The following is a 186,225-nucleotide window of genomic DNA, read 5'->3' on the forward strand; positions in this document are numbered from 1 at the left end:
ATGAAACGTGCGAGGTTGCCCGCCTTGCCCTCGATGTTGGCGAACTGACCGGCCATCTGCCCGCCTTGGATCGCCACCACCTGCAGGACGTTCGCGCCCATGCTTAGCTGGGTGAAGGTATCCTGCACCTGGTACGACGCGCCCTGCATCGCCGCCCGCAGCGCGCCGGTGCTGTTCGTCGCCCCGCGCTGCCGGAGCGCCAGCAACTGCGCCCCCGCGCCGGCCTGGTTGAGCTCGATCTCGACCCGCTCCAGCGCGCCGGCTTCCCGCGCCAGCTCGACCGCATGGTGCTCGGCCTCCAGCGCTGCCGCCCGCGCCGCCTGCACATACAGGCGCGTGCGCTCGGTCAGGACACCCTCGCCGGCCGCCGCCCGCTCCGCCGCCTCGGCGACCAGGCGGGTTGCGGTGGCCTGTCGCTGGGCATTCTCGGCCGCCGCGCGCGCATCGGCCGCGCCGATGTTGACCCCGCCCCGGATGGTGGGGGCCTCGATCGCCTTTGCCGCGATCTTCTGGATGTCGCTGAAGCTGTCCTCGAACGCCCGCTGCGCGCGCTTCGCCGAGTCCTCCGCCAGTTGGGCCAGCGGACCGAACCGCTTGCCCATGTCGGCGATCGACTTGTCGACGTTCTCCGACATCTTCGCGGCGCGCTGCTCGAAACGCGACAGCGGCTGCTCGCCCTCGGCGAGATGACGCCGCAGAAGCTCGGTCGCGGCGTCCACCTGAAGGAGCAGCCGTTCGGTATTGTCCGCCACAGGCCGCCCCCTATTCGTCCGGTACGCGGTTCATCCGCTCGTACCCGTTCATCGCATCCCAGAACTCTGGCGGCGTGGCCGCCCAGAACTCACGCGGCCGCCACCCGAGCGCGGCAGCCGCCGCGCCCATCAGCCGCCGACGGGGGCTTCGTCCGTCGTCATCGTCGTCGTCGGCGGCTTCAGGTTTCCCTGGGTGTCGTATCCACCGTTCACCGCGATCGCGAGAACGCCGCCGATCGTCTGCATGGCGGCGAGCAGGCCACCCTCGCTCGCCATGATGAGTTCGGTCACGCGCGGCGCGGTCGACTTGCTCGCGCCGGCATCGTCTGCATCGCGGCCGAAAGCACGGATCAGCTCGCACGCGATCTGGCCCGTCTCCGACATCCGCAACTGCTTATGGATGGCTGCGGTGGCAAGGTCGACCAGGCCGCGCCCGAGCGTCTTCTCGATGGCGTCGAGCGCTTCGAAGCTGGGGCGGAGGCCCATCACGGTGCCGGCGAGGGTGAGAGACGCCTCACCCCGATCGGCCACCGGCTGCCGGGCGTCGCTCACTTGGCCTCGCCCCCCGCCGCCGGCTGCTGCGCGCTCGGCTTGGCATAGAGCGCGCGGATGTCGTCGATCAGCGCCGGATCGGCCGCGATCGCGCGCGCGAGTTCCGGACCCGGCAGGAAGTCGGGCTCCAGAAACGGGCGGAGAGCGCGCGCCGCCCGGTCGGGACCGGCCGCCAGCACCGTCTCGATTTCGTGTGCGCCGCAGCCGGTCGCGGCGACGAGCTGGTCATTCAGGTCCTTGGGCGGCGTGATCTTCACGTCCTTGCCTGCGATCTTCATGGGTGTTCTCCGGGTGAGAGGGGGCGCGCCGGATCAGGCGAGCGCGTCGACCGTGGGCGCTTCCGCCAGGGTCAGGGTCACGCCGACGGTGACGCTCGCGCCCTGGTTGAAGCCGGTGTCATCGAGGCCGGTGTACATGGCCGCCTCGAACACCACGTCGGTCGCCGCAAACGGCTTCTTGCGGATTTGATAGACCTCGACCGCGTTCGACTTGTCGAGCGTCTCCATGCGCGTGTAGCCGGTCGGATCGGGCAGCGACGGGATGAGGTCCTGCTTGAGCGTCAGCGTCTTCAGGCCGGGCTGCTGGGTGTCGTAGCCCTCGGTGTCCTTGGTCGCGTTCGAGGTGAAGTTCTTGCCACCGCTCTTGGTCAGGTTGCCCTGCCCCGCCGGCTGCGAAAACGTCGTTCCGTCCGATCCGCGCAGGAACAGCCGATAATCATTCGCGAGCTTCTTCGCCATGCGTCTTCTCCCATGCGAAAAGCCGCGCTGGCGAGGCGCGGCAGGGTTGTGGAAAGGTGGTGGCGCTCAGTCCGCGAGCGCGAGGAAGGTGTAGGAAGAGACGCCCGTGTAGGAGGCCCCGTCATCGGAAAGAACGGCGTCGTCGTCATCGAACTGGCCTCGGATCACCCATCCGGGCACGTCGAGTTCGGTTCCATCGAGCGCCTCGTCGCACTGCTCTTGCAGCGCCAGGAGCGGTGCGCGCTCTTCGGCGTTGACGATCGCGACCACTGAGAGCGTAACGCTACGATCGGCGCTCGCTTCCTTGCCGGGCAGGCGCGCGCTCTTCATGTCACCGATGATGACGAGGTCGCCCTCGGCGTTCTCCGGGGCGTCCTGATAGACCGTCGCGCCGGTGACCTTTGCGACCAGGGCGGCGAACACCGCCGCCTCCACGACCGATTTCGCGCTACTCATCACCGGCTCCCGATATGGATTGCAGCGAGCGGGCGAAGATGCCCCGCAGGTTTTCCCGCAAGGCGCGGCGGAGGTCTGGATAACGCCCGGTCACGAACCGCTTGGGGGCCATAGCGCGGACCTTCATGAGGTATCGCCTGGTCAGGCCGCCGCCCGACTTGCGCCCAGCGCGATCATACTCGCGTTTGACGCCCGCCTTGAACCGTTGGACCGACACGACCTGCGCCTTGCGTCCCAGGTCCTGAATGCGCCCATAGAAGAGCTTGGACTGCCCTTTTCGCGTGCCGAGCAGGCCGACTTGCAGCCGGAGGGACTTGGGCAGCACCTTGTAGGAGATGCCGGCCCTCAATGCCCCCGACTTGCGCGGCGCTTTGGCGAGCACGGCCTGGTTCATCTGCCGGCCGGTGACGTTCAGCTCGACCACGATCTCGCCGGCGACGGCGTCCGGCAGCCGGCGAAGCAGCTTGCGGACCCTTCCGATGCCCTTGACTGGCCGCCGGGCCATCAGGAGGTCACCCCGCTTTCGCAGGTCATGACGATGCCGTCCCGGGCCTCATTCGGGGCCATGGTCCGGATGTTCATCGCCGTCGCGCCCATCACCGGGTCATCCCAGACGATCTGCATGGCGGGTGACAGGCCACGGCGGGCGCGGATGGTGACGCGCCACAGGCGGGTGGAGCGCTCCACCCCCTCGCGGAGCGCCTCATCGCCGCGCAGAGCGATGACCTCGGCCGCGACACCGCGCGCCAGGTCCTTCCACGGCGCGGCGGGATCGCGCGGCCTGCGGCCACCCTTGCCGTTGTCGATCAGGTCTTTCTCTTGGATCGTCACGCGATCCTTGAGGCGGCTGGAAAGGGTGCGGAGCGGCATTAGATCGCCATCACCCTGCAGCTATCGCATAGCCGCCCAGCGCTCGCCTCAGCCTTCGCCAGCACGTCGCCGCCTTCCCGATCGTCATGGTAGGCGGTCAGCAGCACAAGGGCCGCGCGGCGCATGTTGCGGGGGCTGTCGACGGTCAGAAGCAATCCCGTGCGACGCTCAACCCAGCCAATGGCATCAGCGAGCAGTTCGCTTAGGTGTTCGTCCTGGCTGGTATCATCCTCGTCAAATTGAAGCTGCCGGCGCGCCGACTCCATGCTGATCGCGGGCTCGGCAGCGCTCGCCTCGGCCTGCGACCAACTGGCCACAAGGCTCGCGTAGCGGGCCTGCACCTCAGCATCGGAGACATCCGCGCCAAGACCAAGGGCGGCGCGCATCTGATCGATGGTCATCACCGCACCTCATCATTGTGGTTTCGGGACCGGCCCAGGGGGAAGAAACCGGCCCCGAACTCGTCAGGCTTCCGCCTTAGCTCGCCGCACCGGCTTGGCGGCCGGGGTGTCGCGGTTCAGGCTGACACCGTCGCCGGTGGCGACCGTATAGCCCTCGGTGTTCAGCTTGCTCGGCTCGGTGCCGAAGGTGTGGCGCATGGCCGGTTCGCGGGCGGCCGGTTCTTCGCCTTCCAAAGACAGGGCACCGAGCTTGACCAGCTCGGCCGCATCGGCCTCGGCCATCAGGCGGGTGTCGCCGGCTTCGTAGTCCTTCCCGTCGCCATGCATCGAACGGTGGACGGTGTAGCGCTTCTGCTCGGCCATTCATCGGACCTCCAGTGCTTGGGGAGGGCGAATTGCCCTCCCCTTGGTCATCAGGCGTTGGCGAACTTGCCGTCCACGAACGCTTCGGGGCGGTACGTGGTGAGCGCCAGGCGCTCTTCGGCGAGGATCGTGACCATGTTCCGGCGGAAGTTGTCGCCGTCCTCGGTCGACACCAGCACGCCCGACTGTTCACGATCGAACAATTGCGCGCCCATGCTCCACGCGCCGACCGTGAACTCGCCGACAGTCTGCGCCATCGTCGGCACCACCGGCAGGCCCCACAGGGTCGGTGCCAGCGTCCCTTGTGGGTTGCCGATCAGATAGCGGCCATCGCCGTCCTTCATCATTTCGATGATGGCCCAATCGATCGGGTGCAGCACCTGACCGTCGGCGGGATAGAGCGCGAGCGCCGCCTGAAGCTGGGCGATGCGCAGCTTGTCGATCATGGTCGGCGCGGCGAAGCCGGTCAGGCCGGTCGGCACGGCATAGGGCGTCGCCTGGGGCTTGATGCCGAGCAGGTTCTGCCCGGTGCCGTCGCCCTTGAGCAACTGCACGTCCTCCACGAACGCGAGGCCATAGCGCAGCCGGTTGTCGATGATCGACCGCAGCCCGGGCGCGTCGGACAGGATTTCCGACGATGCCAGGAACCAGTGCGCGATCTTGCGCACGGGGGCGGTCTTGAGGTCGAACTTCAGGGTCGACTCGGGTTTGAGCGTTCCTTCCGCCACCATCCCGGCGTTGTTGGTGAAGCCCGTCTCCTGCACGTATTCGACCGAGCTGGAGGCGGTCTGACCGGGCGCGATCAGGTTGCGGATGGTCAGCCGGCGGTTCGGCAGCATCTGCATAGGCGACTGGATGCGATCGGAGCGGACCAGGTCGCCCGCCGAGCCATTGGCATCGGTCGTCAGCGACGTGATGGCCTTGACCTCGATGCCTGCGTTGCGGCCGGCGCGGACGCCGTTGGCGAAAGCCGACTTGTACTCGTCGCTCTCGACATACTGCTGCCCGATGGACTTGGTTTCGACATCGCCCGCGCCGCCGTTCCGCGCCGCCTTCTGCTCGAGGTCGTCCAGGCGGGACTTGACCTCGTTCATGCCCGTCAGCGCCTGATCGGCGAGTTCCTTGGCGGTTTCCGACATGGGAATGCCGCGCTGCGCCTCGGCAAGCGCCTGCTCGGCGATGCCCTTGACCTCGTTGTGCTTGGTTTCGAACAGCGCTTTGGTTTCGGCGGCCATCTCGGCCACCGACTTCGTGTCAGTCGTCATTGGGTTGCCCTTTCGGCAGAGATGAAGATCAGCCGCGCAGGGCCGTCAGGAACTCGCGCAGCTCGTCTATCGCCTTCGCCTCGGGCTCCCCCCGAAGATGCGGCGCACAGGCGGCGGCCATCGCCGTCGCCTTGGAACGAGAAAAACCGGCATCCCGCAGGTGATCCTCGAAATCGCGGACGGTGGGCAGTTCGCCGCCGCCCAGGATGTCCTTGAAACCGGTGATCCGGGTCCGATTGTTCATCGGCACGGTTACCAGCGAGATTTCGTGTAGCCCGACCTGCAACAGGTGACGGGACTTGCCCTCCAACCGGCGTTTGAGGGTGACGAACCCCATCGACAGGCCGGTGATGATGCCTTGGCGCACGTCCTCGCGCGCCTCGCGAGCAGCAGCGGACGTGCCGAACCGGCCCTTGACGTGCAAGCCATCCGCGCGGTCGTCAAAAGTGGTCCAGACGCCGACCGGGCGCTTGCGATCGTGGTGCAGCAGCATCGGCAGGCTCTTCCGGCCTTCCAACAGCACCGCGCCAGGGGCGACGATGTCGCCGCCATGGTCGGTATCGCCGTATCCGACGGCAAGGCCCTCGATATTGCCGTCGTCGTCAATCGACTTGGCGTCGAGTGCGATGTCCAGTTCGTCCAACATGGTCGCTACCTCGCGTGGGGATCGACCACGTCGACGGTTCCATCGTCTTCGTGGTCCTTGAGGAAGGAGGGGCGGGGAATGCCCGCCTGCGTGCCGGCAAGGATTTCCTCGGCCGTCATGGGAATGACCCCCGCCGCGTTCAGCTTGGCGATACGGTCGGCTTCGTTCTGCTGGTCGGTCATGATGTCCCCTGGGTTCCACGAATGGCCCGCGACAAAGGCACGTCCTGCATCTGCGCCATCAACACGTCGCCGCCATCAATCGGCGGCAAGCCCTCCAGTGCGCGGATTTCGTTCTTGGTCATGAACTGCTGCATGATGTCGTAATAGTCGGCGCGGCCGGCGCTATCCGCGCGCAGGAACGCCTCGGCATTGAACTTGATCGACACCCCCGCCGCGCGATCAGCCGGGGTTAGCAGTTGCTTCCACAGTGCGCCCTCGATGCGCTTCAACCGCTTGCGCATCTTGAACACCATGACGGACCGGGTCTGGTCTTTGATGCTCGAACCAAGCGCGGTGTTGCCGACCGTCTGCCCGACCAGATGCGGGTCCACCTCGAAAACGCGGCAGATTTCCTCGACGCTGAACCGCCGGCTTTCCAGCATCTCCGCGTCGCTGGGGTCGATGGTGAGCTGTTCCCATTTCAGCCCGTTATCGAGCAGCATCGGCCGCCCGGCATTGACCGCGCCGACAAATTTCTCTTGCAGAAGGGCCTCAAGGGTCGGCCGCTGGTCGCCGGTCAGAACCTTGTCGGTCGACATGACGCCTGACGGGCGGACACCGTTTGCGAACATCGTGGAAGCGGCGCGATCGGTCGCCACCGCCGCCGCGAATGCCTGCCGGCACGCACTCAACGGCGATACGCCGCCAAGCGGAGTTCCGCCGAACCCGCGAATATGCAGCACCTTGTCCTGAAGCTCCACGCGCGGGCCGGTCAGGTCCGTCCAGCGGTATTCCAATGCCCCATCCTGCCGGCGGGCGACCATCATGACATCGGCCGAGATAGGTGTCAGCGAAACGATGGAGCCGTTGGAGCGCCGCACGATTTCCGCATAGGCATTGCCGCGCAACTCGATGCTGCCGACCATGTATTCCCAGAAATCGAATGCCGACTGGTCGTAATTCGGGCTGTCGTGCAACAAGCCATAGAGCGGGTGCGACGTATCATCGACCGGGACACCGCCAGGGCCGCGCCGCTGCGGCGCAGCCGGCAGCGAGGCGATGTTACCGGCCCAGAAACTGACACAGGCCCAGGTGGCAGACAGCCCCGTCGCCTCGCCACGCGCGCCGCCCGCGTCGCTATAGCGCTCCGTGGTGACGAGGCCGGCGCGAAGGTTGTTGCCGTCCTGCTGCCCAGGCTCCAGGCCACTGGCCAGGGACAGGATGGCTTTCGCCTCGATCGGCAGCCCACGGCTGGCGGCGCTGCGCACCTCCGCCTCGGCCGCCCGGCGCGACAGCTTATAGCCGTTCACGACGCAAGACTCCTGATCCATTCATCGACGGTATCCTCTTGCGTAGCGAGCGCCGCCGTGCCGCGCGCCATGACCAGGCCGACCATGCCGTCAATCCGGCCCGTCGACTTGCTCTTGTCGAGCTTGCGATTGCCGGCCTCGTCCCGCTTCACCACGGCATTCGCAGCGCACATGGTCAGGACCGGGTTGTTTCCGTGGCGAACCTTCGCGTTCAGGAAGTCGATCTCGGTAACGTCCATGGCGGGAGCCATCGAAACGAACCCCTGCCCGAAGGGCTGGAACGGCAACTCGACGCCGATCTTCTGGAACTGCGCCTCCAGCGTCTTGAAGCGGTGTCGATCGTAGCCGATGCCGAGGACATTATAGGGCCGGCAGATGCTCGCCATCTTGTGGCCGACATAGGCGTAGTCGATCGCGACACCTGGCGGCGTCTCGATCAGCCCCATATCAGCCCATTTGTCGTAGGGACGACGGTCACGCTTGGCGTGATCCTTCAAGGTGTCGGCCGGCTTCCAGAACCAAGCCCGGTAGTGCCAAATTTCCTGCCACTCAGCGCCCAGCACGAAGGCGGCAAGGTCGGTAGTCTCGGCAAGGTCGAGGCCGCCGAATACACGCCCTTTCAGGAACGCCTCTTCCTCCGCCTCGCCGCCTGTCGCACCCCAGATGCTGGGCGAGATAAACGGCGAGAACCGGTTGACACGCTGGTTCAGGTAGAGGTTGCGAAAGCCATTCTCGAAACTCGGCATCCGCGACGCCTTCTGCGCGGCAGCGTCCAATTCCACCTGCGATCGGAACGCACCCAGAGCCGGATTAGCGGCTCGGTGCGCCTTCGCGTCCAGCACCTCGCATTTTTCAGGCGCTTCGTAGACGTGGGCAACGATTTTCGGATCATTCGACCGGCGCGCGTCGTCAATCTTGATCGACAGCATGTCGGCATCGGTCGGTGCCTGGGTCGAAATGATGAGGCGCAAGGCGTCGTCATACGCGCCCGATGCCGTCTCGATCGCCTCGACAAAGTCGTCTTGCTCGCCGCGAACCTGCCCCAGCTCGTCAAGGATCGCCAGCACCGGCGACAAGCCGTGCGCGGTATGGCCGTCGGCCGCCAGCGCGCGAAATTCGACGTTCATCGTCAGGCCGATCAGCGTCTTGCCCGACGGCACGATGCGAACCAGCTTTTTCAGCGCCGGGTTGAGCAGGACCATCTTGCTCGCCAGCTTGAACACCAGCGCGGCCTGATCGCGTGACCGCGCGCCGGACACGATCTGGCTGTTCAACCGGGCTTCTGGCCCGACCAGATGCGCCAATAGGATGCAGGCGATAAGCGCCGACTTGCCGTTCTTCCGCGCGATCGACAGGATGCCCTCGGTCGTGCCGGCAGGGTTGTCGTAAACGTCGAGGATGAACTGGCGTTGGAAGTCGATCAGCTCGACCGGCTTGCCGACCAGCTTACCCTCTGGGACGACGCAATATTTGTGGATGAACGCGATGACCCGTTCGCCGCGCGTCAACGGCTTGGGCTTCACTGGATGGTGGGCGGCCTTGCAAGCAGGCCGTCCTCATCATCGGCAAGCGGGTTGTGCCCGCCCTCGATCTCCATCGCCTGGGCTCGGCGCTTGTCCACGTCACGCTGTTCGCCGTGCTTCGCTCGACTGTCGATCTGGAGCGCGCGGCGTAGCGTGACGATCCGGCGCGCCAGCTTGTCCGACGCGGCAATGCTGTTCATCAGCGTCTGGATTTTCACCGCGCCATTGCGGCCTGTCGTCATCTCCGCGATGCGCTCGGCATCCGCCATGGCGCGGGCCAGGTTGGCGGCCACCACAAGGTCCGCCTCCGACCACTCGCCCTTGGCGCGTTCCTTGATGATGGCATCCCAAAAGGGCCAGTCAGCGGTTCGAAACTTGACGTGCGCGGGCGGAGATAGGTCGCGCGTCGCTGCCGCCATGGCCTCCACCGCCCCGGCCGCGCTGTCGATGCGCGTTCGTCGGGCCATACCGGGGCGCTCCTGTTCGGTCGTAAAGCAAAAACTGTATTAGCAATGAAATTCGTGAGTGCGTCGGTGTCCGGCCGGTCAGCCCCCCGACTTTTTGCCTCCCCCCACCCCGAGGGGGTCGCCCGACGATGCGTTCCAGGGGTGCCGGGGATCGGTCGGCCAGCCGTTCACGTCGCAAGCGCCGAGCGCGACTTGCCTGGCGTGCCCGAACTGTTCAGCGGTTACCTCCCTGTGGCAAGGGTCGCAGAGGTTGCGCGTGTTGTCGTCCTCGTCGGTCCCGCCCTTCGCCAGCGGCACAATATGATCGACCACCGTCGCCAGCGTCACGCGGTCGTCGGCATCGCACCGCTCACATAAGCCATCGGTGCGGGCGAGGCGGCGGGCGCGTTGGGCTTGGCCCGCCCGACCTCTCAGGCGCTGCACCATTACATGGCCGCCTCCATAAACGGAAAAGCCCGGCAACCTCTCGGCACCGGGCAAATCTCTAACGGTGATCCTCATGACCCATTTCGTGCCCCGAGGCAAGCCCCATCATCACTCCGTGGCGGTTGCGTCCTCAAGGTCAGCGCCACGCAAGATGGCCGCGATGTCAGCATAGGGGCGCATATGCCCCTTTTCATCGAGAAAGGCCGGGTCGACGGTCACATGCCGGACCGGCTGACCTCCCACCTCTAGTATCATCAGGTCGTCCATCGCCTCTTGCCTAGCCGTGGCGACGCGGCGGGCCACGGCATAGGTGAGCTGGTCGACGGCGAGCATGAAATGATCTTTGACCAGCTCGCGCCGCCGACCAGTCGCATTGCCCCAACGCGCCTCCGCGATCGTCTTAAAGTCGAGGTCGTCCAGCGCGACCGCCCGCAGCACGCCGAGCAGGTCCGGCGATACGAGGCCTTCAATCTGCCGCAGCGCCTGCCCCGCCGACGCCAGCACTTCAAGGCGCGTGAGCACCCCTTCCACGCCGCCGCCATCGCCACCCTGCCCGATGTCTAGCGCGCTCTTTACGGGAGACACCTCCGACACGTCGAAAGCGCGCCTATAGCGCCGCAGGGCGTGGATTTGCGGCGGCGTCAGGCCGTCGATCGTCTCGAACCGGGCCTGGCGCTGGAACGCCCGGCCGATGCGAACCTTCGTCACGAACGGCTTGCCGTCCTCGTCATAGCCGAGCGAATGCTCGTTGATGTCCGTTTCGATGAACGGCACCCGCTTCATCTGCTCCGGCGGCGGCGCGATCTCTGCCCGGCGCGCGCGACTCCGCGCCGCGTCGATCCGCGCCACCTTCCCGTTATAGGCCGGGACCGGCGATGCGGCATGACGCGCCGCCAGCGCCCGCCGGGCCGCCGCTAGAAGTTGCTGCTGCGCCTTGTCCTTACGCTTCGTCATTCGTGCCCCATCCCGGTATATGTTGTCTGCTGGTCAGGTGGCCTGCTGGCCAGCCAGCGCCGCTTCGATCTGCGCCTCGCCATCCTGTGTCTGGGGGTGGGTCATGGGCGGGGTTCCTCCGGCATGATGGCGACAAGGCCATTCAGCACAGCGGCGAACATGAGCACCGGCAGGAGCCAGATTAGGTCCGTTGGCATTGATGCTGCCATCGCCGCGAGACTTGCCGCAGTTGCGCTGACCACCGCGTGACGAAACCGGCCGCTCACGCCTCCTTCTCCCCGGCAAGGGCGAGGGCACGGCCGTATCTGACAGCCTCGCGGATAGCGTCTTCGGTTGTCTCCAACTCGTTGGCGTTCCAGCTAGCCAAAATCGACTGCACCGCCTCTTCGTCAGGGTCCGCCGGCTCGGGTAGCGCAAAGCCCCAATCGATCAACGTGGCGATGATCGTCGCCTCGTCGTGAGCCAGCATCTCACGCACCTCGGCAACCGTCATGGCGTTCTTGCGCGCCGTCAGGTCAGGCTTGGTGTCTGCCTGGGGGGTGGGCTGGGGGACGTTGCGGATGCGCCAAGGGCAGTGGCGGGTAATATGCTTTCCGTCACTGTCGAAGGCAAACCAACCGCCCTCAAGGTGGGGGCCTACATGATACGTGCCCGGCGGAGAAAAAAGACGGCGGACAGCGACAACCCGCCCATCCTCATGCAGAGCCTCGATGGGCTTGCTCCAGTCGATCGTGGCGGGCTGACGGTAATGCGGATGGTCGGAGGGGAGGCGGATGCGATCTACAGCATTCCAGTTTGGCTCGCGATTTGGCGACTGGTTCCAAATGTGCGGAGTTCCGTTCGACAGGTTGCCATACCAGTCGAAGCCACCCCCACCCGCTTGGAAAATGTCATCATCCCGCACAAACCCCGGCCGCTTGCCATCCACGGCGATCGCAGGGCCCCATTCGATGTCGGTCATATCGGTTGCTCCAGTCACGCGGCTTGCGCCTGAAAGGTGGTGCCGTCGGGGCTGAATTGCGTGGCGATGCCGCGCGTGCGCAGGAAGGCGTTGACCCGGTCAACCTCCTCCGGCGGAATGGCGGCGACATCGCCTTCCTCGGGAGCCCGGCGGCCGGCGCGTATGATGGCGCGCGCCCGGCGGATCGCGGCCTCTTCCGGGCTGACCCATTTCGCCATGCGATCCTTGATCTGGTGGATGGTCGGCATCCAGTCGAGTTCGTCCAGGCAACGGCGGCAGGCATATGCCAGCGCCCGCTCGTCGCACCCCGCCAGCATGGCCATATAGGTGTTGAGCTTGAGGGTGCCGGCCACGGTGTCGGTCGCCTGGCTCGGCAGGGCCACCGACAGGCCGCCCAGCGACTGCCGGATGTACCGCTCGCCGGCCGGCTGCGGCGTGGCGACAGCCCGCGCGATCGGCTCAATCAGCGCGATCTCGCGCGCCGTGAACACCGCGTCAGGCTCGAAAGCCCGGTCCAGCACGTTCCGCGCGCTCTGCGTCAACGACGGCATCGAACATCCCGTTGCCGCTGCGTCGTGGTGTGTAATCTCGGTGGCCATTGGTGCTTCCAGTCGATTGCTTGGGTCGAGGGTCGAAGATTGCTCCCCAGCCGCGCTCTGCGGCGTGCTGGACGATCCGGCCGGGCGGCCACTCGTCGTCCGACAGCTTGGCCAGATCGCGCAGCAGGCCGGCATGAGCGGTGGCCGTGTTCGCCAGCCGCTTCGACTTCCGGTTGGTGAGCAGGTCCGCCCAGTGCGCCGGGTCCACCCCCTCGGGGCAGGGCCACGGCGCGGACCGGGCCTTACGCGTACGTGCGTCAGACCCTTCCGGGTGGGGGTGGGGGTGTGGGGTTTGTTGGGGGGTCTGGGGGGAAGAAAGGGGAGAGGGGGCGGGGGCGGGGTTGGCGTCACCAAGCGTCACTTGTGCGTCACTATCGTCACATGTGACGGTGACGGCGTCACATGTGACGCTTTGTGACGCTGCGTGACGCTTACGGTGCCGCCGCATCCGCAGCGCGCCCTTGCTCGGCTGGTGCGCGGCCTCGATCGCGTCGGCGACGCGCTTGTCGGCATCGGCGGCGCGCGCGGCGAGCATCGCAACCTCGGCGATCAGTTCGGCAGGGGTTCCGGCGGCGATCAGGCGCGCCAACAGGTCAGTGCTCACCGCCACCCCCATGAGCGCAGCGCCACCGCGCCGCCGTCGGGCGTGTTCACCAGCGCCCAGGGAAAGCCCAGGCGTTGCAGCTCGTCCCGCCACCAAACCTGATCGGGGTCGAGGTCGACCCGCCCTTCCCGCTTCACCTCCATGAAGCCGACACGCGGCTGACGCTGGTCAAGCACCGTCAGGTCGGGGAAGCCCGGCCGCACGCCGTCGCCCTTCAACGCCGCCGTCTGCTTGGCGCGCGCGACCGCGTCGCCGGCCAGGTGTGACCCGTTGGGCGTATGAACGGCGTGGCACCCCATCATGGCGAGCAACTGGATGTTGGCACGCTGGATCGGGCGCTCGGCGAGCTTCGGAGGCGACTGGCGGCGGATGCGGGTCACCGATTGCGGCCCTTGCCCATCAACCTGCCGCCGCCTCGGCGCGCAGCTTCTCGGCGTGCGCCATGATGCGCTTGGCCTGCCGGTCGAGAGCGTCCGCCGCCGAGCGAAGGTCGGCGCTGCTGACCCCTCGTTCGGCGGAGAACTTTGCGCGCAGGCTGCGCGGCTGGATGCCCAGCGCCTCGGCAAGCTCCCCCTGCCCGCCCAGCATGGTCGCGGCGGTGGTGAGCCCCATCATTCGCGCGACGCTGAACGATGTTGCCGAGTGAGCCGCTTTAGCGGTGCAGGCGACAGGATTTGTCGTGGAGGCGGAGGCGCTCATCAGTCCACCCGCATCGGCATGAGAATTGCCGACCAAGCCGTGTCCGCCGGGTTGCGCACCACCGCTGGCGCGGCTTCGTCGTTCATGCCGAACACGATCTCGTCGCCACGGCTCGCCGCTAAGAGCGACGCCAGGTAGCCGCCGTTGAAGCCAATGGAGAACCCCTCGGCAGTGTGCTGGCAAGGCACCACGACCTTCGCGCACAGTTCCAAGCTGAGGTAGGCGGCGGTTAGAGTTGCCGTGCTGTCGGCATTGAAAGTGATTTTGACTGCCCGGTCGAATTTGCTGTGGCCGGTGATGCCGGCGATCGCCCGGCGCAGGTCGGCAACGTTGAAAAGCGCCTGCTTGTCGCTGTGGGTCGGAATGACCTTCGTTACATCAGGATAGGTGCCGTCGATGAGCTGCGAGCAAAAGCGCAGGTCCGCGCCGCCGCTGCGGGTAGTGAAACCGAAGCGTAGCGCACCAGGGCGTGCCGGTGCGATGCCTTCCATCTTGTTGGCAGGTGCGACCGAGCCGAGAATTAGGCGGACGCCTTCCTCCGCGCCCTTGGCCAGATCGATAAGCACCCCGACCGCTTTGCGCGGTATGATGACGCTGTCCGGCAGCGCGCCAACAGCGTCCGGGGCCTCGATGTCCACCATGTACAAGCGGTGTCCGTCGGTCGCCTCCGCGCGGATCGTGGTCGGCCCCATTGGGCGCAAGCGGACGCCATTGAGATAGTAGCGCGTCGCCTCTGTCGAGATAGCGTCCTTGACACGCGCGATTGCCGCGATGTCCGCCTTCGACAACGTCGCTGCGAAGGTTTCAGTCAGCGGGCGGGCCAAATCCAGAGGGAAGTCGTCCGTCGGCATCGTGCCCACTGTGACGTCGAGTGAGCCGCTTTTCAGGAGCAGCTTGCCGTCATCGATATGGGCAGCGACCATCTTGTCGCCGGAGACGCCGACAGCGGTCGCAACCATCGCCGGGTGCTGCATGACGAAGTCAGCATCAGGGCCCGGCGTGCGCGGCACGGCAGCAACGAGCGCCATATCTAGGTCGGTGCCGGTGACCTCGAATGCACCGTTGGCATGACAATGCACCATGCCCACGATCGGTATGGTGTTGCGGCGCTCGATGACCTTGCTGGCCAGGTTCACGGCGCGCCGAAAGTCGGCAGAGGCGATTTCCATATTCACAGTCATTCTCCCTGCTTGAGAGCAGCGCGACGCGTCTGCTCATTCGCGATCAATTCTTCGATGACGGGGGTCGGCGTGATCGCAGTCACCGGCCACCGATAGAAATCGGAGGGACGCACCCGCGCCAGCCGCTCGACCGGCATCTGCCGAATGAGCGTGCGGATCATGGGGGCGTCGTATGGGATCACGCGAGCAGGCCGACGCTGGCGCAGGCCGCCGCGAAGTCGCGCGGATCGCGCAGCCAATGCGCGCCGGCCTTCAACTGCGCACGGAGCAACGCGCGACATCCATCGGTCGCAGCTTTGCGCTCGGCGGTGACGATCTTGCCGTCATCCACCGGCGTTGCCGCCGGGCTCAGGGTCGTCGGCGCAATACGGTGCGCGGGACGCGGATTTACGCTCGCGGAAGCGGTGGTCGCCGCTGCCGCGCCAGTCTTGGCGGCCATAGTGTCACTCCTTGCGGGCGAGCCCGCGTTCAGGTCCTCAAAGGGCGGGGGTGGCTGCCCCCTTGGCGATGCATTCGAGCTGGTGGCGGAGCCGCGCGCTGGCGCGATCCAGGTCGGCGAGATGGTCGAGCACGACGGACGCCTCGGCCGCCGTCACGTCCGCCCCGCCCGCGCTGCCGCCGCTGATGGCATCCGACACGGCGCGCGACACGTCGCCCAGCTCGCTCGACAGTTCGAGAACGGTCAACTGCAATTGACGATCGTCGGTCACCGCCTCGGGAAGCATGATGAACACGCCGCCGAGCATCCGCGCCATGGCGTTGATGATGTGCGGGTGGCCGCTCTCGCCGTGGCCGATCGTCTCGATCTTCACCGCGTCGCGCACGGTGATGCTGTCGCGGTGGTTCGGCGAGCAGCAGCGCGACAGTTGGCTATCGGACGTGCCCGTCTCGTCCTCGCAGACCTTGAGGCCGCCGGCCGCTTGGATCGCGCGCTTGGTGGCGGCGGCGAGGCGCTGCTCGTCGCTGGGGAGCTTATTGTCCATCGTTCGAACCCTGTTCTGCGGGCTGGGAAACATGAGTTTCCTTTCCCGCTGCGGCGGCGGTGATCCGCCGGTTAAAACCTGCGCCATGATGACGCTCACTCTCCGCCGAAAAGCCGCCGGCAGCGCGCGCCTTGAGAACAGCGCTGCCGGCGTAGTCAGCAGGGAGGTTGCCATGCTGGTCGGCCTGAAAGGCCGGCACGGCGTCTCCGCGGGCGAGAGGAAAAAGCCCGCGAAGCTGGGGAAAGGGGGTGGCGGCGATCACGCGGCGGCGGCCTGGGTCACGCCGCTGACGATCGCGTCGATGTCGATGGACGGTTTGGCGACTGCGACGGCCAGCTTGAGATGCGCGAGCCGCGATGCCGGGATGCCGTTCTTCCGCCAGCTATGGACGGTAGAAACGGGCGTCGTCGCCAACCGCGCAACAGCCGTGGTGCCGCCCAGGGCATCGATCACATGATTTGCCAAACGATCCATGACCGTCATCTTGCGATATCCGCAAGTCAGACGCAAGCACATTCTTGCGATTTCAGCGATTGCGATATTCGCAGCGACCGGCTTGATACGCTGATGCAGCCGGATGACATCAAGCGCGAATTACGACTCAGGGGCATGAGCCAGCGCGACCTCGCCGACGCGGTTGGGATGGATGAAACACATCTATCGAAGTCGCTCGCCGGTAAGCGGCAATTCAAGATCGCAGAAATGGACGCGATAAGGTCCGAGCTGGCCCCCGAACCCGGTTCAGAGGATAGACTGGCCCTTCGCTCTATCCCATTGCTAGGTGAGGTCCCGGCGGGCGCATTTGATGCCAGGAGCCAAAGGAGCGGCGGGCGGATCATCGTGACCGACCCCGATGTACCTCCGCGAGCCTATGGACTGACCATTAAAGGCGACTCCATGGACCTGATAGTTCCAGACGGCTCGCAGGTCATCGTTGATCCAGACGAGCGGAAGCTTTGGCCAGGCTTCCGGTACATCGTTCGATCAGCCGACGGCGAGACCACATTCAAAGAATATCAGGACGGTCCAGCGCGCCTGGTTCCCTGCTCAAGCAATCCCGCTCATCGAGAAATCTTGCTCGGGTCGGAACCTGTGACGATCGAAGGGCGCGTTTTCTCGTACATGATGAGAGACGTTCCTAGGCGGTCTGTCTGATGCTTTCGTCGTGCGCCCACTCGATGCGCACCGGGGCGTCGAGATAGAGCTGACCCCATTCGTCACGCTCTGCCAAACCGAGTAGAACGGCGTCTTGAAGGGCGTGCTGCTTCTTTGTCCGCCAGGGTGCGCGCGCCTCTCCGAACGCTGTTACCCGGTACACAATCGCCACGCCGCATCTCCGATAGACCTAACCTAGGGAAACATAATGGGAACAAAACGGAGGCGCTGTCTACCCACTTGCTGATATCGCAAATATTTTGATTGACGTGGAGTTTGCGATAACCGCATAACAGGCCCATCGCCGCATCACGCGGCATGGAGCCCCGCCGATGTCTACGGCACCCAACTACGACCCCGACCTGGCCCAGGCGATTGACGACCTCGCCCCGATTGCCGCCGAACTGCTGGCGGCCGAGAAGCGCCGCGACGACCTGCCGCCGCAGACTGCCGACTCTGTCCGTGATCAGCTCAACGAGCAGATTGAGGACCTGCTCGCCATCTTCGACGTGCGCGCCGGCCGGCTGGCTATGGAGCCCGATGCGCTCCGCCTGATCGTCACCGAGGCCGCCCGCCTGGTCGGGCGCGGCCCGAAGCCGTCGCCGCACGATTTGGAGCGCGCGCTGTCGGACATGGTGCATGTCGCCACCGCCGACGATCGCATCGCGCACCTGCGCCGCAGCCGTGCCCAGGCGGCAGTCGAGCGGACCACGCGCGCCCGCGTCGCCGCCAACAACGCGCTGATCGCATTCCAGGCGCTGCGCGCATGAGGGCCGATCCTCTGATCGTCGCCGAGATGGTGGCCGCCGGTATGGGGCAAGACGAGGCTTGCGCCGCCGTCGACCGCGTGTTTGCCGCCATCCCGGCCGTGCTGCGCACGGGCAAGGGCGTGACGCTCCCCGGCGTCGGCCGGCTGGTCGCGCCGCGCAAGCCCGTGTGGCTGCCCGGCACCGTCAAGACGCACGCCCGCGAGCAGCGCAAGGTCGGCCTGCAGCGCGGCGAGATCATCGAGAAGGGCGAGCCCTATGCGGTGACGGGCAACCTCAAGGGTCCGTCGCTGTGAGCGGCCCATTCGCCGCCTGGGCGCTCGGTGTCGCCTGCATCGCCTTCATGGGCGGCTATGCCGTCTATGCCCTGTGGGTCACGATCGCGCCCAACCGCGCGAAGATCGCCGCCGCGATCGCGCCGGTCCTGCCCCGCTTCCTCCGTTCTCCAGCCGCCTCGGGCACGCCCCACGTGCCGGCACCCCTCCCCCAGCTCCGCCGCGTCGAGGCCGCTGCCGAGCCAGCCATTCAGGTGCGCCCATGACTGGCGAGGCCGCATGATGGCGCTGGTCTATCACGGCACGCCGCTGACGCCGCGCGCCGCCCTGATGGCCGTTTCCGGCCGGGCATTCTGCGTCAGCTATTTCCGCCCCGACAGCGTGCAGGACGTGGAGGCGATCAGCCCCTTCATCATGTTCGACAACGGCGCTTTCTCGTTCTGGATGCAGTCGCTGCGCGCCGGCGTCGACCCCATGGATGCGGGCCGGTCGGAGTGGTCGGTCTATTTCGAATGGCTGGAAGCGCGGCTGTTCGAACCGGGCCGCTGGGCGGTCATTCCTGACAAGCCCGCCGCGCCGTCGCAGATGAATGATGGCTTGGTGAACGAGTGGCCGTTCGGTCCGGCCCGAGGCGCGCCCGTCTGGCACATGGACGGGCCGATTGATCGCCTGGGCCGCCTCTGCGACCGGTTCGACCGTGTATGCCTGGGCTGGATCGGCGACCCGAAGCGCGAGCCGGTCGGCTGTGACGCCTTTCGCCGACGGATGGATGAGGTCGACGCGCTGTTCGGAAACCGGTGGCCCGTCACGCATATGCTGCGCGGCGTCTTGGTAGGCGGCGATTATCCATTCGCGAGCTGCGACAGCACTAGCTTGGCGCAGAACCACCACCGCTACCGGCAGCCGCTCTTCGCGGGGCTCCCCGACGAATGGTCAGGGGTGCGCGCCTACGCCGAAAAACTCGAAAGGATGGCAGCATGATCTCGTTCGAAACCGCCCGGGACATCGCTTTCGCCTATCGCGAAGTCGAAACTGGCGAGAAGCTGCTCGCCGACTTGGACAAGGCGAAGGAGCGCTACACCGCGCCCGACATTCGCGACGCCTTTGGCCGCCGTCAGGATGGCCTGACGCTCGGCGTCCCGTCCGGTGACAGCAGCCGCACCATGTACCAGGTATCATGGTCGTTGGCGGTGCCGGTGGTCGAGGCGCACATTGCCAACGCACGTGCGCGCATCGCTGCCCTGTGTGAGAAGGCCGCAGCCGAGATGACACATCCGGACACTGTCGGAGGTCCGGCGGCATGACTGCGCATCTAGCCTTCCCGCGCCCGCCGAAGGCGAGCAAGCACTGCCGGCACTATTCCTACAAGCTGCCGATCACCCTGCCTGACAGCGGGCCGCACTGCGCAGCCGGGCACGACATGAGCGCGCCGGGCGCGGCGATGCCCTGTATGCCCGAGCCTCGGGGAGCGTGCTGCGATCGGGCGGAATATACCGACCAAGAGCGGGCCGCATGGCGCGCCGCCGTCGAAGCGTCGCAATCCCGCCTGGCGGCTGCTCTTCGCGCGCTGCCCTCGCCGATCCCGCTGCGCACGTCCGGCACAGTCAAATGCCCGAACTGCGGCGGCGCGCTGCGATATGCCCGCTGGCGTCGGGGCGCGGAGGTCGGGTGCGACACGGACGGCTGCTGCGGCGCGCGGTTCAGTATCGCCGCCGATGCCGACTGGCCCGTTTTTGCTCAAGCCAAGGAAGAGGATCGCTCATGAACGCGATCGCGACGAAGCCGCTCAAGGCCTACGCCGTCAACGAGCACGATGAGCAGAGCGGAGCCATCTACTTCGCCCGCCACGCCATCACGGCCCGTAAGGCCGGGGCGAACGAGTATGGTGACGGCGAACTCAGCTATGTGAGTTGCAAGCGAGCACCCTGGGCTGACCGCTTTGCGGACACCGGCATCGTGCCCGCGTCCGTCATGGTCGAGCAGGGTTGGCATTTCGAATGCACCTGCTGCGGCGTGCGGATTGATGAGGACTTGAGCGATCGTTGGCAGGAAGGCCAACACGATTGCCTGTCCGACATGCTGCGCCAGGCACGCCGCCGCCGCAAATGGACGCCTTCGATGATCGTCGGCACTCAGCATAGCGCAGTTTTCTGCGATGCGGCCTGTGAGGCAGCATGGCAGATAGTGCGGGCGGAGACGCGTCGCATCGAAGCGCGCATTGCCGCCCGGTTCAAGGCCATTGTGCTGCGCCGCTTCCCTGATGCGGAGATCGTTGACGGCGGTGACCGGTTCCAGCGCCCTCATGTCTATGTCACCCGCAACGCCGCCGGCCGGTTGGTGCCTCGGCAAGCTGTGGTCGCCTTCCGCTTCCCCGGGATGAAAAGCGCGCCCGCTACCCTGCGCTGGGACCACCGGTCGACGTATCACGGTGGCAAGCCCCATTGGAGCTGCTGCGTAGGCGATCAGGCGGCGTTTGAGGCCTGGGCACGTGGCCAGGCAGTCCCCAGCGACCTGCCGCCCGTCCCGGAGGAAGCGGCATAATGCGCCAGATCGATCCCATTTCGGTCGCCGAAGAGCATAAGCGGATCACCCAGCAGGCCGACGCGCTCAAGCGGCGCGGCAGCGCGGCACTCGCGCTGGGCTGGTTCAGTGACCACGCGCTCAGCAAGTCCGGTAGCGGACCGCGCGTCCCGATCACGAGCGGCGTGCTGCCCGACCAGCTTCGGCCGATCGCCGACGCCACCGCAAACGTCGAGCACGTCCGCCCCTACCTCACCCGAGCCTTTCGAGAGGCTCACCGCAGCATCATCGAGCGCGCCATCGAATTGGCGCAGGCTGATTTCGAGCAGAAGGAACCCCAAGCATGACCGCCCGCGAACAGCACCTCGCCGCCCTGGCGGCGCTGCCGCCGGCCACCGCCGCCGACGACCGGCTCATCCCGATCGCGCGCGTCGAGCAGATTGCCGGCATCATGCGCAGCCGCATCTATCAGCTCATCCGACAGGGGTCGTTCCCTGCCCCGTACAAGCCGGGCGGGTTTGCCTCGCGCTGGAGCGAGGCTGGGGTTCGCGGCTGGGTCGATTCTCTCAAGGCGAAGGCAGCATGACGACGTTCCGCATTTGATTAGAGGCGTATGACTGATCGTCAAAAATAACGTGCCAGTTGATTGCTGATCAAGGATGGGCATTGTGCATTCAGGCGCCATGCGGCTGAATGCACAATGCTTTCCTACAAATGCCTCTTACAGCATGCCATAAGCGAAGATAAAAGGATGCCCTTGCTATAGCAGCTAAAGGCAGCCTTCTACCAATTAGCGTTCCACTCGCTTCGGAAGCTTTCATCATTGACAATCAGATTGCGCCAAGAAGCATCGCTACAGCTTACAACAAGCAAGCGATCGTTCTTGCTGAGTATTTTATTAAAGTAATCGAAAACGACAGACTTTGAGTCGCTAGTTCCAATGTACCAGACGGTTTCCAGAATGCGACCTCGGGTCCACTTCACATTGGCCGAGATATACGCATCCATCTCCTTATGGGTGGGAGTGGAGCCGTTTAGGTCATACGAAACGATATAATTTGCCATCTAATTGCCTTCAGTTGGCAATCGCCTTGACCCGTCATGCGAAGAGAGTACTCTCCTATCGCTTACCACAGCCGTTCCGCCGACGATTGCATTCGTTTAGCGGATGATCCGGGCCGGAGCCGCCACAGCTCCGGCCCAAATCATGTCGATAGCGATTATTGATAACCACAAATCAGAAGTCGAGCGCATTTCGTACATGCTGATGGCTTGCAGATTTCAATGTGGCAATATTGCAACACCGATAGTAATGTTTGCTTACAGTAATTATTTGTGAACGCGAATATGCCTCTTTCGTCGGAAACCTGAAGTTTCTGGCCCTAAGCATGGGCAATAGAGCGACGCCTCTCATGCTTATACCGCGCCTGCCTCGTCACCGTGGTCAGGCTCCCGCTGAGCGCGTTTCGTGACAAGCGTTGGTTACTCTCGCCTCGGTCCCGTTGCTGCATCGCGGATCGGCTTCCCGAGCTGCTCTGCCGGAGCCCCTAGCCCCTCGCTAATCAGGTCGGCCCACTCACACGCTAGCTCGCGCCGCCGGGGCATATAGGCCGCCCGGTTGTACGCACCCTCGACCTTGTTCTCGGGGATATGCGCCAGCATGAGGTCGATGATCGCTCGGTCGGGTGACGCATCCTTGTGCCCCGCCTCGCGCCATAGCCGGTCGGCGCGCTCGTTCATGCAGATCGAGAAGGCCGCGCGGAAACCATGTGGAACATGGCGCTGGTAATCACCGGCTCGGATCAGCAGCGCACGCAGCGTGTTTTCGCTGATCGGCTTATGCGTGTGGCGCTCGCTCGGGAAAAGGCACGGCAGGCCGCCGGACAGCAGCCGCACCGTGCGCAGCACCTCGCCACCCTGGGGACGCTTCCGTCGACGACCGGCTCATCCCGATCGCGCGCGTCGAGCAGATCGCCGGCCTCATGCGCAGCCGCACCTACCAGCTCATCCGACAGGGGTTATTCCCTGCCCCGTACAAGCCGGGCGGGTTCGCCTCGCGCTGGAGTGAGGCCGGGGTGCGGTGTTGGGTGGATGCGATCAGGGCCAAGGCGGCTTAACCAGCAACCTTCCGAAGGCATCGCTCAGCAATGCAGCTAGACGAAAATAGCTAATCGGCTGAAGGAAGCAACTATAAGGCACATGTCTGTCCGCACGGGCAAACTCAGAATTTCTTCTTCAGCCCCGCGTCGGTAAGTGTGCCATTTGCAGTGTGTCGAGATTTAATATTACCATCTACGGTGACGTGGCGTTTGACGGAAGGGCAGTACCATATTTCATGGTCGCCCTTCCCTTCTCGCTCGTAGTGGCAGCCGGCTTCAGCAAGAAGCCTTCTGACCTCCTTGGTATAGCCAACCATTAACAGGCTGGCAGAGCGCCGCCTAAGCGAACCGGGCTGTCAAAAACGAGCTTCACACTCTTTTCTTCCAAGCGATTGCGATGAGCCCGCAAAATCTCACTCCTATTCAGAGCCAGCATTTCTGGCGCGCATTCCTCAATGCGCCGGACAAGATCAGCCGGATCGTCTGCTTCCAGACGCAAGCCGGGAATGTCAGATTGCGCCACGTACCAGACACTCGCCTCGTCATCGAAAGCAAGGTGGATTTTTAGCTCAATCTCCATTTCGCCGCGCCGGAGCATACGCCACATGCTGCGCAGAGCACTCCTGTCGAAAAACATGGTACCTTTCCCTGTAGCCCATCGCACGCTGTACGCGTCCCGGGCTAACGCCTCATTTGTAGGTTCCAGCCCACATGGCAATAGCTGTGACCCTAAATTATGCGCCCCCGCGCATAATTGCAAAGGTGGTGATTTGTCAAGCAGCGCTCTCGCAATTCGACGTTGCAACTCGTTGCAATTTTTTATCGCTGTTGCGATATGCAACGTTGTGGCAGACGAGATAACGCTATCCACCAAGCTGCGCCTTGAGGCTGCTCTTCGGAAAAAAAACCGAGAACGGCGCTTGCTCGATCGCGAGATCGAGGCTCTCAGCAAGCAGCTCAATGAGCTACGAAGGCTGGAAAATGCTGCCGAGCCCATTGCTAGGGTTTCGAGCATCGGAAGGGTGCGCGCTGAATGGGCTATCCTTGAGAGGCTCAGGCGCGCCCACCCGACGGAAGTAACTTCTGGCTCCTTATGGCTTGCAGCAAAAGCGGCAGGCATCACCTCCCCTGATACTTTCAGATCACACCTTCACCGAATGAAAGAAAAGGGTATAATAAAGTCAGAGTCTAGAGGGCGATGGAGTATAGTATCTGGGATACCAGCCACCCCTTACATCCCTGAAGCTACTATGAAAAAGCTTAACAACATTGACAAGATGGTGAATAATGCCCAAGATTATATTAGGATTGTCGTTCATAAAAAGCCATCTGATGAATGATCACTCTCGCCCTGGTCCGGTTGCGGCATAGCGGATTGGCTTCCCGAGCTGCTCCGCCGGAGCCTCCAGCCCCTCACTTATGAGGTCGGCCCACTCGCACGCCAGTTCACGCCGCCGGGGCATATATGCAGCCCGATTGTATGCCCCCTCGACCTTGTTCTCGGGTACGTGCGCCAGCATGAGGTCGATGATCGCGCGATCGGGCGAGGCGTCCTTGTGCCCAGCCTCGCGCCACAGCCGGTCCGCGCGCTCGTTCATGTAGGTGGAGAAGGCGGCGCGGAACCCGTGCGGGACGTGGCGCTGGTAATAGCCCGCCCGGATCAGCAGCGCGCGCAGCGTGTTCTCGCTAATCGGCTTATGCGTGTGGCGCTCGCTCGGGAACAGGTACGGCAGGCCGCCGGACAGCAGCCGCACCGTGCGCAGCACCTCCACCGTCTGGGGCGCGAGCGGCACCAGATGGTCGCCACCCTCCTCCGCCTTGCGATCCTCGTCGCCCTTCATGCGCGCCGCCGGGATGCGCCAGAGCGCCGCCGGGGCGGCCTTCTCCGGCTTCGACCAGTCGATGCCCTCGAACTCGCCCCAGGCGGCGAACCGGATTTCGCCCGGGCGAACGGCGGTCAGCGCGAGGAAGCGCAGCGCCAGCTTGGTCCCAGCGCGGCACCGCTCCGCGTCGCAGTCCGCCAGCAGCTTGCGGATAACCGCGAGCCGCTCTTCCTGACTGTCGACGCGGTCGATGATCGATGGCTGTTTCTTCGATCGCGGCTTGTCGCGCAGCGCCTTGCCCAGGCTCGCCGCCGGGTCGGCCTCGCAGATGCCGGCCGCGATACCATAGACGAATATGGCACTGGCGCGCTGGCGCAGCCGCTGCGCCGTCTCGATCGCGCCGCGCCGCTCCACCACCTGCAGGACCTCCAGCAGGCGCGGGGCCTTGATGGCGGTGATCGGCAGGTCGCCGATGGCCGGGAACAGGTCGCGCTCCATGCTGTCCATCACGTCGGCGGCATGGACCTTGGACCAGCCTGGCTTGCGCAGGTCGTACCAGCGCCGGGCGACCACCTCGAACGTGTTGGCATCGGTCTGGGCGCGGGCCCTGACGGCGACCCTCTTCTCGATCGCGGGGTCGCGCCCTTCCGTCAGCAGCCGCTTGGCCTCGTCGCGTTTCGCGCGCGCCTCGACCAGGGTGACCGCAGGGTATGAGCCGAACGTCAGCGTCTTCTGCGCCGGCTTTCCGGCGGCGTTGACGCCGTAGGTATAGTTCATCCGCCAGTGTTTGCCGCCGGCCGTCGTGACGTGGAGATAGAGCTGGCCAGAGTCGCCCAGCTTATAGGCGCTCTCCCTGGCTTTCGCGGCCTTGGCCTTCGCGTCTGTCAGCACCTGCCAACCTCATACCATGGACCTGCGCGGCCCGTACCATGTGAAATGCCATGGCGACCGGTGGACGCCAATGCACGGGTATGGACAACCCGCGCCGCAGCGATGCAAGGTTTTCCGGGGGTTTGGAAGCCCGACTGTACGAGAAAATACCATGGCGCATGGTATGATGGCGGAGACGGAGGGATTCGAACCCTCGGTACGGTTTCCCGTACGACGCTTTAGCAAAGCGTTGGTTTCAGCCACTCACCCACGTCTCCGGATGCGGCAGGCGGCGGCTATAGCCAGCGTTTCGCCTGGGATCAACCGCCTTTCCATGCGACGGAACGCATAATCGTTCATTGCGTGGCAAGGCGCAGATTGGTTAACCGGGCCCGGTCCTCGACAGGGGCGGTTCTGGCTAAGGGGCGATGATGGTGAAGTGGCTGACAACATGGGCGGCGGTGACCGCCATCGGCGCGATGCCCGTCGCGGCGCAGGTGCGGACCATCGATCCCAACCGCGCCGTCGATGGCGATCTTGCCGGCCCGCCCCCCGCCGCCGCCACATCCTCCCCGGCCCAGCGCCCCTATTCCCCGCCCGCCGAGCAGACGGAGCCCGTCGTCCAGACGCCGCTGCCGCAAGGGTCGACGCCGCCGGCGCAACAGGCGCGCGCCGACGCCACTACCCAGGCCGCCGACACCTATGAACGCGACGACCTGATGGCGGCGGGCGAGGGCGTGTTCGGCAAGGGCGCGGAAGGGCTGGCCGGGATCATCGAGAAGATTCTGAAGGATCAGGGCCGCCCCAACGCCTATATCGCCGGGCGCGAGGCATCGGGCGCGTTCGTGGTCGGGCTGCGCTACGGCTCGGGCGTGATGACCCACAAGGTCGAAGGGCAGATGCCGGTCTACTGGACCGGCCCCTCGGTCGGTTTCGACGTCGGCGGCGACGCCAACAAGGTGTTCGTGCTGGTCTATAACCTCTACGACACCGAGGAGCTGTTCCACCGCTTCCCCGGCGCGGAAGGGCGTCTCTATGCGGTCGGCGGCTTCGCCGCGACCTATTTGCGGCGCGGCAATGTCGTGCTGATCCCGATCCGGCTGGGCGTCGGTTGGCGCGCGGGCGTCAATGTCGGCTATATGAACTTCACCCACAAGACGCGCTGGCTGCCCTTCTGACCGCAATACATCCACCCGTGCGGGCGATCAGACACCCCCCTGTCGCACATGGGTAATCCGGGCGGACCCTGCTGAGAGTATCGGATCGCGCGGCTGGCGGCTCTGGCGGTGGCCCCGCCCCCGCGCTAGCCTGTCCGCCATGGCCACGATCGCAGTCTACAGCCTGAAGGGGGGCGTCGGCAAAACCACCCTGGCGGTGAACCTGGCATGGTGCGCGGCGACCCTGTCGGCCCGCCGCACCCTGTTATGGGATCTCGATCCGCAGGGCGGCGCGACCTTCCTGCTCGGCGCGGAGCGGATCGGGCTGGGCCAGGCCCATGCGATCTTCGCCCGCGACATCCCGCCCGAGAAGCTGATCCGGCCGACCGGCATTGACCGGCTCGACCTGCTGCCCGCCGACCAGTCGCTGCGGGGGATCGATCATTTTTTCCGCGGCTTGGGCAAGAAGCGGCGATTGCAGAAACTGGTCGAGGCGCTGGTCCACCGCTACGACCGCATCGTCCTGGACTGCCCGCCCGGCCTGACCGAGACGACCGAGCAGGTGATGCGGGCCGCGACGCTGATCCTGGCACCGGTCATTCCTTCGCCACTGTCGCAGCGCGCGTTCGACGAGGTGGCGCGTCACCTGGCCTCGGCCGGCGGACGCCGTGCGGCGATCCTGCCGGTGTTCAGCATGGTCGACCGACGCCGCGCGCTGCACAATGCCGCGCTCGCCGCCGCGCCCGACTGGCCGGTGATCCCGATGGCGAGCGCGGTCGAGGCGATGGCGGTCCACCGCCGACCATTGGGCGGCTTCGCCGCGAACAGCCCGGCGGCCGAGGCGACGGCCCGGCTATGGACCGGCGTGGAACGGCGGTTGGCGCAGGGCTGACAGGGTGTCTGGGGGAACGGCGCCGTTCCCCTCCCATATCCTGCCGGCGGGGCCGGAACCCGTGCGAAGGTCCCGGCTTCTGCCGAGTCGGTATGTGGGTCGCTGAATCTCCCGCTCTAGTCCGCCCCTAGAGCACGAACCGGCTAAGGTCGGTGTTCCGCGCGATGCCCGCGAGCTGCCGGTCAACATAGGCCGCGTCGATCGTCAGCGTCTCGCCCTTGCGGTCCTCGGCATCGAAGCTGACTTCCTCCAGCAGCTTCTCCATCACCGTCTGCAAGCGACGCGCGCCGATATTCTCGACCTGCCCGTTCACCTCGGCGGCGATGCGCGCCACCGCGGCGATGCCGTCCTCGGTGAAGGCGATGTCGACCTGCTCGGTCGCCAGCAGCGCCTTGTACTGCGCGGGCAGCGAGGCCTTGGTGTCCGACAGGATCGCGACGAAGTCCGCCTCGGTCAGCCCCTTCAGCTCCACCCGGATCGGCAGCCGGCCCTGCAGCTCGGGCAGCAGGTCGGACGGCTTGGCGACGTGGAACGCGCCCGATGCGATGAACAGCACATGGTCGGTCTTCATCGGCCCGTATTTGGTCGAGACGGTCGTCCCTTCGATCAGCGGCAGCAGGTCACGCTGCACGCCCTCGCGGCTGACCGAGCCGCCGCGCACGTCGCTGACCGCGATCTTGTCGATCTCGTCGAGGAAGACGATGCCGTTCTCCTCCGCGTTCGACAGCGCAACCCGGTTGACGTCATCCTGGTCGAGCCGCTTGTCCGCTTCCTCCTCGACCAGCTTCTCCCAGGCGGCACGGACGTTGAGCTTGCGCTTCTTGAGCGGCGCGCCGCCGAACGCCTTGCCCATCATCTCCGACAGGTTGATCATGCCGACATTGCCGCCGCCGCCGGGCATCTCGAACGGCATCTGCGGCGCCTGCTCGATTTCGATCTCCACCTCGGTCTGGTCGAGATGGCCGTCGCGGAACCGCTGTTCGAAGGCGGCGCGCGTCGCCTGGCTCGAGTCCTTGCCGACCAGCGCGTCGAGCAGCCGGGCGAGCGCCGCCTCCTCCGCCTTGTCCTTGACGGCGGCCCGGCGGCGGTCCTTCTCCAGCCGGATCGCTTCCTCGACCAGGTCGCGGGCGATCTGCTCCACGTCGCGGCCGACATAACCGACCTCGGTGAACTTGGTCGCCTCCACCTTCACGAAGGGCGCGTCGGCCAGCTTGGCGAGGCGGCGGCTGATCTCGGTCTTGCCGCAGCCGGTCGGCCCGATCATCAGGATGTTCTTGGGCGTCACCTCGTCGCGCAGGTCGGCGTCGAGGTGCTGGCGGCGCCAGCGATTGCGCAGCGCCACCGCCACCGCGCGCTTGGCATCGGCCTGGCCGATGATGTGCGAGTCGAGTGCGGCGACGATCGTCTTGGGCGTCAGTTGGTCGTTCATAGAATCAGAGGGCCTTGATCGGCGGATGGGGAAGGTCGGAGACGAAGGACCGGGTCAGCTCGCGCTGTCGAGCGACTCCAGCGTCAGCCGGTCGTTGGTGTAGACGCAGATTTCGGCGGCAATCTTCATCGCCTTGCGCGCCAGCGTCTCGGCATCGGGTTCGTAATCGGCCAGCGCCCGCGCCGCCGACAGCGCGTAATTGCCGCCCGATCCGATCGCAGCGATGCCCGCCTCCGGCTCCAGCACATCGCCATTGCCGGTCAGGATCAGCGTCACATCCTTGTCGGCGACGATCATCATCGCTTCCAGGTTGCGCAGGTACTTGTCGGTTCGCCAGTCCTTGGCCAGCTCGACCGCCGCGCGCATCAGCTGCCCGCCATGCCGCTCCAGCTTCGCCTCCAGCCGTTCGAACAAGGTGAAGGCATCGGCCGTCGCGCCCGCGAAGCCGCCGATCACGCCGCCGCCATCCTTGTCCGTCGCGCCCAGCCGACGGACCTTGCGCGCATTGGGCTTCATCACCGTCTGGCCCATCGACACCTGGCCGTCGCCGACCACCACGACCTTGCCGCCGCGACGGACCGACAAAATGGTGGTGCCGTGCCAGGCCGGCGCAGCACCACCGCGTTCATTCATGTTCCCGCTCATCGCCCGCATGTAGGCGCGCGGGGCGACGGTTCAACGTGGGCGTCGACGCTGTATCACGAACCGAGCCGGTCGACCTTCGCCTTCAGGTCCGCCAATTCCGACTTGAGCGCGGCGATCTGGTCGTCCTTGGCGCTGGCGGATGCGGCGGCGCCCGGCGCCGGGGCGGGCGACGCGGCGGCGGGTTCCGCGCCGGGCTTGAACGCCTGGGTCGCCACGTCGAACATCGCCATGTTGCGCTTGGCGATCTCCTCGAACGGCGAGCCGGCGAACGCCCCTTCCAACGCGGAGCGGAACTGCATCTGGTTGCGGCGGAAACTGTCCATCGACGCCTCCAGATAGCTGGGCACCATCGACTGCATCGAGTCGCCGTACATGGAGATCAGCTGGCGCAGGAAACTGACCGGTAGCATCGTCTGGCCCCGGCTTTCCTCCTCCATGATGATCTGGGTGAGGACGTTGTGGGTGATGTCCTCCTCGGTCTTGGCGTCGACGACCTTGAACTCGCGGCCCTCGCGGGTCATCGCCGCCAGATGCTCCAGCGTGATGTAGGAGGAGGTCTCGGTATTGTAGAGGCGGCGGTTGGCGTATTTCTTGATGATGACCACACCGCCCGGATTCGGCTTCTTCACGGCACTGCCCCCCTCTCGCTGTTTGCGCGGAGACTAGGGCCATGGTTGACGCGCCGCAACACGCCAGCCGTGATACGCATCATTTTTCCGTGCTGCGCAGCAATTTGACCGAGGCGGCACGGCTAAAGACGAATATCGGGGGGATAGTGCCGAAAGCATGGCCGGGCCGCTGGATCGGGGCGGGGCGAACGCCTAGATAAGCCGCGCCTATCACCAGGGGATTTTCCAACGTGACCGCACCCACCGACATCGTCATCACCGCCGCCAAGCGCACGCCCGTCGGCGCGTTCCTGGGCGCCTTCGCGGCGACGCCCGCGCATGAACTGGGCCGGGTGGCGATCACCGCCGCGCTCGAGCAGGCCGGCGTGGCCGGCGAGGAGGTTTCCGAGGTCATCATGGGCCAGGTGCTGACCGCTGCCCAGGGGCAGAACCCCGCCCGCCAGGCATCGATGGCGGCCGGCGTGCCGAAGGAAGTGCCCGCCTGGGGCGTCAACCAGGTCTGCGGCTCGGGACTGCGCGCCGTTGCGCTGGCGGCGCAGGCGGTAGCGACCGGCGACGCCACGATCGTGGTCGCGGGCGGTCAGGAATCCATGTCGCTCTCTCCCCATGCGCAGACGATGCGCGGCGGCACCAAGATGGGCCCGGTCAGCCTGGTCGACACCATGGTGCATGACGGCCTGGCCGATGTGTTTAACGGCTATCACATGGGCATCACCGCCGAGAATCTCGCCGAACAATATCAGGTGACCCGCGCCGAACAGGACCAGTTCTCGGTCCGCTCGCAGAATCTGGCGGAGGCGGCGCGCGCGTCGGGACGGTTCAAGGACGAGATCGCGCCGGTGACCGTCAAGGGCCGCAAGGGCGACACCGTGGTCGAGCAGGACGAATATATCCGCGCCGGCGCGACGATCGACAGCGTGTCGGGCGTGCGCCCCGCCTTCAAGAAGGACGGCACGGTGACGGCGGCGAACGCGTCCGGCCTCAATGACGGCGCGGCGGCGATCGTCGTCATGACCCGCGCCGAGGCGGAGAAGCGCGGCAGTCCGATCCTGGCGACGATCCGCAGCTGGGCCTCGGCCGGCGTGGACCCGTCGGTGATGGGCATCGGCCCCGTCCCCGCCACCAAGCGGGCGCTGGAGAAGGCCGGCTGGACCGTGGCCGATCTCGACCTGATCGAGGCGAACGAGGCGTTCGCGGCCCAGGCGCTGTCGGTCGGCAAGGAACTCGGCTTCGATGCGGACAAGGTGAACGTCAATGGCGGCGCAATCGCGCTCGGCCATCCGATCGGCGCCAGTGGCGCCCGCGTGCTGACCACGCTGATCTACGAGATGCAGAAGCGCGACGCTGCCAGGGGCCTCGCCACCCTGTGCATCGGCGGCGGCATGGGCATCGCCATGTGCCTCGAACGCGACTGACTTAGGACCGGAACGGATGTTGCAGTCTTGCAACATCCGTTCATCAAATTGTAATCTTTGACGTAGGTTTATTGCCTAACCCCCTGATTGACGTTCTTTTGTGTCGCACGGCACGAACGTCGGCTTACCCGGCATCATAGCCGGTTCAGGGGGAATACCTTGCACATCACCCGTTTCTTGGGCGCCACGGCGCTCGCCTCGACTCTGCTTGTCTCGACCATGGCGTGGGCGCAAACCACGCCGTCGGGGTCGCCGGGCGACATCGTCAATCCCGGGCAGACCGCAGCGGATTCGGCGCAGGCGCGCTCGACCGACGAGCAGCCCGTCGAAATCACCGTCACCGGATCGCGTCTGGCCCGGCCGAACGAGATCGCCGGCGCGCCGATCACCACGGTCACCGCGGCCGAACTGGGCGTCACCGCCCGCACGTCCGTCGGCGACGTGCTGAACGACCTGCCGCAGCTGACCAGCACCTTCAGCCAGCAGAACTCGACCCGCTTCCTGGGCACGGCCGGTCTGAACCTGCTCAACCTGCGCGGTCTCGGTACGCAGCGCACGCTGGTGCTGGTCAACGGCCGCCGCCATGTCGGTGCCGACATCCTCAACAACGCCGTGTCGCCCGACACCAACACCTTTCCGACCGATCTGATCGAGCGCGTCGACCTGCTGACCGGCGCCAGCTCGGCCGTCTATGGTTCGGACGCACTGGCGGGTGTCGTCAACTTCGTCCTCAAGCAGGATTTCGAAGGTGTGCAGCTGCGTGGTCAGGGTGCGGTCAGCCAATATGGCGATGCCGGATCCTATTATACCAGCGTCCTCGCGGGCAAGAACTTCGCCGAAGGCCGCGGCAATATCGCCGTCGACCTGGAATATGCCCGCCAGAACAGCGTCTATGCGTCCGATCGCGACTACCTGCGCCAGAACAACACCTTCGTCACGGTCGACACGGACACGGCCGGCATCGCTGCGGGCCAGACGCTGATCAACTATGACGGCATTCCCGACAACCAGTTCCTGCGCGACATCCGTTCGGCGACGCTCTCGGCCGGCGGCCTGGTGACGATCGCCGGTGCCACCCGTACCGCCAGCGGCTCGGCCTTCTCCAACAGCCTGTGCGCCGCGGGCGCGCGCGACGTGGTCGGTCGCGCCTTCACCTGCAACTATTTGTTCCAGTCCAACGGCAGCCTGGCGGCGCAGACCGGGCAGCGCGTCGGCCTCGCGGCAGGCACGGCGGCCAATCCCGTCGGCACGGCGGCCGGATCGTTCCTGGGCGGCAATGGCGATACGCGTCGCGAGGGCCAGCTGATCCAGCTCCAGCCGCAACTCGACCGCTACTCGGCCAACCTGATCGGCCATTTCGAATTCTCGCCCGCCTTCGTGCCCTTCGTCGAGGCGAAATATGTCCGCACCGACACGTTCGGCCAAGGCACGTCGGGTCCGGCCTTCTTCACCGGCTCGACGCTCGACGCGTTCTACGAGCGCCCGCGCCTCGACAATCCCTATCTCAGCGCCGATGCGCGCACCACGATCGCCAACGCGATCCTGGCCAGCGGCATCAATCCCAATTCGACCTCGGGCGCGCTGCTGACCGACGCCGACCGTACCGCGATCGCCAACGGGTCTTATCGCTTCATCCTGCGCAAGAACCTGACCGACCTGGGCATCCGCTCGGAAAAAGCGCGTCGCGAGACCTATCGCGCCGTGGTCGGTGCCCGCGGTACGTTCAACGACGACTGGAACTATGAACTGTCGGCCAACTACGGCGAGTTCAAGGAGAAGACCAAGGTCCTGGGCAATCTGAACCAGCAGCGGATGTTGCTGGCGCTGGACGCGGTGCGCAATCCCGCGACCGGCCAGATCGTCTGCGGCGCGCAGCTCGACGCGACCCGCGCCAACCGGATCGCCTCGACGCTGGGCATCGACAATCCGTCGGTCCTTGCCGCCGATATCGCCGCCTGCCAGCCGCTCAATCCGTTCGGCGTCGGCAACATCTCCGATGCGGCCCGCAACTACGTCCTGTCGGATACGGTATCGAGCGGCAAGATCACGCAGCTCGACATCTCCGGCTTCGTTGCGGGCGACACCAGCGGCTTCTTCAACCTGCCGGGCGGTCCGCTGGCGATCTCCATCGGCGGCGAATATCGTCGCGAGACCGCTTTCTACGAGCAGGATCCGCTCGTGTCGGCAGGCTATACCTTCTACAACGCCATCGCGCGCTTCGACCCAACCTCGTTCGAGGTCAAGGAAGCGTTCGGCGAACTCAAGGTGCCGCTGTTGAAGGACGTCACGCTCATCAAGGAGCTGACGGTGAGCGGCGCGGGCCGCGTCTCTGACTATAAGGGTTCGGCCGGTACGGTCTGGGCGTACAATGCCGATGCCGTCTACTCGCCATTCGAAGGCGTCCGCTTCCGCGCCGCCTATGGCCGGTCGGTGCGCGCGCCCAACCTGTCGGACCTCTACTCGCCGCAGTCGCAGAACTTCGCGTCGGTGGTCGACCCCTGCTCCGCGATCAACATCGCCAGCGGCACCCAGTTCCGGGCCGCGAACTGCGCGGCGGCGGGCATTCCGACCAGCTATGACTATCGCTATACGCAGACGCTGGAAATCGTCAGCGGCGGCAATCCCGACCTGTCCGTCGAGAAGTCCGACTCCTACACCTATGGCGTCGTGATCCAGCCGGTGCAGACCCCCGGCTTGTCGCTGTCGGTCGATTACTTCAACATCAAGGTCAACAACGTCATCACCGCCCCGTCGGCGCAGCAGATCATCAACAGCTGCTACGACACGCCGCAGCCCAGCCAGCAGTTCTGCGGCCTGTTCCAGCGCGTCGGTGCCGGCCAGACCGGTCCGAACGGCGAGCAGGAATATCGTATCGTCGAAGGTACGCTGCAGCAGACCTTGCTCAACTACGCCAAGCTGCAGGTCCGCGGCATCGACGCCAACCTCGCCTATACGCGCCGGGTCGGCGATGTGCGCCTGTCGACGCAGATCATCTACACCCATCAGTTCCAGAACGACCAGTTCCTGGATCCGACCCAGCCGGGCTTCGCCGACACGATCCGCGGCGAGATCGGCCAGCCGATCGACGCGGTGAACTGGAACATCGGCGCGGACTTCGGCCAGTTCTACACCAACGTGCAGATGCGGTACCTGTCCAAAATGTCGGTCGGCGCGATCGAGAACCTGGTAACCTTCCAGGGCCGCCCGCCCCAGAACGCCGACATCTACGACATCAACTACTATCCCGAAGTGTTCTATCTCGACCTGAAGTTCGGCGTAAACATCAACGAGCGGTCGAACTTCTACTTCGGCATCGATAACGTCACGAACCGCACGCCGCCGCTCTTCTCGACCGGCACGGGCGCTGGCACCGGCATCTACGATGCCATCGGCCGTCGTTTCTATGCGGGTGTGACGGCGCGCTTCTAAGAGCGGGTCATCGACAGCAGGCGGGCCGGTGGTTTCCACCGGCCCGTTTCGTTACGACTGGGGACGCCCAAAGCGCCGCCCCAGCAGCGTCAGCAGCTCATATTGCGACATCCCGCTTGCCGCAGACTGCGTGGCGAGGTCATAGTCGATCGCGATCCAGTCGCCCTCGGCCAGATCGGGCGCGGCGGTTATGTCGAGCGCGACCAGGTCCATCGACACCCGGCCGATCACCGGCAGCACCGCTCCGCCCGCCCGCGCGCGGCCGGTGTTGGAGAAGGCGCGGACATAGCCGTCGGCATAGCCCAAATTGACGATCGCCACCGCGCAGTCGTGCGGCGCGGTCCAGGTCGCGTTGTAGCCGACCGGGTCGCCTGCCCGCACCAGCCGGCGCTGCAGCACCTGCGCCTCGGGCGTCGCCACCTGTCGGACCAGCCCGGCATAGTCGCCGCGCGGCACCCCGCCATACAGCGCCAGTCCCGGCCGGGTCAGGTCGAAATGATACGCCGCGCCCAACGCGATGCCGGCCGAGTTGGCGAGGCTCAACCGCCGCGCCGTCGTCCGCCCGGCGAGCGCGGCGAAGCGCGTGCGCTGATCGGCGTTCATCGCGCTGTCCTCGTCCGCGCAGGCGAGATGGCTCATCAGCGTCTCGATCGCGAGGCCGTCCAGCGCACCGTCGGCGATGTCGGATGGCGCGATGCCCAGCCGGTTCATGCCGGTGTCGACCATCACGTCGCACGCGCCCCCCCCGCCCTCGCGCCAGCGGGCGATCTGCGGCAGGCTGTTCAGCACCGGCCGGGCGAAACCGGCGCGCGCCGCCGCCATGTCCTCGGCGCGCAGGCCGTGCAGCACCGACAGGGTCAGGCCGAGCGGCGCCAGCGCCTGCGCCTCGGACCAGGTGGCGACGAAGAAATCGCGGCAACCGGCCCCGGCCAGGCGCGCGGCGACGCCATGGGCTCCCAGGCCATAGCCGTCCGCCTTGACCGCCGCGCCGCAAGCGGCCGGGCCACTCATCCGGTCGAGCAGCCGCCAGTTGGCGATCAGCGCATCGCCATCCAGGCGCAGGCGCAGCGGGGCAGGAATATCGATCACGCGCGCGGGCATAGGCCGGTGCGCGGCGTCCGTCGACCCGCCCCCGCTAGCGCGTCGCGGCGCGGCGCAGGCGGTCGTGGATCGCCTCGCCGATGCCGGTCGCCGGCAGCGGGGCGACGGCGATACGGGCCCGGTCGCTGGCATCGGCGCGGTGCAGCGCATCGAACAGCCGCGCCGCCGCCTCGGTCAGATCGCCGGACACGGACAGCGTGTCGTCGCCCTCCACCCCGTCGAAGCCGATCAGCCATTCGTCCGGCTCGGCCCAGCCTGCACCCAGCCGCAGCGGCTTGGCGGGCGCATAATGGGTGGCGAGCTGGCCCGGCGCGGTGATCGTGCCGCCCGCCGGCTGGCCCCCGCCCGACACCAGCCGGCCGAGCACCCGGCCGATCGCCTCGGCGGTGACCGGGCCCGGCCGCAACAGGGTCGCGCCCGCCACGATGGTCGATTCCAGACCGGCGGCGCAGGGGCCGTCGTCGATCACCAACTCCGCCGCCGCGCCCAGGCTGGCGACGACATGCGCGGCGCGGGTCGGGCTGATCCCGTTGCTGCGATTGGCGGAAGGCGCGGCGAGCGGCCGGCCGGCCGCTTCGATCAGCGCGCGCATCGCCCGGTGTGCGGGCACGCGGATCGCCACCGTGTCCAGTCCCGCCGTCACCAGCGAGGCGACCGGCGCGCCCGCCCGCAGCGGCAGCACCAGCGTCAGCGGCCCCGGCCAGAACGCGGCGGCCAGCGCATCGGCGGCCCGGTCGAACACCGCCAGCCGTTCCGCCTCCGCCCGGTCGCGGACATGGACGATCAGCGGGTTGAAGCTCGGCCGCCCCTTCGCGGCATAGATGCGCGCCACCGCCGCCGAATCGCCGGCGTCGGCGGCCAGGCCGTAGACCGTTTCTGTCGGGATCGCGACGAGTCGCCCGGCGCGGATCGCCGCCGCCGCCTCGGCGATGGCGGCGGTGCCGTAGCGTCGGACAAGCGGGTGTGGTTCGGCCATCATGTTGCGTCTATATCAGGGCAAAACCCCGGAGAGAAACGTGCCCTTCACGCCCCCCGTCGCCGAACAGCGCCTTGTCCTCGACACCATCGTCGGCCTGCCCGATCTCGCCGCAAGCGACCGTTTCGCTGCCGCCGATGGCGACACGGTCGATGCGGTGCTGGAGGGGGTGGGCCAGTTCGCGGCGGGCGAATGGGCGCCGCTTGCCCGGATCGGCGACACGGTCGGCGCGCAATGGACGGCGGACGGCGTGGTGATGCCGGACGGCTATGCCGCCGCCTACCGCGCTTATGTCGAGGGCGGCTGGGGCACGATCGGCGCGCCGGCCGACTGGGGCGGCCAGGGCCTGCCCTTCGCGCTCCAGACGGCGGTGCTGGAGACGCTGGGCACCGCCAACATGGGCTTCGCGCTCTGCCCCACCCTCACGATTGGCGCGATCGAGGCCTTGCAGCATCATGGCTCGCCCGAGCAGCAGGCCGCGTACCTGCCGCATCTGTCGACCGGCGAGTGGACCGGCACGATGAACCTGACCGAGCCGCAGGCGGGCAGCGATGTCGGCGCGCTGCGCGCCACCGCCACGCCGCGCGGCGACGGAACCTGGAGCATCAAGGGAACGAAGATCTTCATCTCTTTTGGCGACCATGACATGGCCCCGAACATCGTCCATCTCGTGCTGGCCCGCACCCCGGATGCGCCGGTCGGCACACGCGGGATCAGCCTGTTCCTGGTGCCCAAATACCGGCTGGATGCGGACGGCCGGCCCGGCGCCCTCAACGACGTGCGCGTGGTGTCGATCGAGCACAAGATGGGCCTGCACGCCTCGCCCACCTGCGTGCTGTCGTTCGGCGACCATGACGATTGCGTCGGCGAGCTGATCGGCCCCGAACATGGCGGGATGCGCGCGATGTTCACGATGATGAACAATGCGCGGCTCAATGTCGGCCTCCAGGGCGTGCAGGTGGCGGAGGGCGCGACCCAGGCGGCGGTCGCCTATGCGCTGGACCGGGTCCAGTCGGCGCGAGCGGGCGGCGCGGACCGGTCGTCGGTGCGGATCGTCGAACATCCCGATGTCCGCCGCATGCTGCTGCGCATGAAGGCGCAGACCCAGGCGGCGCGTGCGCTGGTCTATTACGCCGCCGGCCAGGTCGATCGCGCGGCGCTGGGCGATGCCGCCGCGAAGGCCCGGCTGGAGATGGTGACCCCGCTGGCCAAGGCGCACGCCACCGATCTGGGCAACGAGGTCGCCTCGCTCGGCATCCAGGTCCATGGCGGCATGGGCTATGTCGAGGAAACGGGCGCGGCGCAGTTCTTTCGCGATGCGCGCATCACCCCGATCTATGAGGGAACGAACGGCATCCAGGCCGCCGACCTGGTCGGGCGCAAGCTGGGGCTGGACAATGGCGGCGCCTTCGCCGCGCTGATCGAAGACCTGCGGCGCGAGGCGGAGGCGGAAGACCTGGTCGCCCTGGTCGCGGCGTGCGACGCGGTCGGCCGTCGCCTCGCCACCGCGGATGCCGACGACCGGCTGGCGGCGAGCTATCCGTTCCTGACCATGCTGTCGGTCGCGCTGTGCGGCGTGCTGCTGGAACGCGAGTCGCGGGCGCTGACCGGGGAAGGCGATTTCGAGTCGATGAAGCGGGCCAGTATCCGCTTCTACCTGGAGCAGATCGTCCCCGAGGCGCTGGGCCTGCGCGCCGCCGCCACCGCCCCCGCCACCACGCTCTACGCGCTGCCGGCGGCGGCGTTCGCGGCCTGACCGCTCAGATGTCGACCACCGCCGCCGCCTCGTGATCGGGGCGGCGGCGGGTCCGCCGCCACAGGATCAGGCCGGTGACCGCCATGGCGGCGTCGAGCAGGCCGGTCAGCACCAGCACGCCGCGCCACGCCGGCCCCGCGCCGCCATGCCAGTCCCGCATCCCCCGGTATGCGGCGGCCGGCGGCCGGGCGGGCACGGCGGTCGCGTTGCCCGTGTCGTCCGCCACCTTGACCGGCGCGACATGCGGATCGGCGAAGCGTAGCGTCCAGTCGGGATCGCGCTCGGTCGGCCAAATGATCGTCCGGACGGCGGCGTTTGGGTGCAGATCGGCGGCGCGGCCGAGCACCACGGCAAGCGGCTGGGCGGGGCGCGCCATCGGTCGCGCCGCGCGTGGTTCCGACCATGACGGCAGCGGCCCGCCGGCCAGCCGTGCGGCCAGCGCGGGGAAGGCCAGCCCCGTTCCAGTCAGGGCCAGCAGGAACAGCGGGACGATCGTGACCCCTCCCAGCAGATGATGAGCCAGGATTAGTCCGTCGCGCCGCCGCCGCATGCGCATCACCTGCCGCCAGCCGCCCCCGTGCGGCCATCCGATATGGACGCCGGTCAGACAGCTCAGCATCAGTGCCAGGCCGAGCAGACCGGCGATCGCCCGCCCCGCATTCTCCATCCCCAAATTCTGGTGGAAAAGACGAAGCGCATAGAACAGGTCGCTGCCAGGTCCCGCCACCCCGAGCCGATGGCCGGTCACCGGATCGACGTAATAACCGGTGCTCGCCGCTCCCGTCGCCAAGCCCGATGGCGTCACCATGACCATCGCCGCCTCGTTCGGCCCGGGCAGCGTGAGGGCGGCGACACGCGCGCCCGGCGGCAGTCCGCGTCGCACCAGCTCGACCAGATGGTCGGCGGGCGGCACCCCGCGCGCGCCGAGCGCCTGACGAACGGGCGCCGGCGGCCGGTCGACGGCGGCGGCGCCGGTCAGCACCACGCCCGACAGGACGATCGGCACGATCAGCCAGGCCAGGACCAGCCCGGTCCAGCCCAGCGGCGTGGCGCCCCTGCCCGTCATCATGCCGCTGCCCTTTCCATGATGACGACGCGCTGCCCCATGGCCCCCGCCCCGTCAATCGTGGCGCGGAGCCGTCAGGCGTCGGCCCAGCGCCGCAGCAGATTGTGATAGACCCCGGTCAGCGACACCGTCGCCGGTTCGCCTTGGCCTTGAGCGGCGGCGACCATCTGTACGCCCTGATCCAGCTCGAACAGGATGCGCCGCGCGCCGTCGTCGCGCACCATCGACTGCACCCAGAAGAAGCTGGCGACCCGCTCGCCGCGCGTCACCGGCGTCACCCGGTGCAGGCTGGACGCCGGATAGAGCACCATATGCCCGGCCGGCAGCTTCACCACCTGCGGCCCGAACTGGTCCTCGATCACCAGCTCGCCGCCATCATAGGCTTCGGGGTCTTCTAAAAAGAGCGTCGCCGACAAGTCGCTGCGGATGCGGAAATCGCTGCCCCGCTGCAAGCGGATGGCATTGTCGACGTGCAGGCCGAAATCCTGGCCGCCGGCATAGCGGTTGAACAGCGGTGGAAACACCTTGAGCGGCAGGGCCGCGGCCACGAACAGGGGCGATCGGCCCAGCGCATCCAGAATCAGCCCGCCCGCCTCGCGGGCCGCTGGCTGGTCCTCCACCAGCTGCGCGTTGCGCTTGGCGAGCGCCGCCTGTGGGCCGGAGGTGACGTTGCCGTCCACCCATTCGCCTGCGTCGATCAGCGCCCGCACCCGTGCGACGCCGGCGGGATCGAGCATATCGGGGATCGCGATCAACATGGCCCACTCCGTCGCCGCCCCGACCGGGGGCCGGGGCGGCGTAGCATATCAGAAGCTGTAGAACAGGCTCAGCACCGCTTGCCGCCGGTCGCCGGGCATCGCCCAGCCGCCGGTCACCGCGCCGGTCGTCGCGTTGACGTTGCTGCGCACGGTGGTGAAATACTTGGCATCGGTGAAGTTCTGCACGTTGAGCTGCGCGGTCAGTCCGCCGCCGAAGCTGTAGGCCAGATAGGCGCGGTGGATCAGGTAATCGTCCACCATGGGCTGGCTGGCATTGGGAAGCACCGGGGCGAAGGTGGTGAACTTGCCCTGATAAGTCAGGCCATAGCCCAGTTCCAGGCCGAACGGCAGCGTATAGGTGGTGAACAGGCTGCCCGAATGACGCGGCGTCTGCGGGATCATTGCCCCCCGCTGCGGATCGGGATCCGCCACCGAATTGCCGCACCCGCTGAGGCCCGGCGTCGCCAGGCACCGGTCGGACACGGATTGCAGCACCTCGCTGTCGAGATAGGTATAGTTGGCGAAGATCGTCCAGTGCCGCGTCAGGCTGCCCGTCGCGCCCAGCGCGATGCCGTCGACCCGGCTGCGCCCATCGAGCACCTGCACCTGCGGCGCGGCGGGATCGTTGCTGGCGACGCGGTAATTGGTCCGCGCGTTGCGGAACAGCGCCGCGGTCAGTTCCAGCCGCCGGTCGAACAGCCCCGCCTTCACCCCCACTTCATAGTTGCGCGCGGTCTCCGGCGCGACATCGCAGGGCTGGAAGATCGTGGTCCCGGTCGCCGTCGCCACGCCGCAGCCCAGCCGCACCGTCGCCGAGGACGGCGTCCTGGCATTGCCATAGCCGGCATAAAGGCTGACATTCGCGACCGGGTGGAACACCGCGCCGATCCGGTAGGAGAAGAGCCGCTCATGGCTGCGCTGCGGCGCCTGTTGCAGCGCGGTCAGCGGCGCGGTGCCGGGCGGCACCACCGCCAGCGGCAATTGCCGGAAGGACGCGTCCTGCACTTCCCAGCGGACGCCGCCGTTCAACTCGAAATACCGGCCCATCTCCAGCGTGTCGAAGGCATAGACCGCCAGGTTGCGCGTCGTCGATTTCGACTGGGCGGTAAGCGTATAATGGGTCGGACCGGCATAGTCGGTCGCAGGGTTCGCCAAGCTGATCGGCGGCAGCAGGATCGGTGCGCCCGCCGCGTTGCGCAACAGGCTGGCGGTGCCGATCCGGTAATCCTCGATCGCGCCCGACAGGCCGATATTGGCGACGTTGCGCAGGCCGCCCTTCGCGCCGCGTTCCCAGCGCAGGTCGGTCTGGTTGTAGAGAAGCTGGTTCTCCTGGTCGCGGACCAGCCCGCGCGGACCGCTCGGCTGGAAGAAGCCGGGCGCGACCGTCACCGCCACCGTGCCCAGGCTGGTGGCCGTGCCGTCCGGACCGCCGGCCGCGACGCTGCTGACCGTGCCCGTGCAGGGCAGCCCGACCGTCGCCGATCCGGTCGCGCCGACCGGCTGGCGACCGGTGGTGGCGAGGCAGAAGATGCCCTGCGGCGCGCTGGTGACGCTATACTGACCGACCCGCTGCCACCGCGTCAGATTGCGCAGCGACAGCCCGTCGCCGGCATCGTGGCGGAAGGTCGCGGTGAAGCGGTCGACCGTCACCTCCTGCCGGTCGAGATTGGCGATGCCGAAATAATCGGCGCGGCTGACCCCCGGCAGCGGCCCGTCGTTCACGCCGCTGCGGAAATAGGGGACGCCATAGATGGGCGTGTTGTCGTCGCGCTGGTGGACATAGGCGAGGGTCAGGCTGGTCGGCCCGTCGATGCCGATCGTGACCGAGGGGGCAATGCCCCAGCGCTCGTACCGCTCGACCTTGCGGCCGGGCACGCCATTGCGGTGGACCACGGCGTTCAGGCGCACCGCGCTGTCCGCCCCGATCCGGCGATTGGCATCGACCGTGCCGCGCCAGTAATCGTCCGTGCCGACCGATGCTTGCACGATCGTCAGGTCCTCGGCACGCGGCTCCTTGGTGACGAGGTTGATCGTGCCGCCGACCGAACCCGATCCGTTGAAGACCGAGTTGGCGCCGTTGTACACCTCGATCTGCTGGAGGTTGAACGGATCGGTGCGGCTATATTGCGCCGAGTCGCGGACGCCGTCGACGGTGATGTCGTTGTTCGCCGAGAAGCCACGCAGATTGATGCTGTCGCCATAGCCGCCGCCCCCCTCGCCGGCGCCGAAGGTGATGCCGGGGATGGTCTGGAGCGCATCGCGCAACGTCAGCAGGTTCTGCTTGCGCAACGTCTGGTCGGAGATGACCGTGATCGTCTGCGGCGTATCCAGCAGTGCCGACGTCGCCTTGGGGCTCTCCACCATGGCGGGGGCGGCATCCACATGGCCGTTGACGACGATCTCGTCGCGCGCCGTCTCGCGCCGCGCGTCCTGGCCACGAACCTGTCCGTCGGCATCCCGCGCGGCCGGCGGCGACGCAGCGGCCCGATCCGCCGCCAGGGCCGGAGCGCTTGCGATGAACCCGACGCAGGACAGCGCCAGAAACGGCGCGGTGGCTTTCGACATGACGGCAATCCCCATTTTCTTCGGGACGCCCGTTATTGCGAATGAATATCACAGTCAACGCAATTGCGACTTATTTTCATGTTCACGCGCTAGGCACTGGGCCAGCAACCAGCTGCGCAGCGCGCTGGCGAGGTTGGGCGCATCCTCCGCCAGAATTCGAACGGCGTCGACCTCGGCGACCAGCGCCGACAGCGGCAGCGCCCGGTCCGCCGCGCACCGTTCCAGCAGCGACCAGAACAGCGGCTCCAGGCTGATCGAAGTCTGATGGCCGGCGATGGTGATCGACCGCTTGACCGGGCCGACGAATCCGCCCGGCGGTGGGGCTAGGGTGGGAGCGGGCATGGCGCCAGCATCCCGGATCGGGGCGGGACTGGCAACCGGACTTGGCACCACCCCATCATGCCGTCACGGCGCAGCCGCTTCACGCCGCTGTGGAGGATAGCTGGCGCAAGGCTTGAGCGCCCGCGCCCGGACGAGCAGGGTCCGGCGATCGCGGAGGTCCCGCGCCGGGCCGCAGCCTCAATACAGCGTGTCAGCCAAACGCCCGGGCAAGGCCGCATCATAGGCGGGACCGTCGATCGCCTCGGCGGACAGGGTGCGCAGGATCGTGCCCGTGCTCGGCAAGGTAGCCCGGTCGACCTGGCGGTCGGCCGCCCATAGCCCGGCGCGAAGCACCGCCCGACTGCACTGGAAGAAGACGCTGTCCACCTGGATGCGGAGCAGCGACCGCGGCGACCGGCCGTCATGCGCATGGCGGGCGAGCAGGGCCGGATCGGCGAGGATCTCCGCCACCCCCTGGACCCGCAGCGTCTCGCCGATGCCAGGCACCAGGAACAGCAACGCGACGCGGGGGTCGGCCAGGATGTTGCGCAGGCTGTCGATCCGGTTGTAGGCGCGGCGGTCGGGCAGGATCAGCGTACGCGCGTCTTCGATCACGACGAAGCCCGGCGGATCGCCGCGCGGACTGACGTCCAGGCCAGCCGGGCCCGCCGTCGCGAGCAGCACGAACGGCGCGGCCTCGATGAACGGGCGGTAGAGCGGATGGATGTGATCGGCCTGCTTGACGATCGAGGCCTGCGCCACCGGACCGTACAGCGCCTCGAGCGCCTCGAGCGCCTCCAACGACTCGATCCGGCCATCGTCTCGTGCGTCCACCACTCCCCCCCCCCCCCGCACCATCGCGCGTCCCGCCGGCCGATCATCGCCGGTCGCCGTGCGACCGGCCATGCGTATCAGGCCCTAGCAGGGAAAGCGGCGCGACAGCACGCGGGCATAGCCGTCCTTCAATGGCCGGCGCTGGTCGGCGGCAGGCAGGCGGGCGAGCTCGTCGAGCATCTCCTCGATGCCGATCGTCTCGCCATCGGGCACGCAGGCGATCGGGCGCTTGCCGGCCTTGACGCGCGCGTCGTTCTCCGCCCGCAACTGCTGGCGGGCCACGCGCGCCTCGTCCTTCAGGACCTGGAAGTCCGGCGACAGCAACGCCGCGAAGCCTTGCGCGCGAAGCGTGTTGGCGCGCGCGACGAACTGGCCGGTGGACATCGCCGCACCGGCGGGGAACGCGCTCAGTGCCGTGGCAAAAAGCGCTGCAAGAACATGAGCTTTACGCAACATGGGCCGACCTTCCTATGGAAGGCCGGCCCATGGACGATCCGTCCTTGCACCGTCATGAACGACGATGCCGGTCGAGAGGTCAGGCGCCCAGCGGCGTCGGGCTGCCGAACGGACCCGGCGTACGGCGGGTCTTGGGAATCGAAGTCCCCGCCGCCTTCACCACCGGCGTCTTCGGCCCCTGATCGGCGCGGCCGATCTCCTCGCCCGCGATCAGCTTCTTGATCTCGTCGCCCGACAGCGTCTCATATTCGAGCAGCGCGCCGGCGAGCAGATGAAGCTGGTCGAGATGCTCGGTCAGCACATGCTTGGCGCGGTGCAGGCCGCCCTCGACGATCGACTTGATCTCGTCGTCGATCAGCTGCGCGGTCTGGTTCGACATGCGCACCGGCTGCGACGAGGAATAGCCGAGGAAGCTTTCGCCCTCGGGCTGGGCATATTCGACCGGCCCGACCTTGTCCGACATGCCCCACTTCGTGACCATGTCGCGCGCCAGACCGGTGGCGTACTGGATGTCGCCCGAGGCGCCCGACGACACCTTGTCATAGCCGAAGATCACCTCTTCCGCGACGCGACCGCCCATCGACACCGCCAGATTGGCGTACATCTTGTCGCGGTGATAGCTGTAGCTGTCCCGCTCGGGCAGGCGCATCACCATGCCCAGCGCGCGGCCGCGCGGGATGATCGTCGCCTTGTGGATCGGGTCCGACGCCGGCTCGTGCAGCGCGACGATGGCATGGCCCGCCTCGTGATAGGCGGTCATCCGCTTCTCGTCCTCGGTCATCACCATCGAACGCCGCTCGGCGCCCATCATCACCTTGTCCTTGGCTTCCTCGAACTCGGCCATGGCGACCAGGCGCTTGCCCTTGCGCGCCGCCATCAGCGCCGCCTCGTTGACCAGATTGGCGAGGTCCGCGCCCGAGAAGCCGGGCGTGCCGCGCGCGATGGTGCGCGAGTCCACATCGGGCGCCAGCGGCACCTTCTTCATATGGACTTCGAGGATCTTGACGCGACCCTCGATGTCGGGGCGGGGCACCACGACCTGGCGGTCGAAGCGGCCCGGACGCAGCAGCGCGGGGTCGAGCACGTCCGGGCGATTGGTCGCCGCGACGATGATGATCCCCTCATTGGCCTCGAAGCCGTCCATCTCGACCAGCAGCTGGTTCAGCGTCTGCTCGCGCTCGTCATTGCCATTGCCCAGGCCCGCACCGCGATGGCGGCCGACCGCGTCGATCTCGTCGATGAAGACGATGCAGGGCGCCGACTTCTTGGCCTGTTCGAACATGTCGCGCACACGGCTGGCGCCGACGCCGACGAACATCTCGACGAAGTCCGAGCCGGAGATGGTGAAAAACGGCACGCCCGCCTCGCCCGCGATCGCGCGCGCCAGCAGCGTCTTGCCGGTGCCGGGCGAGCCGACTAGCAGCGCGCCCTTAGGGATCTTGCCGCCCAGCCGCGCGAACTTGGTCGGGTCCTTCAGGAAGTCGACGATCTCGGTCAGCTCGGCACGCGCCTCGTCGATGCCGGCGACATCGTCGAAGGTGACCTTGCCTTCCTTCTGGGTCAGCATCCGGGCGCGGCTCTTGCCGAAGCCCATCGCGCCATTGGCACCGCCGCCCTTCTGCATCTGGCGCAGCACGAAGAAGGCGATGCCCAGGAACAGCAGGAAGGGGAGCGACTGGTAGAGCAGCACCATCCACACCGACGGACCGTCATCGGTCTTGGCGGTGAAGCTGACGCCCTTCTCGCGCAGGCGCGGAATCAGCGTCGAGTCCTGCACGGGCGAGGTGCGATACGCCTCGCCGTTCGACAGCTGACCGGTGATCGCATCACGCGAGATGACCGCGTTCTTCACCGTGCCTTCGTCGACCTTGTCGAGGAACGCCGAATAATCGATGGCGGTGCCGCGCGGCGTGGCGCTGCGGCCGTCGACCATCGTCACGAACAGCGCGAGGCCCAGCAGAATCGCCACCCAGATGAGGAGGCTCTTCATCCAGGGATTGCCACCGCCGCCGCCAGGCTGCTTGTCGTTGTCGTTCATGGGCTACCTTTCAGCGGACAAGATAAGCGCAGCGGGGTTAATGACAATGGAACAAAGCGGCGCAATCGTGCCGATCAGCCCGTCTTGCGCGGCGGAGCCGGCATAAATATCCAGATATCCGTGATCGGTTTTACGATCAGGCCCGCCTGGCTCGCGATTTTGCCGCGTTCGAGGGCGTCGAGCAACGACTCGATATTGGTGGCGGCGTCGAAGACGGGCGTGGCGATCGCGCATGATTCGCGACAGGCCAGGATCGCCCGCCGGGCGAGGTCGCGGCGCATGCCGCGCGGCAGCCCGGCGACGGAGACGTGGAGCCGGTCCGCCTCCTGCCACGTGCTCCGCTCGGTCCACAGCCGCTCGGCGACCAGCCGCCAGTCCGCTTCCGCCTCCGCCAGCCAGTTCGCCGAACGCGCCAGTTGCGCCGGATCGAGCACGTCCTGGTCCCGCAACAGCATGCGCACGCGTACCCGGTCGTAGCGGGGATCGGCGTTGGAGGGATCGTCGACGAACGGCAGGTCCGCCGCCCGCACGACCGCGCGCAGCTCCGCCCGCCGCCAGCCGAGCAACGGACGCAGCAACGTGACCTGCCGGCCGTCAGCCAGCGTCTCGACCCGACGCGGACGAACACCTGCCAGCCCGTTCAGCCCGCTGCCGCGACCGGCGCGCATCAGGAAGGTCTCGGCCTGATCGTCGGCCTGATGCGCCGTGGCCAGCATCGACGCCCCCGCCCCCGCCCCCGCCGCCCAATCGAGCAAGGCGGCATAGCGCGCACGCCGCGCGGTCGCCTGGAGATTGGCGCGGGGCAGCGGCGTGGCGGGATGCAAGATGCGGTGTGGCACCGCGTGCGCGCCGCACCAGTCCGCCACCATCGCCGCCTCTGCGGCGGACCCCGCGCGCAGGCCATGATCGAAGGTCGCGGCCGCGATCTGGCCGGGAAAGGCCGCCGCCGCCAGCGCCAGCATCGCCATGCTGTCCGCCCCGCCCGACACCGCCAGCACGATCCGCTCGTCCGCCGCGACCGGCCGGCCGAGCGCCGCCGCCCAGTCGGCGGCGAACCGCGTTACTTGCACTTGGCGGCGGCGCGCCCCTTGGCGATATCCGCCTTCATGCTGGCGATCTTGCCGGCATAGACATCGGACAATTCGTCATAGACCTTGCAGGCATCGGCCGGCTTGTCGAGCCGGGTCAGCGCCTCGCCCAGATAGAGCAGGCTGTCCGGCGCGCGGTCGCCGTCCGGCATCTTCTTGTAATTCTCGTAGAAGGCGATCGAGGCGAGGCTGGGCTTGCCATCGTCGAGATAGGCGCGGCCGAGCAGGTTCTGCGCATAGCTGGCGCGCTTGCTCTTGGGATAGTCGTTGACCGTCTTCTTGAGCTGCGCTTGCGCCTCGGGATAGAATTTCGCCTCCCACAGGCGATAGCCATAGAGATAGGCGTCTTCGGCCGGATCGGCGCTCTTGGGCCGCGGCACCGCCGCCACGCGCGCGGCGCGGCCGGGATCGCTGGCCTTGGCGACCGGCGCCTCGGCCGCGCCCCTGGGGGGCGGGCCCGAGGACTTGGCGGGCGCGATCGGCGCGGGCTCGTCGCCACCGCCGCCGCCGCCGCCGCCGGCCGGCGTGGATGCCGCGGCGGGCGGCGGGCCCATCGCCGCCAGCTTCGCGTCGGTGGCGCGCTGATAGGCCTCGAACTGCTCGCGCAACTGGCGGAGCTGATAGCCATTCTGCTCGGCCTGGCCGGTCAGCGTGGCGATCTGCTCCTCCAGCGAGGTGACACGCGCGGTCAGGTCGACCAGCGCCCCCGCCGCCGGCGTGCCCGGCGCCTCGACCGGCCGGGTCGGCGCCACCACCTCGGGCTGGAGCAGCTGGCCGCCGCCATTGGGGAAGACCTTGCGCTGCACCGCGCGCATCTCGCTTTCGAGCCGGTTGACCCGACCGTCCAGATTGGTCGACTGGGCCGCGACGGGCGCGGGCGCGAGGCCGGGCAGCGTCAGCATCGCGACGCCGAGCAGAAGGACGGGGATACGCATCGACAAGGGCCCTTGTGTCCGGATCGAGTTATTCGGTGACGTTGCCGGTGGCGGCGGTGGCGGCCGGTACGCTCGGCTCCGGCGCGGCGCGCGACGGCGCGGCCCGCGAAGCGGCGGCCGGCGTCGTCGCGGGAGACGTCGCGGGCACGGGGGCGGTCGCGGACGCGCCGTTCAGTCGCGCCGCCAGTGAGGCGGCATCGACCGGCACGTCCTTGATCGGCCGCTTGCCGTCGCCCAGCCGCGGGATGGCGGTGCCGTTGACGGTGATCTGCAACTGGTCGGGCCGGCCGACATTGATCCTGGGCCCCCGTGCGTCGCGCGGCACGTCGAAGCTCGCGCCCGGCGCCAGCGTGCCGAGATACAGCGTCTTGTTGTCGGCGTCATAGACGCGCAGCCATACCTTGCTGGCCCCGGCGGCCAGTCGCACCTGCCCCTCGGCGAGCGACGGCGTCGGAGCGGGCGTGGGCGCGACCGCGCGCGGCGGCACCGCGACGCTGGCGGACGGGCCAGGCGACACCATGGTCTCGCCGCCGCCCCGAAACAGATCGGTGCCGAACCACAGACCGGCCAGGATCACGATCGCCAGCGCGCAGCCGAGCGTCACGATCGCCAGCCCGCGCGCCGGCACCCGCGCCGGATCGGCGGTCTCGTAGGGGCGATATTCGGGCGGCCGGTCGACCTTGGCCAGCTCGGTGCGCACGGCCTGGGCGACCTGCACCTCGTCGGCGCCGACCGCGCGCGCATAGGCGCGGCTGAACCCGACCGCATAGGTCGGCGAAGGCAGGGCGGCGAAGTCGGTCGCCTCGATCGCCTCCAGATGGCGGAGCGGCACGCGAGTGCGCTGCCCCACCTCGGCCAGCGACAGCCCCTGCGCCTCGCGAAGGGCGCGCAAACGGTCACCGACCCGATCGGCCCCCATGGCCGTCCCGGTCTCGCCGTGCTGGGGCTCGTTCATCCATTCACTCCGCTGCGGGGCACCACCCTTGCCCGCCGACCCATCTTCCAGACCGTCCGGCCAGTGTCAACGCGGGGTTGGCGCGCTTTACCGGGCCTTCGCCACGCCTGGCTCGGCCGGCCGCAGCTTCACCACGGCCCGGCCGTATACGATCAGTTCAGCTCGACCCCGTGCGCCACCGCCCATTCGGTCAGGACGGCGCGCATGTCGCGCGGCGGCCGGGCCAGCAGCCCGGTGACGAACGTGCCAAGTTCCGCCCTGTCGAGCGAGCGGATCATCGCCTTGACCGGGCCGACCGCCGCCGGCGTGATCGACAGACGGTCGATGCCCAGGCCGATCAGCGCCATCGCCTCCAGCGGCCGGCCGCCCATCTCGCCGCACACCGCCACCGGCACGCCCGCCGGCCGCGCCGCCTGGACGACGCGGCGGAGGAAGCGCAGGATCGCGGCGGACAGCCAGTCGTACCGCTCCGCCAGCTTCGGGTTGGCGCGGTCGGCGGCGAACAGGAACTGGGTCAGGTCGTTGGTGCCGACCGACAGGAACTGCACCTCGGGCAGCAGCAGATCGAGCTGTTCGGCGAGCGCCGGCACCTCCAGCATCGCGCCATAGCGGATCTCGGTGGGCAACCGCTTGCCCCGCCCCGCCAGGAACACGCGCTGCGCCTCGAACAGCGCCTTGGCCTCGCTGAATTCCCAGGGTTCGGACACCATCGGGAACATGACGTTGAGCGTCCGCCCGGCGGCCGCCTCCAGCAGCGCGCGCGCCTGCGCCTTCATCAGCCCGTCGCGCTCCAGCGCCAGGCGCAGCGCGCGCCAGCCCATCGCCGGATTCTCTTCGGTCCCCGCCTCGACGTTCAGATACGGCAGCGCCTTGTCGCCGCCGATGTCGATCGTGCGGAACACCACCGGCCGCTCGCCCGCCTGCTCCAGCACCTCGCGATAGAGCCGCTGCTGGCGCTCGCGCTGCGGCAGCGTCGCGGACACCAGGAACTGGAATTCGGTGCGGAACAGGCCGATCCCGTCGGCGCCGGTCAGATCGAGCGCCGCAACGTCGTCACGAAGCCCGGCATTGACCATCAACGTGACACGGTGCCCGTCCCGCGTCTCGGGCGGCAGGTCGCGCAGCGCCGCGAAGGCGGCGCGCCGCTTCTGCCGGACCGCCAGCTTCGCCTCGAATGCCTCCTCCATCGCCGCCGAGGGGCGGACGAAGACATTGCCCTCGGTCACGTCGAGCAGCAGCACGTCGCCCTCCGCGATCAGCCGGCGCACGTCGCGCACCCGGCCCAGCACCGGCACCCCCATCGCCCGCGCGACGATGGTGACGTGCGCGGTCAGCGAGCCCTCCTCCAGCACCACGCCCTTCAGCCGGCGGCGGTCATATTCCAGCAGCTCGGCGGGGCCCAGGTTGCGCGCGATCAGGATCGTGTCCTGGCGCAGGCCCAGTTGCGCGGCGGTGCCCATCTGGCCCGACACGATGCGCAACAGCCGGTTGGACAGGTCCTCCAGGTCGTGCATCCGGTCGGCGAGCAGCGGATCGTCGATCTGGCGCATCCGCTGGCGCGTGCGCTGCTGCACCCGCTCGATCGCCGCCTCGGCGGTCAGGCCGCTGTCGATCGCCTCGTTGATCCGACGGCTCCACCCCTCGTCATAGGCGAACATCTTGTAGGTCTCGAGCACCTCCATATGCTCGCCGCCCACGCCGAACTCCGCCTCGCGCGTCATCCGCTCGATCTGCTCGCGCATCTTGTCGAAGGCGGCATAGACGCGGTGGCGCTCCGCATCCGTGTCCTCCGCGACGGTATGTTCGACGACGATGCGCGGCTGGTGGAACACCGCGCAGCCCTGGCCCATGCCGTCGACCAGCTTGAGGCCGGGGATGCGGACCGAGGCGGTCGATTGCGGCCGGTGCGCGCCGGTGGTGGCGACGTCGATCAGCCCGGCATTGGCGATCAGTTCGGACAGCACCATCGCCACCGTCTGCAACGCCTCGATCTCGATATCCTGGTAGCGGCGCTGGTCGACATGCTGCACCGCCAGCACGCCCACCACCCGCTCCCGCCGGATGATCGGCACGCCGGCGAAGCTGTGGAACCGCTCCTCGCCCGTCTCCGGCATGTAGCGGAAATCGGGATGGCTCGCCGCCTCGTCCAAATTCAGGATCTCGGCGCGCTCCGCCAGGGTGCCGACCAGCCCCTCGCCCAGCGCCAGCTTGGTGACGTGCACCGCCTCCTGCGCCAGACCGCGCGTGGCGAACAGCTCCAGCACGCCCTCGCGCAGCAGGTAGATCGAACAGACCTCGCTGTCCGTCTCCTCGCCGATAATGTTGACGACCTGGTTGAGCTTCGCCTGCGCCGGCATCCGCGATGCCATCACGTCATGCAGTCGGACCAGGATCTCTCGGGCGGAGGCGGCGGCGGTGGCGAGCATGGCCGCATGGGCTATCAGAACGGTGGCACGGAGGCCACGGTGCAAATGGTCGAAGATGGTGCGGTCACCCCGGCCCCGGCAGCGGCCGCGACGTCAGTCGAACAGTCCGTCCTGCGACCCGACCGGCGGATTGAGGCCCAGATGCTTCCACCCCCCGGCATTCAGCACGCGTCCCCGCGCGGTGCGCGCGACCAGGCCGAGCTGGATCAGATAGGGCTCGATCACTTCCTCGATCGTGTCGCGCGGCTCGGACAGGCCGGCGGCCAGCGTCTCCACCCCAACCGGACCGCCGCGATAGATGTCGGCGATCATGTGCAGATAGCGCCGGTCCATTGCGTCCAGCCCCAGCGAATCGACCTCCAGCCGGGTGAGCGCGGCATCGGCGATCCGCGCGTCGACCACCGCCGCGCCCGCCACGTCGGCGAAGTCGCGTACCCGGCGCAGCAGCCGGCCGGCGATGCGCGGCGTCCCCCGCGCGCGCCGCGCGATCTCGGTCGCGCCGTCGGCGGCGATGCCCAGGTCGAGCAGCCCGGCGGCCCGAGTCACCACGCGCATCAGTTCCTCGACGGTGTAGAATTGCAGTCGCACCGGAATGCCGAACCGGTCGCGAAGCGGCGTGGTCAGCAGCCCCTGCCGGGTCGTGGCGCCGACCAGCGTGAAGCGCGGCAGGTCGATCCGCACGCTGCGCGCCGACGGTCCCTCGCCGATCATCAGGTCGAGCGCACGGTCCTCCATCGCCGGATAGAGCACTTCCTCGACGGCCGGCTGGAGCCGGTGGATCTCGTCAATGAACAGCACGTCGCCATCCTCGAGATTGGTGAGCAGGGCGGCCAGATCGCCCGACTTGGCGATCACCGGGCCGGAGGTGGCGCGGAAGCCGACGCCCATCTCACGCGCGATGATCTGCGCCAGCGTCGTCTTGCCGAGACCGGGCGGCCCGAAGAACAGCACATGGTCCAACGCGTCGCCGCGTCCGCGCGCCGCCTGGATGAAGATGCGCAGATTCTCGCGCGCCGCCTTCTGTCCGACGAAATCGTCCAGGCTCTTGGGGCGCAGCGCGGCATCCACATCCTCGGGGCGGCGGCTGGCGGAGAGAATACGGTCGTCGGTCACGCTTCGTTCCGTAGCCGCGCACGCCGCTCAGGTCGAGAGAGGAACAAGGCGCACGACCTCACGTTGCCGATCCATGGCAGAGGATCCGCGCAGCGTCAGCGACATCTTGGACAAGCTCGAACGGCTGGCGGACCAACAGTCGCGGGTGTCACTGGAGGATGCCGTCGCGGCGTTCGGCAACCGATCCTATGGTCCCTTCCTCCTCGTGCCCGCCCTGATCGAAATCTCGCCGATCGGCGGCATTCCCGGCCTGCCGACGGTCCTGGCGGCGATCATCATCCTCTTCGCCGTACAGATGCTGATCGGCCGCCAGCATCTCTGGCTGCCGCACGTCATCGGCAAGCGGGCTGCCGCCGCCAGGACGGTGCATCGTGCCACCGCCAAGCTGCGCGGCGTGGCGAGCATGGCGGATCAATGGTTCCATGGCCGCCTGCCGGCACTGACCCAAGGCCCGTTCGTCCGCCTCGCCGCGCTTGCCACGATCGCACTGGCGCTCACCGTGCCGCCGCTCGAACTCTTGCCCTTCGCCAGCACCGCGCCGATGGCGGCGATCGCGGCGTTCGGCCTGGCGCTGCTGGTCCGCGACGGTGCGCTGATGATCGCCGCGATCCTCCTCGCCGGGGTCGCGGTGGCGGTGGGGATCGGCCTGATCAGCAGCCGCTGACGCCGCTATTTCGCCGCCTTGCGCAACGCCAGCCGAACCAGCGCGTCGAGGCTGGCGGCGCCGCCCAGCTCCTCGTCCGCCGCGGCCACCGCCGCCGTCGCATCGGCCGGGCGGAAGCCCAGGTTGAGCAGCGCCGACACCGCATCGGCGGACGCGCCGACCGGCGCGGCCTGACCGATCGCGGCGGGGCCGAGCGGGATCGCGCCCACCTTGTCCTTCAGCTCGCGGACGATCCGCTCGGCCAGCTTGGGGCCGACGCCGTTGGCCCGCGCGACCATCGCCTTGTCCTGCGCGCCCACCGCGCGCGCCAGCTCGCCCGGCTCCAGCGCCGACAGAATCGCCAGCGCCACCCGCGCCCCCACACCCTGCACGCCGGTCAGCAGCCGGAACCAGTCGCGCTCGCCGGCCGTGGCGAAACCGACCAGCCGGATCGAATCCTCCGACACCAGCATCTCGGTGAACAGGGTCGCCGCCTCGCCCACCGGCCCGATCGCCGCCAGGGTCCGCGACGAGGCGCCGATCAGATAACCGACGCCGCCGACATCGATCACCGCATGGTCGATGCCGGTCGAGTCGAGACGTCCCTTGAGATGTGCGATCATCCCCGGCTGGTAGAAGAGCGAAGCCGCGTCGTCACCCTCCGCCCAAGCCGCTTTTGCTCGGCGCCAAGCTTTTCTTGTTATCCCTACTATTTTGATGGGATATTGTCGGGGCGAAAGGAGCCGCCGCGATGACCCCCGCCATCCCCATCCACTCCGACATCCCGGCCGGCGGCTCCGCGATCGACGAGGCGGTGCGCGGCCTCGCCGCGGCCCGCCAGGCCTGGCGCGGCCGGCATCCGGTCGCGGTCGGCCGCTTCCCCGATCGGGGCGCGATCGACCGGGCGGTGGAACTGCTCGCCGCCGCGCTCTACCCGCAGCGGATCGGCGGCTATCGCGGCCGCCCCGAGGATGAGGATCGGTTCGTCGCCGCCAAGCTGATGGCCGCGCTGGTCGAGCTGGAGCGCGAGATCGGGCACGAACTCGCCTATTGGCAGGACGAATCGCACGCGCGGTTCGACCCCGACCAGGCCAGCCTGATCGTCCGCCTGTTCGCCGCGACCCTGGGCGAGGTGCGCCGGCTGATCGACAGCGATGTCGAGGCGGCCTTTCTGGGCGACCCCGCCGCGCGCAGCGTCGACGAGATCCTGATCTGCTATCCAGGCGCAATCGCCAGCCTGCACCACCGCATCGCGCATCCGCTCTACACGCTCGGCGCGCCGATCGTGGCGCGGATCATATCCGAGCTGGCCAATGGCCGCACCGGCATCGACATCCATCCCGGCGCGACGATCGGCGGGCATTTCTTCATCGACCACGGCACCGGCGTCGTGATCGGCGAGACCGCGATCGTCGGCGAGCGGGTACGGCTCTACCAGCATGTGACGCTCGGCGCGCGGACCCCCGCCGGCACCACCGATCTCGGCCCGCGCGACCGCTATGCCCGCCATCCGATCGTCGAGGACGATGTCGTCATCTATGCCGGCGCGACGATCCTGGGCCGCGTGGCGATCGGACGCGGCGCGACCATCGGCGGCAATGTCTGGCTGCTGTCCGACGTGCCGCCCGACAGCATCGTCACCCAGCCCGAAGCGATCCGGCTGAGCCGCGCCGACAGCGAGCGGCTGCGCGAGGCGCTGACCTGACCCGTTCATTGTTCAACAGGAGGAATTCGATGAAGACACTGGCCATTCTACCGCTGTTCGCCGCCGCCGCGCTCGGCCTGTCGGCCTGCGGCCCCAAGGCGGAGACGACCGACGCCAATGCCGCGCTGAACGACACGGATGCCGGCCTCGCCGACAATCTCACCGCGACCGACGAACCGCTGGCCGCCGACAATGCTACGCTGGGCAACGACCTGCTCGGCAACGACACGCTCGGGAACGAGGCCGCGACCGGCAACGGCCTCTGATCCTTTCGGCGGGCGACCGCTTCACCCTCTCGCCTGGAATGCTCCCTAGGCGTAGCCTCCTGGCCCGGCGCTCCCCAGCACCGGGCCGCTTTGTGTCTAGATCATGCCGCATAGGCCCGGATGAACGGCTCCAGATGGCGGCGATAAGGGTCCGCCACGCCCAGCCCATCGCGGTTGATCGGCCGGCGGACCTGAAGGCTGCTCGCGGTCGCCACCACCCGGTCGGTCTGGTGGAAGTCATAGACGGCGCGCTCCTCCGCCAGCCCGCAATGGCGCAGCAGCCGGCCGATCCACGGCGTCGGATCGGTGACGAAGTCGGTGAACGGCACCACCAGCAACCGCTTGCCGAGCCGTTCCTGCCAATAGCCGAGCAACTGGTCCTCCAGCCGGAAATGATGCGCGATGTCGCCCAGGTCGTGGCTCCAGCCGACGCCGTGGATGAAGAAGGTGCGGAAGCACGACCAGGCGCTGTCGAGCGGATCGCGCCGCATCCAGACCAGCGGCGCATCGGGCAGCATCGTCGCGATCAGCCCCAGGAAACGGCTGTTGTCGATCGTCTTGTCGACGATCCGCCCCTCCGTCCCGAACCGTTCCGACAGGAGGTGGAGATAGAGGTCCGCCATCGCCGCCAGCGACCCGCCCGCCGCCAGGTGCCGCTCGATCGCGGGTGCCGACACGCCGCCGGTGGCGACCGCGACCTGATGCGCGACGCTGATCTCCGCGCCGTCGGCGACCGCGCTGTGGCTGGTTAGGATCTGTTCGATCAGGGTCGTGCCCGATCGCGGCAGGCCGGTGACGATGATCGGCCGATCGGTGGCGATCGACTGGCGGTCGCGCATCCGCTCGAACCAGTCGCCGTCGAAACCCTGTTGCGCGGCGGCGGCGTTGGCCGCGTTGCCGGCCCGGCTGTACGGCCGCTCCGCCTTGAGCAGCGCCGCGCCGCGCGCATAGGCGGCGAAGGCTGCGTCCGTCTCGCCGCGATCGGCGTGGAGCTTGCCCAGCGCATAGCAGAACCGCGCATGGTCCCCCGGCGCCTGTCCCTCCGCCGCCTTCACCTCGGCCAGCATCCGCTCGCCCAAAGGGTGGTCGCGCAGGTTGACGGTTGCGGCCAGCGACAGCCAGGCGGGCCCCCAGCCGGGACGCGCCCGCAGCACTTGCTCGAGCTGCGCGCGCCCCTCCTCGACCAGCCCCAGCGTCACCGCCGTATTGCCGCGCACATAGGCATGGCCGGCGCGGTCGGGCACGTCGACGGGCAAGCGCGCGATCAGCGCGTGCGCGTCGCGCAGCCGGTTGGTCTGGGTCAGCAGCACCACCTTGGCGAACTGCGCCTGGGGGGAACCGCCAGCCGCGGCGACGAAGGCGTCCATCGCCCGGTGCGCCAGCCCGAACTCGCCGCTGACCCGCATCAGTTCGGCCAGCGCCCGCCATTGCGCCCCCAGCGGCGCGCCCGCCTGGAGCAGCGCCGCCACCGCCGCGTTGGTGGCGGCCCTATCCTTCGCCGCCGTGGCGGCTTTCAGGGCGGCGATCGTCGGCAGGAAGGAAGCGATTTGGTTCGTCATAGCAAGACGATAACCGAAGCGTTCGCCGGTGCATCAGGAAATCCGCAGGGCCGACGCGCGCTGCACCGCAGGGCGGCCCGCGCCGACGGGGCGCGAATGGCCAGTCCCGCCGCATCGGGCAAAATTACAGCCAAATCGGTTCGAGATGCGTCCTAACGCCCGGTTGATCGATAGGTTCCATTAGCGTCCGAACCTGTCATCTTTCATTAGGAGTGAGACCCAAGTTACGGGGCACCAAACCTTTACTCATGACAATTTTGTTCGAAACGCATTGACAGCGTCCCTGACCCAATGGTTAATCTCGGATTAACGAAACCTCCCAGGGATGGGGGTTCGTCAACCAAAGGGGTTCCCATGAAGCTGAAGCATCTGTTCTGCTGCGGCGTCGCCTTGTGCGTCGCGTCCACCGGCGCCCAGGCCGCCACCTTCAACCTGATCGACACCGGTGGCGTGAAGGGTTCGGCGGCGGAGGCCGGCTTCAACATCGCCGCAGCCTATTGGGGCTCGGTGCTGACCAACGACGTGACGATCAACCTGAACGTCCGCTTCGCCCCGCTCGCCCCCAATGTCATCGGCTCGACCGGCAGCGCCCGCACCGACGTCTCGGTCGCGCAGTGGGAGCGCGGCGTCCGCGCCACCAAGAGCGACTCGCTGCTCGACCGCTCGATCGTCCTGCCCAGCCTCAACAGCCAGGGCGGCGTGAAGCTGGTGTCGAACGGCGTCGACGCCGACGGCAATGACGACCTGTCCTACACCCAGTTCATCGACGGCTCGACCACCAGCAGCAAGACGCTGTACCTGAACACCGCCGTCGCCAAGGCGACCGGCGTGATCGGGGCCAACAACCCGGTGATCGACGGCAGCATCACCTTCAGCAGCACCTTCGGCTTCGACTTCGACCCGACCGACGGCATCTCGGCCAACACCTTCGACTTCATCGGCGTCGCGATCCACGAGATCGGCCATGCGCTGGGCTTCGTGTCGGGCGTCGATTTCCTTGACGTGTACGGCGGCGAGGGCCCGGGCGCCGGCACGCTTGGCTACAGCCTGAACGACACGTCGATCTACAGCGCGCTGGACATGTTCCGCTACAGCGACGCCTCGACCCGCGCGGTGCGCGGCAAGCCCGACGTGCTCGACCTCAGCGTCGGCAGCGACGCCTATTTCTCGATCGACGGCGGCAAGACGGCGCTGTTCGGCAACAAGCTGTCGACCGGCCGCTACAATGGCGATGGCGACCAGGCTTCGCACTGGAAGGACGCGGTCGGCTGCACCGGGCAGATCGGCATCCTCGACCCGACCTTCTGCTTCGGCCAGGCGGGCGAAGTGACCGCGCTCGACCTCGCCGCCTATGACGCGATGGGCTGGAACACCAGCGTCGACGTGCTCCGCAACCCCGGCTATGTCGCGACCACCGCCAGCATCTATCGCCAGTTCGCCTCGCTCGTCCCCGAGCCCGGCAGCTGGGCGCTGATGCTGACCGGCTTCGCGATGATGGGCGCGACGCTGCGCGGCCGTCGCACCCGCACCCGGGTCACCTTCGCGGCCTGACCCCTTCGGCTGGTTGAAGCGAACGCCGCCGGTCCCAGCGGACCGGCGGCGTTCTGCTGCCGGATGTGGTGCAAGGCGCAGCATCAGCCCCTGCCGTGCTGTTCCCCGGCGGAGGCCGGGACCCGGTTGGGGGAGGCTGGCGAAGAAGCGCAGCGCTCCGTTACATCAGCCTCCCCAACTGGGCCCCGGCCCTTGCCGGGGAACAGAAGGGCTATTCGTCCGGCGGACTACGCCGTGACCCGCGCCCGCCTGGCCATGCCGGCGGCGCTGGCGACGTGGTGGGCATGGGTGATCGCCACAGCCAGCGCGTCCGCCGCGTCGGGCCCGGCCAGCTTCGCGCCGGGCAGCAGATGCGCCATCATCGCCTGGATCTGGCGCTTGTCGGCGCCGCCGGTCCCGACCACCGCCTTCTTGACGACGCTGGGATGATATTCGCCGATCGCCAGCCCCGCCCCCGCCGCCGCCAGCAGCACGACGCCGCGCGCCTGGCCCAGCTTCAGCGTCGACTGGGCGTTGGTGTTGCCCAGCACCTCCTCCACCGCCGCGCCCTCCGGCCGCTCGGCGCGGATCACGTCGATCAGCGCGGCGTAGAGATTGGTCAGCCGGCGCGGCAGCGGCATCGATGGCTCGGTTTTGATCTGGCCGTTGGCGATATGCGACAGGCGATTGCCCTCGGCCCGGATCACGCCCCAGCCGGTCGTGCCCAGGCCCGGGTCCAGGCCGAGGATGATCATCGCGCTGTCCTCACCCCAACTTCGCCATCACCTCGTCGGAGACCTCGTAATTGCCCCAGACGGTCTGGACGTCGTCGTCGTCGTCCAGCGTGTCGATGAGCTTGAACAGGGTCGCCGCCTCGTCCTCGCTCACCGCCACCATGGTCTGCGGCCGCCAGGCCAGCTTCGCGCCCTCCGGCTCGCCCAGCACCGGCTCCAGCGCCTTGGCGACCTCGTGCAGGTCGCCGGTCGCGGTCCAGATCTCATGCCCGTCCTCGGACGAGCTGACATCCTCCGCGCCGGCCTCCAGCGCCGCCTCGAACACCTTCTCGGCGTCGCCGACCGTCGCCGGATAGGAGATCAGGCCCATCCGGTCGAAGCCATGGCTGACCGAACCCGATGCGCCGAGATTGCCGCCATTCTTCGCCACGGCGGTGCGGACGTTGGTCGCGGTGCGGTTGCGATTGTCGGTCAGCGCCTCGATGATCAACGACACGCCGCCGGGGCCGAAGCCCTCGTAGCGGATCTCCTCATAGCTTTCCGTGTCGCCCTTGGCCGCCTTGTCGATCGAGCGCTGGATATTGTCCTTGGGCATCGACTGCGCCTTGGCGGCGTTGATCGCCGCGCGCAGGCGCGGGTTCATGTCCGGATCGGGCAGCCCCATCTTCGCCGCCACGGTGATCTCGCGGGAGAGCTTGGAGAACATGCTCGACCGCTTCTTGTCCTGCGCACCCTTGCGATGCATGATATTCTTGAACTTGCTGTGACCTGCCATGATACGCCTCTGCGATGATGGCATGCCCTTAAACCGTCAAAGGGGCTTTCGCCAACCGGCCGCTTGGGCCAAATGGGCGCACTCATGACGGTACGCGTGGACATGGGGCTGGACGAGCGTGGCAGCGCCGTCGGGCTCGACCTGGAAGAATTGCTCGCCACCCGCCTGCTCGTGCAGGGCAATTCGGGGTCGGGAAAGTCGCATCTGCTGCGCCGGTTGCTCGAACGCTCGGCCGGGCAGGTGCAGCAGGTGGTGGTCGATCCGGAGGGCGATTTCGTCACGCTCGGGCCGGCGTACGGCCATGTCGTGATCGAGGCGTCGGATTATTCCATCCCCGAGGTATCGCGGCTGGCGACGCGGCTGCGCGAACACCGCGCCTCGGTTGTCCTCAGCCTCGAGGGACTAGAGGCGGAGGGGCAGATGCGCTGCGCCGCCGCTTTCCTCCAGGCGCTGTTCGATGCGCCGCGCGAGCACTGGTATCCGGCGCTGGTCGTGGTCGACGAGGCGCAGCTCTTCGCCCCGACCACCGGGGGCGAGGTCGCCGAGGAGGTGCGCCGCGCGTCCCTGTCGGCGATGACCAACCTGATGTGCCGGGGACGCAAGCGCGGTCTCGCCGGTGTGATCGCGACCCAGCGACTCGCCAAGCTGGCCAAGAACGTCGCGGCCGAGGCATCCAACTTCCTGATGGGCCGCACCTTCCTCGACATCGACATGGCGCGCGCCGCCGACCTGCTGGGCATGGAGCGGCGCCAGGCGGAGGCGATTCGCGATCTCGCGCGCGGCCAGTTCATGGCGCTCGGCCCCGCCGTGTCGCGCCGGCCGATCAACGTTCGGATCGGCGCGGTCGAGACGTCGGCGCGCTCGGGCAGTCCCAAGCTGACCCCGTTGCCCGAGGCCAAGCCGGTGGAGCTCGCCGACCTGCTCGCCGAGCCGGACGCGCCCGAGCTGCCCATGAGCTTCGAGGCGCGGCCCCGGCTCGTGCCGGTCGGCGAACTGATGGCCGACATCGCCCGCCCGCCCGCGCCACCCCCCACCCCGCTGCCGGAGAAGGACGCGTCGGAAGTCGAAGCCATCTATGCCGAGGCGCTGCGCGCGATCGTTGCCGATCCCGATGCCTCGCTGCGGCCGGGACCGACGCTGTTCCAGGACTTCCAGGTGCGCTGCCGCATGGCCGGGCTGGCGCGCCCGCCGCTCGACCTGCCGGGCTTCACCCGCCGCCTCGCCTGCGCGCGCGCGGGCATCTTCGACCCCGAGGACCCCGAATGGGTCGACGCCATCGCGTTGGGCGGCACCCTGCCCGACGACATGCTGGGCGCATTCCTGCTGGTGGCGCGCGCGGCGAAGGAGGGGAAGCCCTGCCCGTCCGACTCGGCGCTGGCGGCGACCTACGGCACCAGCTCGCTCGGCCGGGTGCGCCGTCTGATCGGCTATATCGAAAGCCGCGACCTGTTCGTGACGCGCACGGACCTATCGGGCAAGCGCTCGATCACCATCCCGCATCTGGGCTGGACCACGGAGGCGGCGGAGGCGGGCTGATCGCGCCCTATCTCATGCCGCTGCCACACGTAGTGACCGTCAAATGGCGGCCTCAGCGCAATGTCATGCGGCCACCGAGACGGCCGGTCCCCGGTCGGAGCGCCGTCGCGGCTGACCACGGGGCCTCTTACTGGGCCCCGGCCTTCGCCGGGGCGGACCATGACCGCGATCAGATCATCCCCAGCGCCTGCATGTACACTTCCAGGATCGACTGCTCTTCCTGATATTCTTCCCGTTTCTTCTTGCGGATCGACATGATCTTGCGGATCGCCTTGGGGTCGTAGCCCCGGCCCTTGGCCTCCGCCATGACATCCTTGATGTCGTCCGAGATGCCCTTCTTCTCTTCTTCCAGTCGCTCGGCGCGCTCGATCAGCAGGCGCAGCTCGTCCGCTGCCACCTGACCGCCGCCCATGCCTTCGCCCCGCTCGTCGCCCATGATCCGTCCTTATCGAAATGACACCGCCTCCCCTCGCGATGGCACGAGGGGGGCGGGCCGGTTAACCCTGTAGGGTGCGGCGGCGCGTCTACGGGATCGCGCCGCTTCGCTCAAGGCTTTGGCGGCGTGCCGCTCGACCGGCGGGCGTTAGGCCGCGTTGCGGCGGACGCTCTCCTCCATGCGCGCCAGTTGTTCGGGCGTCGCCTCCAGCTGGTGATCGCGCTTCCATTCGGCATAAGGCATGCCGTAGATGGCCTCGCGCGCCTGGTCCTTCGACAGGCCGCCCGCCTCCGCCGTCCAGTCGGACAGGCAGTTGCGGCAGAAGCCCGCCAGGCCCATCAGGTCGACGTTCTGCGCGTCGCTGCGATGGCGCAAGTGCCGGATGAGGCGGCGAAAAGCGGCGGCCGCCGCCGAGTCGTCGAGTGCGTCAAGAGGGTCCATACGTATGCTCCGCGGTTGATCGGACTTATTTAGGCATTAGGACGCGGCGTGCACCCCAGGAAGGTAATCGAATGACCATCGCCATCGCTCCCCGCTCGCGCAAGGTGCGCGTGCTCGCGACTTTGGGCCCCGCCAGTAACAGCCGCGAGATGATCGCCAAGCTGTTCGAGGCCGGCGCCGACGCCTTTCGGGTGAATATGAGCCATGGTGACCAGGCGTCCAAGGTCGGCGTGATCCAGGCGATCCGCAGCCTGGAGGCCGAATATCGTCGCCCGACCACGATCCTGGCCGATCTGCAGGGGCCCAAGCTGCGCGTCGGCAAGTTCGAGGGCGGCCGGGTCGAGCTGGCCACCGGCTCCACCTTCGTGCTCGACCGCGACCCGACGCCGGGCGACGCGACCCGCGTCGAGCTGCCGCATCGCGAGATCTTCGCCGCGATCGAGCCGGGCGCGCGCCTGCTGCTGGACGACGGCAAGCTGGTGCTGCGCGTCACCGAGCATGACGTCGACCGGATCACCACCATGGTCGAGGTCGGCGGGCCGCTGTCGAACAACAAGGGGCTGAACGTGCCCGACGTGGTGCTGCCGATGGCGGCGCTGACCGACAAGGACCGCAGCGATCTGGCCTTCGCGGTCGAGCAGGGCGTCGACTGGATCGCGCTGAGCTTCGTGCAGCGGCCCGAGGACCTGATGGAGGCGCGCGGCCTGATCAAGGGCAAGGCGGCCCTGCTCGCCAAGATCGAGAAGCCGGCGGCGATCGAGCGGCTGGAGGAGATCGTCGAGCAGTGCGACGGCGTGATGGTGGCGCGCGGCGACCTGGGCGTCGAGCTGCCGCCCGAGCAGGTGCCGCCGCTACAGAAGCGGATCGTCGAGGTGTCGCGCCGGCTCGGCCGGCCGGTGGTGGTCGCCACCCAGATGCTCGAATCGATGATCCAGTCGCCCTCGCCGACCCGCGCCGAGGTGTCGGACGTCGCCACCGCAATCTACGACGGCGCGGACGCGATCATGCTGTCGGCCGAGTCGGCGGCGGGCGCATGGCCGGTCGAATCGGTCGCGATGATGAACGCGATCGGCAACGCCGTGGAGCGAGATCCCGCGCATGGCGACCGTGTCCATTTCACCGTGATGAAGCCCGACCCCACCACCGCCGACGCGATGGCCGAGGCGGCGAAGGGGATCGCGCGCACCGTGTCGGCGGTGGCGATCATCTGCTTCACCACCAGCGGCTCGACCGCGCGTCGCGTGGCGCGCGAGCGCCCCTCGGTGCCGATCTTGGTGCTGACCCCGCAGGCGGAGACGGCGCGGCGGCTGGGCCTGCTCTGGGGCACGCACGCGGTCCACACCCGCGACGTCGAGAGCTTCGAGGAAATGGTCGCCAAGGCCAAGCGCATGGCATTGCGCCACGGCATCGCCAAGGCGGGCGAGCAGGTGGTGGTGATGGCCGGCGTGCCGTTCCGCACCCCCGGTTCGACCAACGTGATCCATGTGGTGCGGATCGCCGGCGACGAATTGAAGGATTACGGCGCGGCCGGGTGAGCGTACCCCCCCATGCTCCGGTCACTGTCGGAGCATGGGGATCGGATCATCTTATCGACCCCATCCCTTGCACGGGATCCCTGCGAAACTGTCGAGCTGCCTCCCCTATCCTGCCACCCCCGCCTTCGCCGGGGTGGCGCGATGGCTTCCCCCCTTTGCGCGGCAAAGTTTTCCACCAGCAGCCAAGCGGGGCGGTCCGACGTCGAACGTCGTGACAGGACCGCCCGCTCGCCCTAGCCTCGCGCAACCTCGCGCCAGCCGATGTCGCGGCGGCAGAAGCCGTCGGCATAGTCGATCGCGTCGACCGCATGATAGGCCAGCGCCTGCGCCCCGGCGATCGAGGGCGAGCGGGCGGTGACCGCCAGCACGCGCCCGCCGCTGGCGACCAGCGTGTCGGCATCCATCCGCGTGCCGGCCTGGAAGACGATCGCGCCCGCCGCCTCCGCCGCGTCCAGCGCGCGGATCGCGCCGCCCGCCGCCGGGGTGCCGGGATAGCCGCGCGCCGCCACCACCACGGTCAGCGCCACATCGTCGGAGAAGACCGGCGCGGGGGCGGAGGCCAGCCGCCCTTCCGCCACCGCCAGCATCAGCGCGACCAGGTCCCCCTGGAAACGGGGCATCAGCACCTGGGTCTCCGGATCGCCGAAGCGGGCGTTGTACTCGATCAGCTTCGGCCCCGTCGCGGTCAGCATCAGCCCGGCATAGAGCACGCCGATGAAGGGCGTGCCCTCCGCCGCCAGCGCGGCGACGGTCGGGCGGATGATCTCGTCGATGGCGCGCGCCTCCAGCGCGGGGGTCAGCACGCGCGCCGGACTGTAGGCGCCCATGCCGCCGGTGTTCGGTCCGGTGTCGCCGTCGCCGACGCGCTTGTGGTCCTGGGCGGTGCCGAACGCCATGATGTCGGCGCCGTCGGTCAGCACGAACAGGCTGGCCTCCTCGCCGTCCAGGAACTCCTCGATCACCGCCTCCGCGCCCGGCGTGGCGAAGAGATCGCGCACCGCCGCCAGCGCCTCGTCCCGGGTCATGGCGACGGTCACTCCCTTGCCCGCCGCCAGGCCATCCGCCTTCACCACCACCGGCAGGCCGAAGGTGCCGGTCAGCGCGGCTTCCGCGGTGGCGAGGTCGGTGACGCGCAGGTAACCGGCGGTGGGGATGCCGGCGCGCGCGCACAGATCCTTGGTGAAGCCCTTCGACCCTTCGAGCTGCGCCGCCGCGCGGCCGGGGCCGAACACCGGCACGCCGGCCGCCCGCAGGCTGTCCGCCAGGCCGTCGACCAGCGGCGCTTCCGGCCCGATCACCACCAGGCCGATCGCCTGCGCCTTCGCGAAGGCGACGACGGCGGCGTGATCGGTCGCGTCGAGCGGCACGATCGTCGCGACCTGTGCGATGCCGGGGTTGCCGGGCGCGGCGAAGAGCGTATCGAGAAGCGGCGATTGCGCCAGCTTCCATGCCAGCGCGTGTTCGCGGCCCCCGGAGCCGAGTAGCAGGACGTTCATGCCCGATCCCTTTTCATCTGAGCCGCGGCTGGTAGCCGAGCCGGCGCCCGGCGACAACGCACTCGCTCTGTCGGTCGGCGAGCTGTCGTCCAGGCTGAAGCGCATGGTGGAGGGCGAGTTCGGCCATGTCCGCCTGCGCGGCGAGATTTCCGGGTTCAAGCGCGCCGCCTCCGGCCATGTCTACCTGGCGCTGAAGGATGAATCGGCGGTCATCGACGGGGTGATGTGGAAGGGGGTCGCCAACGGCCTGGCCTTCAGCCCGCAGGACGGGGTGGAGGTGATCGCCACCGGCAAGCTGACCATCTATCCCGGCCGCTCCAAATACCAGATCGTGATCGAGCGGATGGAGCTGGCCGGGGCGGGCGCGCTGATGGCGCTGCTGGAGAAGCTGCGCGCGCAGCTCGCCGGCGAGGGGCTGTTCGACCGTGCGCGCAAACGCGCCCTGCCCTATCTGCCGCGCGTGATCGGGGTCGTCACCTCGCCGACCGGCGCGGTGATCCGCGACATCCTCCACCGGCTGGAGGACCGTTGCCCGACGCATGTGATCGTCTGGCCCGTCAAGGTGCAGGGCGAGGGCGCGGCGGCCGAGGTGGCGGCGGCGGTGCGCGGCCTCGACGCCTTACCGGCGGACGGCCCGGTGCCGCGTCCCGATCTGGTCATCGTCGCGCGCGGTGGCGGCTCGATCGAGGATCTCTGGGCGTTCAACGAGGAGGCGGTGGTGCGCGCCGTCGCGGCCTGTTCGATCCCGATCATCTCGGCAGTCGGGCACGAGACGGACACGACATTGTGCGACCATGCCGCCGACCTGCGCGCGCCGACGCCGACCGCCGCCGCCGAGATCGCGGTGCCGGTGCTCGCCGACCTGCGGCTGACCCTTGATTCGCATCGCCAGCGCACCGAACGCTGCGCGCGCCGCTATGTCGAGCGCGGGCGCGAACGGCTGACCGCGCTCGCCCGGCTGCTGCCCAGGCGCGACGCGCTGCTGGGGCCGCAGCGGCAGCGCGCCGACGATGCGGGCGCGCGGCTGGATCGCGGGCTGGAGCGGCGGGTGACGGTGGCGCGCGGCCAGCTCGACCGCGCGACCGGCGCGCTGCGCCCGGCGGTGTTGCAACGGCAGGTGGACTCCGCCCGCCATCGGCTGGAATCGACGTGGCGGCTGGTCCAGACGCTCAACCCCGACAATGTGCTGGAGCGCGGCTATGCCCGGGTCACCGGCCGCGACGGCGCGACGCTGATGTCCAGCGCGGCGGTGGCGGCGGCGGGGGCGGTGACGCTCCATTTTCGCGACGGCAATGTCGATGTGGCGGTCGATCCGGGCGATGGCCCGACCCTCGACCGGCCCCGCCGGGTTGAGCGGTCCGCGCCCAGGGCCTATGCGGCCCCCAGTCCCGAGCAGCCGACGCTGCTCTAGCCGCGAAGAAAGCTCTCCATGCTGATGTCCAACGCCGATCGCCCTGCCCGCCTCCATTATATGGCGAACGGCTTTCGCGTGCTGGTGCCGGGCGATCATGTCGTCTGCGGCGTGACGGGCGCGCGCATCGCGCTGGAGGACCTGCGCTACTGGAGCGTGCGCGACCAGCAGCCCTATGCCACGGCCCAGGTGTCGAGCGAGGCGCTGGCGCCGCGATGAAGGCGGGGTGCGCACTGGCGCTGCTGCTCTCCGCCGCGCCCGTCGCGGCGGCGACGCGCGACGCCATCGCGCAGGACACGCTGCCGCCCGCCACCGCCGCCGTTGCGCCGTTCCGCTGGTCGGGCGACGCGATCCAGGGCGGGCTGATCCGGGGGGAGGCGCCCGAGGGCGCGGTGCTGGCGACGCTCGACGGCCAGCCGCTACCGATCGCGGCGGACGGGGCGTTCATCATCGGCTTCGACCGCGACGCTGGCCCCGCCGCGCGGGTCGAGGTGACGATGGCGGACGGCCGTACGCTCAGCCAGACGCTGGCGGTCGCGCCGCGCGACTGGCGGATCGAGCGGGTCGACGCACCCTATCGCGCCGGCAAGACCGATGCGGAGTTCGCCGCCGCCCGCCCGGCCGAGCTGGCGCGGATCGTCGCGGCGCGTGCGGTCGCCACCGACGCGACCGGCTGGCAGCAGAGTTTCCGCTGGCCGGCGGCGGGGCGGCAATCGGGCTGGTTCGGCTCGCAGCGCGTCTATCAGGGCAAGCCCGGCGGCTATCACAGCGGCGCGGACGTGGCGGTGCCGACCGGCACGCCGATCATCGCCCCCGCCGATGGCGTGGTGATCCTGGCCGCGCAAACGCCGTTCACGCTGGAGGGGCATCTGCTGATGCTCGACCATGGCATGGGGCTCAACAGCGCCTTCCTGCACCTGTCGCGGATCGACGTCGCCCCCGGCGACCACGTCCGCCAGGGTCAAGTGATCGGTCGCTCGGGCGCGACCGGCCGAGCGACCGGCCCGCACCTCCACTGGAGCCTCCAATGGCGCGGTGCGAAGCTCGACCCTCTGCTGGTCGCGGGGCCGGTGCCGGCGCGGTAAGATCGTGCTTGCCCGGGAGCACGGGGACGCGTGCTCGATGGTCGCACCGTTGACGTGCGCCGCATCCGCGCCCACGTCGCGGCGATGGTGATCGAACCCGTTCCGTCCGACCTGCGCGCCTTCCTCGTCAAGGACTTCACCGAAGCCGAGCTCGCGGAGGGCTATAGCGGCGCGCTCTATGCGCTGTGCGCGACGCGGCCCTATATGCTGGCGCGCGAGGCGGATCTCGCCTTCTCGATCGACCGGGCGCGCTGGGAGCGCGAACGGATCATCCAGCTCCGCTTCGACACGATCGCCGATGCGGTCCGCTTCTTCGGCTGGATCGGCTGAGGACAGCAAAAACCCCCGCCGCTCGCGCGACGGGGGCCGGCCGGCTCAGCGGAACTTGCCGCCGAGCGAGACGCCGATGATGCGCGGGTCGTTGAACACCGCCGCGTTGTAGTTCTCGATCACGCCCTTCAGGTTCTTCTCGTTGGTGACGTTGCGCGCGAACACCGCCAGTTCGAGATTGTCGTCCGGGGTGCGGTAGCCGACCTTCACGCCACCTTCGAAATTGCCGTTCGCATAGAACTCCTTCGTCCGGTACAGCACGAAGTTGGTGTAGCCCTGGATGTTCCAGTCGGTCGCGGCAAACAGGGTGCCGCCATTGGCCAGCGGCTGGTCCCAGCGGACGGTCGCGTCGAGATTATACTTCGGCGCATTGGGCAGCGGGTTGCCGTCGATCTTCGCCAGATAGACCGGGCCGAAGGCGGTGGCGACGCGACGCACCGGGTTCAGGACGGTGCAGGTCATCTGCCCGTTGAGGGCGCAAACCTGCGCCTCGGCATTGCGATCCTTGATCTCGGAATGCAGCGCGCTGGCCCCCAGCGAGACCGTCAGCTCGCGGCGCGGCTGCCAGGCGAGCTCCGCCTCCATGCCGTACGCGCGCGCCTTGTTCGCGTTGAACAGTACGCCATTGCCGTCGGTGTCATTGCCGTTCAGCTGGATGTCGTCGACCGTATAGGTGAACAGCGCCGTGTTGAAGCGCAGCGTGTTGCCGATCAAATTCGACTTGGTGCCGACCTCATAGGAAACGATCGTCTCCGAATCGGCGGTCGAGAAGTCGGAGTTGAACACCGCCGAGCGGCCCTGGATGGTCGGGCCCCGGAAGCCGCGCGCGACGCGGGCATAGACGCTGTTCGCCGGATTGACCTGCCACAGCGCGCTGACGTCCCAGCTGGGCTGCGTGTCCGACAGGCGGACATCGGTGCGGCCCCGATAGGTGACGGCGTTGGTGGCGCTGTTCGCCGTCTTCAGCAGGCGGGTGCGCTTGGTGTCCTCGGTCACCCGGCCGCCGGCGGTGATCGTGAGGGAGTCGAGCAGCTTGTAGCTCGCCTGGGCGAAGCCTGCCCAGGAGGTGTTGGTGTTGCGCAGGCGGACCCAGTTGTTGGGGTTGGCGCCGATCAGGAAGGCGCGCTGGTAGAAGTCGGTCAGGTCGGCCGAGTTGAAGTAGAAGCCGCCGAGCTGCCAGGTGAAGCGACCGCCGCTTGGCGAGGCGAGGCGCAGCTCCTGGGTGTATTGGTCGAGGTCGCGCACCTGGCCCTGGCTGAGGCCGAAGCCGTTGGCCACCCCGTTCACCGGATAGAGCGCGCCCGCGCCGCCATCGGTGTCGCCCCGGCTATAGCCCTTGGTCGTCTCATAGCCGCTGATCGCGGTCAGGATCGCCGGACCGAAGTCGTAGGACGCGTTCACCGACCAGCCGCGCGTCTGATAGGACTGCGGGTTGTCCTGTCCCTCGTCATAGGCGACGACGCCGCGCGGCTCGGCCGACACGTCGTTGCTGCCCAGCTTCAGCGCGCCGCGATGGAACAGCGTCGAGGTGCCGTCATACCAGCGCGCATGGCCGGAGACGAGGACCGAGGCGCGGTCGGTCGGGGTGAGCAGCAGTTGCAGGCGCACGTCGCGCTCGTCGAACCCGCCCATGGCGTCCTTGCGCGGCGTGTTGGTGCGGTCGGCGCTGACCCCGGCGAAGCGATTGTCGACCCAATTGTCGCGGTGCTGGATCAGCGCCGACAGACGGAACGCCACCAGGTCGCGCGCGATCGGGCCGCCGACGCCCATGTCGAAGCTGTTGCTGCCATAGCTGCCGACCGAGGCCTGGCCGCGGCCCTGGAAGGTCTGGCTGGGACGGATCGTGTCGAACTTGATGATGCCGGCGGTGGTGTTGCGGCCGAACAGCGAACCCTGCGGGCCGCGCAGCACCTCGATCTGGTTGACGTCGAACACCGGGTTCGACTTCAGCACGACATGCTCCAGCACGATGTCGTCCTGGATGATCGACACGGGCTGCGACGCGCCCAAGTAGAAATCGACGTTGCCCAGGCCGCGAATGTAGAAGCGCGGGAAGATGCGGCCGGTGGTCGTCTCCGCATAGAGGCCGGGCACGCGGCCCGACAGCGCCAGGATATCCTCGCCGCCCGCCATATAGTCGCGCATCGACTGGCCGCTGACCGCGGTGACCGACAGCGGCACGCGCTGGAGGTTCTCGCTGCGGCGCTCGGCGGTGACGGTGATCTCCTGCAGCCCGTCCTCGTTGCCGGCGGGGGCGGCCGACTGGGTGGCGGCGGGATCGGGCGCGCCGGCGGGGCCGGTCTGCGCGGCGGCGACGCCGCCCATGGACAGCGCGGCGATCCCCGCGCCCAGGCGCAGGGCAGGCTTCAAGCAGATACGAAACACGGATACTTCCCTTTTTTGGTCAAACCAGGGACCGGCCGATGTTTCTCGCCGTCGCGCGCCGCCGGACTCTGCCGGTCCGGACGGGGCGACGGACGCCTCCCGCAAACGGTCGGCCCGGTCCCAGGCCCGGCGCGGTAAAGCCTATATATGTCGGTATGATGGCACCGGTGTTCCGCCGGTCGCCGCGCTCAGCGCAGACCGGCCTCGTCGGGCAGCCAGTCGGTGGCGATGCTGGCATAACGGTCGACGAAGCCGGTGAAGGCGATCAACGCCGCATCGTCGAGCAGCGTCACCCGCTTGCCCGCGCGCGCGATCATGCCGCGCTTTTCCATTTCGCGGAAGGTGCGGTTGACATGGACCTTGGTCAGGCCCAGCGCATCGCCGATATCGGTCTGGGTCAGCGGCAGCTCGATCGTGTCGACCACGCCGCCCGCCGTGCTGCGCAGCCGCGCGCGGATGTCGAGCAGCAGGGTCGCCAGCCGGTGGAGCGCATCGGTCCGCCCGACCGACGTCAACCGGTCGCCCATCGCCACCGCTTCCGCCGCCGCCATCGCATAGAGGAAGCCGCCGATCCGGCCGTGCCGCGCGAACAGCCGCCCCAGATCGCCTTTGCGGACCGGCGTGACGATACAGTCGCTAACCGCGGTCAGCGTTGCGCCGGCATGGTGCCAGGGGATGGAGGAGGTGCCGATCAGGTCACCGGGATAATGGAAGCGCAGGATCTGCCGCGTGCCGTCGGGCAGGCGGTTGGACAGGTGCAGCCAGCCCTGCTGCACCACGAACAGCGACACCGCCGGTTCGCCCGCGGTCAGCAGCGGCTCGCCCGGCGTCAGCTTCTGTGGCGCGCCCTCCAGCAGGTCCAGCGCCGCTTCCTCGTCCCGGTCGAGCGACAGGTGGCGGGCGATGCGGATCGCCAATGCGCTCTTGCGGGGGAAAATCGGTCCGGCGCGGTTCATGACGGTGACATGCCATGCCCCCCGCGCCCCCGCAACGGGGCCCCACAATTATCGGCCTTGCGGGAACCCTTCGCGCGATCAGGACGGCCGGGCGGGGCGCGCCAGCGTCGCCGACACCGCCCAGATCGCGAGGCCGCCCAGCGCCAGGCCGGCCCCGACCCAGCCGGTCGAGGTCCAGCCCAGCCCGGCAGCGATCGCCAGCCCGCCCGCCCAGGGGCCGATGGCATTGGCGGTGTTGAACGCGCTGTGGTTGAGCGCCGCGGCCAGCGCCTGCGCGTCGCCCGCCACGTCCATCAGACGGGTCTGGAGCACGGTGCCCAGCGCCCCGCCCAGGCCGATCGCCAGCACGTCGACCAGCAGCCAGGACAGGCGCGACGCGGCGAAGGGGAACAGCGCCAGCGCCGCCGCCGAGAAGACCAGCAGCGCCCCCGCCGTCGGCATCAGCGCCCGGTCGGCGAAGCGCGGCACGATCAGATTGCCCAGCGTCATGCCGATGCCGAACACCGCGAACACCAGCGGCATCCACGCGGCGGACACCCGCGTCACCTCGTGCAGCGTGGTCGCCAGATAGGTGTAGACGCAGAACAACCCGCCAAAGCCGATCGCGCCGGTGGCGAGCGTCAGCCATACCTGCGGCCGGCGGAGCGCGCCCAGTTCGCGCAAGGGGCTAGCATCGCGGTCGGGCGCGTCGCGCGCGACGAACAGCGCCACCAGAGCCGCCGTGGTCAGCGCCAGCAGCGCGACCGTGGCGAAGGCCCAGCGCCAACTCGCGATCTGACCCAGCGCATTGGCCAGCGGCACGCCCACGACGGTCGCCGCGGTCAGCCCCAGCATCACCCGCCCGACCGCGCGGGTGCGCTGCCCGGCCGGGACCAGCGAGGCCGCGACCAGCGCGGCGATGCCGAAATAGGCCCCGTGCGGCAGGCCGGACAGGAAGCGCACGCCCAGCATCGTCGCATAATCCGGAGCGAGGGCGGAAAGAGCGTTGCCGACCCCGAACATCAGCATCAGCGCGATCAGCAGCGTGCGCCGCGACCAGCGCGCCGCCGCCACCGCGATGGTCGGCGCGCCGACCACCACGCCCAGCGCATAGGCGCTGATGACATGACCGGCGGTCGGCTCATCAATGCCCAGGTCGCGGGCCATCATCGGCAACAGGCTCATGGTCGCGAACTCGGTCGTGCCGATCGCGAAGCCACCCACCGCCAGGGCGAGATGGACGATGGCGGGGCGCGCGGGCGCGCGTCCGCCTGGGGACAGGGCGAGGCTGGTCATACCGTGCAGGTCGGTGCGCGAGCGCGCAAGGTCAACCGCATGAAATGCCATCGGAATTGCAGCGGATGCACGTGGGATGCCGACCCGTGCCCCTGCTCTCGCAGGAGCACGGCGAAGGATCGGGCACACGCCGCGCCCGCGCCAGGATGGTGCATGGGACAGGGAACACCCCTGCCCCCACCGCCCGGATCAGCCAAATTCGACCGCCTCGAATCGGATCGGCTCGCCCTGCGCCTGCTCGCCGAGCTGATCCTCCCACATCGCGACATGGCCGCGCACGATCGTGCCGATCGGCTTGCCGGTCAGCGTCATGCCGGTGAAGGGTGACCAGCCGGCGCGGCTCGCCAGCCATGCCTCGTCCACGGTCCACTGCTTGCGCCGGTCGACGATCGTGAAGTCGGCATCGTAGCCGCGCACGATCCGCCCCTTGCCGACGATGCCGAACACGCGTTGCGCGCCGGCGCTGGTCAGCTCGATCAGCCGCTGCATCGACAGCCGTCCCTGCGCGACATGGTCGAGCAGCAACGGCAGCAGCGTCTGCACGCCGGGCATCCCGCTGGGGCTGTCGGGATAGGGCTTGCCCTTCTCCTCCAGCGTGTGCGGCGCGTGGTCGGAACCGATCACGTCGGGCACGCCCTGGTTCAGCCAGTGCCACAGGCCGTCGCGATGCGCGCCGCTGCGGATCGGCGGGTTCATCTGCGCCAGCGTGCCGAGCCGCGGATAGGCCTCCTCGCCCGCCAGCGTCAGGTGCTGCGGCGTCACCTCGCAGGTGGCGATGTCCTTGTTCCGGCCGAGCAGCTCCAGCTCGGCCGGGGTGGTGACGTGCAGGACGTGGATGCGCCGCTTCGCCGCGCGGGCCAGCGCCAGGATGCGCTTGGTCGCCAGCAGGGCGCTCTCGTCGTCGCGCCACACCGGGTGCGAGGTCGGGTCGCCCGCGATCCGCTCGCCCATGCGGGCCTGCATCCGCGCCTCGTCCTCGGCATGGATGGCGACGCGGCGATGGCCGGATGCCAGCACATCGGCCAGCGACGAGTCCTCCGACACCAGCAGATCGCCGGTCGAGGCGCCCATGAAGATCTTCACCCCCGCCGTGCCCGGCCGCCGCTCCAGCGTGGCCAGTTCGGCGGCATTGGCGTTGGTCGCGCCGACATAGAAGGCATGGTCGCACCACATGCGGTGATGGGCGCGCGCCAGCTTGTCGTCGATCGCCGCCGCGCTGTCGGTATTGGGCTTGGTGTTCGGCATCTCGAACACCGCGGTCACGCCGCCCATCACGGCGGCGCGGCTGCCGGTCTCCAGATCCTCCTTGTGGGTCAGGCCGGGCTCGCGGAAATGGACCTGGGTGTCGATCACGCCGGGCAGGATGTCGAGCCCGGTGCAGTCGATCCGCCGCCCCGCATCCGCCGGGCTGCCCGGCGCGACCAGGGCGACGATGCGGCCGTCGGTCACGCCCACCGAGGCCTCGACGGGGCCACCGGGCGTATGGACCGTACCGCCGGAGAGGAGCAGGTCGAACGTCATGGGGCCATCCTTTCGTTGCATTCGGGCATCTCAACGAGCCTTTCGCCGGGTGCGTCGCCCTCCTACCTTGGCGACATGAACGAGACTAGTCCGGGAATGCTCGCCGATCGCGCCGTGCTGCGCGTCGCGGGCGACGATGTGCGCGGCTTCCTCCAGGGGCTGGTGACCAACGACTGCCTGGCCCTCGCGCCCGACGCGCCGCGCTGGGCGGCGCTGCTCAGTCCGCAAGGCAAGGCGCTGTTCGACTTCATCCTCTGGGCCGAGGGCGACGACGTGCTGATCGATGCCGAGGCGGCGCAGGTCGAGGCGCTGGCGAAGCGGCTGACGCTCTATCGCCTGCGCCGCGCGATCACGATCGCCCCGACCGACCTCAAGGTCCACTGGTCGCCGGACGGCAGCCGGGGCGTGGTCGACCCCCGGCTGGCGGCGCTGGGCGGCCGCTGGCTCGCCCCCGCCGGACCGGAGGCGGCGGTGGCGCGGGGCTGGACCGCGCATCGCCTGGGACTGGGCGTGACCGAGGGGGTCGGCGAGCTGGGCTCGGCCGAGACGCTCTGGCTGGAATGCAACGCGCGCGAGCTGAACGGCGTCAGCTTCACCAAGGGCTGCTATGTCGGGCAGGAGAATACCGCCCGGATGCATCATCGCAGCAAGGTGAACCGCCGGCTGGTGGTCGCGCCGCTGGGCGTGCCCGGCGACCGGACGCGCGCCACTTATCCGGAGCTCGGTCTGATGGTCGAGCACGCCCGCGTCGATGCGCTCGGCGACGCGCTGCGCCCGGCCTGGCTGGCGGCGGCGCTGGCGGAAGCTTAGGGCGCGCGCCGCACCGGCGGCAGCGCGGCGCAGATCTCCGCCCCGCCCGCCGGCACGGTGAAGAACGGCCCCGCGCGGTTCTCGCGCGAGGCGACCCAGGCGCGGAACCGCGCATTGTCGGTGCGGCGATACTGGAAATGCGGCCGCTCGGCCGCGGGCAGCTCGCTCGCCAGCCGGGCCGAGACGATCGGCAGCCGCTCGCCCTCCGTCTTGTAGAAGCCCAGCTCGCCGGTGCCGCGTGGCAGGACGGAGAGCCGCTCGATCCCGTCGACCACGCGGCCGACGATCGCAATGTTGCGGTCGAGCGCGCGCGGCGCATGGCCGATCACCGTATAGAGCTCGGCGCCGCTGCCGGTGTCCGGGGCCAGGTCCCGGGCCACGCCCACCATCGCATAGCAATGCGGCACCCATTGGCGCGCGCCGCTGCCCGCCAGCGGCCAGCCGTCGCGGCTATAGCCGGCCCCTTCGGCATAGGGGTCGCGCCGCGCCAGCCGCGCCGCCACGCCCGCACCCGTGGCCGGTTGGTCGTATTCGGCGGGCGGCGGCGTGACCAGGCCAGCGGGCAGCGGCTTCTTCTCGGTCGCATCGCCCCATTGCGCGACATAATTGTCCTGCACCCGGTAGACGCTGGCCCCCTGGTCCCACCAGCGCGCCGCCGCCAGGCGCCGGATATTGGCGACATGCACCGGCGCATAGGGCGCCGCCAGCCGCACCGTTACCGTGCCGCCGCCCCGCAGGGTGAAGACCAGCAGCTCGTCGTCGGGGATCGTCACCCAATCCTCCGGCAGCGCATCGCCGGCTGCCGGTGCGGCGCTTGCGGGTGCCGGCGCGGGCGCAGGCGCAGGAGCAGCGGGCGATGCCGCCTGGAGCGACGCGGCGAGAAGCAGGATCGACATGGAAGCGAACCTGCCCGAGCCGCTTTCGTTGCGCAATCGACTTGCGCGACGCGCCATGGCGCTCTAGGGCACCGCTTCCGGGTAATGCGGAGCGGTGGCCGAGTGGTCGAAGGCGCTCGCCTGGAAAGTGAGTATACGTCAAAAGCGTATCGAGGGTTCGAATCCCTCCCGCTCCGCCACCATCTCCCCATCGCCATGATTGATTGGTCACCACCGGTGCGGCTTCGTTCGTGCTGGGTTCGCCCCATTCGCGACAAGCTCCTGCAAATATGGCGTTAACGTCCTGATTGTCATGGCACGGAAATATGCCCGAAACGGTCGCGTAACAGGACCAATCTAGGGCCACTCCCGAACCGGCACATAGGCCGGCAAGGGGAAATCACATGTCATCCGAAAAGGAAGGGCGCGGCCTGGGTCGCGTGGCCGACCGTCGTGCACTGTTGCGCAGCGTCGCCGGCCTCACCACGCTGCCGATCGGCGCGGCGCTGTTGTCGGGCTGCGGCGAGGGCGGCAGCGGCGAGGCCGCGGCCGCCAGCACCGGCATCGATACGGTCGCCCTGGGCAGCAGCCGCGCGCCCGCCGCGACCACCAGCTTCGCGCTCGCGGTGCTGCCCGACACGCAATTCTATTCGCGCTACGCGACCACCGACGAAAGTCAGCAGTTCCAGCGCAAGTACGGCAGCACGCCGTTCGACGCGCAGACGCGCTGGATCGCGGACAATGCCGCCGCCTACAACATCCCCTTCGTCGTGCATCTGGGCGATGTGGTCGACCAGGTCGGCAAGCCCAACCAGTGGGCGATCGCCGACGCGGCGATGAAGAACCTGGAAGTCGCCAAGGTCCCCTATTCGATCCTGGCCGGCAATCACGACGTGCTCGTCGACTATGACTATCGCGGCGCCTGGGACCAGACCAGCGGCACCGACGCGCAGCGCAACCTGGCCGCCGAACCCTATCTCAAGACCTTCCCGGCTGGCCGCGCCGCGCAGCAGGCGACGTTCCGGGAGCGGGATGCGTCGGGCTTCCACGAATATCACGTGTTCGAGGCGTTCGGCGTCACCTTCATGGTGCTGTCGCTGTCGTGGCGCATCTCGGACGCGGGGCTAGCCTGGGCGCGCGACGTGATCCGCCGCAATCCGACGCTGCCCGTCATCCTGTCCAACCACCAGCTGCTCAACATCGACAGCGACGGCATCAGCCCGCTGGAGACCGACTATGGCAAGATGCTGTGGGAGAAGCTGATCCGCGACACCGACCAGATCTTCATGACGCTGAACGGCCATCATCATGGCGGCGCGCGGCTGAGCAAGACCAACGACTTCGGCAATGTCGTCGAGCAGATGGTGGTCGATTACCAGATGGCCTATCAGGGCGGCAACGGCCTGATGCGGCTCTATGAGTTCGACTTCGGCGCCAACACGATCGACGTGATGTCCTTCTCGCCCTGGGTGGTGCAGAAGCCCAAGGCCACGCTCAACCAGTTCGACCGCGCGATCCTGCCCGAGGCGAACCACCGCTTCACGATCGCGATGAACTTCAAAAAGCGGTTCGCCGGCTTCCTGCGGTTCAAGCCGGTTCTGTCGACCACCGGCACGCCGATCCTGGCGCGTGTCCGGGCGAAGCTGCTGGAGAATTATGTCGAGCCGGTCGTGCCGGTGCCCGCCGCGCCGAAGGACGCGAACGACTATCCGGTGGTGCCCGACACCTATGCCCATTGGCGGCCCACGCCCGGCCGCGACGGGCAGATCGTGCAGGTCGGCGACACGGTAACCGATGCCGCCAACGGCTTCACCATGGCGCGCGTGCCGCTGGTGTCGCCGGCGCTGGCCGAGGACGTGGTCTGGTCGGACGACCATCATGCGCTGTCCTCGGCCGGGGCCAGCATCCTGTTCCGCAACACCGACAAGCGGGTCGGGCGCAACAGTTCCTTTTCCACGGCGATGGACGCCGGAGTGAACGGCCGCAGCTTCTGGAACGGCTATACGGTCGAAAGCTTCATCAAGATTCCGGCGGACTGGGACCCGGCGCTGCATCGCTGGGGCAACATGCTGGGCCGGTGCGGCAATCGCGGCCTGCTGCCCGGCTTCCGCGGCGGCGACGCCCAGGCCTCGTCGGTGCTGTTCGCCATCTCGTCGCTGCGCGAGGTGCAATGGGAGGTCGTGCCCGCCAGCAACTCCACCTACCCGCAGACCAACTGGTCGGGCGAGATCATCCGCAACAGCTGGTATCACGTCGCCATGGTGTGCACGCCGATCAGCGGCACCAGCACGTCCGAGACGATCATGTATGTCGAGGGCGCGCCGGTGATGCGCAACGTGACCGGCGCCACCGGCCTGCGCTCCGCCACCAATCCGGGGCCGCAGCCCTGGATCCTGGGCGCTGGCTGGTGGGACGGCGCGCGCAAGGACGGCTTCTATGGCTGGCTGGGCGAAACCCGGCTGGTCGGTCGGCCGCTGACCCCCGACCAATGGCTGACCGCGCGCCGCGCCTGACGCCTGCCCTGACATCCCCCGCCGATCCCGGCGCGATCTTCGCGGCCGCCCGCATCGGCGCACTATTCGGAGATTTTCGATGACCCTCGTCAAGGCGGCATGGCTCGCCGCGCTCGCCCTTCCCGCCGCCGCTCAGGCCACGCCGTTCCAGGCCAGCCCCGACATCTTCACCGGCAGCGGTTTCGCCGGCCGCTATGTCGGCCTGGGCGGCCAGGTCCAGCCGAGCGGCCAGTGGCTGGGTGGCGTGCAGGGCGGCGGCGCCGACACGTTCGACAATTTCGGCTTCTACAATCGCGGCGTCGGCGCATTGACCCAGACCCGCCAGGTCGAGCTGCTGAGCGGCAACCTGTTTCGCTTCCTCGACACCTTCACCAACACTACGGGTGCGCGCATCCGCACCACCGTCAATTTCTTCGGCAATCTGGGGTCGGACGGCGACGAGCTGGTCAGCACCGATGCCAATGGCCTGATCGTGTCGTGCCAGGACGATGGCGACGGCCAGTGCGCCGAGGATGCGGTGGTCGCGCTGATCGCCGGCGACAACGGGCTGGCGCGGCAGTCCATCACGCCCGATCGCTACAATGTCAGCTTCGACCTGGACGTGGCGGCCGGGCAGAGCGTCAGCCTGCTCAACTACGCCTTCCTGGCGCGCGACGTGGATGGCCCGACCGCCGCGGACGTGACGCTGGCGACCGACACCGGCCGCGCCCTTCTCCGGGCGGCGCGGGTGGAGGGGCTGAGCGAGGCGCAGCGGGCCAGCATCGTCAACTTCTCCGCCAGCGCGCTGCCCGAGCCGGCGAGCTGGGTGATGATGATCCTGGGCTTCGGCCTGGCAGGCGGGAGGCTGCGCCGCCGCCGCGTCCAGCCCGCGCTCGCCGCCTGATCCGTACCGATACCTGATCCGGGGCGTCGCCGATCCGGTGGCGCCCCTTTCCGTTTCCTGTCGAAAACGAGTGTTCCCATGTTCCTGAAGACCAAGCTGCTGCTGTCCGGCGCGGCGGCCTCCACCCTGTTCGTCGCGCCCCTCGCCCAGGCGCAGGACGCAACGCCCCCCGCCGACCAGGGTGCCGCCGACCAGAGCGCCACCCAATCGCTGGTCAGCGACATCGTCGTCAACGGCCGTCGCCAGCAGAGCGCGATCGCCGAGGAGAAGGCGGCGGTCGGCGTCGTCGACATCGTCACCGTCGGCGACGTCGCGATCCACTCGCAGACCAGCATCGCCGACCTCGCCAAGCAGCTGCCCGGCGTGTCGGTCAGCCGCGACCAGGGCCGCAACCAGAGCGCGACCGGCGAGGCGCAGTTCGTGACGATCCGCGGCTTCGACGCCAGCTACAATGCCTATACGCTGGACGGGCTGCGCCTGCCGCAGACGGCGGGCAGCTCGCGCGCGATCTCGCTCAACCTCTTCTCGCCCTTCGCGATCGGCAACATCGTCGTCGACAAGACGCCGGGCGCGAACAGGGATTCGGATTCGATCGCGGGCATCATCGACCTGCGCACCCCGACCGCCTTCGACTTCGCGCAGCATTTCCTGCGCGCGCGCGTGCTGGCGCAGGGCGCCGAGCAGGCGATCGCGCAGAAGCAGGAGGGGTTCGGCGGCGCGATCGGCCTGGACACCGCACAGCGTTTCGGCGCGTCGAACCAGTTCGGCCTCTATCTGGCCGGCTATTACGAGGAGCGCGGCAACACCGCCGAATCGACCGCCGTCCAGAACGACTATCGCACCACCATGGCGGGTGTCGGCACAGCGCGCGCCAATCCGACCGCGTTGTCGGCGGACGGCGTGCAGTGGAATTTCTACAACAACAGGATCAAGCGGTACGGCGCGACCGGTTCGCTCGACTATCGCAGCGAGTCCGTAGACCTGTTCGCGCGGGTCAACTACGCGACCTATTTCAACACCAACACGATGAATCAGACGGGTCTGCGCAACGAACTGACCAGCGGCCAGACCAACCCCAATCCGGGCGGCGGCCGCTACAACGCGGCCGGCGTCTTCACCCCTTATGGCGTCAACCCGGCCAGCTATTTCCGCACCGAGGATATCGAGCAGGAACTGCTGTCCGCGCAGATCGGCGCACACGCCCATGCCGGCGCCTTCACCGCCGCCCTGGAGGGCGGCTATGCCGATGGCCGGTTCGACCAGCCGCAGCGGATCGAGGCGGCGTTCCGCGGCATCGCCTATAATGGCGCGGCCGGGAATACCGGCGTCGCGACCGAGGGGCTGGTCGTCGACCTCAGCGATCCGCGCTCGCCGCGCCCGGTGCTGTCCGCGGGCGCGCAGGCCTATGTCGGCTCGCTCGACCGACCGAGCCAGCTCTATATCCAGCAGGGCTATGATTACCTGACCGAGCGCAAGACGACGCTGAAGGGCAGCATCGGCTGGACCGGCACGGGCGTGCTGGCCGCGTTCGAGGTCGGCGGCCTGTACGAGGATTCGCATCGCGACGGGCGCAGTCTGGCCCCCGACGAAACGCGCTACCGCTTCAGGACGCCGCTCCAGAACGGCACCGTCGTCGGCCCCACGATCAATCAGTATCTGGGCCAGGTGCTGACCCGCTTCCTGGATTATTATCCGGCACGGCCGATCAAGGTGCTGTCACGCGACCAACTCGATGCGCAGCAGAGCCAATATGTGCCCGCGCGCCTCGCCGCCGTGTCGCAGACCACGATCAACAGCGGACTGCGCGACGGCGACGAGACGCGCAAGACCGCCTATGCGATGGCGAAGCTGCAGACGGGCACGCTGGAGGTGACGCCGGGCCTCCGCTACGAGGCCAACGACTTTTCCGGCCGCTTCTATCTCCGCAATGCCGATGGCAGCTACACCTTCGCCACCGCGGGTCGGAAGTACGACCATGTCGACCCCAGCGTGCTGGCGGCGTGGCGGCCCGACGACCGGATCGTGGTGCGCGGCGCGGTGCGCTCCAGCTATGCGCGTCCCGGTTTCGACCTGATCGCGGGGCCGACCGCGATCTCGACCAGCAACGGCCAGACCGTCATCACCCGCCCCAACCCGGACCTGAAGCCGGTCAGCGGCTGGAGCTATGATGCGGGGATCGAATATTATGGCGGCGTCGGCCGCTACGTGCAGGTCGCGGCCTATTACAAGGATCTGAGCAACTTCATCGTCTCGACCGCCGCGCGCTCGGCGGCGAGCCAGCCGGGGGCGGACAATATCGTCTATGTCCAGCCGATCAACGGCGGCAGCGGCAACGCCAAGGGGATCGAGGCGTCGGGCCGCTTCACGCTGGGCGACCTGGTGGGATCGTCGATGCTCGGCAATGTCGGCGTCGGCGGCAACGTCACCTATCAGCGGACGCGCGCCACGTACCTGGTCTCGACCAGCGACACGCGCACGACCAGCCTGCCCCAGGCGCCTGACCTGATCTTCAACGCCGAACTTTTCTATGCCAGCGACGTGCTGCGCACCAACCTGTGGTACAACCGCACCGGCCGCTTCCTGGCGACCGTGCAGGACTCGCAGCCCGATATCTATGTCCAGGCGGCGGGGGAGCTGAACTTCGGCTTGGCGTTCAAGGTGACGCCGAACCTGGAACTGGGCGGCTCGGTGCGCAACCTGCTGAACGAGCACACCTATTGGGCGACCACCGGCGCGGCGAAGACCTATATCTCGCCCGATCGCAATGGCGGCTATCTGAAGACGGGTCGAGTCTTCCAGTTCAGCCTGACCATGTCGCGCTGAGCGTCGCGGGGGCCGGGCAGCGTCCCGGCTCCCCTCCCGCCGGCCACCCTGTGGATACGATCAGTCCATCCCGGCGCGGATCGCCGCGCCTGCCACGAACGGACTGCCGGCGACGAGCAACAGGCTGGTCGCGGCGAGCAGCTTGAACGCCCCCACTCCCCCGCCCGCCAGTGCGCCCGCGCCGAAGATCAGCAGCGGCACCGCCAGGGGCAGCATCAGCAGCCCCGCCAGCGCACCCGCGCCGCGGAAACCGGCGGTCAACGCCGCCACCGCCACCGCCAGCGCGGCGAGCGCCGGCGTGCCGATCAGCAAGCCCAGCTCCACCCGCCACAGCAGCGCGCCCGGCAGGCCGAGCAACCCCGCGGCCGCCACCGCCGCCGCCATCAGCGGCGGCGCGAAGCAGAGCCAGTGCGCCACCGTCCGCCCGGCGGCGACCAACGCCATCGACAGGCCGCGCGTCGCGAGCTGGTCGAACACGCCCTGTTCCAGGTCCGGCGCAACCAGCCGCTCGACCGGCAGGAGCGCCGCGAGCAGGGCCGCCGCCCAGATCACCCCGCCGCCGATCCGCGCCAGCAGGGCCGCATCCGGCCCGATCGCGAAGGGAAACAGCGTCGCCACCAGCAGGAAGAAGATGACGACCAAGGTCGCGCCGCCGCCCGCATAGCCGCGGCGCACGTCGCGGGCGACCAGCGCGATCAACATGACGCCGCCGCCGGCCCCCGGAGCGTCACGGCCTGCGCGTCCGGCAGCGCCAGCGGCACATGCGTCGCGATCAGCACCGCGCCGCCCCCGGACCGATGCGCGGCGACCAGCGCCTCCAGCCGCGCGACCGCCGCCACGTCCAGCCCGTTGGCCGGTTCGTCGAGCAGCCAAAGCGCCGCGCCGCTCGCCACCACCCGCGCCAGCGCGGCGCGGCGGCGTTGCCCGGTGGACAGCATCGTCACCGGCACGTCGCCGAGCACCGCCAGGTCGACCGCGGCCAGCGCCGCCGCCACCCGGTCGCGCGCCGCGTCGCGCGCGCCGTCCAGCCGCGCCCAGAACAGCAGCGCCCGGCCGAGCGACAGGTCGGCATCGAGCGCCGCCGCCTCGCCCAGCAGGCTGCGCGACGGTGCGACGACCCGTCCCGCCACCGGGGCCAGCAGCCCGGCGCACAGCCGCAACAGGCTCGACTTGCCGACGCCGTTGGGACCCGTCACCACCGCGGCTTCGCCCGCCGCCAGCCGCAGGTCGAACCCTTCGAACAGCAATCGCCCGCCCCGCATGCAGGCGACGCCGTCCAGCGTCAGCGGCGCGCTCAATCCTCCACCGAGTCTTCCAGCGCGTGCATGTCCGCGTCCGACAGGCCGAAATGATGGCCGATCTCATGCACGGTGACATGGGCGACCAGATCGTCCAGCCGCACGCCGGTTTCGATCCACTCCTCCAGGATCGCCCGGCGATAGAGATGGATGCGATCCGGCATCGCGCCCGAATCCATCGCCGACTTCTCGCCCACGGGGCGGCCGTTATAGAGACCGGTCAGCTCGAACGGATCATCCAGCCCCAGCGCGGCCAGTGTCTCGTCGTCGGCGAAATCCTCGACCAGCAGCACGACATCGCCCAGATGCGCGGCGAAAGCGGGCGGCAGCCGGTCGATCGTCGCGCGCGCGACCGACTCGATCCAGGCCGCGTCGGGCGCTTCCGCGAAGTTCGGGCGGGCGGGGTCTTGCCGATCCATGTCGACCGCCATACTCGCAGGCGACCGGAACGGGCAATACGGGGAGCGGATGATGGTCGAGGCACTGAGCGAAGTGGAACGGGCGGAAGCGCTCGACGGCCTGCCCGAATGGGATCATGACGAGGCGCGCGACGCGATCACCCGGACCATCGTCTTCGCCGATTTCATTGAGGCGTTCGGCTTCATGACGCAGGTGGCGCTGATCGCCGAGCGGATGAACCATCATCCCGAATGGTCCAACGTCTACAACCGCGTTGACATCCTGCTCACCACCCATGACGCGGGCGGCCTGTCGCCGCGCGACATCGACATGGCCCAGGCGATCGACGCGATCGTCGAGGAGTAATGTAAACCCTCCGCCGGGAATCGTCGCAATCTTCCTCCTACCACCCCGGCGCAGGCCGGGGTCCAGTTGGAGGACGCTGGTAAGCGGCTATCATCGCTGCGTCACTGGACCCCGGCCTTCGCCGGGGTGGAGCGTGATGGAGAGGGCAGCCAACCATTGGCGACGATTCCCCGGCGGGGAAGCGTCAGGCGATCAGAACGACAGGCCCATGGCGGTCTTCACGCCCGGCAGCGCCTTGACCTTGCCGAGCAGTTCGACGGTCACCGGCTCGTCGACCGACAGCAGCAGCACCGCCTCGCCGCCCGCCGAGCGGCGGCCGAGATGGAAGGTGCCGATATTGACGCCCGCCTCGCCCAAGGTGGTGCCGAGCCGGCCGATGAAACCCGGCGCGTCCTCGTTGACGACATAGAGCATCGAGCCGACCAGGTCGGCCTCGACCTTGATGCCGAACAGCTCGACCAGGCGCGGCGCCTGGTCGCCGAACAGCGTGCCGGCCACCGAGCGCTCGCCATCGGCGGTGCGCACCGCGACGCGGACCAGCGTGTGATAGTCGCCCTCGCGCTCCGAGCGGATCTCGCGCACCTCGATGCCGCGGTCGCGGGCGAGGAGCGGCGCGTTCACCATGTTGACGGTCGCGGTCTGCGTGCCCAGGAAGCCGGCGAGCACCGCGCTGGTGATCGGCTTCTGGTTCAGCTCGGCCGCCGCGCCCTCGACATGCACCGAGATGCGGTCGATCGCGCCGGTCGACAGCTGGCCGACCAGCGCGCCCAGCTTCTCCGCCAGCGCCATGTACGGCTTCAGCTTGGGCGCTTCCTCGGCCGACAGGCTGGGCATGTTGAGCGCGTTGGTGACGCCGCCCGACACCAGGAAATCGGCCATCTGCTCGGCGACCTGGATCGCGACATTGACCTGCGCCTCGGTGGTCGACGCGCCCAAATGCGGGGTGGAGATGAAGTTGGGCGTCCCGAACAGCGGCGATTCCTTCGCCGGCTCGGTCACGAACACGTCGAGCGCCGCGCCCGCGACATGGCCCGAATCGAGCGCCGCCTTCAACGCCGCCTCGTCGATCAGGCCGCCGCGCGCGCAGTTGATGATGCGCACGCCCTTCTTGGTCTTCGCAATGTTCTCCGCCGACAGGATGTTGCGCGTCTGGTCGGTCAGCGGCGTGTGCAGCGTGATGAAGTCGGCGCGCGCCAGCAGCTCGTCCAGCGTCACCTTCTCCACGCCCATCTCCAGCGCGCGCTCGGGCGTCAGGAAGGGATCGAAGGCGACGACCTTCATCTTCAGCCCGCGAGCGCGGTCGGCGACGATCGAGCCGATATTGCCCGCGCCGATCAGGCCCAGCGTCTTCGACGTCAGCTCGACGCCCATGAAGCGGTTCTTCTCCCACTTGCCGGCCTGGGTCGAAGCGTCGGCCTCGGGCAGCTGGCGGGCGAGCGCGAACATCAGCGCGATGGCGTGTTCGGCGGTGGTGATCGAGTTGCCGAACGGGGTGTTCATCACCACCACGCCCCGGGCGCTGGCGGCGGGGATGTCGACATTGTCGACGCCAATGCCGGCGCGGCCGACGACCTTCAGCTTGGTCGCGTGCTCCAGGATCTCCTTGGTCACCTTGGTCGAGCTGCGGATCGCCAGGCCGTCATAGTCGCCGATGATCGCCATCAGCTCGGCCGGGGTCTTGCCGGTGATCTCGTCCACCTCGACGCCACGCTCGCGGAAAATCTGCGCGGCCTTCGGGTCCATCTTGTCGGAAATGAGAACTTTGACCATGATTCGCTACTCCGTTCCCCGGCGAAGGCCGGGGCCCAGTTGGGAAGGTTGAAGTCGCAGCGTGCGACGCTTCGTCACGCACTGCCGGAACTGGACCCCGGCCTCCGCCGGGGTGGATGGTGGTTCAGCCCGCCTTGGCGGTCGCGTAGGCCCAGTCGAGCCAGGGCCCGAGCGCCTCGAGATCGGCGGTGTCGACGGTCGCGCCGCACCAGATGCGCAGGCCGGCCGGAGCATCGCGATAGCCGGCGACATCGTATGCCGCGCCTTCCTTCTCGAGCAGCCCCGCCATCTTCTTGATGAACGCCTCGTCCGCGCCCTCGACGGTCAGGCAGACGCTGGTCTTCGACCGGGTCGCCGGATCGGCCGCGAGATGGCTCAGCCAGTCGCGCGCCTCGACGATCCGGTCGAGCGCGGCGGCATTGGCGTCGGAGCGCGCGATCAATCCGCCCTCGCCCAGACCCTTGGCCCATTCCAGCGCGAAGATCGCGTCCTCCACCGCCAGCATCGACGGCGTGTTGATCGTCTCGCCCTTGAACACGCCCTCGGCCAGCTTGCCCTTGGACACCAGGCGGAACACCTTGGGCAGCGGCCAGGCCGGAGTATAGCTCTCCAGCCGCTCCACCGCCCGCGGGCCCAGGATCAGCACGCCATGCGCGCCCTCGCCGCCCAGCACCTTCTGCCACGAGAAGGTGGCGACATCGATCTTGGTCCAGTCGATGTCATAGGCGAACACGCCCGAGGTCGCGTCGGCGAAGGACAGACCCTCGCGGTCCGCCGGAATGAAGTCGGCGTTCGGCACGCGCACGCCGCTGGTGGTGCCGTTCCAGGTGAACAGCACGTCGGTCGACCAGTCGATCTGGGTCAGGTCGGGAAGCTGGCCGTAATCGGCGCGGATCACGGTGGGGTCGATCTTGAGCTGCTTGACGGCATCCGTCACCCAACCCTCGCCGAAGCTTTCCCAGGCGAGCGCGGTGACGCCGCGCGCGCCCAGCATCGTCCACATCGCCATTTCGAACGCGCCCGTGTCCGAACCGGGGACGATGCCGATGCGATGCGTGTCGGGGAGCTTCAGCACGTCGCGCATCAGGTCGATGCAATATTGCAGCCGCTGCTTGCCGAGCTTCGAGCGGTGCGAACGGCCGAGGCTGTCCGTCGCGAGCTTGGCGGCATCCCAGCCGGGCGGCTTGGCGCAGGGACCGGAGCTGAAAAAGGGGCGGGCCGGCGTGGTGCCGGGCTTCGCGGGCGCAAGAGTGGCGTCGGCGGCAATCGTATCAGTCATATAGACTCTCCTCACAGAGAGCACGCGCGGCGTTGGGACCGCGTGGCCCGTCGACGGCCCTAGGCGAAAGCACGGCGCTTGCCAACCTGGATTTGGTTCGGTTGGACGATTAGGGCGCGCGAGTGGCGGCGGGATGCGGCAGGGTGACGTCAATAACCAGGGCAAGCCCTCGCGAAGCCTTCACGCCTCCCCTTGCGGGGGAAGTGGCAACCGCAGGCTGACGGAGGGGTGACACCGGTGGCGATGACGTCCACCATCACGACCCACGATATCCCTCCACCATCCTTGGGGTGGTGCCGCTTCCCTTGCAGGGGAGGACTTCGAGACGAATCGCACGGGAGAATCAGTTTGCGGTCAAAGTCGATCATTTTGACCGGCGCCATCGCCCTCGCTCTCGCCGGCTGCGGTCGCGTCGACCGGCCGACCCGCCAGGCCGCGCGCCCCGAACCCTATCGCCCCTCCGCGCGTGAGACCGCGCAGTGCGAGGCCGATCTGCGGCACGAGGGCGTGGACTATCGCCGCTTGCCGGACAAGGAACTGGGGCCGGGCTGCGGCCTGTACGGCGCGGTGCAGCTGACCGATATCGGCGTGCCCGTCACCGGCGTCACCGCGATGCGCTGCGGCAATGCCCGCGCCTTTGCCGGCTGGGTCCGCAACGCGGTCGCCCCCGCCGCCTGGCAGATCCTCGGATCGGAGCTGGTCCAGGTGGAGGGCATGGGCACCTATGCCTGCCGCAACATCGTCGGCACCAAGCGGATCGGCGACCGGCGCTCCGGCCATGCGCTGGCCAATGCGGTCGATGTCGGCGGCTTCGTCTTGAAGGACGGGCGGCGGATCACGCTGCTGAACGACTGGACCTCGACCGACCCGCGCGTGCGGCAGTTCTGGACGACGATCCGCGCCTCCGCCTGTCGGCGGTTCGGCACCGTCCTGTCCCCGGATTACAATGCCGCGCATCGCAATCATCTGCATCTGGAGGATGATAGTGCGCGCTTCTGTCGCTGATCGGGCTTTGCGCAGGGCCGCGATTGTGGCTACCACCCCCGGATGACCGATACCCGCGTACCCAGCCGCGTCTTTCCGCGCGCCAGCCAGGATGCCGAAAGCGCCAAGACCGTCGTCTCGACGCCGCAGACCGAAAACCCGGCCTATCGCCTCGCCTTCCAGGACATGGACTTCCTGCTGCGCGAGGACCTTCGGCCCGTCCGCTTCCAGCTCGAGCTGCTGAAGGCGCAGCTGACGCTGGACGAGGCGCGGATCGCCTCGACCTTCGTCTTCTACGGTTCCGCTCGCATTCCCGAGCCCGCCAAGGCCCATGCGCTGCTCGAGATGGCCAGCGACGACAAGAGCCGCCGCATCGCCGAGCGGCTGGTCGAGAAGAGCCGCTATTACGAAGTCGCGCGCGAGCTGGCGCAGATCACCAGCCGCCTGCCCCGCGACGAGGCCGGGCGGCGGCACTTCGTCGTCTGTTCGGGCGGCGGACCCTCGATCATGGAGGCGGCGAATCGCGGCGCGGCGGATGTCGGGGCCGAGTCGATCGGGTTGAACATCGTGCTGCCGCATGAACAGGCGCCCAACCCCTATGTCACGCCGTCGCTGTCGCTCCAGTTCCATTACTTCGCGCTGCGCAAGATGCACTTCCTGCTCCACGCGCGCGCGCTGGCAGCCTTTCCCGGCGGCTTCGGCACGTTCGATGAGCTGTTCGAGCTGCTGACGCTGATCCAGACCGGCAAGATCGAGCCGATCCCGGTCCTGCTCGTCGGCCGCGCCTTCTGGGAGCGGGTGATCAATTTCGAGGCGCTCGTCGAGGAAGGCGTGGTGTCCGAACGCGACCTCGGCATCTTCACCTATGTCGAGACGGCCGAGGAGGCGTGGGACGTGGTGCGCCGCTTCTATGACGACCGCGCGGCGCGCGCCGAGGCCTAAAGAAGATCAGCGACAAATTCCCGGACGCGGGGGTGGAAACACCCCCGCGGCATAGCCATTCATGACAAATAGTTCATGTTACCGGCCGAGACAGGCCGGGGCTGTGCAGGAGACGCTATCATGATCCGCTTCCCCCTCCCCGCAATTCTGCTCGGCGGCCTGGCCGCCGGCACCGCCTTCGCCGCGCCGGCCCAGCCGAGCGTCGAGCACCGCACCCGGATCGCGCATAGCAGCGGCCCGGTGGAGGCGGCCTATCGCGGCCGCGTCGACATCGCCCATCGCCAGGTCGGCGCGGTGACGCCGGGTGGCCGCCCCTCGACGCTGCGCTGCCTGTGGAGCGCGAACGTCACCGTCGACCGCGCCGCGACCAGCGCCGCGGGCATGACGCTGTCCCGATCGGTCGATGGCGGCGCGGCCATTCAGGGCCACCGGGCCGGTTGGTGCGACACGCACCGCGCATCGATCGCGCAGGAAGTGGCCCGTCGCGCCGACCAGCTTCGCGGCTATGTCGAGGTGCTGGCGGCCGAGGATCATGACGTGCTCCGCGCCGAACTCGACCAGGCGGCGACGCGCACCGGATGATGCGCTGGACGATGATCGCCGGGGTGGCTCTGCTGGCGCTGCCCCGCATGGCGGCGGCGCAGGGCGCCATCACCGATCCGCCCCACGCCGGGCCCCGGCTCCAGGCGGGCGTGGCGGTCGCGACCGACGAGCGGCGGCGCGGCCTGAGCTGGAGCGGCGGTCGCGCGGTGATCGCCGGCGAGGCGGCGGCGACGATCGGCGCGGTGACCGGCGCCGCGCGCATCACCGCGCTTCGCGGCGGTGCACGGGCGGACGGGGCGGATGCGGTCGCCGACCTGTCGCTCACCGGCGGGATCGACGCGGGCGGCTTCCGGATCGAGGCGGGCGGCGTCGCGCATCTGTTCGGCGGCGCGCGCACACGGATGGATTATGGCGAGCTGACCCTGGCGGCACGCTATGCCTTCGGCCCCGCGCAGTTCGAGGCGGGCATCGACTATGCCCCCGACCAGGCGGCGATCGGCGGCGACAACGCCTATGTCCATGCGGGCGCCACCGCCGGCATTCCCGGCACGCCCTGGACGGTGCTGGCCGGGGCCGGCCGGTCGTTCGGGGGCAGCGGCGACCCGCGCGCCGACCGCCTGCGGCCGGGCGGCGACTATGGCGACTGGCGGATCGGCGTGGAGCATGTCCGGGGGCCGCTGGTGCTGGGCCTGACCTATACGGGCACCGACCTTTCCGACGATCGCCTGCCCAGCCGCTTCGCCGATCGTGCGAACAGCGGCGACCGCCTGACGGCCTCGGCGCGGCTGGGGTTCTGACGCCGGTTCTGACGGAACCTTCGCACAGGTGCCTGTCGTGCTCCTGCGGTCGCAGGCGCACGACAGGACGTCCTCCCCGTCACCCGATGATGGGACCACGCTGACGCGACAGGCGGGACCCCTTCGCGGCATCGCGGTGCCGCGTGACCCGCGACGCTTATTGCGACCGCGCGCCCTTGCGCGCCGCTTCCGGATCGACCGACGGCGCGCCAGAGGCGGGCGTGCCGGTATTGGCGATGTCGCCCGTCTCGCCGCGCCGGTCGGTCTCGACCTTCTCGGCTGCCGCCGCCGTGTTGCCGCCGGTATCGGCCGCCGCCTTCTCCGCGCCGGGCGCGGGCGCGGCGGGAAGCGGCAGGTTCGACCCTTGCGCGTTCAGATAGGCGATGACGTTGGCGCGGTCCTGCGGGTTGGACAGGCCGGCGAACGTCATCTTGGTTCCGGGCGCGAACTTGCGCGGGCTGGTCAGCCACGCGTTCATGTTCTCGAAGTTCCAGGTGCCGCCGACCGACTTGAGCGCGTCGGAGAAGGCGAAGCCGCCCTTGCCTTGCGCGATCGCCTCGCCCAGCGTCGCATAGAGGTTCGGGCCGACGCCGTTCGCGCCACCCTGGTTGATCGTGTGGCAGGCGGCGCATTTCTTGAAGACCTCGGCACCCTTGGCCACGTCCGCGGTGGGCAGGAGCGAGGCGATCGGCACCTCGGCCGCGCCGCCGCCGGCCCCGGCCTCTTCGACGCCCTCGATGGGATAGCCCATCTTGTCCGGGCGATGCCCCTCGAAGATCATGCCGCTGGCGATCGCGGTGCCGAGCGCGACGGCCGCCGCGCCGAGCGCCCAACCAGCGATCGTGTTGGTCTTCAGGTCCATATCCGCCCCAGTTTTTATTTGCGGCGACTGTAGGAAAGCATCGCCGACACCGCAAGCGGCGCTTGATCCCCGCCGCGGCGGCGGTCAAACGCGGGCGATCATGCAGAATTTCGCCGCCCCCGCCCAGGCGCTCGTCGCCGCCATGTACGACGCCGCGGCCGCCGCGCCCGAACGCGCCGTCGCCTTTCAGGGCGCGCCCGGCGCCAACAGCCATGCCGCCGCGCGCGCCGCCTTCCCGGATGGGCTGCCTCTGCCCTGTTTCGACTTCGCCGACGCGCTGGACGCGGTGAAGGAGGGCCGCGCCGACTGCGCCGTGATCCCGATCGAGAATTCGCTGCACGGGCGCGTCGCCGACATGCACTTCCTCTTGCCCGAATCGGGGCTGGTCATCACCGGCGAGCATTTCCTGCCGATCCGCCACACGCTGCTGGGCCTGGGGCCGATGGCGGGCGTGCGCCAGGCGATGAGCCATCCACAGGCCCTGGGCCAGTGCCGCCACTGGCTGCGCGCGCACGGCATCGAACCGGTCGCCTATCCCGACACGGCCGGCGCGGCGGCCATGGTCAGGGAACTGGGCGATCCGGCGGTCGCCGCGCTCGCCCCGCCGGGCGCGGCCGAACTCTATGGGCTGGCGGTGCTGGCCGGCGACATCGCCGATGCCGATCACAACACCACCCGCTTCGTGACCCTGGCGCGCGGCGGGCGGCCGCCGGTCGGCGACGGCCCGTGGATGACGACGCTGATCTTCGAAGTGAAGAACGTGCCGGCCGCGCTCTACAAGGCGATGGGCGGTTTCGCGACCAACGGCGTCAATATGACCAAGCTGGAAAGCTACCAGCGCGGCGGCAATTTCGTCGCCACCGAATTCTATGCCGATATCGAGGGCAAGCCGGGTGATGCCGGCGTCGACCGCGCCATCGAGGAACTGGGCTTCCATTCCAAATGGGTGCGGCTGCTCGGCACCTATCGCCAGGCGCGCGCGCGCGGCTGATCGACCGGGACCCGCTCGACGGCAACGGGCCTCGGCCCGTCCTCGAACAGGCTCTCAGAACAGCGTCCAGTCGACCGCCGCGCGCAGCACCACCACGAGCGCGTCCGGCCGGTCGCGCACCCCGCCCGGCCGGCGGACATATTGTACGTCAGGCTGGAGCCGCAGGAACGGCGCGACCCGGTCGGCATAGGTCAGCTCGATCGTCGACTCCGCCGTGGCGAGCCTTGAGGCGTCCGGTGGATTGCCCCGCCGATAGTGGCTGCTGAGTGCGCCACTGGACGCGCCGAGCGACACGAGGCTGTCCGGTCGACCGGCCACCACGCCCTGCCCGGTCACGCCCAATTGCCAGCCACCGGCAAAAGGCGTGGTCCGCCCGTCCGACAGGCCCATGCGCGCAAACGCCCGCCAGTGGCGCGGCGCCCCCGCCTTCCCCGCCACGTCGCGTTCCAGCAGCATGTAGACGCCGTGCGACGTCGCGCGGCCATCACCGATGGTGACACCGGGCGGGGTGATCCGGGGCTGCGGCCGCGTATAGCTCCAGCCGCCGATCGCCACCGCGCTGCGCCCCTGCCAGCCCGCTTCCGCGACCAGCAGCGCGGTGCGCGGACCATCGTCGGCGACGCCCCGCGGCGCGCGCACCACCGCCGCCTGCGCATAGGCCTGGCCACCACCGGCCCGCACCGGACCGGTGGCGCGCAGCCGGACCGCCAGCTCGGTCTGCGGGAAGATCGACGGGCCGTTGGGCCCGGTCGACGCCAGTTCCGAGCCGATGCCGAAAGCCGGGGCGATCAGCGCGCCGGCCGCGTCATTATGGTAGAATTCGCTGTTCAGGTCATAGCGGCCGATCAGCAGCGACAGCCGGTCGCCGGCGAAGCGCTGCTGCACCCACGCCTGGAACAACCGGGTCTGGCTGCCCGACACTTCCGAATTGTCGACGCCCTGCAAGGTGTTGGCGAGATCGTTGGCCCGCCCGCCCTTGGCATTGAGGATGTCGACCAGGGCGGTCATCCCGCGCCATCCCGCCACCCGCTCCAGGTCCGCCGCGACGACCAGATCGACGATGTCCATGTAGCGGACGCCGCGCCGCTGCCGCTCGCGTCCCGCCGCCACCGCGACCACGTCGCCCTTATAGGCGATGCTTGCTGTGACGGGCGGCGGCGCGGGCGGCGCCGCGTCGGCGACGGCCGGGTCCGGTCCGGGCATCGCCTGCGCCGGACAGGACAGACCGGCGATGATGCCGCAGGCGGCCCGGCGTATCAGGCGGGTGAAGCGCATCGCTCGCGCCTGCCTCAGGCCGCGCGGAGCCACGGAGCGGGAGTCGATCCTCGCGCCGCGGGCATCCCGTGCAGGTCGCGCGCCTGATCGGCTTCGGGCCTATGGACGGCCCGATCGCGCATGGCGTCGGCGAAGAGCGGCCGGTCGCGATCGGTGACCCTGGCGACCGCCGAGGTGGTGGCGTCGTCGAGTTGCCGCATCCGTTCGGGATGGCAGGCCGGACCGTCGACCATGGCCCCCGCCGCGCCGTTCAGCCTCGCCAGGCGCGATAGCCCGCAGCCGACGATCACCGGCACCGACCGCAAGACCGCGGAGGCCGCCACCCGTTTCATCGTGAAGCTTGCCCGCATGATTCTCGTCGCTCCGTCGCACTGAAGAGGATTCCGTCGAACGAAACGGCACGGACGCGACCGGTCATCGCCGCAGCCGCCCCGCCCAACCCATGCCGCACGCCCTATCGTCCAGAAAATGCCGCCGATCCGCCGTCACCACCATCGTCAGCCATGATGACGGCCGGATGATGCACACTGCATTCACATTCTTATACGCGTCGCCATCAGATCATGATCCTACCGACTCTTCCGGCGCGACGGGCGCCCCGCCGCGATTTCGTGTAGGTGCTTCTACGACGCTCGAGTTAATGGATGTTTTCGGCCATGGATACTTGCGCATAACCATTTTTATCCATTGCCATATGGCTGATACTGGCCGCCTTGCCTTGCGACCGGGCAGGAATGACCTGGTCGAGCGGCATATATTTCCCGCCGTAGGGCGGTCGCTGCCGCTCCCCGCCCCGGCAAGCGTCCGCGCTCGGCGGAAAAGCCCTGGGACGACGCCACCTTGCCGGGCGTCGCGCGTTGCGGCAGGGTTCATGCCCATGTCCCCTTCCACCGCGCCGATGCCGCGCGCCACGCATGCCCGCTCGCTGGGCGACAGCCACCGGACCATCCGCGTACCGCAAGGCGCTGGATTCTGGCGGCGTTTCCTAGCCTTCGCCGGCCCCGGCTATCTGGTCGCGGTCGGCTATATGGACCCCGGCAACTGGGCGACGGACATCGCGGGCGGGTCCGCCTTCGGCTATGCGCTGCTGTCGGTCGTGCTGCTGTCGAACCTGATGGCGATCGTGCTGCAGGCACTCTCGGCGCGACTCGGCATCGGCGCGGGCCTCGACCTGGCGCAGGCCTGTCGCGCCCATTATGCCCGGCCGGTCACCATCGCGCTGTGGCTGCTCTGCGAGGTGGCGATCATCGCCTGCGACCTGGCGGAAGTGCTGGGCACCGCCATCGCGCTGAAACTGCTGTTCGGCCTGCCCCTGGTGTGGGGCGTCTTGGTGACGGCGGCGGACGTGTTCCTGATCCTGGCGCTGCAACGCTTCGGCTTTCGCAAGCTGGAAGCGTTCATCATCGCGCTGCTCGGCATCATCGCCGGCTGCTTCGTCTACGAACTGATGCTGGCCCGGCCCGACATGGGCGGCATCCTGACCGGGCTGGTCCCGACCAGCGACATCGTCACCAACCCGGCGATGTTGTATCTGGCGATCGGCATCCTGGGCGCGACGGTGATGCCGCACAATCTCTACCTCCATTCCTCGATCGTGCAGACCCGCGCGCATGGCGAGGATGCGGCCGGGCGGCGCGAGGCGGCGACCATGGCGACAATCGACGGCACGGTCGCGCTGGGCCTGGCCTTCTTCATCAACGCCGCGATCCTGATCCTGGCGGCCGCCACCTTCCACGGCGCGGGCCGCACCGACGTGGCGGAGATCGACGAGGCCTATCGCCTGCTCGCCCCCTCGCTCGGCGTCGGCGCCGCCAGCGTGGTGTTCGCGGTGGCGCTGCTCGCCTCGGGCCAGAACAGCACGATCACCGGCACGCTGGCCGGCCAGATCGTGATGGAGGGGTTCCTCGACCTGCGTCTGCCCGCCTGGCTGCGCCGGCTGGTGACGCGCGCGCTGGCGATCGTGCCGGCGGTAATCGTGGTCGCGACGGCCGGCGATGCGGGCGCGACCAAATTGCTGGTGCTCAGCCAGGTGATCCTCAGCTTGCAACTACCCTTCGCGGTGGTGCCGCTGGTGCGCTTCACCGGCAGCCGGACGATCATGGGCGAACTGGCCAGCCCCGCCTGGCTGCGGGTGCTGGCCTGGGGCATCGCGGGGATCATCATCGCGCTCAACGTGACGTTGCTTTACGGAATGTTGTGATCCGGCCGCATACGTAACAAGGGATGCGTATTGTCCCGATCCGGGATAGATACGGACACGAAACCACGATTGGGGTATCGCATTGGCCACTTCGCTCGACGCTTCGCTCACGCCTGCCGCGCCCACCAACCCGCTGGCGGCGGCGATCGTCGCCACCCTGGTCCAGCGCATCGGCAAGGACGAGAAGGCCGCCCGTCCGCATGACTGGCTGGCCGCGACGATCCTGACCGTCCGCAACGACATCATCCAGCGCTGGATGGAATCGACCCGCGACGCCCATGCCAAGGGGGCCAAGCGCGTCTATTATCTCAGCCTGGAATTCCTGATCGGCCGGCTGCTGCGCGACGCGCTGGCCAATCTGGGCCAGACCGGCGAGATCGCCGAGGCGCTGAAGACACTGGGCGTCGACCTGGCCGAGATCGAGGAGATCGAGCCCGACGCGGCGCTCGGCAATGGCGGCCTGGGCCGGCTGGCGGCCTGCTTCATGGAGAGTCTGGCGAGCCTCGACCTGCCCGCCTATGGCTATGGCATCCGCTATGTGAACGGCATGTTCCGCCAGCGGATCGACGATGGCTATCAGGTCGAGCTGCCCGAGAACTGGCTGCAACACGGCAACCCCTGGGAGTTCGAGCGGCGCGAGAGCGCCTATTTCGTCGGCTTTGGCGGCGAGGTGGTCGGCACCGAGACCGGCCATGTCCACTGGAAGGCCGGCGAGGCGGTGGAGGCGATCGCGGTCGACACGCCGATGGTCGGCTGGCGCGGCAAGCGGGTCAATACGCTGCGCCTCTGGACCGCGCGCGCGATCGACCCCTTGCGGCTCGACCGATTCAACGACGGCGACTTCGAGGGCGCTCTGGCCGGGCAGCTCCGCGCCGAGACGCTGACCCGCGTGCTTTATCCCAATGATTCGACGGCGGCGGGGCAGGAATTGCGGCTGCGGCAGGAATATTTCTTCTCCTCCGCCTCGATCCAGGACATCGTCCGCCGCCACGTCCAATATACCGGCGACATCCGCCTGCTGCCCGACAAGGCGGCGATCCAGCTCAACGACACCCATCCGGCGGTGGCGGTGGCGGAGCTGATGCGGCTGCTGATCGACTTCCACGACCTGGGCTTCGACGAGGCGTGGGACGTGACCCGCCGCACCTTCGGCTATACCAACCACACGCTGCTGCCCGAGGCGCTGGAAAGCTGGCCCTTGCCGCTGTTCGAGCGGCTGCTGCCGCGCCACATGCAATTGGTCTATGCGATCAACGCCAAGCTGCTGCGCGAGGCGCGGTCGCTGGGGTCGGACGACAACGCCATCAAGGCGATCAGCCTGATCGACGAGGCCGGCGAGCGACGCGTGCGCATGGCCAATCTGGCCTTTGCCGGCAGCCATTCGGTCAATGGCGTGGCCGCGTTGCACACCGACCTGATGAAGCAGACGGTGTTCGCCGACCTGCATCGTCTCTATCCGGACCGGATCAACAACAAGACCAACGGCATAACCCCGCGCCGCTGGCTGTTCGAGGCCAATCCGGGGCTGACCGGGCTGATCCGCGATGCGATCGGGCCCGATTTCTGCAACGATGTCGACCGGCTGTCGGGGCTGGAGACGCTGGCCGACGACAGCGCCTTCCAGTCCAAGTTCCAGGCGGTGAAACGCTCGAACAAGGTGGTGCTGTCGCAATGGCTGAAGGCGCAGATGGGCCTGCGCATCGATCCCGACGCACTGTTCGACGTGCAGATCAAGCGCATTCACGAATATAAGCGCCAGTTGCTCAACATCATCGAGACGGTGGCGCTGTACGACCAGATCCGCAGCCATCCCGAACGCGACTGGACGCCGCGCGTCAAGCTGTTCGGCGGCAAGGCGGCATCGAGCTACCACAATGCCAAGATGATCATCAAATTGGCCAATGACGTGGCGCGGCGGATCAATGCCGATCCGGCGATCGGCGGCCTGCTGAAGGTGGCGTTCGTCCCCAATTACAACGTGTCCGTCGCCGAGAAGATGATCCCCGCCGCGGACCTGTCCGAACAGATCTCCACCGCCGGCATGGAGGCGTCGGGCACCGGCAACATGAAGTTCGCGCTGAATGGCGCGCTGACCATCGGCACGCTGGACGGCGCCAATGTCGAGATTCGAGATCATGTCGGCGCGGAGAACATCGTGATCTTCGGCCTGACCGCCGACCAGGTCGCCGAGAAGCGCGCGCAGGGCTACAACCCGCGTGACTATATCGAGCGTTCGCCCGAACTGGGCCAGGCGCTGTCGGCGATCGCCTCGGGCGTCTTCTCGCCCGATGATCCCGACCGGTACAAGGGGCTGATCGGCGGCCTGTACGATGGCGACTGGTTCATGCTCTGCGCCGATTTCGACGCCTATGCCGCCGCCCAGCGCGAGGTCGACCGGCGCTGGAACGACCGCAAGGCCTGGAACCAATCCACCATCCGCAACGTTGCCCGGGTCGGTTGGTTCTCCTCTGATCGTACCATCCGCGAATATGCCAAGGATATCTGGGGAGTCCTGTGACACCACCAAGTGACGCCATCACCGCCCTGGTCGAGGGGCGTCACGACGATCCCTTTTCGCTTCTGGGTGTCTTTCCCGGTCCGGACGGCGCGTTCGCCCGGACCTGGATTCCAGGCGCGGAGACGGTCGAGGCGATCGGCCCGGACGGCCGGTCGCTCGGGACATTGAAACCGGTGCATGACGCCGGCATCTTCGAAGGCGCGATCGCCGGCGAACCCGGCCCCACCACCTACCATGCGGCCCGCGGCGAGGCGGAATGGCGGGTCGTCGATCCCTACAGCTTCGGCCCCGTGCTGGGGCCGATGGACGAATATCTGTTCGCCGAGGGCACGCACCAGCGGCTGTGGGACCGGATGGGCGCGCATCTGATCCGGCATCAGGACGCCGACGGCATGCATTTCGCGGTCTGGGCGCCCAATGCCAGCCGCGTGTCGCTGGTCGGCGGCTTCAACCATTGGGACGGCCGCCGCCATGTCATGCGCCGGCGCGGCAGCGTCGGGGTGTGGGAAATCTTCATCCCGGGCCTCGGCGCGGGCGAGCCGTACAAGTTCGAGATCGTGTCGCAGGGCGGTGCGCTGCTGCCGCAAAAGGCCGACCCCTTCGCCTTCGCCGCCGAGCTGCGGCCGCGTACCGCGTCGCTGACCACCGGTCCGTTCCAGCATCAGTGGCAGGACGACGGGCACCGCGAACATTGGGCCTCGGTCGATCCGCGCCGCGTGCCGATCAGCATCTACGAGGTCCATGCCGGCTCCTGGGACAAGGACGAGAATGGCTGGTTCCTAAGCTGGGATCAGCTCGCCGAGCGGCTGATCCCCTATGTCGTCGACATGGGCTTCACCCATATCGAGTTCCTGCCGATCACCGAACACCCCTATGACCCGTCCTGGGGGTACCAGACGACCGGCCTCTATGCCCCGTCGGCACGGTTCGGCGATCATGAAGGCTTCGCCCGCTTCGTCGACGCCGCGCACCAGGCCGGGGTCGGCGTGCTGCTGGACTGGGTGCCGGCGCACTTCCCGCTCGACGCGCACGGCTTGGCCCGGTTCGACGGCACCGCGCTCTACGAGCATGACGATCCGCGGCTCGGCTACCATCCCGACTGGAACACCGCGATCTACAATTTCGGCCGGCGCGAGGTGTCGAGCTATCTCGTCAACAACGCGCTGTTCTGGGCCGAACGCTATCATATCGACGGGCTTCGCGTCGATGCGGTCGCCTCGATGCTCTACCGCGACTATAGCCGCAAGGCCGGCGAGTGGATCCCCAACGAGCAGGGCGGACGCGAGAATTGGGAGGCGGTGGAATTCCTGCGCGCCACCAACCGCGCCGTCTATGGCCAGCATCCCGGCATCTTCACCGTCGCCGAGGAATCGACCAGCTGGCCGGGCGTCTCCCATCCCGCGCCGCCGCCGGGCGAGCGGAACGGAGGACTGGGCTTCGGCTTCAAATGGAACATGGGCTGGATGCACGATACGCTCCAGTACATGGCGCGCGAGCCGATCTATCGCCAGCATCATCACGGCGAGATCACCTTCGGCCTCGTCTACAGCTTCAGCGAGAATTTCGTGCTGCCGCTCAGCCATGACGAGGTGGTGCATGGCAAGGGATCGATCCTGGCCAAGATGCCGGGCGACGACTGGCAGCAATTCGCCAACCTTCGGCTCTACTACGCCTTCATGTGGGGCTATCCCGGCAAGAAGCTGTTGTTCATGGGCCAGGAATTCGCCCAGCGCGCCGAATGGTCGGAGGAGCGCGCGCTCGATTGGGGCCTCCGGTGCAGTCACGCGCATGAGGGCGTGCGCAACCTGGTCCGCGACCTCAACCGCCTCTATCGCGAGACGCCCGCGCTCCACGCGCGCGACTGCGAGGGCGAGGGATTCGAATGGCTGGTCGCCGACGATTCCGCCAATTCGGTCTTCGCCTGGCTGCGCAAGGCACCGGGCGAGAAGCCGGTCGCGGTCATCACCAACATGACGCCGATCGCGCGCGCGCCCTATCGCTTGCCGCTGCCCGAGGACGGCCGCTGGACCGAAGTGCTGAACTCGGACGCCGGCGAATATTGGGGATCGGGCCTGGGCAATATGGGCGGGATCGAGGCCAAGGACGGGGTCGGCTGGGTCACGCTGCCGCCGCTCGCCACGATCATGCTGCGCTTCGACGGCTGATCCCGGCCGGGGCTCGCTCACGCCGCCCCCACCGCGCCCCCTGTTCCTCGATCGATGTCCGCCGCCATGACCTAGCCACCCCGACCTGCCGAATACCGGAACCGACGCAAAAACATCGAAGAACAGGGCGGCCATCCCTCGACAGTTTCCATTCCGGGTGGAACAGTGCCGCCGAGACAGGAGGGACGAGGATGGATCATCGCAGGGGGCAGCCGCTGGCACGCGACGCCATGGCCTATGTGCTGGCCGGGGGCCGCGGCAGCCGGTTGTACGAGATGACCGACACGCGCGCCAAACCCGCCGTCTATTTCGGCGGCAAGTCGCGCATCATCGACTTCGCGCTGTCGAACGCGATCAATTCGGGCATCCGCCGCATCGGCGTGGCGACCCAGTACAAGGCGCACTCGCTGATCCGCCATCTGCAGCGCGGCTGGAACTTCCTGCGGCCGGAGCGCAACGAGAGCTTCGACATCCTCCCCGCCTCGCAGCGCGTGTCCGAGTTCCAATGGTACGAGGGCACCGCCGACGCGGTGTTCCAGAACATCGACATCATCGAAAGCTATGGTCCGGAGTTCATGGTCATCCTGGCGGGCGACCATATCTACAAGATGGACTATGAGATCATGCTCCAGCAGCATTGCGACAGTGGCGCCGACGTCACCGTCGCCTGCATGGAGGTGCCGCGCATGGAGGCCACCGGCTTCGGCGTGATGCATGTCGACGAGCGCGACCGGATCGTCGATTTCGTCGAGAAACCCGCCGATCCGCCCGCCATCCCCGGCCAACCCGACGTGGCGCTGGCCAGTCTGGGCATCTATGTCTTCGCCACCAAGTTCCTGATCGAGGAATTGCGCCGCGACGCAGCCACCCCCGGCTCCAGCCGCGATTTCGGCAAGGACATCATTCCCTATCTGGTGAAGCACGGCACCGCCCAGGCGCACCGCTTCGGCGCCTCCTGCGTGCGGTCCGAGTCGGAGGTCAGCGCCTATTGGCGCGACGTCGGCACCGTCGACGCCTATTGGGAGGCGAATATCGACCTGACCGACGTAGTCCCCGCGCTCGATCTCTACGAGAAGAGCTGGCCGCTCTGGACCTATTCGGAGATCACGCCGCCCGCCAAGTTCGTCCACGACATCGACGGCCGGCGCGGCAGCGCGGTGGCCAGCCTGGTGTCGGGCAACTGCATCGTGTCGGGCGCGTCGATCAACCGCTCGCTGCTGTCGACCGGCACGCGCGCGCACAGCTTCTCGATGCTGGACGAGGCCGTGGTGCTGCCCAACTGCCATATCGGCCGCGGCGCGCGGCTGCGCCGGGTGGTGATCGATGCCGGCGTTCAGATCCCCAATGGCCTGGTGGTGGGCGACGATCCCGACCTGGACGCCAGCCGCTTCCGCCGCACCGACAAGGGCATCTGCCTCATCACCCAGCCGATGATCGACCGGCTGACGGCGTGAGGGGTGGTGACACCGCCCGTACGCTGATGATCGACAATGCCCCGCAACGGTTCGCAGCGCCCGCCCCTTTTGCAACCCCGGCGAAGGCCGGGGTCCCCTTGGGGGCGGCTTCTTTTCTCCCAAGCACGGTCCATGACTGTACCCCGGCCTTTGCGGGGGTGCTTGCGTATTCTGTGGTGGCTTCGCTTCCGCCAAGACGTGCGATGCTAACCAGACACAAAGCCCCATGACAGGCCCAACCATGACCCCCGTCCTCTCCGTCGCCTCCGAATGCTATCCGCTGGTCAAGACAGGCGGGCTGGCCGACGTGGTCGGCGCGCTGCCCGCCGCGCTCGCGCCGCATGGCTTTGCCGTCTCGACGCTGGTCCCCGGCTATCCGGCGCTCGCCGAGCAAATCCGCACTGGCACGGTGGTGCATCACTGGCCGCATCTGCTGGGGGTCGAGGCGCGGCTGGTCGAGGCGCGGCTGGGCGAGCAGCCGCTGCTGATCCTCGACGCGCCCGCCCTGTTCGCGCGCGACGGCGGCCTCTACACCGACCGGGGCGGCAAGGACTGGCCCGACAATTGGCGGCGCTTCGCCGCGCTCGCCCGCGCCGCCGCCGATCTGGGCAGCGGCGCGGTGCCGGGCGGCGAATTCGCCATCGTCCATGCGCATGACTGGCAGGCGGCGATGGTCCCCGCCTATCTGCGCTTCGCCCCCGGCCCCGGCCCGGCGGCGCGAACCGTGGTGACGATCCACAACATGGCGTTCCAGGGCTGGTTCGACGCCTCGGTGTTCCACGATCTGGGCCTGCCGCACCATGCCTTCCGGCTGGACGGGGTGGAATATTATGGCGGCGTCGGCTTCCTGAAGGCCGGGCTCGAATCCGCCGATGCGATCACCACCGTCTCGCCCACCTATGCGCGCGAGATCCGCCACGGCGATTTCGGCATGGGGCTGGAGGGGCTGATCGCCGCGCGCGCCGACAGCGTCAGCGGCATCGTCAACGGCATCGATCCCGCGGTGTGGAACCCGGCGACCGATCCGCTTCTCGCCGCGCGCTACGATGTCGACAGCCTGGATCAGCGCGCCGCGAACCGCGCCGCGATCGAACAGGCGTTCGGCCTTGCTCCGACGGAGGGACCGATCTTCACCGTCGTCAGCCGACTGACCTGGCAGAAGGGCATGGACGTGCTGGTCGAGGTGCTGGACGATCTGGTCGCGCTGGGCGGCCGGCTGGCGCTGCTCGGCTCGGGCGATGCCGGGCTGGAGCAAGCGTTCCGGGACGCAGCGAACCGCCATCCCGGCCGCATCGGCCTTCGCATCGGCTATGACGAGCCCTTGTCGCACCGCTTGCAGGGTGGGGCCGACGCGATCCTGATCCCGTCGCGGTTCGAGCCATGCGGTCTGACCCAGCTCTATGGCCTCGCCTATGGCTGCGTGCCGGTCGTCGCGCGCACCGGCGGCCTCGCCGACACGGTGATCGACGCCAACGAGGCCGCGCGCGCCGCGGGCGTCGCGACCGGCATCGTCCATGACGGTGTCACGCGCGAGTCCCTGATCCACGCCATCACCCGCGCCACCGCGCTGTTCGCCGATCGGGCGGCATGGCGACGGGTGCAATCCAATGGGATGCGGGCCGATTTCTCCTGGACGGAGAGCGGCCGCCGCTATGCCCGACTCTATCACAGCCTGGGGGCCGCATGATCCGTACCATAGAATCGACGCCGTACACCGACCAGAAGCCGGGCACCTCGGGCCTGCGCAAGAAAGTGCGCGTCTTCCAGCAGCCCAATTATGCCGAGAACTTCATCCAGTCGGTGTTCGACGCGATCGCTGACAAGGATGGCGCGACGTTGGTGATCGGCGGCGACGGCCGCTTCCTCAATCGCGAGGTGATCCAGGTCGCGATCCGAATCGCCGCCGCCAACGGCTTCGGCCGGGTGCTGGTCGGCCGGGGCGGCCTGCTCTCGACCCCGGCGGCGAGCCATCTGATCCGCAAGCGCAGTGCGCTGGGCGGGCTGGTGCTGTCGGCCAGCCACAATCCCGGCGGGCCGGACGAGGATTTCGGCATCAAGTACAATGTCGCCAATGGCGGCCCCGCGCCGGAGAAGGTGACCGACGCCATCCATGCGCGCACCCTGACGATCGACCGCTGGCTGACCGTCGAGGGCGGAGATATCGACCTCGATACGCTGGGCGAGGTGACGGTGGGCGACATGACGGTCGAGATCGTCGATCCGGTCGCAGACTATGCCGCGCTGATGGAGACGCTGTTCGACTTCGCCGCGATCCGCGCCGCGGGTCTCACCATGGCGTTCGACGCGATGAGTGCGATCACCGGTCCCTACGCGACCGAGATCCTGGAGAACCGCCTGGGCTTCGCGCCGGGAACGGTGCGCAACGGCACGCCGCTGCCCGATTTCGGCGGCCATCACCCAGACCCGAACCTGGTCCACGCCCATGCGCTCTACGAGACGATGATGGGCCCGGACGCGCCCGATTTCGGCGCGGCCTCGGACGGGGACGGCGACCGCAATCTGATCATCGGACGCGGCCGGTTCGTCACCCCGTCGGACAGCCTGGCGATGCTCGCCGCCAACGCCCATCTCGCCCCCGGCTACCGCGACGGGCTGAAGGGCATCGCCCGCTCGATGCCGACCAGCGCCGCCGCCGACCGCGTCGCCGCCAAGCTCGGCATCCCCGCCTTCGAGACGCCGACAGGCTGGAAGTTCTTCGGCAATCTGCTCGACGCCGGCATGGCGACGATCTGCGGCGAGGAAAGCGCCGGCACCGGATCGGACCATGTCCGCGAGAAGGACGGGCTGTGGGCGGTGCTGCTGTGGCTCAACATCCTGGCCGCGACCGGCAAGTCGGTCGACGCGATCGCGCGTGACCATTGGGCGACCTATGGCCGCAACTACTACGCCCGCCACGATTACGAGGGCGTGGAGAGCGAGCGCGCCGATGCGCTGATGGCCGATCTGCGCGGACGGCTGGCCATGCTGCCCGGCACTGCGATCGGCGACCTGACGATCGAGACGGCGGACGATTTCGCCTATCACGACCCGACCGACGGCTCGGTCAGCCGCAACCAGGGCGTGCGGATCCTGTTCGCGGGTGGCAGCCGCGTCGTGTTTCGCCTGTCGGGCACCGGCACCAGCGGCGCGACGCTGCGCGTCTATCTGGAACGCTATGAAGCGGCGCGGATCGACGAGGACACCGGGGCGATGCTCGCGGACATCGTCGCGGCCGCGGATGAAGTCGCCGGCATCGTCCGCCACACCGGCCGCACCGAACCCGATGTGGTGACGTGAGCGACGGCCGGGGGCTGCTCGGCCGGCTGGGACGGCGGGTCGGCGCTTTCCTCTGGCCGCCCGCCCCAGCGGCCGGCACGCTCGGCGCGCATCCGGTCGAGGGCCGCACTCGTTTCGCGGTGCGCGCGCCGGATGCGTCGACGGTGACGCTCTGCCTGTTCGGCGCCGGCGGCGAGCGGCGTGTGGCGATGATACGCCATGACGACCAGTGGCGCGCCGACGTGCCGGACGTCGGCCCCGGCGACCTCTATGGCTACCGCGCGGATGGTCCCGCGGCGCTGGGCTTCGACCCCGCGAAGCTGCTGGTCGATCCCTATGCGCTCGAACTCGACCGCCCCTTCGCCTATCATCCACGGCTCGGTCAGCGCGGCGTCGACACCGCCGACCTGGTGCCGCGTGCGATCGTGCCGGTCCCCTGGACCGACGATCCGCTGCCGCCGCGTCGCTTCCAGCCGGGCGGGTTCATCTATGAACTGAACGTGCGCGGCTTCACCATGCGCCATCCCGACGTACCGGCCGAACAGCGCGGCACGATCGCGGCGCTGGCGCACCCCGCCGTCATCGCGCATCTGCGCCGGATCGGCGTCGACGCGGTCGAATTGATGCCGATCGTCGCCTGGATCGACGAGCGGCACCTGGGACCGCTCGGCCTGACCAACGCCTGGGGCTATAACCCGGTCGCGATGATGGCGCTCGACCCGCGCCTGGCGCCGGGGGGCATGGACGAGTTGCGCGCGACGATCGCCGCCTTGCGCGCGGCGGGGATCGGCATGATCCTGGACGTCGTGTTCAACCATAGCGGCGAGAGCGACCTGGCCGGACCGACCCTGTCGCTGCGCGGCCTCGACCCGCTGTCCTATGCCCATGCGCCCGACGGCAGCCTGATCAACGATGCCGGCACCGGCAACACGCTCGACTTCGGGCGACCGCATGTCCGGGCGCTGGCGCTGGATGCCTTGCGCCATTTCGCGCGCATGGGGGTGGAGGGCTTCCGCTTCGATCTCGCCCCCGTGCTCGCCCGTTCGCCCGCCTTCGATCCCGCCGCGCCGATCTTCGCCGCCATCGCCGAGGACCCGGTGCTCTCGACCCGGATCATGATCGCCGAGCCCTGGGACATCGGCCCCGGCGGCTATCAATTGGGCGCGTTCCCGGACGGATGGCTGGAATGGAACGACCGCTACCGCGACGACGTCCGCCGCTTCTGGCGCGGCGACCTGGGCGCGGGCGCGCTCGCCACGCGGGTCGCGGGATCGTCCGACCTGTTCGGCCGCGCCGCGCGCACCCGCAGCGTCAACTTCGTCAGCGCGCATGACGGCTTCGCGCTGGCCGACGTGGTAAGTTACGCCGGCCGCCACAACCACTCCAATGGCGAGGACAATCGCGACGGCCATGCCGAGGAGGTCTCCTGGAACAACGGGGTCGAGGGGCCGAGCGACGATCCCGACATCCGCCGCCGCCGCGACGATGATGTCCGCGCGCTCCTCGCCACCTTGTTCGCCTCGCGCGGCACGGTGATGCTGACCGCCGGCGACGAGTTCGGCCGCACCCAGGACGGCAACAACAACGCCTATGCGCAGGACGAACTGTCCTGGCTCGACTGGGCGGGACGCGACACCGCGCTGGAAGATTTCGTCGCGCGCCTCGCCGCGCTGCGCCGCGCCGGGCCGCTGACCGACCAGCTTTGGCTGGCCCAGGCCGACTGGCGCGACCTGAGCGACCGCCCGATGACGCCCGAACGCTGGCAGGCGGCGAACGGCTTCGTCCTGCGCCTGCCGATGGGGGCGGAGATGCTGACCCTGCGCATCGACCGCGACGAGCGTCGCGTGACGCTGGCGCGCTGCACCCTGTTGGAGAGCCGAGCTTGACGCGTCGCCTGACCCTCGCCACCGCCGCCGGCCTGCTGACCCTGTCCCCCGCCGCCGCCCAGACCAGCCCGGGCGCCATGCCCCCCTCGCCCGCGCAAGTCTTCGGCCCGCTCTACCACGCGGTGGAAATGCGGCGGATCTTCCCCGACTCGAAGACCTTCGCCGATGCGGTGCCGAAGCGACCGGCGGCGGCGATCCTGGCCGCCTATCGCGCCTGTCGGTGCGACGACGATGCCGCCTTGCGCCGCTTCGTCGCGGCGCATTTCGCGCTGGCCCCGGACGCCGCGCCGCGTCCGCAGGAAAAGCTGCCGCTGGTCGACCATATCGACCGGCTCTGGCCGCAACTGACCCGCACCAGCATGACGGTGCCGCCCGGCGCCTCCGCCCTGCCGCTCCCGCGTCCCTATGTCGTGCCGGGCGGGCGGTTCCGCGAGATGTATTATTGGGACAGCTGGTTCACCATGCTGGGCCTGCAAGCCTCCAGGCAGCAGCGGCTGGTCGAGGACATGATCGTCGATTTCGGCAGCCTGATCGACCGCTACGGCCATATCCCCAACGGCACCCGCAGCTATTATCTCAGCCGCTCGCAGCCGCCCTTCTTCTACCTGATCGCGGCCATGTCGCGCGACCCCGCGACGCTCGCCACCCGGACGCGCCAACTGCGCGCCGAGCATGACTGGTGGATGCGCGGGAGCCAGGACCTGGCTCCCGGCGGTGAGCAGGCCCGCGTGGTGCGGCTGGCCGACGGCACGCTGCTCAACCGCTATTGGGACGATCGCGACGACCCGCGCGACGAGAGCTACCGCGAGGATGCCGAACTCGCCGCCGCGACGCCCGGGCGCGACCCGCGCCAGCTCTACCGCGACCTGCGCGCCGCGGCGGAGAGCGGCTGGGACTTCTCGTCGCGCTGGCTGGGCGACCGGCGCACGCTGGCGACGATCCGGACGACGCGGTTGCTGCCGGTCGACCTCAACAGCCTGATGGTCGGCATGGAACGCGCGCTCGCCGACCAGTATCGGAAGCTGGGCGACGCCGCCACGGCCGATGCCTTTGCGCGCCAGGCCGAGACGCGCGCCACCGCGATCCGCCGGCTGATGTGGAACGGCCGCTTCTTCGCCGATTACGATCTGGACGCGAAGGCGGTTTCCGACCAGCCGACCGCCGCCATGACCGTGCCCCTGTTCGCCGGCATCGCCACCCCCGACCAGGCCCGCGCCACAGCGGCGGCGCTGGCCCCGTTGATCGGCGAGGGCGGGGTACGCACCACCCTGATCGCCTCGGGCCAGCAATGGGACGATCCGAACGGCTGGGCGCCGCTGCAGTGGACCGCGATCACCGGCCTGCGCCGCTACGGCCTCGCCGCTCCGGCCGCGCGGATCAAGGCGGCCTGGCTGGCCACGGTCGCCCGCGAATATGCCGCGTCCGGCAAGCTGCTGGAGAAATACGACGTCACCGAGCGCAAGCCCGGCGGCGGCGGCGAATATCCGACGCAGGACGGATTCGGCTGGACCAATGGCGTGACGCGAGCGCTGCTGGCGGAGCGATAGGCCGTTAGCGCAACCGGCGCACGCGCACCGCGCGTCGTCCCGGCGCGGAGGCGACATAGCTACCCAGCGTGCCTGCCTTGATCGTCACCGCGTCGCCCTTGCGCAGCGGCACCATCGCCGCCTCGGTCGACTCCCACGATCCGCCCCCCTCGACGCGGAACCGGAACAGGCCGCCGGGCAAGCCGCTGACATCCTCGACGCGACCGACGAGCTGACGCAGCGGTTCGTCGTCCTCGCCCTGCCCGAACAGGCGGATCGACGGCAGCGAGAAGCCGAACAGCGACCGTTTGGCCTGCCGGACCTCGGCCCGGTCCAGCACCACCACGTCCTTCCTGCGGCGCGCATCGTCGAGCGCCGCCGCCGCTTGGTCGAAACAGGCCAGCCGCTCCGCATCGGCGGCGATCCGCCGACACGCCGTCAGTCGCTCGAATGCGCGATCCGCCGGTGGCGGCGTTGCTCCTTGCGCGACCAGAGCGGCCGCCATGACCATGTTCAGCATGCGCATCCTGTTGCCACTGCCCGAACGGCGAGTGTGACAAAATTATTGACTGATTACCCCGTTATCGTCGCATCATTCGATTTTCGACGCAAATAGAATTAGGTCAGCCCCAATGACTTAGTTGCCAGAAAACAACACAAATCTGCTTTTTTGCTATCTGCATCGAATGAAAATTCGACAAGATTTCGGCCATGCGTATGTTTTCCGAATCCTAGCGACGAAAGTTCGCAGGTGATCGTCCGTTCCAGGTCGATGGCAAAAAGGGACCCAGATTTGATGCGCAATCCATTCCGCTCGCGCCTGCTGCACACGACGCTGCTCGTCGGTTCCGCAGCGTTCGCCTCGCCCCTCATGGCGCAGACCGCGCCTGCGACCCAGGAAACGCAGCAGCAGGCGACTGACGCCAACACGCCCGCCCCGGCTGACCAGGGCGGCGACATCGTCGTCACCGGCACCCTGATCACCAACCCGAACCTCGTATCGTCGAGCCCGGTCAACACCGTCTCCGAAAACGAGCTGACGCTGCGCAACATCACCAATGTCGAGCAGATCGTGCGCGAACTGCCGGGCGCGGTGCCGGGCATCGGCGCGGCCGTGAACAACGGCAATGGCGGCTTTTCGACCGTCAACCTGCGCAACCTGGGCGCCAATCGCAACCTCGTGCTGCTCGACGGCAATCGGCTGGTGCCCGCGGCCGCCGGCGGCACGGTCGACCTGAACAACATCCCGGCCGCGCTCGTCCAGCGCGTCGACATCCTGACCGGCGGCGCGTCGACCTCCTATGGTGCCGACGCGGTGTCGGGCGTTGTCAACTTCATCACCAAGCGTGATTTCGCCGGCGTGCAGGCCACTGCCAGCCAGCAGATCACCGAGCGTGGCGACGGCAACATCTTCAATTCCGACCTGACGATCGGCGCGAACTTCGACGATGGCCGCGGCAATGCGGTCCTCAGCCTCGGCTATCAGGAAGCCGACGCCCTCTATCAGGGCGACCGCGACGTCTCGGTCTATACGATCGGTTCGACCAGCGGCGTCGCATCGGGCGCCTCGCCCACCTCGGTTCCGACCGGCATCGATTTCGGCACCGGCCAGCTTCAGCTCAACCCCGGCAACACCGCGCTGGTCGCGGCCTATGCGCCGTTCAACTTCAGCCCGTACAACATCTTCCAGACGCCGTTCAAACGCTACAACATGTACGGCGCGGCACATTACGAGGTGTCGGACAACCTCGAAGTCTACACCCGCGGCCTCTTCTCGAAGAACACGGTCGACACCATCATCGCGCCGTCCGGCATCTTCGGCGAGTCGCTGACCATTCCGGCGAACAACCCCTATCTGTCGGCGGGCTTGCGGGACCAGATCTGCTCGCTGAACAACATCGCCCTGGGCGCGACCTGCAACAATAGCACCGCGTTGTCGCTGCCCGCCGTGTATCGCCGCACGGTCGAGATCGGTCCGCGCATCTCGCGCTACACCACGCAGATGTTCGACTATAAGGCCGGTCTGCGCCTGAAGTTCTCCGAACATGCCAAGCTAGACGTGTCGGGGGCTTACGGCGAAAGCGACCTGAACCAGACCCAGTCGGGTTACGTGCTGAAGTCGCGCGTGCAGCAGGCGCTGAACGCCAACAACACCACGACCTGCACCGTCACCACCAACAACTGCGTGCCGCTCAACCTGTTCGGCCAGGCGGGTTCAATCACGCCGGAGCAGGCAGCGTTCCTGAACGGCCAGAGCACGATCCAGATCCAGACCGCCCTGTCGCAGGCGCGCGCGGTGCTGAACGGCGACTTCGGCACGACCTTGCCCTGGGCGAGCGAGCCGATCGCCTTCGCGGCCGGTGGCGAATATCGCAAGTACACCTATCGCCGCATCCCCGACGCCTATGCGCTGTCGCCGGGCGAGCTGGGCGGCGCTGGTGGCGCCATCCTGCCCTTCTCGGGCGGCTATGACGTGCGCGAGGCCTATGGCGAGATCATCGCCCCGCTGGTCGCCGACAAGCCCTTCTTCCGTGCCCTGACGCTGGAAGCCGGCGTGCGCTATTCGGACTATAAGGTCCAGGCCGCCAACAACCCCAGCTTCAACGCAACCACCTGGAAGGCCGGCGCGAGCTGGGAGCCGTTCCCGGAGCTGAAGTTCCGCGGCAACTACCAGCGGGCGGTCCGTGCGCCGAACATCGCCGAGTTGTTCACGCCCAGCGTCACCAGCCTCGACAACCTGCTGGTCGATCCGTGCGCAGGCGCGGCGCCGGTCGGCAACGCCAACCTGACGCTCGCCTGCCGCAACCAGGGCGCGCCCGCCGGGGCGATCGGCCTGATCCAGAACCCGGCCAGCGGCCAGGTGAACGTGACCGGCGGCGGCAATCCGAACATCCGTCCCGAGACCGCCGACACCTATACGCTGGGCGTCATCATCCAGCCGCGCGGCCTGGTGCCGGGCCTGAGCGTCGCGGTCGATTACTTCAACATCAAGGTCAACGACGCGATCACCCAGGCCACGCCGAACGACATCCTGGGTGCGTGCTTCGGCAACAACCCGGCGACGATCACCGCCGCGCAGGCCGCGTCGAGCGCCTGCACCTCGATCCGCCGCAGCACGGTCAACGGCCGCCTGAGCGGTTCGTCGGCCACGGTGCCGGGCCTGCCCCAGCCGCTGACCAACAACGGCCGCCTGGCAACCGACGGCATCGACCTGAACGCCAATTACGCGCGCAACTTCGGCGAAATGGGGCTCAACCTGAGCTTCCAGGGCACCTGGACGAACAAGAACACCTTCCAGGCGTCCAGCACGTCCTATTCGCGCGACTGCGTCGGCTATTACAGCGTCAACTGCCAGTCGATCCAGCCGGAATGGGCGTGGAACCAGCGCACCAGCCTGACCTTCGGGCCGGGCACGCTGTCGCTGCTGTGGCGGCACATCGGCGCGGTCCAGTATGAGGGCCAGGCATCGGACTTCGCGGCGCGTGGCTTCACCACCGCCAACCGCAACCTGTTCAATGGCGTGATCACCGGCCCCAGCCCGCTCGCGGGCCAGAGCTATAATTTCAACCGGATCGGCGCCTATAACTACTTCGACCTGTCGGTGCAGTTCGACGTCACGGACAACTTCACCTTCACGGTGACCGGCCGCAACATCGGCGACCGCAAGCCGCCGGTGGTGGGCTCGTCGGCCGGCGCCACCGCCTACAACAGCGGCAATACCTATCCGTCGTCCTACGACGTGCTGGGTCGTTCGTTCGCCGTTGCCGGCAAGCTGCGCTTCTAAACGCGGCGCCAGCGATGGTATCGAGGAAGGGCGGCCCGTCGGGTCGCCCTTTTTCGTGACCGCCGGCGATCCATCGCCCTCCCTACCCAGGACGGAGTGTCCGAATGCCCCCCCTTCCCGCATCGGTTCAACAGCGTGTCGCCGCCGCCGGGCAGGCCCGGCAGCGCGGCGCGCATGACGAGGAGCGCCGCCTGCTCGACGAAGCGCTCGCCCTGCTGCCCGATCACCCGCAGTTGCTGAATGCTCGCGGCATGCGCGCGCTGGCCGATGCGGACGCGGCCATGGCGGCGCGCTGCTTCGCCACCGCCGCCGCGCAGGATGCCGGGCAGCCGGTCCTGTGGATCAATCTGGCCACCGCCCACCGGCTGGCCGGCGACGATGCCGAAGAACGCAAGGCGCTGGAACAGGCGCTCGCCATCGACCGGCGCAACCTGACCGCGCAATGGCGCCTGGCCGAGCTGCACGAACGCCGCGCCGAGATGGTGGAGGCGATCCGCTACTGGAGCGCGGTGCTGCAGATCGCTGCCCAGCGACCGGAGCGTAGCCCCGCGATCGACGAGGCGGTCGCCCATGGCGAACGCTTCCTGGCGGCGCAGACCCGCGCACTGGGCGACCGCATCGAACGGGCGGTGCCCGGCTTGCATGAAGCCGCCGGCAGGACAGCGGGCGCGCATCGTTTCTCCGCCTGCGTGGACACGCTGCTCGGCCGACGACGCATCTACACCAACCAGTGCGCCGGCATTCATTACCCCTTCCTGCCGGCGGTCGAGTTCTTCGACCGCGCGCTCTTCCCCTGGTTCGAGGCGCTCGAGGCCCGCACCGCCGCGATCCGCGCCGAGGCGACGGCGCTGTTGCGCGAAGGTGTGGCGCATATCCGCCCCTATGTCCGGCAGGAGGCGGGCACACCCGCCAATCCGTGGTCGAAGCTCGACCATGATCTCGCGTGGAGCGCGTGTTTCCTGTGGGAATATGGCGTCCGCAACGATGCGGTGTGCGACCGTTGCCCGGAAACCGCCGCCGCGCTGGCGGCGATCCCGCAGAATGACAGTCCCGGCAAGGCGCCGACCGCCTTCTTCTCGATCCTGCGGCCGGGTGCGCATATCCCGCCGCACACCGGCGTCACCAACACGCGCTCGATCGTTCACCTGCCGCTGGTCGTGCCGGAGCGATGCCGTTTCCGGGTTGGCGGCGAGACGCGCCCATGGCGCGAGGGAGACGCGTTCGCCTTCGACGACACCATCGAGCACGAGGCCTGGAATGACAGCGACGACCTGCGGATCGTGCTGATCTTCGACATCTGGAACCCGTATCTGGAGGCGGACGAGCGATCGATGCTGAAGGCGCTGTTCCAGGCGACCGGTCAGGGCATGATCGCGCCCTGACCGCCGCTCAGGCCCCTGTGTCGAGCAGGTCGCCCAGTTGCTCGCGGAACGCCGCCAGCGGCTTGGCATAATGCCGCCAGCGATCCACCGATCGCTGGTGCAGCGGCTGGCGGACCTGCCAGACGCTGGCGGTCCGCACGACCGCCCTGCCCCGCTCCGCGGCCAGCACCGCAGGATCCCAGGTCAGGCCGACAAAGTCGGTCAGCGCCCGCATCGTCGGCTCGGGATCGGTGACCAGCGCCTCGTAGCGCAGCGCGTGGATATCGCCGGGATAGCTGCGCTGCCAGTGATCCATCAGCCGGCGGCACTGCCGGTGATAATGCGCGGCATCGCCGAGATCATGGCCGTAACGGATATGGTCGTCGAAATAGAGGAACCAGATCGACAGGATGGTGTCCAGCGGCTGCCGCACCGTATGGACGATCCGCGCATCGGGGAACATCTGCTTGATCAGTCCGACATGCAGGATGTTGTCGGGCCGCTTGTCGGTGAGCCGCAGCGTCCCGGCGGGCTGCCGCACCTCTGCCCGGTACCGGTCGCGCAGGGCGCTGAGCCGCTGCCGGTCCAGCGACGGCAGCGTGCGGGGATAGCCCGGAATGGCGTGAGCCAGCGCCGGGATGATTTCCAGTTCGCCAGCGGCATGGACGAGGGGATGGCGGCCCAGCATCTGTTCGGCCAGCGTGGATCCCGACCGGAACATGCCGCAGATGAAGATCGGCGCGGCCGCCGCCTCGGGAAGCGCGCGCGCCTCTCCCGGCGTCGCCGCGATCAGGGCGTCGGTCAGCCGCTCCTGCGCGGCGCGATCGTAGCGGAGGCGCGGATCGCTGGCCCGCGCCGCCGTCCGGTTCGCGACCGTGAAGGCGGCGAAGGCGGCGTCATAGTCCTCCAGCGCGTCCAGCGCCGCGCCCAGCGCAAAGCCGATCTCGGCCGCCGCCACCAGCGGCAGGCCGGGCCGCGCGAGCAGGTGGCGCAACTGGTCCACCGCCGCGGCGGCCCGGCCCTGGTGAACGTCGATCATCGCCAGCCGCGCCCAGGCCCGGCCGTTGGCGGCATCGACCGCCAGCGCCCGCCGATACGCCGCGCGCGCCTCGTCGGCCGCGCCGCGATCCTCGTACAGATTCCCCAGGTTCAGCCAGCCCGGCAACAGATCGGGCGCGGCGGCCAGCGCCAGCCGCAGTTCGGCCTCCGCCGCCTCCGGCCGGCCGCAATGTTCGGACAGGATGACGGCGCGGTTCAGCCGCACCTCCTCGGGGCGATCGATGCCCGCGACGACCGCCCGGTCATAGGCGTCCAGCGCCGCGTCGAAGTCGCGGGCGCATCGCAGCAGATAGCCGAGATTATACCAGTCCTCCGGCACTCCCGGGTCGCTGGCGAGCAGCGTGCGATAGGCCGCGATGGCGGCATCGCCTTGCCCGTCGCGCAAGGCCTGGATCGCGCGGCGGCGCAGGTCTGGATCAGCAGTCATCGACCATGGTCATGCAAGCCGTCGCCCGGTGGATCAAGCCGCCAGCCTTTCCCCGCCTAGCGCTGCATGTCCATCACACTGCTCATCGGCATCAGATTATGGTCCAGGTGGCGCATGATCCACAGGCTGCCGACCAGCACCAGCGCGACGATCAGCACGCCGAACGCCAGCGCCAGGACGTTGTTGGTATTGTCCGGTCCGGTCGTGATGTGGAGGAAGAAGACGAGGTGGACGCCCATCTGCGCCACCGCCAGCGCGATCAGCGCGGCCGGGACGGCCGGGCCGAAGATCGCGTGGCTGCCGGCCGCCCAGAAGGACGCCGCGGTCAGGATCCCCGCCAGCAGCAGGCCGGTGGCGTAGATGCCGACGGCCTTGCCGACATTGGCCTTGGCATCCGCCTCCTGCTCGCCAGGTGCGGCATGGCCATGGCCCTGCCCGGCGCTTCGGGTATCGTCGACATGGCTGTGTTCGTCGCTCATGCGCCGCCGGCTCCCATCAGATAGACTACGGTGAACAGCGCCACCCAGATGATGTCGAGCGCGTGCCAGAACAGGCTGAAGCAGGCGATGCGCCGCAATATGTCGTCGCGGAAGCCCTTGGCCCGCACCTGCGCCATCATCGTCGTCAGCCAGATCAGGCCGATGGTGACATGGACGCCGTGGCACCCGACCAGCGCGAAGAAAGCGGACAGGAAGGCGCTGCGCCCCGGTCCCGCACCCTCGCCGATCAGATGCGTGAACTCATAGAGTTCGCAGGCCAGGAACCCCGCGCCGAGCACGGCGGTCGCCGCCATCGCCACCTGGAACCAGCGGGTCGAGCGCTGCACCGTCGCCACCCCGGCCAGTCCGCACGCGAAGCTGGACAGCAGCAGCAGCACGGTCTCCGCCGCCACCAGCGGCAGCTCGAACACGTCCGCGCCGGTGGGACCGCCGGCGGTCGCGCCGACCAGCACCGCATAGGCCGCGAAGAAGCCCGAGAACATGACGAAATCGGACAGCAGGAAGATCCAGAAGCCATAGGCGACGACGATCCGCTTCGGCGCCGGGCCCTGCTCGCTGATCGGGACCGTGCCATGGCCCAGCCGGTTGGGATCGCCGTGCCGGCCCTCCGGCCGGTCGCCCCGGGTTGGGGCGGACGGGGCGTCGGTCGCGGCGCTCATGCCGGGCGCTCCGCCGGGATGTCGAGCAGCTTGGCCTTGGCGGCGCGGCGGTCGCGGTCGATCGCCTCGGCCTCCTCGGCGGTAACCTCATAGTCCGGCTCGTCGCGCCAGGCGAAGACGACGAAGGTCGCCCAGGCGCCCAGGAACCCGGCGATCACCAGCCACCAGATATGCCAGACCAGGGCGAAGCCCATGCCGGTCGCGAAGAAGGCGGTGACGAAGCCGGTCGGGCTGTTGCGCGGCATCTCGAACCGGTCGTAATCGGGCAGGTCGCTGAGCTGCCGGCGATCGCGGGCGCGCGACTTGACGTCCCAATAGGCCTCCTCGCCCTCGACCCGCGGCAGCGTCGCGAAGTTGAACGGCGGCGGCGGCGAGCTGGTGATCCATTCCAGCGTCCGTCCGTCCCAGGGATCGCCGCTGAGATCGGCGAGCCGGTGGCGATCGCGCACCGACACCCAGATCATCCGGATCTGGCAGGCGATGCCGCACAGGATCAGCAGCGCGCCGACGCCGGCGGTGATCAGCCAGGGCTGCCAGCCGGGCACGTCGTAATGTTGCAGCCGCCGCGTCATCCCCATCAGACCCAGCACGTAGAGCGGCATGAAGGCGACGTAGAAGCCGGTGATCCAGAACCAGAAGGCGCGCTTGCCCCACGTCTCGTCCAGGGTGAAGCCGAACGCCTTGGGCCACCAATAGGTGGTGCCGGCAAACGCGCCGAACAGCACGCCGCCGATGATGACATTGTGGAAATGCGCGACCAGGAACACCGAATTGTGCAGCACGAAATCGGCCGGCGGCACCGCCAGCAGCACGCCGGTCATGCCGCCGATGACGAAGGTGACCATGAAGCCGACCGACCAGAGCATCGGCGTGGTGAAGCGGATGCGCCCGCCATACATGGTGAACAGCCAGTTGAAGACCTTCACGCCCGTCGGCACCGCGATGATCATCGTCGTGATCCCGAAGAAGCCGTTGACGTCGGCGCCCGCGCCCATCGTGAAGAAATGGTGCAGCCAGACCATGAAGGACAACAGGCAGATCACCATCGTCGCCAGGATCATCGAGCGATAGCCGAACAAGGGCTTGCCCGAGAAGGTCGACACCACCTCGCTGAAGATGCCGAAGGCCGGCAGGATGAGGATATAGACTTCGGGGTGGCCCCAGGCCCAGATGAGGTTGACGAACATCATCTGGTTGCCGCCGGCCTCGTTGGTGAAGAAGTGGAAGCCGAGATACCGGTCGAGCGTCAGCATCGCCAGGGTGGCGGTCAGGATCGGGAAGGCGGCGACGATCAGCAGATTGGTGGCCAGCGACGTCCAGCAGAACATCGGCATCCGCGAATAGCCCATGCCGGGCGCGCGCATCTTCAGGATCGTGGTGACCAGATTGACGCCCGACAACAGCGTGCCGACGCCCGAGATCTGGATCGCCCAGAGATAATAGTCGACGCCGACGCCCGGCGAGAAGCGCAGCTCGCTGAGCGGCGGATAGACCACCCAGCCGGTCCGTGCGAACTCGCCGATCACCAGGCTCATATTGACCAGCAGCGCGCCGACCGCGGTGAGCCACAGGCTGACCGAGTTGAGCGTCGGGAAGGCGACGTCGCGGATGCCGAGCTGGAGCGGCAGCACGAAGTTCATCAGCCCGATCATGAACGGCATCGCCACGAAGAAGATCATGATCGTGCCGTGCGCGGAGAAAATCTGGTCGTAGTGGTCCGGCGGCAGATAGCCGGGGCTGTTATAGGCGATCGCCTGTTGCGACCGCATCAGCAGCGCGTCGGAAAAGCCGCGCAGCAGCATGACCGCCGCCAGCGTGCAGTACATGATGCCGATCTTCTTGTGGTCGACGGAGGTGATCCACTCCTTCCACAGATAAGGCATGTAGCCGCGCCGCCATACCCAGGCGAGCAGAGCGACCAGCCCCGCGCCGACCAGGCCGCCCGCCACCAGCGGCAGCGGTTCGGAAAAGGGGATCGCGTCCCAGCTGAGCTTGCCGAACACGGGCGAGCTATGGCCCGTCTCGATCGATCGCAGGCCGGTCAATGCTTCGGCTCCCGGCCATGGAGCGCCACCTCGCGCACCGGTACGCCGTGATTGGCGACCACCCGGTCATATAGACCCGGCATCACCCCGCGATAGCCGGTCGGCCGCGCCGCGCTGTCCGACTGGGCCAGGCGCAGGAAGGCCGGCCCGTCCAGCACCGCGCCCTGCCCGCGCTGGCCCGCGACCCAGCGCTGGAAGGCGGCCGGCGGCACCGCATCGACGAAGAAGGTCATATCGGCGAAATCATTCCCGCTATAATGGGCCGACAGGCCGCGGAACCGGCCGAGGCGATCGGCCTGGAGGTGCAGCTTCGAGTCCATGCCGGACATGGCATAGATCTGGCTGCCGAGCTGTGGCACGAAGAAGCTGTTCATCACCGTCCCGCTGGTGATGCGGAAATTGATCGGCGTACCGACGGGCACGACCAGCCGGTTGACGGTCGCGATCCCCTGTTCGGGATAGATGAACAGCCATTTCCAGTCGAGCGCGATCACCTGCACCGGCAGCGGCCGCACCCGGGAGGCCAGGGGCTTCTCCGGCGCCAGCGCATGGCTGCTGGTCCAGGTCAGGCCGGCCAGGAAGATGATGACCAGCGCGGGCACCGACCAGACCAGCAGCTCGACCTTGCCGGAATAGGTGAAATCGGGGCGGTAGGTCGCGCGCGCGTTGCCGGCGCGGAACCACCACGCGAACAGCAACGTCGCCAGGATCGTCGGCACGACGATGCCCAGCATGATGATCAGCGCATTGGTCAACACGGTCTTGTTGCCGAGCGCGACCGGTCCGGCCGGGTCGAGCACGCCTGACGAACAGCCCTGCAGCCCCAGTATCGCCGTGGCTGCAACCACCGCCGCCAAACCCATGTTAGGCCGTCTTCGTGCTGTCTGCACTTCCGCTAACCCCCTGAACCGACTAAAATGACTTCATGATGTCGATGAAGCGTCGGTTCCGCTCCGCCCTGTTTTTGCCCGCCTCGAACGCGCGGGCGCTGGAAAAGGTCCGCGATCTGCCCTGTGACGTGGTGATTCTCGACCTGGAGGATGCGGTCGCGCCGGAGCACAAGGCGACCGCCCGCGACGCGGCGGTCGCGGCGGCGCGGCGAGGCTTCGGGGCGCGGACGCTGGTGGTGCGCGCCAATGGCGCCGGCACGCCCTGGCATGACGACGATCTCGCCGCGCTGGCCGCCACGCCGGTCGATGCGGTGCTGCTCCCCAAGCTGGACGATGCCGGACAGTGCGGCGCGGCGCGTGCGGTGCTGGGGATGGACGGGCCGGCGCTCTGGGCGATGATCGAGACGGCGCGCGGTCTGCTGGCGCTGCCGTCGCTGGCGACGGGCGCGGCCACATGGCGGCTGGAGGCGCTGGTCGCCGGCACCAACGACCTGGCGCTCGACCTGCGCTGCCGCCCCGACGCGGCGCGCACCCCGCTGATCCCGCACCTGGCGGCGATCGTCGCGGCCGCGCGCGCGGGCGGCCTGGTCGCGCTCGACGGCGTGCTGAACGCGATCCGCGACGAGGCGCGGCTGACGACGGAATGCGCGCAAGGGGCGATGCTGGGGTTCGACGGCAAGACGCTGATCCACCCCAGCCAGATCGCCGCCGCCAATGCTGCCTTCGGCCCGACCGAGGCGGAACGGGCCTGGGCCGCGCGCGTGGTCGCCGCCTTCGCCGATCCCGCCGCGGACGGCCGCGGCGCGATCGCGCTCGACGGCGCGATGGTCGAGCGGCTCCACCTCGCGGAGGCCGAACGGCTGCTGGCCGACCGGTAGGTCCTTCCCCGGCGGGGGGAGCGGTGAAGAAAGCCTCCGCCCCGGATCGAAACCCATTGCCGCCGGGTTCAGGCGATACGACATTCGGAGGATGGGCGATGGGACAGGTGGAGAGCAACTGGCTGACGGGCAGCCTGTGGGTGATCGTGGTGTTCGTCGGCGCGTTCGTGCTCTTCGGCGTGATCCTGTGGGCGCGCGCCAAGAACAAGGCGATCCCGCCCGAGCAGGAGCGGCGCAGCGAACAGGCGACGCGCGATCTGTACCACAAGGACGAGACACCCCGCCGCTGACTGATCTGCCCGACGCCCTGACCGGCTGGTTCTCGGCCCGCGGCTGGCAACCCCGGCGCCACCAGCGCGACATGCTGGCCGAGGCGCGGGCCGGCCGACACGCGCTGCTGGTCGCGACCACCGGCGCGGGCAAGACGCTCGCCGGCTTTCTGCCGACGCTCGCCGAGCTGATCGAGGCCCCGCGCGACGGCCTGCACACGCTCTACGTCTCGCCGCTCAAGGCGCTGGCGGTCGATATCCAGCGCAACCTGGTCAACCCGATCGACGAGATGGGCCTCGATATCCGGGTCGAGACGCGCACCGGTGACACCCCCTCCGACCGCAAGGCGCGACAGCGGGTCAAGCCGCCGCACATCCTGCTGACCACGCCCGAGAGCCTGTCGCTGCTGCTCAGCTATCCCGACAGCGCGACGATGTTCGCGGGCCTGCGCACGATCGTGATCGACGAGGTCCATGCCTTCGCCACCGGCAAGCGCGGCGACCTGCTGGCGCTGGCGATGGCGCGGTTGCAGCGGATCGCGCCCGGCCTGCGCCGCGTCGCGCTGTCGGCGACGGTGGCGGACCCCGACGGCTATCGCGCCTGGCTGGCGCCGGACGGCGACATCGACGCGGTGTCGCTGGTCCGCGGCGAGCCGGGCGCCGCCCCGCGCATCGACATCCTGCTGCCGCAGGACCGGGTGCCCTGGGCCGGCCATTCGGGCCGCTATGCCGCCGAGCAGGTGATGGGCGAGATCGCGGCGCACCGGACCTCGATCGTCTTCTGCAACACGCGCAGTCTCGCGGAGCTGATCTTCCAGGACCTGTGGAAGGCCAACGAGCACGGCCTGCCGATCGGCGTCCATCACGGCAGCCTGGCGCTGGAGGCGCGGCGCAAGGTGGAGGCGGCGATGGCCTCCGGGCGGCTGCGCGCGCTGGTCGCCACCGCCAGCCTCGACCTCGGCGTCGACTGGGGCGATGTCGACTGCGTGATCCAGATGGGCGCGCCCAAGGGATCGTCGCGGCTGCTGCAACGCATCGGCCGCGCCAACCACCGGCTGGACGAGGCGAGCGAGGCGATCCTGGTCCCCGGCAACCGCTTCGAATATCTGGAGGCGCGCGCCGCGCTCGACGCGGTCGAGGCGGGCGAGCTGGACCCCGACCTGTTCCGCCCCGGCGCGCTCGACGTACTGGCGCAGCATGTCATGGCCTGCGCCTGCGCCGGACCGTTCCGGCAGGACGAGATGCTGGACGAGGTCCGCTCCGCCCTTCCCTATTCGGCACTGACCGACGAGACATTCGACCGCGTGCTGGGCTTCATCCGCGACGGCGGCTATTCGCTGCGCGCCTATGACCGGTTCAAGCGGCTGGTGCAGGAGCCGGACGGGACGTGGCGCGTCGCTCATCCGAAGTTCGTCGCGCAACACCGGCTCAATGCGGGCATCATCGTCGAGGCGACGATGCTGACCGTCCGCTTCCGCAACGGCCGCCAGCTCGGCAAGGTCGAGGAGGGTTTCGCCGCGACGCTCAGCCATGGCGACACCTTCTTCTTCGCCGGGCTCAGCCTGGAGGTGGAGACGATCGACACCGAGGATGTGATCGTCCGCGCCACCAGCCGCCCGGCGCGCATCCCCAGCTATGGCGGCAGCCGGATGCCGCTGTCGACCAATCTCGCCGACCGGGTGCGCCGCTTCCTGGCCGATCCCGGCGAATGGCACCGCTTCCCCGACGACGTGCGCGACTGGCTGGCGATGCAGGCGCGCCGCTCGACCCTGCCCGCGCCGGGTCAGCTGCTGGTCGAGACCTTCCCGCGCGAGGGCCGGCACTACATGGTCGCCTACAGCTTCGAGGGCTGGAACGCGCACCAGTCGCTGGGGATGCTCGTCACCAAGCGGATGGAGGCGCGCGGGCTGAAGCCCCTGGGCTTCGTCGCCAACGACTATGCGCTGGCCTGTTACGGGCTGGAGAAGATCGAGGATCCCGCCGCCCTGTTCTCCGCCGACATCCTGGAGGACGAGTTCGTCGACTGGGTGCAGCAGTCGCACCTGCTCAAGCGCGCGTTCCGCGAGGTGGCGGTGATCGGCGGCCTCGTCGACCGCCAGCATCCCGGCAAGCGCAAGACCGGCCGCCAGGTGACCTTCTCGACCGACCTGATCTACGACGTCTTGCGCAAGTACGAGCCGACCCACCTGCTGCTCCAGGCCGCCTGGGACGATGCGCGCGCGCGGATGACCGATGTCGGCCGGCTCGCCCATCTGCTCGACCGGGCGGCGGAGACGATGGTGCATGTCGACCTGGAGCGGGTATCGCCGCTGGCGGTGCCGGTGCTGGTGCTGATCGGGCGCGAGCGGGTGTCGACCAATGCCGGCGACGACGCGCTGCTGATCGAGGCGGAGGCGCTGGCCGCCGAGGCGATGGCGGCGGCGTGAGAGGGCTTGACCGGTCGCGTAGGGGGAGGCACCTCCCGGCCATGACCGACCATATCGCACGCACGCTCGAAGAGCTCGGCCTCGCCCTGCCCGAGGCCGCCGCACCCGTCGCCGCCTATGTCCCCGTCGTCGAGGCGGGCGGGTTGCTCCATGTCTCCGGCCAGCTGCCGTTCCGCGACGGCCAGCTCGTCACCGGCCGGCTGGGCGACACCGTCTCGCTGGAGGATGGCCAGGCGGCGGCGCAGGCGTGCGGCCTGATGATCGTCGCCCAGCTCCGGAAATATCTGAACGGTGACCTGTCGCGCGTCGCGCGCATCGTCAAGCTCGGCGTGTTCGTCAATTCGACCGGCGACTTCACCGACCAGCCCAAGGTCGCCAATGGCGCGTCGGAGCTGATGGTCGCGCTGTTCGGCGACGATGGCCGCCACGCCCGCTCGGCGGTCGGCGTGCCGGTGCTGCCGCTGGGCGCGGCGGTCGAGGTCGACGCGATCGTCCAGATCGGCGAGGCGCTGCCCCTTCCGGCCTGAGCCTGCGCACCCTAAATCAGGCGGCGATGACCAGCATCACCGCCCGCCTGGCCGACGGCGTCCGCCAGATCGCCGCCGCCGATTGGGACGCCTGCGCCGGCAGCGGCAATCCGTTCGTCGGCCATGGATTCCTCGCCGCGCTGGAGGAGTCCGGCGCGGTCGGCGGGCGCAGCGGCTGGCAACCCCTGCCGATCGTCGTCGATGGCGATGACGGCCGCCCCGCCGCCATCGCGCCGGCCTATATCAAGGCGCACAGCCAGGGCGAATATGTGTTCGACCATGGCTGGGCCGATGCCTGGGAACGGGCCGGCGGCGATTACTACCCCAAGCTCCAGATCGCCTCGCCGTTCAGCCCGGTGCCCGGCCCCCGGCTGCTGCTGCGCGATCCGGCCCTCGCGCCGGCCCTGATCGGCGCGGTGCAGGCGGTGGTCGACCAGAACGACCTGTCGTCCGCCCACGCCACCTTCATCGAGGCCGGGGAGGTGCCGGTGTTCGAGGCCGCCGGCTGGCTGATCCGGCAGGGCGTGCAGTTCCACTGGACCAACCGCGGCTATGCCGATTTCGACGGCTTCCTGGACGACCTCGCCAGCCGCAAGCGCAAGGCGATCCGCAAGGAGCGCGCGGCGGCGGTGGAGGGACTGGCGATCCGCCATCTTTCGGGCGACGCGATCCGGCCCGAACATTGGGACGCCTTCTGGACCTTCTACCAGGATACCGGCAGCCGCAAATGGGGAACGCCCTATCTGACCCGCGCGACCTTCCCGCTCCTCGGCGAGACGTTGGGCGACCGGGTGCTGCTGATCCTGGCGGAACGCGACGGGGTGCCGATCGCGGGGGCGCTCAACCTGGTCGGCGACGATGCGCTGTATGGCCGCTATTGGGGCTGCACCGAGGAGGTACCGTTCCTCCATTTCGAACTCTGCTACTATCAGGCGATCGAAGCGGCGATCGCGCGCGGCCTCCAGCGGGTCGAGGCGGGCGCGCAGGGCGAGCACAAGCTGGCGCGCGGCTATGCGCCGGTGCCGACCTGGTCGGCGCATTACATCCCCCACCCCGACTTCCGCCGCGCGGTCGCCGCGTTCCTGGCGCGCGAGCGCGAGGGCGTTGCGGCTGATGCCGACTATCTGGAGACGCTGACCCCGTTCAAGCGGGGTTAGGGCCATCCGTCGCTATTTGGCGGCGGGCTGGGATTGGGGCTTCGGCCGACGCTTGATCAGCGGCGGCGGGGGTGGCGGCTGGGTGCGGTCGTCGACCCGGTAGAGATAGTTGGTGCCGTTCTGCCAGATCAGCGTCAGGCCCTTGAGCTGCTTGTGGTCGAAGGCCGGCGGGCTGATCAGATAGACATAGTCGAACGCGTCGCGGGGGAAGAGCTGAAGCGCATAGCCCAGCGGCCGCCACCATTCGCCCCGGCAATAGCGATCGGTGACGATCTGCGACGGATCATGCGCGAAGCCGCGCGCGGCGGCATAGCGGGTGGTGAGCTGCTGCGCCCCCGCCATCGACCATTGGTCGTTGGCATAGGCCAGGCGGCGCTCCAGGAGCAGGCCGGGGACATGCTCCAGCCGGGTATAGGCCCAGTCGTCGTAGCAATGCCGCCCGATGAAGCTGACCACGCGCGCGCGCGGCGGCAGCACGTCCACCACCGCCAGCGTGCGGTCATAGGCCTGGGCGTAGAGCGCGAAGCTCCACGTCGTGCCGACCAGCCGCGCTGCGTAGAAGACCAGGCCAATCATCGCCAGCATCGCCGCGTCGCGCGGCTGGCTGCCCCGCCTGGGCCGAAGCGCGATCAGCAGGATCGCCAGCACGAACGGGGCAAGCCGCATGTCCGCATAGGCCGAGCCGAACACGATGCGCGGCAGCAGCAGATAGACCAGGAACAGGAACAGCGCCGACAGGCCCAGATTGCGCGAATATTCGATGCGGTCGTCGCGCACCCCCTTGAGCAGGACGACCAACAGCACGGCGGTGGAGGCGATGTCCCACGCCAGCCAGCGATCGCGCAGCACCATCATCATCCACTGGATCTTGGCGCGCCAATTGAAATAATCGGCGGTGACGCCGGTGACATGGTCGCCCGAGCGCCACACCACCATCATGACCAGCGGCAACGCCAGCGGTACGCAGCCCAGGCCGGCGCGGATCCAGCTTTCCAGCCAATGGCCACCCCGCCCGTCCTTGCGCAGGTCGTGCTGGCGGATCATCTCCGCCGAGAAGGCCAGCACGCCCAGCACGCCCCAGCCATAGGTATGGCAGACCCACAGCGCGCAACTGAGCGGCACGAACAGGATCGCGCGCACCATCAGCCGCCCCTGCCGCGCCAGCCGCAGCCACCAGGCGAACAGGTTGAGCGCGATCGCCATCGACAGCGCGAAGTTCACGAAGCCGAACTGGATCGGATAGCAATAGGCCAGCGGCAGCGCGAACAGCGCGGTGGCGGGGATGCGGCCATGCACCTCGCGCGCGATCCAGAGCAGGCCGGTGACGATCAGGAAGGGGATCGCCATCACGATCAGCTTCACCGCCGGCTCCAGCCCCATCAGGGGGGCCAGCGGGATGATGAGCAGGTCGATGCCCAGATTGCCGATCAGCGACCAGCGGAAATCATACCATTGGTTCAGCCACGGATTGTCCGCCATGGCGAGCTGGACGCGGTAGCGCCCCATATGCCCGGGCAGATCGACCAGCGGCGGGATGGTCGGCCACCACAAGGGGATCGTCGCCGCGATCGCCATCGCCAGCACGAACCACCGCGTCTGCCACCAGTTCAGCTTTTCCCCCGACATGAAGGTCAGCATTACGGGCGTGGGTGCGATCAGGCAACCGGTCGGGGGCGGCCCTTTGATGTGGCGAAATGATTCAAGCGCATGAACGACGCGCCTCTGCAAGAATCGCTGGCTCGCCCAACCCAGCCCACCACCCCGGCGGAGGCCGGGGTCCAGTTACGGAACGTTTCGAATAACGTGCAGGCGTCCCCCAACTGGATCCCGGCCTCCGCCGGGATCATCCGCAAGGGGTGTAGGCTCCGCTCGAACCGGAACGGCGGAACAGCGCAGACGCATGGACCTCACCCCCGCTGCGCGGCGATGCGTTCGTCGATGCGACGTTCCAGGATGGTCAGCGGCATCGCGCCTTCCTTCAGCACCTCGTGGAACTGCTTCAGGTCGAACCGGTCGCCGAGCGAAGCCTCCGCCCTGGCGCGGGCACGGGTCCAGGCCATGTGGCCGACCTTGTAGCTGCACGCCTGCCCGGCCTGGGTGCAATAGCGCTCCACCTCGCGCAGCGTGCGGGGCCGGGCGAAGCCGGTGGTCGCGACCATGTAATCGGTCGCCTGCTCGCGGCTCCAGCGCTTGGCGTGGATGCCGGTATCGACCACCAGCCGCGCGGCGCGGAACAGGAAGGATTGCAGATAGCCCGCCCGCTCCAGCGGCGTGGCATAGGCGCCCAGCTCCTCGGCGAGCTGCTCGGCATAGAGCGCCCAGCCCTCCGAATAGGCGGAGAAGAAGCCGATCTTGCGCAAGGTCGGGATGTCGCGCGATTCCTGCGCCAGGCTGATCTGCAGGTGATGGCCGGGCACGCCCTCGTGATAGGTCAGCGCGGGCAGCGTGTATTTCGGCCAGTCGCCGACATCCTTCAGGTTGACGAAATAGATGGCCGGCCGCGACCCGTCGAGCGAGGCGCGGTTGTAATAGCCGTTGGCCGCGCCGTCCTGGATCTCGACCGGCACCGCGCGGATCTCCAGCGGCTGGGTCGGCACGGTGGCGAAGGCCCGGGGCAGCTTCGCGTACATCGCCTTCACCCCGTCGTTCAGCCCGGCGAGCAGGGCGGCGCGGCCGGCTGCGTCATTGGCGTAGAGCTGGTCCGGGCGGACGTTGAGCCTGGCCAGCCGCTCGCCGACGCTGCCGTCGCGCAACCCTTGCGCCTTCAGGATCGTGTCGAGCTGGCCGCTGATCTCCGCCACCTGCGCCAGGCCCAGCCGGTGCACCTCGTCCGGGGTCATGCTGGTGGTGGTCGCCTGGGCCAGCGCCATGGCATAGACCGCATCGCCCTGCGGGATGCGCCAGATGCCGTCGCCCGCGCGCGTCGTCGGCTTCAGTGTCTCGACCAGTGCGATCTGGCGATCGAGCGCGGGATAGACCTTGTCCGCGACGATGGCGCTCGCCCGCGCCTGCCAGTCGCCCGCCAGGCCCTTGGCGGCGGCGCGGCGGACGAGCGATTCGACCATGCTCGCGGTCGCGGCCGGCTGACGGCGCAACGCCCGCATCTGCCCCAGCGTCAGATCGAGCGACCAGCCGGGGGCGAGCAGCCCGCGCCGCGCCTCCTCCGCCTGCATGGCGCTGTCCTGATCGAGCGCGGTGGCGAACTGCTCCAGCCGCGCGAGGTACGCCTCGGCATCGCTCGCCTGGTTGATCGTGTGCGCGGTGTTGAGGAAGTCGGGCACCGAGAAATAGGCGCCCCCCTGCTGGAAGAGGCGATAGGGGCGGATCGCGCTGTCCATGCCGAACCGCTCGGCCGAGGCGATCTGGGTGTTGAGCGAATAGCGGACCACCTCCAGGTTGAGCCTGGCGGCGGGCGACAGACCCTGGCCTTCGAACGCGGCGAGCCGGGTCAGCGCCGCCCTGGTCCGCGCGACGTCCTCGGCCCGGCGCGCGGGCGTGCGCGGCGAGAGCTGGCGCTTCAGCGGCGCGAGCGCACCCTTGTCGAGGCCGAGCGAGGTGGCCATTTCCGGCGCGTGGGCGACCGCATCCTGGAAGATGCGCTCGAATTCCGCGTTCAGCGCCGCGTCGCCGCCCTGGGCGAGCGCCGCGTTCGGGATCAGGCCGCTGCCGATCGCGGCAAGGCCGGTGGTGGCCAGGAACTGACGACGGTCGATCATGATATCCCCCTGAATGGCTTGTCGATTTCGCAAGGGTGTAGCGGCGCGATCGGGGTGAACGCTAGGGGGGAGACGTCTTCTTGTTCCCCGGCGGAGGCCGGGGCCCAGTTGGGGAACGGCCATGACGACGTGCAGCGCTCCGTTACATCCGCTCTCCCAACTGGACCCCGGCCTTCGCCGGGGAACGAATGATTGCTGCGTATAACTCCGTCCAACACCCCGCTTGCCCCACCCCACCCGCTTCCTGTACAGGGCCGGCCATTCGCAAGGACCCGGTGCAAATCCGGGTGGCTCTTCCGGCCGCCGATCCGCCGGACAACCTCAATCGCGCCATTCCATGTCCGGCGACCCCGATGGGGCGCGGCGGGCGCGTGTTGCGGATTCTCTCCATGACCTCTTTCCTATCCCGTTACCGGACCCAGTGGTTCGTCGACCTGGGCGGCGTGCGCCGCGATCTGCTCGCCGGCCTGGTCGTCGCGCTGGCGCTGATCCCGGAGGCGATCGGCTTCTCGATCATCTCCGGCGTCGATCCGCGCGTCGGCCTCTATGCCTCGGTGGCGATCGCGATGGTGATCGCGCTGGTCGGCGGCCGCCCCGGCATGATCTCCGCCGCCACCGCCGCCGTGGCGGTCGTCGTCACGCCTTTGGTGCGCGAGCATGGCGTGTCCTACCTGTTCGCCGCGACGATCCTGATGGGCGTCATCCAGATGGCCGCCGGGCTGCTCCGGCTCGACCTCTTGATGCAGTTCGTGTCGCGCTCCGTCATCACCGGCTTCGTCAACGCGCTCGCCATCCTCATCTTCCTGGCGCAGGTCCCGCAGCTGACCGGCGTGACCTGGCACAGCTATGCGCTGGTCGCCGCCGGGCTCGCGATCATCTACCTGCTGCCGCGCGTCACCACGCTCGCGCCCTCGCCCCTGGTCGCGATCCTGCTGCTGGCGGCGGTCAGCATCGCGTTCGGCCTGCCGGTCCGCACCGTCGGCGACATGGGCCGCCTGCCCGAGGGGCTGCCCAGCCTGGCACTGCCCGACGTGCCGCTGACCTGGGAGACGCTGCGCATCATCCTGCCCTATTCACTGACCATGGCGGCGGTGGGCCTGCTCGAGTCGCTGATGACCGCGCAGATCGTCGACGACATGACCGACACGGACAGCGACAAGCGGCAGGAATGCCTGGGCCAGGGCACCGCCAACATCGCCGCCGCTTTGGTCGGCGGCATGGGCGGCTGCGCGATGATCGGCCAGTCGGTGATCAACGTCACCTCGGGCGGGCGCTTCCGCCTGTCGACCTTCACCGCCGGCGCGGTGCTGCTGGTGCTGCTGACCGGGCTCGGGCCGGTGGTCGGGCGAATCCCGATGCCGGCCTTGGTCGCGGTGATGATCATGGTGTCGATCGGCACGTTCAGCTGGAACTCCATCCCCAATCTGCGCCGCCATCCGCCGACCTCCTCGATCGTCATGCTGGTGACCGTCGCGGTGGTGGTGGCGACGCACGATCTGGCGCGCGGCGTGCTGGCCGGCGTGCTGCTGTCCGGCCTCTTCTTCGCCGGCAAGGTCCGCCGCCTGTTCGCGGTCGAGCGCGGCGAAGACGGCGACACCGCCACTTACCGCGTCACCGGACAGATATTCTTCGCCTCGGTCGACCGCTTCACCCGCGCCTTTCGCAGCGACGAGCCGGCGCGCATGGTCGCGATCGACGTGTCGGGCGCGCATTTCTGGGACATCTCGGCGGTCGGCGCGCTCGACACGATCGTCGCCCGGTTGCGCCGCGACGGCCGGCAGGTGACGGTGACCGGCTATAACGCCGCCAGCGCCGATCTGGTCGACCGCTTCGCCCGCCACGACAAGACCGGTGTCGAACTGGGCCTGGCGCCGCACGGATAGAGGCGCTTTGCATTTCGCGCCCGATCACCGGTAGAGCAGCGGGAAGAAGGCGGCACGACGCGCCCATGGGAGAGTGATATGCAGGTTCCGCCCCTCGGCCTTGGATGGCGCGCGTTCGGCCCGATGTCGCTCGGCGCGCTCGCGACCGCCGCGGCGGCGCAGGTGACGGTGGTGCCGCCCTATCCCGACCAAGGCGGCGCGGCGGAGACGGTGGCGAGCAGCGCCACCGGCACGCCGGGCGCGCGTCGCTTCACCTGGTCGACCAGCCAGGTCCAGCGCGACGACGGTCCCCAGCGTCGCACCGTGACCGAGGGGACCGGCCCCTATGTCGCCAGCGGCAGCGCGCGGTTCGACGCGCTGTTCGCGCTCGCCATCGACGACGCGCGCCAGGCTTCGGTCGAGGCGATCAAGGACGACGCCTATAATGGCGGCCGCCCGATCGCCTGCCATTGTTTCGAGACCGGATCGCAATGGCATTATGTCTGGACGAGGGACCTGTCCTATGCGCTCGACCTGGGGCTGGCAGGGATCGACCCGACCCGTGCGGTCGACAGCCTGATGTTCAAGACCAGCGATATCCGCGCGGGCGTCGCGGTGCCGCAGGAAATCCCCGCCGGTTCGCGCCAGATCGTCCAGGACACCGGATCGGGTGGAAGCTGGCCGATCAGCAGCGACCGCACCGCCTGGGCGCTGGGCGCGGAGCGGACGCTCGCCAATCTCGACGGCGCGGCCCGCGACCGCTTCGCGCGTCAGGCGCTGACCGCGCTCACCGGCACGCTGGAGGCGGACCGGGTCGCCGCCTACGACCCGCGCGACGGGCTCTATGGCGGCGAGCACAGCTTCCTCGACTGGCGCGACCAGACCTACGCGCCGTGGATCCTCGACGACCTGGCGGCGATGGCGCAGATGAAGGGGCTGTCGACCAACATCCTCCACTATCGCGCGCTCCGCCTCACCGCGCGGCTGGCGGGCGAGCAGGGGCAGCCGGCGCTGGCCGCGCGCTATGACGGCTGGGCCAGCGCACTGCGCGGCGCGATCACGCGCGGCTTCTGGGATGCGCAGGCGGGGCTGTTCGCCACCTATGTCAGCGCCGACGTGACGCCTTACCGGATCGCCAAATACGACCTGCTCGGCAACGACCTGGCGATCCTGTCGGGCATCGCCGACGAGCCCCAAGCGCGCACCATCCTGTCGCGCTATCCCTTCGCGCCATTCGGGCCGCCGGTGGTCTGGCCACAGGCACCGGGCCAGTTCGTCTATCACAACCGCGCGCAATGGCCGTTCGTCACCGCCTATACGCTGGCGGCGGCGGCACGGGCCGGCCATGTCGCCGCCGCCGACCGCAGTCTGGACGCGCTGATGCGCGGCGCGGCGCTGCACCTGTCGAACATGGAGAATCTCGAATGGCTGACCGGCCGCTCGCGCTTCGACGACGGGCCGGAGATCAACGCGCGCCGCCAGCTCTGGTCGGTCGGCGGCTATATCGGCGCGGTCGCGTCTACGATCTTCGGCTGGCATCCGGAGGCGGCCGGGGTGCGCGTCGCGCCGTTCCTCACCACCCATATGCGCTCGTTGTTGGGGCCCGGCGACACTACGACGCTGGCGCGGCTCGACTATGCGGGCCACCGGATCGCGATCACGCTCCACCTGCCGCCCCAGGCAGCGGCGGGCGGGTTCTATCCGGTCGCCCGCGTGCTGCTCAACGGCCGCCCCGCCCCCGCCCGGATCACCGCGCGCGACCTGACGCCGGGCGACAACCGGATCGCGGTGACGTTCGGCACGCCGCAGCGCTCCGCCGACCGCGTCGCCGGCGTGGCGGCGATCCCGGCGACCAGCCATGACGACCCGCGCGCCTTCATGCCCGCGACGCCGACCCTGACCGCCACCGCCGGAGCGGGCGGCGTGACGCTGGCGATCGGCGGCCCCGCGCCCGCCGCGCCGGTCCGCTACACGCTGCTGCGCGACGGCCGGCCGGTGGCGCAGCATCTGCGCACGGCGACCTGGACCGACCGGCGCCGCGATGCCGATCGAACCACCTGCTACAGCGCGGTCGCGACCTTCACCGGCAGCGGCCTTGCCTCGCAGCCCTCGGCGGCGACGTGCGTCCGTGCGACGTCGGCGCAGACCATCGCGATCGACGACCCGCGCATGTCCGGCACCGGCCGCCGCCTGCCCGCCGGCATCGACGGCGTGGCGGAGCCGACGCTGCTACTGGGTACGGGCGCGCGGGCGAGCATCGCCGATGTGACGATCCCCAGCGCCGGCACCTATGCGATCAGCCTGCGCTACGACAATCATGTCGGGCCGCTCAACACCGGCATCACCAATGGCGTGAAGCGGCTGACCCTGACCGGCCCCAGGGGCAGCACGGGCGGGATCGTCCAGATGCCGCACATCCGGGCGCAAGGGGAAAGCCACCCATTGCGCGCCTCGACCCGAATCTATGCCACGCTGCCCGCCGGCCGCTACCGGCTGGACCTCGGCGACTTCCTCAACATGAGCGCGCTCGCCGCCAACGCCACCTACAAGGGCCAGGGCGGCCCCGACGGACCGGTCAACGCCGTGCGGATCGCGGCGGTGCTGATCGATCCGGTGTGATCGTCCGTCTCGGCGCGATCAGAAGCTTTCCTCGGCATAGACGCGCGAGACGTCGCCGCCCCAGGCGCCATGATAGCGATCGAGCAGCGACTGCGCCGGCACGACGCCGCTGCGTACGATCTCGCGCAGCGGGTCGAGGAAGCCGGTCTCGTTCTCGCCGGCCGCGTTCAGACGGCCGCGCGCGGCCAGCCCGCGATGCGCGATGTCGAGCACCTCGCCGGCGATGTCGCGCAGCTTGCCCCCGCCCGGCAGCGGTGCGTCGAGCGCCAGCGTCGGCACCGCATCGCGCAGCGCCTGGCGCTCGTCCAGCGTCCAGTGCCGGACCAGGTCCCAGGCGGCGTCCAGCGCCCCCTGGTCGTAGAGCAGCCCGACCCACAGCGCCGGCAGCGCACAGATCCGGTTCCACGGCCCCCCGTCCGCGCCGCGCATCTCCAGGAAGGTCTTGAGCCGCACCTCGGGGAATGCCGTGGACAGATGGTCGGTCCAGTCGTCCAGCGTCGGCTTCTCGCCCGGCAGCACCGACAGCTCGCCCTTCAGGAAGTCGCGGAACGACAGGCCGGCGGCGTCGATATAGCGACCCTCGCGATAGACGAAGTACATCGGCACATCGAGCATATAGTCGGCGTACCGCTCATAGCCGAAGCCGTCCTCGAACACGAAGGGCAGCATGCCGGTGCGCGCCGGATCGGTGTCCGACCAGATATGGCTGCGGTACGACAGCTTGCCGTTGGGCTTGCCCTCGGTGAAGGGCGAGTTGGCGAACAGCGCGGTCGCCAGCGGCTGGAGCGCCAGGCCGACACGGAACTTCTGCGCCATGTCCGCTTCCGACGCATAGTCGAGATTGACCTGGATGGTGCAGGTGCGCAGCATCATGTCGAGGCCCAGGTCGCCGACCCGCGGCATGTGCCGGCGCATGATGTCGTACCGCCCCTTGGGCATCACCGGCAGGTCGGCGCGCGCCTTGTCCGGCCACATGCCCAGCCCCAGGAAGCCCAAGCCCAGTCGCTCGCCCGCTTCCTTGACCTGGGCCAGGTGCCGGCCGGTCTCGGCGCAGGTCTGGTGGAGATTGTCGAGCGGCGCGCCCGACAATTCGAATTGGCCGGCCGGCTCCAGGCTGACGCTGCCGTCGCGGCCGCTGAGCGCGATCACCGTGTCGCCCTCGGTCACCGGCTGCCAGCCATGCCGGGTCAGGTCGGCGAGCAGGTCCCGGATGCCGCCGGGCGACGCATAGTCGGGCGCGCCGTGGTCGGCGGTGCGGTAGACGAACTTCTCGTGCTCGGTGCCAATCCGCCAGCGTTCCGCCGGCTTCTCGCCGCGCGCGAAGCTGGCGATCAACTGGTCGCGCGATTCGATGATCGGCGAGCGCTGGGGGTCGGCGGTCTTGGTGGTCATGGCGCGCCCTTACGCGGGCCCGCGGGCAGACGCCAGCCGGGATTGCGCCGATCCCGGTCAGCCGCCAGCCGGCAGGTGATTTTTCCTATTGCGCCAACAGCTTGTACAGGCCGAGCTTGGCCGCCACGGCACGCAGCCGGAACTTGCGGTCGAACTTCTGGCGGGTGAAGGGCTGATAGGGGCGGACCGGCGTCGGCGCGGTCAGGTCGGCCGGATGGTCGAACAGGCCGGCGCGCTCGGCATCGACCAGCCAGTTCTTGGCGACGCCGCCGGCATGGAGGCATTTCGCCGATTTCAGGTCGAGATCGCGCAGCATCGCCACGCCGTCGCGCCCCATCTTGCGCCGCAGCCGCACCGACACGCTATTGGCGAAGCAATGCCAGGCGGTGGGATCGAAATAGCCGCCCCCCTCCTGCATGGCGAGCGCCGCCCACACGATCGACTCGACATGCATCGACCAGGCGGGCAGCGCCGCGTCGCCCAGCTCGACCAGCAGCGTCTCCAGATAGGCCCAGTCGATGCCACGCACCTGCGCGACGCCGATATCGGTATGGTCGGCCAGCGCCACGCCCTGGTCGAAGGCGGTCTCGACCACGTCCTGCGGCAACAGGCAGTTGGGCCCCTGCCACATCAGCAGCACGCCGCGCGCAGGCGCCGGCTCGAAGGTGAAGCGGTTCGGGAAATAGACGTCGGGATCGATGATGACGACCGGCCGGCCCTCGGCCACGACCAGCGCGGGATCGGTGATCTTGCGCCAGCAGGGATGGCCATTACGGAACCGACGCACCGCCGGCTGCCCGGCGAGCCGTTCCTCGGCGATCGCATCCACCGCCGCCTTGCCGATGACGCTCCAGTCGCTGTGGCGGGGCGCGTCGACCTCCTGGAGCGCGGCGGTGATCGCGGCGACGTCCTTGTCGCCATCGGTGACGACGATCAGCTCGATCGGCTCGGCGACGTTGCGGATCAGGCTGGCCAGGCACGCCTTGGCATAGCGCAGCGAGCCCGCACCCATCACGCAGACCACCGCGCGCCGTTCGCCGGTGCCGGTGCCCGTGGCCGGGCCGCTGTTCGTCGTCGCTGCGGTCATGTCTGTCGTCCTGCCCGTTCCCGTTGCGGGGGTGTCTGCCCGGTGCGGCCGCGCCGTGCAAGCACCGGTGAACGATCGGGGATCATGCGCGCCAGTCGCCCGCCGCCGCCATCCACAGCGCCACCGCCGCCGCCGCCGCCGTGTCGGCGCGCAGGATGCGGGGGCCGAGCGCGACGCCGACCGCCGCCGGATGCGCCCGTATCGACGCGCGCTCCTCGGCGTCGAAGCCGCCCTCCGGCCCGATCAGGATCGCCGCCGGGCCGGGCCGGGCCGCCATCGCGTCGAACGCCGGCTCGCCCCCCGTCTCGTCGGCGAAGAACAGCGCGCGCTCCGCCGGCCAGTCGCGCAGGAGCGCCGGCAGCTTCATGGGTTCGGCGAGTTGGGGCAGCGCGGTGCGGTCGCACTGCTCCGCCGCCTCGACCAGATGCGCGCGCAGCCGCTCGCCATTGGGCTTGTCGACCACGGTGCGCCGGGTGACGACCGGGACCAGCCGGGCGACGCCCAGCTCGCACGCCTTCTCCGCCATCCAGTCGACCCGCCCCTTCTTCAGCGGCGCGGCGCACAGCCACAGGTCGGGCACCGGCTCGCGCGGGCGGAGCAACGTGTCGACGGAGAGCGTGACGTCGCGCTTGCCGGCCGCCGCCACGGTGGCGAGCCATTCGCCGGTGCGGTCGTCGAACAGCTTGACCGGCGCGCCCGGCTTCAGCCGCATCACCGACAGCAGGTAATGCGCCGCCGGTCCGTCGAGCCGGCGTGGGCCGGCGGCGAGTTCCTCGTCGACGAACAGCCGCGGCGTCGATTGGGGGGGCCAGGCGGGGGTGGCGGGCATCAGCGTCTCCGGCGGAGCAGGCGGCGACCGATCCACCAGAGCGCCGCCGACGCCACGACCGCCAGGATCGCCGCGCCCGCCACCGCCCCGGCGACGCGGAAGATCGCCCAGAACAGCGCCTCGACGAAGCGCCCGACCGCGACCGAGAGGCCGATCAAGAGGATGCGCGCCGAGGCATGATGCCCGCCGGGATAGCGGCTGATCGGGGGAGCGGCAAATCAGCCCTGGGCGCTCGTGCTGCCGCACAGGCGAGAGCCCGGGACCAAGCAGACCAACGCCTTGGCGGTTCGCGCCATCCCCGGCTCCTGCGTCCGCGGCGGCAGGCCGTTGCGCGTCGCGGAGGCCCCCTTCCGCCCGCATCGGGGCCTGGCGTCTTCGCCTGACCATCCCCCACCTCCGAGGTGACGCCGCCGCCCGCCTGCGATAAGGCCGGGCGATGACCATCGGCATCGTTCCCGACAGCGAGCATCGCGGGCTCGTCGCGCGCCTCCCTGCGACCCTGCGCGGGCTGGCGCTGCTCGCCCGGTTCGACCGGCCGATCGGCTGGTGGCTGCTGTTCTGGCCCGGCGCCTGGGGCGTGGCGCTCGCCGGCGGGGCGGCGACGCGCTGGCCGCTGATCCTGTGGATCCTGGTCGGATCGATCGCGATGCGCGGCGCGGGCTGCGTCTATAACGACATCGTCGACCGCGACCTGGACGCGCGCGTCGCGCGCACCGCGCTGCGTCCCATCCCCAGCGGCCTCGTCTCGCTGCGCACCGCCTGGCTGTGGCTGGTCGCGCTCAGCCTGGTCGGGCTGGTGGTGCTGGTGCAGCTCCGCCCGCTCGCCGCCGCCGTCGCGCTCGCCAGCCTGGCGCCGGTGGCGGCCTATCCGTTCATGAAGCGGATCACCTGGTGGCCGCAGGCCTGGCTGGGGCTGGTCTTCTCCTGGGCGGCGCTGGTCGGGTGGAGCGAGACGGCGGGCGACCTGTCCGCGCCCGTCTGGTGGCTCTACCTGGGCGCGATCCTGTGGGTGATCGGCTACGACACCATCTATGCCTTGCAGGACCGGGAGGACGACGCGCTGATCGGGGTCCGTTCCTCCGCGCTCCGGATGGGCCGCCGGGTGCGCGGCGGCGTCGCGGGCTTCTATGCCGGCGCGCTCCTCGCCTGGGGGCTGGCGATCTGGAGCGTGCGGCCCGACCCGCTGGCGGTCGCCGCGCTGGTCCCGGCGGCGGTCCATCTCGGCTGGCAGGTCGCGACGCTCCGGCCCGACGACGGCGCCGGGGCGCTGGCCCGGTTCCGCAGCAACCGCTTCGCCGGCCTGCTGCTGTTCCTCGCCTTTCTGGTCGTCGGCCTCAGCCGTTAGGTTGCGCGAGGGAAGGCCCGCCCTTAAGTCCGAGGGCATGTTGTCCCCCGACCAGGCGCGCGATCGCGCCCAAGACATCGTCACGCGCGCCACCCGGGCCGGTGCCGATGCCGCCGATGCCGTGTTCGCCGCCGACAGCGCGCTGGAGATTTCGGTGCGGCTCGGCAAGCTGGAGGATGTCGGCCGGTCGGAAAGCGCCGAACTGGGCCTGCGCGTCTTTGTCGGCCGGCGATCCGCCAGCGTGTCCACCTCCGACCTGTCGGATGCGGCGCTGGGCGCGCTGGTCGAGCGCGCCGTCGCGATGGCGCGCGAGGCGCCGGAGGATCGCTGGGCCGGCCTCGCCCCCGCCGAACGGCTGCTGCACGGCGCGCCGCCGCAGCTCGACCTGGACGACCAGGCGAACGGCCAGCCGGAGCCCGCGCCCGAGGCCCTGCGCGACCTGGCGCTGGCGGCCGAGGATGCGGCGCGCGCCGTCCCCGGGGTCACCAACAGCGAGGGCGGCGGGGCCAGCGCTTCGCGCAGCCTGTGGGCGCTGGCCACCTCGACCGGTTTCGCGGGCGCCTATGCCGCGACCGGATACGGCCTGTCGGCGAGCGTGCTGGCCGGCGAGGGCAGCGGGATGCAGCGCGACTATGCGCATCACGGGGCGCGCAAGCGCCAGCATCTCGACAGCCCCGAGGCGATCGGCCGCGAAGCGGGCGAGCGCGCGGTCGCGCGGCTGAACCCGGGCCGCCCGGCCAGCGGCGCGATGCCGGTGGTGTTCGACCCGCGCGTTGGCGGATCGCTGGTCGGCCATCTGGTCGGCGCGATCGGCGGCGCCGCGATCACCCGCCGGACCAGTTTCCTGCTCGATTCGCTCGGGCAACCGGTGCTGTCGCCCGGCCTGTCGGTGCGCGACGATCCGCATCGCCCGCACGGTTTGCGCTCACGCCCGTTCGATGGCGAGGGACTGGCCGTCTCCCCCACCGCGATCGTCGAGGACGGGGTGCTCGAGACCTGGCTGCTCGACTCCGCCGCCGCGCGGCAATTGGGGCTGGAGCCGACCGGCCATGCCAGCCGCGGCGTCGGCGGCGCGCCGGGCGTTTCGACCAGCAACCTCTATCTCGACGGCGGCAAGCTGCCGGTCGGGACGCTGATCGGCGACATCGCCGAGGGCGTCTATGTCACCGAGCTGATCGGCATGGGCGTCAACGGCGTCACCGGCGACTATAGCCGGGGCGCGGCCGGCTTCCTGATCCGGAACGGCGAAATCGCCGGCCCGGTGGCGGAATTCACCATCGCCGGCAATCTCAAGGAGATGTTCCTGGCGATGACCGCCGCGAACGACCTGCGCTTCCGCTACGGCGTCAACGTGCCGACGCTGCGCATCGACGGGATGACGGTCGCGAGTGCCTGACCGCTATCTCCTGGCGGCGGCGGTCGATATCGCACGCGAGGCGGGGCAGATGGCGCTCGCCCGCTGGCGCACCGATTTCCGCCGCTGGGAGAAGGAGCCGGGCAGCCCGGTGTGCGAGGTCGACCTCGACGTCGACCGGATGCTGCGCGCGCGACTCGCCGCGCTGTTGCCGGATGCCGGCTGGCTGTCGGAGGAGACCGCCGACGCGCCCGACCGGCTGGCGCAGCGACGCGTCTGGGTGGTCGATCCGATCGACGGCACACGCGACTATATCCGGGGTCGCGACGGCTGGTGCGTGTCGATCGCCCTGGTCGAGGACGGGCATCCGGTGTTCGCGGTGCTCGATGCCCCCGCCCGACGAGAGAGCTGGGTGGCGGAGGCAGGGCGCGGCGCGTGGCGCAATGGCGTCGCGCTGGCTGTCGGCGACCGGGTGGAACTGGCGGGCACGCGGGTGCCCGCCGATGCGCTGCCCAAGGCGGACCGCGACTTCGTGCTGGTCGACAAGCCCAATTCGATCGCGCTGCGGATCGCCATGGTCGCGGCGGACGAGGCCGATCTGGTCGCGACGCTGCGCTGGGGCAATGAATGGGACATCGCCGCAGCCGTGCTGGTCGCCAGCGAGGCGGGCGCGGGCGTGTCCGACGCGCTGGGCCAGGCGCTGATGTTCAACAAGCCTGATCCGCGCGCCTTCGGCGTGTTGGTCGCCGCGCCCGGCATCCAGCAGGCGGCGATCGCCCGTCTGGAGGAACGCGCCCGCACGCTGTCGGCGGGGTAGCGGGCGCCATCCGTCTTCGCGCCTTCGCGTGACCGTCCTTCCCGATCATTCTTCCGCGAAGCGATAGGGCGACAGGCCGCGTTCGCGGTCCTGCACGATCCGCGCCCGGCCAGCCGGCGGGGCGGAGCGTTGCGGGCAATCGGCGCGCAGGCAGGCGCGGCAGCCCAGCCCGATCGGCGTCGCCGGCCCCGCGGGGTCGATCCCGCGCGCCGCGTGCAGGCCGGCGACATGCTGCGCGGCGACGCCCAGGCCGATCGCATGTTCGGCCGGCACCGCCTCCGCCCCGACCACCGGCGCGCCCGGCGCGGGCGTGCTGCGCGCCAGCGTGATCCAGCGCGCGCCGTCCTCCAGCTCGACCATCTGCACCGCCAGCGTCCCCGGCCGGTCGAAGGCGTGATGCAATCGCCATAACGGACAGCGCCCCGCCGCCTCGACCAGCACGGCGCCGCTCGCCCCGGCCAGCCGCTCGGCCACCTGCCCGGCCCGGTCGATGCGCAGGAGGAAGAAGGGCAGCCCGCGCGCGCCCACCCGTTGCAGGGTGGTCAGCCGCCGCGCCACTTGGTCGAAGCTGGCGCCGAACCGCCGCTCCAGGATCGGCACGTCATAGCCGCTCGCCTCGCAGGCGCGCAGGAAGCGGGCATAGGGCATCATCACCGCGCCGGCGAAATAGCCGAGCAGATGCTGGCGGAACAGGCGCTCCGCCGTCCGCTCGGCGAAGCCCGCGCCGCGCGCCAGCGCGTCGACCTCGCCGCGCGCCTCCAGCCCGCCCAGTTGATGCGCCAGCGCGAAGATCCGCTCGGCCGGGGCCAGCCGCTCGCTGATCTGAAGCTGGCGGGCGTGCAGGTCGAGCCGGCGGAGCAGGTCGGGCATCACCTCGACCGGCAGGATGCGGATCGACAGGCCGTGACGGACGCGCAACCGCTCGACCAGCGCGCCGTACAGGTCCGCCCCGCTCAGCCGCAATTCGTCCGCTAGCGCCTCCGCCATGGCGTCGAGATCGGCGAAATGGTTGCGCCAGCGGTCGATCTCGCGCCGCGCGAGCAGCATCGGATCGTCATCCTCCACCCCGCCCGGCGCACCGCCACCGCCGCCGATCCGGTCGAAGGCGCGCGCGAAGGCCTCCGCCCCGCCCGGCGCCGCCGCCAGCCATTCCTCCACCTCGTGCCGGTCGATCGCCAGGTCGGCGAACAGCGGGTCGGCCAGCCGCCGCCGGATCGCCTCCGCCCCGCCCCCCGGCTCGTCGCCGCCAAGACCGCGCGGGTCGAAGTCGAACCGCTCCGCCATCGCCACCAGCAGGGCGGCGGGCAAGGCGCGCTGGTTGCGCTCGATCAGGTTCAGATAGCTGGGCGAGATCGCCAGCATCTCCGCCATGGCCGCCTGGGTCAGGCCGGTGCGACGGCGCAGGCGGCGGACCGCATGTCCGGCGAAGAGCTTGTCGCGTGCCATCCCGATCCTGTCGATAAGTTTACAACATGACGGATAATAGCGCGAGAATGCCGACCTCGCGACACGAAAGCAGCGCGAAATCGACTGATCAACGGTGATTCGGTGGATTACACCACAATGCATCCGGCGGACTGATCCGCCAGAGCGAAGGAGGTTTTCCGATGCCGAACGAACCGCAACGCAGCCGCGCCGTCTTCTCGACGGAGGATTTCGGCCTGATGAAGGAGGCGGTCGCCGATTATGTCCGCCGCATCGCCGACGATCCGCGCTCGGTTAAGTTCTCCAATCTCTACCACCGGCTCGGCCGGCTCGGCTGACCGCCGCGGCTGTCGCTTCCGCCTGCGTTCCGGCGAAGGCCGGAACCCAGGGTTCCACGAAACCACGCCTCTCCGGTCCGCGTGGCTCCCGTGCTCCTGCCGTTGCAGGAGCATGGTCGGCTCCGTCGCGGACACGCCCCCTCACGACAGGACTCCATCGATGACCTACCAGGAACAGACCAGCCAGATCCGCCGACTGGTCGAGGACCATCAGGGCACCTGGGACGGCATCGACCCGGATGCCGTCGCCCGGATGCGCGCGCAGAACCGGTTCCGCACCGGCCTCGACATCGCGCGCCACACCGCGGCGATCCTGCGGCGCGACATGGCCGCCTATGACAGCGATCCGGCGCGCTACACCCAGTCGCTGGGCTGCTGGCACGGTTTCATCGGACAGCAGAAGATCATCAGCATCAAAAAGCATTTCGGCAGCACTGAAGGCCGCTATCTCTATCTGTCCGGCTGGATGATCGCGGCGCTGCGCAGCCAGTTCGGCCCCCTGCCCGACCAGTCGATGCACGAGAAGACCAGCGTGCCGGCGCTGATCGAGGAACTCTACACCTTCCTCCGCCAGGCCGATGCGCGCGAATTGGGGATGATGTTTCGCGACCTCGACGCGGCGCGCGCCGCCGGCAACGAGATCGAGGCGCAACGGCTGCTCCACGCGATCGACCACCACGAAACGCATGTCGTGCCGATCATCGCCGATATTGATGCCGGCTTCGGCAATGCCGAGGCGACCTATCTGCTCGCCCGCAAAATGATCGAGGCCGGCGCCTGCGCGCTCCAGATCGAGAACCAGGTCAGCGACGAGAAGCAGTGCGGCCATCAGGACGGCAAGGTCACCGTGCCGCACGAGGACTTCCTGGCGAAGATCCGCGCCTGCCGCTACGCCTTCCTGGAGCTGGGCGTCGAGGACGGCATCATCGTCGCGCGCACCGATTCGCTGGGCGCGGGGCTGACCAAGCAGATCGCCTATTCGCGCGCGGCGGGCGACCTGGGCGACCAGTACAACGCCTTCCTCGATTGCGAGCCGGTGACCGACATCGCCACCCTGCGCGGCGATGTGGTGATCGAGCGCGACGGGCAGTTGATGCGGCCCAAGCGGCTGCCCTCCAACCTGTACCAGTTCCGCGCCGGCACCGGCGAGGATCGCTGCGTGCTCGACTGCATCACCGCGCTCCGGAACGGCGCGGACCTGCTGTGGATCGAGACGGAGAAGCCGCATATCGAGCAGATCGCCGCCATGGTCGACCGCATCCGCGCGGTCGTGCCCGACGCCAAGCTGGTCTACAACAACTCGCCCAGCTTCAACTGGACGCTCAACTTCCGCCAGCAGGTCTATGATGCCTGGGACGCGGCGGGGCGCGACCTGTCCGCCTATGACCGGGCGCGGCTGATGAGCGTCGACTATGACGAGACCCCGCTGGCGCAGGAAGCGGACGAGCGCATCCGTACCTTCCAGCGCGACGCCTCGGCGCGGGCGGGCATCTTCCACCACCTCATCACGCTGCCGACCTATCACACCGCCGCCTTGTCGACCGATCATCTGGCGCGCGACTATTTCGGCGAGGCGGGGATGCTGGGCTATGTGCGCGGCGTCCAGCGGGTGGAAATCCGCGAGGGGATCGCCTGTGTCCGCCACCAGAACATGTCCGGCTCCGACATCGGCGACGATCACAAGGAGTATTTCGCGGGCGAGGCGGCGCTGAAGGCGGGCGGCGTCCACAACACGATGAACCAGTTCGCGGCCTGAGGCCTCACCGCTGCGACCACATCCCGCACGCCTTACGCATCACCCCGGCGGCGGCGGGGGTCCCGTTGCGGAACGCTGGTACGAGACCAGGAACGTTCCGTGACGGGACCCCCGCCTCTGCCGGGGTCGATGGTCGTCAGGAAGGCTGACCGTTGAAAGGCCCCGCCTTCGCCGGAACGACAGGATGGGCAAGGAAGGGGCCGGACGCCCTCCTCATGCCGCCGAGATGCTGGCCCAGGCGGCGGCGATCTCGGCCATGCTGTCGGCGGTGGCGCGGAACGGGGCCGGATCGTCGTCCAGCGCGGCCTGGACGATCTGGCTGCGGGTGCCGGCATAAAGCCGCGCCAGCGTCTTCGACACGTCGCCGCCCTGGTCGAAGTCGAGCCCCGTCTCCAACGCGAACAGGATGGCGGTGGCGCGGGTGACGCGGTCGCTCTTCACCCGGTGCTGGCGATGCTCCGCCGCGCAGGCCGCCGCGCGCAGCGCCGCCACCAGCTCGGCATAGAGGAGCTGGACCAGCTTCGGCCCGGTCGCCGCCTGGGCGGTGCGGCCGGCGGCGTCGATCTCGCGATAGGTCGCCCAGGGGTCGCGGAGCAGGGTGGAGGCATAGGCCATCAGTCGTTGCCCTTCGTCCACTGCGCGATCTGCTGGGTCATGAACGCCTGGGTCGCCTTGTACGCCGCGACGCGCGCGTCCATCGCCGCGAACTGGCTGGTGAGCCGCGTCGACAGCATCGTGGCCGCATCGCTCGCCTTGGTCTTGGCGTCGGCCAGATCGCTCTGCTGCTTGGTATAGCGCGCGGTCGAGGCGTCGAGCCCGGCATTCTTGTCGGTCAGCTTGCCCGTCACCGCCGACAAGGCCGCCGACAGGCCGCCGCCGCTCGCGCCCGTGCCATCGGCGAACAGCGCCTCGACCGCCGCCGGATCGGCCGCGATCGCCTTGTTGAAGGTGGCGGTGTTGAACGACAGGGTGCCGTCACGATTGGTCGACACGCCGATATCAGCCAGCGTCTGCGGCCCGCCGCCGGTGGCGGTCGCCAGCTTCGTGGTGGTCAGCGCGCCCAACGCGCGCATCATCGCGGTGGCGGCGCTGTCGGTCTTCAGCACGCCGTCGGTGACGTTGGTCTCCTCGGCGATCACCGCCTTCACCTGGTTGAAGGTGTCGACGAAATCCTGCGCCGCCTGCATCAGGCTGTTGGACGGGCTGGCGGTGCCGATCGTCACCGTGCCGGTCGATTGCAGCTCCAGCTTCACGCCGTCAAACAGGTTGTTGATCGTGTTGCTGCTGCGCGTGAAGCGCGCCCCGTCCAGCATCACCACCGCATCCTGCGCGGCGGTGCCGACCGTGGTGCCGGTCGCGTTCGGCCCGACCGACAGCGTCGACAGGGCCAAGCCTTCGCCGCCGGCATCGCTGCCGGTGATCTCGAACGCCTGGGACGCGCCGGTCGCGCCCTTGATCGTCAGCCGCTGGCCATTGCCGTCGCTGATCACGCTGGCGGACAGGCCGGTCTTCTCCTTGATCTGCGCGGCGATGTCGCTGAGCGTCGCGCCGGCGGCGATGTCGACCGAGACGGTACGGGTCGCCGACAGGCTGGTCGAGCCGTCCGCGCCGGTCACGTAGCTGCCGGTCACGACCGACAGCGTGCCGCCGCGGAACCCCTCCGTCGCGCCGACCGGCATATTGGTGGTCGCGGCCTGCGCGGCGGCAAGCTGGGTCACGTCGATCTTGGCGCTGATCCCGGCGACCTTGGCGCCCGACAGCCGGCTCACCGCCGCGACGGCGGTGTTGGAGCTGGTCGGCTGGGTGGCGAGCGAACCGCCCTTGACCAACTGGCGCAGCGCCGAATCGAAGCCGGTGATGCCGCTCTTCAGCTTGGCGAGCCCGCTGATCTGCGCGGTCAGCGTGTCCTGGCGGGCGGTGAACTGGCTGGTCTTGGCGGCATATTGCGCATCGACCAGCGAGGCGACCAGCGCCTTCAGGTCGATGCCCGACCCCACGCCCAACGACTGGGTGATGGAGGAGGAGCCACTGGTCGCCGAAGTCGTACTGGTCATCACCCGTCCCTTGTCTGACCGGGGAAACGGCCGGCGTGCCGTATCCTTTAGGCTTTATTGCTTCGCGCCATTCTCGTCGAAGCGCGCCGTGTCGGGCACCTCGACGGGCGGCAGCGGCGCGGCGCCGCCGCCGGCCTGCGCGTTCAGCCCGAAGACGAAGGCGAGCACGGTGGCGATCGCCACGTACAGGTCGTCGCGCACCTCCTGCCCCTCGCGGCTGGTGTAGTAGACCGCGCGGGCGAGCGCGGGATATTCCAGGATCGGCACCGCCATCTCGCCGGCGATCTCGCGAATGGCCAGCGCGGTCGCGCCCCGCCCCTTGGCGACCACCACCGGCACCTGGTCGCGACCCCGGTCGTAGCGCAGCGCCACCGCGAAATGGGTCGGGTTGGTCAAGACGACATGCGCCTCCTGCACCGCCTTGCGCGCGCCGCCGGACAGGATCGCCCGCTGGCGCGCGCGGATATGCCCCTTGGCCTCCGGCGAGCCTTCGCTTTCCTTGTGCTCGTCCTTGATCTCCTGCTTCGACATGCGCAGCTTGCGCATCCGCTGCAGCCATTGGACCGGCACGTCGATGCCGGCGATTGCGACCATGCCCAGCGCCATCGCGACCAGGATGCCGGTGAAGGTGCCGCCGACCTCGTTCAGCGCCTGGGGCAGGCTGGACGAGGACAGGCCCAGCGTCGCGCGTGACGCCTTCCACAGCATCCAGCCACCGATGCTGCCGAGCAGCACGACCTTGAGCAGCGACTTGGCCAGCTCGATCCATCCCTGCATCCCGAAGATGCGCTTCAGGCCGGAGACGGGGTTGATGCGGCTGGCCTTGGGCGCGATCAGCCCGCCGTTGAAGCCGAAATGGCCGAGCATCGCGCCCGACGCCAGGGCCGCCGCCAAGCTGATCGCGAGCAGCGAGCCGACCGGTGCGGCCAGCCGCCACCCCGCCTCCGCCAGCGGCCGCCAGGGCGAGAAATCCTCGACATCGCCACGCCCGAACTGGAAGCTGGCCGCCATCACCGCCTTGCACGCCGCGAGCAGCGCCGGCCCCATGAACAGGATCCAGCCGACCCCCGCCAGCATCACCACCGCCGCCGCCAGGTCGCGCGAGCGCCAGACATTGCCGTCCTCGACCGCCTTGTCCTGGCGCTTCTGGGTCGGGGCCTCCGTCTTTTCGCCGAATTCGTCAGCCATGCCTCATCCCAGCACCAGGGTCTGCACCGCGCCCAGGCTCTCGTGGACGATCACCTGCATGTAATCGCCCATCGCCGGGAAGGCGATCGCCAGCGCCACCACGCCGACCGCCAGACTGGCGGGCAGGCCGACCGAGAACAGGTTGAGCGCGGGGGCGGCGCGGCTCATCATGCCGACGACCAGGTTGAGGCAGAGCAGCAGGAAGCCGACCGGCAGCGCCAGCAGAAGGCCGGCGAGGAATGCGTAGCCGCCGAAAAAGGCGATCGCCTTCAGCCGGTCGACGCCCAGCCAGGCTTGGCCCGGCGGCAGCGCGGCATAGCTTTTGACCACCATGTCGACCAGCACCAGATGCCCGTCCATCGACAGGAACAGGAGCGTCAGCATGATGCTGAAGAACTGGCCCAGCGCCGGGCTCGAACGGCCGTTCTGCGGATCGATCGACGAGGCGAAGCCGATCCCCATCGCGCCGCCGATCAGTTCGGAGGCGATGAGCGGCGCGGCGAAGGCGATCTGGAGGATGAAGCCCATCGCGAAGCCGACCAGCGCCTCCGCGGCGATCGACAGGAAGGTGGCGACCGCGAACACGCTGGGCGGCGGCGCGATGCTGTTCGTCGCCAGCACCAGCACGCCGATCGCGCCGGACAGCGAGACGCGGACCAGGAGCGGCAGGCTGACCGAGCCGAACACCGGGGCCGCCACGAACGCCGCGCCGATCCTGACCATCACGAACAGGAGCGCCCAGAGCTGTGGCTCGATCGAGAGGCCGAAGCCCAGCATCCGGCCTTACTTCACCAGGTCCGGGATGCGTTCGAACATCTGCACGGTGAAATCGGACAGAAGGCCCAGGATCAGCCCGCCGAAGATCAGGATCGACAGCGCCACCACGACCAGCTTGGGCACGAAGGTGAGCGTCTGCTCGTTGATCGAGGTCGCCGCCTGCACCATGCCCAGGATCAGCCCGGCGAGCAGCGCCGGCACCAGGATCGGCGCGGCCGCCAGCGCCAGCACCCACATGGTCTGGTTGGCGATGGTCAGGAAGTAATCGGCGTCCATGTCCTCAAGTCCCGCTTCAAAGGGTGAGCCGCGTCGCGCCCGTGCGCCTGCGCAGGCAAGAGCCCAGGGTTCCGCGCACCGTCCGGCATCGTTCCGCTTGGCCCCAAGCTCCCGCCGGCGCAGGAGCATGGCGGCCCTCAGGTCGCGAAGGAGTTGGCGAGGCTGCCCATGGTCAGCGCCCAGCCGTCGACCAGAACGAACAGCAGCAGCTTGAACGGCAGCGAGATGATCGTCGGCGACAGCATCGCCATGCCCAGGCTCATCAGCACCGTCGCCACGATCAGATCGATGACGATGAAGGGCAGGAAGATCAGGAAGCCGATCTGGAACGCGGTCTTCAGCTCCGAGGTGACGAAGGCCGGCAGCAGCACCGCGAACGGGATGTCGTTGGGCGAGGCATAGGGGCCCGACTTGGCCATCTCGGCGAACATCGTCACGTCCTTGACCCGCGTCTGCTTGGTCATGAACTGGTGGAGCGGCGCGGCCGCGGTCTGGATCATCTGCGTGCCGGCCAGTTGCCCGGCGGCATAGGGCTGGATCGCCTGGGCGTTGATCTGGCTGATCGTCGGCGCCATCACGAACAGGCTGAGGAACAGCGACAGGCCGATCAGCACCTGATTGGGCGGCGTCTGCTGCAGGCCGAGCGCCTGGCGCAGCACCGCCAGCACGATGATGATCCGCGTGAAGCTGGTCATCATCAAGAGGATGCCCGGCAGGATCGTCAACAGCCCCATGATGATGAGGACCTGGAGCGACAGGCTGAGCGGCGCGGACTGGCCCTGTTGCTGGCCGCCGAGCTGGCCCAGCGCGCGGTCGACCGCGTCGCCCACGCCCGGCACCGGCGCGCCCGGCGCCCCGACCGGCGCCGCCGCGGGGGCGGCCTGCGCGAAGGCGGGCATCGCGACCAGCAGCGCGACGACCAGCGCCAGCGCGATCCAGACCAGGGTCAGGGCACGCGACCGGGTCCCGTCACGCGCTGGCCGACCGGTGCGGACCAGCGCGGGACCGATGCCGCTGCGCGTCACGGAAATGCTCATGCGTCCACCTTGTCGACCAGCGACACGCCGCCCCGGCCAACCGACACGAGCAGCCGCCGTCCCTCGAACTCCACCACCGCCAGACGCAGGCCCGGCGAGATCATCATGGTCTCCTTCACCGCGATCAGCCGCGTCGCCGGCCGGCCGGGGATCCGGCTCTCCAGCCGCCGCCACAGATAGAGGCAGCCGATCATCAGGCCGCAGACCAGCGGCAAGAGGATGACGAGCTTCAGGATGTACGACCACAGCATCGGATCAGCCCCGCAGCCCGCCGGATTTGTCGGGCGAGACCAGCTCGGTCATCCGCACGCCGAACCGGTCGCCCACCGTCACCACCTCGCCCCGGCCGATCAGCGTGCCGTTGACGAACACGTCGAGCAGCTCGTTGGCCTGGCGGTCCAGCTCGATCACGCTGCCCTCGCCCAGCGCGAGGAGTTCGCGCAGCGACAAATGGGTCGAGCCGATCTCGACGGTCAGCTTGACGTCGACATCCTGCAGCAGCCGGAAATTGGCGGCGACCGCGGCGTCCACCGGGAACTGGCCGGTCATCTGGTTCATGGGTTCAATCCTTCGGGAAGGGCAAGCGCGGTGAGGCGGATGGCGGCATGGCCGTTCGAGACGCCGACGGTGCCGTGACCCAGCCGGTCGCCGCCGACCATCACCGGCACGTCGGCCGCGATCTGGATCGGGATGACGTCGCCGGGCTTCAGGTCCATCAGCAGTTGGAGCGAGACGACCGGCTCGGCGAGCACCGAGCGGACCGGGAAGCGCACCGCCATCGCGGCGCGGGTCAGCTGGGTGCGCCAGACCGGATCGGGCTCGGCCTTGTCCAGCACCTTGCCAGTCAGGGTCGGCGCATGCGGCTTGAGCGGCGCGACCGGGTAGAGCAGGTCGAGCGTCAGCGGCGATGCACTGTCCGCGTCGATCGTGAAGCGGGTCAGGATCACCGCATCCTCGCCGTCCAGGTCGGCGCCCGTCTCCGGCGCGCCGGCGGCGAAGGCCATGCGGGTCAGCGGCTCCCACGCCTGGGCCAGCGGCGCGGCCAGCATCTCGGCGACGCGGCGGCCCATGGCGAGCGCGGCGGGCGAGAATTCGGTCGGCAGCGTCGCCGGCGCGGCGCCGGTGCCGCCGAAGAATTGGTCGAGCAGCTGGAGCAGCGTGGCCCCGTCCAGCACCGCGAAGGCGCGCACCGATCCCGAATCCGCCGCGAAGGGCAGCCAGACCGCGAGCGCGTCGCCGCGTTCCGCCCGATAATCGGCGAAGCGCTGCACCACCAGCGGCTCGGCCGCGCAGCGCAGCTCGCGCCGCAAAAGCCGTTCCCAGATCGGGCGGATGCCGCGCGCCAGCCGCGCCGACAGATGCTGGAGCGTGTGCAGGTCGCCAAAGGGATTGAGGGGCGCCGCCCCCAGCGTCGCCGCTTCCGCATCCGGCGCGGGGGTGCGGCGGCGCGGGCGCTGATCGCTGATCGGTGAGGCGGCGTTAACCATGTCTCACTGAACCACGAAACTGGTAAAATAAACGTTACTGATCCCGCCAAACCCCTCTTTTTGCTGCAAGGTTGCGTTAATCGCCTTGACCAGCCGGTCCTGGAGCTGGCGCTTGCCGGCGGTGGTGAAGACCTGGTCCTCGGTGGTGTCGCCCAGCGCCATTAGGATCGCGGAGCGGACCGCGATGTCGTTGGTCTTCAGGTTCTGGACGACCTTGTCGTCATAGGGCGTCGACACCGCCACGCCGAGCTGGATGAAATGCACCGAGTCCTGCAGGTTGGAGGTGAAATCCTTGTCCATGGCGTAATAGGTGGAGGCATAGCGGTCGCCGCCATGCCCCTCGGGCGTGGGCATCCCCTCGGCCCCGGTCTTGGCCTCGGCCTCCCCTTCGCCGCCGCCATGGCCGCCGCCTTCGCCACCGCCCTCGCCGCCCTCGCCGCCTTCGCCGGGGCGCTTCTGCTCGCTCTTGGGAACGAGATGCGGCTCGTCCTTGGCGGGCTTTTCGGCCGCCTCGTGCTTGCCGCCGACCAGGCCGGACTGGGCGGCATAGACGCCCGCGCCGACGCCGCCCCCGACCAGCACCAGCAGCGCCGCCGCGCCGATGATCAGCTTCTTCTTGCCACCCTTTTTCGCAGGGGCGGCCGCTTCGGTCTTGGTATCGCTCATGTCAGGTCCTTCGGTCAGGCGAGACGCGCATCGTCATCGCCGTCGCGCGCCGATGCGGTTCGAGGGGAAGAGGCCGGGCGCGGGGACGGCGCGGCCTGATGCTGGGGTTGCGAGTGCGGCTGGCGCTGGCCGGCGCCGGCCTCCGCCTGGTTCTGGCCGACCGAGGTCTGGCCCAGCTTCAGCCCGCGCTGTTCGGCGGCTTCGGCCAGGCGGGGCTGCGCCTCCTGCAACAGGCTGCGCGTCTGCGCCTCGGCGGCGGTGAAATGGACGTGGAGCGTCTCGCCCTCCTGGCGGACGCCGATATCGATCGCGCCCAAGGCGTCGGGCACCAGGCGGATGCGCGTGTCGGCGGCATCGGCCGCGTCGCGCAGCCGCTCGATATGCGCGACCATCGCCTGCGGCCAGCGTTCCTGCGTCAGGTCGAGCATCGAGCGCTCGCCGCCGGTGGCGGCGGCCGCGGCGACGACCGGCTGGGCCGCGGCGGCCGGGACGGTGGCGGCCAGCGGATCGGACGGGTCGGCCATGTCGCGGTCCTTGCCGGCCGGTGGCGCAACCGCGCTGATCGCGGCGGCGAGCACCGGGGCGGCGGCCGGATCGGGCGCGGCGGGTGGCAGCATCGGCGATTGCGGCGTGGCGCGCCGGTCGATGGGTGCCGGCAGGACGGGCGGCGTCGCCTCGACCGCCCCCTCGAGTACGGTGGGTGACGCGACCGGCCCGGCCGGCGGAGCGACCGGCAACGGCGCCGCCGCAGCCAGCGGCGCCGGCGCCGCCACCGCGACCACTGGCGCGGCCTCGGCCTGCCAGTTGGCGGGCAGCGCGACGGGCGTCAATGGCAGCACCGGCGCGGCGCGCAGCGGCACGGGATCGATCCGCACGCCCGCGCGCATCGCATCCGTCACCATCGTCCGCGCCGCCGTCACCACCGGGATCGGCGGGGTGACGGACGTCGCGACGGCCGGCGTGGCGGGAACGGGCATGGCGGCGGGCCTGGTGGCGAGGCCCGCATCGGGCGACGCGACGGGCAACGCGGCCTCGCTCTCCGGCGCGGGGGTCCGGCCCGGCGAGAGCGTCGGCGGCGATGCGACCGGCGCGGGGGTGGTGAGCGGCGCGCTTCCCGCGAGCGGCGCGGTGACCGGCGCGGGCAAGGACGGCGTCGTGTCGGCGGCCACCGGCTGCGGCGCGACCGTGGAGATCACCGGCAAGGTCCAGCGCTCGCCCTTCGGTCCCGATCGATCCACGACCGACGCGGCGCCGGCCGCCGGCCGGTCCGGCGTTTCCTGGGGCGCGACCGGCAGGGGAACGCCCGGCAGCAGCGCGGCGAGGAAGCGGAGGTCGTCGGTCGCCGCTTCCGGCAAATCGCTGCCGGGGGCGGCATCGTCCTGCCGTTCGCCGGCCGGCGTTTCCACGCCGGCGACGCCGTCCGGCGCGACGCCCGACGCCGCGCCCGGCAGCAGGAAGGCGAGCAGGCCAGCGCCCGCCGCGACGGGGGCCGGGCGGCCGGTGGCATTGGGAACGGTGGCGAGAGGAGCGGCGATCTGGATCATGGATTTTCCCTGTTCGCCGCTCGCTCAGCAAGGATCGTGCCGTTTTGCGAGCAAGCCGGCGCGGAACACCGGCGCATCCTCCAGCGCGCGCATCGCGCGACGATCCGCCTCGATCCGGGCGCGGTCGATCAGCTTCTCGACGGCGGTCTGGTCGCGCTTGGCATCCTGGCTGGCGGCGGTGGCGGCGGCGGCGCGGACCTCGGCCTGGGCGACGCGCTGGGCGGCGGCGGCGGCTGACTGGTGCAGCCGCTCGCGATAATGGGCGACGGCGGCGAATTGCGCGGCGTCGTGCAGGGCCTGGGTCGGCGCGACCGCATCGACCAGTCCAGCAATACGGCGGGTCAGCGCCTGCTGATCGTCGAGCGCCGCCCGCTGGCGCGCCTCCTCGGCGCGGGCCAGCGTCAGCTGCATCGTCCGCACCCGGTGGATCCGCGCCAGCGTGTCGCGATTCATCAGCCGTCGCCGAACACGCCGGTCAGCTCGGCGATGGCGGTATCGAGACCGACGATCTCGTCATGATCCTGGCGGACATAGTCGGTGATCGCGGGATGATAGGCGATGGCCGCGTCGATCGCGGGGTCGGCCCCGGCGCGATAGGCCCCCATCAACACCAGGTCGCGATTGGCCTCGTAGGTCGCCAGGTGCCGGCGCAACACGCGCGCCGCCTGAAGATGCGGACGCTGGGCGATGTCGGTCATCACGCGGCTGACCGACGGACCCAGGTCGATCGCCGGATAGACGCCGCGCTCCGCCAGTGCGCGCGACAGGACGATATGCCCGTCCAGGATCGAGCGCGCCGAGTCGACGACGGGATCGTTGCCGTCGTCGCCATCGGCCAGCACGGTGTAGATGGCGGTGATCGAGCCCGGACCGTGCGCATCCTGCCCGGCGCGTTCGATCAGATTGGGCAGCATCGCGATGGCGGAGGGCGGATAGCCGCGCGCCGACGCCGGCTCACCCAGCGCCAGGCCGATCTCGCGGCCGGCATGCGCGACGCGGGTCAGCGAATCCATGATCAGCAGCACCGTCTTGCCCTGCGCCCGGAACGCCTCGGCAATGGCATGGGTGCGCAGCGCGCCTCGGATACGCAGCACCGGCGAATGGTTGGCGGGCACCGCGACCACGACGGACCGCGCCCGCGCGTCGCCCGCGACCTTGGTGTCCAGGAAATCCGCGACCTCGCGGCTGCGCTCGCCGATCAGGCCGACGACGACGACATCGGCGCGCGCGGCGCGCACCATCATGCCGAGCAGCACCGACTTTCCGACGCCCGATCCCGCCATGATGCCGATCCGCTGCCCCTGCCCGATCGTCAGCAGCCCGTTGATCGCGCGCACGCCGACATCCAGCGGCGACAGCACGCGGCCGCGGTCGAGCGGGCCCTGCAACTTGCCCGCCAGCGGCCAGCGCTCGGCGCCCCGGATCGGCCCCAGCCCGTCGATCGGCCGGCCCGCGCCGTCGACCACCCGGCCGAGCAGCGCGTCGCCCACCTCCGCCTCGCCCGGCGCGCCGATCGGACGCACCGGCGCGCGCGGCAGGAGCGGCGCGGGGCCGCCCAGGTTCATCAGGATGGTTCGGTCGCCGCGAAAGCCGATCACCTCCGCCTCGACCACGCCCCCCACTTCACAGACGGTGCCGACCGGCACGGTCAGGCCGGTGGCCTCCATCAGCAGCCCGTCGCAGGACAGCAGCCGCCCGGCGACCTTCGGCACGGGGCGGAAATCGGCCTGGGCCAGCGTTTCCAGATAATCGGCGACGAAGCGGTTCAGCATGACGCGGCCTCGCGCAGCGGCAGCGGAGCGCGGTCGATCGCGGCGGACAATTGCTCCAGCCACAGGGCCGGACCATCCTCGACCACCGTCGAGGCGCTCTCCAGCACGAAGCTGCCGCGCGCCAGCTGCGCGTCGCCGACCGCGAAGATCGTCGCGGGCAAGCGCCCCTCCAGCAACGCGACATCGGCCGGATGGACGCGCAGCATCGCCGATTCCTGTGCATCGGCCAGCATCTCCGCCGCCACGCCGACACGCGTGGCGAGCCGCTCCGCATCGATCCCGGCCTCGCCGACCAGGCGCGTGACCAGGGCCAGCACCGTCTGGCGGAGCTGCGCGGCGATCGCGTCGCGGTCGATCCGCGCGCCCAGCGCCCCGGCCACGCCGTCGAGCAGCGCCCGGTCGCGGACCTGCTCGGCCTGCGCGGTCATGGTGGCCGCCGCCTGTCCTTCCGCATAACCGGCGGCATGGGCGGCCTCCAGCGCGTCGATCTGGACCACAGGCTCGACGCAGGGGTCGAGCATGTCCCAACCGGCGGTCGGGTTGACGCTGGGATCGGCGGGGCGGAAATGCTTCGGCCCGGTCGATGCCTCGACCTCCGGGCGCTCGCGCGCGCACGGGTCGACCGCGGCGAAGCCGGTGGGCGGCGCGAAGGCGGCCTGGAGCGCTTCCGCCGCGACCGCATGGCGGACCGCGAACCCTGCGACGAACCCCTCAGACATAATCGTCGTCGCCTCCGCCCATCTGGATCGTGCCGTCCTTGGCCAGCGTCCGCGCGACCGCGATCATCGCCTTCTGCGCTTCCAGCACCTCGGCCAGCTTCATCGGCCCGCGCGATTCCATCTCGTCGCGGATGCCGTCGGCGGCGCGCGCCGACATGCAGCCCAGGAAGCGGGTGCGGACGTCCTCGTCGACACCCTTCAGCGCCTTGACCAGCACCTCGCCATCGACGTTGCGGATCAGCGTGCCCAGATTCTTGTCGTCCATCTCCAGGAGGTTGTCGAAGACGAACAGCGCTTCCTCGATCTGGCGGGCGACGTCCTTGTCGATCTTGAACAGCTTGGGCATCAGCTTCTGCTCGGTGCCGCGCCGCGCGCCCGACAGGATCTTCGCGGCCTCGCGCGTGCCGCCCAGCGTCACCGTCTGCGGCGGACCGCCGGTGCGCGCCGCCAGCATCGCCTTCAGCGTCTCGACCGCCTCGGGCGTGATCGGGCCCAGCTTGGCGATGCGGTGGAGGATGTCGGGCTGCGCCGCCTCGGGCAGCCGCTCCAGCACCTGCCCACCGACCGCCGGGTCGAGATTGGCGATCAGCACCGCCGCGATCTGCGGATGCTCCTTCTCGACCATCGCCGCGATCTCGCTGGCGTCGAGCCAGTCGAGCAGCTCCAGCTCGCACACCGCCTCGGGCGGGGTGATGCGCTTCAGCACGCTTTCCGCCTTTTCCGGTCCCAACGCGCGGGTCATCACCGCCTCGATCTGCGGACGGGGATCGAAGCTGATGCCGGTGCGCTCGCGCGCCTTGCCGACGAAATCGTCCAGCACCTCGGCCACCTCCGCCTCGGACACGTCGGCGACGTTGAACATCGCCGCGCCGAGCTGGCGCACCTCCTCGGGCTCCAGCTTCTGGAGGATGGCGGCGGCCTCCTCCTCGCCGACGATCATCATCAGCACCGCGGCGCGCTCGATGCCGGTATAGCTGCGGGTGGCGAGGCTGCTCATTGTCCGTCGGTCCGGATCATGTCGCGCACCGCCAGCGCCGCGCGCGCCGGATTGTCGCGGGTGAAGCCGCGCACCGCGCTGATCCGCTCGTCATAGCCGCGCGCCGTCTCCAGCTGGTCAAGGCTGACCGGCGGGCTGACCGCGATGCCGTCCGCGCCACCCGCCCCGGCCGCGCCCAAGGCGGGGGCGTTGCCGGGAGCCGGGGCCTCGGCCTCCTCCTTCTTCTTCATCAGCGCCTTGGCCAGCGGCCGGACGCCGAGCAGCAGGACCAGCAGCGCGATGACGATCGCGGTGGCGTTGCGCGCCAGCACGGGCAGCCAGGCGTTGTCGTACCATTTGCTGGTGTCGGCGGCGTCGGTCGCGCCGGCGAACTTGCGGCTGATGACGGTCACCTGGTCCTGGCGGCTGGCGTCGAAGCCGACCGCGCTCTTCACCAGGTCGGTGATCTGGTTGACCTCCATCGCCGTGCGCTTGCCGGTCGCCGGGTCGCGCAGCAGCACCGCGACCGACAGCCGCTTGATCGAGCCCGGCGCGCCGCGCGTCACCGACACTTCGCGACCCAGGTCATAGGCGCGCTGATAGCTGTCCGACTGTTTCGCCGGGTCGGGCGGTGCCGCGCCCGCCTGGGGCTGGGGCGAGCCGGAGGCGCCGACGGCGGGCGTCGGCACCTGCAAGGTCGAGGCGGGCGGCGGCGTGTTGGACAGCGCGCCGGGAATGCCGCCGGGCGCAGCGGCGCCGCCCTGGTTGCCGGTCCACTGGCCCGTCTCGGCGCGCAGCGCACCCTGCTTCTCGTAGCTTTCACGCGTCGCCTGGGTCTCGTCCAGATTCACGTCGGCCTGCACCTCGGCGGAGAAATTGCCGGCGCCGAGCAGCGGGGTCAGCAACTGGGTGAGCTGCTGGCGCACCTTGTCCTCGACCCGGTTCTGCACGTCGAGCCGCTCGTCGCCGGCCTTGCCCAGACCATCGCGGCCGCCCGGACGGGTCAGCAGCGCGCCGGCCTGGTCGACAATCGTCACCGCGTCGGGCTTCATCCCCGGCACCGAGGAGGCGACGAGGTTGACGATCGAGCTGACCTGCGCGTCGCTGAGCGAGCGGCCGGCGTTCAGCTTCACCACCACCGAGGCGGAGGGTTCGGCATGGTCGCGCACGAACACCGTCGCCTCCGGCATCGCCAGATGCACGCGCGCCTCGGCGACCGAGTCGATCTCCTGGATCGAACGGGCCAGTTCGCTTTCGCGGGCCTGGCGCAACCGCTCGCCCTCCACCGCGCGGCTGACGCCCATCGGCAGCTGGTCCAGGATCGCATAGCCGCCGGGCGCCGCCTTGGGCAGGTCCTGGCTGGCGAGCAGCATCCGCGCGCGGCTGTACGCGTCCTCGTCCACCGTCACCGCGCCGGTCGCATCGTCGACATGCGCGCCGATGTTCGCCTGTTGCAGCGAGGCCATGACCGCCGCCTTGTCGGCATCGGCCAGGTTGGTGAACAGCGTCTTCTGCGTCGGCGTCGACAGCGACGCGTAGGCGAGACCGGCCGCGCCGACCAGGCCGACCAGCATCGCCATCGGCGCCGACCGGCGCACCGCCGGCTGGGCCATGACGCCCTTGATCTGGCGCAGCGGGTTGGCGAAACGCTCCGGCACGGCGGGCCCGGTGGCGGGGGTCGTGGTGGTGAGGGCAGTGCTCATCGGATCAGACCGGCATGCTCATGATGTCCTTGTAGGCGGACAGGATCTTGTTGCGGACCTGGAGCGTCGCCTCGAACCCGACCGAGGCGGTCTGGCGCGCCAGCATCACCTTGGCGATGTCGACCGTCTCGCCGCGCTCATAGGCCTCGGAGAGCTTGGCGGCCTGGTTCTGGCCGTCGTTGACGCTCTTCAGCGCGGTGTCGAACGTGTCGGCGAAGCTGCCGACGCCGCCGGCCGGGTTGGTCGCGACCGGTGCGCTGCCTTGCGCGGACGCCGCCTTGGCCAGCGCCTGGTTGCGCTCCAGGATTTGCGCCCGCAGCGCCAGGACGCGATCGATCCCGTTGGCGCCGCCGATGCCGCCGACGCCGCTCACGACGCCACCGCCTGGGACAGATCCTCACCCTGCTCGCGCGCCTTGGCGAGGCGGTAGCGCAGCGTGCGCTCCGAGATGCCCAGCCGGCGCGCGGTTTCGATCCGGCTGCCGCCGCACGCCGCCAGCGTTTCGCGGATCGCCTGGAACTCGCTCATCTGCACGACATTCCCCAACGTGGCGGACCCCGAAGCGGAAGGCTCGGCCGGGGCGACGACGCCGCCGATCGGCACCACGTTGCTCGCCGCCGCGCTGGGCGTGAACTGCATGGTGATCGGCCGGTCGAAGACGATATGCGCTGCCTCGATCGTGTCGCCGCCCGCGAACAGCAGCGCGCGCTGCACGACATTCTCCAGCTCGCGGACATTGCCCGGCCAGTCGTGCCGCATCAGCAGGTCGACCGCCTCCACGGTCGGCCACGGCACCACCGCACGCGTGCCGGCATGGCGCAGCACCATCGTCGCGACCAGCGCGGGGATGTCCTGCGGCCGGTCGGCCAGCGCGCGCGTGGTCAGCGGGAAGACGGCGAGGCGGTAGTAGAGATCGGCGCGGAACCGGCCCGCCGCCACCTCGGCCTGGAGGTCGCGATTGGCGCAGGCGATGACGCGCACGTCGATCGGCTGCGGCACGCTGGCGCCGATCGGCACCACTTCGCGCTCCTGCAGCACGCGCAGCAGCTTGGCCTGGAGCGACAGCGGCATCTCGGCGATCTCGTCGAGCAGGATGGTGCCGCCGTCCGCCGCGCGGAAAAAGCCCTCGCCGCCCGACGACGCGCCGGTGAACGCGCCCTTCTGGTGGCCGAACAGCAGCGCCTCCAGCATCGATTCGGGCAGCGCGGCGCAGTTGATCGCGATGAACGGCTTGGCGGCGCGGGCGGACGCGGCGTGGATCGCGCGCGCCAGCACTTCCTTGCCGGTGCCGGTCGGCCCATTGATCAGGACGGTGATGTCGGCCTGGGCCACCCGCTCGGCCAGCGCGAACAGCGCCAGCGTCTCCGGATCGGCGGCGGTCGGCATGTCGGGGCCGCCGGCGAGCGCGCGGACGAAGCCATGGCCGACCGCGGTGTCGGCGGGGCCATAGCAAATCCGGTGCGGCGCGCCGTCGCGGCCCGGCGCGATCCGCCGGCCCTGGTCACCGACGATCAGGGTGCGGGCCGGGACGGGCGCGGCCTCGCCCTCGGCGATCAGGAACAGGTCGCGCGGGCCGGGCTGGCCCGTTTCGAAACTGCCGATGCCGAGCCCTTGGGCGCGCAACGACGAGACCAGCGCGTAGCGCTGGTTCGCGATGGCTGCCGACGGAAAGATCGATCGCATGTATGCCCCCAAGTGGTCGTGCGGCAAGTTTTGCCGGAATTGGGTAAACACAGTCTTAAACCCCCAGAATGAGGGCAGATTTCTACCGCGCCCGCACGCACGTAGAGGGAAATACCCCGCACCGGTGCGCGCGGACCGGCTTTTCGCGGCCCATTCCGATCGAATCGCCGGCCGAATCGAGTCCCGCGATTTTTTCCGCTTAAGCCCCGCGCCGCCCGGCCGTTCCTTGCTGCGACGGCTCGGCCCTCCGCTCTGGGGGCGGCGGGGAAGCCGTGCAGATGGAGACACATCATGACCGTAATCGCCACCAACACCGCCGCGCTGCGCGCTGCAAATGCCTCGATGAGCGCCTCGAGCGCGCTGTCCACCTCGATGGAGCGCCTGTCGACCGGCAAGCGCATCAACTCCGCCAAGGACGACGCCGCCGGCCTCGCCATCTCGCAGACCATGACCTCGTCGATCCGCGGCATGAGCCAGGCGATCCGCAACGCCAATGACGGCATCAGCTACGCCCAGACGGCGGAAGGCGCGCTGGGCGAAGTCACCAACATGCTGCAGCGCGTCCGCGAGCTGTCGGTCCAGTCGGCCTCGGGCACCTATTCGGACGGTGACCGCACCAACCTGAACGCCGAAGTCTCGCAGCTGAAGGACCAGATCACCAACGTGCTGGCGACGACCGAATTCAACGGCAAGCGCGTCTTCAACAGCAATGCCACGGGCGGCACCTACACCGCGGCGGCCGGCACCACCAAGATCCAGGTCGGCGCGCAGAATGGCGACACGGTCGAGCTGGCCTTCACCGCGCTGTCCGACCTCGCCTCGGCCGACGTGACCACCGACGCCAACGCCAACACGACGCTCGGCACGGTCGACACGATGCTGAAGGATGTCGCCACCACCCGCGCGACGCTGGGTGCGGCGCAGAACCGCCTCGCCTCGGTGGTCAACAACCTGACCAGCAACGTCACCAACCTGTCCGACGCGCGCAGCCGCATCGAGGACGCCGATTTCTCGGCCGAGACGACCGCGCTCGCCAAGGCGCAGATCCTCAGCCAGGCCTCGACCGCGATGCTCGCCCAGGCGAACCAGTCGCAGCAGTCGGTGCTGAAGCTGCTCCAGTAATCCGGGCTTCGGCGCCGGCCCCGGCCCCCGATCATGGGTGCCGGCTTCGAGACGGGCGGTCCTCCCTTCCGGGAGGCCGCCTCACGGGCCCCGGTGGTTCACGCCACCGGGGCCTTCGGCTGTCTGGGGCAGGGTGGCGTCCGCCGTGCTCCCGCGGAAACAGGAGCGCAGGGTCCGGACGGCCGACGCCCCATGATGCGCGCGACCCTGGGCTCCTGCCTGCGAAGGAGCCCAGGGTTGCGACCGGCCCTTACCGCCCCAGCAGCACCCGCGCCTGGCCCGCGACCTGCGCCAGCATCGCGGCGCTCGGCTGCGCGGCGTGGCGGGCGCGGTCGACCACGGCGCGAAACTGGCCCACGCGCGCGTCATTGTCGGCCAGCCACTGCGCGACCAACGGCTCGGGCGCGGACCCGGTGCCGACCCGGCGCTGGAGGAAGTCGAGCCGCAACTGCTCGAACTCGCGCACCAGCCCCGCGACCAGCAGCCGCTCCCACGGATCGCCGGGCGACAGGCGGGCGGCCTGCCCCTGCGCCCAGTCGAGGCCCAACGCCTGGCCGAGCGCCGTATAGGCGCGCGTCAGGTCCGCCTCGTCCACGCCCAGCTCGACGCCCAGCGCCGCCAGCCCGACCGCGCCGTCCAGGTCGAACAGCCCGGCGACCCGGGCCGCCAGACGGTCGGGCGCGCCCCGGTCGCGCAACTGGCCGGCGATCCGGTCGCTGGCCGCCCGCGCCTCGTCGAGCAGCAGCGTGTCGGTGGTGGCGGCCAGCTTGGCGATGCCCGGCCCCAGCCGCTCGATCGCCGCACCCGGCATGGTGCCCGCCGGCACCGCGCGCAGCAGGTCGGCGACATGGCTGCGCACCGCGCGCGCGGTCTCGTCGAACAGGGCGATCCGCGCCGGCTCGCCCATCGGCTCGGTTTCGATCGCCTGCCACAGCGCGGGCAGATCGAACAGGTGCTCGGCCGCCACCGTCATCGCGGCGATATCGGCCATGCCGACGCCCTCCTCCTCGGCCAGTTCGACCGGAGGCAGGATGCCCAGGCGGTTGACGATGCGGTTGGCCAGCTTGGTCGCGACGATCTGGCGACGCAGGCGATGCTGATCGATCGCCTCGGCGAACCGCTCGCGCATCGCCACCGGGAAGGCGGCGTGGAGGTCGGGACGCAGCACCGGGTCCATGCCTAGATCGGTCGCCTCGATCGCATCCTGGAGCGCGAGCTTGGCGGTGGCCAGCAGCACCGCGAGTTCGGGTCGGGTCAGCCCCTGCCCGTCCTGCCCCCGCCGCAGCAGGTCGTCATTGCCCGCCAGCCCCTCGACCCGGCGGTCGAGCCGCCCGGCCGCCTCGAACAGTTCGATCGCGCGGACATAGCTGGGCATCGCCGCCGCGCCGTCCTGCTCGGCGATCGACAGCGCCAGCGTCTGGAGGCGGTTATCCTCCAGCACCAGATGCGCGACATCGTCGGTCATCGCGGCGAGCAGCGTGTTGCGGTCTTCCTCGGCCAGCCGGCCCTCGTTCATCTCGCGGTTGAGCGCGATCTTGATGTTCACTTCATTGTCCGAGCAATCCACGCCGGCGGAATTGTCGATGAAGTCGGTGTTGATCCGCCCGCCCCGCTCGGCAAACGCGATTCGCGCTGCCTGGGTGACACCCAGATTGGCGCCCTCGCCGATTGCGGTGACGCGCAGCGATTCGGCGTCAACGCGCAGCCGGTCGTTGGCGGGATCGCCGACCCCGGCATTGTTCTCCGACGCCGCCTTCACATAGGTGCCGATGCCGCCGAACCAGAGCAGGTCGGCCGGCGCCTTCAGGATGGCGGAGATCAGCGCCGCCGGCTCCAGCAGCGTGTCGGTGATGCCCAGCAGCGCCTGCACCTCGGGCGTGATCGGGATGGTCTTGGCGGCGCGGCTGTGGATGCCGCCGCCGGCCGAGATCGGCGCTGCATAGTCCGCCCAGGACGAACGCGGCAGCGCGAACATCCGCGCGCGCTCCGCATAGGACACCGCCGGATCGGGATCGGGATCAAGGAAGATGTGGCGATGGTCGAACGCCGCGACCAGCTTGATCGAGCGGCTGAGCAGCATGCCGTTGCCGAACACGTCGCCCGACATGTCGCCGCAGCCGACCACGGTGACCGGATCGCGCTGCACGTCGACGCCGCGCTCGGCGAAATGCCGCTGCACCGACACCCAGGCGCCCTTGGCGGTGATGCCCATCGCCTTGTGGTCATAGCCCTGGCTGCCGCCGCTGGCGAAGGCGTCGCCCAGCCAGAAGCCGCGCTCCAGCGCGATCGCATTCGCCACGTCGGAGAAGGTCGCCGTGCCCTTGTCGGCGGCGACGACGAAATAGGGATCGTCGCCGTCCAGCACCGTCACGCCCTCCGGATGCACCACCCGGCCGTCGACGATATTGTCGGTGATCGACAGGAGCGCGCGGATGAAGACGCGGTAGCTCTCCGTCCCCTCGGCCAGCCAGGCGTCACGGTCCTGCGCGGGTGAGGGCAATTGCTTCGGATAGAAGCCGCCCTTGGCTCCGGTCGGCACGATCACCGCGTTCTTGACCCGCTGCGCCTTCATCAGACCCAGGATCTCCGTGCGGAAATCGTCGCGGCGGTCCGACCAGCGCAGGCCGCCGCGCGCGACCGGCCCGGCGCGCAGGTGGATGCCCTCGACGCGCGGGCTGTACACCCAGATCTCGCGCCAGGGCAGCGGCGCCGGCAGCCCCGGGATCCGCGCGCTGTCGAGCTTGAACGCCAGCGCCTCCGCCGATGCGGGCGCAAAGGCGTTGGTGCGCAGGCAGGCGCGGATCAGGCTGGCATAGGCGCGCAGGATGCGGTCGTCGTCGATCGCCGACACCGCGTCCAGCCCGGCGGCGATCGCCTGGTCCTGCGCCTCGACCTGGCCATGATTGGCGGGATCGTGCGCGGCGGCGAAGCGGGCGACCAGCGCGTGGGTGACGGCGGGCGCACGGCGCAGCGCGTCGACCACGGTGGTCAGGCCGTAGGGCAGTCCGGCCTGGCGCAGGTAGCGGAACCAGGCACGCAGCAGCACGACGTCGCGCGGCGCCAGGCCCACCTCGACCAGCAGCCGGTTGAATGCATCATTCTCGGCCGCGCCCTGCAGCACCGCGCCGATCGCCCCCTCCAGCACCGCCGGGTCGGCGATCGCGCCGAAGCTCGACACCACGAAATCATGAACGAAGGCGTCGCCCGCTTCGCGCAGCCGGGTCGGCAGTTCGCCGATCACGCGGAAGCCGAAATTCTCCAGCACCGGCACCGCGTCCGACAAGGCGAGCGCGCCGCCGCTCTTGTAGATCTTGAGCTGGCGGTCCTCGCCCGGCCGCGCATCGCGCGCCTGGGGCAGCAGCCGGACGCCGCGATCCTCGGGACCGTCGAGCTGGCCGAGGCGCAGCACGTCGAGCGCCGCCTCCGACGCACTGGTGACGTTACGGTAGTTCTGCGGGAAGGCGCCGGCCCAGCGCAGCGCCAGCCGCGCGGCGCGGGCGGGCGGCACCAGCTCGGTCAGCGCCGCCTCCACCTCGGGCACCCAGCCGCGCACCATCCGCTCGATCCGGCTGGCGAGCGGCGCGATGTCGGGCAGCGTGCCCGATCCCTTCAGGTCGAGCATGTAGCGCATCAGCGCGACCTGCCCGTCCTCCAGCGCGATCGCCCAGTTGAGCAGCCGCGCGTTCGCCGCTTCCGCCAGCAGGTCGCCGATCGCGACGCGGCGGCTGGTGGTCACGTCGTCGCGTGGCAGCCAGACAAAGGCGAACAGATGGCGGCCGAGCGGCGATCGCACCAGCACCAGCGCCGGACGCGGCCGGTCGGCCAGCGACATGGCGGTCAGCGCCAGATGCTCGAGCGAATCCGCGTCGAAGCCGACCACCAGGTCGTGCGGCAAGGCGGTCAGCGCATGGGTCAGCGCCTTGCCGGTATGGCCCTTGGGATCGAAGCCGAACTTCTCCTCCAGCGCGGCCAGACGGGCGCGCAGCAGCGGCACCTCGCGCGGCGGGCTGGCCAGGGCGGCGCTGGTCCACAGGCCCATATGGATCGACAGGCCGACCACCGCGCCCTGTTCGCGGATCGGCATCACGATGAGGTCGATCGGCACCGAGCGGTGGACGGTGGCGTTCAGGTTGGACTTGAGCAGCAGCGGCGGCTCGCCCCCCTTGTCGAACCAGCCGAGCGCCAGGTCCTTGGACGCGTCGGCCAGGATCGGGCGCGGCTGCGGATTGCGGGCGATGCCCAGCACCTGTCCCTCGCGGCCATCGCGGTACCAGCGCTCATGCCCCAGCAGCGTCAGCTTGCCGTCGAGGAACCAGCGGAGCAGCGCCGCCCCCTCGCCCGACCAGAGCGCGTCGGCATCCTGCGCCATCACCTGGCGCAGCGCCTGCCAGTCGGTGACGGCGGCGCGCACATCGGCCAGCGCGGCGGACAGGTCGTCGATCAGCTCGCGACGGTCGCGCGCGTCGGCGCGCTCCATCTCCAGATAGATCATCGATTCGGGGCGACCGCCCTCGCCCAGGCTCTGCAACCGGCCCTCCCCGTCGCGGGCGACGGGGACGACGGGGTGGATGATCCGGTCGATGGCGATGTCCTGCCCGGTGATCGCGGCGGCGACCGAATCGACCAGGAAGGGCATGTCGTCATTGACGATCGCGACCCGCATCCGCCGGCGGACATCGTCCGCGGCGATCGGCTCCAGCGCGATGGCGGCCTCGCCCGGGCGACGGACCGCGGCGGTCGACGCGACGAAGCGCGCCGCGGCCTCGATCTCGGCCGGGCCGAAATCGCGCAGTTCCCCAGGCAAAGCGCCGACGGTCAGCCGAGCGGCGAGCGCGGCTGTGATGTGATCCTTCTCCATGGCGGGCTCCTATGCGCCCGCGAGCGGGTCTACTCAAGCACTGTAGGACCGTCAGCCGGTCCCCGGTCGCCCGCCCGCCCCTTTCCGCCGCCCCGGTTTCGCCACCAGCAATCGTTCCGCCAGGCGGGCGTCGCTATGGCTGTGCACCACGTCGAGGACCCCGTCCGGACCCATGCGGGCGAGCAGCACGACCGCTTCGCCGGGGGCGGCGTCGACCGACATGGCGACGCGCGCCAGGGCCGGTCGGGTCGCCAGCGTGGCGGCGGCGATCGAGGCGGTCGGGATCGGCCGGCGCGCGTCGCGCTCGGCGGCGACCACCGCCTTGATGCCGCCCTCCGCGCCTTCCAGGAAGGTCGCGAGCCGCCCCTCGCCCACGCCCAGGCGACGGGCATGGCTCAGCACAGCAGCATATTCGGTCAGCCGCGTCTTGTCGTATCCTGCGCCGAAGACCAGCTTGGCGACGGGCGTCAGCGGCGCGCGCGCCTGCGGCTTCAGCCCGGCGGCGGCGAGCAACGCGGCGAGCGCTTGCGGATCCCGCTCCGCCGCCAGTCCGAAATCGTGGGCCCGGCCGAGCGCCCGGTACAGCGCGCCCCGGCTGCGCAGGTCGGCGGTGGCCACGGCGGCCGCGCTGTCCTGCGCCAGCCGCAGCACCTCCGCCAGCGTTTCGGTCGGCCTGACGCTGCCCCGGTCGCGGGCGCCGCCGGCATGGGGACCATCCGCCCAGACGGTCGCATCGGCGCCGCGCAGCCGCTCGCCCGGCGGCGCGGGAGCGGGCGACTCGGTCGCCAGCGCGGCCTGCAACTCGATGTCGAGCGCGGCCTGCACCACCGGGTCGGCGACCTCCTTCCAGTTGATGACGCCGTAGATATAGTCGATCCGCTCCGCGCCCGCGGCGGCGAAGGGCATCAGGATGCCGCGATAGAGCGTCGTGCGCCCGCGCGCGCCGATGAACTCCGCCTCGAAGCCGATCGGCGCGCGATTGGCTAGGATCTGCTGATACTGATCGGTCAGCCGCGACAGCAACGAGCGGGGCGGCACATCGGCGATCCGCGCGATCTCGCCCAGCAGCCCGCATTCCTCGCGCAGCGCCCGGCCCAGATAGGCGATTCGCGGGTCCTCCAGCGCGGGCGCGAAATCGATCAGCACGCTGTGCGCGCCGAAGTCGGCGATCGTCTCCGGCTCCAGATCGGCGATCGACGGAAAGGACCGCCCCTTCAGCAGCGACACCCAATAATTATAGGCCCGGACATGCATGCGCCGCTCGTCGCCGCCCAGGTCGAACATCCGCTCCTCGGGCGCCCCCGCGCCGCGCCGCCCGGCGAGATGCTCGCCGCCGATGCCGTGTTCCGTGTCGCTTTCCAGCGTGCGCGCGCTGTCCATGGTCGTGGCGTCCCCAAACTTCAGCGCGGACGGTGCACCATCCGTGGTAAACGTTCCGTAAATCGGCGGCGACGGGGATGCCGTAGCGAAAGGGGGCTTGCCAGTCCCATCCGCCATTGCTAAGCGCCCGGTCTCCAGCCCGGCGACCGCCGGCCAAGCCGCTTTAGCTCAGCTGGTAGAGCATCGCATTCGTAATGCGGGGGTCACAGGTTCGAGTCCTGTAAGCGGCACCACCTTTTAGTGGCGGTTATCCTGACATTTTCACTCCCCTACGCTCTGCGTTTGGAGAGCTGGCTCCGGTGTCATTCCGGTGCAGGGAGCCCGGAGCCAGCGTCTCGATCTCGGAGATGATGGATTGCAGCGCCGCCTTCGCGGTCGGAAACTCGCCGATCGCATATACCTCGGTCTGGCTGCTGGCGCGGTGGCCCATGAACCCTTCCAAGTCCCACAGCGTCGCGCCGCGATTGCGGGCAAGCGTCGCCAGGCTGTGGCGCAGGACATAGGACCGCCATTCACGGCCGATCGGAAACTGCAGGTTGCGCAGCATGGTGTCCCATGCACGATCCACGTCCTGGACGCCGCGACCGTGATAGTTGACCAGGAAACCGCGTCCTGGTCGCTGCTCGATCGGCAGCGCCAGATAGTCGTCCAGCTCGGCCTGGAGCCACTCACCCAAGAGCGGTAGCACCGGCAGAATGGCGCGATGCTTTTTCGTCTGGGTGCGGCCCTGCGGATTGAGGTCGATCGCCTCCGCCCCCGGCCACCATTGCAACCGCTCCGGGGCAACATTGATGTCGACCACTGCCCCGGGCCGCGCGACCGTGCAGATCGAGGCGACCAGGAAGGCGTGCAGCGACCCGCGCTGCTTGCCCGGCTCCGCTGCGTAGCGGAGCATGGCCGCTAGCTCTGCTACACCGATCCGCGTACGTCGCTTGCGCTGCACCTGCTGAGCAGGCAGCGGCTTGTAGATCGGACGCTTGTCCGATCGCGGCGGCTCCGCGTTGGCGGCATGATTCAGCACCGCAATCAGCTGCGCGATCGATGCCTCAGTTGAGGCGGGCGAGCGCGGCCGAGAGCCGGTGACTTCCTTTTTCCCATTCCGGAATAGCACCGGTTGGGTCCGCGACCAGGCCCGCAGCGCGGTTGCGAAGACGGTGCCACATGCGATCGCGCAAGTGGTTCCCAGCCCAAAGCGGGCTTCCTCCCCCTTGGCGTCTTCCGCCTCCAAAAAGTCGACGACGTGCTTCAGCCGGCCTTCAATCGTGTCGGCCGACGTGCGCGTGCGACCCCACTCCAGATTATAATCGGCGATTGCATCGGTCAGCAGGTAGGATTTCGCCTGAGCCGTCGGGTGCCCGCAGGTTGGGCAAAAGGCCGGCCCTTCGCTGGCGTCCGCCAGATAGCGGCGGTCCAGTGCAATTATGGCCTCGTCTTCGACATCCGTACTCGTCGAGCTGCTACGGATACGTCGCGCGTCTGGGTCGTACCAGAATATGGTGAGGTAGGGACTGCGGCGAGTGCCGTCTGCTCGCTCGTCCCACTCGAGCCAGTATTTCCCCCGGTTATACACCGGCGCTGCGCGTCCCGACATTGACTCTGGTTCCTGAGATATTCAGCGGCCGCGTTGCCGGTCAGTTGAAGAAATCCGATGGAGGCGAGCAGATCGAGATCCGCCGCCTCCAAGCGGACCCCCTTCCCCTGCTCGATCGCGCGACTTAGCTTTCGATCGAGCCTCGATATGGTCAGCGCGTTCATGACGCACCCCTTCCGTCAAAAGCGGCAAAGACCGCCCGATTGATGGCGATCAGCGACGCCGGCAGCTCGTCGCCGACATCGAGGGCGAAGTGCCGGCCGAGCAGCTCGTCAAGCGCGGCCGCCGGCGATCGCGCGGTCGCGCTTGAGGGGCCTACGACGCCGATCGGCTCGGCATCCTCGGCGATCACGGCCGTGGCGCGCCAGCGGCCCTCGTGCAGCTCGATGAGGATGGACGGCACTAGCGCCGCGCGTGGCGGCTGGATTGTGTCATGCTGCAATGCGACTCTCCCGCTTGCTCTTTCTGGCCGCCAGCGATTCAGCAATCGCGTCCTCCAAGTCGATCTGCTCGGGAGCCCACTCGCGCGGCGGATCGATGCGGCCGCGTGGAGGCTTCGCCGGCGTCGCCTGGGCATAGCCTTGGCGCGCGCGATATTCTGCCAGCGCTCGCACCGCGCAGGGGCCGAGCGAGATCAGGCGGCGACGATCATCCTTCGGATCTTTGATTGAGGTCAGCCAGTCGCCAGCGACTAGGCCGTCGATGATACGCAGCCCGGTCGTATGGGACATGCCGGCATTGCGGATTAGCGCGCCCATGACGATCTGCGGCCGGCCGGCGAGCAGCGCGGCTTCCAGCTCCAGCACGATCGACCAACGCGGGTTGGCGGCGTGCAGCCCTGCGAAGATGCCGTCGCGCTCGCGGCGCGCATCGATCTCGGCGCGGACAGCGGCCAGGCGCGCGATCTGGTCAGCTCCGCTCATACCACGCCCCCGACAAGGGAGGCGGTCAAGGCGACGGCGGCCGCGATGACGATCGCCGCGCCGGCTAGGGTTATGGGACGCGGGATCATGCCTGCCTCGTTTCGGCGAGCGTCGGCGCGCGCATGATCCGAATTTCGACGCAGAACCGCGCGGCTTCATAAGCGTCGACGACACGCGCGAGCGTATCGAGGTCGATCGCGAGCGCTGGGATTTTTGCCAGCACCAGAGCCGTAGACAGGCGCGTTGGCACGAGGTCCGCCTCAATCTCCTCGATCAGCGCAGCTCGATCGTGCGCACACAGCGCTGGCACCGTGTCGATGCACAGTGCCAGCCCTAGCGCCGTCAGGCCCGCGGCTTGGCGACGGAATTTCAGATACTGGCCTGGGGTAATGAAGTTGGACACGGGATGCTCCGGGCGCGCAGAAAGCCGCTCCCGCTGACGCTGGTCATCGGGGCGATTGAAGGCTTGTCGATGGTCAAACGGCAGCGGCCGCTTCGCTCAGGCGGGCGGCTCTGGTGGTCGCGCCTTCGTTTCGGCATGATGGCGGATGCGGGCGGTCGCCCGTTCCAGATCGGCAACAAAGGGCAGCAACGCCTCGGCTTCGCGGGCGGTCAGCTCTGCGCCGCCATCGCTCGAACCGCACAGGCTCTCACTCACAGCCCGCGCTACGTCGCCCAATTCGGTCGCCAACTCTATAACGGCACCTTGGAGGCACCGATCATCAGAGACTGGTTCAGGCAGCGTGATGACTACGCAACCGAGAATCGAGGCCATTGCACTCAGGACGTGCGGTACGCCGCGCTCGTCGCCGAGAGCGTCGATCCGGACGGCATCGCGAATGGAGATGCTGTCGCGATGGTTGATCGAGGAACAGCGCGAGAGGTGCGAATCAGAGAGGCCGGTTTCATCGGCACAGATCGCGAGGTTCCCGGCAGCCTTGATGGCGCGCTTGGTAGCTTCAGCAAGACGGCGCTCGTCGATTGGAAGAGTGTTATCGGACATGGCGGCTGCCCAGAGAGGAAATGCCGTCGAAAGATCCCGGTGTCACCGCACCGTTGCGGATGCAGGATAAAAGCGCCGGCCGCTTGGGACGGCTGCCGCTACAAGAGTCCACACGATGAGAGGAAAGCAGACGGGATTCACAAGCCGAGGCCAAGGGGGTTTGGAAGGTCCGGCAAGCGTTCCGGCCGGTCTGCGAGCGGCGCGAAAATGGGGGAAGATGGCGGTGACACGTCATTGCGCGCACTCGGAGGCAGGAGAAGCGGTTTGAATCAATGTTTGTGGAGCGGGACCATATACGTCAGGGCGCAAGTCGTAGCGCGAGATGCCGGTAGCGGCCTCAACGGCAAGGACGTGCTCTGCAGGAAGCGGAAGGCCACGCTTCAGCCAGTCGTGAACGACCGACTGCCGCTTGCCAATGAGGCGGCCAAAAGCGGACTGCGAACCTGCAAGGCGGATTGCCCGTGCTAATTGTGATTCGTGATCGTGCTCCAAAGCCATGCTTCTACCTAACGTCTAGGCGTTAGTATGGTCAAACGGAAAATCGAAATAGGTGCTAACGGTCAGACGTTAGATAGTGAGGCCGTGACGTTAGGGCAGCGCATTGAAGAACGACGTGCAGCGCTTGGAATCTCCCAGGCGGAATTGGCGCGTCGGGTCGGCATCCGTCAGAGCACCCTCAACTCGCTGATAAACGGCGACTCGCGTTCCTCTCGCTCCATCATTGATCTAGCGCGGGAGCTACGCACCACTCCGGAATTTCTCTTAGGTAAGAGCGATGATCCGGCAGGATTTGCCCCAAGCCCAGCCGACCTACCTGCACAGGACAGACAGCTCGTCGACATTTTCGGCTCATTCAAAAGCTCGGAACGGTCGTTTTTAATCGAAATGCTGCAGGCCCTTGCTGAAAACCGGACGAAGCCGATTGAGCATGTCCCTGAGACCAAGCAGATGGTCTGGCCAAGTGAGCATGCGATTGCGGCAATGTTTGAAGCACAGCTTCGGGTCTATGGCTCGCTTGAGGGGGCCGCGCTTGCTCGTGCGCTCGCCAAGCGGCTGCCCAAAGGGATCGCTCGATTGCAAGAAGTGCCATTGTCTGAGGAGCCGGCTGCTCTTCCTGCAGACGCTGTAGACGATCAACCTCCAGCCAGTGATCGTTCCGAACCTCGGCAAGCTCGGCGCAGATAACCTCGCACTTCGAACACGCATACCCGCATCCCGGGATGCTGCGAAATACAAGATACTCACTTACGCACGCCACGTCCGTTCCCTATTCGTTCCAAACGCGCGAAGGCAACCGAAATTGCCAATTTTTAAGTCCGATCTGAATGCACTCTCGCGGATCGTGTGGGGTACAGGAGGGGTATGGTAGTGGGTGGCCCCCTCCTTGCTACGCATGAACCGAGTGTGCGCGGCGGAGGAAATGTCCGCCGCGCGCTATGTCGGAAAGCGCCCAGTAGCGGACATCACCGGAGTCGCCTATCACTCGGCTGCTTGTCGCGAGGAATCACAGATTGGCGAACCGAAGAAGGCCACATCATGGGCGGTTCACTAGTTGGTGTCGGCTCGGCGGCAAACCACTTACTACACTGGCAGGGCTTGTCGAGGAACGGCTAGTGCCGCCACTAATAGAAAAAGGTTTTCAGTGGGCGGAGACCTACTGGACCGATCCCGATCAGCCAGTTGGCGGTGGCGAGATAAATCTAGTCCGCAGGTTCGCCAACGAGATCGACGACGTCCTCTTTAACTTTGACAAGCATCATCGACCCGCTTTCCAGGTCCACCTTATCCGGCGCGAGGCCGCATCCCCTCATACTTGGGTACGCTCGGGCAACCTCGTGCAGCAGTCGAGCGAGTATATACATTCTTGGGGAAAGCCGTGGTGGTTGCCGACGCGCCTCTGGACAGCGCGCGACTCGGAACGGCTGGTAGAACAGCTGATCGGTCCTTTAAACGAGGGGCTCACCTTTCTCGAAAGCGGCGTACGCAACCGGCACATTAGCCGACGAGCCGACGCTCGAAATTAGTTTCCTTCGAAAACAGTGAATGGCAGCGAGCCACCAGCAGCTGACATCGGCGGCGGCACGGCAGGAGGTGTACGCAATCGCCCACTCTTCGCCATTCCTGACTCTCATTACGCTTCTCCGTTGCGGACGAGTGTTCATCAAGGCAGCAGGCTGGATGACGAACATCGCAGGGGCACGATAATGCGCTGGTTAGGGGTAGCTTTGCTTGTCGTTGGCTCGCTCGCGGCGATAGGGATGCTCGGGTTATTAGCGCAGCTTCCTCATGCAGCGGTAGCGCGAGACGATGCTGGGGTCCGCTCGATCGTGTGGATCGGTGGCGCGTCGTTGGTGGTATCTTTCGGGTGTTATATAGGTGGACTAGTTTTGCTTTTCCGTAGGCAATGAAAGCCGCGCAAGACTGAAACCTGCCAGTCTGGTTTCCTCCCAAAATCGGACGCTAACCCCTGGTCGTCTACGATGGGGTATGAGCGGGGTATGCCTCACCTGCGAAAAGACGATTTACGAGGAGGACGCGCTGGCGCGGCGGAGGGCTTCTCCGCCGCACATACCGTGCAGCTACCGCTTCACAGATAATCAAACCGTGGTAGTTTGCTCCCATGGCCCGCCACCGCTTCAGTAAAAGGAATTGGGCGGCCGCGACGATTTGCTACTTCGTCGTTTTCCTAATGGTGCTATATTTCGTAGGCGTAGCTACAACGCACTGTCCTGAGCAGCGCTGCGTAGACCAATTTCGCGCCGAGTGGTGGAGGGGCTGGATTATAGCCACCTCTCTCTATCCCGCATTCTTGTGGAAAAGTCGGCGAAGGATATGGCTATCTGGCATTCGCTAGTGTGTCATTGAACCGGTTAGATTGAGGGGTACCATCGGGGTATGCCGAGATGGAAACCCGCACCAGCCACGATGGGACTTCCTCATTGCGGCGGACGGTCCGTCCGCCGCGAAGTTCGTCGATAAATAGACGGACAGGTATTTGCCGACTCTCAGCGTGTCCGGGCTGGCATCCAGGAGAGGGGCGAGGTCGGTCGATTTCCGGCACCAAACGATGTCATCATGCCAGAAGAGCAGACTTGCCCTTCGTACACCGCACCCTTCGAATATGCCTTCCCGCCATAGTAGCAGAAGTTGACGGGATCAGGGGCTGAGTCAGGCTGACGCTGCGAGCGTTGGGGATCCACGTCAGTGACCATCACAGGATCTGGCCTCTGCGGTGACCCCGCCTGCGCCGAGACCATCGCTGGTACCACAAGCAATCCAAGCGCAAGAATCTTTATCATGATGTGCTGCCTATCGCTGCGATGAAAGGAGCCATCAGCATCGCACTATCTGTCGATAGGTCAATCAATTGATTGTCTATGATCTCACCATCACCACTCAAGTTGGAATACATCCAGTCTGAACGTGTTTGGTCGTCATTTTATTCGGCTCGATCCGGGTATCATCGGGGTATATGGCCAACCTTAATCAGACTCGCATGAGGAGGCAGCTCGCACGCGGCGGAGGGGATGTCCGCCGCAATTTTTTTGGGAAATCGATTCCGAACTTCATGACAGCAGATCGCCGCCAAGGCTGGCGAAAAAAGCTCGCTATCTAATATGGCCAACTTTGCGCGCTTCATCGTCAGTTTTAGTCGATAGGAACATTCGAAACGTCAACCTCTAACCGTACATTTTGATCACTTTGCGCTCGCATTTCCATTTTTCTGCGGCGCTCGGCATCAAACGCGGGAATTTCATCTTTTATCTTTAAGTATGTTTCCAATACCCACTTTTCTATATCCAACAAAGCCGATACCATATCTGCTACAATCAACTCCAATTGGACCGACGCTCCGGCAGTAGTCAGGACGATTTGATAGATATCGTCTCCCGAGTCTATGAGCAACGTGGGCAAAACAACCTCTTTTGTCGACCTGTTTGCTTGGGGCCCAGCCGAAAGCATGTGCGTGACTATTTGTTTATTTTCCAACCTACGTCGGCTATCTACCCAGTATATGCTGCCGTAGACATAGTTCTCTTTCATAGTTTTCATGTAATCGCCATCCGGATGCTGCATAGCATTTCGAATGTCCCGAAGTTCACCTTCCCACTTCTTTACAAATGACGCGGAAGAGGGCAGATTCTTAATACCTGGAGCTTTCCACAATAAGCGATGAAAGCGCCTGACATTATCGACGAGCGCCCAAGCAAAAGAAAATATTTCAAGATGTTTATCCGCTCTTGAGATTGTTGTGGGTAAATCACCCCATTCGGCAAGCGATTTCAAAAGTTTTCTGAAGAAAAAATGAGTGGTTTCAGCGGAGAACCGTATTCCGGTTATGAAACGTCGCTGTTTTATATCAAGCAACAAGGGCTGCGACACTAAGATAGAATCAGATTTTAGAAGCATACACAGTGCTTATCACAATTAATGTGTTAAGCGAGAGCAACTTCGCCGCCATCACGCAACCAACGCTGCTGCGCTTGCGACCGCAGCCGCCATCGCCTTTGTAGCGAATTTTCTGATCAGGAAGGCCCGTACGTGGCCTAACGAGCGTGATGACGATCGATAGATAAAAGGGACTTACCAAGGCGGAACAGAGTCAAATTAGCATGGTCGCTTCGTTGACCACCTCATACTCTGAACTGAGCTGGGGTATGACAGGGGTATATCTATGTCTTTCCGCCTCGGCATAGGAGGGCAGAGGACAGGCGTGGCGGAGGATGTGTCCGCCGCAGATGTGCAGTAGCGGCGTCGCGCGATTCGCCCTATGTTCCATGGCGGGGGTGTCATGGAGGAATTGTGGGGGAGCAATCCGCCGTCGTCGTGCCCCGGCGTGTCGAGGCCTTGGCGTACATTATAGAGCGGATCGAGACGACCGGCACCGCACCGAGCTATGGCGAGATCGCTGCGGCGATGAACCCGCCGATCGAGCGAACCCGCGTGCGCCAGCTCGTCGACCAGCTCGTAGAGCATCGCCTGATCGATCGACCCATATCGTCACGGCGAGGCATCCGCATCCGCGATGTGGCGCGATGCCGACAGATCATCGGCGAGGCGCTCGGGCGCAAGGGCTGGTGCCATGCCCAGCCCATGGGCGAGTTGGCTATGCCCCCCTGCACAATTGAGCAGCTGCCGCTGATCCCGTTGATCCTGTACAAGCGGGATCTCTTTTAGCCGGGATCACCGATGTCGCCTGACACCATCACAATGCGGAGCCTGATCGACAAGGAGAAGGGCGACCGCGTTGCGCTCATGAAGGACGATCTCCGCCGGCTGCTAGATTTCGTCGACATCGGATACCAGGCGGAGCGCAAGCTCGCCGCGATCGGTGGCGTGATCACCGCGCCAATGGTGATGGCATGACCAACAAAATGCACCCGGCTGCGATCGACATCGGCGGCGAGCCGCACCTGCGCGACGCCAAGGGTCGGCTGGTCCCGCTCGCGACGGTGAAGGCGACCGATCTGTTGATGGACGAGCTGGTGCGATCGTTGAACGCCGAGGCGCGAGAGAACGCGAAGCGCAATGCAGATTTCCGCGCGCGGACGTTCACCACCGTGTCGGAGCTTCAGGCGCTGCTGGCGCAGCAGTATGACGCCAAGGTCGGCGGCCAGAAGGGCAACATCCAGCTGCTGACGTTCGACGGCTTGCAGCGTGTTCAGATCGCGGTGTCGGACTTGATCGAGTTCGGACCCGAGCTGCAGGTCGCCAAGGCGCTGATCGACGAATGCCTGACCGAGTGGGCGGTCGACAGCAAGGTGGAGCTGCGCGCGCTGATCAACCGCGTGTTCTCCGTCGACAAAGAAGGCCAGATCAACCGCGCCGAACTGTTCATGCTGCTCCGCGTCGAGATCGCGGACGAGCGTTGGAGGGCGGCCATGGCTGCGATCAAGGACTCGATCCGGGTCATCGGCTCGCGCAGCTATGCGCGCTATTACGAGCGCGACCAGCCGGACGGCCGTTGGACCGCCATCACCGACGCCGCGACGCCGGCCCGGTAAGATGGGTGCCGGTCGCTGGTGCATAGCGCGGACCTCGGCCGCGCAGACGCTGCGCCTGGCGCAGACGCTGGCGGACGCCGGCGTCGTCGCCTGGACGCCACGCCGCACCGTGAAGCGAGCGGCCCCGGGCGCGCGCCGGCGCTATGTCACCGGGCAGCGGCGCGTCATGATCGAGGTGACGCAACCGATCCTGCCCGGGATCGTGTTCGTGCGCGGTGACTTCCTCGACGAGCTGGTCGCGATCGCGGCGCTGACGTTCGGGCCACACCCGGCCTTCACGATCCTGCAGCTCGGGCCGCGCGCCGCCACGGTGCGTGATCAGCAGCTCCAGGGCCTGCGGTCCGCCCAAGACGATGCCGACCAGGCGATCGCGGCTGAGCGCGAGGCCGAGACCCGGGCGGCCGCACGACTGGAGCGGGCCGAGCGGTTCCGTACCGAGCGTGCCCGGCTGAAGGCGCTTAAGCGCGAGCGAAAGGATCTGCCGCCGGCGACCAGGGTCACGGTGGCCGAGATGCCGGCGCTGGACGGTATGGAGGGTGCTGTGGTTAGCAGCGACGGCACGAGTGCAATTGTTAACTTCGGTGGTGCAGTGGATTGGCATATCGAGGCGTGGCGCCTGATGCCGGTCGCTGCCATGGCGGCCTAACCGCCTCACCGATCCTTCGCCGCCTGAGCGGCTACGGGGCTAGTCGATCTGGGGTTTCCCACCCTTGCGCTCCCCACACCAACCCGAGGCACGCGTGCCGGCGGGTTTCCTGTGGTTACCTGAAATCTTGGAGAGGCTGATGCCTGGATCTCGCACGCCTCTCACCGGGGCACAGCAGCTGCGCGCGATCGCGGTTGATATGCTGGTGATGGCGGACATTCTGGACGAACCGCCGGCCGACACCGCCGCAGTCGAGCACCGCGTCGGCGCCATCGAGAAGATGGCGATGCGGACCTGGACGGTTGGGCGTGGCCGCCCGCCCATGGGTTGGAACTGACGCCCATGCTTCAGTCCGCGCCCACCACGCATTTCGAGGTCATCGATGCCCAGGACAACCTCGTCGGCGACCTGAAGCATAGCACCGCTGCACAGGCCGGCCTGCTGCGCGATGCCTTGGTCGGAGGCGGACACAATGGCTTATTGCGTGTCGCCCGGGTGACCGAGCGCATGACGGTGCAGCGCCTGATCGATCCGGTACATGTCGAGCCGCAGAAGGTGCCACGCACCAACGCAAGAAGCTAACTTATTGAATCGACAGATTTGTTTGTGCGCGGCGATCGCCAAGGCTGCGATCGCGTGTCCAAACCAGAATAGCCAAGCTTGCGCGCCCTTCCCTCCACGGCTGCGCGACTTCGATTTAGGTCTGCAGCAAGCCAAGCGATCGACTCTTTCGCTTCAAGGCCTCGAATAAGCCTCTCATCATCTTCCTTCGTCCAAGCCCGCCAATGCATCGCTCAACCTCTATCAGCATCAACGTTGATAACTTCTATTTTGTGAAAGCTGAGCGTCAACCATGCCATGGCAGCCTCCAAGCTTCGGACGCCAATCTCCTCCCCGTAAGAAATGGGCACCGACGACGCACCGCCCTGACAACCGCAAGCGCGGGCGCGCAGGCCAACGCGATCGCCGCCAGGTGCTCGACGAGGAGCCCTTCTGTCGCATCTGCGTGGAGGCAGGCCGCAGCACGCTGAGCGTCGTGGTCGACCACATCAAGCGCCTGGCGGACGGTGGCTCGGACGAGCGGCCCAACAAGCAGGCGCTTTGCAAGCCCTGTCACGACGCCAAGACAGCGTCCGAACTGGAACTCGACCGCCGCGCCCGCCGCGACGCCTGACCGCCCTAGGGGGGTGGGTCGGATCTCTAGGTGCCGTCCTACCGGACACCGCACCCGTGCCAGATTTTCGCACGGCCGAATTCAAACCTAAAATGATCCCCGGAGAGGCGGCCTATGGCGAGTGGTGGACCGCGCTCGGGCGCAGGCCGGAAACGCAAGTCACCGGCGCTGAAAATGACCGCGGCCGAGCGCGCCGCGGTAGCGCTGCCGGGCACCGTCGCGAAGATGATCCCGCCGCTTCACCTGTCGGATCTGGCGCAGCTCTATTTCGCGCAGATCGCCGAGCAGCTGGAGCAGCAGAACCGCGCCGAGCCGCAGTTCGCCCATGTCGTCGCGCTGCTCGCCCAGCGGTTCGAGCAAATCCAGCGGTTCCAGGCGGTGCTGGAGGTCAGCGGCGATGTCTGCACCAGCACCACCGTGCGCAAGGTCGATGGCAAGGAAGTCGTCACCGAGATGATTCGCGCGCGGCCGCAGGTCGCGATGCTGTCCGACGCAATGCGTCACGCCCACTCGCTCCTCGGCGAGCTGATGCTCAGCCCGTCAGCCGCCATGAAGATCGCCCCCGGCAAGAAGGATGCGCCGGGCGACTTCGACGACTTCTAACCGGTGTCGACAGCACCCGGGCTGCCGAGCCGGGACTATGTGGCGGTGGCGCGGCAGTATGCGGCCGACGTCATCTCGGGTACGATCCCGGCCGGCAAGCAGATCCGCCTCCAGTGCGAGCGCTTCGTGTCCGACCTGGTGCGGAGCGCGTCGGATGATTTCCCGTACCGCTTCGACGAGGCGAAGGCGGCGCGGCCGTGCCGCTTCATCGAGCGGCTGCCGCACACCAAGGGCGAATGGGCGCGCCAGAAAAAGCGGCTGACGCTCGAACCCTGGCAGATCTGGAACCTCGCCTGCGTGTTCGGCTGGCTCCACAAGGCCGGCCCCCAGGCGGTCACCCGGCGGTTCCGGCGCTGGCTCCTGGTCGTGCCGCGCAAGAACGGCAAGTCGGCGATTGCGGCCGGCGTCGCGCTGTTTATGATGTGCGCGGACGGCGAGTTCGGCGCGGAGGTCTATTCGGGCGCGACCAACGAGCGCCAGGCATGGGAGGTGTTCCGGCCGGCGCGGCTGATGGTGCAGCGCCTGAAGCCGCTGAAGGCCAAGTTCGGGATCGAGGTTCTCGCCAAGACCCTGCTGATCCCCGATGACGGCTCCAAGTTCGAGACGATCATCGGCGACCCGGGCGACGGGCAAAGCCCGAGCTGCTCGATCCACGACGAATATCACGAGCATGTCGACGACGCGCAGGTCGACACCATGATCACCGGCATGGGTGCGCGCACCCAGCCCTTGCAGCTCCTGATCACCACCGCCGGCGAGAACCTGGCGGGGCCGTGCTATGCGATGATCCTGGAGCAGCGCGAGCGGCTCAACGGCATCGGCCATGGCGGCGGCCCGCCGATCGACGACGACACGTTCTTTGCCGAGTACACGGTCGACGAGGATGACGACTGGAAGTCCGAGGCCGCGCTCGTCAAGGCCAATCCCAATATCGGGATCTCGGTCAGTCGCGAGTTCCTCCTCGCCCGCCTGCGCGACGCGATCGCCACGCCCCGCAAGCGGGCGATCTACAAGACCAAGCACCTCAATCTGTGGGTCGCGGCCAAGGCGGCGTTCTTCGACATCGAGGCCTGGCGTCGCTGCGCCGACGACACGATCCCGGTGAAGTTCGCCGAGGCCGCGCAGCTGGAGCTGCTCGCCGGCCGGCGCTGCATCCTGAGCCTCGACCTTGCATCCAAGATCGACATCGCGGCGATCGAATATCTCTTCCCGCCGCTCGGCGATCGGCCGACCAAGGATGATCCCTATATCCGGCTCGGCCGGTATTTCCTGTCGACCAAGGCGGTCGAGGATACCAGCTCCTACCAGCCCTGGGACGCGCAGGGCCTCCTCGATGTCAGCTATGGCAACATCACCGATTTTGAGGAGATCGAGCTGGCGATCGACGAGGCGCGCAAGCTCTTCGACGTGGAGACCATCGCCTACGACCCTGCCCAGGCGACCATGCTGGTCAACCGCCTGGTGAAAGAGGGCGCGCCGGTCCTGGAAGTGAAGCCGAACGTCATCAACTTCAGCGACCCGATGAAGATGCTCGATGCCTACATGAAGGCCGAGCAGATCCGCCATGCCGGCTGCCCGGTCATGGAATGGCAGGTCGCCAACGTGGTCGCCCAGCTGGACGCCAAGGACAACGTCTATCCGCGGAAACCCCGGATCGAGGCGAAGATCGACAACCCCGTCGCGCTGATCGCGGCCTTTGCGGTGGCGCTCTCCGGTGAGGAGGCGGACCGCTTCGTTTACAACGGGATCTGAGCATGGGCATGATCACCCGCGCTCGCGCGGCCCTTGCGGCCTGGCGCGAGCCGTCGGCTGGCGTCTCCGCCAGCGCCGGCGCCGATGGCATGAGCGACACCGGCGGCATGACCGTCGTCAACCTGCTCGGCGGCAAGGGCCGGGGCGCGCCGATCGGCGAGCAGCGGGCGCTGAGCGTGCCGGCCGCGCTTCGCGCGCTGGAGGTGCTGTGCGGCCTCTTCGCGATGACGCCGGTTCACTATTACCGGCGCACCGACGAGGGCAAAGAGCGGGTCGACAGCGCTCCCCAAGCGCGGATGTTCTCGATCAGCGCCAACGCGGTGCAGCCGGCCTATCTGCTCAAAGAGCTGATGATGGGCGACCTGCTGATGCGCGGGCAGTTCGCCACCTACATCCACCGCGACACCCTCTACCGGCCAAGCTCGCTCACCCGGCTCGTACCGGATGGCCTGGCTCCACACACCCACTGGAGCAAAGCGGACGGCCTGGAGCTATTCGTCGACGCATCGCTGCCTGATGGTTCGCGCGAGCGGCTGACCAGGAACGACATCTGGTATGTGCCAGGCTTCAGCCGCGACGGCCTGGTCGGCCTCGACCGGCTGAAGATCCTTGCCGACACGTTCGAGGCGGCCGCCTCCATGAACGAGTTTGCGGCGCGCTTCTGGGATAACAACGCGCAGCCCTCGACGGTGCTGACGACCAAGGCGAAGGTCGACCAGACCGAGAAGGTCAAGATCCGCACCGATTGGGCGCAGCGCTTCGCCGGCCCGCGCAACGCCGGCGCGGTCGCCGTCCTCGACCAGGAGATGAAGGCCGAGTTCCTCAGCCACGACAACAAGGCCTCGCAGTTCATCGAGACGCGGACCTTCACCGTGGTCGAGGTCGCCCGCGCCTTTGGCGTGCCGCCGCATATCCTGTTCGAGCTGAGCCGGGCGACCTTCTCGAATATCGAGCAACAGTCGCTCGAAATCGTCCTCTACACGATGCTCCAGCATTTCGAGCGGGCGGCCGCGCACATGACGCACGCCTTTGCCGACAAGGGCCATTTCTTCGAGTTCAATCCGGACGCGCTCCTGAAAGGCGACATCAAGAGCCGGTACGAGGCCTATTCGATCGCGGTCGATAAGGGCCTGCTCAACTCCAACGAGATCCGGCGGATGGAAAACCGCAACGATCGCGAGGGCGGCGACCAGTACCGCATGGGCTCGGGCTCGACCCTGGAAGGCCAGCAGCAGCCCAAGCCGAGCAAGCCGGTCGATCACCGCACGCCGCCACCCCCACCTCCTGCCGAGAAAGATTGATGCATAGCCATGTCCTGGCGGCCATCCGGTCGCAGCCCTGGGCGATCATGCCCGGCCACCTGGAAGCGATCGAGGCGATCGCGCTGCGCGTGTTCGACGATCCGGCCGTGCTGGCGCTGAAGCGCGACGGCCACGAGGAGCGGATCTCGGCGGTAACGCAGATGGGTGCGAAAGCGCCGGCGACGCGCACCTCGATGCTGCGCGACGGTGTCGGCATCCTGCCGGTTATGGGGCCGGTGTTCCCCCGCGCCAACGTCATGACGCAGTATAGCGGCGCGACCTCGCTCGACGTGGCGGCGGCCGACCTGCGCGCACTGGAGGCGACGCCGGACGTGCGCTCGATCCTGCTGGCGGTCGACAGCCCGGGCGGCGCGGTCGCCCAGGTCAACGAGTTCGCCCGCCTGGTCGCCGCCTGCTCCAAGCCGATCGCGGTGCATGTCACCGGCCTCTGCTGCTCGGCCGCCTATTGGATCGCCAGCGCCGCGCCCGGCGGGATCAGCATCGATCCGACCGGCATCGTCGGCTCGATCGGCGTGCTGATCTCGACCTCCTACCAGGAATCGGCCGACCAGAACGGCCGGCGCGACCTCGACATCGCCAGCTCGAACGCGCCGAACAAGCGCCCCGACCTGTCGACGGCCGAGGGCCAGGCGCAGATCCGCCAGATGCTCGACGGCATCGAGGCGGTGTTTCACGCATCAGTCGCCCGCGGCCGCGGCGTCACCGAAGCCACGGTGCGCAACGATTTCGGCCAGGGCGGTACGAAAACCGGAAAGGACGCCAAGGCGGCCGGCATGGTCGACCGCGTGGAGGCCGATGGCCTCGACGGGGCGATCCGCCGCCTCGCCAAGTCCGGTCCGGCTACGCCTCGGCGGACGGCCGCGGCGAACCAACTGGCGCTCGCGAACGCGCGCAGCGCCCTCTAAACCCCCAAGGAGATGTGTCCATGCGCATTACCGCGCTCAAGGCCAGCCTGGCGGCCGTCGTTGCATCGATGGACGGCATTCTGGCGACTGCCGCTGCCGCCGACAATCGTGACCTGACCGCCGAGGAGCAGGCCACCTTCGACGCCCATGCGAAGGAGGCCGAGGGCCTTCAGGCCAAGATCAAGACCGAGGAGAACCTGCTGGCGCTGAAGGCCTCGGCCGCGATGCCGGTTCCGCCGATGCCGGGTGTCACCGGCACCGGCACCGGCACCGGCACCGGCACCGTGCCGGCCGCGCCCGCCGAGAAGCCCGAGCCGGGTGCCATGGTCGGCCGCGTCGCGCTCGCGATCGCCGCGACCGGTGGCAACGATCAGCGCGCCATGGCCGACTATTCGCAGAAGGCCTGGGGCGACGAGACCGGCCAGATCGTCGCCAATATGGAGCAGGCGACCAACACCAAGGGCGGCTATCTCGTCGACACCGCCTATAGCCGCGACTTCATCTCGCTGCTCCGCCCGCGCGTCGTGATCCGTCAGGCCGGTGCCCGCTCGGTGCCGATGCCCGATGGCAACATCACCATGCGCAAGCAGACCGGCTCGACGACCGCCGGCTATGTTGGCGAGCGTTCGCCGGCACCGGTGACCGATCTGACGGTCAGCACGCTCAGCATGAAGGCGAAGACGCTGCGCGCGCTGGTGCCGATCACCAACCAGCTGATCCGCCGCTCGTCGTTCGGCGTCGACACGATGGTGCGTGACGACCTGGTCACCTCGGCCGCGATCAAGGAAGACCAGCAGTTCCTGCGCGGCGTCGCCAGCGACCTGGCACCGGCGGGCCTCCTGTCGATGATCCCGGCCGGCAACAAGCTGACCATGACCGCCAATCCGACGCTTGCGACGGTGCGGTCGGACATGGCCAAGCTGAAGCTGCGTGTCGTCAACGCCAACGTGCCGCTGTCGAAGTGCGCCTACATCATGTCGCCGACCGTCCAGAGCTTCCTGGAGAACATCACCGACGGCAACGGCAACAAGGCGTTCCCCGAGGTCGCGGAGGGCCGGTTCGGCATCTATCCGATCCTCGTCACCACCTCGGTGCCGAACAACCTCGGCGCCGGCGGCAATGAGTCGGAGATCTACTTCGGCGATTTCGAGCAGTTCCTGATCGGTGACACCTATCAGGTGACGCTCGCCGCCTCGGACAGCGCCGCCTATGACGACAACGGCACGTTGCGCTCGGCCTTCTCGAACGACGAGACGCTGATCCGCCTCATCGAGGAGCATGACACGCAGCTGCGCTACGACGCGGCCTTCGCGGTCCTGCAGGGCGTCACCTGGGCGCCGTAATCGCGCCCGCCTTCCACCATCGACAACCGAGCAGGGGGCGCGGCTGTGCGCCCCCTGCGCACCTGGGGAGCCACTATGGCCGTCAAGTTCCTGAAGCCCTGCCAGCAGGGCACGCTCTACAATGAAGGCGAGACCGCCAGCTTCGACAGCGACACGGAGAAGCGCCTGGTCGCGCAGAAGTTCGCCGAGGTCGTGAAGACCCCCGCGAAGTCCGACCAGGCCTGATCGGGACCGGTCGGCGATGACGCCCCAGATCCTCAGCCTCGCCAGCGCGCGGGAGCATTTGCGCGTCGGGAATGAGCTGAGTGACGATAGCCTGCGCGAATATATCGCGGCGGCTGAGACGATCATCGCCGACCACCTCGGGCGCACCCTTATCTGCCAGATCGGCGGATGGGCTGCGCCCGACCTGGTGCCCGCCAATGTCGTTCACGCGATCAAGGTGGTGCTGACCGACATCTACGAGAATCGCGGCGCACCGACGATCGACGACGAGACGCTCGATCGCATGGTCGGCCGCCAGAAGCGGATTGGCTTCGCCTGATGGCCGACAAGACCCTTGCCAGCCGGCTTAATCGTCGCCTCCGCCTGGAGCGTCCGATCGAGGACACCAGCCTGACCGGCGCTGGCTCGGGAACCTGGGAGCTGATCGAGGAAGTCTGGGCCGAGGTCCAGGACATGCTGCCGAGCCGTGCCGAGCGCCTGGCCGCCGGCATGTCGTCGACTTCCAGGCCGGCACGGGTGCGGATGCGCTATCGTAGCGACATCACGCCCGACCTGCGCCTGGTCGAAGGCGACCGGATCATGCAGATCGTCGGGCAACCAGCCGAGCTGGGCCGGCGCGAAGCGATCGAGTTCATGGTCGAGGATTATGCGCCGGCGGGTAACACCGCCTGATGGCGTCGGCGCGCGGCCGGTCCGAGGTCAAACGCTACATTGCCAGCCTTCCCGGGCAGATCGAGACGAAGCTGCTGCGCGGCGCGGCGCGCGCGGCCGCCAACGTCATCCGCGACGAGGCGCAGGCGGAGTGCATCGACGAGGAGGTCGCGGCCGCGCTGAAGGTGCGGACCAAGGTCCAACCTGGACTGATTACCGCGAGAATTAAGATTGATCGACGGATGCCGGGCAGCTCGCGCGCGCTCTGGATCGAGTACGGCACCGACCCTCACCTGATCAGCGTGTCCGACCAGGATCGCGGCGGCATGAGCGTCGGGCGGATCAACCAGCTCAACAAGGAAGGCTCGCTGGTCATCGGCGGCCACTTCGTCGGCCCGGTGGTCGAGCATCCCGGCGCCAAGGCGCACCCCTTCCTGCGGACTGCCCTCGACCGGAAAGAGGTCGACGCGATCGCGGCCGCGCAGAGCTACATCAATGCCCGGGTGTCGCGTGGCAGCATCACCGGTGCGGCAGAACCGGAGGGCGAAGAATGAGCGGCATCCGCATCGTCGGCGCGCTGCTGCGTGCCCATGCCGAGCTGGGCGCGATCGTGCCGCCCGCCCGGGTAAAAGCCGGCGCGCTCCCTGAAAAGGTCGAGCTGCCGGCGCTCCTGGTGCGGTCGATCAGCCTGGTCGAGCAGCAGCCACTGACGATCGGCGAGAAGATCCACACCACCGAGCGGATCTCGGTCGCGGTGCGGGCTGCCTGTTGATTTCCACTGAGAGCTGACCCGGCGAAGGCATAAATTTCCACCGAGAAGTGACCCGTGTCTCAACCTCACCCCGGCGTGCTGTCGGGGGG

At 68.6% G+C, this 186,225-nt stretch carries 188 protein-coding genes, 3 tRNA genes and 1 other annotated feature; of the genes, 81 read left to right on the forward strand and 110 right to left on the reverse strand.

Annotation, left to right across the window (positions count from 1 at the left end):
* From GGQ96_RS21795 to GGQ96_RS15405, 29 genes are all read right to left on the reverse strand, one after another.
* Positions 1-752: phage tail length tape measure family protein (locus GGQ96_RS21795; protein WP_184116337.1), on the reverse strand; the 752-nt coding region annotated here is incomplete at its 3' end.
* A gap of 10 nt (positions 753-762) precedes the next feature.
* Positions 763-882, reverse strand: coding sequence for a phage tail assembly chaperone (locus GGQ96_RS21860; protein ID WP_184116339.1), 120 nt, complete (start codon positions 880-882; stop codon positions 763-765).
* Positions 882-1,304: a GTA-gp10 family protein gene (locus GGQ96_RS15275; protein WP_184116340.1), complete on the reverse strand. Its 423-nt coding sequence runs from the start codon at positions 1,302-1,304 to the stop codon at positions 882-884. The genes GGQ96_RS21860 and GGQ96_RS15275 overlap by 1 nt, the downstream gene beginning before the upstream one ends.
* Positions 1,301-1,582 (reverse strand): hypothetical protein, encoded by a 282-nt coding sequence (locus GGQ96_RS15280; RefSeq protein WP_184116342.1) that lies wholly within the window; start codon positions 1,580-1,582, stop codon positions 1,301-1,303. The genes GGQ96_RS15275 and GGQ96_RS15280 overlap by 4 nt, the downstream gene beginning before the upstream one ends.
* A 33-nt stretch (positions 1,583-1,615) precedes the next feature.
* Entirely contained in the window at positions 1,616-2,041 is a 426-nt protein-coding gene (locus GGQ96_RS15285) for a hypothetical protein (RefSeq protein WP_184116344.1), read from the reverse strand.
* Positions 2,042-2,107: 66 nt separating this feature from the next.
* Complete coding sequence (locus tag GGQ96_RS15290) at positions 2,108-2,497, reverse strand: hypothetical protein (protein WP_184116346.1); 390 nt, start codon at positions 2,495-2,497, stop codon at positions 2,108-2,110.
* Entirely contained in the window at positions 2,490-2,921 is a 432-nt protein-coding gene (locus GGQ96_RS15295; RefSeq protein ID WP_184116349.1) for a hypothetical protein, read from the reverse strand. Before GGQ96_RS15295 ends, GGQ96_RS15290 begins: the two co-directional genes overlap by 8 nt.
* An 80-nt stretch (positions 2,922-3,001) precedes the next feature.
* Positions 3,002-3,367 (reverse strand): head-tail adaptor protein, encoded by a 366-nt coding sequence (locus tag GGQ96_RS15300; protein ID WP_184115721.1) that lies wholly within the window; start codon positions 3,365-3,367, stop codon positions 3,002-3,004.
* Positions 3,367-3,768, reverse strand: a complete 402-nt coding sequence (locus GGQ96_RS15305) for a hypothetical protein (RefSeq protein WP_246360636.1) — start codon at positions 3,766-3,768, stop codon at positions 3,367-3,369. The genes GGQ96_RS15300 and GGQ96_RS15305 overlap by 1 nt, the downstream gene beginning before the upstream one ends.
* A 63-nt stretch (positions 3,769-3,831) precedes the next feature.
* Positions 3,832-4,131 carry a hypothetical protein gene (locus GGQ96_RS15310; protein ID WP_184116351.1) on the reverse strand — a complete coding sequence of 100 codons (300 nt, stop codon included), beginning with the start codon at positions 4,129-4,131 and terminating at the stop codon, positions 3,832-3,834.
* A gap of 50 nt (positions 4,132-4,181) precedes the next feature.
* Positions 4,182-5,396, reverse strand: coding sequence for a phage major capsid protein (locus tag GGQ96_RS15315; RefSeq protein ID WP_184116353.1), 1,215 nt, complete (start codon positions 5,394-5,396; stop codon positions 4,182-4,184).
* 28 nt (positions 5,397-5,424) lie between these two features.
* Positions 5,425-6,039, reverse strand: a complete 615-nt coding sequence (locus tag GGQ96_RS15320) for an HK97 family phage prohead protease (RefSeq protein WP_184116355.1) — start codon at positions 6,037-6,039, stop codon at positions 5,425-5,427.
* 8 nt (positions 6,040-6,047) lie between these two features.
* The gene (locus GGQ96_RS15325; protein ID WP_184116357.1) at positions 6,048-6,224 is read right to left on the reverse strand and encodes a hypothetical protein; all 177 of its coding nucleotides are present in this window, start codon (positions 6,222-6,224) and stop codon (positions 6,048-6,050) included.
* Positions 6,221-7,471, reverse strand: a complete 1,251-nt coding sequence (locus GGQ96_RS15330) for a phage portal protein (protein WP_221240017.1) — start codon at positions 7,469-7,471, stop codon at positions 6,221-6,223. Before GGQ96_RS15330 ends, GGQ96_RS15325 begins: the two co-directional genes overlap by 4 nt.
* 38 nt (positions 7,472-7,509) lie before the next feature.
* Positions 7,510-9,036: a terminase large subunit gene (locus tag GGQ96_RS15335; RefSeq protein WP_343059084.1), complete on the reverse strand. Its 1,527-nt coding sequence runs from the start codon at positions 9,034-9,036 to the stop codon at positions 7,510-7,512.
* Positions 9,033-9,455 carry a terminase small subunit gene (locus GGQ96_RS15340; RefSeq protein WP_184116361.1) on the reverse strand — a complete coding sequence of 141 codons (423 nt, stop codon included), beginning with the start codon at positions 9,453-9,455 and terminating at the stop codon, positions 9,033-9,035. The genes GGQ96_RS15335 and GGQ96_RS15340 overlap by 4 nt, the downstream gene beginning before the upstream one ends.
* A 126-nt stretch (positions 9,456-9,581) precedes the next feature.
* Positions 9,582-9,929 (reverse strand): HNH endonuclease, encoded by a 348-nt coding sequence (locus GGQ96_RS15345; protein WP_184116363.1) that lies wholly within the window; start codon positions 9,927-9,929, stop codon positions 9,582-9,584.
* Between the two features lie 108 nt (positions 9,930-10,037).
* Positions 10,038-10,778, reverse strand: a complete 741-nt coding sequence (locus tag GGQ96_RS15350) for a hypothetical protein (RefSeq protein WP_184116365.1) — start codon at positions 10,776-10,778, stop codon at positions 10,038-10,040.
* A gap of 367 nt (positions 10,779-11,145) precedes the next feature.
* Complete coding sequence (locus tag GGQ96_RS15355; RefSeq protein WP_184116367.1) at positions 11,146-11,844, reverse strand: hypothetical protein; 699 nt, start codon at positions 11,842-11,844, stop codon at positions 11,146-11,148.
* A 14-nt stretch (positions 11,845-11,858) separates the two neighbouring features.
* Entirely contained in the window at positions 11,859-12,365 is a 507-nt protein-coding gene (locus GGQ96_RS15360) for a hypothetical protein (protein ID WP_184116369.1), read from the reverse strand.
* The gene (locus GGQ96_RS15365) at positions 12,340-13,047 is read right to left on the reverse strand and encodes a hypothetical protein (RefSeq protein ID WP_184116371.1); all 708 of its coding nucleotides are present in this window, start codon (positions 13,045-13,047) and stop codon (positions 12,340-12,342) included. Before GGQ96_RS15365 ends, GGQ96_RS15360 begins: the two co-directional genes overlap by 26 nt.
* On the reverse strand, positions 13,044-13,427 hold the full coding sequence (locus GGQ96_RS15370; protein WP_184116373.1) for a VRR-NUC domain-containing protein: 384 nt from the start codon (positions 13,425-13,427) through the stop codon (positions 13,044-13,046). The genes GGQ96_RS15365 and GGQ96_RS15370 overlap by 4 nt, the downstream gene beginning before the upstream one ends.
* 19 nt (positions 13,428-13,446) lie before the next feature.
* On the reverse strand, positions 13,447-13,662 hold the full coding sequence (locus tag GGQ96_RS15375) for a hypothetical protein (RefSeq protein WP_184116375.1): 216 nt from the start codon (positions 13,660-13,662) through the stop codon (positions 13,447-13,449).
* An 83-nt stretch (positions 13,663-13,745) separates the two neighbouring features.
* The gene (locus tag GGQ96_RS15380) at positions 13,746-14,927 is read right to left on the reverse strand and encodes a DNA polymerase III subunit beta (protein ID WP_184116377.1); all 1,182 of its coding nucleotides are present in this window, start codon (positions 14,925-14,927) and stop codon (positions 13,746-13,748) included.
* Positions 14,924-15,088: a hypothetical protein gene (locus GGQ96_RS15385; RefSeq protein ID WP_184116379.1), complete on the reverse strand. Its 165-nt coding sequence runs from the start codon at positions 15,086-15,088 to the stop codon at positions 14,924-14,926. The genes GGQ96_RS15380 and GGQ96_RS15385 overlap by 4 nt, the downstream gene beginning before the upstream one ends.
* 17 nt (positions 15,089-15,105) lie before the next feature.
* Positions 15,106-15,366, reverse strand: a complete 261-nt coding sequence (locus GGQ96_RS15390) for a hypothetical protein (RefSeq protein ID WP_184116381.1) — start codon at positions 15,364-15,366, stop codon at positions 15,106-15,108.
* Between the two features lie 37 nt (positions 15,367-15,403).
* Positions 15,404-15,910, reverse strand: coding sequence for a phage regulatory CII family protein (locus tag GGQ96_RS15395; protein WP_184116383.1), 507 nt, complete (start codon positions 15,908-15,910; stop codon positions 15,404-15,406).
* Positions 15,900-16,172, reverse strand: a complete 273-nt coding sequence (locus tag GGQ96_RS15400) for a hypothetical protein (protein ID WP_184116385.1) — start codon at positions 16,170-16,172, stop codon at positions 15,900-15,902. The genes GGQ96_RS15395 and GGQ96_RS15400 overlap by 11 nt, the downstream gene beginning before the upstream one ends.
* A complete protein-coding gene (locus GGQ96_RS15405; RefSeq protein ID WP_184116387.1) occupies positions 16,169-16,363 on the reverse strand; it encodes a carph-isopro domain-containing protein in 195 nt (64 codons plus the stop codon). The genes GGQ96_RS15400 and GGQ96_RS15405 overlap by 4 nt, the downstream gene beginning before the upstream one ends.
* Here GGQ96_RS15405 and GGQ96_RS15410 point away from each other — a divergent pair, their 5' ends adjacent.
* From GGQ96_RS15410 to GGQ96_RS15455, 10 genes are all read left to right on the forward strand, one after another.
* A complete protein-coding gene (locus GGQ96_RS15410) occupies positions 16,364-17,065 on the forward strand; it encodes a LexA family protein (RefSeq protein ID WP_246360642.1) in 702 nt (233 codons plus the stop codon).
* A 332-nt stretch (positions 17,066-17,397) separates the two neighbouring features.
* Positions 17,398-17,835, forward strand: coding sequence for a hypothetical protein (locus GGQ96_RS15415; RefSeq protein ID WP_184116389.1), 438 nt, complete (start codon positions 17,398-17,400; stop codon positions 17,833-17,835).
* Entirely contained in the window at positions 17,832-18,128 is a 297-nt protein-coding gene (locus GGQ96_RS15420; RefSeq protein WP_184116391.1) for a hypothetical protein, read from the forward strand. The genes GGQ96_RS15415 and GGQ96_RS15420 overlap by 4 nt, the downstream gene beginning before the upstream one ends.
* A complete protein-coding gene (locus GGQ96_RS15425; RefSeq protein WP_184116393.1) occupies positions 18,125-18,373 on the forward strand; it encodes a hypothetical protein in 249 nt (82 codons plus the stop codon). The genes GGQ96_RS15420 and GGQ96_RS15425 overlap by 4 nt, the downstream gene beginning before the upstream one ends.
* Positions 18,374-18,386: 13 nt before the next feature.
* Positions 18,387-19,088 (forward strand): hypothetical protein, encoded by a 702-nt coding sequence (locus GGQ96_RS15430; protein ID WP_184116395.1) that lies wholly within the window; start codon positions 18,387-18,389, stop codon positions 19,086-19,088.
* Positions 19,085-19,411, forward strand: a complete 327-nt coding sequence (locus GGQ96_RS15435) for a hypothetical protein (protein WP_184116397.1) — start codon at positions 19,085-19,087, stop codon at positions 19,409-19,411. The genes GGQ96_RS15430 and GGQ96_RS15435 overlap by 4 nt, the downstream gene beginning before the upstream one ends.
* Positions 19,408-19,872: a hypothetical protein gene (locus GGQ96_RS15440; RefSeq protein ID WP_184116399.1), complete on the forward strand. Its 465-nt coding sequence runs from the start codon at positions 19,408-19,410 to the stop codon at positions 19,870-19,872. The genes GGQ96_RS15435 and GGQ96_RS15440 overlap by 4 nt, the downstream gene beginning before the upstream one ends.
* Positions 19,869-20,648, forward strand: a complete 780-nt coding sequence (locus GGQ96_RS15445; protein ID WP_184116401.1) for a hypothetical protein — start codon at positions 19,869-19,871, stop codon at positions 20,646-20,648. The genes GGQ96_RS15440 and GGQ96_RS15445 overlap by 4 nt, the downstream gene beginning before the upstream one ends.
* Positions 20,648-20,974, forward strand: a complete 327-nt coding sequence (locus tag GGQ96_RS15450; protein ID WP_184116403.1) for a hypothetical protein — start codon at positions 20,648-20,650, stop codon at positions 20,972-20,974. The genes GGQ96_RS15445 and GGQ96_RS15450 overlap by 1 nt, the downstream gene beginning before the upstream one ends.
* The gene (locus GGQ96_RS15455) at positions 20,971-21,213 is read left to right on the forward strand and encodes a helix-turn-helix transcriptional regulator (protein ID WP_184116405.1); all 243 of its coding nucleotides are present in this window, start codon (positions 20,971-20,973) and stop codon (positions 21,211-21,213) included. The genes GGQ96_RS15450 and GGQ96_RS15455 overlap by 4 nt, the downstream gene beginning before the upstream one ends.
* A gap of 896 nt (positions 21,214-22,109) precedes the next feature.
* Here GGQ96_RS15455 and GGQ96_RS15460 read toward each other — a convergent pair.
* Positions 22,110-22,535: a tyrosine-type recombinase/integrase gene (locus tag GGQ96_RS15460; protein WP_343059085.1), complete on the reverse strand. Its 426-nt coding sequence runs from the start codon at positions 22,533-22,535 to the stop codon at positions 22,110-22,112.
* Between the two features lie 44 nt (positions 22,536-22,579).
* On the opposite strand from GGQ96_RS15460, the gene GGQ96_RS15465 reads away from it, so the two are divergent.
* Positions 22,580-22,744, forward strand: coding sequence for a helix-turn-helix transcriptional regulator (locus tag GGQ96_RS15465; protein ID WP_425506708.1), 165 nt, complete (start codon positions 22,580-22,582; stop codon positions 22,742-22,744).
* 298 nt (positions 22,745-23,042) lie between these two features.
* Here GGQ96_RS15465 and GGQ96_RS15470 read toward each other — a convergent pair whose 3' ends face one another.
* Positions 23,043-23,363 carry a DUF1902 domain-containing protein gene (locus tag GGQ96_RS15470; RefSeq protein ID WP_184116407.1) on the reverse strand — a complete coding sequence of 107 codons (321 nt, stop codon included), beginning with the start codon at positions 23,361-23,363 and terminating at the stop codon, positions 23,043-23,045.
* Between the two features lie 283 nt (positions 23,364-23,646).
* Between GGQ96_RS15470 and GGQ96_RS15475 the strand changes: the two genes are divergently transcribed.
* The gene (locus GGQ96_RS15475) at positions 23,647-24,066 is read left to right on the forward strand and encodes a hypothetical protein (protein ID WP_184116409.1); all 420 of its coding nucleotides are present in this window, start codon (positions 23,647-23,649) and stop codon (positions 24,064-24,066) included.
* Here GGQ96_RS15475 and GGQ96_RS15480 read toward each other — a convergent pair whose 3' ends face one another.
* Positions 24,067-25,440 (reverse strand): phage integrase central domain-containing protein, encoded by a 1,374-nt coding sequence (locus tag GGQ96_RS15480; RefSeq protein ID WP_184116411.1) that lies wholly within the window; start codon positions 25,438-25,440, stop codon positions 24,067-24,069.
* Between the two features lie 167 nt (positions 25,441-25,607).
* Positions 25,608-25,697 (reverse strand) — tRNA-Ser (locus GGQ96_RS15485).
* A 153-nt stretch (positions 25,698-25,850) separates the two neighbouring features.
* Here GGQ96_RS15485 and GGQ96_RS15490 point away from each other — a divergent pair.
* Both GGQ96_RS15490 and GGQ96_RS15495 read left to right on the forward strand, forming a co-directional pair.
* Positions 25,851-26,597: a DUF1134 domain-containing protein gene (locus GGQ96_RS15490; protein ID WP_246360645.1), complete on the forward strand. Its 747-nt coding sequence runs from the start codon at positions 25,851-25,853 to the stop codon at positions 26,595-26,597.
* Between the two features lie 139 nt (positions 26,598-26,736).
* Positions 26,737-27,468, forward strand: a complete 732-nt coding sequence (locus GGQ96_RS15495; RefSeq protein ID WP_184116414.1) for a ParA family protein — start codon at positions 26,737-26,739, stop codon at positions 27,466-27,468.
* 127 nt (positions 27,469-27,595) lie between these two features.
* Here the strand turns inward: GGQ96_RS15495 and hslU are convergent, their stop codons facing one another.
* The 3 genes from hslU to phaR form a co-directional block, all read right to left on the reverse strand.
* A complete protein-coding gene (hslU, locus tag GGQ96_RS15500; RefSeq protein WP_184116416.1) occupies positions 27,596-28,897 on the reverse strand; it encodes an ATP-dependent protease ATPase subunit HslU in 1,302 nt (433 codons plus the stop codon).
* Positions 28,898-28,951: 54 nt separating this feature from the next.
* The gene (gene hslV, locus GGQ96_RS15505; RefSeq protein ID WP_184116418.1) at positions 28,952-29,530 is read right to left on the reverse strand and encodes an ATP-dependent protease subunit HslV; all 579 of its coding nucleotides are present in this window, start codon (positions 29,528-29,530) and stop codon (positions 28,952-28,954) included.
* 65 nt (positions 29,531-29,595) lie between these two features.
* Positions 29,596-30,171, reverse strand: coding sequence for a polyhydroxyalkanoate synthesis repressor PhaR (gene phaR / locus GGQ96_RS15510; protein WP_184116420.1), 576 nt, complete (start codon positions 30,169-30,171; stop codon positions 29,596-29,598).
* Between the two features lie 230 nt (positions 30,172-30,401).
* Between phaR and GGQ96_RS15515 the strand changes: the two genes are divergently transcribed.
* Together GGQ96_RS15515 and GGQ96_RS15520 are read left to right on the forward strand one after the other, a co-directional pair.
* Positions 30,402-31,586: an acetyl-CoA C-acyltransferase gene (locus GGQ96_RS15515; RefSeq protein WP_184116422.1), complete on the forward strand. Its 1,185-nt coding sequence runs from the start codon at positions 30,402-30,404 to the stop codon at positions 31,584-31,586.
* 219 nt (positions 31,587-31,805) lie between these two features.
* A complete protein-coding gene (locus GGQ96_RS15520; RefSeq protein ID WP_184116595.1) occupies positions 31,806-35,015 on the forward strand; it encodes a TonB-dependent receptor domain-containing protein in 3,210 nt (1,069 codons plus the stop codon).
* A 51-nt stretch (positions 35,016-35,066) separates the two neighbouring features.
* Here GGQ96_RS15520 and GGQ96_RS15525 read toward each other — a convergent pair whose 3' ends face one another.
* On the reverse strand, positions 35,067-36,095 hold the full coding sequence (locus GGQ96_RS15525; RefSeq protein WP_343059091.1) for an alanine racemase: 1,029 nt from the start codon (positions 36,093-36,095) through the stop codon (positions 35,067-35,069).
* A gap of 55 nt (positions 36,096-36,150) precedes the next feature.
* The gene (locus tag GGQ96_RS15530; RefSeq protein WP_184116425.1) at positions 36,151-37,095 is read right to left on the reverse strand and encodes an L-threonylcarbamoyladenylate synthase; all 945 of its coding nucleotides are present in this window, start codon (positions 37,093-37,095) and stop codon (positions 36,151-36,153) included.
* Between GGQ96_RS15530 and GGQ96_RS15535 the strand changes: the two genes are divergently transcribed.
* Positions 37,094-38,848, forward strand: coding sequence for an acyl-CoA dehydrogenase family protein (locus GGQ96_RS15535; protein ID WP_184116427.1), 1,755 nt, complete (start codon positions 37,094-37,096; stop codon positions 38,846-38,848). The two genes, GGQ96_RS15530 and GGQ96_RS15535, sit on opposite strands and share 2 nt — an antisense overlap.
* Before the next feature lie 4 nt (positions 38,849-38,852).
* Here GGQ96_RS15535 and GGQ96_RS15540 read toward each other — a convergent pair whose 3' ends face one another.
* The 12 genes from GGQ96_RS15540 to ruvB all read right to left on the reverse strand — a co-directional run bounded on the left by GGQ96_RS15540 (position 38,853) and on the right by ruvB (position 53,403).
* Positions 38,853-39,917 (reverse strand): PepSY-associated TM helix domain-containing protein, encoded by a 1,065-nt coding sequence (locus GGQ96_RS15540; protein ID WP_184116429.1) that lies wholly within the window; start codon positions 39,915-39,917, stop codon positions 38,853-38,855.
* Positions 39,918-39,988: 71 nt separating this feature from the next.
* A complete protein-coding gene (locus GGQ96_RS15545) occupies positions 39,989-40,672 on the reverse strand; it encodes a Fe2+-dependent dioxygenase (protein WP_184116431.1) in 684 nt (227 codons plus the stop codon).
* Positions 40,673-40,720: 48 nt separating this feature from the next.
* On the reverse strand, positions 40,721-43,237 hold the full coding sequence (locus tag GGQ96_RS15550) for a TonB-dependent receptor (RefSeq protein ID WP_184116433.1): 2,517 nt from the start codon (positions 43,235-43,237) through the stop codon (positions 40,721-40,723).
* 54 nt (positions 43,238-43,291) lie between these two features.
* Positions 43,292-43,579 (reverse strand): ribbon-helix-helix domain-containing protein, encoded by a 288-nt coding sequence (locus GGQ96_RS15555; RefSeq protein ID WP_184116435.1) that lies wholly within the window; start codon positions 43,577-43,579, stop codon positions 43,292-43,294.
* Between the two features lie 177 nt (positions 43,580-43,756).
* On the reverse strand, positions 43,757-44,464 hold the full coding sequence (locus tag GGQ96_RS15560) for a pyridoxamine 5'-phosphate oxidase family protein (RefSeq protein ID WP_246360648.1): 708 nt from the start codon (positions 44,462-44,464) through the stop codon (positions 43,757-43,759).
* A 12-nt stretch (positions 44,465-44,476) separates the two neighbouring features.
* Positions 44,477-44,848: a hypothetical protein gene (locus GGQ96_RS15565; RefSeq protein WP_246360650.1), complete on the reverse strand. Its 372-nt coding sequence runs from the start codon at positions 44,846-44,848 to the stop codon at positions 44,477-44,479.
* A 79-nt stretch (positions 44,849-44,927) separates the two neighbouring features.
* Positions 44,928-46,886 (reverse strand): ATP-dependent zinc metalloprotease FtsH, encoded by a 1,959-nt coding sequence (gene ftsH, locus GGQ96_RS15570; RefSeq protein ID WP_184116436.1) that lies wholly within the window; start codon positions 46,884-46,886, stop codon positions 44,928-44,930.
* A gap of 74 nt (positions 46,887-46,960) precedes the next feature.
* Positions 46,961-47,956: a tRNA lysidine(34) synthetase TilS gene (gene tilS, locus GGQ96_RS15575; RefSeq protein ID WP_184116438.1), complete on the reverse strand. Its 996-nt coding sequence runs from the start codon at positions 47,954-47,956 to the stop codon at positions 46,961-46,963.
* A complete protein-coding gene (locus GGQ96_RS15580) occupies positions 47,947-48,909 on the reverse strand; it encodes a tol-pal system YbgF family protein (RefSeq protein ID WP_246360651.1) in 963 nt (320 codons plus the stop codon). The genes tilS and GGQ96_RS15580 overlap by 10 nt, the downstream gene beginning before the upstream one ends.
* Before the next feature lie 28 nt (positions 48,910-48,937).
* The gene (locus GGQ96_RS15585) at positions 48,938-49,864 is read right to left on the reverse strand and encodes a helix-turn-helix domain-containing protein (RefSeq protein WP_246360653.1); all 927 of its coding nucleotides are present in this window, start codon (positions 49,862-49,864) and stop codon (positions 48,938-48,940) included.
* Positions 49,865-50,016: 152 nt separating this feature from the next.
* A complete protein-coding gene (gene ptsP / locus GGQ96_RS15590) occupies positions 50,017-52,290 on the reverse strand; it encodes a phosphoenolpyruvate--protein phosphotransferase (protein WP_184116440.1) in 2,274 nt (757 codons plus the stop codon).
* Positions 52,291-52,383: 93 nt separating this feature from the next.
* Positions 52,384-53,403, reverse strand: coding sequence for a Holliday junction branch migration DNA helicase RuvB (gene ruvB / locus GGQ96_RS15595; RefSeq protein WP_184116442.1), 1,020 nt, complete (start codon positions 53,401-53,403; stop codon positions 52,384-52,386).
* A gap of 73 nt (positions 53,404-53,476) precedes the next feature.
* Between ruvB and GGQ96_RS15600 the strand changes: the two genes are divergently transcribed.
* Complete coding sequence (locus GGQ96_RS15600; RefSeq protein WP_184116444.1) at positions 53,477-54,067, forward strand: exopolysaccharide biosynthesis protein; 591 nt, start codon at positions 53,477-53,479, stop codon at positions 54,065-54,067.
* Between the two features lie 5 nt (positions 54,068-54,072).
* Here the strand turns inward: GGQ96_RS15600 and ruvA are convergent, their stop codons facing one another.
* On the reverse strand, positions 54,073-54,669 hold the full coding sequence (ruvA, locus tag GGQ96_RS15605) for a Holliday junction branch migration protein RuvA (RefSeq protein ID WP_184116446.1): 597 nt from the start codon (positions 54,667-54,669) through the stop codon (positions 54,073-54,075).
* Between the two features lie 128 nt (positions 54,670-54,797).
* Between ruvA and epsC the strand changes: the two genes are divergently transcribed.
* Together epsC and GGQ96_RS15615 are read left to right on the forward strand one after the other, a co-directional pair.
* Positions 54,798-55,751, forward strand: a complete 954-nt coding sequence (gene epsC, locus GGQ96_RS15610; protein ID WP_184116448.1) for a serine O-acetyltransferase EpsC — start codon at positions 54,798-54,800, stop codon at positions 55,749-55,751.
* A gap of 29 nt (positions 55,752-55,780) precedes the next feature.
* Positions 55,781-56,017, forward strand: coding sequence for a hypothetical protein (locus GGQ96_RS15615; protein WP_184116450.1), 237 nt, complete (start codon positions 55,781-55,783; stop codon positions 56,015-56,017).
* Positions 56,018-56,118: 101 nt separating this feature from the next.
* On the opposite strand, the gene GGQ96_RS15620 is transcribed toward GGQ96_RS15615, so the two are convergent.
* Positions 56,119-57,576, reverse strand: coding sequence for a tetratricopeptide repeat-containing sulfotransferase family protein (locus GGQ96_RS15620; protein WP_184116452.1), 1,458 nt, complete (start codon positions 57,574-57,576; stop codon positions 56,119-56,121).
* A 354-nt stretch (positions 57,577-57,930) separates the two neighbouring features.
* Between GGQ96_RS15620 and GGQ96_RS15625 the strand changes: the two genes are divergently transcribed.
* The gene (locus tag GGQ96_RS15625) at positions 57,931-59,127 is read left to right on the forward strand and encodes an NF038122 family metalloprotease (protein WP_184116454.1); all 1,197 of its coding nucleotides are present in this window, start codon (positions 57,931-57,933) and stop codon (positions 59,125-59,127) included.
* Positions 59,128-59,354: 227 nt separating this feature from the next.
* Here GGQ96_RS15625 and ruvC read toward each other — a convergent pair whose 3' ends face one another.
* Both ruvC and GGQ96_RS15635 read right to left on the reverse strand, forming a co-directional pair.
* Complete coding sequence (gene ruvC, locus GGQ96_RS15630) at positions 59,355-59,861, reverse strand: crossover junction endodeoxyribonuclease RuvC (protein WP_184116456.1); 507 nt, start codon at positions 59,859-59,861, stop codon at positions 59,355-59,357.
* Between the two features lie 10 nt (positions 59,862-59,871).
* A complete protein-coding gene (locus tag GGQ96_RS15635) occupies positions 59,872-60,615 on the reverse strand; it encodes a YebC/PmpR family DNA-binding transcriptional regulator (RefSeq protein WP_184116458.1) in 744 nt (247 codons plus the stop codon).
* Positions 60,616-60,699: 84 nt separating this feature from the next.
* Between GGQ96_RS15635 and GGQ96_RS15640 the strand changes: the two genes are divergently transcribed.
* Positions 60,700-62,151 (forward strand): AAA family ATPase, encoded by a 1,452-nt coding sequence (locus tag GGQ96_RS15640; RefSeq protein WP_184116460.1) that lies wholly within the window; start codon positions 60,700-60,702, stop codon positions 62,149-62,151.
* A 169-nt stretch (positions 62,152-62,320) separates the two neighbouring features.
* Here the strand turns inward: GGQ96_RS15640 and GGQ96_RS15645 are convergent, their stop codons facing one another.
* Together GGQ96_RS15645 and GGQ96_RS15650 are read right to left on the reverse strand one after the other, a co-directional pair.
* Entirely contained in the window at positions 62,321-62,587 is a 267-nt protein-coding gene (locus GGQ96_RS15645) for a DUF2312 domain-containing protein (protein WP_184116462.1), read from the reverse strand.
* A 147-nt stretch (positions 62,588-62,734) separates the two neighbouring features.
* A complete protein-coding gene (locus tag GGQ96_RS15650) occupies positions 62,735-63,028 on the reverse strand; it encodes a DUF1244 domain-containing protein (RefSeq protein ID WP_184116464.1) in 294 nt (97 codons plus the stop codon).
* 71 nt (positions 63,029-63,099) lie between these two features.
* Here GGQ96_RS15650 and pyk point away from each other — a divergent pair, with 71 nt between their 5' ends.
* Positions 63,100-64,563, forward strand: a complete 1,464-nt coding sequence (gene pyk, locus GGQ96_RS15655) for a pyruvate kinase (protein WP_184116466.1) — start codon at positions 63,100-63,102, stop codon at positions 64,561-64,563.
* A 233-nt stretch (positions 64,564-64,796) separates the two neighbouring features.
* Here the strand turns inward: pyk and purD are convergent, their stop codons facing one another.
* Positions 64,797-66,059 (reverse strand): phosphoribosylamine--glycine ligase, encoded by a 1,263-nt coding sequence (gene purD, locus GGQ96_RS15660; protein WP_184116468.1) that lies wholly within the window; start codon positions 66,057-66,059, stop codon positions 64,797-64,799.
* Between purD and xseA the strand changes: the two genes are divergently transcribed.
* Genes xseA through GGQ96_RS15680 form a run of 4 tightly spaced genes read left to right on the forward strand, consistent with a single transcriptional unit; the run spans position 66,058 to position 68,885 of the window.
* A complete protein-coding gene (gene xseA, locus GGQ96_RS15665; RefSeq protein WP_184116470.1) occupies positions 66,058-67,470 on the forward strand; it encodes an exodeoxyribonuclease VII large subunit in 1,413 nt (470 codons plus the stop codon). The genes purD and xseA overlap by 2 nt on opposite strands.
* 18 nt (positions 67,471-67,488) lie before the next feature.
* Positions 67,489-67,689: a DUF2093 domain-containing protein gene (locus tag GGQ96_RS15670; RefSeq protein WP_184116472.1), complete on the forward strand. Its 201-nt coding sequence runs from the start codon at positions 67,489-67,491 to the stop codon at positions 67,687-67,689.
* Positions 67,686-68,555, forward strand: coding sequence for a M23 family metallopeptidase (locus GGQ96_RS15675; protein WP_184116473.1), 870 nt, complete (start codon positions 67,686-67,688; stop codon positions 68,553-68,555). The genes GGQ96_RS15670 and GGQ96_RS15675 overlap by 4 nt, the downstream gene beginning before the upstream one ends.
* A gap of 30 nt (positions 68,556-68,585) precedes the next feature.
* A complete protein-coding gene (locus GGQ96_RS15680; protein ID WP_184116475.1) occupies positions 68,586-68,885 on the forward strand; it encodes a hypothetical protein in 300 nt (99 codons plus the stop codon).
* Positions 68,886-68,930: 45 nt separating this feature from the next.
* Here GGQ96_RS15680 and GGQ96_RS15685 read toward each other — a convergent pair whose 3' ends face one another.
* The 4 genes from GGQ96_RS15685 to GGQ96_RS15700 form a co-directional block, all read right to left on the reverse strand.
* A complete protein-coding gene (locus GGQ96_RS15685; RefSeq protein ID WP_184116600.1) occupies positions 68,931-71,210 on the reverse strand; it encodes a TonB-dependent receptor in 2,280 nt (759 codons plus the stop codon).
* 248 nt (positions 71,211-71,458) lie between these two features.
* Positions 71,459-72,226: a Crp/Fnr family transcriptional regulator gene (locus GGQ96_RS15690; protein ID WP_184116477.1), complete on the reverse strand. Its 768-nt coding sequence runs from the start codon at positions 72,224-72,226 to the stop codon at positions 71,459-71,461.
* Between the two features lie 78 nt (positions 72,227-72,304).
* On the reverse strand, positions 72,305-73,501 hold the full coding sequence (locus GGQ96_RS15695) for an MFS transporter (protein ID WP_184116601.1): 1,197 nt from the start codon (positions 73,499-73,501) through the stop codon (positions 72,305-72,307).
* Positions 73,502-73,690: 189 nt separating this feature from the next.
* Positions 73,691-75,022 (reverse strand): dihydroorotase, encoded by a 1,332-nt coding sequence (locus GGQ96_RS15700; protein ID WP_184116479.1) that lies wholly within the window; start codon positions 75,020-75,022, stop codon positions 73,691-73,693.
* A gap of 75 nt (positions 75,023-75,097) precedes the next feature.
* On the opposite strand from GGQ96_RS15700, the gene ygfZ reads away from it, so the two are divergent.
* Positions 75,098-75,832 (forward strand): CAF17-like 4Fe-4S cluster assembly/insertion protein YgfZ, encoded by a 735-nt coding sequence (gene ygfZ / locus GGQ96_RS15705; protein WP_184116481.1) that lies wholly within the window; start codon positions 75,098-75,100, stop codon positions 75,830-75,832.
* On the opposite strand, the gene GGQ96_RS15710 is transcribed toward ygfZ, so the two are convergent.
* Entirely contained in the window at positions 75,829-76,728 is a 900-nt protein-coding gene (locus tag GGQ96_RS15710; protein ID WP_184116483.1) for a peptidylprolyl isomerase, read from the reverse strand. The two genes, ygfZ and GGQ96_RS15710, sit on opposite strands and share 4 nt — an antisense overlap.
* An 88-nt stretch (positions 76,729-76,816) precedes the next feature.
* On the opposite strand from GGQ96_RS15710, the gene GGQ96_RS15715 reads away from it, so the two are divergent.
* The 4 genes from GGQ96_RS15715 to GGQ96_RS15730 all read left to right on the forward strand — a co-directional run bounded on the left by GGQ96_RS15715 (position 76,817) and on the right by GGQ96_RS15730 (position 82,926).
* Positions 76,817-76,907: transfer RNA gene (locus GGQ96_RS15715), tRNA-Ser, on the forward strand.
* Between the two features lie 204 nt (positions 76,908-77,111).
* Positions 77,112-79,220, forward strand: coding sequence for a LamG-like jellyroll fold domain-containing protein (locus tag GGQ96_RS15720; RefSeq protein WP_184116485.1), 2,109 nt, complete (start codon positions 77,112-77,114; stop codon positions 79,218-79,220).
* A gap of 79 nt (positions 79,221-79,299) precedes the next feature.
* Positions 79,300-80,103 (forward strand): PEPxxWA-CTERM sorting domain-containing protein, encoded by an 804-nt coding sequence (locus GGQ96_RS15725; protein WP_221240018.1) that lies wholly within the window; start codon positions 79,300-79,302, stop codon positions 80,101-80,103.
* 78 nt (positions 80,104-80,181) lie between these two features.
* A complete protein-coding gene (locus tag GGQ96_RS15730) occupies positions 80,182-82,926 on the forward strand; it encodes a TonB-dependent receptor (protein WP_184116487.1) in 2,745 nt (914 codons plus the stop codon).
* 60 nt (positions 82,927-82,986) lie between these two features.
* Here GGQ96_RS15730 and GGQ96_RS15735 read toward each other — a convergent pair whose 3' ends face one another.
* Genes GGQ96_RS15735 through GGQ96_RS15745 form a run of 3 tightly spaced genes read right to left on the reverse strand, consistent with a single transcriptional unit; the run spans position 82,987 to position 84,643 of the window.
* Positions 82,987-83,628, reverse strand: a complete 642-nt coding sequence (locus tag GGQ96_RS15735) for a heme exporter protein CcmB (RefSeq protein ID WP_184116489.1) — start codon at positions 83,626-83,628, stop codon at positions 82,987-82,989.
* Complete coding sequence (gene ccmA / locus GGQ96_RS15740; RefSeq protein WP_184116491.1) at positions 83,622-84,224, reverse strand: heme ABC exporter ATP-binding protein CcmA; 603 nt, start codon at positions 84,222-84,224, stop codon at positions 83,622-83,624. The genes GGQ96_RS15735 and ccmA overlap by 7 nt, the downstream gene beginning before the upstream one ends.
* Complete coding sequence (locus tag GGQ96_RS15745) at positions 84,221-84,643, reverse strand: metallopeptidase family protein (protein ID WP_246360655.1); 423 nt, start codon at positions 84,641-84,643, stop codon at positions 84,221-84,223. The genes ccmA and GGQ96_RS15745 overlap by 4 nt, the downstream gene beginning before the upstream one ends.
* A 49-nt stretch (positions 84,644-84,692) precedes the next feature.
* On the opposite strand from GGQ96_RS15745, the gene GGQ96_RS15750 reads away from it, so the two are divergent.
* Positions 84,693-84,989 carry a 4a-hydroxytetrahydrobiopterin dehydratase gene (locus tag GGQ96_RS15750; protein WP_184116603.1) on the forward strand — a complete coding sequence of 99 codons (297 nt, stop codon included), beginning with the start codon at positions 84,693-84,695 and terminating at the stop codon, positions 84,987-84,989.
* Positions 84,990-85,181: 192 nt separating this feature from the next.
* Here the strand turns inward: GGQ96_RS15750 and serA are convergent, their stop codons facing one another.
* A complete protein-coding gene (gene serA, locus GGQ96_RS15755) occupies positions 85,182-86,759 on the reverse strand; it encodes a phosphoglycerate dehydrogenase (protein ID WP_184116495.1) in 1,578 nt (525 codons plus the stop codon).
* 124 nt (positions 86,760-86,883) lie between these two features.
* Positions 86,884-88,038, reverse strand: a complete 1,155-nt coding sequence (locus GGQ96_RS15760) for a phosphoserine transaminase (protein ID WP_184116497.1) — start codon at positions 88,036-88,038, stop codon at positions 86,884-86,886.
* Between the two features lie 369 nt (positions 88,039-88,407).
* Between GGQ96_RS15760 and GGQ96_RS15765 the strand changes: the two genes are divergently transcribed.
* From GGQ96_RS15765 to GGQ96_RS15780, 4 genes are all read left to right on the forward strand, one after another.
* Entirely contained in the window at positions 88,408-89,043 is a 636-nt protein-coding gene (locus tag GGQ96_RS15765) for an extensin family protein (protein ID WP_246360657.1), read from the forward strand.
* Positions 89,044-89,085: 42 nt separating this feature from the next.
* Entirely contained in the window at positions 89,086-89,964 is an 879-nt protein-coding gene (locus GGQ96_RS15770) for an LOG family protein (RefSeq protein WP_184116499.1), read from the forward strand.
* Between the two features lie 120 nt (positions 89,965-90,084).
* Positions 90,085-90,546, forward strand: a complete 462-nt coding sequence (locus GGQ96_RS15775; RefSeq protein WP_184116501.1) for a hypothetical protein — start codon at positions 90,085-90,087, stop codon at positions 90,544-90,546.
* The gene (locus tag GGQ96_RS15780; RefSeq protein ID WP_246360658.1) at positions 90,543-91,304 is read left to right on the forward strand and encodes a TorF family putative porin; all 762 of its coding nucleotides are present in this window, start codon (positions 90,543-90,545) and stop codon (positions 91,302-91,304) included. Before GGQ96_RS15775 ends, GGQ96_RS15780 begins: the two co-directional genes overlap by 4 nt.
* 157 nt (positions 91,305-91,461) lie before the next feature.
* On the opposite strand, the gene GGQ96_RS15785 is transcribed toward GGQ96_RS15780, so the two are convergent.
* Positions 91,462-92,166 (reverse strand): c-type cytochrome, encoded by a 705-nt coding sequence (locus tag GGQ96_RS15785; protein ID WP_184116503.1) that lies wholly within the window; start codon positions 92,164-92,166, stop codon positions 91,462-91,464.
* A gap of 100 nt (positions 92,167-92,266) precedes the next feature.
* On the opposite strand from GGQ96_RS15785, the gene GGQ96_RS15790 reads away from it, so the two are divergent.
* Positions 92,267-93,157 (forward strand): prephenate dehydratase, encoded by an 891-nt coding sequence (locus GGQ96_RS15790; RefSeq protein ID WP_184116505.1) that lies wholly within the window; start codon positions 92,267-92,269, stop codon positions 93,155-93,157.
* A gap of 54 nt (positions 93,158-93,211) precedes the next feature.
* Here the strand turns inward: GGQ96_RS15790 and GGQ96_RS15795 are convergent, their stop codons facing one another.
* Both GGQ96_RS15795 and GGQ96_RS15800 read right to left on the reverse strand, forming a co-directional pair.
* Positions 93,212-94,432 (reverse strand): carbohydrate porin, encoded by a 1,221-nt coding sequence (locus GGQ96_RS15795; protein WP_184116507.1) that lies wholly within the window; start codon positions 94,430-94,432, stop codon positions 93,212-93,214.
* A 14-nt stretch (positions 94,433-94,446) separates the two neighbouring features.
* The gene (locus tag GGQ96_RS15800) at positions 94,447-94,665 is read right to left on the reverse strand and encodes a hypothetical protein (RefSeq protein ID WP_184116509.1); all 219 of its coding nucleotides are present in this window, start codon (positions 94,663-94,665) and stop codon (positions 94,447-94,449) included.
* Here GGQ96_RS15800 and GGQ96_RS15805 point away from each other — a divergent pair.
* The 9 genes from GGQ96_RS15805 to treF all read left to right on the forward strand — a co-directional run bounded on the left by GGQ96_RS15805 (position 94,664) and on the right by treF (position 109,478).
* Positions 94,664-94,807, forward strand: coding sequence for a hypothetical protein (locus GGQ96_RS15805; RefSeq protein ID WP_184116511.1), 144 nt, complete (start codon positions 94,664-94,666; stop codon positions 94,805-94,807). The genes GGQ96_RS15800 and GGQ96_RS15805 overlap by 2 nt on opposite strands.
* A gap of 502 nt (positions 94,808-95,309) precedes the next feature.
* A complete protein-coding gene (locus GGQ96_RS15810; protein ID WP_246360659.1) occupies positions 95,310-96,632 on the forward strand; it encodes an Nramp family divalent metal transporter in 1,323 nt (440 codons plus the stop codon).
* Between the two features lie 82 nt (positions 96,633-96,714).
* Entirely contained in the window at positions 96,715-99,150 is a 2,436-nt protein-coding gene (locus GGQ96_RS15815; protein WP_184116513.1) for a glycogen/starch/alpha-glucan phosphorylase, read from the forward strand.
* Positions 99,147-101,315, forward strand: coding sequence for a 1,4-alpha-glucan branching protein GlgB (gene glgB, locus GGQ96_RS15820; RefSeq protein WP_184116515.1), 2,169 nt, complete (start codon positions 99,147-99,149; stop codon positions 101,313-101,315). Before GGQ96_RS15815 ends, glgB begins: the two co-directional genes overlap by 4 nt.
* 191 nt (positions 101,316-101,506) lie before the next feature.
* The gene (glgC, locus tag GGQ96_RS15825; RefSeq protein WP_184116517.1) at positions 101,507-102,769 is read left to right on the forward strand and encodes a glucose-1-phosphate adenylyltransferase; all 1,263 of its coding nucleotides are present in this window, start codon (positions 101,507-101,509) and stop codon (positions 102,767-102,769) included.
* A 241-nt stretch (positions 102,770-103,010) separates the two neighbouring features.
* A complete protein-coding gene (gene glgA / locus GGQ96_RS15830; protein ID WP_184116519.1) occupies positions 103,011-104,456 on the forward strand; it encodes a glycogen synthase GlgA in 1,446 nt (481 codons plus the stop codon).
* Positions 104,453-106,066: an alpha-D-glucose phosphate-specific phosphoglucomutase gene (locus GGQ96_RS15835; protein ID WP_184116521.1), complete on the forward strand. Its 1,614-nt coding sequence runs from the start codon at positions 104,453-104,455 to the stop codon at positions 106,064-106,066. Before glgA ends, GGQ96_RS15835 begins: the two co-directional genes overlap by 4 nt.
* Before the next feature lie 119 nt (positions 106,067-106,185).
* Positions 106,186-107,931, forward strand: coding sequence for a glycogen debranching protein (locus GGQ96_RS15840; RefSeq protein ID WP_425506709.1), 1,746 nt, complete (start codon positions 106,186-106,188; stop codon positions 107,929-107,931).
* Positions 107,928-109,478: an alpha,alpha-trehalase TreF gene (treF, locus tag GGQ96_RS15845; RefSeq protein ID WP_246360661.1), complete on the forward strand. Its 1,551-nt coding sequence runs from the start codon at positions 107,928-107,930 to the stop codon at positions 109,476-109,478. The genes GGQ96_RS15840 and treF overlap by 4 nt, the downstream gene beginning before the upstream one ends.
* A gap of 4 nt (positions 109,479-109,482) precedes the next feature.
* Here treF and GGQ96_RS15850 read toward each other — a convergent pair whose 3' ends face one another.
* Positions 109,483-109,977 (reverse strand): hypothetical protein, encoded by a 495-nt coding sequence (locus tag GGQ96_RS15850; RefSeq protein WP_184116523.1) that lies wholly within the window; start codon positions 109,975-109,977, stop codon positions 109,483-109,485.
* A gap of 276 nt (positions 109,978-110,253) precedes the next feature.
* Between GGQ96_RS15850 and GGQ96_RS15855 the strand changes: the two genes are divergently transcribed.
* Positions 110,254-113,241, forward strand: a complete 2,988-nt coding sequence (locus tag GGQ96_RS15855; protein ID WP_184116525.1) for a TonB-dependent receptor domain-containing protein — start codon at positions 110,254-110,256, stop codon at positions 113,239-113,241.
* A gap of 104 nt (positions 113,242-113,345) precedes the next feature.
* A complete protein-coding gene (locus tag GGQ96_RS15860) occupies positions 113,346-114,623 on the forward strand; it encodes an aspartyl/asparaginyl beta-hydroxylase domain-containing protein (RefSeq protein ID WP_184116527.1) in 1,278 nt (425 codons plus the stop codon).
* 7 nt (positions 114,624-114,630) lie between these two features.
* Here the strand turns inward: GGQ96_RS15860 and GGQ96_RS15865 are convergent, their stop codons facing one another.
* From GGQ96_RS15865 to cyoA, 5 genes are read right to left on the reverse strand one after another with little or no spacing between them, the layout of a single operon-like run.
* Positions 114,631-116,088 carry a tetratricopeptide repeat-containing sulfotransferase family protein gene (locus GGQ96_RS15865; RefSeq protein ID WP_184116528.1) on the reverse strand — a complete coding sequence of 486 codons (1,458 nt, stop codon included), beginning with the start codon at positions 116,086-116,088 and terminating at the stop codon, positions 114,631-114,633.
* A gap of 56 nt (positions 116,089-116,144) precedes the next feature.
* The gene (gene cyoD / locus GGQ96_RS15870; RefSeq protein ID WP_184116529.1) at positions 116,145-116,567 is read right to left on the reverse strand and encodes a cytochrome o ubiquinol oxidase subunit IV; all 423 of its coding nucleotides are present in this window, start codon (positions 116,565-116,567) and stop codon (positions 116,145-116,147) included.
* On the reverse strand, positions 116,564-117,247 hold the full coding sequence (locus GGQ96_RS15875) for a cytochrome (ubi)quinol oxidase subunit III (protein WP_184116530.1): 684 nt from the start codon (positions 117,245-117,247) through the stop codon (positions 116,564-116,566). Before GGQ96_RS15875 ends, cyoD begins: the two co-directional genes overlap by 4 nt.
* Positions 117,244-119,292, reverse strand: coding sequence for a cytochrome o ubiquinol oxidase subunit I (cyoB, locus tag GGQ96_RS15880; RefSeq protein WP_246360668.1), 2,049 nt, complete (start codon positions 119,290-119,292; stop codon positions 117,244-117,246). The genes GGQ96_RS15875 and cyoB overlap by 4 nt, the downstream gene beginning before the upstream one ends.
* On the reverse strand, positions 119,289-120,155 hold the full coding sequence (gene cyoA, locus GGQ96_RS15885) for a ubiquinol oxidase subunit II (RefSeq protein WP_184116531.1): 867 nt from the start codon (positions 120,153-120,155) through the stop codon (positions 119,289-119,291). Before cyoA ends, cyoB begins: the two co-directional genes overlap by 4 nt.
* Positions 120,156-120,220: 65 nt before the next feature.
* Here cyoA and GGQ96_RS15890 point away from each other — a divergent pair, with 65 nt between their 5' ends.
* From GGQ96_RS15890 to GGQ96_RS15910, 5 genes are all read left to right on the forward strand, one after another.
* Positions 120,221-121,060, forward strand: a complete 840-nt coding sequence (locus GGQ96_RS15890) for an HpcH/HpaI aldolase/citrate lyase family protein (RefSeq protein ID WP_184116532.1) — start codon at positions 120,221-120,223, stop codon at positions 121,058-121,060.
* Positions 121,061-121,158: 98 nt separating this feature from the next.
* The gene (locus GGQ96_RS15895) at positions 121,159-121,350 is read left to right on the forward strand and encodes a hypothetical protein (protein WP_184116533.1); all 192 of its coding nucleotides are present in this window, start codon (positions 121,159-121,161) and stop codon (positions 121,348-121,350) included.
* Positions 121,347-123,755 carry a ligase-associated DNA damage response DEXH box helicase gene (locus GGQ96_RS15900; protein ID WP_184116610.1) on the forward strand — a complete coding sequence of 803 codons (2,409 nt, stop codon included), beginning with the start codon at positions 121,347-121,349 and terminating at the stop codon, positions 123,753-123,755. Before GGQ96_RS15895 ends, GGQ96_RS15900 begins: the two co-directional genes overlap by 4 nt.
* 41 nt (positions 123,756-123,796) lie before the next feature.
* The gene (locus tag GGQ96_RS15905) at positions 123,797-124,282 is read left to right on the forward strand and encodes a RidA family protein (protein ID WP_184116534.1); all 486 of its coding nucleotides are present in this window, start codon (positions 123,797-123,799) and stop codon (positions 124,280-124,282) included.
* A gap of 26 nt (positions 124,283-124,308) precedes the next feature.
* Positions 124,309-125,439: a GNAT family N-acetyltransferase gene (locus GGQ96_RS15910; RefSeq protein ID WP_184116535.1), complete on the forward strand. Its 1,131-nt coding sequence runs from the start codon at positions 124,309-124,311 to the stop codon at positions 125,437-125,439.
* A gap of 12 nt (positions 125,440-125,451) precedes the next feature.
* Here the strand turns inward: GGQ96_RS15910 and GGQ96_RS15915 are convergent, their stop codons facing one another.
* Both GGQ96_RS15915 and GGQ96_RS15920 read right to left on the reverse strand, forming a co-directional pair.
* Positions 125,452-127,065, reverse strand: coding sequence for a hypothetical protein (locus GGQ96_RS15915; RefSeq protein WP_246360671.1), 1,614 nt, complete (start codon positions 127,063-127,065; stop codon positions 125,452-125,454).
* A gap of 281 nt (positions 127,066-127,346) precedes the next feature.
* Positions 127,347-129,152 (reverse strand): DUF885 family protein, encoded by a 1,806-nt coding sequence (locus GGQ96_RS15920; RefSeq protein WP_184116611.1) that lies wholly within the window; start codon positions 129,150-129,152, stop codon positions 127,347-127,349.
* Positions 129,153-129,420: 268 nt separating this feature from the next.
* Positions 129,421-129,476: a sequence feature (sul1 is cis-regulatory element that is thought to sense ions involved in sulfur or methionine metabolism; They are found in Alphaproteobacteria), on the forward strand.
* A gap of 68 nt (positions 129,477-129,544) precedes the next feature.
* On the opposite strand from GGQ96_RS15920, the gene GGQ96_RS15925 reads away from it, so the two are divergent.
* Both GGQ96_RS15925 and GGQ96_RS15930 read left to right on the forward strand, forming a co-directional pair.
* Positions 129,545-131,038 carry a SulP family inorganic anion transporter gene (locus tag GGQ96_RS15925; protein WP_184116536.1) on the forward strand — a complete coding sequence of 498 codons (1,494 nt, stop codon included), beginning with the start codon at positions 129,545-129,547 and terminating at the stop codon, positions 131,036-131,038.
* Positions 131,039-131,116: 78 nt separating this feature from the next.
* Positions 131,117-133,636, forward strand: coding sequence for an MGH1-like glycoside hydrolase domain-containing protein (locus tag GGQ96_RS15930; RefSeq protein ID WP_184116537.1), 2,520 nt, complete (start codon positions 131,117-131,119; stop codon positions 133,634-133,636).
* An 18-nt stretch (positions 133,637-133,654) separates the two neighbouring features.
* Here the strand turns inward: GGQ96_RS15930 and GGQ96_RS15935 are convergent, their stop codons facing one another.
* The 4 genes from GGQ96_RS15935 to GGQ96_RS15950 form a co-directional block, all read right to left on the reverse strand.
* Positions 133,655-135,028: a glutamate--cysteine ligase gene (locus GGQ96_RS15935; RefSeq protein WP_184116538.1), complete on the reverse strand. Its 1,374-nt coding sequence runs from the start codon at positions 135,026-135,028 to the stop codon at positions 133,655-133,657.
* Positions 135,029-135,113: 85 nt separating this feature from the next.
* Positions 135,114-136,115: a glycosyltransferase family A protein gene (locus tag GGQ96_RS15940; RefSeq protein ID WP_184116539.1), complete on the reverse strand. Its 1,002-nt coding sequence runs from the start codon at positions 136,113-136,115 to the stop codon at positions 135,114-135,116.
* 82 nt (positions 136,116-136,197) lie between these two features.
* Positions 136,198-136,944, reverse strand: a complete 747-nt coding sequence (locus GGQ96_RS15945) for a 16S rRNA (uracil(1498)-N(3))-methyltransferase (RefSeq protein ID WP_184116540.1) — start codon at positions 136,942-136,944, stop codon at positions 136,198-136,200.
* On the reverse strand, positions 136,944-137,102 hold the full coding sequence (locus GGQ96_RS15950; protein WP_184116541.1) for a hypothetical protein: 159 nt from the start codon (positions 137,100-137,102) through the stop codon (positions 136,944-136,946). Before GGQ96_RS15950 ends, GGQ96_RS15945 begins: the two co-directional genes overlap by 1 nt.
* A gap of 278 nt (positions 137,103-137,380) precedes the next feature.
* On the opposite strand from GGQ96_RS15950, the gene ubiA reads away from it, so the two are divergent.
* From ubiA to GGQ96_RS15965, 3 genes are read left to right on the forward strand one after another with little or no spacing between them, the layout of a single operon-like run.
* On the forward strand, positions 137,381-138,289 hold the full coding sequence (gene ubiA / locus GGQ96_RS15955) for a 4-hydroxybenzoate octaprenyltransferase (protein ID WP_184116542.1): 909 nt from the start codon (positions 137,381-137,383) through the stop codon (positions 138,287-138,289).
* Positions 138,290-138,326: 37 nt separating this feature from the next.
* Positions 138,327-139,685 (forward strand): TldD/PmbA family protein, encoded by a 1,359-nt coding sequence (locus GGQ96_RS15960; RefSeq protein WP_184116543.1) that lies wholly within the window; start codon positions 138,327-138,329, stop codon positions 139,683-139,685.
* Positions 139,678-140,460, forward strand: coding sequence for an inositol monophosphatase family protein (locus GGQ96_RS15965; protein WP_184116544.1), 783 nt, complete (start codon positions 139,678-139,680; stop codon positions 140,458-140,460). Before GGQ96_RS15960 ends, GGQ96_RS15965 begins: the two co-directional genes overlap by 8 nt.
* 45 nt (positions 140,461-140,505) lie before the next feature.
* Here the strand turns inward: GGQ96_RS15965 and GGQ96_RS15970 are convergent, their stop codons facing one another.
* On the reverse strand, positions 140,506-141,906 hold the full coding sequence (locus GGQ96_RS15970) for a helix-turn-helix domain-containing protein (protein WP_184116545.1): 1,401 nt from the start codon (positions 141,904-141,906) through the stop codon (positions 140,506-140,508).
* Positions 141,907-142,067: 161 nt separating this feature from the next.
* On the opposite strand from GGQ96_RS15970, the gene GGQ96_RS15975 reads away from it, so the two are divergent.
* Together GGQ96_RS15975 and GGQ96_RS15980 are read left to right on the forward strand one after the other, a co-directional pair.
* Complete coding sequence (locus GGQ96_RS15975; protein WP_184116546.1) at positions 142,068-142,223, forward strand: hypothetical protein; 156 nt, start codon at positions 142,068-142,070, stop codon at positions 142,221-142,223.
* Positions 142,224-142,383: 160 nt separating this feature from the next.
* On the forward strand, positions 142,384-143,979 hold the full coding sequence (locus GGQ96_RS15980; protein WP_184116547.1) for an isocitrate lyase: 1,596 nt from the start codon (positions 142,384-142,386) through the stop codon (positions 143,977-143,979).
* 213 nt (positions 143,980-144,192) lie between these two features.
* Here GGQ96_RS15980 and GGQ96_RS15985 read toward each other — a convergent pair whose 3' ends face one another.
* From GGQ96_RS15985 to GGQ96_RS16070, 18 genes are all read right to left on the reverse strand, one after another.
* Positions 144,193-144,594, reverse strand: a complete 402-nt coding sequence (locus GGQ96_RS15985; protein ID WP_184116548.1) for a flagellar protein FliS — start codon at positions 144,592-144,594, stop codon at positions 144,193-144,195.
* Entirely contained in the window at positions 144,594-146,033 is a 1,440-nt protein-coding gene (fliD, locus tag GGQ96_RS15990; protein WP_184116549.1) for a flagellar filament capping protein FliD, read from the reverse strand. The genes GGQ96_RS15985 and fliD overlap by 1 nt, the downstream gene beginning before the upstream one ends.
* 54 nt (positions 146,034-146,087) lie before the next feature.
* Positions 146,088-147,221 (reverse strand): EscU/YscU/HrcU family type III secretion system export apparatus switch protein, encoded by a 1,134-nt coding sequence (locus tag GGQ96_RS15995; RefSeq protein WP_184116550.1) that lies wholly within the window; start codon positions 147,219-147,221, stop codon positions 146,088-146,090.
* Positions 147,222-147,224: 3 nt separating this feature from the next.
* On the reverse strand, positions 147,225-147,998 hold the full coding sequence (gene fliR, locus GGQ96_RS16000) for a flagellar biosynthetic protein FliR (RefSeq protein WP_184116551.1): 774 nt from the start codon (positions 147,996-147,998) through the stop codon (positions 147,225-147,227).
* A gap of 6 nt (positions 147,999-148,004) precedes the next feature.
* Positions 148,005-148,274, reverse strand: coding sequence for a flagellar biosynthesis protein FliQ (gene fliQ / locus GGQ96_RS16005; RefSeq protein ID WP_125993583.1), 270 nt, complete (start codon positions 148,272-148,274; stop codon positions 148,005-148,007).
* A 137-nt stretch (positions 148,275-148,411) separates the two neighbouring features.
* On the reverse strand, positions 148,412-149,311 hold the full coding sequence (gene fliP / locus GGQ96_RS16010; protein ID WP_184116552.1) for a flagellar type III secretion system pore protein FliP: 900 nt from the start codon (positions 149,309-149,311) through the stop codon (positions 148,412-148,414).
* Positions 149,308-149,562: a FliO/MopB family protein gene (locus GGQ96_RS16015; RefSeq protein WP_184116553.1), complete on the reverse strand. Its 255-nt coding sequence runs from the start codon at positions 149,560-149,562 to the stop codon at positions 149,308-149,310. The genes fliP and GGQ96_RS16015 overlap by 4 nt, the downstream gene beginning before the upstream one ends.
* A gap of 4 nt (positions 149,563-149,566) precedes the next feature.
* The gene (gene fliN, locus GGQ96_RS16020) at positions 149,567-149,869 is read right to left on the reverse strand and encodes a flagellar motor switch protein FliN (protein ID WP_184116554.1); all 303 of its coding nucleotides are present in this window, start codon (positions 149,867-149,869) and stop codon (positions 149,567-149,569) included.
* Complete coding sequence (locus tag GGQ96_RS16025) at positions 149,866-150,798, reverse strand: FliM/FliN family flagellar motor switch protein (protein WP_184116555.1); 933 nt, start codon at positions 150,796-150,798, stop codon at positions 149,866-149,868. Before GGQ96_RS16025 ends, fliN begins: the two co-directional genes overlap by 4 nt.
* 3 nt (positions 150,799-150,801) lie before the next feature.
* The gene (locus tag GGQ96_RS16030) at positions 150,802-151,464 is read right to left on the reverse strand and encodes a flagellar basal body-associated FliL family protein (protein WP_184116556.1); all 663 of its coding nucleotides are present in this window, start codon (positions 151,462-151,464) and stop codon (positions 150,802-150,804) included.
* A gap of 14 nt (positions 151,465-151,478) precedes the next feature.
* Entirely contained in the window at positions 151,479-153,008 is a 1,530-nt protein-coding gene (locus GGQ96_RS16035) for a flagellar hook-length control protein FliK (protein WP_184116557.1), read from the reverse strand.
* Between the two features lie 24 nt (positions 153,009-153,032).
* Positions 153,033-153,461: a hypothetical protein gene (locus tag GGQ96_RS16040; RefSeq protein WP_184116558.1), complete on the reverse strand. Its 429-nt coding sequence runs from the start codon at positions 153,459-153,461 to the stop codon at positions 153,033-153,035.
* The gene (locus GGQ96_RS16045; RefSeq protein ID WP_184116559.1) at positions 153,461-154,780 is read right to left on the reverse strand and encodes a FliI/YscN family ATPase; all 1,320 of its coding nucleotides are present in this window, start codon (positions 154,778-154,780) and stop codon (positions 153,461-153,463) included. The genes GGQ96_RS16040 and GGQ96_RS16045 overlap by 1 nt, the downstream gene beginning before the upstream one ends.
* Positions 154,774-155,499: a FliH/SctL family protein gene (locus GGQ96_RS16050; protein ID WP_184116560.1), complete on the reverse strand. Its 726-nt coding sequence runs from the start codon at positions 155,497-155,499 to the stop codon at positions 154,774-154,776. The genes GGQ96_RS16045 and GGQ96_RS16050 overlap by 7 nt, the downstream gene beginning before the upstream one ends.
* Positions 155,492-156,496, reverse strand: a complete 1,005-nt coding sequence (fliG, locus tag GGQ96_RS16055) for a flagellar motor switch protein FliG (RefSeq protein ID WP_184116561.1) — start codon at positions 156,494-156,496, stop codon at positions 155,492-155,494. Before fliG ends, GGQ96_RS16050 begins: the two co-directional genes overlap by 8 nt.
* Complete coding sequence (gene fliF / locus GGQ96_RS16060) at positions 156,493-158,178, reverse strand: flagellar basal-body MS-ring/collar protein FliF (RefSeq protein WP_184116562.1); 1,686 nt, start codon at positions 158,176-158,178, stop codon at positions 156,493-156,495. The genes fliG and fliF overlap by 4 nt, the downstream gene beginning before the upstream one ends.
* A 4-nt stretch (positions 158,179-158,182) precedes the next feature.
* Positions 158,183-158,551, reverse strand: coding sequence for a flagellar hook-basal body complex protein FliE (gene fliE, locus GGQ96_RS16065; protein ID WP_184116563.1), 369 nt, complete (start codon positions 158,549-158,551; stop codon positions 158,183-158,185).
* On the reverse strand, positions 158,548-159,861 hold the full coding sequence (locus GGQ96_RS16070; RefSeq protein ID WP_184116564.1) for a sigma-54 interaction domain-containing protein: 1,314 nt from the start codon (positions 159,859-159,861) through the stop codon (positions 158,548-158,550). The genes fliE and GGQ96_RS16070 overlap by 4 nt, the downstream gene beginning before the upstream one ends.
* A gap of 291 nt (positions 159,862-160,152) precedes the next feature.
* Here GGQ96_RS16070 and GGQ96_RS16075 point away from each other — a divergent pair, with 291 nt between their 5' ends.
* Positions 160,153-160,983, forward strand: a complete 831-nt coding sequence (locus GGQ96_RS16075; protein ID WP_184116565.1) for a flagellin N-terminal helical domain-containing protein — start codon at positions 160,153-160,155, stop codon at positions 160,981-160,983.
* Positions 160,984-161,233: 250 nt separating this feature from the next.
* Here GGQ96_RS16075 and GGQ96_RS16080 read toward each other — a convergent pair whose 3' ends face one another.
* Both GGQ96_RS16080 and GGQ96_RS16085 read right to left on the reverse strand, forming a co-directional pair.
* On the reverse strand, positions 161,234-165,841 hold the full coding sequence (locus GGQ96_RS16080; RefSeq protein WP_184116566.1) for an NAD-glutamate dehydrogenase: 4,608 nt from the start codon (positions 165,839-165,841) through the stop codon (positions 161,234-161,236).
* Positions 165,842-165,892: 51 nt separating this feature from the next.
* Complete coding sequence (locus GGQ96_RS16085; RefSeq protein WP_184116567.1) at positions 165,893-167,221, reverse strand: PAS domain-containing protein; 1,329 nt, start codon at positions 167,219-167,221, stop codon at positions 165,893-165,895.
* Positions 167,222-167,378: 157 nt separating this feature from the next.
* Between GGQ96_RS16085 and GGQ96_RS16090 the strand changes: the two genes are divergently transcribed.
* Positions 167,379-167,454: transfer RNA gene (locus GGQ96_RS16090), tRNA-Thr, on the forward strand.
* A gap of 14 nt (positions 167,455-167,468) precedes the next feature.
* Here the strand turns inward: GGQ96_RS16090 and GGQ96_RS16095 are convergent.
* The 6 genes from GGQ96_RS16095 to GGQ96_RS16120 all read right to left on the reverse strand — a co-directional run bounded on the left by GGQ96_RS16095 (position 167,469) and on the right by GGQ96_RS16120 (position 171,236).
* Complete coding sequence (locus GGQ96_RS16095; protein WP_184116568.1) at positions 167,469-168,812, reverse strand: site-specific integrase; 1,344 nt, start codon at positions 168,810-168,812, stop codon at positions 167,469-167,471.
* A gap of 160 nt (positions 168,813-168,972) precedes the next feature.
* Positions 168,973-169,254 (reverse strand): hypothetical protein, encoded by a 282-nt coding sequence (locus GGQ96_RS16100; protein WP_184116569.1) that lies wholly within the window; start codon positions 169,252-169,254, stop codon positions 168,973-168,975.
* Positions 169,244-169,735 carry a hypothetical protein gene (locus tag GGQ96_RS16105; protein ID WP_184116570.1) on the reverse strand — a complete coding sequence of 164 codons (492 nt, stop codon included), beginning with the start codon at positions 169,733-169,735 and terminating at the stop codon, positions 169,244-169,246. The genes GGQ96_RS16100 and GGQ96_RS16105 overlap by 11 nt, the downstream gene beginning before the upstream one ends.
* Positions 169,736-169,820: 85 nt before the next feature.
* Positions 169,821-170,138: a hypothetical protein gene (locus GGQ96_RS16110; protein ID WP_184116571.1), complete on the reverse strand. Its 318-nt coding sequence runs from the start codon at positions 170,136-170,138 to the stop codon at positions 169,821-169,823.
* 96 nt (positions 170,139-170,234) lie between these two features.
* Positions 170,235-170,738 carry a phage regulatory CII family protein gene (locus GGQ96_RS16115; protein WP_184116572.1) on the reverse strand — a complete coding sequence of 168 codons (504 nt, stop codon included), beginning with the start codon at positions 170,736-170,738 and terminating at the stop codon, positions 170,235-170,237.
* A gap of 231 nt (positions 170,739-170,969) precedes the next feature.
* A complete protein-coding gene (locus tag GGQ96_RS16120; RefSeq protein ID WP_184116573.1) occupies positions 170,970-171,236 on the reverse strand; it encodes a transcriptional regulator in 267 nt (88 codons plus the stop codon).
* Positions 171,237-171,263: 27 nt separating this feature from the next.
* Between GGQ96_RS16120 and GGQ96_RS16125 the strand changes: the two genes are divergently transcribed.
* Positions 171,264-171,923 (forward strand): helix-turn-helix domain-containing protein, encoded by a 660-nt coding sequence (locus GGQ96_RS16125; protein ID WP_184116574.1) that lies wholly within the window; start codon positions 171,264-171,266, stop codon positions 171,921-171,923.
* A gap of 2,463 nt (positions 171,924-174,386) precedes the next feature.
* Here the strand turns inward: GGQ96_RS16125 and GGQ96_RS16130 are convergent.
* Positions 174,387-175,148: a hypothetical protein gene (locus tag GGQ96_RS16130; RefSeq protein WP_184116575.1), complete on the reverse strand. Its 762-nt coding sequence runs from the start codon at positions 175,146-175,148 to the stop codon at positions 174,387-174,389.
* 393 nt (positions 175,149-175,541) lie between these two features.
* Between GGQ96_RS16130 and GGQ96_RS16135 the strand changes: the two genes are divergently transcribed.
* The 17 genes from GGQ96_RS16135 (at position 175,542) to GGQ96_RS16215 (ending at position 186,136) form a co-directional block, all read left to right on the forward strand.
* Entirely contained in the window at positions 175,542-175,916 is a 375-nt protein-coding gene (locus tag GGQ96_RS16135; RefSeq protein WP_184116576.1) for a LexA family transcriptional regulator, read from the forward strand.
* Positions 175,917-175,928: 12 nt separating this feature from the next.
* A complete protein-coding gene (locus GGQ96_RS16140; RefSeq protein WP_184116577.1) occupies positions 175,929-176,105 on the forward strand; it encodes a hypothetical protein in 177 nt (58 codons plus the stop codon).
* Positions 176,102-176,743, forward strand: coding sequence for a DUF3164 family protein (locus tag GGQ96_RS16145; protein WP_184116578.1), 642 nt, complete (start codon positions 176,102-176,104; stop codon positions 176,741-176,743). Before GGQ96_RS16140 ends, GGQ96_RS16145 begins: the two co-directional genes overlap by 4 nt.
* Position 176,744: 1 nt before the next feature.
* Entirely contained in the window at positions 176,745-177,389 is a 645-nt protein-coding gene (locus tag GGQ96_RS16150; protein ID WP_184116579.1) for a hypothetical protein, read from the forward strand.
* A 139-nt stretch (positions 177,390-177,528) separates the two neighbouring features.
* The gene (locus GGQ96_RS16155) at positions 177,529-177,726 is read left to right on the forward strand and encodes a hypothetical protein (RefSeq protein WP_184116580.1); all 198 of its coding nucleotides are present in this window, start codon (positions 177,529-177,531) and stop codon (positions 177,724-177,726) included.
* A gap of 5 nt (positions 177,727-177,731) precedes the next feature.
* Positions 177,732-177,971, forward strand: coding sequence for a hypothetical protein (locus GGQ96_RS16160; protein ID WP_184116581.1), 240 nt, complete (start codon positions 177,732-177,734; stop codon positions 177,969-177,971).
* A gap of 391 nt (positions 177,972-178,362) precedes the next feature.
* A complete protein-coding gene (locus GGQ96_RS21800; protein ID WP_184116582.1) occupies positions 178,363-178,563 on the forward strand; it encodes an HNH endonuclease in 201 nt (66 codons plus the stop codon).
* Positions 178,564-178,737: 174 nt separating this feature from the next.
* Positions 178,738-179,166 (forward strand): P27 family phage terminase small subunit, encoded by a 429-nt coding sequence (locus GGQ96_RS16170; protein WP_246360676.1) that lies wholly within the window; start codon positions 178,738-178,740, stop codon positions 179,164-179,166.
* Between the two features lie 3 nt (positions 179,167-179,169).
* The gene (locus tag GGQ96_RS16175) at positions 179,170-180,918 is read left to right on the forward strand and encodes a terminase large subunit (protein WP_343059090.1); all 1,749 of its coding nucleotides are present in this window, start codon (positions 179,170-179,172) and stop codon (positions 180,916-180,918) included.
* A gap of 2 nt (positions 180,919-180,920) precedes the next feature.
* Entirely contained in the window at positions 180,921-182,219 is a 1,299-nt protein-coding gene (locus GGQ96_RS16180; RefSeq protein ID WP_184116584.1) for a phage portal protein, read from the forward strand.
* On the forward strand, positions 182,219-183,145 hold the full coding sequence (locus tag GGQ96_RS16185; RefSeq protein WP_184116585.1) for a S49 family peptidase: 927 nt from the start codon (positions 182,219-182,221) through the stop codon (positions 183,143-183,145). The genes GGQ96_RS16180 and GGQ96_RS16185 overlap by 1 nt, the downstream gene beginning before the upstream one ends.
* Before the next feature lie 20 nt (positions 183,146-183,165).
* Entirely contained in the window at positions 183,166-184,488 is a 1,323-nt protein-coding gene (locus GGQ96_RS16190) for a phage major capsid protein (RefSeq protein ID WP_184116586.1), read from the forward strand.
* 75 nt (positions 184,489-184,563) lie between these two features.
* The gene (locus tag GGQ96_RS16195; protein WP_184116587.1) at positions 184,564-184,713 is read left to right on the forward strand and encodes a hypothetical protein; all 150 of its coding nucleotides are present in this window, start codon (positions 184,564-184,566) and stop codon (positions 184,711-184,713) included.
* Between the two features lie 16 nt (positions 184,714-184,729).
* On the forward strand, positions 184,730-185,032 hold the full coding sequence (locus tag GGQ96_RS16200) for a head-tail connector protein (RefSeq protein ID WP_184116588.1): 303 nt from the start codon (positions 184,730-184,732) through the stop codon (positions 185,030-185,032).
* Positions 185,032-185,385, forward strand: a complete 354-nt coding sequence (locus GGQ96_RS16205; RefSeq protein ID WP_184116589.1) for a phage head closure protein — start codon at positions 185,032-185,034, stop codon at positions 185,383-185,385. Before GGQ96_RS16200 ends, GGQ96_RS16205 begins: the two co-directional genes overlap by 1 nt.
* On the forward strand, positions 185,385-185,918 hold the full coding sequence (locus GGQ96_RS16210) for an HK97 gp10 family phage protein (protein WP_246360677.1): 534 nt from the start codon (positions 185,385-185,387) through the stop codon (positions 185,916-185,918). Before GGQ96_RS16205 ends, GGQ96_RS16210 begins: the two co-directional genes overlap by 1 nt.
* Positions 185,915-186,136, forward strand: a complete 222-nt coding sequence (locus GGQ96_RS16215) for a hypothetical protein (RefSeq protein ID WP_184116590.1) — start codon at positions 185,915-185,917, stop codon at positions 186,134-186,136. The genes GGQ96_RS16210 and GGQ96_RS16215 overlap by 4 nt, the downstream gene beginning before the upstream one ends.
* Positions 186,137-186,225 lie beyond the last annotated feature (89 nt).

The sequence above is a fragment of the Sphingomonas abaci genome (assembly GCF_014199625.1).
GTDB lineage: Bacteria > Pseudomonadota > Alphaproteobacteria > Sphingomonadales > Sphingomonadaceae > Sphingomonas > Sphingomonas abaci.

Bases quoted from the DNA above. Each gene is read 5' to 3' on its own strand.
- epsC (WP_184116448.1), top strand. From the start codon at position 54,798: ATGACCCCCGCCATCCCCATCCACTCCGACATCCCGGCCGGCGGCTCC.
- ftsH (WP_184116436.1), bottom strand. From the start codon at position 46,886: ATGAACGACAACGACAAGCAGCCTGGCGGCGGCGGTGGCAATCCCTGG.
- GGQ96_RS15415 (WP_184116389.1), top strand. From the start codon at position 17,398: ATGTCTACGGCACCCAACTACGACCCCGACCTGGCCCAGGCGATTGAC.
- GGQ96_RS16120 (WP_184116573.1), bottom strand. From the start codon at position 171,236: ATGGCTTTGGAGCACGATCACGAATCACAATTAGCACGGGCAATCCGC.
- hslV (WP_184116418.1), bottom strand. From the start codon at position 29,530: ATGAATGAACGCGGTGGTGCTGCGCCGGCCTGGCACGGCACCACCATT.
- GGQ96_RS16015 (WP_184116553.1), bottom strand. From the start codon at position 149,562: ATGCTGTGGTCGTACATCCTGAAGCTCGTCATCCTCTTGCCGCTGGTC.
- GGQ96_RS16115 (WP_184116572.1), bottom strand. From the start codon at position 170,738: ATGTCCGATAACACTCTTCCAATCGACGAGCGCCGTCTTGCTGAAGCT.
- GGQ96_RS16080 (WP_184116566.1), bottom strand. From the start codon at position 165,841: ATGGAGAAGGATCACATCACAGCCGCGCTCGCCGCTCGGCTGACCGTC.
- GGQ96_RS15345 (WP_184116363.1), bottom strand. From the start codon at position 9,929: ATGGTGCAGCGCCTGAGAGGTCGGGCGGGCCAAGCCCAACGCGCCCGC.
- GGQ96_RS15810 (WP_246360659.1), top strand. From the start codon at position 95,310: ATGTCCCCTTCCACCGCGCCGATGCCGCGCGCCACGCATGCCCGCTCG.
- glgC (WP_184116517.1), top strand. From the start codon at position 101,507: ATGGATCATCGCAGGGGGCAGCCGCTGGCACGCGACGCCATGGCCTAT.
- GGQ96_RS15645 (WP_184116462.1), bottom strand. From the start codon at position 62,587: ATGGGCGACGAGCGGGGCGAAGGCATGGGCGGCGGTCAGGTGGCAGCG.
- GGQ96_RS15860 (WP_184116527.1), top strand. From the start codon at position 113,346: ATGCCCCCCCTTCCCGCATCGGTTCAACAGCGTGTCGCCGCCGCCGGG.
- GGQ96_RS15300 (WP_184115721.1), bottom strand. From the start codon at position 3,367: ATGCCGCTCCGCACCCTTTCCAGCCGCCTCAAGGATCGCGTGACGATC.
- GGQ96_RS16160 (WP_184116581.1), top strand. From the start codon at position 177,732: ATGCTTCAGTCCGCGCCCACCACGCATTTCGAGGTCATCGATGCCCAG.
- GGQ96_RS15835 (WP_184116521.1), top strand. From the start codon at position 104,453: ATGATCCGTACCATAGAATCGACGCCGTACACCGACCAGAAGCCGGGC.
- GGQ96_RS15635 (WP_184116458.1), bottom strand. From the start codon at position 60,615: ATGGCAGGTCACAGCAAGTTCAAGAATATCATGCATCGCAAGGGTGCG.
- GGQ96_RS15375 (WP_184116375.1), bottom strand. From the start codon at position 13,662: ATGATGGGGCTCACCACCGCCGCGACCATGCTGGGCGGGCAGGGGGAG.
- GGQ96_RS15455 (WP_184116405.1), top strand. From the start codon at position 20,971: ATGACCGCCCGCGAACAGCACCTCGCCGCCCTGGCGGCGCTGCCGCCG.
- GGQ96_RS15735 (WP_184116489.1), bottom strand. From the start codon at position 83,628: ATGTTGATCGCGCTGGTCGCCCGCGACGTGCGCCGCGGCTATGCGGGC.
- GGQ96_RS16070 (WP_184116564.1), bottom strand. From the start codon at position 159,861: ATGCGATCGATCTTTCCGTCGGCAGCCATCGCGAACCAGCGCTACGCG.
- GGQ96_RS16025 (WP_184116555.1), bottom strand. From the start codon at position 150,798: ATGGTTAACGCCGCCTCACCGATCAGCGATCAGCGCCCGCGCCGCCGC.
- GGQ96_RS15310 (WP_184116351.1), bottom strand. From the start codon at position 4,131: ATGGCCGAGCAGAAGCGCTACACCGTCCACCGTTCGATGCATGGCGAC.
- GGQ96_RS15620 (WP_184116452.1), bottom strand. From the start codon at position 57,576: ATGACGAACCAAATCGCTTCCTTCCTGCCGACGATCGCCGCCCTGAAA.
- GGQ96_RS15895 (WP_184116533.1), top strand. From the start codon at position 121,159: ATGGGACAGGTGGAGAGCAACTGGCTGACGGGCAGCCTGTGGGTGATC.
- GGQ96_RS16040 (WP_184116558.1), bottom strand. From the start codon at position 153,461: ATGAATCGCGACACGCTGGCGCGGATCCACCGGGTGCGGACGATGCAG.
- ubiA (WP_184116542.1), top strand. From the start codon at position 137,381: ATGACCATCGGCATCGTTCCCGACAGCGAGCATCGCGGGCTCGTCGCG.
- GGQ96_RS15780 (WP_246360658.1), top strand. From the start codon at position 90,543: ATGATGCGCTGGACGATGATCGCCGGGGTGGCTCTGCTGGCGCTGCCC.
- GGQ96_RS16075 (WP_184116565.1), top strand. From the start codon at position 160,153: ATGACCGTAATCGCCACCAACACCGCCGCGCTGCGCGCTGCAAATGCC.
- GGQ96_RS15890 (WP_184116532.1), top strand. From the start codon at position 120,221: ATGTCGATGAAGCGTCGGTTCCGCTCCGCCCTGTTTTTGCCCGCCTCG.
- GGQ96_RS15750 (WP_184116603.1), top strand. From the start codon at position 84,693: ATGATGGTCGAGGCACTGAGCGAAGTGGAACGGGCGGAAGCGCTCGAC.
- fliG (WP_184116561.1), bottom strand. From the start codon at position 156,496: ATGAGCAGCCTCGCCACCCGCAGCTATACCGGCATCGAGCGCGCCGCG.
- GGQ96_RS15785 (WP_184116503.1), bottom strand. From the start codon at position 92,166: ATGGACCTGAAGACCAACACGATCGCTGGTTGGGCGCTCGGCGCGGCG.
- GGQ96_RS15280 (WP_184116342.1), bottom strand. From the start codon at position 1,582: ATGAAGATCGCAGGCAAGGACGTGAAGATCACGCCGCCCAAGGACCTG.
- ptsP (WP_184116440.1), bottom strand. From the start codon at position 52,290: ATGCTCGCCACCGCCGCCGCCTCCGCCCGAGAGATCCTGGTCCGACTG.
- GGQ96_RS15865 (WP_184116528.1), bottom strand. From the start codon at position 116,088: ATGACTGCTGATCCAGACCTGCGCCGCCGCGCGATCCAGGCCTTGCGC.
- fliQ (WP_125993583.1), bottom strand. From the start codon at position 148,274: ATGGACGCCGATTACTTCCTGACCATCGCCAACCAGACCATGTGGGTG.
- GGQ96_RS16085 (WP_184116567.1), bottom strand. From the start codon at position 167,221: ATGGACAGCGCGCGCACGCTGGAAAGCGACACGGAACACGGCATCGGC.
- GGQ96_RS15600 (WP_184116444.1), top strand. From the start codon at position 53,477: ATGGCAGAGGATCCGCGCAGCGTCAGCGACATCTTGGACAAGCTCGAA.
- ruvA (WP_184116446.1), bottom strand. From the start codon at position 54,669: ATGATCGCACATCTCAAGGGACGTCTCGACTCGACCGGCATCGACCAT.
- GGQ96_RS16170 (WP_246360676.1), top strand. From the start codon at position 178,738: ATGACCGCGGCCGAGCGCGCCGCGGTAGCGCTGCCGGGCACCGTCGCG.
- GGQ96_RS16180 (WP_184116584.1), top strand. From the start codon at position 180,921: ATGGGCATGATCACCCGCGCTCGCGCGGCCCTTGCGGCCTGGCGCGAG.
- GGQ96_RS15730 (WP_184116487.1), top strand. From the start codon at position 80,182: ATGTTCCTGAAGACCAAGCTGCTGCTGTCCGGCGCGGCGGCCTCCACC.
- serA (WP_184116495.1), bottom strand. From the start codon at position 86,759: ATGGTCAAAGTTCTCATTTCCGACAAGATGGACCCGAAGGCCGCGCAG.
- GGQ96_RS15720 (WP_184116485.1), top strand. From the start codon at position 77,112: ATGTCATCCGAAAAGGAAGGGCGCGGCCTGGGTCGCGTGGCCGACCGT.
- GGQ96_RS15940 (WP_184116539.1), bottom strand. From the start codon at position 136,115: ATGACCGCAGCGACGACGAACAGCGGCCCGGCCACGGGCACCGGCACC.
- GGQ96_RS15670 (WP_184116472.1), top strand. From the start codon at position 67,489: ATGCTGATGTCCAACGCCGATCGCCCTGCCCGCCTCCATTATATGGCG.
- GGQ96_RS15305 (WP_246360636.1), bottom strand. From the start codon at position 3,768: ATGACCATCGATCAGATGCGCGCCGCCCTTGGTCTTGGCGCGGATGTC.
- GGQ96_RS15915 (WP_246360671.1), bottom strand. From the start codon at position 127,065: ATGTCGGGGGAAAAGCTGAACTGGTGGCAGACGCGGTGGTTCGTGCTG.
- GGQ96_RS15710 (WP_184116483.1), bottom strand. From the start codon at position 76,728: ATGTCGATCCTGCTTCTCGCCGCGTCGCTCCAGGCGGCATCGCCCGCT.
- cyoD (WP_184116529.1), bottom strand. From the start codon at position 116,567: ATGAGCGACGAACACAGCCATGTCGACGATACCCGAAGCGCCGGGCAG.
- GGQ96_RS16035 (WP_184116557.1), bottom strand. From the start codon at position 153,008: ATGATCCAGATCGCCGCTCCTCTCGCCACCGTTCCCAATGCCACCGGC.
- GGQ96_RS15760 (WP_184116497.1), bottom strand. From the start codon at position 88,038: ATGACTGATACGATTGCCGCCGACGCCACTCTTGCGCCCGCGAAGCCC.
- GGQ96_RS15495 (WP_184116414.1), top strand. From the start codon at position 26,737: ATGGCCACGATCGCAGTCTACAGCCTGAAGGGGGGCGTCGGCAAAACC.
- ruvC (WP_184116456.1), bottom strand. From the start codon at position 59,861: ATGATCATCCTCGGCCTGGACCCGGGCCTGGGCACGACCGGCTGGGGC.
- GGQ96_RS15985 (WP_184116548.1), bottom strand. From the start codon at position 144,594: ATGGCCTATGCCTCCACCCTGCTCCGCGACCCCTGGGCGACCTATCGC.
- GGQ96_RS15430 (WP_184116395.1), top strand. From the start codon at position 18,387: ATGATGGCGCTGGTCTATCACGGCACGCCGCTGACGCCGCGCGCCGCC.
- GGQ96_RS15700 (WP_184116479.1), bottom strand. From the start codon at position 75,022: ATGACGTTCGACCTGCTCCTCTCCGGCGGTACGGTCCATACGCCCGGT.
- GGQ96_RS15520 (WP_184116595.1), top strand. From the start codon at position 31,806: ATGGCGTGGGCGCAAACCACGCCGTCGGGGTCGCCGGGCGACATCGTC.
- ygfZ (WP_184116481.1), top strand. From the start codon at position 75,098: ATGAACGAGACTAGTCCGGGAATGCTCGCCGATCGCGCCGTGCTGCGC.
- GGQ96_RS16030 (WP_184116556.1), bottom strand. From the start codon at position 151,464: ATGAGCGATACCAAGACCGAAGCGGCCGCCCCTGCGAAAAAGGGTGGC.
- GGQ96_RS16050 (WP_184116560.1), bottom strand. From the start codon at position 155,499: ATGTCTGAGGGGTTCGTCGCAGGGTTCGCGGTCCGCCATGCGGTCGCG.
- GGQ96_RS15970 (WP_184116545.1), bottom strand. From the start codon at position 141,906: ATGGCACGCGACAAGCTCTTCGCCGGACATGCGGTCCGCCGCCTGCGC.
- GGQ96_RS15315 (WP_184116353.1), bottom strand. From the start codon at position 5,396: ATGACGACTGACACGAAGTCGGTGGCCGAGATGGCCGCCGAAACCAAA.
- GGQ96_RS16210 (WP_246360677.1), top strand. From the start codon at position 185,385: ATGGCGTCGGCGCGCGGCCGGTCCGAGGTCAAACGCTACATTGCCAGC.
- GGQ96_RS15435 (WP_184116397.1), top strand. From the start codon at position 19,085: ATGATCTCGTTCGAAACCGCCCGGGACATCGCTTTCGCCTATCGCGAA.
- GGQ96_RS16095 (WP_184116568.1), bottom strand. From the start codon at position 168,812: ATGTCGGGACGCGCAGCGCCGGTGTATAACCGGGGGAAATACTGGCTC.
- GGQ96_RS15980 (WP_184116547.1), top strand. From the start codon at position 142,384: ATGACCTACCAGGAACAGACCAGCCAGATCCGCCGACTGGTCGAGGAC.
- fliR (WP_184116551.1), bottom strand. From the start codon at position 147,998: ATGCTGGGCTTCGGCCTCTCGATCGAGCCACAGCTCTGGGCGCTCCTG.
- GGQ96_RS15770 (WP_184116499.1), top strand. From the start codon at position 89,086: ATGACCGATACCCGCGTACCCAGCCGCGTCTTTCCGCGCGCCAGCCAG.
- hslU (WP_184116416.1), bottom strand. From the start codon at position 28,897: ATGAACGACCAACTGACGCCCAAGACGATCGTCGCCGCACTCGACTCG.
- GGQ96_RS15560 (WP_246360648.1), bottom strand. From the start codon at position 44,464: ATGGCCGGTCGCACGGCGACCGGCGATGATCGGCCGGCGGGACGCGCG.
- GGQ96_RS15695 (WP_184116601.1), bottom strand. From the start codon at position 73,501: ATGACCAGCCTCGCCCTGTCCCCAGGCGGACGCGCGCCCGCGCGCCCC.
- GGQ96_RS15775 (WP_184116501.1), top strand. From the start codon at position 90,085: ATGATCCGCTTCCCCCTCCCCGCAATTCTGCTCGGCGGCCTGGCCGCC.
- GGQ96_RS15580 (WP_246360651.1), bottom strand. From the start codon at position 48,909: ATGCGTATCCCCGTCCTTCTGCTCGGCGTCGCGATGCTGACGCTGCCC.
- GGQ96_RS16105 (WP_184116570.1), bottom strand. From the start codon at position 169,735: ATGAGCGGAGCTGACCAGATCGCGCGCCTGGCCGCTGTCCGCGCCGAG.
- GGQ96_RS15585 (WP_246360653.1), bottom strand. From the start codon at position 49,864: ATGAACGAGCCCCAGCACGGCGAGACCGGGACGGCCATGGGGGCCGAT.
- cyoA (WP_184116531.1), bottom strand. From the start codon at position 120,155: ATGGGTTTGGCGGCGGTGGTTGCAGCCACGGCGATACTGGGGCTGCAG.
- GGQ96_RS15555 (WP_184116435.1), bottom strand. From the start codon at position 43,579: ATGCCCGCTCCCACCCTAGCCCCACCGCCGGGCGGATTCGTCGGCCCG.
- GGQ96_RS16200 (WP_184116588.1), top strand. From the start codon at position 184,730: ATGACGCCCCAGATCCTCAGCCTCGCCAGCGCGCGGGAGCATTTGCGC.
- GGQ96_RS16185 (WP_184116585.1), top strand. From the start codon at position 182,219: ATGCATAGCCATGTCCTGGCGGCCATCCGGTCGCAGCCCTGGGCGATC.
- GGQ96_RS15910 (WP_184116535.1), top strand. From the start codon at position 124,309: ATGACCAGCATCACCGCCCGCCTGGCCGACGGCGTCCGCCAGATCGCC.
- GGQ96_RS15930 (WP_184116537.1), top strand. From the start codon at position 131,117: ATGCAGGTTCCGCCCCTCGGCCTTGGATGGCGCGCGTTCGGCCCGATG.
- GGQ96_RS15995 (WP_184116550.1), bottom strand. From the start codon at position 147,221: ATGGCTGACGAATTCGGCGAAAAGACGGAGGCCCCGACCCAGAAGCGC.
- glgA (WP_184116519.1), top strand. From the start codon at position 103,011: ATGACCCCCGTCCTCTCCGTCGCCTCCGAATGCTATCCGCTGGTCAAG.
- GGQ96_RS15640 (WP_184116460.1), top strand. From the start codon at position 60,700: ATGACGGTACGCGTGGACATGGGGCTGGACGAGCGTGGCAGCGCCGTC.
- GGQ96_RS16130 (WP_184116575.1), bottom strand. From the start codon at position 175,148: ATGCTTCTAAAATCTGATTCTATCTTAGTGTCGCAGCCCTTGTTGCTT.
- GGQ96_RS15945 (WP_184116540.1), bottom strand. From the start codon at position 136,944: ATGCCCGCCACCCCCGCCTGGCCCCCCCAATCGACGCCGCGGCTGTTC.
- GGQ96_RS15290 (WP_184116346.1), bottom strand. From the start codon at position 2,497: ATGAGTAGCGCGAAATCGGTCGTGGAGGCGGCGGTGTTCGCCGCCCTG.
- GGQ96_RS15975 (WP_184116546.1), top strand. From the start codon at position 142,068: ATGCCGAACGAACCGCAACGCAGCCGCGCCGTCTTCTCGACGGAGGAT.
- GGQ96_RS15355 (WP_184116367.1), bottom strand. From the start codon at position 11,844: ATGACCGACATCGAATGGGGCCCTGCGATCGCCGTGGATGGCAAGCGG.
- GGQ96_RS15925 (WP_184116536.1), top strand. From the start codon at position 129,545: ATGACCTCTTTCCTATCCCGTTACCGGACCCAGTGGTTCGTCGACCTG.
- fliN (WP_184116554.1), bottom strand. From the start codon at position 149,869: ATGAACCAGATGACCGGCCAGTTCCCGGTGGACGCCGCGGTCGCCGCC.
- GGQ96_RS15725 (WP_221240018.1), top strand. From the start codon at position 79,300: ATGACCCTCGTCAAGGCGGCATGGCTCGCCGCGCTCGCCCTTCCCGCC.
- GGQ96_RS15960 (WP_184116543.1), top strand. From the start codon at position 138,327: ATGTTGTCCCCCGACCAGGCGCGCGATCGCGCCCAAGACATCGTCACG.
- GGQ96_RS15385 (WP_184116379.1), bottom strand. From the start codon at position 15,088: ATGATCCGCACGCTCATTCGGCAGATGCCGGTCGAGCGGCTGGCGCGG.
- GGQ96_RS16215 (WP_184116590.1), top strand. From the start codon at position 185,915: ATGAGCGGCATCCGCATCGTCGGCGCGCTGCTGCGTGCCCATGCCGAG.
- GGQ96_RS15440 (WP_184116399.1), top strand. From the start codon at position 19,408: ATGACTGCGCATCTAGCCTTCCCGCGCCCGCCGAAGGCGAGCAAGCAC.
- GGQ96_RS16195 (WP_184116587.1), top strand. From the start codon at position 184,564: ATGGCCGTCAAGTTCCTGAAGCCCTGCCAGCAGGGCACGCTCTACAAT.
- GGQ96_RS16140 (WP_184116577.1), top strand. From the start codon at position 175,929: ATGTCGCCTGACACCATCACAATGCGGAGCCTGATCGACAAGGAGAAG.
- GGQ96_RS15745 (WP_246360655.1), bottom strand. From the start codon at position 84,643: ATGGATCGGCAAGACCCCGCCCGCCCGAACTTCGCGGAAGCGCCCGAC.
- GGQ96_RS15650 (WP_184116464.1), bottom strand. From the start codon at position 63,028: ATGGACCCTCTTGACGCACTCGACGACTCGGCGGCGGCCGCCGCTTTT.
- GGQ96_RS15625 (WP_184116454.1), top strand. From the start codon at position 57,931: ATGAAGCTGAAGCATCTGTTCTGCTGCGGCGTCGCCTTGTGCGTCGCG.
- GGQ96_RS15685 (WP_184116600.1), bottom strand. From the start codon at position 71,210: ATGGGCGGCGTCGCCGCCGCGCAGACCGGCCCCGCCGGCGCGCCCGAT.
- GGQ96_RS15535 (WP_184116427.1), top strand. From the start codon at position 37,094: ATGTTGCGTCTATATCAGGGCAAAACCCCGGAGAGAAACGTGCCCTTC.
- fliF (WP_184116562.1), bottom strand. From the start codon at position 158,178: ATGAGCACTGCCCTCACCACCACGACCCCCGCCACCGGGCCCGCCGTG.
- GGQ96_RS15285 (WP_184116344.1), bottom strand. From the start codon at position 2,041: ATGGCGAAGAAGCTCGCGAATGATTATCGGCTGTTCCTGCGCGGATCG.
- fliD (WP_184116549.1), bottom strand. From the start codon at position 146,033: ATGACCAGTACGACTTCGGCGACCAGTGGCTCCTCCTCCATCACCCAG.
- GGQ96_RS15615 (WP_184116450.1), top strand. From the start codon at position 55,781: ATGAAGACACTGGCCATTCTACCGCTGTTCGCCGCCGCCGCGCTCGGC.
- GGQ96_RS15935 (WP_184116538.1), bottom strand. From the start codon at position 135,028: ATGACCACCAAGACCGCCGACCCCCAGCGCTCGCCGATCATCGAATCG.
- GGQ96_RS15470 (WP_184116407.1), bottom strand. From the start codon at position 23,363: ATGTTTTTCGACAGGAGTGCTCTGCGCAGCATGTGGCGTATGCTCCGG.
- GGQ96_RS15325 (WP_184116357.1), bottom strand. From the start codon at position 6,224: ATGACCGACCAGCAGAACGAAGCCGACCGTATCGCCAAGCTGAACGCG.
- GGQ96_RS15530 (WP_184116425.1), bottom strand. From the start codon at position 37,095: ATGATGGCCGAACCACACCCGCTTGTCCGACGCTACGGCACCGCCGCC.
- GGQ96_RS15450 (WP_184116403.1), top strand. From the start codon at position 20,648: ATGCGCCAGATCGATCCCATTTCGGTCGCCGAAGAGCATAAGCGGATC.
- GGQ96_RS15790 (WP_184116505.1), top strand. From the start codon at position 92,267: ATGCAGAATTTCGCCGCCCCCGCCCAGGCGCTCGTCGCCGCCATGTAC.
- GGQ96_RS15565 (WP_246360650.1), bottom strand. From the start codon at position 44,848: ATGTTGCGTAAAGCTCATGTTCTTGCAGCGCTTTTTGCCACGGCACTG.
- fliP (WP_184116552.1), bottom strand. From the start codon at position 149,311: ATGAGCATTTCCGTGACGCGCAGCGGCATCGGTCCCGCGCTGGTCCGC.
- GGQ96_RS15850 (WP_184116523.1), bottom strand. From the start codon at position 109,977: ATGCTGAACATGGTCATGGCGGCCGCTCTGGTCGCGCAAGGAGCAACG.
- GGQ96_RS15905 (WP_184116534.1), top strand. From the start codon at position 123,797: ATGACCGACCATATCGCACGCACGCTCGAAGAGCTCGGCCTCGCCCTG.
- GGQ96_RS15675 (WP_184116473.1), top strand. From the start codon at position 67,686: ATGAAGGCGGGGTGCGCACTGGCGCTGCTGCTCTCCGCCGCGCCCGTC.
- GGQ96_RS16045 (WP_184116559.1), bottom strand. From the start codon at position 154,780: ATGCTGAACCGCTTCGTCGCCGATTATCTGGAAACGCTGGCCCAGGCC.
- pyk (WP_184116466.1), top strand. From the start codon at position 63,100: ATGACCATCGCCATCGCTCCCCGCTCGCGCAAGGTGCGCGTGCTCGCG.
- xseA (WP_184116470.1), top strand. From the start codon at position 66,058: ATGCCCGATCCCTTTTCATCTGAGCCGCGGCTGGTAGCCGAGCCGGCG.
- GGQ96_RS15875 (WP_184116530.1), bottom strand. From the start codon at position 117,247: ATGAGCGCCGCGACCGACGCCCCGTCCGCCCCAACCCGGGGCGACCGG.
- GGQ96_RS16155 (WP_184116580.1), top strand. From the start codon at position 177,529: ATGCCTGGATCTCGCACGCCTCTCACCGGGGCACAGCAGCTGCGCGCG.
- GGQ96_RS15795 (WP_184116507.1), bottom strand. From the start codon at position 94,432: ATGCGCTTCACCCGCCTGATACGCCGGGCCGCCTGCGGCATCATCGCC.
- GGQ96_RS16190 (WP_184116586.1), top strand. From the start codon at position 183,166: ATGCGCATTACCGCGCTCAAGGCCAGCCTGGCGGCCGTCGTTGCATCG.
- GGQ96_RS15340 (WP_184116361.1), bottom strand. From the start codon at position 9,455: ATGGCGGCAGCGACGCGCGACCTATCTCCGCCCGCGCACGTCAAGTTT.
- GGQ96_RS15395 (WP_184116383.1), bottom strand. From the start codon at position 15,910: ATGGACAATAAGCTCCCCAGCGACGAGCAGCGCCTCGCCGCCGCCACC.
- GGQ96_RS15550 (WP_184116433.1), bottom strand. From the start codon at position 43,237: ATGTCGAAAGCCACCGCGCCGTTTCTGGCGCTGTCCTGCGTCGGGTTC.
- GGQ96_RS16145 (WP_184116578.1), top strand. From the start codon at position 176,102: ATGACCAACAAAATGCACCCGGCTGCGATCGACATCGGCGGCGAGCCG.
- GGQ96_RS15410 (WP_246360642.1), top strand. From the start codon at position 16,364: ATGATTTGCCAAACGATCCATGACCGTCATCTTGCGATATCCGCAAGT.
- GGQ96_RS15690 (WP_184116477.1), bottom strand. From the start codon at position 72,226: ATGAACCGCGCCGGACCGATTTTCCCCCGCAAGAGCGCATTGGCGATC.
- GGQ96_RS16205 (WP_184116589.1), top strand. From the start codon at position 185,032: ATGGCCGACAAGACCCTTGCCAGCCGGCTTAATCGTCGCCTCCGCCTG.
- GGQ96_RS16125 (WP_184116574.1), top strand. From the start codon at position 171,264: ATGGTCAAACGGAAAATCGAAATAGGTGCTAACGGTCAGACGTTAGAT.
- purD (WP_184116468.1), bottom strand. From the start codon at position 66,059: ATGAACGTCCTGCTACTCGGCTCCGGGGGCCGCGAACACGCGCTGGCA.
- GGQ96_RS15390 (WP_184116381.1), bottom strand. From the start codon at position 15,366: ATGGCCGCCAAGACTGGCGCGGCAGCGGCGACCACCGCTTCCGCGAGC.
- GGQ96_RS15540 (WP_184116429.1), bottom strand. From the start codon at position 39,917: ATGATGACGGGCAGGGGCGCCACGCCGCTGGGCTGGACCGGGCTGGTC.
- GGQ96_RS15445 (WP_184116401.1), top strand. From the start codon at position 19,869: ATGAACGCGATCGCGACGAAGCCGCTCAAGGCCTACGCCGTCAACGAG.
- GGQ96_RS15855 (WP_184116525.1), top strand. From the start codon at position 110,254: ATGCGCAATCCATTCCGCTCGCGCCTGCTGCACACGACGCTGCTCGTC.
- GGQ96_RS15800 (WP_184116509.1), bottom strand. From the start codon at position 94,665: ATGGTCGACGGTCCGGCCTGCCATCCCGAACGGATGCGGCAACTCGAC.
- GGQ96_RS21860 (WP_184116339.1), bottom strand. From the start codon at position 882: ATGGGCGCGGCGGCTGCCGCGCTCGGGTGGCGGCCGCGTGAGTTCTGG.
- GGQ96_RS15545 (WP_184116431.1), bottom strand. From the start codon at position 40,672: ATGTTGATCGCGATCCCCGATATGCTCGATCCCGCCGGCGTCGCACGG.
- GGQ96_RS16150 (WP_184116579.1), top strand. From the start codon at position 176,745: ATGGGTGCCGGTCGCTGGTGCATAGCGCGGACCTCGGCCGCGCAGACG.
- GGQ96_RS15380 (WP_184116377.1), bottom strand. From the start codon at position 14,927: ATGACTGTGAATATGGAAATCGCCTCTGCCGACTTTCGGCGCGCCGTG.
- GGQ96_RS15420 (WP_184116391.1), top strand. From the start codon at position 17,832: ATGAGGGCCGATCCTCTGATCGTCGCCGAGATGGTGGCCGCCGGTATG.
- GGQ96_RS15805 (WP_184116511.1), top strand. From the start codon at position 94,664: ATGGCCCCCGCCGCGCCGTTCAGCCTCGCCAGGCGCGATAGCCCGCAG.
- GGQ96_RS15490 (WP_246360645.1), top strand. From the start codon at position 25,851: ATGGTGAAGTGGCTGACAACATGGGCGGCGGTGACCGCCATCGGCGCG.